Annotated in this window: 171 protein-coding genes, 2 tRNA genes and 1 other RNA gene (1 of these 174 only partly in view); 73 read left to right on the top strand and 101 right to left on the bottom strand. The window is 67.6% G+C overall.

The annotated features are described in order from the left end of the window. The first annotated feature begins 186 nt into the window (after positions 1 to 186). The 5 genes from KOR34_RS11830 (at position 187) to KOR34_RS11810 (ending at position 3904) form a co-directional block, all read left to right on the top strand. Complete coding sequence (locus KOR34_RS11830) at positions 187 to 630, top strand: hypothetical protein (protein ID WP_146564785.1); 444 nt, start codon at positions 187 to 189, stop codon at positions 628 to 630. A gap of 103 nt (positions 631 to 733) precedes the next feature. Continuing rightward, positions 734 to 931 (top strand): hypothetical protein, encoded by a 198-nt coding sequence (locus KOR34_RS11825; protein WP_146564784.1) that lies wholly within the window; start codon positions 734 to 736, stop codon positions 929 to 931. Between the two features lie 85 nt (positions 932 to 1016). Then, complete coding sequence (locus KOR34_RS11820) at positions 1017 to 1715, top strand: hypothetical protein (protein ID WP_146564783.1); 699 nt, start codon at positions 1017 to 1019, stop codon at positions 1713 to 1715. 2 nt (positions 1716 to 1717) lie between these two features. Next, the gene (locus KOR34_RS11815; RefSeq protein WP_146564782.1) at positions 1718 to 3325 is read left to right on the top strand and encodes a hypothetical protein; all 1608 of its coding nucleotides are present in this window, start codon (positions 1718 to 1720) and stop codon (positions 3323 to 3325) included. Between the two features lie 6 nt (positions 3326 to 3331). After that, positions 3332 to 3904, top strand: a complete 573-nt coding sequence (locus KOR34_RS11810) for a hypothetical protein (protein ID WP_146564781.1) — start codon at positions 3332 to 3334, stop codon at positions 3902 to 3904. A gap of 1 nt (position 3905) precedes the next feature. Here KOR34_RS11810 and KOR34_RS11805 read toward each other — a convergent pair whose 3' ends face one another. Then, the gene (locus KOR34_RS11805) at positions 3906 to 4370 is read right to left on the bottom strand and encodes a hypothetical protein (RefSeq protein ID WP_146564780.1); all 465 of its coding nucleotides are present in this window, start codon (positions 4368 to 4370) and stop codon (positions 3906 to 3908) included. 348 nt (positions 4371 to 4718) lie between these two features. On the opposite strand from KOR34_RS11805, the gene KOR34_RS11800 reads away from it, so the two are divergent. Next, positions 4719 to 5054: a CHC2 zinc finger domain-containing protein gene (locus tag KOR34_RS11800; protein WP_146564779.1), complete on the top strand. Its 336-nt coding sequence runs from the start codon at positions 4719 to 4721 to the stop codon at positions 5052 to 5054. 132 nt (positions 5055 to 5186) lie between these two features. After that, the gene (locus tag KOR34_RS11795; RefSeq protein ID WP_146564778.1) at positions 5187 to 5444 is read left to right on the top strand and encodes a helix-turn-helix domain-containing protein; all 258 of its coding nucleotides are present in this window, start codon (positions 5187 to 5189) and stop codon (positions 5442 to 5444) included. A gap of 85 nt (positions 5445 to 5529) precedes the next feature. Here the strand turns inward: KOR34_RS11795 and KOR34_RS11790 are convergent, their stop codons facing one another. The 10 genes from KOR34_RS11790 to KOR34_RS11745 form a co-directional block, all read right to left on the bottom strand. Then, on the bottom strand, positions 5530 to 6699 hold the full coding sequence (locus KOR34_RS11790; protein WP_146564777.1) for a tyrosine-type recombinase/integrase: 1170 nt from the start codon (positions 6697 to 6699) through the stop codon (positions 5530 to 5532). Positions 6700 to 6888: 189 nt separating this feature from the next. Further along, a tRNA-Ile gene (locus KOR34_RS11785) sits at positions 6889 to 6962 on the bottom strand. A 68-nt stretch (positions 6963 to 7030) separates the two neighbouring features. Beyond that, entirely contained in the window at positions 7031 to 10189 is a 3159-nt protein-coding gene (locus KOR34_RS11780; RefSeq protein ID WP_146564776.1) for an efflux RND transporter permease subunit, read from the bottom strand. After that, positions 10186 to 11562: an efflux RND transporter periplasmic adaptor subunit gene (locus KOR34_RS11775; protein ID WP_228714587.1), complete on the bottom strand. Its 1377-nt coding sequence runs from the start codon at positions 11560 to 11562 to the stop codon at positions 10186 to 10188. The genes KOR34_RS11780 and KOR34_RS11775 overlap by 4 nt, the downstream gene beginning before the upstream one ends. 213 nt (positions 11563 to 11775) lie before the next feature. Beyond that, complete coding sequence (dapF, locus tag KOR34_RS11770) at positions 11776 to 12645, bottom strand: diaminopimelate epimerase (protein WP_228714586.1); 870 nt, start codon at positions 12643 to 12645, stop codon at positions 11776 to 11778. Next, complete coding sequence (locus KOR34_RS11765) at positions 12642 to 13706, bottom strand: S66 peptidase family protein (RefSeq protein WP_146564775.1); 1065 nt, start codon at positions 13704 to 13706, stop codon at positions 12642 to 12644. Before KOR34_RS11765 ends, dapF begins: the two co-directional genes overlap by 4 nt. Before the next feature lie 32 nt (positions 13707 to 13738). After that, entirely contained in the window at positions 13739 to 14956 is a 1218-nt protein-coding gene (locus tag KOR34_RS11760; protein WP_146564774.1) for a dipeptidase, read from the bottom strand. A 29-nt stretch (positions 14957 to 14985) separates the two neighbouring features. Beyond that, positions 14986 to 17394, bottom strand: a complete 2409-nt coding sequence (locus KOR34_RS11755; RefSeq protein WP_146564773.1) for a golvesin C-terminal-like domain-containing protein — start codon at positions 17392 to 17394, stop codon at positions 14986 to 14988. A 2-nt stretch (positions 17395 to 17396) separates the two neighbouring features. Further along, the gene (gene ggt / locus KOR34_RS11750) at positions 17397 to 19145 is read right to left on the bottom strand and encodes a gamma-glutamyltransferase (protein ID WP_146564772.1); all 1749 of its coding nucleotides are present in this window, start codon (positions 19143 to 19145) and stop codon (positions 17397 to 17399) included. After that, positions 19142 to 20614, bottom strand: coding sequence for a sodium:solute symporter family transporter (locus KOR34_RS11745; protein WP_146564771.1), 1473 nt, complete (start codon positions 20612 to 20614; stop codon positions 19142 to 19144). The genes ggt and KOR34_RS11745 overlap by 4 nt, the downstream gene beginning before the upstream one ends. Positions 20615 to 20855: 241 nt before the next feature. Between KOR34_RS11745 and KOR34_RS11740 the strand changes: the two genes are divergently transcribed. The 6 genes from KOR34_RS11740 to KOR34_RS11715 all read left to right on the top strand — a co-directional run bounded on the left by KOR34_RS11740 (position 20856) and on the right by KOR34_RS11715 (position 30108). Further along, entirely contained in the window at positions 20856 to 21791 is a 936-nt protein-coding gene (locus KOR34_RS11740) for a BadF/BadG/BcrA/BcrD ATPase family protein (RefSeq protein ID WP_197531346.1), read from the top strand. Positions 21792 to 21989: 198 nt separating this feature from the next. Further along, positions 21990 to 23237: an AraC family transcriptional regulator gene (locus KOR34_RS11735; protein WP_146564769.1), complete on the top strand. Its 1248-nt coding sequence runs from the start codon at positions 21990 to 21992 to the stop codon at positions 23235 to 23237. A gap of 166 nt (positions 23238 to 23403) precedes the next feature. Continuing rightward, a complete protein-coding gene (locus tag KOR34_RS11730) occupies positions 23404 to 24468 on the top strand; it encodes a DUF1611 domain-containing protein (protein ID WP_146564768.1) in 1065 nt (354 codons plus the stop codon). Continuing rightward, entirely contained in the window at positions 24465 to 25514 is a 1050-nt protein-coding gene (locus KOR34_RS11725) for a dipeptide epimerase (RefSeq protein WP_146564767.1), read from the top strand. Before KOR34_RS11730 ends, KOR34_RS11725 begins: the two co-directional genes overlap by 4 nt. Positions 25515 to 25562: 48 nt before the next feature. Further along, entirely contained in the window at positions 25563 to 27566 is a 2004-nt protein-coding gene (locus tag KOR34_RS11720; protein WP_197531345.1) for a serine hydrolase, read from the top strand. Positions 27567 to 27588: 22 nt separating this feature from the next. Beyond that, entirely contained in the window at positions 27589 to 30108 is a 2520-nt protein-coding gene (locus KOR34_RS11715) for a glycoside hydrolase family 9 protein (protein WP_146564765.1), read from the top strand. A gap of 118 nt (positions 30109 to 30226) precedes the next feature. On the opposite strand, the gene KOR34_RS11710 is transcribed toward KOR34_RS11715, so the two are convergent. From KOR34_RS11710 to KOR34_RS11670, 9 genes are all read right to left on the bottom strand, one after another. After that, the gene (locus tag KOR34_RS11710; protein WP_146564764.1) at positions 30227 to 31465 is read right to left on the bottom strand and encodes a heparan-alpha-glucosaminide N-acetyltransferase domain-containing protein; all 1239 of its coding nucleotides are present in this window, start codon (positions 31463 to 31465) and stop codon (positions 30227 to 30229) included. Between the two features lie 264 nt (positions 31466 to 31729). Further along, positions 31730 to 32944, bottom strand: coding sequence for a hypothetical protein (locus KOR34_RS11705; RefSeq protein WP_146564763.1), 1215 nt, complete (start codon positions 32942 to 32944; stop codon positions 31730 to 31732). 828 nt (positions 32945 to 33772) lie between these two features. Next, positions 33773 to 35341, bottom strand: coding sequence for a glycoside hydrolase family 3 protein (locus tag KOR34_RS11700; protein ID WP_146564762.1), 1569 nt, complete (start codon positions 35339 to 35341; stop codon positions 33773 to 33775). 2 nt (positions 35342 to 35343) lie between these two features. Further along, positions 35344 to 36231 carry a GNAT family N-acetyltransferase gene (locus KOR34_RS11695; RefSeq protein ID WP_197531343.1) on the bottom strand — a complete coding sequence of 296 codons (888 nt, stop codon included), beginning with the start codon at positions 36229 to 36231 and terminating at the stop codon, positions 35344 to 35346. Positions 36232 to 36254: 23 nt separating this feature from the next. Next, positions 36255 to 37577, bottom strand: coding sequence for an AmpG family muropeptide MFS transporter (locus KOR34_RS11690; protein WP_146564760.1), 1323 nt, complete (start codon positions 37575 to 37577; stop codon positions 36255 to 36257). 26 nt (positions 37578 to 37603) lie between these two features. Beyond that, positions 37604 to 39085: a glycoside hydrolase family 10 protein gene (locus tag KOR34_RS11685; RefSeq protein ID WP_197531342.1), complete on the bottom strand. Its 1482-nt coding sequence runs from the start codon at positions 39083 to 39085 to the stop codon at positions 37604 to 37606. A gap of 276 nt (positions 39086 to 39361) precedes the next feature. Further along, positions 39362 to 40135 (bottom strand): hypothetical protein, encoded by a 774-nt coding sequence (locus KOR34_RS11680; RefSeq protein ID WP_146564758.1) that lies wholly within the window; start codon positions 40133 to 40135, stop codon positions 39362 to 39364. A 342-nt stretch (positions 40136 to 40477) separates the two neighbouring features. Then, positions 40478 to 41611: a PEP-CTERM sorting domain-containing protein gene (locus tag KOR34_RS11675; RefSeq protein ID WP_197531341.1), complete on the bottom strand. Its 1134-nt coding sequence runs from the start codon at positions 41609 to 41611 to the stop codon at positions 40478 to 40480. A 258-nt stretch (positions 41612 to 41869) separates the two neighbouring features. Next, positions 41870 to 45244: a golvesin C-terminal-like domain-containing protein gene (locus KOR34_RS11670; protein ID WP_146564756.1), complete on the bottom strand. Its 3375-nt coding sequence runs from the start codon at positions 45242 to 45244 to the stop codon at positions 41870 to 41872. A 326-nt stretch (positions 45245 to 45570) separates the two neighbouring features. Here KOR34_RS11670 and murQ point away from each other — a divergent pair, with 326 nt between their 5' ends. Further along, positions 45571 to 46545 carry an N-acetylmuramic acid 6-phosphate etherase gene (gene murQ / locus KOR34_RS11665; protein ID WP_146564755.1) on the top strand — a complete coding sequence of 325 codons (975 nt, stop codon included), beginning with the start codon at positions 45571 to 45573 and terminating at the stop codon, positions 46543 to 46545. A gap of 97 nt (positions 46546 to 46642) precedes the next feature. On the opposite strand, the gene KOR34_RS11660 is transcribed toward murQ, so the two are convergent. After that, positions 46643 to 47731: an anhydro-N-acetylmuramic acid kinase gene (locus KOR34_RS11660; RefSeq protein WP_197531340.1), complete on the bottom strand. Its 1089-nt coding sequence runs from the start codon at positions 47729 to 47731 to the stop codon at positions 46643 to 46645. 199 nt (positions 47732 to 47930) lie between these two features. Here KOR34_RS11660 and KOR34_RS11655 point away from each other — a divergent pair, with 199 nt between their 5' ends. The 10 genes from KOR34_RS11655 to KOR34_RS11610 all read left to right on the top strand — a co-directional run bounded on the left by KOR34_RS11655 (position 47931) and on the right by KOR34_RS11610 (position 59008). Further along, on the top strand, positions 47931 to 49535 hold the full coding sequence (locus KOR34_RS11655) for a M14 family zinc carboxypeptidase (RefSeq protein WP_146564754.1): 1605 nt from the start codon (positions 47931 to 47933) through the stop codon (positions 49533 to 49535). Positions 49536 to 49591: 56 nt separating this feature from the next. Next, positions 49592 to 50341 (top strand): nucleoside recognition domain-containing protein, encoded by a 750-nt coding sequence (locus KOR34_RS11650; RefSeq protein ID WP_146564753.1) that lies wholly within the window; start codon positions 49592 to 49594, stop codon positions 50339 to 50341. Continuing rightward, the gene (locus KOR34_RS11645; RefSeq protein ID WP_146564752.1) at positions 50338 to 50931 is read left to right on the top strand and encodes a spore maturation protein; all 594 of its coding nucleotides are present in this window, start codon (positions 50338 to 50340) and stop codon (positions 50929 to 50931) included. The genes KOR34_RS11650 and KOR34_RS11645 overlap by 4 nt, the downstream gene beginning before the upstream one ends. 22 nt (positions 50932 to 50953) lie before the next feature. After that, a complete protein-coding gene (locus KOR34_RS11640) occupies positions 50954 to 51889 on the top strand; it encodes a S66 peptidase family protein (RefSeq protein ID WP_146564751.1) in 936 nt (311 codons plus the stop codon). 318 nt (positions 51890 to 52207) lie between these two features. Further along, positions 52208 to 53386 (top strand): TlpA family protein disulfide reductase, encoded by a 1179-nt coding sequence (locus KOR34_RS11635; RefSeq protein ID WP_146564750.1) that lies wholly within the window; start codon positions 52208 to 52210, stop codon positions 53384 to 53386. A gap of 48 nt (positions 53387 to 53434) precedes the next feature. After that, the gene (locus KOR34_RS11630) at positions 53435 to 54400 is read left to right on the top strand and encodes a M28 family peptidase (RefSeq protein WP_146564749.1); all 966 of its coding nucleotides are present in this window, start codon (positions 53435 to 53437) and stop codon (positions 54398 to 54400) included. A 255-nt stretch (positions 54401 to 54655) separates the two neighbouring features. Further along, on the top strand, positions 54656 to 55693 hold the full coding sequence (gene fba / locus KOR34_RS11625) for a class II fructose-bisphosphate aldolase (protein ID WP_146564748.1): 1038 nt from the start codon (positions 54656 to 54658) through the stop codon (positions 55691 to 55693). Between the two features lie 125 nt (positions 55694 to 55818). Beyond that, positions 55819 to 56721, top strand: coding sequence for a sulfurtransferase (locus KOR34_RS11620; protein ID WP_197531339.1), 903 nt, complete (start codon positions 55819 to 55821; stop codon positions 56719 to 56721). Continuing rightward, positions 56718 to 57509, top strand: coding sequence for a DUF3891 family protein (locus KOR34_RS11615; protein ID WP_197531338.1), 792 nt, complete (start codon positions 56718 to 56720; stop codon positions 57507 to 57509). The genes KOR34_RS11620 and KOR34_RS11615 overlap by 4 nt, the downstream gene beginning before the upstream one ends. A gap of 242 nt (positions 57510 to 57751) precedes the next feature. Then, positions 57752 to 59008, top strand: a complete 1257-nt coding sequence (locus KOR34_RS11610) for a peptide-N-glycosidase F-related protein (protein ID WP_146564745.1) — start codon at positions 57752 to 57754, stop codon at positions 59006 to 59008. Here KOR34_RS11610 and KOR34_RS11605 read toward each other — a convergent pair. Beyond that, positions 58933 to 59616 carry a DUF2293 domain-containing protein gene (locus KOR34_RS11605; RefSeq protein ID WP_146564744.1) on the bottom strand — a complete coding sequence of 228 codons (684 nt, stop codon included), beginning with the start codon at positions 59614 to 59616 and terminating at the stop codon, positions 58933 to 58935. The genes KOR34_RS11610 and KOR34_RS11605 overlap by 76 nt on opposite strands. A 140-nt stretch (positions 59617 to 59756) precedes the next feature. Further along, positions 59757 to 61406 (bottom strand): rhamnogalacturonan acetylesterase, encoded by a 1650-nt coding sequence (locus KOR34_RS11600; protein ID WP_146564743.1) that lies wholly within the window; start codon positions 61404 to 61406, stop codon positions 59757 to 59759. A gap of 704 nt (positions 61407 to 62110) precedes the next feature. On the opposite strand from KOR34_RS11600, the gene KOR34_RS11595 reads away from it, so the two are divergent. Together KOR34_RS11595 and KOR34_RS11590 are read left to right on the top strand one after the other, a co-directional pair. Then, the gene (locus KOR34_RS11595; RefSeq protein WP_146564742.1) at positions 62111 to 62464 is read left to right on the top strand and encodes a hypothetical protein; all 354 of its coding nucleotides are present in this window, start codon (positions 62111 to 62113) and stop codon (positions 62462 to 62464) included. A 19-nt stretch (positions 62465 to 62483) separates the two neighbouring features. Next, positions 62484 to 62921, top strand: a complete 438-nt coding sequence (locus tag KOR34_RS11590) for a GNAT family N-acetyltransferase (protein WP_146564741.1) — start codon at positions 62484 to 62486, stop codon at positions 62919 to 62921. A gap of 71 nt (positions 62922 to 62992) precedes the next feature. Here KOR34_RS11590 and KOR34_RS11585 read toward each other — a convergent pair whose 3' ends face one another. Continuing rightward, positions 62993 to 64828 carry a cation:proton antiporter gene (locus KOR34_RS11585; protein WP_146564740.1) on the bottom strand — a complete coding sequence of 612 codons (1836 nt, stop codon included), beginning with the start codon at positions 64826 to 64828 and terminating at the stop codon, positions 62993 to 62995. Between the two features lie 268 nt (positions 64829 to 65096). Here KOR34_RS11585 and KOR34_RS11580 point away from each other — a divergent pair, with 268 nt between their 5' ends. Both KOR34_RS11580 and KOR34_RS11575 read left to right on the top strand, forming a co-directional pair. Beyond that, on the top strand, positions 65097 to 65345 hold the full coding sequence (locus KOR34_RS11580; protein ID WP_197531337.1) for a hypothetical protein: 249 nt from the start codon (positions 65097 to 65099) through the stop codon (positions 65343 to 65345). A gap of 25 nt (positions 65346 to 65370) precedes the next feature. Next, a complete protein-coding gene (locus tag KOR34_RS11575) occupies positions 65371 to 65589 on the top strand; it encodes a hypothetical protein (protein ID WP_146564739.1) in 219 nt (72 codons plus the stop codon). 10 nt (positions 65590 to 65599) lie between these two features. On the opposite strand, the gene KOR34_RS11570 is transcribed toward KOR34_RS11575, so the two are convergent. Together KOR34_RS11570 and KOR34_RS11565 are read right to left on the bottom strand one after the other, a co-directional pair. Then, positions 65600 to 67258, bottom strand: a complete 1659-nt coding sequence (locus tag KOR34_RS11570; RefSeq protein WP_228714585.1) for an alkaline phosphatase — start codon at positions 67256 to 67258, stop codon at positions 65600 to 65602. A gap of 127 nt (positions 67259 to 67385) precedes the next feature. Continuing rightward, the gene (locus KOR34_RS11565) at positions 67386 to 69110 is read right to left on the bottom strand and encodes an alpha-L-fucosidase (RefSeq protein ID WP_146564738.1); all 1725 of its coding nucleotides are present in this window, start codon (positions 69108 to 69110) and stop codon (positions 67386 to 67388) included. A gap of 141 nt (positions 69111 to 69251) precedes the next feature. Here KOR34_RS11565 and mfd point away from each other — a divergent pair, with 141 nt between their 5' ends. The 3 genes from mfd to KOR34_RS11550 all read left to right on the top strand — a co-directional run bounded on the left by mfd (position 69252) and on the right by KOR34_RS11550 (position 74917). After that, on the top strand, positions 69252 to 72533 hold the full coding sequence (gene mfd, locus KOR34_RS11560) for a transcription-repair coupling factor (protein ID WP_146564737.1): 3282 nt from the start codon (positions 69252 to 69254) through the stop codon (positions 72531 to 72533). Between the two features lie 75 nt (positions 72534 to 72608). Continuing rightward, a complete protein-coding gene (locus KOR34_RS11555; protein ID WP_146564736.1) occupies positions 72609 to 73733 on the top strand; it encodes a peptidylprolyl isomerase in 1125 nt (374 codons plus the stop codon). A gap of 140 nt (positions 73734 to 73873) precedes the next feature. Continuing rightward, complete coding sequence (locus tag KOR34_RS11550; protein WP_146564735.1) at positions 73874 to 74917, top strand: LacI family DNA-binding transcriptional regulator; 1044 nt, start codon at positions 73874 to 73876, stop codon at positions 74915 to 74917. 19 nt (positions 74918 to 74936) lie between these two features. Here KOR34_RS11550 and KOR34_RS11545 read toward each other — a convergent pair whose 3' ends face one another. Further along, positions 74937 to 76385 carry a glucoamylase family protein gene (locus tag KOR34_RS11545; RefSeq protein WP_146564734.1) on the bottom strand — a complete coding sequence of 483 codons (1449 nt, stop codon included), beginning with the start codon at positions 76383 to 76385 and terminating at the stop codon, positions 74937 to 74939. A gap of 2 nt (positions 76386 to 76387) precedes the next feature. Further along, positions 76388 to 77956, bottom strand: coding sequence for a hypothetical protein (locus KOR34_RS11540; protein WP_146564733.1), 1569 nt, complete (start codon positions 77954 to 77956; stop codon positions 76388 to 76390). A 465-nt stretch (positions 77957 to 78421) separates the two neighbouring features. Between KOR34_RS11540 and KOR34_RS11535 the strand changes: the two genes are divergently transcribed. From KOR34_RS11535 to KOR34_RS11515, 5 genes are all read left to right on the top strand, one after another. After that, positions 78422 to 79513 (top strand): DUF1559 domain-containing protein, encoded by a 1092-nt coding sequence (locus KOR34_RS11535; RefSeq protein ID WP_146564732.1) that lies wholly within the window; start codon positions 78422 to 78424, stop codon positions 79511 to 79513. A 94-nt stretch (positions 79514 to 79607) separates the two neighbouring features. Beyond that, a complete protein-coding gene (locus KOR34_RS11530) occupies positions 79608 to 80798 on the top strand; it encodes a hypothetical protein (protein WP_146564731.1) in 1191 nt (396 codons plus the stop codon). A 189-nt stretch (positions 80799 to 80987) separates the two neighbouring features. After that, a complete protein-coding gene (locus KOR34_RS11525) occupies positions 80988 to 81662 on the top strand; it encodes a PEP-CTERM sorting domain-containing protein (protein WP_228714584.1) in 675 nt (224 codons plus the stop codon). A gap of 129 nt (positions 81663 to 81791) precedes the next feature. After that, positions 81792 to 84146, top strand: coding sequence for a glycoside hydrolase family 3 N-terminal domain-containing protein (locus tag KOR34_RS11520; protein ID WP_197531336.1), 2355 nt, complete (start codon positions 81792 to 81794; stop codon positions 84144 to 84146). A gap of 329 nt (positions 84147 to 84475) precedes the next feature. Continuing rightward, positions 84476 to 85540: a hypothetical protein gene (locus tag KOR34_RS11515; RefSeq protein WP_228714583.1), complete on the top strand. Its 1065-nt coding sequence runs from the start codon at positions 84476 to 84478 to the stop codon at positions 85538 to 85540. Between the two features lie 101 nt (positions 85541 to 85641). Here the strand turns inward: KOR34_RS11515 and KOR34_RS11510 are convergent, their stop codons facing one another. From KOR34_RS11510 to KOR34_RS11495, 4 genes are all read right to left on the bottom strand, one after another. Then, entirely contained in the window at positions 85642 to 86844 is a 1203-nt protein-coding gene (locus tag KOR34_RS11510) for an HD domain-containing phosphohydrolase (RefSeq protein WP_146564729.1), read from the bottom strand. A 43-nt stretch (positions 86845 to 86887) separates the two neighbouring features. Then, complete coding sequence (locus KOR34_RS11505; protein ID WP_146564728.1) at positions 86888 to 88996, bottom strand: response regulator; 2109 nt, start codon at positions 88994 to 88996, stop codon at positions 86888 to 86890. A 52-nt stretch (positions 88997 to 89048) separates the two neighbouring features. Beyond that, complete coding sequence (locus KOR34_RS11500; RefSeq protein WP_146564727.1) at positions 89049 to 89717, bottom strand: hypothetical protein; 669 nt, start codon at positions 89715 to 89717, stop codon at positions 89049 to 89051. Between the two features lie 250 nt (positions 89718 to 89967). Beyond that, positions 89968 to 90849: a transporter gene (locus KOR34_RS11495; RefSeq protein ID WP_197531335.1), complete on the bottom strand. Its 882-nt coding sequence runs from the start codon at positions 90847 to 90849 to the stop codon at positions 89968 to 89970. Between the two features lie 381 nt (positions 90850 to 91230). On the opposite strand from KOR34_RS11495, the gene KOR34_RS11490 reads away from it, so the two are divergent. The 3 genes from KOR34_RS11490 to KOR34_RS11480 all read left to right on the top strand — a co-directional run bounded on the left by KOR34_RS11490 (position 91231) and on the right by KOR34_RS11480 (position 93343). Beyond that, complete coding sequence (locus KOR34_RS11490) at positions 91231 to 91638, top strand: TadE/TadG family type IV pilus assembly protein (RefSeq protein ID WP_146564725.1); 408 nt, start codon at positions 91231 to 91233, stop codon at positions 91636 to 91638. A 66-nt stretch (positions 91639 to 91704) separates the two neighbouring features. Further along, positions 91705 to 92859 (top strand): VWA domain-containing protein, encoded by a 1155-nt coding sequence (locus KOR34_RS11485; RefSeq protein ID WP_146564724.1) that lies wholly within the window; start codon positions 91705 to 91707, stop codon positions 92857 to 92859. 61 nt (positions 92860 to 92920) lie between these two features. Further along, the gene (locus KOR34_RS11480; RefSeq protein WP_146564723.1) at positions 92921 to 93343 is read left to right on the top strand and encodes a TadE/TadG family type IV pilus assembly protein; all 423 of its coding nucleotides are present in this window, start codon (positions 92921 to 92923) and stop codon (positions 93341 to 93343) included. Between the two features lie 149 nt (positions 93344 to 93492). On the opposite strand, the gene KOR34_RS11475 is transcribed toward KOR34_RS11480, so the two are convergent. Together KOR34_RS11475 and KOR34_RS11470 are read right to left on the bottom strand one after the other, a co-directional pair. Then, on the bottom strand, positions 93493 to 94101 hold the full coding sequence (locus KOR34_RS11475) for a DUF4254 domain-containing protein (protein ID WP_146564722.1): 609 nt from the start codon (positions 94099 to 94101) through the stop codon (positions 93493 to 93495). A 134-nt stretch (positions 94102 to 94235) separates the two neighbouring features. Next, positions 94236 to 95258 carry an NAD-dependent epimerase/dehydratase family protein gene (locus tag KOR34_RS11470; RefSeq protein ID WP_146564721.1) on the bottom strand — a complete coding sequence of 341 codons (1023 nt, stop codon included), beginning with the start codon at positions 95256 to 95258 and terminating at the stop codon, positions 94236 to 94238. 124 nt (positions 95259 to 95382) lie between these two features. Between KOR34_RS11470 and KOR34_RS11465 the strand changes: the two genes are divergently transcribed. Then, positions 95383 to 96513, top strand: coding sequence for an N-acetyltransferase (locus KOR34_RS11465; protein WP_146564720.1), 1131 nt, complete (start codon positions 95383 to 95385; stop codon positions 96511 to 96513). 107 nt (positions 96514 to 96620) lie between these two features. Beyond that, complete coding sequence (locus KOR34_RS11460; protein ID WP_146564719.1) at positions 96621 to 97046, top strand: ferritin-like domain-containing protein; 426 nt, start codon at positions 96621 to 96623, stop codon at positions 97044 to 97046. Between the two features lie 29 nt (positions 97047 to 97075). Here the strand turns inward: KOR34_RS11460 and KOR34_RS11455 are convergent, their stop codons facing one another. Continuing rightward, a complete protein-coding gene (locus tag KOR34_RS11455; RefSeq protein ID WP_146564718.1) occupies positions 97076 to 98182 on the bottom strand; it encodes a GNAT family N-acetyltransferase in 1107 nt (368 codons plus the stop codon). 224 nt (positions 98183 to 98406) lie between these two features. Here KOR34_RS11455 and KOR34_RS11450 point away from each other — a divergent pair, with 224 nt between their 5' ends. From KOR34_RS11450 to KOR34_RS11440, 3 genes are all read left to right on the top strand, one after another. Continuing rightward, complete coding sequence (locus KOR34_RS11450; protein ID WP_146564717.1) at positions 98407 to 99552, top strand: hypothetical protein; 1146 nt, start codon at positions 98407 to 98409, stop codon at positions 99550 to 99552. 211 nt (positions 99553 to 99763) lie between these two features. Then, a complete protein-coding gene (locus KOR34_RS11445) occupies positions 99764 to 100123 on the top strand; it encodes a hypothetical protein (protein ID WP_146564716.1) in 360 nt (119 codons plus the stop codon). 157 nt (positions 100124 to 100280) lie between these two features. Further along, complete coding sequence (locus KOR34_RS11440; protein WP_146564715.1) at positions 100281 to 100586, top strand: hypothetical protein; 306 nt, start codon at positions 100281 to 100283, stop codon at positions 100584 to 100586. 63 nt (positions 100587 to 100649) lie between these two features. Here KOR34_RS11440 and KOR34_RS11435 read toward each other — a convergent pair whose 3' ends face one another. The 5 genes from KOR34_RS11435 to KOR34_RS11415 all read right to left on the bottom strand — a co-directional run bounded on the left by KOR34_RS11435 (position 100650) and on the right by KOR34_RS11415 (position 106091). Next, positions 100650 to 101126, bottom strand: coding sequence for a GNAT family N-acetyltransferase (locus tag KOR34_RS11435; protein ID WP_197531334.1), 477 nt, complete (start codon positions 101124 to 101126; stop codon positions 100650 to 100652). A 704-nt stretch (positions 101127 to 101830) separates the two neighbouring features. Further along, positions 101831 to 103192, bottom strand: coding sequence for an SGNH/GDSL hydrolase family protein (locus KOR34_RS11430; RefSeq protein WP_146564713.1), 1362 nt, complete (start codon positions 103190 to 103192; stop codon positions 101831 to 101833). A gap of 210 nt (positions 103193 to 103402) precedes the next feature. Further along, positions 103403 to 105079: an FAD-dependent oxidoreductase gene (locus tag KOR34_RS11425; RefSeq protein ID WP_146564712.1), complete on the bottom strand. Its 1677-nt coding sequence runs from the start codon at positions 105077 to 105079 to the stop codon at positions 103403 to 103405. A gap of 80 nt (positions 105080 to 105159) precedes the next feature. Further along, positions 105160 to 105690, bottom strand: a complete 531-nt coding sequence (locus KOR34_RS11420) for a rhodanese-like domain-containing protein (protein WP_146564711.1) — start codon at positions 105688 to 105690, stop codon at positions 105160 to 105162. A 71-nt stretch (positions 105691 to 105761) separates the two neighbouring features. Continuing rightward, complete coding sequence (locus tag KOR34_RS11415; RefSeq protein ID WP_146564710.1) at positions 105762 to 106091, bottom strand: ArsR/SmtB family transcription factor; 330 nt, start codon at positions 106089 to 106091, stop codon at positions 105762 to 105764. A gap of 296 nt (positions 106092 to 106387) precedes the next feature. Between KOR34_RS11415 and KOR34_RS11410 the strand changes: the two genes are divergently transcribed. Beyond that, entirely contained in the window at positions 106388 to 107428 is a 1041-nt protein-coding gene (locus tag KOR34_RS11410) for an ROK family protein (protein WP_228714582.1), read from the top strand. Positions 107429 to 108146: 718 nt separating this feature from the next. Beyond that, positions 108147 to 108602 (top strand): SRPBCC family protein, encoded by a 456-nt coding sequence (locus KOR34_RS11405; protein WP_146564709.1) that lies wholly within the window; start codon positions 108147 to 108149, stop codon positions 108600 to 108602. 5 nt (positions 108603 to 108607) lie between these two features. On the opposite strand, the gene KOR34_RS11400 is transcribed toward KOR34_RS11405, so the two are convergent. Continuing rightward, on the bottom strand, positions 108608 to 109660 hold the full coding sequence (locus tag KOR34_RS11400; RefSeq protein WP_146564708.1) for a hypothetical protein: 1053 nt from the start codon (positions 109658 to 109660) through the stop codon (positions 108608 to 108610). Between the two features lie 253 nt (positions 109661 to 109913). Here KOR34_RS11400 and KOR34_RS11395 point away from each other — a divergent pair, with 253 nt between their 5' ends. From KOR34_RS11395 to lhgO, 3 genes are all read left to right on the top strand, one after another. Then, positions 109914 to 110387, top strand: a complete 474-nt coding sequence (locus KOR34_RS11395) for a hypothetical protein (protein ID WP_146564707.1) — start codon at positions 109914 to 109916, stop codon at positions 110385 to 110387. Between the two features lie 294 nt (positions 110388 to 110681). Then, positions 110682 to 111665 carry a transglutaminase-like domain-containing protein gene (locus KOR34_RS11390; RefSeq protein ID WP_228714660.1) on the top strand — a complete coding sequence of 328 codons (984 nt, stop codon included), beginning with the start codon at positions 110682 to 110684 and terminating at the stop codon, positions 111663 to 111665. A gap of 33 nt (positions 111666 to 111698) precedes the next feature. Beyond that, positions 111699 to 112895, top strand: a complete 1197-nt coding sequence (gene lhgO / locus KOR34_RS11385) for an L-2-hydroxyglutarate oxidase (protein ID WP_146564705.1) — start codon at positions 111699 to 111701, stop codon at positions 112893 to 112895. Positions 112896 to 112919: 24 nt separating this feature from the next. Here lhgO and KOR34_RS11380 read toward each other — a convergent pair whose 3' ends face one another. Then, positions 112920 to 113696, bottom strand: a complete 777-nt coding sequence (locus KOR34_RS11380; RefSeq protein WP_197531331.1) for a sugar phosphate isomerase/epimerase family protein — start codon at positions 113694 to 113696, stop codon at positions 112920 to 112922. A gap of 135 nt (positions 113697 to 113831) precedes the next feature. Here KOR34_RS11380 and KOR34_RS11375 point away from each other — a divergent pair, with 135 nt between their 5' ends. Further along, positions 113832 to 116603 (top strand): hypothetical protein, encoded by a 2772-nt coding sequence (locus KOR34_RS11375; protein WP_146564703.1) that lies wholly within the window; start codon positions 113832 to 113834, stop codon positions 116601 to 116603. Between the two features lie 58 nt (positions 116604 to 116661). Further along, on the top strand, positions 116662 to 117450 hold the full coding sequence (locus KOR34_RS11370) for a Nif3-like dinuclear metal center hexameric protein (RefSeq protein WP_146564702.1): 789 nt from the start codon (positions 116662 to 116664) through the stop codon (positions 117448 to 117450). Between the two features lie 39 nt (positions 117451 to 117489). On the opposite strand, the gene KOR34_RS11365 is transcribed toward KOR34_RS11370, so the two are convergent. The 3 genes from KOR34_RS11365 to KOR34_RS11355 all read right to left on the bottom strand — a co-directional run bounded on the left by KOR34_RS11365 (position 117490) and on the right by KOR34_RS11355 (position 120265). Beyond that, positions 117490 to 118242 carry an exosortase-associated EpsI family protein gene (locus KOR34_RS11365; protein WP_146564701.1) on the bottom strand — a complete coding sequence of 251 codons (753 nt, stop codon included), beginning with the start codon at positions 118240 to 118242 and terminating at the stop codon, positions 117490 to 117492. A 190-nt stretch (positions 118243 to 118432) separates the two neighbouring features. Then, positions 118433 to 119149: a hypothetical protein gene (locus tag KOR34_RS11360; RefSeq protein WP_146564700.1), complete on the bottom strand. Its 717-nt coding sequence runs from the start codon at positions 119147 to 119149 to the stop codon at positions 118433 to 118435. A gap of 60 nt (positions 119150 to 119209) precedes the next feature. Next, positions 119210 to 120265 carry a polysaccharide biosynthesis/export family protein gene (locus KOR34_RS11355; RefSeq protein WP_146564699.1) on the bottom strand — a complete coding sequence of 352 codons (1056 nt, stop codon included), beginning with the start codon at positions 120263 to 120265 and terminating at the stop codon, positions 119210 to 119212. Between the two features lie 803 nt (positions 120266 to 121068). On the opposite strand from KOR34_RS11355, the gene KOR34_RS11350 reads away from it, so the two are divergent. The 3 genes from KOR34_RS11350 to KOR34_RS11340 all read left to right on the top strand — a co-directional run bounded on the left by KOR34_RS11350 (position 121069) and on the right by KOR34_RS11340 (position 125347). Continuing rightward, positions 121069 to 122331, top strand: coding sequence for an exosortase/archaeosortase family protein (locus KOR34_RS11350; protein WP_228714581.1), 1263 nt, complete (start codon positions 121069 to 121071; stop codon positions 122329 to 122331). Between the two features lie 242 nt (positions 122332 to 122573). After that, positions 122574 to 124871, top strand: coding sequence for a polysaccharide biosynthesis tyrosine autokinase (locus tag KOR34_RS11345; RefSeq protein WP_146564697.1), 2298 nt, complete (start codon positions 122574 to 122576; stop codon positions 124869 to 124871). Between the two features lie 86 nt (positions 124872 to 124957). Beyond that, complete coding sequence (locus KOR34_RS11340; protein ID WP_146564696.1) at positions 124958 to 125347, top strand: DUF2237 family protein; 390 nt, start codon at positions 124958 to 124960, stop codon at positions 125345 to 125347. A gap of 224 nt (positions 125348 to 125571) precedes the next feature. Here KOR34_RS11340 and KOR34_RS11335 read toward each other — a convergent pair whose 3' ends face one another. The 6 genes from KOR34_RS11335 to KOR34_RS11310 form a co-directional block, all read right to left on the bottom strand. Next, on the bottom strand, positions 125572 to 125961 hold the full coding sequence (locus KOR34_RS11335; RefSeq protein WP_228714580.1) for a type II secretion system protein: 390 nt from the start codon (positions 125959 to 125961) through the stop codon (positions 125572 to 125574). A 125-nt stretch (positions 125962 to 126086) separates the two neighbouring features. Then, positions 126087 to 127187, bottom strand: coding sequence for a DUF1559 family PulG-like putative transporter (locus KOR34_RS11330; RefSeq protein ID WP_390620775.1), 1101 nt, complete (start codon positions 127185 to 127187; stop codon positions 126087 to 126089). Positions 127188 to 127355: 168 nt separating this feature from the next. Next, positions 127356 to 127844, bottom strand: coding sequence for a hypothetical protein (locus KOR34_RS11325; RefSeq protein WP_146564693.1), 489 nt, complete (start codon positions 127842 to 127844; stop codon positions 127356 to 127358). 56 nt (positions 127845 to 127900) lie between these two features. After that, a complete protein-coding gene (locus KOR34_RS11320) occupies positions 127901 to 129304 on the bottom strand; it encodes a DUF5010 domain-containing protein (RefSeq protein ID WP_197531330.1) in 1404 nt (467 codons plus the stop codon). A 167-nt stretch (positions 129305 to 129471) separates the two neighbouring features. Beyond that, a complete protein-coding gene (locus KOR34_RS11315; protein WP_146564691.1) occupies positions 129472 to 130620 on the bottom strand; it encodes a hypothetical protein in 1149 nt (382 codons plus the stop codon). Positions 130621 to 130728: 108 nt separating this feature from the next. Continuing rightward, positions 130729 to 132090 (bottom strand): hypothetical protein, encoded by a 1362-nt coding sequence (locus KOR34_RS11310; protein WP_146564690.1) that lies wholly within the window; start codon positions 132088 to 132090, stop codon positions 130729 to 130731. 617 nt (positions 132091 to 132707) lie between these two features. On the opposite strand from KOR34_RS11310, the gene KOR34_RS11305 reads away from it, so the two are divergent. Further along, on the top strand, positions 132708 to 133061 hold the full coding sequence (locus tag KOR34_RS11305; protein ID WP_146564689.1) for a sigma factor: 354 nt from the start codon (positions 132708 to 132710) through the stop codon (positions 133059 to 133061). Positions 133062 to 133283: 222 nt separating this feature from the next. After that, complete coding sequence (locus KOR34_RS11300; protein WP_146564688.1) at positions 133284 to 134891, top strand: hypothetical protein; 1608 nt, start codon at positions 133284 to 133286, stop codon at positions 134889 to 134891. A gap of 146 nt (positions 134892 to 135037) precedes the next feature. Here the strand turns inward: KOR34_RS11300 and KOR34_RS11295 are convergent. After that, positions 135038 to 135110 (bottom strand) — tRNA-Ala (locus KOR34_RS11295). 103 nt (positions 135111 to 135213) lie between these two features. Continuing rightward, positions 135214 to 135687, bottom strand: coding sequence for a transcriptional regulator NrdR (nrdR, locus tag KOR34_RS11290; protein WP_146564687.1), 474 nt, complete (start codon positions 135685 to 135687; stop codon positions 135214 to 135216). A 198-nt stretch (positions 135688 to 135885) separates the two neighbouring features. Between nrdR and KOR34_RS11285 the strand changes: the two genes are divergently transcribed. From KOR34_RS11285 to KOR34_RS11275, 3 genes are all read left to right on the top strand, one after another. Next, complete coding sequence (locus tag KOR34_RS11285) at positions 135886 to 136536, top strand: PH domain-containing protein (protein ID WP_146564686.1); 651 nt, start codon at positions 135886 to 135888, stop codon at positions 136534 to 136536. 72 nt (positions 136537 to 136608) lie between these two features. Beyond that, a complete protein-coding gene (locus KOR34_RS11280) occupies positions 136609 to 137727 on the top strand; it encodes a redoxin family protein (protein ID WP_197531328.1) in 1119 nt (372 codons plus the stop codon). A gap of 50 nt (positions 137728 to 137777) precedes the next feature. After that, on the top strand, positions 137778 to 138002 hold the full coding sequence (locus tag KOR34_RS11275) for a hypothetical protein (protein ID WP_228714579.1): 225 nt from the start codon (positions 137778 to 137780) through the stop codon (positions 138000 to 138002). A gap of 13 nt (positions 138003 to 138015) precedes the next feature. Here the strand turns inward: KOR34_RS11275 and rpoN are convergent, their stop codons facing one another. The 12 genes from rpoN to ispE all read right to left on the bottom strand — a co-directional run bounded on the left by rpoN (position 138016) and on the right by ispE (position 154369). Further along, entirely contained in the window at positions 138016 to 139503 is a 1488-nt protein-coding gene (gene rpoN / locus KOR34_RS11270) for an RNA polymerase factor sigma-54 (RefSeq protein ID WP_261342647.1), read from the bottom strand. A 308-nt stretch (positions 139504 to 139811) separates the two neighbouring features. After that, a complete protein-coding gene (locus tag KOR34_RS11265) occupies positions 139812 to 140159 on the bottom strand; it encodes a YbaB/EbfC family nucleoid-associated protein (protein WP_146564683.1) in 348 nt (115 codons plus the stop codon). A gap of 46 nt (positions 140160 to 140205) precedes the next feature. After that, entirely contained in the window at positions 140206 to 142140 is a 1935-nt protein-coding gene (dnaX, locus tag KOR34_RS11260) for a DNA polymerase III subunit gamma/tau (protein WP_146564682.1), read from the bottom strand. A 149-nt stretch (positions 142141 to 142289) separates the two neighbouring features. Then, positions 142290 to 142383: signal recognition particle sRNA small type (gene ffs, locus KOR34_RS11255), an RNA gene on the bottom strand. A gap of 196 nt (positions 142384 to 142579) precedes the next feature. Then, positions 142580 to 144994: a WD40 domain-containing protein gene (locus tag KOR34_RS11250; protein WP_146564681.1), complete on the bottom strand. Its 2415-nt coding sequence runs from the start codon at positions 144992 to 144994 to the stop codon at positions 142580 to 142582. 92 nt (positions 144995 to 145086) lie between these two features. Beyond that, positions 145087 to 147534 (bottom strand): DUF1549 and DUF1553 domain-containing protein, encoded by a 2448-nt coding sequence (locus KOR34_RS11245; RefSeq protein WP_146564680.1) that lies wholly within the window; start codon positions 147532 to 147534, stop codon positions 145087 to 145089. Next, positions 147531 to 149870: a PPC domain-containing protein gene (locus KOR34_RS11240; RefSeq protein ID WP_146564679.1), complete on the bottom strand. Its 2340-nt coding sequence runs from the start codon at positions 149868 to 149870 to the stop codon at positions 147531 to 147533. The genes KOR34_RS11245 and KOR34_RS11240 overlap by 4 nt, the downstream gene beginning before the upstream one ends. Positions 149871 to 149918: 48 nt before the next feature. After that, positions 149919 to 151223: a DUF1501 domain-containing protein gene (locus tag KOR34_RS11235; protein ID WP_146564678.1), complete on the bottom strand. Its 1305-nt coding sequence runs from the start codon at positions 151221 to 151223 to the stop codon at positions 149919 to 149921. Between the two features lie 499 nt (positions 151224 to 151722). Then, a complete protein-coding gene (locus KOR34_RS11230) occupies positions 151723 to 151935 on the bottom strand; it encodes a carbon storage regulator (protein ID WP_146564677.1) in 213 nt (70 codons plus the stop codon). A 245-nt stretch (positions 151936 to 152180) separates the two neighbouring features. Further along, complete coding sequence (locus KOR34_RS11225) at positions 152181 to 152444, bottom strand: hypothetical protein (protein WP_228714578.1); 264 nt, start codon at positions 152442 to 152444, stop codon at positions 152181 to 152183. A 323-nt stretch (positions 152445 to 152767) separates the two neighbouring features. Beyond that, positions 152768 to 153400, bottom strand: a complete 633-nt coding sequence (locus KOR34_RS11220; protein ID WP_146564675.1) for a SpoVG family protein — start codon at positions 153398 to 153400, stop codon at positions 152768 to 152770. A 42-nt stretch (positions 153401 to 153442) separates the two neighbouring features. Then, on the bottom strand, positions 153443 to 154369 hold the full coding sequence (gene ispE, locus KOR34_RS11215; RefSeq protein WP_146564674.1) for a 4-(cytidine 5'-diphospho)-2-C-methyl-D-erythritol kinase: 927 nt from the start codon (positions 154367 to 154369) through the stop codon (positions 153443 to 153445). A gap of 347 nt (positions 154370 to 154716) precedes the next feature. On the opposite strand from ispE, the gene KOR34_RS11210 reads away from it, so the two are divergent. After that, the gene (locus tag KOR34_RS11210) at positions 154717 to 155724 is read left to right on the top strand and encodes a DUF368 domain-containing protein (RefSeq protein WP_146564673.1); all 1008 of its coding nucleotides are present in this window, start codon (positions 154717 to 154719) and stop codon (positions 155722 to 155724) included. Here the strand turns inward: KOR34_RS11210 and tmk are convergent. The 3 genes from tmk to KOR34_RS11195 are packed head-to-tail and all read right to left on the bottom strand — an operon-like array spanning position 155721 to position 159581. Further along, the gene (gene tmk / locus KOR34_RS11205; RefSeq protein ID WP_146564672.1) at positions 155721 to 156326 is read right to left on the bottom strand and encodes a dTMP kinase; all 606 of its coding nucleotides are present in this window, start codon (positions 156324 to 156326) and stop codon (positions 155721 to 155723) included. The two genes, KOR34_RS11210 and tmk, sit on opposite strands and share 4 nt — an antisense overlap. A 35-nt stretch (positions 156327 to 156361) precedes the next feature. Continuing rightward, positions 156362 to 157351 (bottom strand): helix-turn-helix transcriptional regulator, encoded by a 990-nt coding sequence (locus KOR34_RS11200; protein WP_228714577.1) that lies wholly within the window; start codon positions 157349 to 157351, stop codon positions 156362 to 156364. Continuing rightward, on the bottom strand, positions 157293 to 159581 hold the full coding sequence (locus KOR34_RS11195) for a TolC family protein (RefSeq protein ID WP_146564670.1): 2289 nt from the start codon (positions 159579 to 159581) through the stop codon (positions 157293 to 157295). The genes KOR34_RS11200 and KOR34_RS11195 overlap by 59 nt, the downstream gene beginning before the upstream one ends. A gap of 846 nt (positions 159582 to 160427) precedes the next feature. Here KOR34_RS11195 and KOR34_RS11190 point away from each other — a divergent pair. Next, entirely contained in the window at positions 160428 to 162611 is a 2184-nt protein-coding gene (locus tag KOR34_RS11190) for a pentapeptide repeat-containing protein (protein ID WP_146564669.1), read from the top strand. A 58-nt stretch (positions 162612 to 162669) separates the two neighbouring features. On the opposite strand, the gene KOR34_RS11185 is transcribed toward KOR34_RS11190, so the two are convergent. The 9 genes from KOR34_RS11185 to KOR34_RS11145 form a co-directional block, all read right to left on the bottom strand. Then, positions 162670 to 164946, bottom strand: coding sequence for a right-handed parallel beta-helix repeat-containing protein (locus KOR34_RS11185; RefSeq protein ID WP_146564668.1), 2277 nt, complete (start codon positions 164944 to 164946; stop codon positions 162670 to 162672). 43 nt (positions 164947 to 164989) lie between these two features. Continuing rightward, a complete protein-coding gene (locus KOR34_RS11180) occupies positions 164990 to 166738 on the bottom strand; it encodes an alpha-L-fucosidase (protein ID WP_146564667.1) in 1749 nt (582 codons plus the stop codon). Between the two features lie 337 nt (positions 166739 to 167075). Continuing rightward, on the bottom strand, positions 167076 to 168032 hold the full coding sequence (locus tag KOR34_RS11175; protein WP_146565961.1) for a DUF1559 domain-containing protein: 957 nt from the start codon (positions 168030 to 168032) through the stop codon (positions 167076 to 167078). Between the two features lie 2 nt (positions 168033 to 168034). Continuing rightward, positions 168035 to 169366 (bottom strand): hypothetical protein, encoded by a 1332-nt coding sequence (locus KOR34_RS11170; protein WP_146564666.1) that lies wholly within the window; start codon positions 169364 to 169366, stop codon positions 168035 to 168037. Positions 169367 to 169586: 220 nt separating this feature from the next. Further along, entirely contained in the window at positions 169587 to 170303 is a 717-nt protein-coding gene (locus KOR34_RS11165) for a hypothetical protein (protein ID WP_146564665.1), read from the bottom strand. Positions 170304 to 170545: 242 nt separating this feature from the next. After that, positions 170546 to 171103, bottom strand: a complete 558-nt coding sequence (locus KOR34_RS11160; protein WP_146564664.1) for a flavodoxin — start codon at positions 171101 to 171103, stop codon at positions 170546 to 170548. Positions 171104 to 171120: 17 nt separating this feature from the next. Then, positions 171121 to 171729 (bottom strand): 30S ribosomal protein S4, encoded by a 609-nt coding sequence (gene rpsD / locus KOR34_RS11155; protein WP_146564663.1) that lies wholly within the window; start codon positions 171727 to 171729, stop codon positions 171121 to 171123. A gap of 9 nt (positions 171730 to 171738) precedes the next feature. Continuing rightward, entirely contained in the window at positions 171739 to 172500 is a 762-nt protein-coding gene (locus KOR34_RS11150) for a hypothetical protein (RefSeq protein WP_146564662.1), read from the bottom strand. Between the two features lie 39 nt (positions 172501 to 172539). Then, positions 172540 to 173292: a tetratricopeptide repeat protein gene (locus KOR34_RS11145; protein WP_146564661.1), complete on the bottom strand. Its 753-nt coding sequence runs from the start codon at positions 173290 to 173292 to the stop codon at positions 172540 to 172542. A gap of 319 nt (positions 173293 to 173611) precedes the next feature. Between KOR34_RS11145 and KOR34_RS11140 the strand changes: the two genes are divergently transcribed. Further along, entirely contained in the window at positions 173612 to 174322 is a 711-nt protein-coding gene (locus KOR34_RS11140) for a hypothetical protein (RefSeq protein ID WP_146564660.1), read from the top strand. A 210-nt stretch (positions 174323 to 174532) separates the two neighbouring features. After that, on the top strand, positions 174533 to 176305 hold the full coding sequence (locus KOR34_RS11135; protein ID WP_197531326.1) for an efflux transporter outer membrane subunit: 1773 nt from the start codon (positions 174533 to 174535) through the stop codon (positions 176303 to 176305). Positions 176306 to 176348: 43 nt separating this feature from the next. On the opposite strand, the gene KOR34_RS11130 is transcribed toward KOR34_RS11135, so the two are convergent. From KOR34_RS11130 to KOR34_RS11120, 3 genes are read right to left on the bottom strand one after another with little or no spacing between them, the layout of a single operon-like run. After that, positions 176349 to 177473 (bottom strand): HlyD family secretion protein, encoded by a 1125-nt coding sequence (locus tag KOR34_RS11130; RefSeq protein WP_146564658.1) that lies wholly within the window; start codon positions 177471 to 177473, stop codon positions 176349 to 176351. Continuing rightward, complete coding sequence (locus KOR34_RS11125; RefSeq protein ID WP_146564657.1) at positions 177470 to 177814, bottom strand: DUF3302 domain-containing protein; 345 nt, start codon at positions 177812 to 177814, stop codon at positions 177470 to 177472. The genes KOR34_RS11130 and KOR34_RS11125 overlap by 4 nt, the downstream gene beginning before the upstream one ends. Positions 177815 to 177842: 28 nt before the next feature. Further along, positions 177843 to 179558, bottom strand: a complete 1716-nt coding sequence (locus KOR34_RS11120; protein ID WP_146564656.1) for a tetratricopeptide repeat protein — start codon at positions 179556 to 179558, stop codon at positions 177843 to 177845. A gap of 224 nt (positions 179559 to 179782) precedes the next feature. Between KOR34_RS11120 and ychF the strand changes: the two genes are divergently transcribed. Next, positions 179783 to 180874 (top strand): redox-regulated ATPase YchF, encoded by a 1092-nt coding sequence (gene ychF, locus KOR34_RS11115; protein ID WP_146564655.1) that lies wholly within the window; start codon positions 179783 to 179785, stop codon positions 180872 to 180874. 403 nt (positions 180875 to 181277) lie between these two features. Here the strand turns inward: ychF and KOR34_RS11110 are convergent, their stop codons facing one another. Both KOR34_RS11110 and KOR34_RS11105 read right to left on the bottom strand, forming a co-directional pair. Then, positions 181278 to 182168 (bottom strand): hypothetical protein, encoded by an 891-nt coding sequence (locus KOR34_RS11110; RefSeq protein WP_146564654.1) that lies wholly within the window; start codon positions 182166 to 182168, stop codon positions 181278 to 181280. A gap of 219 nt (positions 182169 to 182387) precedes the next feature. Further along, on the bottom strand, positions 182388 to 186404 hold the full coding sequence (locus KOR34_RS11105; protein WP_146564653.1) for a hypothetical protein: 4017 nt from the start codon (positions 186402 to 186404) through the stop codon (positions 182388 to 182390). A 363-nt stretch (positions 186405 to 186767) separates the two neighbouring features. Between KOR34_RS11105 and KOR34_RS11100 the strand changes: the two genes are divergently transcribed. Further along, on the top strand, positions 186768 to 188162 hold the full coding sequence (locus KOR34_RS11100) for an outer membrane protein assembly factor BamB family protein (protein WP_146564652.1): 1395 nt from the start codon (positions 186768 to 186770) through the stop codon (positions 188160 to 188162). Between the two features lie 12 nt (positions 188163 to 188174). Here the strand turns inward: KOR34_RS11100 and KOR34_RS11095 are convergent, their stop codons facing one another. Beyond that, positions 188175 to 190445: a multiheme c-type cytochrome gene (locus tag KOR34_RS11095; RefSeq protein WP_146564651.1), complete on the bottom strand. Its 2271-nt coding sequence runs from the start codon at positions 190443 to 190445 to the stop codon at positions 188175 to 188177. Positions 190446 to 190619: 174 nt separating this feature from the next. On the opposite strand from KOR34_RS11095, the gene KOR34_RS11090 reads away from it, so the two are divergent. Continuing rightward, a complete protein-coding gene (locus KOR34_RS11090) occupies positions 190620 to 191042 on the top strand; it encodes a secondary thiamine-phosphate synthase enzyme YjbQ (RefSeq protein WP_146564650.1) in 423 nt (140 codons plus the stop codon). Positions 191043 to 191096: 54 nt separating this feature from the next. On the opposite strand, the gene KOR34_RS11085 is transcribed toward KOR34_RS11090, so the two are convergent. The 8 genes from KOR34_RS11085 to hisE form a co-directional block, all read right to left on the bottom strand. Further along, positions 191097 to 191753 carry a GNAT family N-acetyltransferase gene (locus KOR34_RS11085; RefSeq protein WP_146564649.1) on the bottom strand — a complete coding sequence of 219 codons (657 nt, stop codon included), beginning with the start codon at positions 191751 to 191753 and terminating at the stop codon, positions 191097 to 191099. Between the two features lie 52 nt (positions 191754 to 191805). Next, positions 191806 to 193143, bottom strand: a complete 1338-nt coding sequence (locus KOR34_RS11080) for a BBP7 family outer membrane beta-barrel protein (RefSeq protein ID WP_146564648.1) — start codon at positions 193141 to 193143, stop codon at positions 191806 to 191808. 63 nt (positions 193144 to 193206) lie between these two features. Then, a complete protein-coding gene (locus KOR34_RS11075) occupies positions 193207 to 194082 on the bottom strand; it encodes an Lnb N-terminal periplasmic domain-containing protein (RefSeq protein ID WP_146564647.1) in 876 nt (291 codons plus the stop codon). A gap of 90 nt (positions 194083 to 194172) precedes the next feature. After that, positions 194173 to 195465, bottom strand: coding sequence for a tetratricopeptide repeat protein (locus KOR34_RS11070; protein ID WP_146564646.1), 1293 nt, complete (start codon positions 195463 to 195465; stop codon positions 194173 to 194175). 4 nt (positions 195466 to 195469) lie between these two features. Then, entirely contained in the window at positions 195470 to 196828 is a 1359-nt protein-coding gene (locus KOR34_RS11065; RefSeq protein WP_146564645.1) for an ATP-binding protein, read from the bottom strand. A 10-nt stretch (positions 196829 to 196838) separates the two neighbouring features. Further along, complete coding sequence (locus tag KOR34_RS11060; protein ID WP_146564644.1) at positions 196839 to 197744, bottom strand: hypothetical protein; 906 nt, start codon at positions 197742 to 197744, stop codon at positions 196839 to 196841. A 28-nt stretch (positions 197745 to 197772) separates the two neighbouring features. Further along, entirely contained in the window at positions 197773 to 198657 is an 885-nt protein-coding gene (gene hisG, locus KOR34_RS11055; protein ID WP_146564643.1) for an ATP phosphoribosyltransferase, read from the bottom strand. Between the two features lie 78 nt (positions 198658 to 198735). After that, the gene (hisE, locus tag KOR34_RS11050) at positions 198736 to 199083 is read right to left on the bottom strand and encodes a phosphoribosyl-ATP diphosphatase (protein WP_146564642.1); all 348 of its coding nucleotides are present in this window, start codon (positions 199081 to 199083) and stop codon (positions 198736 to 198738) included. Positions 199084 to 199225: 142 nt separating this feature from the next. On the opposite strand from hisE, the gene miaA reads away from it, so the two are divergent. Further along, entirely contained in the window at positions 199226 to 200182 is a 957-nt protein-coding gene (gene miaA, locus KOR34_RS11045) for a tRNA (adenosine(37)-N6)-dimethylallyltransferase MiaA (protein WP_146564641.1), read from the top strand. Between the two features lie 711 nt (positions 200183 to 200893). Here the strand turns inward: miaA and KOR34_RS11040 are convergent. Genes KOR34_RS11040 through moaC form a run of 5 tightly spaced genes read right to left on the bottom strand, consistent with a single transcriptional unit; the run spans position 200894 to position 204055 of the window. Continuing rightward, a complete protein-coding gene (locus KOR34_RS11040; RefSeq protein ID WP_146564640.1) occupies positions 200894 to 201175 on the bottom strand; it encodes a hypothetical protein in 282 nt (93 codons plus the stop codon). 55 nt (positions 201176 to 201230) lie between these two features. Continuing rightward, complete coding sequence (locus KOR34_RS11035; RefSeq protein WP_146564639.1) at positions 201231 to 201836, bottom strand: hypothetical protein; 606 nt, start codon at positions 201834 to 201836, stop codon at positions 201231 to 201233. Between the two features lie 58 nt (positions 201837 to 201894). Beyond that, positions 201895 to 202494 (bottom strand): DUF4175 domain-containing protein, encoded by a 600-nt coding sequence (locus KOR34_RS11030; RefSeq protein ID WP_146564638.1) that lies wholly within the window; start codon positions 202492 to 202494, stop codon positions 201895 to 201897. A gap of 22 nt (positions 202495 to 202516) precedes the next feature. Beyond that, on the bottom strand, positions 202517 to 203512 hold the full coding sequence (locus KOR34_RS11025; protein WP_146564637.1) for a polyprenyl synthetase family protein: 996 nt from the start codon (positions 203510 to 203512) through the stop codon (positions 202517 to 202519). 15 nt (positions 203513 to 203527) lie between these two features. Further along, positions 203528 to 204055: a cyclic pyranopterin monophosphate synthase MoaC gene (gene moaC, locus KOR34_RS11020; protein WP_146564636.1), complete on the bottom strand. Its 528-nt coding sequence runs from the start codon at positions 204053 to 204055 to the stop codon at positions 203528 to 203530. A gap of 240 nt (positions 204056 to 204295) precedes the next feature. On the opposite strand from moaC, the gene KOR34_RS11015 reads away from it, so the two are divergent. Then, the gene (locus KOR34_RS11015; protein ID WP_146564635.1) at positions 204296 to 206770 is read left to right on the top strand and encodes a c-type cytochrome; all 2475 of its coding nucleotides are present in this window, start codon (positions 204296 to 204298) and stop codon (positions 206768 to 206770) included. 19 nt (positions 206771 to 206789) lie between these two features. Here the strand turns inward: KOR34_RS11015 and KOR34_RS11010 are convergent, their stop codons facing one another. From KOR34_RS11010 to KOR34_RS11000, 3 genes are all read right to left on the bottom strand, one after another. Further along, positions 206790 to 208361 (bottom strand): DUF1598 domain-containing protein, encoded by a 1572-nt coding sequence (locus KOR34_RS11010; protein ID WP_146564634.1) that lies wholly within the window; start codon positions 208359 to 208361, stop codon positions 206790 to 206792. Between the two features lie 737 nt (positions 208362 to 209098). Next, on the bottom strand, positions 209099 to 209617 hold the full coding sequence (locus KOR34_RS26650) for a keratin-like protein (protein WP_197531325.1): 519 nt from the start codon (positions 209615 to 209617) through the stop codon (positions 209099 to 209101). 448 nt (positions 209618 to 210065) lie between these two features. Then, positions 210066 to 211112: an SMP-30/gluconolactonase/LRE family protein gene (locus tag KOR34_RS11000; protein WP_146564632.1), complete on the bottom strand. Its 1047-nt coding sequence runs from the start codon at positions 211110 to 211112 to the stop codon at positions 210066 to 210068. 216 nt (positions 211113 to 211328) lie between these two features. On the opposite strand from KOR34_RS11000, the gene KOR34_RS10995 reads away from it, so the two are divergent. The 5 genes from KOR34_RS10995 (at position 211329) to KOR34_RS10975 (ending at position 217071) form a co-directional block, all read left to right on the top strand. Beyond that, a complete protein-coding gene (locus KOR34_RS10995; RefSeq protein WP_146564631.1) occupies positions 211329 to 212231 on the top strand; it encodes a PfkB family carbohydrate kinase in 903 nt (300 codons plus the stop codon). Between the two features lie 187 nt (positions 212232 to 212418). Continuing rightward, the gene (locus tag KOR34_RS10990; RefSeq protein WP_197531324.1) at positions 212419 to 213036 is read left to right on the top strand and encodes an RNA polymerase sigma factor; all 618 of its coding nucleotides are present in this window, start codon (positions 212419 to 212421) and stop codon (positions 213034 to 213036) included. 3 nt (positions 213037 to 213039) lie between these two features. After that, positions 213040 to 214539, top strand: coding sequence for a serine/threonine-protein kinase (locus KOR34_RS10985; protein ID WP_146564629.1), 1500 nt, complete (start codon positions 213040 to 213042; stop codon positions 214537 to 214539). A 472-nt stretch (positions 214540 to 215011) separates the two neighbouring features. After that, positions 215012 to 215956: a DUF1559 family PulG-like putative transporter gene (locus KOR34_RS10980; RefSeq protein WP_197531323.1), complete on the top strand. Its 945-nt coding sequence runs from the start codon at positions 215012 to 215014 to the stop codon at positions 215954 to 215956. Between the two features lie 182 nt (positions 215957 to 216138). Continuing rightward, positions 216139 to 217071, top strand: a complete 933-nt coding sequence (locus KOR34_RS10975) for a YihY/virulence factor BrkB family protein (RefSeq protein ID WP_146564627.1) — start codon at positions 216139 to 216141, stop codon at positions 217069 to 217071. A gap of 15 nt (positions 217072 to 217086) precedes the next feature. Here the strand turns inward: KOR34_RS10975 and KOR34_RS10970 are convergent, their stop codons facing one another. Further along, positions 217087 to 219558 carry a glycoside hydrolase family 2 TIM barrel-domain containing protein gene (locus KOR34_RS10970; protein WP_197531322.1) on the bottom strand — a complete coding sequence of 824 codons (2472 nt, stop codon included), beginning with the start codon at positions 219556 to 219558 and terminating at the stop codon, positions 217087 to 217089. Between the two features lie 261 nt (positions 219559 to 219819). Next, positions 219820 to 221065, bottom strand: the 3' portion of a protein-coding gene (gene ftsH, locus KOR34_RS10965) for an ATP-dependent zinc metalloprotease FtsH (RefSeq protein ID WP_146564625.1). Its footprint extends 806 nt past the window's final position; only the last 1246 of its 2052 coding nucleotides appear in the window; its start codon lies beyond the right edge, outside the window; its stop codon occupies positions 219820 to 219822.

Raw genomic sequence — 221065 nt, 5'->3', positions numbered from 1 at the left:
GCTACCGGCCCCCAGCCCCCGAGGCGATCCGCTCGCTTGGCTCGCTTCCGGCTACGCCTACAGCGAGCCAAGCGAGCGGCCTGCTGGCCTTAACATAGATACTGGTACTGTCCGGGGGGGCTGGTCACCCTGCCCGGGCCTTCCTGGGAGTCGTTCCTGGCCAAGTACCCGCGTCTCCCCGGTTACTTGAAGGTCCTGCGGCTGGACTACTGCCAGGACGAGTCCGAAGACACGGCTACGGATCTTGACCTGTACCTGGTCGACAACGAGACCGGCGAGGAGGTTTGGTACGAGCAGCCAAGAGTGCCCGGGCTCGGCAGGCTCTGCAATGACATCCGCTACGGCGGCGCCAAGACCCGAGATGGCGTTCCTGTCATGGGAGGCAACTACGAGTTTATCTGCGTCGAGCCAGACGTTGACCTTGGGCGGTGCACGCTGTGGCTCAACAAGCACCTGGGCGTGGGGACCGTCTTGGCGGAGGTCAGCCTCTACCAGAGTGGGCGAGTCGTCGGTGTTCAGAAGGTCGAGTTCGAGTCGCGCAAAGGCGACCTTGGCAGGCAGGCAGACAACCGCGCCGCTTCCGGCAATTGGGTCCGGATCGATCTGGAGAAGCTCACGAGTGGCCAGTGACGCCATCCCCGTTAACCCGACTTGGTCTTTGCGTGAACCATTGGTTCACGTAGCGCCGCTCACTCTGAGCGACGGACCGGGTCACTTTAAGGAGGGAAGCCCAATGCCAAAGAAAAAAAGCAAAGGGAAACGTGATGGAGAACGGGTCAGTAAGGTCAGCGAATACGCCGTGCGCATCCGCGAGGTGCACGACACGGTTCGCGAACTCGTCCAGCTGTTCTTCTATCTCATCCTGTCGGGCCTGAGCCTAGGCATGGTGTTGGTCGGAGCGTGGAGGATCAGGCTTCACTGGCTAGGTTGAGTGCTCTCAGCCCCCGTCCACCATTGGTGGGCGGGTTTTCCTTCCTTTTTCCATGACCAACCGACTACTGAGAGCACCAACAACGTTGGCTACGCTATTTGACAAAGATGAATCTCTGGCACCGCTCCCCCAGCGGGTACTGCTGCATCTTAGCCGCTACAAGGCGAGCTTCCTGGAGGCCGTGGCGGCCGCCGTGCTGTCGCCGGCCGAAGTCGAGCGGCGCGACAAGCTGCAGGAGGTCGACGATGCAATCTCAACGCTCTGCGACTGTGGGAAGCTAGAGCGACTTCGCGGGGACTCATTCTTTGCGCGTCGGGGCGTCTACCTGGCTGGACACACGACGAAGATGACCGACATCGCCCTTGTCTACTACTGTTTCTTGGGAGAAGAGCGACGGTGGCTGGTCACCTATCAGGAACTCAAGCCGTTGTTTGCCGCAGAGAACCTCCCCTGCCCGTTCCACAACTACCGGCACGTGCTGACAAGGCGCCAAGGTGTCCCCACGCTGGCTCGGGTCTACCACTGCAAGGCGGCCAATAAGAATGCCCGTGAGCAGATCCGCCGGCACATTACCGAGCATAGCAAGGGGTTCGGCCACTGGGTGGACGACGGGAGTTACCAGCTTTCGGTCCTGGTCGCGAGTGAGGGCCGCAAGAAGGAGGTTGAGCAGTTGATCACTGAAACCTATCGGACATCGCCACCGCTCGGTGAGCTCGCCGGAATCACCGTCTCGGTGGTCCCTACCGAAGAGACGTTCGAGAAAATGGTAGGTAGGCACAGCTAGGCATGGTCGTATACCAGCGTAACAAGTTGATCCTCGGCACACGCGCCTTCGACGAGAAGCCGACGCCGGCGGCTCGCAGGGACGAGTACGTCGAGCCGACCGAGAACGAGCGAGCGACCCGCAAGAAGAAGGGAACGCTGGTTGCTGTCCAGCGTCTACTGGCGCATCGCACTCATATGTATGTGCTCGGAATGAGCCGGGCCGGCAAGTCCGCTAGCACTGTACTGCCCGCAATTGAGCAGATGCTCCTGCCGTTCGATGAGTCGTGGATGTTGCCCGGTGGCGAGAAGATGACCCGAGAGAACCGTTCGGCCCTGGTGGTGATCGACGCCAAAGCCGACAAGGCGTTTCGCAACTCGGTTGACCGCATGGCGGTGGACGCAGGCCGCTTGGTCCAGTCTCTCACCCTCTCGCCTTACCACAGCTGGCGTTTCAATCCGCTCGCCGGGTTTACAGGCAGGGCAGATGACGCGGCGAATCTGTCGGCGAACCTGCTCACCAGCCTAAACCTCGACCTAGGGGGTGGGTACGGCGCCAACTTCTTCACCGTCCAGACCCTCAGCTTGTTGTTCGATGTGTGCAACCACCTCTCGTCGCTGAAGCGGGCGGGCAAGTCGCCGACCATCGGCGAGGCGATTCGGTACATCAAGAAGCACGCGCGAGCAGCGCCCCGGGACAGCGACAGCCTACTGAGCACGCTCAACCTGCTCAGCCATCTGCCGCACCTGCAGCCCGCCGATGATGACCCACACGTCATCCAGATGGTAGACGCGATACTGAACCGTCACGTCGTGATCGTCAGTGTTGACGCTCTCAACCAGGGCCCGGTGGCCCGTCTAGTCGCGGGACTCGTTCTATCGGCGACGCTCGCGGCGGCCACCCGGATCGCGAATGAGCACTCGGGGGACCCATCCCCTCTGCCCCACACGTTCTGCGTTATTGACGAGTTTCACCACCTGGTGTCGCGAAACGCCCAGAACATCCTTACTGGCGCGGCGGGCGTCGGCCTAACGTTCTGCCTCTGCACGCAATCGGTCGACACCATGAAGCTGCGTGACTTGGATCTCTCGCAGGTCGTGTGGGACAACTGCGGTATCAAGTGCTTGCACAGCTGTTTCGGCGAGCAAGATGTGCGCAACCTTCAGGCGTTGAGCCGCGACACCATTCGGCCGCTGGGCAGCCGAACGGCTGCGACCGACTTCCGTTATTTCGGGCGACGGGCCTTCGACGCCGACACAGAATCCGACCGTATTGAGCCGCTCCTGACCCGGAGGGAGATCCAGGAGACGAGCGCCAAGACCAACCGCTGCTTCGTGGTGGTCTCGGCCGGGCAGTTCGAGGAGCCCATCATTACCGACACCTACTTCGCGGAGTCGCACGAGCAGCATCTGGTAAGCAGGGTCACACCCTGGCCGGAATCGCCCTCGTTGATTGGCCGGGAGTCGCCCATTGAATTGACGACCCCTTCCCTTGGCGGCGGCAAGCAGCCGCGGTGGCTGGCGGCTCACCTGGCTAAGAACAAGGCCCCTGTCCACGCGGAAAGGATCACGCGGTTTGAGAACCTGCTCAGCAAGCTTCGGGACGAAGAGATGCCGGGCAATCTGGAGTAGCCAACGATGCGTACCTTTCTGATGTTGCTGGGGATCACGTTTGCCGGCTGCAACCACCCCTATGAGAGAATCGACCCCAGTCCAAACAGCGAGTGGTTTGTCTTCGTGTCCGAAGAGCTAGCCATTGCCGCTCATGAACGGTTCGCCGACGAGCTGCCGGTGTTTGTCGAGCGGTTCTGTGCTCCCGGCGACGTTGTGCATGTCGTCGGAGGCGACGGCCTTGTCTCCTTCACGCTCAAGGCGCCGAGCGGGAGTGACCACACCGCGGGTAGTCTCAAGCGAGACGTCGAAGAGGCGGCAGGCTACTTCCTGCTGCGAACCCATCTGGAGGGTCTGGACAGCTGCCGCCTCGACCTGGACCAGGTCGAGTGGCAGATGAGCCAGCTCCGGGAGACCAACTTCAGACACGCTGTAATCCTACTGGGAAGCAAACGCCCACACCGTTTCCTCGACTACGGGTGTGAGTGCGAAAACCGCCCCCATTCACTACTGAAAGAGTTTTTCGCACGACGGTTCCATCCCGAGTTCGACGTGCCGACCAAGAAGATGCTGGACTTCCAGAAGAACTACGGCTACTAGCTCACCACAGCTCGTAGGCGGCCTGCTGCGAGTAGCAGTCGTGGAGCCGAGCAAGCTTGGTCGCCCCGTACCCCTTTCCCCCGATTTCAACAACCCTCTTGATCGATCCGTCAGCACGAGTCAAGCATGCGTCAGGAACTAGGCCGTCAAAGACACCGACCTCGCCCCGGCAGCGGAGCGTGTCGCCTGACACCCAGGCGCCCTCTGCCCCGCCGTGGTCGCGTTGCCGGTAGTGCAGGAAGACGCTCGCGACCCAGAGGTCGTGGTCGGTTTCTCCCTGGGACCGCGGCCTGGTGCAGTCCCCGCCGTGCAGGCGGCAGGCCTTGTCGGTTGGATACAGAAGCAGCTGTTCGCCCGGCGTACGCCATCGTTTGCGGAGCTGGTAGGCTGCAGGTCGGAAGTAGGGAACGCCGTCTCCCTTGGCCCACGTGTATAGCGGAGCGATCGCGTCACCGGCAACGGACACCAATCTAGGTTCTGCCGTGACGTACCCAGTTTCCCGCAATCGGGTTGCGGTCGCCTCGGCTTGCAATGTGCTGCAGCCGAGAAGCCTGGCCGCCTGGGGAAGGCTGAAGAGCCGCACCTCGAGCGCCAAGGTGCGGAGCAGCGTCTCTTCATGGTTGGTGAACGAAGTCAAGGAATCGTAGCCCGAACAGAGCGACTGGCAGGAAGAACAGGAGTGCCAACAGAGATACTAGCAGCAGGGATGGTCAAGTCGGCTGATAGTACCGACGAGAGTAGGAGCGACCACACCTCGATTCTACTTCAGCAGCGAGTTTTTGTTTAGCAGTTCGACCAGTGTTAGGGTGCTCCCATGCAACACCACGACAACAGACAGCGAGTTGGTTTGATCGACTACGCGGCACTCAGGCAGGAGGTCGGCATCGAGCAGGTGCTGGTCATCCTTGAGTTCAGGCCGGTAGTGAGGAAGGGACCCCAGCTCCGGGGCCCCTGCCCTATCCACAAGTCGTCGTCGGCAACCAGCAGGAGCTTCTCCGTGAACCTGGACCGCGGCGTCTACAAGTGCTTTGGGTGTGGCTCCGAAGGCACGACACTCGATCTTTGCCAGGCCGCTTTCGGCGGAACGCTCTATGAAGCCGCCATCGATGCCTGCCAGCGTCTCGGCATCGAGCCCCCACGGAGGAAGTAGGAACAGAGAAGAGGAACCCGTTACTCCGCCGCCGTGAAGCGGCGGCAAACTACCCCTGAGTCAACAAGGACTCAATGACGTCATCACCGCCACGGAGCAGGCGAACGCCCTCTAAACCGAGGCTTGCTCCGCATGGAACCATCCCCCACGTCCCTACAGCTGCTGACCGTGCCGGAGGTTGGCGAACGACTGAAGATCAGCACCTCCGCCGTCTACCGGCTGGTAGAAAGCGGCCGCCTGAGCTGCCACCGGATTGGCAACGGTCGCGGCGTGATCCGAGTAAGCGAGTGCGACCTGCGGGAGTACCTCGAATCGTGCCGCCAGTCGCGGTCCACGCGCGAGCCGCAGGCAATGGTCACCCGAAAGCCTTTGCGCCACCTCTCGGCGTAGCCGACAAGCCACACGAGTGAGCCGAAGCGTTCGCTCCGTTCTAGGGGCTTGGCCGATGCCAGTCGGCCAAGCCCCGTTTCTGTTGCTAGACCGCAATCCTCCGGGCCTGCTGCAGCAGGTGGGCCGGGTTGTGGGAGAGGTGCTGGTAGGTCCGGGCAAGGGTCGAAGGGTCCTTGTGCCCCATCAGCACCGCGACGGTCAGGCCGTCAAGGCCTGAGGTCTGCAGGGCGTTCGTCGCCCACGAATGTCGGAACGCGTAGAGCGAGTACCGGGGGGCATGGTTCTTAGCCTCGAGCGCCGTGAGCTTCTGCTTGGCTTCCTCTCGCAGCACGGCTGGCGTCTTGGCTACCTCGCGCCCTCCGGAGACTCGGCATGGCCGCAGCGTCTTGATTCTCTTGGCGATCGCGGCCTCGGGGATTCGCACCGAGAGCTCGCGCATCCGCTGTTTGCCCATGCGACACTGGAGGTTGGTGAACTGGCAGCCAACTGACGACGTCGTCCAAGGGCCGCCACTGTTGTTCCGGAACAGTTTTCCCGTCGGGTGCTGGTCGACGAGCCGCGAAGTCAGCTCCAGCACATACTCCGATAGGTAGATGATCCGAGGAGTGCGTTTGCCCTTGGACTCTGATTTTGGGAAGACCCAGCGAGAGTTGGCGAGGTCGACGTGGCGGGCCTCGACCCGCAGGATTTCCTGCGGGCGGCAGCCGGTCTGGTAGGTTGCCTTGAGCAGCTCGGCAAACCGCTCAGTCCGCACGAACGAGAGCAGCGTCTCGAACTCCGTCGGGCAGATGTAGACCTCCCTCCCCTCAGCGCTCGGGACAGACAGATGGGCGATCGGGTTGGTCTCGATGTACCCCTGGCTGCAGGCCCACCGCAGGCACCGCTTCACCGCCCGCATACGGTTTCGGCGGGTGTTGATCGAGTGGCCGTCGACGGCGGCCCACTGCTCGACGTGGTACGGCCGGAGCGAGTCGATGCGCATGTCGCGGTTGGCGTCCAAAAAGCTCTGAATCCGGACGCGGTACCAGTGGTACGTCTCCTCGGCGCGGTTGCGGAGCGTCCACTCTAAGAACGCGTCGGCGACCGAGGCGAAGGACCGGGGACTGACCTTCTTCGAGGTCGGCTGACGCATCAGCTGGTAGAACAGCTCGAACGCTTCGGCCTTGTCAGGGCCGAGGTTGTGCCGCTCTCCTGAGATGGTGACAAACCAGGCGTTGCGGTCCTTGCGGAACCACGGACTGGGGCGACGGGCCATAGGGCGAACTCCTCGACTGTGGGTGATGGTCCACACGAGCGAGCCGAAGAGTTCGCGGGCGTCCGTGGTCGGTGCCAGCCGACACCACGCCGCCAGAGTCGCTACCCCAAGTGTACCCGGCAGAGAGCCCCGAGGGGAATTCTGTACCGAATTCTGTACCGAAGGGATGAGCAGTCGTTGTAAGTCAAGTAGCCCGGGAGGGACTCGAACCCCCGACCAAGGGATTATGAGTCCCCTGCTCTAACCGACTGAGCTACCGGGCCGAGCGGATAGCTGCACTAGTTTAGGCTGCGGCGGACTGCGGGCCAACCGGCGGTCTGAGGGGCGACGATCAGGCTGTCTTGGGCGGCTGCTCGGCCGCCTTGCGAGCGACGATCGCCCGCAGCACCACGTAGAACACCGGGGTCAGCAGCAGGCCCACGGCGGTGACGCCCAGCATACCGCTGAACACGGTGGTGCCGAGCACGCGTCGCATCTCGGCGCCGGCGCCGGTGGCGATCAGCAGCGGCACCACGCCCAGCACGAACGAGAGCGCGGTCATCAGGATCGCCCGCAGGCGGAGGCGGCAGGCCTCGACCGCGGCCTCGACTCGAGTGCGGCCCTCGTCCTCCAGGGCCTTGGCGAACTCGACGATCAGGATCGCGTTCTTGCAGGCCAGCGCGACCAGCACCACGAGGCCGATCTGGGTCAGGATGTTGTTGTCCATGCCCCGCAGCCAGACGCCGAACAGTCCGAACAGCAGGCAGAGCGGGACGATCAGGATGATAGCGAGCGGCAGCAGCCAGCTCTCGTACTGCGCGGCGAGCGTAAGGAACACGAACAGCACGCAGGCCGGGAAGATGAACAGCGCCAGGTTGCCGGCCTTTCGTTCCTGGAACGCGAGGTCGGTCCACTCCAGTCCGAAGCCGGGGGGGAGGTTCTCCTCGGCGATGCGGTCGATCGCCCGCATCGCCTGGCCGGTGCTCACGCCGGGCAGCGTGCTGCCGTTGATGTCGGAGGAGGGGAACAGGTTGTAGCGGACCACGCGGTCGGGTGCGGTGCGGCGCTCGACCTCGGCCACGGTCCCGATCGGAACCAGGGCGCCGTCGGAGCTGCGGGTGCGGAGCCGGTAGACGTCGTTGATGTCGTCGCGGAAACGGTAGTCGGCCTGGGCCGTGACGCGGTAGGTGCGGCCGAGGAGGTTGAAGTCGTTTACGTAGATGGAGCCGAGGTAGACCTGCAGCGCCTCGAACACGCGCCCGACCGGCACGTCGAGCATCTCCGCCTTCTGGCGGTCGATGTCGACGAACAGCTGCGGCGAGTCGGCGCGGAAGGTGCTGAACACCTGGACGAGGCCGGGCTCCTGGTTGGCGGCGGCCAGCATCTTGTTGGTCGCGTCCCGCAGCGCGGGGAACCCGGCGCCGGAGCGGTCCTGCACCTGGGCCTTGAAGCCGCCGGCGTTGCCGATGCCGCGGACCGGCGGCGGGGGCAGCACGAAGATGCCGGCGTCCTTGATGGTGGAGATCCGTTGGCGGAGGTCGGCCAGCACCACGTCGGCGGTCAGGCCCTGGGCCGCGCGGTCGGAAGCGTCTTCCAACGCGGTGAACACGGCCGCGGCGTTCGAGTTGTTGGTGCGGGTGGCGCCGGAGAAACCAGCGAACGCGACCGCGTTGCGGACGCCGGGCGTCTGCATGGCGATCTCGCTGATCTGTTGGACCACGTCGTCCGTGCGGCCGAGCGAGGCGCTGTCGGGCAGCTGGGCGACCACAATGAAGTAGCCCTGGTCCTGGTCGGGGATGAAGCCGGGCGGCACCGCGCGGCTGGCGTAGTAGCCGCCGCCGAGCACCGCCGCGTAGAGCAGCACCACCAGCGCCGCGACGCGCATCGTCCGCCGCACCAGACCCGCGTAAAGGCTCTCGGACCAGTCGAACACCTTGTTAAACGGTCGGAAGAACCAGCCGAACAGAAGGTTGAAGGTCCGAGTCAGCAGGCCCTGCTTGGCGTCGGTGGGGCGGAGCAAAAGCCCGCACATAGCGGGAGTCAGCGTGAGCGACACGAAGGTCGAGATGGTCGTGGCGCCGGCAATGGTGAGCGCGAACTGGCGGTAGAACTCGCCGCTGATGCCGGGCAGGAAGCTCGTCGGCACGAACACGGATATCAGCACCAGGGTGGTGGCGATCAACGCCGACCCGACCTCGGTCATGGCCCGTTTGGTGGCCTCCTTTGGCGCGAGGCCCTGGCCGATCAGACGCTCAACGTTCTCCACGACCACGATCGCGTCGTCCACGACGACGCCGATCGCCAGCACCAGCCCGAACAGAGAGAGGTTGTTGAGGCTGAACCCAAACGCCCGCATCATGGCGAACGCGCCAATCAGCGAGATCGGGATGGCCACGATCGGGATCAGGGTCGCCTGCCACCGCTGCAGGAAGATAAACACCGTCAGCACGACCAGCGAGGTCGCGATGATGAGGGTGGAGAAGACCTCGTCGATCGAGTCCTCGACGAACTCCATCGGGTTGTAGACAATCCGGTAGTCGACGCCGGGCGGGAAGTCTCGACTGACCTCCTCCATCACGTCCTGCACCAGGTGGGAGGTCGCGACGCCGTTGGCGCCGGCGCGGGCGAACACCAGGATGGCGACCGCGTTCTGCTCGTCCAGGTAGCTGTTGACGTCGTAATTCTCGGCGCCGAGCTCGATCTCCGCGACGTCCTGCAGCCGGGTCAGGCGCCCGTTCTCGCCGGACTTCACGACGATATCGCCGAACTCCTCGGGCGAGCGCAGGCGGCCCTTGCTGGCGATCGCCAGCTGGAACGCGGCCTTCTCGTCGACCGGCGGCTGGCCGAGCGAGCCGGCCGAGACCTGCACGTTCTGCTCGCGGAGCGCGGCGATCACCTCGCCGGCGGTCATCTCGCGGGCGGCGATCTTCTCGATGTCTAGCCAGACCCGCATGCTGTACTGGGCGCCGCCGAACACGGTCAGGTCGCCGACGCCGGGGATGCGGGCGAGGGCGTCGCGCACGTGCAGGTAGGCGTAGTTGCTGATGTAGAGCTGGTCCCGGCTGTCGTCGGGCGAGATCATGTGCACCACCAGCAGCAGCTCGGGCGAGCTCTTGCGGGTCGTGACGCCGAGCTGACGCACCTCTGCCGGCAGCCGCGGCTCGGCGACCGCCACGCGGTTCTGAACCAGCACCTGGGCGTCGTCCGGGTCGGTGCCGAGCTCGAAGGTGATGGTCAGCTGGAGCGAGCCGTCCGGCGTGGACTGCGACTCCATATACAGCATGTTTTCGACGCCGTTGATCTCCTGCTCGAGCGGCGTGGCGACCGTGGCGGAAATGGTCTCCGGCGTGGCGCCCGGGTAGCTCGCCCGCACGACGACCGTTGGCAGCGCGATGTCGGGATACTGGGCGACCGGCAGCTGTGTGTAGCTGATAGCGCCTAGCAGCACGATCACCGTGGAGAGCACGGTGGCGAAGATCGGACGGTCGATGAAGAAGTGTGCAAACTTCACTTGCCGACGCTCCCCAGCTCTGGCGTTCCGTTGCCCGAGGCTTGAGGAGTGCGAACCGTCAGCCACTCTTCGCGCGGGACCGGCTGGTAGGAGGTGGGCAGTCCGTCGCCGCTGTCGGCCACCACGGTGGCGGCGGACGGCGTGACGGGCGCGCCGGAGCGGACGAGCTGCACGCCGTTCACAACCACGGCGTCATCCTTGCTCAGCCCCTCGTGCACCACCCGCAGCCCGTGCGACATCGGGCCGATCGAGACCACCCGCCGCTCGGCGACGTTGTCCTCGCCCACCACGAAGACGAACTGCTCCGCCTGGTCAAACCCGACCGCGGCGTCGGGGATCAGGATGGCCTCGTACTGGCCGCTCCCGGGGATGCGGACCTCGGCGAACATGCCGGGGGCCAGCAGCAGGTCGGCGTTGCGGAAGATGGCCCGGCCGCGCATGGTGCCGGTGTTCTCATCCAGGCGGTTGTCGACAAAGTCCATGTGGCCTTTGTGGGGGAAGCCCTCCTCGTCGACCAGCGAGAGGTAGGCCGGGTTCTTCACGTCGCGTGAGCTGCCGCGCTGGCCGCTCTGGGCCAGGCGGGTGTACTTGAGCAGGGCCCGCTCGTTGGCGTCGAAGTAGCAGTGGATCGGGTCGAGCGAGACGATCGTGGTGAGCAGCGTCGAGCCGGGGATGCCGCCGGTGATGAGGTTGCCGGTGGTCGCCTCGCGTCGACTGATCCGCCCCGAGATGGGGGCGGTGATCTTTGTGTAGTCGAGGTTGAGCTGGGCGGTCTCGACAGCGGCCTCGGCCGAGGTCACCGAGGCGTCGGCCGCGACCGCGCGGGCCTTGGCGGACTCGATTGTGGCGTCGGCCGCCTTGAGGTCGGCGTCGGCGCGCTTGCGCTCGCTGAGCATGATGTCGTAGTCGTCCGCGGTGATGGCGCCGGACGGCACCAGCGGCTCGGCGCGCCGCAGCCGCGACTCGGCCAGGTCGAGCCGCGCCTGGACCTGGCCCCGCTGGGCCTCGCTCTGCAGCACCGCGGCCTGCGCCTCGGCGGCGTCGGCCTGGGCCTGGTTGAGGCCGGCCTGCGCCTCGGTCAGCTGGGCCTGGTACGGGCGGGGGTCGATCAGGAACAGCGGGTCCCCCTGCTGGACTGTCTGCCCTTCGTCGAAGTAGTGCTCGATCAGGTAGCCGCTCACGTTGGCCCGCACCTCGACCGATTCAACCGCCTCGAGGCGGCCGATGTACGGGTCCCAGTCGACCAGCTGCATCACGACCGGTTGGGCGACTTCGACTTCGGGCGGGGGGGGCGGCTCACGCTGCGCGGATGGCGCGGCGGTGCAGCCAAGGGCGCCGGCCAATGCCAGCAGCACCATCGGCTTGAGTTTCATAGGTGGGTCGCGGGGAGGCGGTGGGTGGCGCAAGAGGCGCGCCAAGCTAGGCGGGGTGGCTAACTATACGGCGGGTGCGGTAGCCGGGCAATTGTCTTGCGGATGACCGATCTGGTGGCGCCTGCAAAAACGTTAGCGCGTTAACAAAGATGCGGAGCAGGGTGCATTTAACCGTATTGGACAACCGAGTCGCCGCGCGGGTTCGGCTGCGCGTCAGGAGGGCCACTCGCCGCTGAAGACCTCGACCGCGGGGCCGGTCATCCGCACGCGGCCATCGCCGGCTGACCACTCCAGCTCGAGGTCGCCGCCGATCAGGTGGTTGAGGATCCGCCGCTCGGTGCGCCCGGTCAGCACGCCCGCCACGCAGACGGCCGACGCGCCGGTGCCGCAGGCCCAGGTCTCGCCGGAGCCCCGTTCCCAGGTGCGCTGCCGCACCTCGGTGGGGGAGAGCACCTCGACGAACTCCACGTTCACGCCCTCGGGGAAGACCGCGTGCTTCTCGAGCTTGGGCCCAAGGCCGAGCACCAGGTCGTCGGTCGCGGAGTCGACGAACACCACGCAGTGCGGGTTGCCCATCGACACGCAGGTGGCCTCAACCGACCGGCCGTCAACGTCGATCGTCGTGTTGATGACTTGCTCGCCGCCGAGCGTGGTGGGGATCTGGGGGGGCGATAGGCGGGGCTCGCCCATGTCGACCCGCACGCGGTCAACCTTGCCGTCGTGCAGGGCCGCCTCGGCGGTGAGCACTCCGGCGAGGGTTTCGACCCGGACCACCGGCTGGGGCGCCAGCCCGTGGTCGTAGGCGTACTTTACGACGCAGCGGATGCCGTTGCCGCACATCTCGGCCTCGGACCCGTCGGCGTTGAACATCCGCATGCGGACATCGGCCGTGTCGGACGGGAGGATCAGGATCAGGCCGTCGCCGCCGACGCCGAAACGCCGGTCGGAGACAGCGCGCGCGAGGCTCGGCAGCTCGTCCGGTAGCTGTTCCGAGAAGCCGTTGACGTACACGTAGTCGTTGCCGGCGCCGTGCATCTTGGTGAACCGCATCCGCTTCGCCTCGCAGCCGGTGGGGGTCGTCATCGGACGGAAACCGGGTTTTCCAGCACCTCGAACGTCAGCGAGTCGGCGTCGAGCCGGCAGGGCACGCCGAACGGGATGGTCGCGTTGAGCGGCACGTGCCCGGCGGCGAAGTTCCTCACCACCGGGTAGGCCGCGCCGCGGAAGTAGTCGTCGAACACCTGCTGCAGCGACAGGCCGCCTCGGTCGTCGTCGTCCTCGCAGCCGCGGAACTGGCCCAGCACCACGCCGCTCAGCTTGTCGAGCTTGCCCGCCAGCCGGAGCTCGCTGAGCATGCGGTCGATGCGGTACGGCGCCTCGCCGACATCCTCCAGGAACAGGATCTTGCCGTCGGCGGCGATCTCGTAGGGCGTGCCGAGCGTGGCGGCGACAAGCGTCAGGTTGCCGCCGGTCACGGTCCCCTCGCCCACGCCTGGGGCCAGCGGCACCAGCGGCCCGTTCTTCTTGGGGAGCTTGTAGGTGAAACCCTGCTCTTCCTCGTTCTCCGACGCGAGCAGGCACCGCCAGAAATACTTGGCGGAGAAGTCCGCCAGGTTGCTGTCCGAACCGAGCCCCCACTGCGGGTTGGGCGAGTGGAACGTCACCAGGTTGGCCTTGGCGGCGAGCGCGAGGTGCAGCGCGGTGATGTCGCTGAAGCCGATCACGATCTTGGGGTTCGCCCGCACCACGTCCCAGTCGACCAGGTGCAGCATGCGCGTGACGCCGAACCCGCCGGTGCCCGGGAAGATGGCGTCGACGTCCGGGTCGCGGAACGCCCGCATGAGCTCGTCGGCGCGTTGCTCGTCGGTGCCGGCGTTGTAGCCGCGGCGGCGGAAGAGGTCGTCGGGGACGATGACCTCAAAGCCCATCTCGCGCAGCCGCTTGGCGGCCAGCGTCATGCGGGTCTCGTTCAGCTCGCCCGCCGGGGCGATCATCATGATCGTGTCGCCGGGGCGCAGCGCGGCCGGCTTGATGGGCGCCTCGGCGTATGCAGCCGGAGGGGCGGTTAGCGGGACGGCCAGCACGAGGGCGAGCGTGGCGGCTCGCAGGGCCGCGGCGGGTCGGAGGGGCAGGGGGTGGTACATCGGTGCGCCGTTGGGTCGGTGGTGCGAACGTGCTACTGCTGCTGCTTCAGTTGGGCCGCGTGCTCCTCGACCGCCTTCATCACGCGGAGGATGTTGCCGCTGAGGATCTTGCCGATCTGCTCTTCATTGTAGCCGCGGTCGAGCAGGCCCTGGGTGATGTACGGGTAGCAGCTGACGTCCTCGAGCTGCGCCGGGAGGACGCTCACGCCGTCGTAGTCGGAGCCGAGGCCGACGTGGTCGATCCCGGCCACCTTCACCGCGTGGTCGATGTGGTCCAGCACGTCGTGGATGGTGCCGGCGGGCATGGGCATGTCGGCGGTGAGCTGGTTCATCCGGCGCCGGATCGCCCGTTCGTCGTCGCCCAGTTCCTCGGCGAGCTGCTTGCGGAGGTTGAACTTGTAGGTGTAGTTGTCGGTCGCCGCCGGCACGACAAAGCCGGAGAAGAAGTTGATCATCAGCACGCCGCCGTTTTCCGGCAGACGCTTGAGCACGTCGTCCGGGGCGTTGCGGGGGTGGTCCGCCACCGCGCGGCAGGAGGAGTGCGAGAAGATCACCGGCGCGGCGGTCGTGTCGAGCGTCTGGTGCATGGTCTCCGGCGAGACGTGCGAGATGTCGACCATCATGCCCAGCCGGTTCATCTCGCGGATGACCTCCTTACCGAACTCCGACAGGCCGCCGGCGCGGCTCTCGTCGGTCGCCGAGTCGGCCCAGTCGAGTGAGTCGGAGTGGGTCAGCGTCATGTAGCGGGCGCCGCGCTTGTAGAGCTGCTGCAGCGTGGCGATGGAGCCCTCGATGCAGTGCCCGCCCTCAACGCCGATGAGCGAGGCGATCTTGCCGTCCGCCAGGCACTGATCGATATCGTCGGTGGTGAGCGCCAGACGCAGCTCGCCGGGGTAGCGGCGGACCATCTGGTTCACGAGGTCGATCTGCTCGAGCGTGGTCCGCAGCGAGGTCCCCCGCCGGCTGGTGCTGACCGGCACCCAGACCGACCAGAACTGGATGCCGACGCCGCCCTTGCGCATGCGGGGTATGTCCGTGTGCAGCGTGGGCTGCGGCTGGCTGATGTCGAGCGTGTCGAGGTTCGAGTCGCCCTTGGTGCGGATCTCCCACGGCAGGTCGTTGTGGCCGTCGGCCACCGGGACCCGCTGGTGGATCTGCCGCGCCTTGTCCGTCAGCACGATCGGCTCGGGGTCTTGGGCGGCGGCGGGCATGGCGCAGGCGATCGTCAGCAGGGCGGCAAGGTACTTCATGGCGGGGTCGGCTGTGGGGTGGGGGAAGGTCAGTCGCCGAGTTCGAAGAACCGCAGAGCGGCGGCGGCGATCTGGGAACGGGCGGCTGGGTCCGGGATCAACTCCAGCGGGATGGTCATCGCCACGACGCGCTGCTGGCCGTCGGCGTGCTGCACGGCGGCGGCGAGCTTGCTGCCGCCGAAGGTCAACGCCGCCCGGCCGCCGCCTGCGGCGCGCACGGCGTCCGGGGCCGCGGCAGACACGGCGTCTTGCGGCAGCACAACGTGCACGCCGTCCAGGGCGGATCCGGTCGCGCCCGACGCATCGGAGGCGGCAGGCGAGTCGGCGACAAACTCCATGCGCAACACCCCGCGGCAGAAGTCGCGGCCGTGATTGAGGTTGTCGAGGTCCCACGCGAGGTCGGCCCCCGACACGAACAGCTTGCCGCCGCCCGACAGGTACGCGGCGGCGAGCTGCTGCTCGCGGTCGTCGAAGGTGCGGTCGTGGGAGGACTCCTCGCCCAGCACCCAGAACACGGCGTCGTAGTCGTTGAGCGAAACGAGCCCGCCGGCGACCGCCTCGTTGGCGGCGCCCTCGACGATGACGTTGGCGTTGGCGTCGCAGATGGCCGTGGTGGTGACCGCGGCGGCGAGTCGTGGGTTGTCGACCCGCGTGCGGACGCGGTCGGCCTGGCCGCCCTGGTAGTGCGGCTGGGTGGCGTTCATGTGGCGGTCCCAGCGGTCGAAGCCGTCGACCACCAGCACGCGTTGTCCCTGCGACCGTGGCGTGCACGGCAACGCTTCGGACGGCGTAGAGACGCCCCCCGCGTTGTACGAAGCGACGCGGAAGAAGCACGGCCGCTTGGCGTCCAGCCCCGCCACGCTGTAGGTCGACGTCGCCCCGCCCGGCACGCGGCGGCCGCTGTCGAAGGACCTGCCATCGGTCGATGTGTACACGACGTAACCCGCCGGGCGACCGCCGCTGGCGGCGCCGCTCTTCGGGGCGTTCCAGGCCAGGGTGACAACCCCGTCGCGCGGCGCGGTCGCGCGCAGGTGGGTAACCGCCGCCGGCGGCGCGACCACCGGCGTCCGCCCGCCGTCGATTTCGTGGAAGTACTTGATCAGTCCCTCGCAGGCGGCCTTCGCGATGGCGTCCCGCACGCGCGGGTCGCGGAGCATCTGCGAGTCCTGCTCGTTGTCGTGGAAGCCGGTCTCGATGATGGTGGCGTCGAACTCGTTGTCGATGTACTTGTTGTTCAGTTCGCCGAACTCGATGTCGGCCCGGTCGAGCGTCACCACCTTGCCGCGGTCGTACCAGTCGTGCTCGAACACGCCGGGCTGCGCGATCAGGTTCTCGTTGATCTCCCGGGCGAGCGTCTCCGCGAGCAGCAACTGGTGAGGCGTCCGCGAGGTCGCGTAGTTGTTGCCGTTGTAGAGCCCCAGCACGCCGCGGTTCTTGCCCGACCCGGCGTTGGAGTGGAAGCTCACGAACACCCGGTCCTCGGCCGGCCCCTCCGCCTCGTTGTTCATGAACTTCGAGTACCGCGGCGGCGCCGACACGGTGGCCGACTGGTCGGCGCGGATCTGGCGGTAGCTGTCGGTCTCGATCCCCTGCGAGCGCGCCACGTGCCAGGCGATCCAGTACAGGCCCGACTCGGTCTCGCGGTCCTGACCCGAAACGCCGCCGCCGCGATCGGTGTCGCCACGCCCGTTGCCGAACCGGATCATGTCCGCGATGACCACCGACCCCGGCTCACGCGACGCGTTGCCGATCACCACGGCGCCGTCCGTCCCGGCGTTGAAGTAGTAGGACCCCAGGTAAACCAGACCGTGCCCCACCCGCCGGTGGTCGACGCTCACCTCGGAGACCCCGCCGGCGTGGTGCACCGCGTAGGTCTGGTCGGCGGCCCGGTTCCCGCCGGCGGTCGCCCACGCGTAGACCGGCCACACGCCGGCCTTGGGCAGGTTGGGGCGGTACTCGGCCGTGGCGGTTTCGGCGGCGGTGGTGTGGGCGAAGCGGTAGGGCTCGGCGTCCGCCTGGCCGAAGTAGACCCCCCCGAGCCCGGTCCGCCAGTCGCCCTTGAAGGTGACGCCGGGGTCGGTGTTGTCCATCACGACCTCCAGTGGCTGGTCGCCGACCGGTCGCAAGGGAACCACGGTCGCGCCGGCGCGGAAGATGTGGTCGACGAAGAAGTCCATCTGATCCTTGTTGCCAAGGTCCTCGACCATGCCCAGCAGCAGCGGCCGCTGCGTGGTCCACGACCCGTCGCGGTCGTTGTTGGCGGTGTAGCCGTGCCCGCCGTGCACGTACACAATCTTCCCGGACAACGCGCCGGTGGGGCGGCCGCCGACCGCGACCGGACCCAGCGAAACGACGGGCTCGTCATCCTGCGCGGGGCATACGGACGCGGCCAGCACAGCGGTGACCAACAGGATTGTACGGAGTTGATGCATCTTCATCGCTAGTTCGCTGCGGCGGGTTCTAGGGGAGTGGCCTCTGCCGGGGTCGCGGGCAGGTTCTCGACGGTCGCCTTGCCCTTGATGCGGGGGTCGTAGACCGCCACGAACCCGTTCTCCGGGTCCCGGGCGATAAGCTGGGCGCGGCCGCCTGATCCGAGCGGCGCCACCCGGTGTCCGAACGCTTTGAGTCTTGCAACCTCTTCGTCGGGCGTGGCAGTCTCGTAGCTCACAACGTCAGGCCGCCACTGGTGGTGCACGCGGGGGGCGGCGATTGCCTTGTTGGGCGACATGCCTCGGTCGACCGTGTTCACAATCGCCCACAGCACCTGGGTGATGATCTTCGGCCCGCCGGCGGCGCCGACTGTCAGCAGCGGCTCGCCGCGCTCGTCCAGCACGATGGTGGGGCTCATCGAAGAGAGCGGACGCTTGCCGGCGGCTACCGAGTTGTTCTCGGCGCCGACCAGGCCAAAGGCGTTGGGCGTGCCCGGGTGGATGGCGAAGTCGTCCATCTCGTTGTTCATCACCACGCCCGTGCCGGGGATCACTACCTTCGATCCGAATGACGTGTTCACGGTTGCAGTGATCGCAACCCAGTAGCCGTCGGAGTCGGCGGCGGCGATGTGCGTGGTGTGCCGCCCGAACAGGTCCTGCCGCCACTGGGCCGGCTCGCCGTGGGCCGGGACATCGGTCGCGTGGTCGAGCGAGATCTTGGCCGCTAGCTGCCGGGCGTACTCCTTCGACGCCAGCCGGCGGGGCACGTCGACAAAGTCGGAGTCGCCTAGCCAGTACGCGCGGTCGGCGAACGCCAGCTTCATCACCTCGGCGACCAGGTGCTTCGCCTGGGCGGGGTCCTCTGCGAACAGCTGGTCGAGTTCATAGCCCTCGAGCATGTTCAGCATCTGCGCCACGTGCACCCCGCCGGAGCTCGGCGGCGGAAAACCCACGATCTCGCGGCCGCGGTACTCGCTGCGGATCGGGTTGCGGAGCTTGGCTTCGTAGCCGGCCAGGTCGCTCGCGGTCATGATGCCGCCGTTCTCGCGCATCCACTTGTCAGTCGCCTGGGCGAACCCGCCGCGGTAGAACCAGTCAGGCCCTTCGGAGGCGATCTTGCGGTAGGTGCGGCCCAGGTCGGGGCGGGTCACGGTGTCGCCCGCGGCGGGGGCATGGCCGTCGTCGCCCAGCAATTCCCTGGCCGAGGCCGGGAAGCGGCGGAGCGTTCGCGCCTTGCTGCGTAGCGCCGACGCCAGGCTGCGCGACACGACAAACCCGTCTTCGGCGAGCTGCGCGCCCGGCGCCAGCAGGTCGGCGAACGGCAACGCGCCGAGCTTCTCTGAAAGCAGCGCATAGGCGGCCACGGCGCCCGGCGTGCCGGAGGCCAGCGGGCCGGTTTGACTGAGGTCGGGACGCGCCTGGCCGTCCCGCAGGTACATGTCGCGGTTGGCGGCCGCGGGCGCGGTCTCGCGTCCGTCGATCGCCAGGAACTCGCCCTCTGGGGTCCGCACCAGGATCAGGCAGCCGCCGCCGATACCCGAGTTGTGGCCGTCGACCACACCCAGCGTCAGCGCGGCGGTGATGGCGGCGTCCACCGCGTTGCCGCCCTGGCGGTAGATCTCCAGCGCCGCGTCGGTGGCCAGCGGGTTGACGGTGGCAACAGCGACCGTGCGCTCTTCTGGCGCCGCGACGGCTTCGCTTGGGGCGAGCAGGGCGGCGGCCGCAAGCAGTGGCCAGAAGGTCTGTCTTGTCTTGCTCATGATGGTTCCGGCTCTGGTGGGGTCGCCTGGGCGACCAAGTACCCGACAACAAATGTGACCGAGGCGCCGATCAACGAAAACCAGGGCCAGCTGACGTTGATCCCAAACTTTGCGTAGCAACAGCACGCCAGGCCGAGGGTGATGCCAATCATGCCGGCGGCCTCGCTGGCCCGGCCGAGCACCGCGCCCAGCAGGAAGACGCCTAGTACGATCCCGGTGGAGAACCCGGCGATGCCCAGCACCGCATCGATCACGGCGCTGTCGGGGGCCAGGCTGTAGTAGGCGCCAATGGCCACACCGGCCTGCACGGCGGCGAACACGAAGGTCGCGACCTTCGCGCCGAAGAGCATCCCGCGGTCGGTCATGTCGGGCAGGAACCGCTTGCCGAGGTCGCTGACCAGCACGCCGGCCGACGCGTTCAGCGAGCTGGAGAGCGTCGACATCGAAGCCGCCAGCACGGCCGCAATCACCAGGCCCCGCAGCCCGACGCCCAGCTTGTGCACCACGAACCCGATCAACGCCTGGTCGCCGCGGGTGACGTCGTACCCCAGGGCGCCGGCCGATTGCCAGTAGGCCAGCCCGATGCCGATCATCAAGAACAGCGTGAACTGCAACGCGACCACCGGGCCGCTCAGGCCCACCGCCCACCCGGCCTGACGCTGCGACCGCGCGCACAGGTACCGCTGCACCATCATGTGGTCCGCGCCGTGCGACGCCATCGTCAGGGTCGCCCCGCCGATCAGCCCCGACCAGAAGGTGATGGATGACGTGAAGATCGACGGGTCAAAATCAAACAGACGAAGCCGGCCGGTCTCGCCCGCGAAACGCCACACCTCGCCCGAGCCGCCCGGCGCGTCGGTCAGCAGCATGGTCATCACGACCGCCGCGCCGATCATGTACATCGCGAACTGCAGGCAGTCGTTGATCACCACCGACGCCACCCCGCCCACGCCGGCGTAGATCGCGGTGCAGACCGCCAGCACGAGCACGCACACGTTGAAGTCGAAACCGGTCGCCTCGCCGATCAGCAGCCCGGTCAGCAGCAGCCTCAGACCGTCGGCCGAGTTCCGCATCACCAGGAACAGCAACGACACGAAGCTGCGGACGTTCTTGCCGAACGTGTTCTGCAGCACCTCGTACGCCGTGAGGTACGAGCCGGAGAAGAAGATCGGCAGCACCAGCCAGGTCAGCAGCAGCCGCCCCGTGATGTAACCGAAGGTGAGCTGCAGGAAGGTCAGGTTGCCCCCGTCGAGGAACGACTTGGCGGGCAGGCTCAGGAAGGTGACCGTGCTGGTCTCGGTGGCGACGATCGACAGCAGCAGCATCCACCAGCTGAGGTGACGCCCGCCCACCAGGTATCCCTCGGCCGACTTGGGCGCCTTGGAAGCGAACAGACCAATGGCCGTGCTGCCAGCCAGGTAGCAGACGATAATCAGCCAGTCGAGCAGCGGGATCGTGGTGTGAGGCAAGCGGCGGCGGCGGGAGAGGGCCGGCGTTCGAGGCTGGGGGGATCGGGGTGGCCTCGTCTTGGCAGCGCCAAACGCAAAGGGCCCCCGCCTTACCCCGAGGTCCAATCGTGCTATTTTGAACACATCGTTGACGGATTGCAGCGCATCATTCTAACCCATTTGCGCACCTCAACGGACCCGTTGCGACCGCCCTTTCCGGGGCGGACAACCACCCTCCCCTGCACGCCTCCGGACCGACACTGTGACCGAACGCTCGCCATTGCTGCTGGGAGTCGATGCGGGCGGGACCAAGTCGCGCGCCCTGGCCGCCACGGCGGGTCCCGGGGGACGGTTCTGTATGCACGGCGTTGGCGAGGCCGGGCCGGGCAACCCAATGAGCCACGGGCTGGATCGCGCGGCCGACTCGATCGTGTCGGCTATCCGAGCCGCGCTGTCTGCCGCGGGCGCCCAGCAGCCAGAGCCTGCGATGGCGGTGGTGGCCGCCGCCGGCGCGGCCAACGACACCCTGCGGCGCGCCCTGCAGCAGGCGCTCGACGCGGCCAACGTTGCAGCGACCTGCCGGGTGGTGCCGGACTACGAGCCCTTCTTCTCGCTGGCCGCGCCGCCGGTGGTGGGCGTCATTGCGGGCACCGGGTCGGTTGCCTTCGCCCGCGGCGCGGGCACCGACGTTGTGCGGGTCGGCGGCTGGGGGTACTTGCTGGGCGACGAGGGGAGCGGCTACGCCATCGGCCGCGAGGCGCTGCGCGCCGCCCTGGCGGAGCTGGAGCTCGGCAGATCCCTGTCGCCCATGGCGCAGGCCTGCCTCGCGGCGCTGCAGGCGTCCGACAGGGCGGGCCTGCTCGCGGCGGTCTACAAGTCGGACGACCAGCGCGGCCGCATCGCGGGCGTGGCGCGGCGGATTGTGGAGCTCGCGCGCACCGACCAACAGGCCGCGGCGCTGCTGCAGGCCGAAGCTGTTCGGCTGGCCGGGGTGGTGCACCAGGCGGTCACCGCCGCGGGGTTAGGGGCCGGGCGGTACTCGCTCAGCGTCGGGGGCGGGATCCTGGTCGGCAGCGCCGAATTCCGGGCAACGCTCATCGAGTCGCTGAGCGACCGACAGTCGGGCCCTGCCGAGGTGGTGGTGGTGCGCGATCCTGCCGTCGGTTGCCTCGCCGCGGCGCACGGCCTGCTGGGCTAGGCTGACCGCTCATGTGCGCTCACGAGGCCGAAAAGCTTGCGCCACAGCGCAAAATGGCGCCTTCTTGCAGAAACCCGAAACCGATCTGTCGGAGAAATTGAACCTCGATTAGCGCATGAATGGCTGCCGCGGGTACGATTGGAATAGCTGTCGCTAGCTTGTGACGACAACTCGTAACCGTAGCGGACGTTATGCCTTATGGATTCCGCCAAGCCCCGCAACCCGTCTGAAACCAACGGCGAACCGTCGCACACCCCGACCATGTTCCGCAACATGAAGCGGGTGGCGGTGCTCATTGAGACCGACACCTCCTCTGGTTGCAGCGTGATCCGCGGCATTGCCGACTACGCCGAGCGCCACGGCGGCTGGCACCTGCTGCTGGATCCCCGCGACCACGAGCACCGCTCGGCGTTGCCAGACGGGTGGTCGGGGCACGGGATCATCGCGCGGCTCAGCAGCCGTCAGCAGATCGACCAGGTCCGCGCCTGCGGCGCGCCGGTGGTCAACGTGGATGACATCTACGAAGACCTGGCCGAGTTCCCGATGGTCATCACCGACGAGGCCGCGTTGGCCGAGCAGGCGCTTACGCACCTGCTGGACCGTGGCTTCCAGCAGTTCGGCTACTTCGCGCCGCCCAGCACGCAGTACTCGAAGAAGCGGGGCGAGGCGTTCGTCAAAGCCGTCGAGGAGCACGGGTTCACGTGCCGCGAGTACAAGCCGGGCTACCGCCCGGGACGAAAGATCGGCTGGGTGGAGCAGCAGCGTCGGGTGTCGCGGTGGCTGGCCTCGCTGCCGCAGCCGATCGCGATCCTGGCGATCGACGCCGCCCACGGCCGTCAGCTGGCGGAGATCTGCCACCTCAACTCGTTCCGTGTGCCCGATGACATTGCGATCCTGGCGGGCGACCCGAACGACGTGTTCTGCGAGGTTTCCACGCCCCCCTTGTCGCACGTCAAAGTGGCGAGCGAGAAGATCGGGTTCACCGCGGCCGAGATGCTGGACTCGCTGATTTCAGGCGCCGCGGCGCCCAAGTCGGCCATCCGGACCGCGCCCCACGGCATCGCCGCGCGGCAGTCGACCGACCTCTTGGCGATCGACGACCCGATGATCGTCGACGCGCTGCGGTTCATCCGCGCCCACGCCCACCGCGGCATCGCCGTGCTCGACATCCTCCGCGAGATACCGATCTCCCGCCGCGGCCTGGAGATCCAGTTCCGCAACTACCTGGGCCGCTCGCCCGCCAAGGAGATCCGCCGGGTGCAGCTGGAGCGCGGCCGCGAGCTGCTGGCCAAACGCGAGCTGTCGATCAGCGAGGTCGCGCACGCGTGCGGCTTCGCGAACGCGACCCGGTTTGGCGTGGCGTTCAAGAAGGAGGTCAACACAACCCCGCTGGCCTACCGCCGCGAGCTGCTGGCCGGTCAGAAGGACCGCGACGCCGGCTACTAGCGCCGAAGTGCGCGTTCGCGTGACACTGCTGCGCTGGCGGGGCTTTAGCCGGCATCCTGCGCAGATTACCATTCGGATTGGCCGAAATGCGTAGGCGAGTGGCCGGCAGCCCCGGTGGTCGCGTTGCGCAGGCTCCCCCCGCTCCCCTCCCAGGTTTGCACGACCCTTGGCCCCTCCCAACGAACAAATCGTCCTGCTCACGGACGGCGCGGCCTCCCTGCTGGCCGCCAAGACTGCCACCAGCATCCTCCGCTACCGCGGCGAGAACGTGGTCGGGGTGCTCGACCGCTCGCGGGCCGGGCAGACGACCAACCAGGCGTTCGGCGTGGGCGGCGACACGCCCATCATCGCCAGCCTGAGCGACGCGCCCGACGCCACCACCCTGACCATCGGCATCGCGCCCCCCGGCGGCCGCGTGCCTGACGAGTGGCGGCCGATCCTGATCGAGGCCGCGCAGCGGGGCATGAAGCTCGTCTCGGGGCTGCACGACTTCCTCTGCGACGACGAGGAGATCGCGGCCGCCGCCAAAGCATCGGGCGCCGTCATTCACGACGTCCGCCGCAACCGCGAGCGCGACTTGGCCAAGGCGGTCGGCGTGCGAGACGACTGCCTGCGGATCCTAACCGTCGGCCAGGACTGCTCCATCGGCAAGATGCTCACCGCACTAGAGCTGACCAAGGGGCTCAAGGACCGCGGCGTCGACGCCAAGTTCATCGCGACCGGTCAGACCGGCATCATGATCGAGGGCGACGGCTGCCCCGTGGACTGCGTGGTGTCCGATTTTGTAAACGGCGCCGTGGAGAAGCAGATCCTCGCCAACCAGCACCACGAGGTGCTGGTCGTGGAGGGGCAGGCGACCATCTCGCACCCGGCGTACTCGTGTGTCTCAGCGGGGCTGCTGCACGGTTCGACGCCGCACGGCATGGTCATGGTGTACGAGGTCGGCCGTGAGAACGTGCACGGCGTCGATCACGTCCCGCTGCAGCCGCTCCCCAAGCTGATCGCCGCCTACGAGACCCTGGCCGCGCTGCGGATGCCGTCGAAGGTGATCGCCATCGCCATGAACAGCCGCAACGTCAGCGAGGAGGAGGCCGCCGTCGAACGCGAACGCGTCCGCGCCGAGCTGGGCCTGCCGGTCGCCGACCCGCTGCGGCACGGCGTGGGAGAGCTCGTCGATGCGATCGAGGCCCTGCGGGCGGAAGTGATTGCTCCGGCCGAGGCCGCCCAATGACCACGCTCACGACCCGCGGGTTCGACCTCCCGCTGAAGCACGTGTTCCGGATCTCGCGGAGCGCGGTCTCGGTGCAGCCGACCATGATCGTGCAGGCCGCCGCCGGTGGGCTGTACGGCTACGGCGAGGCGACCGAGAACGACTACTACCAGGCGACCATCGAGAACATCACCGCGATGGTCGCCAAGGCGCAGCCGCTGCTCGACGGCTGGGCGCCGCAGGACCCGGCCGACGTGCTCCGCGACGTCGGCGCCGTTATCGGGTTCGACGACGGCGTGCCGGGCGCCTCGTTCGCCCAGTGCGCGATCGACTGCGCCCTGCACGACCTGTGGGGCAAGTCGGCCGGCAAGCCGGTCGCCGGGCTGTGGGGCCTCGACCAATCAATCGGCCCGCAGTCCAACTTCACCATCGGCATCGACACGATCCCGGTGATGGTCGAGAAGCTGGCGGAGGAGCCGGGCTGGCCGACCTACAAGATCAAGCTCGGCACGCCCGAGGACATCGAGATTGTCCGCGAGCTCCGCAAGCACACCGACGCCCGCTTCCGCGTGGACGCCAACTGCGGCTGGACCGCGGAGAAGACCATCGAGCTCTCCGCCGAGCTGAAGGAGCTGGGCGTCGAGTTTATCGAGCAGCCGCTCCCCGCCGACGACCGCGCCGGGATGGAGCGGGTCTTTGCCGAGTCCGCGCTGCCGGTGATCGCCGACGAGAGCTGCATCACCGAGCCCGACGTCGCGCGGTGCCAGGACCTGTTCCACGGCGTGAACGTCAAGCTGGTGAAGTGCGGCGGCCTGGCGCCCGCACGGCGGATGCTGACCGAGGCCCGCCGCCGCGGCATGAAGACCATGGTGGGCTGCATGACGGAGTCGTCGGTCGGGATCTCCGCCATCGCTCAGCTGCTGCCGATGCTCGACTACGTCGACATGGACGGCGCCGTGCTCATCGCCCAAGACATCGCGTCCGGCGCCCGCGTCGACAAGGGACGCTGCGTGCTGCCGGGCGCTGGTGGGCTCGGCGTCGAGCTCAACGACGGGCCGCTCGGTTAGCGTCCCCGCTGCCTGACAAGTGATCTACGCCCTAGAGGAGGCCCCATGATGAAGGCGCCCACCTGCGCGACGGCTGTCACCGTTCTGCTAACCCTGTTCGCCACGGCGGCGATCGGGGCCGACTCGTTCGAAGCGTCGCTCACCGAGCTGCTCGAGGGGCACCGCGGCACGGTCGCCGCGGCCGCGAAGCACCTCCCTTCGGGTAAGGAGTTCCGCTTCAACGCCGACCAGCCGATGCCGACCGCCAGCCTGATCAAGCTGTCGATCATGGCGGCCGCCTTCAAGGCCGAAGCGGACGGGCGGCTCAAGATGAGCGACGAGGTTTCCCTCAAGGAGGAGGACAAGGTTCCCGGGTCGGGAGTGCTGACGGAGAACTTCTCGGCGGGCCTGTCGATGCCGCTGCACGACGCGATCCGGCTGATGATCGCGTTCTCCGACAACACGGCCACCAACCTGGTGATCGACCAGGTCGGCCTGCCCGCCACCACCGAGTACATGGAGGAACTGGGCCTGCCCAGCACGCGGCTGCACGCCAAGGTGTTCCGCCGCGACACCTCGATCGCGCCCGAGCGGAGCCGCGAGTTCGGGCTGGGGAGCACCACCGCCTCGGAGATGATCGAGCTGCTCGAGCAGATCAACGACCGCAAGCTGATCAGCTCCCAGGCGAGCGAAGCGATGTACCAGCACCTGCTGGCCTGCGAGTCGCGCAGCAAGGTCCCCCGCTACCTGCCCGAGGACACGCCCGTCGCTCACAAGACGGGATCGGTCTCCGCCGCCCGCTGCGACGCGGGGATTATCGAGTCGCCCAAGGGCCCCATCGCGTTCTGCATCCTGACCGGCGACAACAAGGACCACAGCTGGGGCGACGAGAACGAGGCCGAGCTGCTGGCCGCCGAGTTCGGCAAGGCGATCTACACCCACTACGGGACCGACGAGGACGCCCCCGCCGCGGTGGTCGCCCGGGTGCTGAAGGTCGGCGCCGACGGCACATTGGTGGAGTCGCTCCAGCGCACGCTCAACAAGCAGCTGAAGCCCTCGCCCGAGCTCAGCGCCGACGGCGACTTCGGCCCCAACACCCAGCGGGCGGTCATCGCGTTCCAGAAGCAGGCCGGCGTCGAGCCGACCGGCGAGGTCGGCCCCGACACCTGGCGGGCGCTCGGGCCGCTGGTCACCGAGGACGAGCCCACGCCCGAGCCGGCCGTGGCGATGGCGGGCCTCAAGAAGAAGGACCCCGCCGACACGCTCGCGGGCCCTCCGATCGTCACCTGCAAGGCGTACGCGATCGCCGACGCCAAGACCGGCGAGGTGCTGTGGGGCTACAACGACTCGCGGCGGCGTGACCCGGCGAGCGTCACCAAGATCATGACCGCGTACCTCGTCTGCCGCCTGGCGGAGCAGGACCCGTCGGTCCTGGAAGAGGTGCTCACGTTCTCGCAGCGGGCCGACGACACCTCCGGCTCGACGTCCGACCTCCGCGCCGGCGAACGCGTTAAGATCGCCGACGCGCTGTACGGGCTGATGCTCCCCTCGGGCAATGACATGTCGGTCGCCTTCGCCGAGCACTTCGGCCCCCGTCTGGCCGAAGAAGGGGCCGAGGAGCAACCGCCCTACGACTCGTTCATCGCCGCCATGAACCGCGCCGCGGAAGAGCTCGGCATGGACGGCACCGGCTACCGCAACCCACACGGGCTCACTGCGCACGGCCACCACACCACCGCCGCCGACATGGTGAAGCTGGCCCGCGCGGCGCTCGATCTGCCCGTGCTCCGCGAAGTGGTCAACACCCGCCTGCACGCGATCACGGTCGACTCGGTCGACGGCTACCAGCGGAACGTGGTGTGGAAGAACACCAACCGGCTGCTCGGCATCGAGGGTTTCTACGGCGTGAAGACCGGCACCACCGGCCCGGCCGGCGCGTGCCTGGTCTCGGCCGGCCGCCGCGGCGACGCGGACCTCATCATGGTCGTGCTCGGCGCCACCTCGGGCGACGCCCGATATGTCGACTCGCGGAACCTGTACCGCTGGGCCTGGGCGCAGCTGCAAGCCGAATAAGCGGACGCCGCCCGGAGGTCCTATGCGAACGATGGCACGCGGCTTGGCGGTTGTTGCGTCGGCGCTGGTGGTTTGCTCGTCCGGCTTTGCCGCTCAGCCGGTCCACATCAGGACGAATCAGCTAGGGTACCTGGCGTCCGATCCGAAGTCGGCGATCGCGTTCAGCGAAGAGGAATTAGCCACGCAGTTCCACGTCGTCGAGGTCGGAAGCGGCCGGGTCGTCTACGCCGGTGAAGCCCGGCCCGCCAACGAGTCCAGCTGGAACAGCTTCGCCCATCACTACCGGCTCGACTTTACCGACCTGCGGGCCGAAGGCCGCTACGCGATCCGACTGGAGCCCGGTGGGGCCGAGTCGCGGCCCTTCCGCATCGGCCCCGACGCCTTCGGGCGCCACGTCGAAGACCTGCTCGGCTTCATGCGGCAGCAGCGGTGTGGGTACAACCCGCTGCTCGACATGGTCTGCCACCAGCGGGACGGCCGGACCGCGTACGGGCCCAGGCCGGCCGGGACCTTCGTCGACGCCAGCGGCGGGTGGCACGACGCCGGCGACCAGCTCAAGTACCTGCTGACCGCCAGCAACGCGACGGCTCGGATGCTTTTGGCGTACGAGCTGGAGCCGACCAAGTTCGCCGACCACGTCGACCGTCTAGGGCAGCCGGGCCCGAACGGACTGCCCGACGTGCTCGACGAGGCTCGCTGGGGCCTCGACTGGATCCACAAGCTCCACCCGGAACCGGACCAGCTGTACCACCAGGTCGCCGACGACCGCGACCACTCCGGCTGGAAGTCGCCCGACGCGGACACGTCCGACTACGGGTGGGGACCCAACAGCTACCGGGTGCTCTACTTCGCCGATGGCCGGCCCCAGGGGCTGAAGCAGTACAAGAGCGACTCCGACGGGGTCGCCAACCTGGCCGGTCGGTGCGCCGCGGCCATGGCGATGGGCCACCGGGTGTGGAAGGAGCGTGGCGACCCGGTCTTTGCCCAGCGGTGCCTGGTCGCCGCTCGCGAGCTGTACGCGATGGGCGCCGCCGCCGAAGGCACGCAGCAGGGGAACTCCTATGGCGCCCCGTACCGGTACGCGGAGGCCACGTGGGCGGACGACATGGAGTGGGGCGCCGCCGAGCTCTACCGCGAGACCGGCGACCCTGCGAATCTAGAGCAGGCGAAGCGCTACGCTCGGATCGCCGGCGATGTCGGCTGGATGCACCACGAGCAAGCCGGCCACTACGAGTACTACCCGTTCGTCAACGTCGGCCACTTCGCCCTGTTCCCGCACGTCGACGCCGAGTTCCAGGAAGAGCTGGCGGGCTACTACCGGAGCGGGCTGGACGCGACCGTCGCGCGGGCGAAGACCAACGTGTACGGCGTCGGCGTGCCGTTCATCTGGTGCTCCAACAACCTGACGACCGCGCTCATCACCCAGGCGCTGCTGTACGAGCGCATGACGGGCGACTCCCGCTACCGAGAGCACGCGACCCGGCACCGCGACTGGCTGCTGGGCCGCAACCCCTGGGGGACGACCATGTTTACCGGCGTCCCCCGCGATGGCGACGCGCCGCTGGACGTTCACACCGGGGTCTGGAAGCTGTTCCGGAGGAACGTCCCCGGTGGCCTGGTCGACGGCCCCGTTTACCGCTCGGTCTTCGACGGGCTCATCGGCGTCCAGCTCAACGAGGCCGACGAGTACAAGGATTTCCAGAACGATCATGTCGTCTACCACGACGACTTCGGCGACTACGCGACCAACGAGCCGACGATGGACGGCACCGCCGGCGCGATCTACTTCATGGCGCACTACGGGGCGTACGCGAGCGACTCGGGCGACGCGGCTGGCGAGCTAGAGATCAGCCACGGCGCGGTGGTGCGCGGCAGCGCGGCCGAGGCCAAGATCGCGCTGGTCTTCACCGGCGGCGAGCACACCGACGGCGCGGAGGAGATCCTCGCCACGCTCGCGGACCGCCGGGTGAAAGCCTCGTTCTTCCTGACCGGCGACTTCCTCGCCCAGCCAGGCATGGCCGATTGGACCCGCCGCGCCGCCGTCCGCGGCCACTACGTCGGGCCGCACTCCCACGCCCACCCGCTGTACGCGCCCTGGGACGACCGCGAACGCATCCTCGTGACTAAACAGGACTTCCTGCAGGACCTGCGGAAGAACCTTGACGAGGTGCGGGCCCTCGGCGGAGCGGCGGGCGACCCGGTCTGGTTCATCCCGCCCTACGAGTGGCACAACGCCCGCCACGCGGAGTGGGCCACAGCCGCCGGTTGCCGCCTGTTCAACTTCACGCCGGGTTCCGGCTCGCATCGTGACTTCGCCCCCGAGGGCCACAAAGCATTTCTCCCATCGGTGGAGCTGGTCCAGGGCATCCTGACGCACGAGCAGTCCGAGCCGAACGGTCTGAACGGGCACCTGCTGCTGCTCCACCTCGGCAGCGCCCGGCAAGACCGGGCGCCGCCCCTGCTGCCCCGGTTGATCGATGCGCTGCACGAACGAGGGTACGAGTTCGTCACCGTCGACCGGCTCCTGGGTCGCTCGCGGTAGGCGGTCTTTGGTGCTGGGGTCTGGCAGACGTTCGAGAGTGGAGTAAACGCCTCGGACGTTTGTGGTGGCGAGGGTTACGCCACTAGATCGCTCAGCCTCCGCTGTCGGGGAGGTCGGGCTACAGCTTCAGGTAGATGCCCCGCAGTTCCAGGCTGCGGACCAGCAGGTACGTGACTCCGATAAACACGGCGCACCCGCCCCACATGTACCACTCCGGGGCGTCACGCGGCATGAACGACTTGACCGAGTGGTCGACCATCATGTGCAGGACGTAGGCCGCCAGGGCGTTGGCGCCAAAGGTGGAGAGCACGCCAATCCGCCAGCCGTACAGGTCGCAGCCGACGTAGAACAGCAGGAACACCGCCAACGAGAACCCGGCTGCGAACACCTGGTACGAGAGCGTGCCTGACCGCTGGCTCATCATCCAGTAGTTCCACGCCCGCAGCTGGTGGCTCTTGCCGATGTCGCCGTCCGGGTGGGGCGGCGGCACGAAGGGCGGCTCGGCCAGCAGTTGCAGGACTTGTCCGCTCGCCACCTTCTCGCGGGCGGTCGCCACCTGCGCGGGTGTGGGGATGACCGGTTGGCTGGCCAGCTTCGTCGCCGCGGGCTGCGTGGCAGACGGCGCGTCGTAGAACCGCGTCCCGCAGGAGAGCGCGTAGCCCGCCGCCATCAGCAGGGCCGACCAGAGCAGCATCGACGCCAGCGGGCGGCGGCCCTCCGGTTGGGCCACAGCGTCGTAGGCGAGCGTGCCGACGATCATCGGTACGGCCCACGTGAGGAACCCGAGCGGCCCGCCGTCAATGCCGTTGGGGGCCCCGTTGTTGACCCAGTGGAAGTAGAACGCGTGCGACGCCACGACGTGGATCGCCGCCGAACCCAGCAGGAACGCAATCCGCCAACCGACGCCCGCTCGGACCACCGGCAGGACCCAGAGTGAGGTGACGGCGATGTGCGTCAGCGTTTGGAACCAGGTGCTCTTCAGCGGCCCCCGCACGGCCTCCCAGGCGCCCATCGTGGACAGCTGGTCCCAGGTCTCGGCCCTCGAGCCGGCGGAGTAGACGACCAGGCTCACCAGCACGAGCCCGAGCAGGCGGCGGACCATGCGGGCGTAGGCGGCCGGCGCGCCGCGGGATTCGATCCGGCGTTCGAAGCTGAGCCGGAAGGCGAACCCGACCGCGAAGAGGAACTGCGGCATGATCGTGTCCGCGAAGCTGCAGAACACGTTGTGGTGCCGAAGCAGCCAGTGGCACGCCTCGAAGCTGCCTAAGAAGTTGACCAGGAACATGGCCAGGACGGTGTAGCCCCGGAACTGGTCCAGGGACGCAATCCGCTTCTGGGCCGGCTCGTCGGTCGACATGGCGTACTTCTTGGGGCGGGCCCGGGGGCCCGACCCGCCAACGGTGGGAGTTCGGTGGGGTGGTCGTAGCGTGCGGTGCAATCGCACGCCCAATCTACCCGAAGACCGCCGCGAGGTGTGCGGCTCAGAGATCCGGTCAGATCGCCGCGGCCGGCGCCGGCGTGCTTGACGGGGATGCAACAACTAGAGTGCTCACCCGCTCTCGCGTGTGAGCATGGCGCCCGGCTAGCCGGGACGCCGAGTGCCAGACGGGGATACCGCGAGTCATTGCGCGGCAACAATCACCTGTGAGAGAGAGCTATCAGCCGCCGGCCAGTCTAGTTGTTCTCCTACACTCAACCCAATCGTTCGGTCCGAACGGACGTTGAATAGCTTGAGGGGATCGCCGCTCTCTAGATCGATCGCCCACACATTGCCGGACTGAAACGCCACCGCTAGCAGGCTGTCTCCGACAAAACTGGCGAGGCCACGGAATAGTCTCTCGCCGGCCGGATACCCGATGACTGACGCTGGCTTCTCGCCGTCGAACAAGATGAGCCGACTCTGCAGCAGCGCAACCCACTTGCCCGACACCGGGGACGCCGCCACCGCGTTGCCGAATCGAGACTCGGCATAGACTAATGGGCGGTCCGGCAATTCCGATTCACCAGCGGCGAGACGGTATATTCCTTCAACGTCATTGCTCCAGTAGAGCAAACTACCGTCGCTGCACGAGGCGATTGATATGTCTTGGAAACTCGGCGACCTCTGTTGCTGGAAGCGCACAATCGGCTCGTCGCTGCCCGACTTTGAGATCTGAACTACGCGATCGGCGCCGTTATCGCCTACAAGGTAGTAGTCACACTGTGGGTTGCTCGACAACGCTATTGTGTCCGGTAGCAGGGTGGGATTGCTGAACACCGACTTCAGCTCGCCGGCCTTGCCGATTGCGAGTACTTGGCCTTGCCCCACCCTTGCACTTGCCTGAACGCAAAGCAAGCGGTCGCCATCGACACCTAAGCCCATTGCTGAGCCGGGGGTCGTCACACAACCAAGTATTTCGCCTTCGGCATCGACCTGGACGACCTTGCTCGGTCTGGACACGGGACCAAACGACACATAGATCGATGCGCCGGCGAAGCGTTCGCGGATCGATCGTGTCGAGGTAACTGAATCGGCGGCGGGTAGTTTTGGTACGCTATCGAACCGAGAGTTCTTACTGGCGTCGAAGAAACGTGGCGCAGGATTCGAGCCTAGGCCCGGTCGACTCGATCCTCCACTGGCGCTGCCTGCCTGCTGACGCAATTGAGACTCAAGCTGCTGTACCCGCTGTTCTAGCAACCGGATCCGATCTTCTATGGCGGGTTGGCGGACCTTGTCTGTCGTTGACTCGTCTCGTCCGATCGCTTGCGCGGCAAGATCGGCTGACGCCGCGATCAACAATACGAGTGCGCTCAGTGAAGTCGAAATAATGCGTGAGCGGTAGATGAGTTTGGCCATCGCTAATTGTCTCTCGCGGAGGTGATTGGTACGCGGTCCAATGCGACACTGAGCATGCCACGTCAACGCGAGGCGAGACCCCACCGCATCATCACCGAGGTGACCACTTGCCAATAGCCCTGAGGCCGCCCTATAGGCACCGCTCGGGGCCAGTCTAATGCGACGCCGAAAGTGCAATCAAGCCTGCGTACATGCAGCACACCTCCGCGATTGTTTAGCAGCTCAAACCCGCGTCGGCTTCGAGGTCCTGCGCAGGATTAGCTAGGAACTCCTACTCGCCGTTCGCGTTCCCCTCGGGCTCGCGGCGCCCACGGTGGAGGACCACCGTGTTACAGGGGGGGCGATGCCCTAGTTCTTGCCTGGATTTGCGTAGAAACCGGCCACCTGCCGTGATCCAATGAGGGGTGGTCGGTCGCGCGCGGCGTGCCCACAGCGGGCGGCGCCTTTGGTGGCTGCTGCGCGGTTGGCACGGTTCGGGGCTACGGGGGTTCGTTGCTCTGTGGACACCCCTGATACTCGATGGTGGGCCGACTCTCAGAGCCCGAATTCACTCGGCGCTGGCCGGCGGACTGGAGCTCCGAACACTCTCACACGCGGGTGCGGCGAAGCAGGTTTTGTCCGATTTGGTCCCCGGAGGTGCACGCGATCGGACAAAACCCTATGGGCATGTTGAGGGGCGATATCCGTAACGTTTTTAACTGCTGACAGTTACGGAGACAGATGGGAGGAGGTGTGGCCGGGGTTTTGTCCCCTTCGCTCGTGTTCTTGGACAAAACGAATCGGACGAAGCGGGTGCTAGTCGCTGGGCGGGGGGGCGTTTGGGCGAGGCTAGGCGGTCGGGCAGAGCAGGTCGGCCAGGCCGGTTTGGGAGTCGGGCACGTCGCTGTAGGTGCAGAGCTTGGGGACCGCGGCGGGGAAGTCCTGCAGGATGGTGGGCACGCCGAGCGACGCGATCACGGCGCCGTCGAGTTGGGCCAGGTCGTCCGCCAGTTGGCGTTGCGGGTCGGTCATCCCGAACGCGTGCCAGGCCGCGGGCTTGGCGATGATCGCCACGAGAAGCTGCCCGCCGTTTTGGGCGGCGGCGACCGCTTGGTCGCGGAGGTCGGCGTCGACGTCGGGGCCGAACTCGAAGTACTGGGCGGAGGGGATCCGTTGCTGGATGGCCGCGGCCAGTGGTTGTTGGGCGGGGTCGCTGGGCAGGTTGAACGGCTTCATCAGCACCACGGTGGTCGGCTTGTCGGGCGCCAGTCGAGGCGGGGCGCCGCCGGCCGGTGAGACCACGCGGATCGCTGCCTTGGCGATCGCGGCGGCCGTGCGCTTGTGCTCTTGGACCTGCTCTGCCGGGATCGGATCGGCGTGCGGCGCCTGGTTGGCGATCTTCGCTTTGAGCTTGAGCACCCGGCCGACCGCCTCGTTGACGCGGGCCTCGGGGATTTGTTCCGAACGGACCAGCTCCGCCATTTCCGCGACCGCCGCGGCCGGGTCCGCCAGGTCCAACAGCATGTCGACGCCCGCCAACAAGGCCGCCGCGGCCATCTGGCCCTCGGACTGGTAGCGGTCGCGCGCGCCGGCCATCAGCAGGCTGTCGGAGCAGACCGCGCCGGTGAACCCGAGCTCGCCGCGCAGCAGGTCGGTGAGGATCGGCTTGGAGAACGTGGCCGGCTCGCCGGTTGGGTCGAGAGCAGGGTAGCTGACATGGGCCGACATAATCAGCGGGACGCCCGACTGGATGGCGGACCGGAAGGGGGGCAGCTCGCAGGCGTGCAGCTCGTCGGCCGGGCGGTCGACGCAGGGCTGCCCGTCGTGCGAGTCCTGGCTGGTGTCGCCGTGGCCGGGGAAGTGCTTGGCGGCGGCGAGCGCGCCCGCCTGGCCGGCGGCTTCGACCACAACGGCCACGAGCCGCGCGACCTCGGCGGGGTCCTCGCCGTACGCGCGGGTGGCGATGATCGGGTTCTGCGGGTTGGTGTTTGCGTCCGCGACCGGAGCGAACAGGATCTGCACGCCCGCCTGCAGCGCCTCGCGGGCGGTGATGGAGATTGCGTCGCGGAGGGAGGATTCGGCCTGATCGCCGAGTTGGGCGAAGGCGCGGGCGTGCGGGAACACGGTGAGCCCACCGACCTGCTGCCCGGCGCCGCGCTCGAGGTCGGCCGAGACGAGGAGTGGGACGCGCGACTTGGCCTGCAGGCGGGTGAGCGAGTCGCGCACGTGGGGCCACACGCCGTTGAACAGCAGGAGCCCGCCGATCGGGCAGCGCTCCAGCAGTTCGGCGACGCGTTGCTCGTCGTCCGAGGCGGTCACGATCGGCGGCAGGTTGGAGCCCATCCGCACGAACATGAGCTGAGCGAGTTTTTCTTCCAGCGTGAGCTGCTCGGTTGTGGGCGCCACGGCGGTTTCCATAGTCAGTCTGTGAGTTGTTTTTCGAGTCGGACGAACTGACGCGAGGCGCGAGCGCCGACCGCCCGTTCGTAGAACTCCACCGGCCCGACCCACGGGATGATGGCCCGCCGGTAGCCGATGGTCCGCATGTCGTGCAGCGTCTGCAGCAGGAGCGCCTGCCCAACGCCCTGCCCCCGCATCTCCGGGGACATGCCCATCGGGCCGAACCAGCCGGAGCCCACATTGTTGCCGTCGTACGCGGCGAAGCCTAGCACGCGGTTGTCGTGGGAAGCCACGAAGACCGACCCGGGGCTCGTTCGCAGCGAGGTCGACACCTCGGGGCGCCAGCTGGGCCAGTGCGCGGCGAGCAGAGCGAACAGCGAGTCGAGGTCCTCGTCGGTGGCGCGGCGCACCTTCCAGTCGAGGGGGACCACACATGTTGAACTCGGTCGGGCGGCCTCAAACTGCTCGAGGTCGACCGAGAGGTTCTGGGCGCGGCCGATTTCCTGGTAGCCACGTTGGCTGTAGAACCGCAGGGCCGATTCGTACCGGACGTCGACGCCGGGCGTCAGGTAGTTGGGCGCCGACTCGGCGATCCTCACGGTCCGGTAGCCCTGCTGGCGGAGCGCCGCCTCGGCGGCGGCGAGCAGCTCCGAGCCGACGCCGCGTCCACGCCACTCCGGCAGCGTGGCCTGCAGCTTGATGAAGCCACGCTCGCCGGCAGGATCGGACGCGGTGACCACCAAACCGACCGCACTGCCCTCGTGCTCGGCAAGCAGCGTGGCGCCAGTTGGCTCGCCGGATACTTTTTCCTCGAAGAGCCTGCCGGAGAGGAAGTCGTGCTCCGCCGAGCGGTTCCACAGCAGCCTGGCGGAGTGCGTGTCGGCTGGGGTCATCGGTCGGATCAGCACGGGCGCGGTGGGTGGGGTGGTTTTCAATCCACCACTCCCCGCCGCGCGACCGCGGTGATGACGAAGCTGGGGATGGTCGCCACGAGGATCCACCAGAAGAAGCCGACATAGCCCAGACGCTCCTCCACCCAGCCCGACGCCATGCTCGGCAGCATGACCCCCAACGCCATGAAGCCGGTGCACAGCGCATAGTGTGCGGTCTGGTGAGCCCCGCGGGAGATCTTGAGCATGTACATCAGGTAGGCCGCGAAGCCGAACCCGTAGCCAAACTGCTCTACCGAAACCGCCAGCCCAACTAGCCACAGCTGCTCCGGCTGGGTGGTGGCGAGCACCAGGTAGAGCACGTTGGGGATGTTGATCGCGACCGCCATCGGCAGGAACCAGGGCCGCAGCCCGTGCTTGGCGATGGCGAACCCACCGAGGATGCCGCCCAGTGTCAGGAAGAGGAGACCAAAGGTGCCGTAAATGACCGCGACGCTCTCCGGGCTGAGCGCCAAGCCGCCGTCGGCGCGGGACGCGAACATGAACGGTTGAGCGATCTTGCCGAGCTGCGCTTCGGAGAATCGGTACAGGAGCAGGAACGCGATGCCCACGACCACGCCGGGCTTCTCAAAGAACGAGACGAACGTGTCGCCCAGGTCTCTCAGCAGGCCGGCGGCCGTTCTGCCCGATCGGGGCGGGGCCACCTGCGGCGGCAGGCTCCACGCGTGGTAGGCCGCGAGCACCACGTAGGTCAGCGCAGCCAGGCCGAACGTCCACGCCCACGCCTGCTGTTCAGGCAGCACGCCGCTGAGCCTGCCGGCGGCAGCCAGCAGCACGGCCGAAACAAAGAACTTGGCGCCGCGGTAGAACGTGCTCCGGATGCCGACGAACCAGGCCTGGCTCTTCTCGGGCAGTGCCGACATGTAGTACCCGTCGGCGGCGATGTCGTGGGTCGCGGAGCTGAACGCCAGCACCCACAGGAAGCACAGCGATCCGAAGAAGAACCCGGCGGTGGGCAACGCGACCGCGACGCCCAGGAAGCCAGCGGCGAGGGCGACCTGCGTGCCGATGATCCACCGCCGCTGCGTGCCGAGCACGTCAACCAGCGGGCTCCACAACGGCTTCAGGACCCACGGCAGGTAGAGCATGCCGGTGTAGAGGGCCATCTCCTGGTTGCCGATCCCCAGCAGCGCGTACATGGCGCCCGCCAGCGACATCACAACCTCGTTCGGCACCCCCTCGGCGAAGTAGAGCGTCGGGATCCACCACCAGGCGGCCGACGCGCCGGCGGGCGGCTCGGCCGGAGGGGCCGTGGCGACAGATGCGGGCCGCTCCTCGCGCTCGGTAGTGGTCGGGGACGCCATGCGGAACCTAGTCGGGAGCGTTCGGGCTACTGGGGGACGACCCGTGCGGGCACGCTGCGTTGTCCCAGGCGATCGACCGCGGTAATGACCACCTCTTGCGCGCCGTTGGCGACCTCAACGCTTTCCGTCGCACCCGGTAGCACCCGGGTGGTCCAGCCGGAAGCGTCGCGTGTCTGCACGGCCCACAGCCAGGGCGCCGCGTCGGGCTGGAGGCGGATCCGACCCGCATCTAGTGTAGCGGTGGGCTGGGCGGGCGGGGCGCTAGCGCCGCCCAGTGCGCCGCAGTTGGGCGGCAGGGCGGGGGTGCGGTAGGGGCCCTCGCGGAGCGCGTCCGCGACGCCGCCGTAGTTCTGGGACAGGGCCTTCATGCTGAAGTGCACATTTCCGCCGGCGTCATCAAAGGCTTGGGTTATCTGAACCTGCTCGACGATCTCACTGGCGCCCCAGTCTTTGCCACGCGGTGATTGACGCACCTTGGACGTGAACAGGCCGGGCCAGATCGGCCGCCCGTGGGGGTTCTGCCGCGTCCACCACTCCAGCAGCACGGGGTAGCTCTGCCCCGATGAGCGGACCGGCCAGTAGAGCTGCGGGGTGAAGTAGTCGACCCAGCCCTCCTCCAGCCAAAGCTTGGAGTCGGCGTAGAGCTCGGCGTAGGCGTCGAATCCGACGACCGATGCCGGGTGGCCGGGCCTCCAGATGCCGAACGGGCTGATGCCGAACAGCACGTGCGGCTTCTCTCGCTTAACGCCATGGTAGACGTCTCGCACGAAGTTATTGATGCTCTGCCGTCGCCAGTCGGGCCTGGCAAGACGCTCGCCTGCGTCGGTGGATGCGACGTACGCGTTCCAACTGCGGTCGTCGGGGAAGGGGACCTTGCCGCTCTTCGCGACGCCGCCCTCCAGACCGTTGTTCGCGTCCTCGGCGGTTTGGGTGATTGGGTAGGGGTAGAAGTAGTCGTCGAAGTGAACGCCGTCGATGTCGTACCGGCGGACCACGTCGAGAATCACGTCCAGGGAGTGCTTCGCTGCATCAGCGTCGCTCGGATCGAGCCACAGGTAGGAGCCGTACTCGACGACCGAGTTGGGCAGGCGTTCGCTGACGTGGTCCGAGGAGAGCTCACCCTTGTAAGAAGGGTGTGACGCCCGATAGGGGTTGAACCAAGCGTGCAGCTGCAGGCCGCGGCGGTGCGCCTCGGCGACCGCGAACTCCAGCGGGTCGTACGCGGGGTCTGGGGCAACGCCCATGCGGCCCGATAGCACCGAGGACCAGGGCTCCAGCTCGGAGCGGTAGATGGCGTCGCACGCAGGCCGCACCTGCAGCACAACGGCGTTCAGGTTCAGGTCGACGGCCGCGTCGAGCAGGTCGACGAACTCTTGCTTCTGCCGTTTGACCGACAGCCCGGGCTTCGACGGCCAGTCGATGTTCGCGACGGTCGCTATCCAGGCGGCGCGGAACTCGCTTTCGATCTGAGGGGGGGCCGCCCCTCGCACCGGTGCGGAGGTCGTCAAGGCGCAGGCGGCAACGGCGATCACAGACGCCAGCAAAGGTATGCACTTCATGCCTTTACGATACCCGCTGAGGGGGCGTGCGCCTTGCGGAAAGTGCGCACTCGCGTCTCGCTGATGCGCACCTGCGTGAGGGCATAAAAAAAGCGTCTTGGCATTTCTGCCAAGACGCGTAGGCGACGCCCGGTCTCCACCGGGGCGGGCCTAATGGCCGCGCCCCCTTCGTCTTCCGCCTGCAAGAAACAGCCGCCTCTGCCACGGCTGGTCTGCAAGTATCGCTTAGGCCGCTTTGCGGCGACGCAGGACGCCGCACGAACCGAGCACGAGCGCCAGTCCGATGGCGTTCGGTTCGGGAGTACGCACCAGCGATACGTTGTCAATGTTTACACCACCGCCGCCGGAGCTTAGGTCAGACGGACCTCCCAGGCGGATGATGTCAAACCCGGGATCCACCGGCGCGATGGCCACCGAAGCCGTGGCGTTGATCACACCATCTGCATTCAGGTCGAGCGAGAAATCGATGTTCGTCTCGCTGATCACGGCGGAGAAGCGGTGCCAGCCAGCGATCGGCTCGTTGTCGATCGGCATCCCGTCGTCGTCGACGATGTTGCTGAACGCCACCCAACTGGGGTCGCCAGGGCCGAACAAGATGGAACGGTAGGCGTAGTGCGCGGGGCTGTTGTACATGCCCAGCTCGATGATGTTGGCGCCCGCTGCCTTACGAAGACCGGCAGTCGTCCGCTTGTTAGCCGAGGCGCCGTTGTCGTAGATGTCGGCAGAGAAGATCAGCTTCTCTCCAGGTCCGGGAGCGACCTCGGCAAAGCTGATTGAGTTGGTGTTTCCGCCGGAAAAGGACGCGCCGGTGCCTGGATGGTAGAGCGACTGACCAGGGTTGGCCAGCACGTTGTCGAGAGATCCATCCCCCAACGACCACACGCCTGCCAGCGCTGCGTCGTCGGCGTACGATTCAAAATCCTCCATGACGATTGTCGCAGCGTTGGCGCACAACGCTGGAAGGATTGCTGCTGCAGCAGCGAGGATGATTCTCTTCATTAGCTCAAGCTCCCGTTCTTAAGGTGTCGGAATGACGCGGATTGTCGCTTGCTCTCTTGTCCCGAATGCAGTGTCCAGGTGCGAAGCCCTGAGCGGCGTCTAGCTAGCTTCCAATCTAAACCAATTGAAATGAGTATGTTGTCAAATTTGCGCAACGGACTCAGCGCTTCACGCATGCGAAAAGCCGCATTGCTTCGCGTTTACGGTGTCGCTGTGCACGTTAGCCTCCGCGGACGCACAGATACGCTGAGCGTTGTGAGTTGGCCCTGCCAGGGCTCAATCGGGCCCTGGCAGGTGCAACGACCTTTACTGAATCTCCGGCAACTCGGCCATGACCGACGACTACGCGCCTGCGAACCGGCGACGCGATGCCGCCAGGGCAAGCGATCCAGCCAGCAGCAGACCCAGCGTTGCGGGCTCGGGCGCTGCAGCAGCAGCCGACGGTGCGGCGCTCGTGGCGCCATAGTTGGCGACCCACTCGTCGTAGTCGCCGGTGTCAATGACGCCGTTGTTATTGCCGTCGGCGCCCTCGCCGGCGGTGACGCTGTCACCCAGCGTGTCACGCCACACGGTGTAGTCCGCGGCGTCAACCGTTCCGTCGCCGTTGTAGTCGCCGATTAGGCTGGGGGCGTCAACATCGACCAACGTCAGGGAGATGTTGTCGAACACCACGCCGCCGCCGGCGGAGGAGGAGTTTGATGGGCCGCCGATTCTCAAGCTGTCGAAGCCATCGGCCGACGTTACGATGTCTAGGGTCTGGGTGAAGTCGACGCCGGCTTCCTGAGTGGCGTTGTTTAGCCCATCTCGAAACAGGTCCATCGTGACTGTAATGTCGGTTGGGGTAATCGTTGCCGTGTAGCGATGCCACGCTTCGCCGATGTCGCCCGGTCCAACAACCCCGTCAGGCTCTTCGCCTTCCGGCGCCGTGTCCAGCGATGGGTCAAGCAGGATAGGCACCCAGCCACCGAGGTAGCCAGTGCTGCCACCTGAGAACAGCACCAATCGAAAACCGTAGGACGGGCTATCGACGTCGTTGGGCTCGGTGACGCCGAAAGAGTTGTACAGACCCAGCTCAATGATATTCGAGGGCACCGAGCTGTTTCGAAGCCCGATAGTCATGCGCTTGTTACCGGCGGCCTCCGTGTCGAAGATATCACCGGACAGCACGATGCTTTGAGTAGCCGATGGCACGATTGCCTCACCGCTTCCTTCGTTGCCCAAAGCGGGGACGTACTCGTTCACCGGGCCTCCGATGTGGTCGACACCTTGCCCACCCTCAGGGAACGCATTGGGGATGAACGTGCCATCCTCAAGTAACCCGGCGTCGGACTCGGCCACTATGGGCGCCCAGACGTTCCACAGTTCCGAGTCGTTATTGTACGACTCGAAGTCTTCATCAACGATGATGATGTCGGCAGGGGCGGTTCCTGCGATGAGCAGTAGGGCTGCGAGGCGCCAGGCAAGGCGGGTCGTCATGGCGATAGCTCCGGGCGGAAGTTGTTCAAACGGCTGGATGAGTTGTTCTGGCAAAGAGGGCATCGCGCGCCCTTCTCTTCCAATCTGGCTGTGATTTACGAGAATATCTACATCGCATTGCGCAGGGTTTTCTCGCGCATTCGCGAGCGTGTGTGCACCTCTGCGTCAACCTGTGTGTGTCGGCTCTCGCGCCGAGCGATTCGGCGTTGCGCACCACCACATTCGGCGGATTGACCGCCGTTCTGGTGGCAAACCGTATCAGACTTCAGAAGAACCAAATCGGGCGAACACGGCGTCTCGGGCGGGCTCTTCCTCGTCGGATTGGTCGGTGTCAAAGAGCGCTTCGACGAGGACCAACTCTGAGGAAGAAGCTGTTGGATTGTCTGTGAAGAGCAGCAGCAACTGGTTGTTTCGTTCGCTCGAAACGATGTCCTGAATCACGGGCTCTCCGACCACTTCGGCTGTCGCGGTCGCAGGCAGCGGTGCGAGCTGTTGGCCGGGTGACGCCGGCTCGATCGGCGTGGGCGTCGGTTCTTGCGCAGTGGCTGGCGACATTGCGACGGATGGGCTTTGCTCAAGAGTGGCGGCCGTCGGTGTGTCGATGACAATTGGCGTCGGCGTCACGATCGCTGTGCCGTATTGTGATCGCCACAGCTGGTAGTCCTGGGAATCGACAATGCCATCGAAGTTTCCGTCGGCGCCCGTGCCCGGCTCGACAGTTTGGTCCTTCTGGTCCCGCCACACGGTGTAGTCAGCGGCGTCGACGAAACCGTCATCGTTGAAGTCGCCCGAGGGAGGCATCGGAGCGGTCAGCACCACTCGGACGACGTCGGCGACGATCACCGAGTTGGCCGGGCCGGTGCTCGACGCAACGTCCAGTGTGACGGTAAGCTCGCCGGCCTCGACGGGCAGGCTCCCGAGCAAAACCCACTGCAGATTGTTGGCGGTTTGGTTAACACTTTGACTGATGCTCCGATCACCGGATGTGACCTCGAAGCGTGCGCCGGTTGCGCGGTTGCCTGCGGCGGTGTGCTGCACGTAGACCTGGGCGGTTCCTGCTAGAGGAAGCGTCGTGCGCCACTGGGCCTGGCCCTGTCCGCCGACCAAATTGAACTGGAAGGTCCCGCCTTGATATCCAGGGTCGCTGCTGGTGATCCATCCGGTGGTGGAGGTGTAGGTAGCGGGGCCGTCGTCGTTGTCTAGGATCTCCTGGATGGTCACGGTCGGTACGCCGCCACCGCCCGCGTCGAAGAAGTCGATCACCCGCGCCATCATCTCGGCTCTGACGGCTGCATCGGTGATCGTCTCGAATGGGAAGGCGAGCATCACCACCCGCTCTTCGCCTTGGGAGAACTGCACGGCGGCAGTCCCCGCGCCGTTCCCGTAAGACAGCGCCGGCGACGCGCCGCCCGAGGGGGCGATGACGTCGGCGTACTCGGTGTCGTAGTACAGATCTCCGTCGTCGAAGGTCAGGTTGATCCCCTCGAAGATCGACCCGACCGCGCCCGTAGCCTGGTAGGTGTTGGCGTCGTCGGCGATGTACTCCGCCCGCAGGGTGTTGTTGTAGAACGACTGCCCGCCGCCGAGATTGTCGAGCTCCCAGCCGATCTCGGCGCCAGAGACAAACAGCTTGCCGCCTCCTGTCAGGTAGGAGGCTACTGCTGATTGCTCGCTGACGTCGAACGTCTGGTCGGCGGTCGACTCTTCGCCGAGGATCCAGAACACCGCATCGTAGTCCGTCAGGTCGACCGTGCCGTTGGCTACCAGCTCGTTTGCGGCGGTGCTAATGGACAGCCCGGGCGCGGCCGAATGGATGGCAGACGCCATCTGAACCGCGTAATCGAAGGAGTTGCTCTGACGCGGCCGGACCCGCTCGAGCAGCCCGCCCTGGACGAACGTCTGCGTCGGATTGAGTGAGCGGTCGAGCCGATCGAACCCGTTGACGATGAGGACCCGCTCCTGCCCTCCTGAGGCGCTGGCGGCGACCACTTCGCTGGCGGGGGACTGGCCCCCCTGGTTGTTGGCCACGACCTTGAAGAAGTAGGCCTGCGCCGGGTCCAGGCCGGTGATCACTAGCGAGGTTGCACCGGCGCCCGCGACGTACCGACCGCCGTCGAAACCGTAGCCGTTGGTCGACGCGTACACGGTGAATCCTGCTGCGGGTCCGCCCGCGTAGCCGTTCGCGGCGCCCGCAGTCCAGTGGACCACCGCCTCGCCGGCGGTTTTCGTTTCAACCCACACGTCCGTTGGCTGGCCGGGGGCGTCCGTGTCGGGCGTGGCGCCGGAGTCGATCGCGTGGAAGTAGTCGACGATCCCTTGGTAGGTGGCCCGGGCGATCGCGTCGCGGACCCGGGGGTCGCGCATCAGCTCCGCGTCGAACTCGTTATCGTGGAAGGCGGTTTCGACGATCGTGGCGTCGAACTCGTCGTCGATGTAGGCGTTGTTGATCTCGCCGTAATTGAACGACGCCTGGTAGGTTAGGCTGGTCCGGTTGAACCAGTTGTGCTCGAAGTCGCCGTTCTGGGCGACCAGGTCGTCGTTTACCTGCTCGGCGAGCGTCTGGGCGAGGAACAGCTGGTTTGGCGTGTCGCCCCCGCTGGATGTGTTGTGCAGGCCGACCACGCCGCGGCCACCGCCGGCGTTAGAGTGGAAGCTGACAAACAGCCGATCCGACAGGTCGCCGTCGGCTTCGCGGTTCATGTACTCGGCGTACCTTGGCGCCGCGCCCACCGTTGCGGAGCGGTCCTCGGAGCTGCTGCGGTAGGTCGACGTGGACACCCCCTGCGAGTGGTCCACGTGCCATTGAATCCAATAGAGCGCGGCCTCGTCTTCGCGGTCGAACCCCGAGACGCCGCCGCCGCGATTGATATCCCCTACCCCGTTGCCGAAGCGGATCATGTCCGCGATGACGACTCGGCCCGACTCGCTCGACTCGTTGCTGATCTCCACGTAGCCGTCCGTGCCAGCCTCGAAGTAGTACGTCCCCAAGTAGACGGTGCCGTTGCCGACCCGCCGGTGGTTGACCGTCACCTCCGTGACGCCGCCCGAGTGGTGCACCCGGTAGAGCTGGTCGGCGGCGCGGTCGGACCCGTACCGCGTCCAGGAATACACGGGGTAGAAGCCCGGCTCGGAGATGTTGGGACGGTACTGAGCGGCGGCCGTCTGGGTGGACGAGGTCGACGCGAACCGGTACGGGACGTCACCGGGGTCGCCAAAGTAGATGCTGGCGCTGCTGTCGGACCACGCGCCAGTGAACGTGACCTCGACATCGTCGTTGTCGAGCACGACCTCGTTCGGTTGGTGTCCAACCGGCCTCAGCGGCACGACGGTCGCGCCCGCATCGAACAGGTACTGGGCGAGGTAGGACATCTGATCGTGGTTGCCCATGTCTTCGACCATCCGGTACAGCAGCGGCCGCTGTGAGGTCCAAGAGCCGTTGCCCAGGTTGTCGGCGGTGTAGCCGTGCCCGCCGTGCAGGTAGACGATCTTGCCGTCGAGCGCGCCGGAAGGCTGCGCGCCGATATCAATCAGCCCGGCGGACGACAGCGCGAGGCGCGGCTCAAGCGGCTCGAGCGACAGCCGGCGCGCGGCGCGACCGAGTCGCGGCGTCTGGGGTGATACGCGTTTGGTCATCAGGTGCTCTCTGTTCCGGCGTGCCCGCCACGAACCCCCGGCGGGGGTGCACGTACCCGTATCTGCTTGCAAACGGGTGATCCTTCAGCGTAATCAAGACGCGGGATTTTGGCGCGGCAATAGACTGATCTACATCGATCGTATTGGCAGGTGACAAGGGCCACGACGAGAGGCAGCGCAGTTCTATCTCACATTCGCGCATCTGATCTGGGACCGCTCGTACCCAGTAGATAGGATCGTATGAAGGGCGTGGGGCCAGACCTAACGCCTCCCTCCAACTGCTCCTGCCAGGCGTTCGGCCGTCACCGACACGAACCCAAAAAAGCATGCTCGACAAACTTATCACCGAGTCCCGGAACCCTGCTTCTGAGAAGCTGGATTCGCTTTCGGCGCTCGAATTCGTGCGGTTGATCAACAGCGAGGACGCGAAGGTCGCGGCCGCGGTCGCCGCTGAAGAGCAGGCGATCGCCGAGGCGGTAAGCGTCACTGCTGACCGGCTGGCTCAGGGCGGGCGGCTGATCTACTTCGGCGCTGGCACATCCGGCAGGCTCGGCGTGCTCGACGCGGCGGAGTGTCCCCCAACGTTCAACTCTGACCCCGGTCAGGTGATTGGGATTATCGCCGGCGGTCACGGCGCACTGCTCAAGGCGGTTGAGGGCGCGGAGGACGATCCGAACCTGGCGGCGGTCGATCTGAAGAACATCAACGTCGGCCCGCTCGACGTTTGTGTCGGCATCGCCACAAGCGGCCGCACGCCGTACGTGGTGGGCGGCCTGCGGTACGCTCGTGAGTGCGGCGCCTACACGGTCGCCCTGAGCTGCAACAGCGCGTCGGTGATCACGGCCGAAGCCGACCTGGCGATCACGCCGGTGGTGGGGCCTGAGGTGGTCAGCGGCTCGACCCGGCTCAAGGCGGGCACCGCTACCAAGCTGGTGCTCAACACGCTCAGCACCGGGGCGATGATCCTGCTCGGCAAGACCTATGGCAACCTGATGGTGGACCTGCAGGCCACCAACACCAAGCTCACTGCGCGTGCGGCCCGCATCGTCCGCGAGGTCACCGGCCTGGAGAGCGACGCCTGCCTCCAGCAGCTCGAGGCGTGCGAGTGGGAGGTAAAGACCGCCATCGTTGCATGGCAGGCGAACGTCAACGCCGACGAGGCCCGCAAGCTGCTCGCGGCCTCGGGGGGGCACATCGGCCGTGCGTTGCAGAGCATCCCCTCGCCGGCGGCGCCCCCTCCCCATACCTCGCCGGCTCAGACGAGCGACCATGCGAGCAGCAATGGTGCCGGCCCCCACTAGCGTCGCAGCGTTCCGCACCGATCGCGCCGCTCGCCGCGTGGAGAACACGCCGCGGCTAGCCCCCGGACCGCCCCGCACACAGCAGACGCGGGCGGGCCTACTTCTTGGTCGAGGTCGCGGTGAAGCCGCCAGAGACCGGCTCGCTGCAGCCGGTTGTCTCGGGGATCGTAAGCGGCAGCCCCCGTTTGTGCCGCACCGCCAGCCACGCGAAACACTCTGCCTCGAGCGTGTCCGGGCTGAGGCTGCGTTCGTCGACGGAGCGGACCTCGTTGAAGCACTCGCGGAGCATGCTCAGGATCACCGGGTGGTGCACCCCGCCGCCAGTGACCCACAGCGTCCCCGGCCGCGCGGGCAGCACGCTGACGGCCCGGTCGATCGCCTGTACAGTGACGGCGCAGAGCGTGGCCGCGCCATCCTCGACGGTCAGCATCGACACGTCGATGTGGTCGAAGTCGTAGCGGTCGGCCGACTTGGGGAGCCGCTTGTGGAAGAACGGCTCGGCGAGCGCCGCATCGACGATCGACTGATCGACCCGCCCCTTGAGGGCCAGCTGCCCATCGGTGTCGTGGGAAAGGCCGGCCATTTCTTGGGCCCACTCGTCGAGCAGGCCGCAGCCGGGTCCGGTGTCGCCGGCGATAATCTGGTCGTCGGCGCCGAGCCAGGTCAGGTTGGCCACGCCGCCCAGGTTGAGCACGCCGACCGGCCGCTCGCAGTCTTGGAACAAAGCGTGGTGGAACATCGACACCAGGGGCGCCCCTTCCCCCCCTTTGGCCACGTCGTGGCGGCGGAAGTCGGACACCACCGGGAGGCCAACCAACTCGGTCAGCAGCCACGGGTTGCCGATCTGCATGGTGAGGTGCTCGCGGGGCACGTGGCGGACGGTGTGCCCGTGAAACCCGACGATCGAGGGCTTGTGCTTGCCGCCCTTGGTCTGGGCCAGCAGCTCGCGGACCGCCTCGGCGTGCAGCTGGGTGATCTCACGCTCCAGACGCAGCACCTCAATGAGCGGCACGTCGTGCTGCGAGGCGTCGAGCAGACGGGCCCGCAGTTCCGGCTCGTAGTCGACCGTCAGGCCGCCGCAGAACTCGACGTGCGCTTCGCCGTCGGTGCGGACCAGCGCGGCGTCGACGCCGTCGGCGGAGGTGCCGCTCATCAGTCCAATCGCGTCGACCAGTTGATTCGCCAAGCTATTGTCTCCCAGTGCGTTGGCCGCCGGCGGCGGTCGCGGGCCGTTTCGGCGCCCGCTGGGGGTTGTTGTATCTTAAGACCAGCCGGCCGCGTAGGAGCGACCCGGGAAAAGACACGGTCAGAACGCCCCGCCTACGGCACGTAGCCGCAACGCGTTGCACCCGGACCGGCCTGTCTTGTGAAGTGAGCCGACATCCATGCCCAACAAATCTCCCACCGCAACCTGCCCAACCGATGGCTGGACTAAGGAAGCGGTAACCGATTATATCGACACCCTGCTGCGTGATCATCCCGGCGCCGCAGAGCGGAGCACAATTGGCTCCTCCTACGACGGACGCGACATCGAGCTGCTCAAGATCGGCAACGGCGGGCGTCGCGTGCTGGCTTGGTCTCAGATGCACGGCGACGAACAGACCTACACAACGGTAGTGCTCAATACATTGCGGATGCTGATCGAGGCGCCCGAGTCGCCCCTCGCCACAGATATCCTGGCCGGCTGCACCCTCCTGCTGATTCCGTTGCTCAACCCCGATGGCGCCGCCAGACGCACGCGCGTCACAGCCCAGGGCGTCGACATGAACCGCGACGCACGCGACCCAGACACCCCCGAGGGGCGGGTGCTGCGGCAGGCGGTGCTCGAACTGAGGCCCGACTTCGGCTTCAACCTCCACAACCAGGACCACCGCCGGTGGCTGCGGTCGGGCGAAGGCCCGGTTTCGATCTCGCTGCTGGTTCCGCCGCCGGACCGCGACAACTCTCAGACCCCCTCGGTGGTTGCGGCCCGCCGGGTCGCCGCTAGCATCACGCGCCGTGTTCGGCCGCTGTGCGAAGGCCGCGTCACCCGCTACGGCGCCGACTACATGCCCCGCGCGTTCGGCGAGTGGGTGCAGTCGCAGGGGGTCGCAACCGTGCTGCTGGAAGCAGGAGGCTGGCCCGGCGGTGATATCCCCGCTCTGGAGGAACTCAACTACCAGGCCTTTGTCGAAGGGTTGCGGGCGATCGCGACCGACGACTACCAGGCGTCACCCCCGGACGACTACGACCAGTTGGCTAGGGCCGGCGGCGGCGGGTCGTTTGACCTACTCATCCAGCGGGCACGGGTGATTCAGCACGAGGGGGGCGCCGGCTCGACGCTCGACCTGGGGATCAACAAGCCGTCCAACTCCGCGATGCCCGACCGTGGCGGCGACGGGCGGATAGTCGACGTCGGCGACCTGTATGTTCACCGACGCGACGCGTGGATCGACGCCGAAGGGCTGATCTGCCTGCCGGGGCGCGTCGCCCAGGCCGCGGCAGCGTTTGACGCCGACGGCGGCCTTGACCCGCGGCTGTGCGAGCAGGCCGCCCAGGCGGGGGTAAGCACCCTCCTGCTGACCGTAGATGAGGGATCGGAGGACGTCGAGCGTCTGCGGTCGATCACCGACCGCCCCCGCCCGCTAGTCAATGTTGGCTTCCTGCTGCGCACCGGCCAATCAGGGTTAGGATGCCTACCGGACGACCTGCCGCCCGCACTGATTGGCGTCGTGGGTGAGGGGGCAGCGCCAACGCCGGCCCCCACAACGATCGCCGACTGGCGACAGGGATTCGAACTGCTCGGACGCTACACCCCCACAGACAAGCATGAGATTGACCGCGGGTCGATCGCCGACCTCGTGCTGGCCCAGCCGCCCGCTGACGGCCAGCCGGTCGATCAGATCGAACGCGTGCTGCTGGGCGGCACGACCATCGTCCGCGACAGCGCCGTGGTCCGCCCGCACGCGGGCGCGTGGCTGCGGCGGGGGCACGCGATCATCCGCGGCTAGCGATCGCGCCGCCGGGACGGCGGCGCGGCGACGACTTACACGACAACGGAAACGCTATGCTCAATCGCATCTGGTTCTGGTTGCTCTTCATCGGGATCATCTACGGCTTTGGCAAAGGAGTGTACCGCAGCTACTACCTTGAGGCGCCGCCCACGGTCGCAGCGGACGCGCCGCTCGAGGACGGTCAGCCCCCGGCGCCGGCGGCGAACCCGTTCAAGCAGGCGGGGCAGGACCTCACTGCGGCGGCTATCGACGCGGCGCAGATCTCGGTCGATATCTGCCTGAAGCTGATCGGCGTAATGATCCTGTGGCTAGGCATCCTGCAGGTTGCTAAGGACGCTGGCATGGTGGACGCGCTCGCGAGGACGCTGCGGCCGCTGATGCGGTGGCTGTTCCCCGACGTGCCGGACGGTCACCCGGCGCAAGGCGCGATGCTGATGAACATCTCCGCCAACATGCTGGGCCTGGACAACGCCGCCACCCCTTTCGGGCTGAAGGCGATGAAGGAGTTGCAGGAGCTCAACACCGAGAAGGAGACCGCCACCAACTCGATGGCGACCTTCCTGGCCATCAACACGAGCAGCGTAACCCTGGTGCCGATCTCGGTGATCGCGCTCCGCGCCGCAGCGGGCGGAGACCCCGCGGCGCCGGTCGCCGGCATCCTGCTCGCCACCATCGCCAGCACCATCGCGGCGGTCATCGCGGTCCGATGGCTCTCGAGGCTGCCGGCGTTCGCAGACAACCCGCCACCGCCCGGCGAGGGCGTCCCCGCCGCACCCGAGAGCAGGGAGGGCGACCAGTCATGAGCTACCTGTACGAAACATTCGCATCGCTGAGCCTCGTCGAGGTCGCCGAGGTTGTCAGCCAGTGGACTATCCCGCTGACGATGCTGCTGATTGTTGTCTGGGCGAAGATCCGTGGCGTGCAGATGTACGACTCATTCTTGGTTGGAGCCAAGGAGGGGTTCGGGGTGGCGGTGATGATCATGCCTTACCTGGTCGCGATCCTGGTGGTGATCAAGGTCTTCACCGCCAGCGGGCTGTTCGACGACGCTAAAAACCTGATCGCGATGGGCATGCGCGGGGTGGGGATCGAAAGCCAGGAGGCTATCGACACGCTGGAGTTGATGCCGCTGGCGTTCTCCAAGCCGCTCAGCGGCGGCGCATCGCGCGGACTATTGGTCGAGATCTTCGACGACGAGGACCACGGTCCCGACAGCCGCCTCGGCCTGACCGCGAGCCTGATGATGGGCAGCACCGAGACCACCTTCTACGTCATCGCGGTCTACTTTGGGGCGGTGCAGGTGCGGCGGACCCGCCACACGCTGCCGGCGTGCCTGATCGCCGACTTCGTCGGGCTTGCGGCGGCGGTAGTGCTGGGATTCATTCTGTTCTAGACGCCAACCCCACGGAGCCCGCTTGCCTTCCCGAATCACACCACCGCCGATCGAGCCCGGTGCTGGCGTCGCACTGATTGCGCCCGCCAGTTCGCCCACCGCCGAGCAGGTTGAGTTCGCTGTCCATAATCTGACCGACGCCGGCTACCGCCCGAAGGTGTACCGCTCGCTTAGCGAACCGGTCGGCTACCTGTCGGGGACCGACGACGTCCGCGCCGAAGAGATCATGCGCGCGTTCACCGACGACGACGTCGCAGCGGTGTTCGCCGCCCGCGGCGGGTACGGCGTTGCGCGGCTGCTCCATCGGCTGGACTTCGGCGTCATCAGGAGCAACCCCAAGCCGCTGATCGGCTACAGCGACTTGACCGCGTTGCACGCCGCGGTCGATCGTCACGCGGGCTTGGCGAGCTTCCACTCGCCCAACGCCATCGACGGGCTCTGCGGCGGTGGCAAGCTAGACGCCCCGTCCGTCGACGCGTTCTGGTCCGCCGTCAGCGGCCGCGGGTCATACGACCTGCCGGTCGAAGAAACGGGCGCGACGCTCAGGACCCTGCGCGGTGGCGCCTGCGAGGGTGAGCTCGTGGGCGGCAACCTGGCGGTGCTCGTAGGGCTGCTCGGGACCCGCTTCGAGCCGGCGTTCGCCGGACGCGTGCTGCTGCTCGAGGACCTCGCCGAGGCGCCCTACCGGGTTGACCGGATGCTAGCTCAGCTGCGGCTCGCCGGGCGGCTGGACGAGGTTGCCGGGGTGATCCTCGGGCAGTTTACCGACTGCGAGGCAGACGAGAACGACGCCTCGCCGACCTGCGTTCAGGTGCTTGAGCACTACTTCTCCGACGTCGACGCGCCAATCTTGGCGGGATTTCCGACCGGGCACACGGTTCCCAACCTGACGCTCCCACATGGCGGCCGCGTTCGCTTAGACGCGGACGCGGGCCGAGTCAGCGTGCTGCGAGGCTGAAGGCTCGGCAACTGGCTGCGGATAGCCGTCCGAAAGGCCATGGCCGAGGTGCATGGTTCTCCCAGGTCAGAGAATTGCATTTGCCGCGCAGGTCTGGATAATCGGGAACCTGCACTCAACCCCACCGCCCACTTCCACGTGCGCCAGGATGGCTGCCGGGCAATCCCCCCACCGCTCACAGAGACCCGCGTTCGACTAGCTTCGACGTCATTGCCGGAAACGGATCCTTCTGGTTTGACTCGCGTCGCTCCCCGCTCAGCGGGACCCACAAGCACGCTGGCCCCTTCTCGAAGCACCGCGGCGGAAAAGGATGTTTGAATGAGTCGATTGTCGTACGTTGCGGTCGTCGGATTCAGTTGCCTCGGGCTTGCCAGCGCTGCCGTTGGCCAAACGACCGAGGGGGAAACCGTTGGCGAGGCGCCCGCCGACGCTTCGCCGGTTGAGCTGCTTCAGTACATCGAGGCCGAGTCGCAGCCGGCGGCCAAGCCCGCTTCGCGCGAGCAGCAGTTCCAGTACCACCGCAAGGCGTCGTGGGCGAAGATCCGCGCCGCCAACCGGCTGCTAAAGATCGGCCGCCAAGAATCACACCTAGCCGCCGCCCTGCGCGCGAAGCGCCACTACCTCGGCGTGCTCGGTCAGCTGGGCGAGAAAAAGTGCCGCGAGCAGTGCGACTGCTTCTTCTCCGAGATGTGCCAGGACGAGAACCCCGCCATCGCCTCCGCCGCCCGCCGGCTGGCCGCCTACGACAAGCTGAACAACTGGCGGGAGCTTGGCCCGAACGAGAAGGAGTCGGTGCGGAGCGAGGCCCAGGCCCTGCTGGAGCAGTCGCCGGGTTCGCTGGAGAATGTGCGGCTGGCGTCGAATGTCGCCAACGTTGCCGGCAACAGCGGCGACGAGCCGCTCGCCATCCAGCTGTTGGACTACATGCTTCCCACGCTCGAGGGAGCAACCGACAAGCAGATCCAGGAACTCGCGCCCAAAGTGGAGGGGCTGAGCCGGCGGCTGCGACTGCCGGGCAACCCGATGGAGCTGTCCGGCACGACGCTCGGCGGCGGCAAGCTCGACTGGGAAGGCTACCGCGGCAAGGTGGTGCTGGTCGATTTCTGGGCCACCTGGTGCGGCCCCTGCATTGCCGAGCTGCCAAATGTCCGCCGCTGCTACGAGAAGTACCAGGCGATCGGTTTCGAGGTCGTAGGCGTATCGCTTGATGAGTCGCCCGAGGCGGTGGCCCAGTTCCTTGAGCAGAACAAGGTGCCCTGGGCTACGCTCTGCGGCGACGCCGCGGAGAACTCTGGCTGGAACCACCCGATGGCCGTCCGCTACGGCATCCGACGCCTGCCGCAGGCGATCCTGGTGGACGCCGACGGCCGCGTGGTGCACATGAACGCCAAGGGAGAGCAGCTCGAATCGCTGCTCGAGGGACTACTGGCCGATCCGGTAGCGGCGGCGCCCCCAGCCGAAGGCAAGCAGTCGCGGGACGCGGTGGCCCAGCAGTAGCCCACGCTGCTATGGCCGGTTCGGGACGCGTCCGCGTAGAATGAGGGGATGAACCGCCCTCCCCTACTCGCGTCGGCGCTGCTGGCGCTCGCCTCCCTGTCAGCCCCGGCCGCCGATGGGGCCGACCAGAACCCTATCGATGCCGATCGCGCCTTCGGCTATCTCGAGCAACTCTGCGACCTGGGCCCTCGGCCCAGCGGCAGCGACGCGATGGCACGGCAGCAGGACCTGCTCCGGGGGCACTTCGGCCCGCTAGCAGACGACGTCGTCTCCCAAGGCTTCCTGGCGGCCAACCCGCTGGGTGGGCCGAAGGTGCGGATCACCAACCTGATTGTGCGGTTCAACCCGGCCGCGGAGAAGCGGCTAATGGTCTGCGCCCACTACGACACCCGCCCCCTGCCCGACCGCGACCCCAACCCGCGGGCGCGCCGCTCGGGGCGGTTTATCGGCGCCAACGACGGCGCCAGCGGCACGGCGTTGCTGATGGAGCTGGCCCACCACCACGACGCGTTCGCCGGGCCCCTGGGGGTCGACCTCGTGCTGTTTGATGGCGAGGAGCTGGTCTACAACGACCGCCGCGACCCGTACTTCCTCGGCAGCACCGGCTTCGCCCAGCAGTACAAGCAGGGCAAGCACCCCGGCGGCGAGTACCAGTACGCGGTGCTGCTAGACATGGTTGGCGACGCGGACCTGCAGCTGTACTACGAGGTGAACAGCTGGCGGTGGAAGGACACCCGGCCGCTGGTCCGCAGCCTGTGGGAGACCGCCGCCCGCCTGGGGGTGGACGAGTTCAAGCCACGCCTGAAGCACCTGGTCCGCGACGACCACACCAAGCTGCACAGCATCGGCAAGATCCCGGCCTGCGACATCATCGACTTCGACTACCCCCACTGGCACACCGAAGCGGACGTGCCCCGCAACTGCAGCGGCGAGTCGCTGGCGAAAGTCGGCTGGGTGGTGCTGGAGTGGCTCCGGCTCGAGCAGGCCAAGGCGGCCGAGCCCGCTGGCGAGTAGCCCGGCCGAAGCCTTGCCCGGGACGGCTCTGCGCCGCCGCGCCGAGGGAATTGCGGCTCTCAGGGGACGGTTTTCCACGGTCGAGGCGCGGGCCTGGCCGTTGCCCGAGGATCGCTTCCCGGCACATCGCCCTGCCCTCTCCCCCACCGCTGGGGCGTTCCCTAGCCGGCCCGCCGGGGGTAAACTGTGGCCTCAAATCCTGCAAGAACCCCCCGAATGCGGCCTCTGCCGCCCCCCGAATCTGGAGTTTGTGACATGCCTCTGGTGCCCCTGCGTCTTCTGCTCGACCACGCTGCCGAGAACAACTACGGCTTGGCCGCGCTCAATGTGAACAACATGGAGCAGATCCAGGCCATCATGGAAGCGGCCGACGAGACCAACTCGCCCGTCATCATCCAGGCGTCACGCGGCGCCCGTAAGTACTCGCAGGACGCGTACCTGCGGCACCTGATGCTGGCCGCGGCCGAGCTCTACCCGCACATCCCGGTCTGCATGCACCAGGACCACGGCAACAGCCCCGAGACCTGCCAGAGCGCCATCGACAACGGCTTCACCAGCGTCATGATGGACGGCTCGCTCAAGGAAGACGGCTGCACCCCCGCCGACTACGACTACAACGTCCAGGTGACCAAGACCGTCACCGAGGCCGCCCACAAGCAGGGCGTTTCGGTTGAGGGCGAGCTCGGCTGCCTGGGGTCGCTTGAGTCGGGCGGCGGTGAGCAGGAGGACGGGCACGGCGCCACCGGCGAGCTCTCGCACGACCAGCTGCTGACCGACCCGGACGAGGCCGCTCAGTTTGTGGCGGACACCGGCGTCGACGCCCTGGCGGTCGCGATCGGCACCAGCCACGGCGCCTACAAGTTCACCAAGAAGCCCACCGGCGACGTCCTGGACATGGGCCGGATCGAGGCGATCCACAACAAGCTGCCCAACTGCCACCTGGTGATGCACGGCTCGTCGAGTGTCCCGCAGGAGCTGCAGGACATCATCAACGAGTTCGGCGGCGAGATGAAGCAGACGTACGGCGTTCCCGTGGAAGAAATCCAGAAGGGCATCAAGCACGGCGTCCGCAAGATCAACGTCGACACCGACAACCGCATGGCCATGACCGGCGCCGTCCGCAAGCTGCTGATGCAGCACCCGGAGAAGTTCGACGTCCGCGACTGGATGAAGCCCGCCCGCGAAGCCATGAAGCAGGTCTGCAAGGCCCGCATGGAGTCCTTCGGTCAGGCCGGCAACGCCGACAAGATCAAGATCAAGACCGTCGACGACTTCAAGAGCTACTACGCCTGATCGCGTCCGGCGAAAGTATGGTGACCAACGAGCCGGCGGCCCCTGGGCCGCCGGCTTTTTTGCGTTGGCGCCCGGTTTCCGCTATCAAGAAGGCTGCCCACGCACCCTCCCCACGGGACACCTGTATGCGACTTGCCTGCCTGCTGCTGTTCGTGGCCGCCCCGACTCTCGCGGCCGAGCCCGCATCCTACGCCCGGCCCGAGCTGCTGATCGAGGCCGCCGAGCTCCAAACGAAGCTGGGTAGTCAGCCGCGTACGCTGCGCAATATGACCGAGGAGGAGGCGCGTCAGGCGCCGCCGCCGCTGACGCTCCTGGATGTCCGATCGGCCGAGGAGTTCAAGCGGGGCACGATCGCATCCGCTCAGCGGATTAACGTGGGTGAGTGGAAGGCGGCCTTCCGGGGCGGTCAGGACGCCGCAGCGTGGAGCAAGCGGCTCAGCGAGGTTCTGCTCGCGCCCAACTCAACGGTCATTGTGTTCGACGACGCCGTCACGCCCAACGCCGCGCGGGCCTGGTGGATCCTCAAGTACTGGGGCGTGGAGGACGTGCGGCTGCTCAATGGCGGCGTCAAGGCGTGGCGAGCCGCGGGCAGCAAGCTCTCGCTCCCAACCAAAGCCAAGACCATCACCCAGTTCACCGCCACGCCCCACCCGGAACGCCTCGCCACGGCCGACGAGGTCATGGCCTGCATCGGCAAGGGCGACGCCGAGGCCTGCCTGATCGACACCCGCACCACCGGCGAGCACACCGCCGGCTACATCCCTACCGCCTGCCACACCGACTGGCAGGAGTACGTCGACCCGGCGACCGGCAAGATCCGCTCGCCGGAGCAGCTCGAGGAGCTCCTCGCCCGCGCCGACTTTGACCGCCAGCGTCGGACCATCGCCTACTGCCAGTCCGGCGGCCGGGCATCGGTCGTGGCGTTCGCAACCGAGCTGATGGGCGGACGCGACGTGGCCAACTATTTCGGCAGCTGGGGCGAGTGGAGCCGCCTGCCGGAGGTCCCCATCGCGAGGCCCGGCAAGTGATCCGCCGCGACGCCCCGAGGTCCGGCCAGGCGGATCACTGGCTGCTGATCCCGCAACGCGCGCACGCGCGGCTCAGCTACGAGCTGGCCGCCGCGTGGGGCAACGCGGTGGTTCCTCCGCTGCTGTCCGGGCTGGAGTCGGCGCGGGGCGAACTGCTGCAGGCGGTCCGCACCCACGACGAGGGCTGGGCCGAGTGGGAGTCCGCCCCGGCGATCGACCCCGACCACCAGCGGCCGTACGGCTTCACCGAGATGCCGCCCGCCGACGCGCAGCGGTTGTGGACCCACTCGATCGAGGCCTGCCGACAGATCGGCCCGCTGGCCGGCTGGATCGTATCGGGTCACTTCATCCACCTCCAATCCAAGCACGACCACGACTACGACCAGTGGGCGCCTTGGCTCGCCCAGCAGCACTCACATCAGCAGGCGTGGCTCGACGAATGGCGGGCGCAGGACCCCGGCCACACCCCAGAGGTAGCCCGCCGCTCGTTGTTCTATCTCCAGACGTTCGACTGGCTGAGCCTGTGGCTCTGCTGCCGAGCGCCGCTTGGGGCGCACGACCCGGACGAAACGCTCGAGCTCTCCGCCTCCCGGTTTGAGTTTGGCCCGTTCCACTGGACGGCTGCCGCCGGGCGGGCGACCGCCACGCCGTGGCCGTTCGCCGAGCCCCAACTCGATCTTTCTGTCGACGCGTTGCGTGTCCCCGTCGGTCGCTATGCCACTAGCGAGCAGCTGCTGGCCGCCGCGCAAACCGCGAAGCTCGACTGGCGGCTCTGCGAGCAGCCCTGACCGAACACCTGGTAGCGGTCGGTTTGTTGCGGTGGCGGGACCCCACAGCTAGACTGAATCAGTTGTGGCGCGCCGGCCGAGCACGGCGGGGCGTCGCTTCTGGAACAGAACAGCGGAGGCCGCCGCGGGCGATCCTGGCACGATCCATTGCGGCCGCAACTCTCGGTAGTCGTTTGAACGTGAAACCCTCCGGACGCCGGCGGCGTCCCCTTCCCGCGTGCCGGCCAGGCGTGCCCGCGGCTATGCTGCTCGCTCTGCTCTCGTCGGCGCCCGCCGCCGCGCAGACGATCGGCGTCTTCTCGAACGACCGCATCGGCTTCGCCGACGGCCAGAGCCGCGAGATCCAGCGGACCATCACCTTCCCCGAGTTCGAACCCAACGACCGGCTCACCTTCAACTGGGACCTGCTCGGCGATCAGGACCCGTGGGACCGCGCAGGCAGCATCCACGTGATCCTGCCCCGCGGGGAGCAGGTGCAACTCGGCAAGTTCATCACCGGGTTCAATGGAACCACCTCCCACAGCCAGGACATATCGGACCTGGCGCCGCTGCTCAGTGGCCAGACCCTCGCCATCGAGGCCCACATCGACACCTGGGTGGCCGACGCGTGGCGCCTGAACGCTTCGGTTGAGGTCGAGCCCGAAGCGTTAAGCGATCCCGGCGCCACCTGGGCCGCCGCGGCCATCCCGCGTGACGGCGGCCTCGGCTGGCACGAGTCCGGCGACGTGTCGCGCGGCTACCAGATCCGCGTGCCGCAGAATCTGGGGCGGGTCAAGCTCACGTACTTCGCGTCGGGCCACCACCACACGCAGACCGGCGCCAGCGACGAGTTCAACCAACGCCGCCACCGCCTGTCCATCGACGGCCAGGAGGTCTGGACCGGCGTCCCGTGGAGGACCGACGGCCCCGACTTCCGCAGCGTGAACCCCACCTCCGGCCGCTGGGACGGCAATGGCGACGGCGACACCAACGACCCCTACCCCATCGACCAGTGGTCGTCCGACTTCCCCCGCTCCGGCTGGGTGCCCGGCGACGAGGTCGCGCCCTACGAGATCGACGTCACCGACTATGTGGCGGGCGGCGGCCGCAAGACGCTAACCCTGACGATCGAGGACGTGGACATCAACAGCTTCTGGCGGGTGTCGGCCTACCTCTCTGGAGCGCCGCCCGTGCTGGTCGGCGACTTCAACGACGACGGCGCCGTCGACGCGGCCGACTACACCGTGTGGCGCGACAGCCTCGGCCAGCGCGGCGACGGCCTGCCCGCCGACGCCAACAGCAGCGGCCGCGTCGACTACGCCGACCTCGACCTCTGGCGCGAGAACTACGGGCAAGCCTCGGCCGGCGCCGCCGCGGCCAGCGCCCCGGAGCCCGCGGCGCTGGCGTGCTGCACCGCCGCCGCGGCCGGGCTGCTCTGCCGCCGTCAGCGCTGCGCCTCGGTCTGCCGCAGGGCCTCGCGCAGCACGCAGTGCTCGTCGGCTGCGGCGCCCTGCCGGTAACGCTCGAGCAGCTCCTTCGACCGCCCGGCCAGCATCCGCCGCACCTCGCGCCGCTTCCCTTTTACGCGGGGGATCTTCAGCGAGTCGTACGCGGTGGTCTGGTGCCGCATCCACGCGATCACCGCCGCCTCGGCCCGCTGCTCCACCGGGATCCGCTTGGTGCGGGCCACGGTGCCGCTGCCGACCGGCGTGGCGTGCGCGGCCACCACGTCGGCCATCCGCTCGGCCAGCGCGGCGTGCCGCGGGTGGAACGCCAGGTACCGCCGCACCGCGTCGGTGAACTCGCCGACGTACTCGGTCTGCTCCTTCTCGCGACGCTCGGCGCCCGCCTGCTTCCGCTTGGCGTACTCGGGCGTGGCCCGCTCCGCCGTCAGCTCCGCTCGCACGCGCTCGATAGTCGCCGCCGGCGCCCACACGCCGCGCGAGAACATCCGCCGGCCGCGTTTCTCCTGGACCAGCCAGAACTCGCCCGCGGCCTTCACCCGCCGGGTCAGCGTGGCGTCGCCCGGCGGCAGCAGCTCCCAGCCCGTCGGCACGCTGTGCGACTTTCCGTTGGCGTCGAGCACGGTGCGTTCAGCGGGCCCGGGGCGGTAGGTGTTGTCGCTCAAGCTGCTTCCCTGCGGAGTTGTTCAGAATCGGTGTCGGACTTGTGGTTCTTCGGTTCCTCGCTCGGTCGGCTTGAACCAGGCTGCGTGCTGCTAGCGGAACTGACAATAGCCGACGGATTACATCCGTCAGACTGCCCCGCTCAGCGAGCCTGCCGCTGGTTCTCCGACGGATGTAATCCGTCGGCTGATTGTTGTCGCGTTGCGGGAGTGGCATTGCCCAACATGAACTCCTTCAGCGGGTTGTCGTCTAGGTCTCGCAGCCCGTCCACGACGCACGCGGCGTTCAGCACGGCGCCGTCGTACGAGGTGTGCGTGGCGCGGTCGGCGAACAGCGGGTCGACCGCCTCGGGGCCGAGCGCGTCGTACCGCTGGGCGATCCGCTCGTAGAGGTCGATGAACCGCACGTCCTCGTCCTCGGCGACCTGCCGCGCCCAGGCCGCGTGGCCGTCGTCGGGGCGGCGGATGGCGTCACCGTCCCACGACTTGCGGGGGATCAGCGAGCAGACGATCGGCACGGCGCCCTTGTCGCGGATCTCGGCAATGAACCTGCGGAGGTACGCGCCGAACGTCTCCACGGTTTCAGTCTGCCCATCCTCTTTGGATTGCTCTTCGGTCTGGTCGCCGACGCCGCGCAGCGCGCCGCGGCTGCCGTTGTCGTTGTGGCCGAACTGCATCAGCACCACGTCGCCCGGCCGCAACTGTTCGAGCACGGGCTGCCAGAAGCGACCGGTGCGGAAGGTCCGCGCGCCGGTGCCGCCCATCGCTCGGTTCACCACGTTGATCTTGCCGCGGTCGAAGTAGTCCTCCAACGGGTCGCCCCAGCCGAACTGCCCACCCTCGCCGCGGCCCCGACCGGTGCGCACCGTCGAGTCGCCGATCAGCCACAGCGTGGGCAGCGCGTCGTCGATGCGGTGCGGCGTGTTGAGGAAGCGGCTCTTGCCCGCCTCGGTGGCCCCGCGGCGGACGCTGGGGAAACGCACGTACTGGGGCGCCGCGCGGGGTGTGTTGCGTCCCTCGACCGACAGCCACGGCGCCCACATCTCCTCCCGCAGCCCTTTGAATCCTTCGACCACCAGCCGGGCGTTGAGCAGGGCGCCGTCGTCGCCGGTGTGCGTGTGGTCGCGGGGGAACAGCTTACCGACCTCCGCCTGCCCCATCCGCTCGTACTTGTCGGCCGCGATGCTGGTCAGATCGATGAACGGGGTGTTCTCGGCCTCGGCGACCTCGCGGGTCCACCTGCCGTACCGGCCGGAGCCGCGCTCGACGTGGCCGTCCTTCCAGATGTTCCGCACCGTGAGCGACAGCAGCACCGGCTCGGCGCCGGCGGCGCGGGTCTCGTCGATCATCTTCCGCAGGTACCAGCCGAACGTGTGCACCACCTCGTGCCGGCCGGTCTGCTCGTTGTCGATCTCGCTGGTCTCCTCGCCCAGGCCGGGCAGCGAGCCGCGGGCGCGGCGCGGGTCGTTGATGCGGCCGCCGTCGTTGTGGCCGAACTGGATCAGCACCACGTCGCCCGGCTTGAGCTCCGAGCGGATCTGCTCCCACAGCCCTTCGGTCACAAACGTGCGGCTGCTGCGGCCACCCCGCGCTCGGTTCTCGACCTGCACCCGCTCGGCGTCGAAGAACTTGCCCAGGTGCCGCCCCCACCCGCGGGCGCCGTCGGCGCCGTTGGCCGCGGTCGAGTCGCCGGCGACGTACAGCGTGGGGATTTGGTCGTCCGCGGCGTGCGCCGACAGGCAGCAGCCTGCCAGCGCGAGCACGATCAACGGGCAGCGGAGTAGAGCAGGCATCGGCGAGATCGGCTAAGAGGAGTGGGCCAGGAACAGGAGGTAGAGCCGGCGCCGCCACAGCGGCGGCCGGTGGGGTTTTGTCCCTTTCGTTTTGTCCAAAAACACCCGCGGAGGGGACAAAACTCCGGGCGTATCTTCCCCCTGGTTTTCGCTTAAGTCGTTTTTGACGTTTGGCTTACGGGGAATCCAGTGGGCGCCGCCGCCGAGGGGTTTTGTCCGATTTGGTCGACAAGAATGAACACAACTCCGATATGGCCGAGCGGCCGAACAACGGGGAGACGGAGCTCGCCCGTCTCCTCATTAGATCGCGATGGGTGGCCGGATTCTACCGAAAACCTGGAGACAACACGCGGTACTACCACTTTGACACCCCACCCACCGCAGGGCTCCAACTAGGGAGTCGGACCCGTCCAGTTTGAGAGAACCAGGTTCTCGTACAATGCAGGGGCAGACGTTCACAACGGAATCCCTAACGGTTGCCTGCTCCTTCCATGTTTCACCGCTACTTCCCACCATGTCCCGTTGACGGCCCCATCGATCCGCCCTCGCCATACGGCCACTTGGGATTTGTAGGGACGGTTCCTAATAAATGCGCCGATTGCCGCCACCTGTTCGAGGGCGAGTGTACGCGATTCGTTGAGGAAGTAGGCTGCTTACTCCACCTAGATCACGGTCCTTGTGGCGTCGATGGCCCTACCGATCCTGTGCTCTACGAAGACGGCTTTATTTCGGCAAAAGTGGCGGTACCCAGGAAGTGCGTTAGTTGTGTTCACTTGCAGGTCGACAACGTACACGGGTTTCACTGTTTGAAAGATGCAGACAAGTGGGGACACTTTCACCGTGGGCTCGATTGGGGATCATGGCGTCCCGATCATGTCTATCTGCAGCTTGCCCCACCGAAGGTGACAACCAAAGCCTTGTCTGATCACGCTTTTACTGGCAACCAGCTGGCCTTCATCAAAGAGCATCGCAGAATCAATCCAGGGCTCTCGATCCGGGAAGCGAAGTCCGATTACGAGCACTTTCGCCGCGTCATCGAGCAGATCGATCCACGCTGACGCGCTAGGACTTAGCGAGATGCCGCAGTTTCGAGAGATCGCCCACAACTCGGACGACTACCGCCGCGCGTGTCGCTTGCGGCAGGCGGTGCTGCGTAGCCCGCTCGGCCTGGACCTCTTCCAGGAAGACCTCGCTGGCGAGGCGGACCAATTACACTTCGGCCTGTTCGAGGCCGCCGAGCTGCTGGCCTGCGTGGTCGCCAAGCCGACCTCGCCAACCGCCGTGCAGCTCAGGCAGATGGCCGTCGATCCGACCCAGCAGGGACGCGGATATGGCCGTCGGCTGCTGGGGTCGGTTGAGCCCGCGCTGGTCGAGCGGGGCTACACCAGCGTGACGCTCCACGCCCGCGTGCCGGCGATCGGGTTCTACGAAAAACTCGGCTACCGACTGGTGGGCGGCGAGTTCGAGGAGGTGGGCATCGCGCATGTGGAGATGCAGAAAGACTTGGATGGGTAGCCCGCCGTGAGCGCCGGCAGCCTCCACAGCCAGCGGCCTCAAGGCCGGACTCCAACAACGGCTTCCCCCCGTCAGGCCTGGGCGGCGGACGCCTGGTTGTCGGCGGTCTGCGCGGCGGGGATCTCGGCGTGCGAGTCGTCGCTCTCGTCGATCAGGGCGACCAGCTTCTTGCCGGGCTTGGGGTCGAGCTTGTGCCCGGCCACCGAAACCCGCAGGCGCCCCTTCTCCGGCACGGTGAACAGGATCAGCGCGTCGGGGTACTTGGCGCGGAAGTTCTCGATGGTGAAGTCTTCGGTGAGCGTGGTCTTCTTGATCACGTGGCCCTTCTCGAACCGCGCGGCGAGCGCCTCGTAGGTGATGCCCTCGCGGAACAGCGTGCGGCCGCGGAGGTGGTGGGGCACCCGCTCGTGCCGCTCGCGCGACTCGTGCTGCGCCAGCTGGTAGGTGTTGGCGCTGCCCAGGCGTTCGGAGAACTCCATGGCGGCGATCGAGTTGATCTCGTCGTTCGGCGTCATGGCGAGCAGCCGGCCGATGCCGCCCAGGTCGGCGTCGTTGCGCACGCGGTCGCTGGCGATGCTGCCGTAGTAGACCGGCAGCCCGGCCATGCGGGCGGCGGCGATGTTCTCGGCGTTGGTGTCCACCAGCAGCGTGGTGAAGCCCTCGGCGTGCAGCGAGAGGGCGATCTCCTTGACCATCGGCGAGGCGCCGGCGAACAGCACGCCCTGCGGGTCCTGACGCGACAGGCCAAGCCACCGCGCGACCGGCGCCAGCGTCAGGCCGTACACCACTACGGTGCCGACGATCACCAGGAACGTGGCCAGCACGAACTTGTCCGCCTGCTCGGCGTAGGGCGTGTCGGCCAGCTCGGTGGCCAGCAGCGAGGCGACCGCAGCCGCCACGATGCCGCGGGGGTGGATCCAGCCGAGCAGCAGCCGCTCGTTGCGCGACAGCTCGCTGCCGGCGGTAGCGATCAGCACCGCGGCCGGTCGGATCAGCAGGATCAGCGTGGCGATGAACAGCCACCCGCCCACGCCGAAGTCGGCCAGCTGCTCGCCGCTGATCTCTACCCGCGAAGAGAGCACGATGAACAGCACGGATATCAGGAGCACCCGGAGGTTCTCCTTGAACTCCATCACGTGGTGGATCGTGACCCACGGCTGGTTGGCCAGCAGCACGCCCATGACGGTCACGGTGACCAGGCCGGACTCGTGCTGCAGGTAGTTGCTGATAGCAAACACCAGCACCACCAGGCTGAGGATGGCCGCGTTCTGCAGGTAGTCCGGCACCAAGAACCGGCTGTGCAACTGGATCACCACGGTCGCCGCCAGCGCGCCCAGCAACACGCCCACCACGGTCGTGAGCATCAGGCCCTGGGCCGACTGGCCGACCGTGTCGCCGTGGGCGACCGCCTCGAACACCAGGGCCGCCAGCACGGCGCCGATGGGGTCGTTGACGATGCCCTCCCACTTGATGACCGAGCCGATGCGTTTCTCCGGCCGCACCTGCCGCAGCAGCGGCAGCACGACCGTCGGCCCGCTGACGGTAAGCAACGCCCCCAGCAGCCCGGACATGGCCCAGCCGAAGCCGAGCAGCCAGTGGGCCGCGACCGCGGTGGCGAGCCAGGTCACCACCAGCCCGACGGTCACCAGCCGGGTCACGACGTGGCCGATGTCCTTCAGTTCCCGCAGCCGCAGGCTGAGGCCCCCCTCGAACAGGATCACGCCGACCGCCAGCGACACGAACGGGAAGATGATGTCGTCGGACGGGGGCCGCACGTTCAACGCGCCCAGCCCGAACCCGAACACCAGCAGCAGCACGATAGCAGGGAGCTTGATCCGCCAGGCCAGCCACTGGGCGGCGATGCCGAGCGCCAGCACGCCGGAGAGGTACAGGGGGCTTAGAGTCATGCGGGACCGGAGAGGAAGGGGGTGGGGATGCAGGGTAAGTGTATGTCAGCAAATGCTTTGAGCACAATTCCCGCCGCGCGGAAGTGGCCCGCTGGCGCCGCCCGCGGACGGTCGGGACGAGAAAACCGTCGGATTGAGTCAAAGTTTGCGGGTTGGTCCGACGATAACGATGGCAGCGGTTCTGACGGGCCGCGTGAATCGAATGCTATCAATCCTGCCGGGGCCATCGGTTTGGCTGACCGGCGAGCGTTGGACGGAGACCTCCGCGATGAACAAGGCTACTCGCAGCAACCGTTTTCAGGTCTGGGCCGCTGGTGCGGTGATGCTGGCCGGGATCGCCTCGACCGGGTGCCAGGTGGACGTCGCGGGCCAGACGCTCCCGAGCCCCTGGTACCTGACCGACGACGTGCAGTACTACGCCCCGGGACCCGAGTTCAAGCTCGCCCGCGAGGCGGCCGCGCTGAAGGCGGACCGCGAGGCGTACGAGAGCAGCGCTCAGCCGAACTGCTGCCCGTAGTCGCAGCCTCCCGAAGGAGCATGCCGTGCGGAAGCTAGCAGGCGTTTACCGGCCCGCGTTGTGGGCCGCCGGCACGTTGATGCTGGCGGGCGCCGCTTCGCTTGGCTGCCGCACCGAGGCGGTTGTGACGCCGCTGCCAACCATGTCTTACATGACGGACGACGTGCAGTACTTCGCCCCGGGCCCCGGCTCTCGTCAGCCTCCGGCGCCTACAGAAGACGGCGCCCAGCCCACCGCCGAGTAGTCGGGGCGGGCTACTCGGACTCCGCCGGCGGGATCAGCAGCGCGGGGTCGTCGAGCACCAGGTAGTGCCCGTGGTCGGCCGTGACGATCAGCACGGTCTCGTCCCAGTTGCTGTTCTTCTCGACCCAGTCCGTGATGACGCGGACCGCCTGGTCGCCACAGTTCACCGCGCCGATCGAGGCGTCCAGGTTGTTGCTGTGGTTGGCCCAGTCGACGTCGCCGGCCTCGACGAGCACCCAGAACGGCTTGTCGCCGGCGCTCAGCACGGTTAGGGCGGCGGAGGTCATCTCCGCGAGGGTCGGGTTCTCGGCGAGGTCCTCCTTCGAGTAGGACATCTCCACGCCGTCGACGCCAGGCGCCGGGTCGTAGGCGCCGTCGGCCGAGGCGTACGGCAGGTGGCCGCTGTCCTTGTCGTAATCGCTGGCGACGCCGTAGTAGCCGAACAGCCGTTTGCCCTCCTCGACCGCCTGGTGGGCGGCCTGGGCCAGTCCGCTGCCGCCCAGCACGCCATCGGTGCGTTGGGCCACCACGTAGGGGCCGCCATTGCGCTCGTCGATGGCCTTCATGTCCTGGAAGGTGAGGTACTTGTTGCCGGGGACAAAGTTGTCCCCCTGGTCGCCGTCCTCCAGCACCTCGACGCCGTGCCCGCCGCCGATCACCACGTCCATGCCGGCGAGGGGCTGGTCGGGGTGGCTGACCGAGGGCCGCCCCAGCAGGTCGCGGGTGAGGTCCTGGTAGTCGCCGCGGCTGACGTTGTGGCCGTAGGCCGACGCGGGCGTGGCGTGGCTGATGGGGACGCTCGTCACCACGCCGACGCGGTAGCCGTGCGACTGCGCGATGTGCGCCACCGACGGCGCCGGCCGGCCCTCGGCCGTCACGCCGATCGCGCCGTTGAACGTCTTGACGCCGCACATCATGCTGGTGGCCGAGCTGGCCGAGTCGGTGTAGGCGTGCCGCGCGGCCCGGTCCGCGGTCTCGGCGATGAGGTATTCCGGCTGCCGGCACACGGACCAGGGGTGGTAGCCGGCCACGCGCGGGTCGTACCCGCCGGCCAGGCCGCCGCTGGGGTTGTGGACCTTCTGCTTGCTGACGTTCACCTGGATGCCGTCGCGCCCCGGGCTGGTGACCATCCAGCCGAACTGGGTGGTGCCGTCGGCCTGGTACTCCTGGAAGTGGGTGCCCTCGCCGCGTCCCTCACGGTAGGCGACCTTCTGCAGGTTGTGGGTGGCGGCCGCGTAGGTGGTCTGCCAGTCCATGCCGTCGAACACCACGAGGATGACGTTCTTCTTGCCGGCCTCGACCGCGGCGAGCTGCAGGTCGAAGATGTTGGTCTGGTCCATGTAGTCCGCGGTGTCACACACCGAGAGCTGCTGGTCGGCGCGGTACATCCGCCGCAGCGCGGCCGGGTCGCGGTAGGGGCTCTTCGCGCCGGTGTAGCTGCCGAGGTCGATCCCCTCGCCGGCGCCGAGCGTGCCGAAGGTGTACACCGGGATCAGGCGGTTGGAGTGCGTCGTCCAGCTGCTGTACTGGCCCGGCTTGGGGCCCCAGTGCGCGGCGGGGCTGGACTTGGTCTCGACGGCGTCGGCCTGGAGGTCGCGGATCCAGTCGGCCGAAGCGGACAACGCCGGCGTCAGCAGGGCGGCGGCGAGCAGGGCGCGGAGCATGGGCATGGCGGCGGAGATGAGCGTGGGCGGGCGGGAGGCGAGGAAGGGGGCGGGATAGCCCTCTATTATGCGTGCGCGCAACCCGCCCGTGCAAGCAGAGGGTCAGATCCCGGATTTGCGGCGGATCGGCCGGTCAGTCGACCGGCGTGAGGGTGACCGAACGCAGGTTGATGGGGTTCCAGCCGGCCGCCCTGGGCTGCAGCTCGAGGACCGTCTGGCCCGCATCCACGCTGACTTCGCCGAGCTCCTGCACGGCGAAGTCCTGGTAGCCGCCGGTCGGGGTGACCTCGGCGCCGAGGCGCCCGCCCGCGGCGGCCACGGTCAGGCCGGCCTTGGCGGGCGCGGCGACCTCGGCGGACACCCGAAAGCGGGTGGCGGCGGGGAGCTCGACCCGCCACCGCACCGCGTCGGTCGGCTCGGTCCAGTAGCCGAGGCTGGTCTGGCCGTGGATGCGTTCCTGCTGGACATGGCCCTCGGTCTGGGCGGCGGCCGCGGCCAGCACCAGGCGACCGTCGGCCTGCGGCTTCGTCCACTGGAACACCTCCTCCGGCTCGCCCTCGATGCCCAGCTCGACGACCGAGCAGACCGCGTCGGGCGCCGCGCCGGTCAGGCGGACCTCCAGGCCCTCCTCGCCGCCGGTCACGGAGTAGCCGACGCTCGGGTCCGACAGCAGGCGGCAGTAGGAGGTCGCGACCCGCAGCGGGACGCGCACCACGCCGTCCGACGGCCAGTCGAACACGTGCAGGAACAGCCGCTCGCCCTTGCGGGTCAGGCGACCCCACTCGGGCCGGCGGCAGGGGCTGGCGGTCGTGCCGTAGATGGCGTCGCCATTGACCTCCATCCACGCGCCGATCTCCTGCAGGCGTTCGATCGACTCGGGCGGGATCTCGCCCTCGGCGGTCGGCCCCACGTTCAGCAGGTAGTTGCCCCCCTTGGAAACGATGTCGACCAGGTTGTGCAGCAGGGTCTCGGTGCTCTTCCAGTTGTGGTCGAACGACTTGTAGCCCCAGGTGTCGTTCATCGTCATGCACGTTTCCCAGTCGCGGCCCTTGAAGCCGGTGGCGGGGATGTGCTGCTCGGGGGTCTCGGTGTCCCCCGCGTAGCCGCCGCCCAGGCGGTTGTTGGTGATGATGCCGGGCGTCGCCGACAGCAGGTCGTGCAGCGGCTGGGCGCGCTCCTTGTTCATCCACACCGGCGTGTCCCACCACAGCACGTCGGGCTTGAACCGCGTGAGGATCTCTTCGGTCTGCGGCACGGCGATGTCCTGCAGGTACTTGTCGAAGCGGCCGCGGTGGGCCTCGTCCCAGCCGGCGCCCTCGTCGTAGCCGGCCTTGGCCCCGCCCGGGTGGGTCCAGTCCTGGGCCTGCGAGTAGTAGAGGCCGAACTTCAGCCCCTCGCCCCGCACCGCCTCGGACAGCGGCGCCAGCAGGTCCTTGCCGTACGGCGACGCGTCCGCGATGTCCCAGTCGGTGACCGACGAGTCGTACAGCGCGAAGCCGTCGTGGTGCTTGGAGGTGATCACCACGTACCGCATGCCGGCCTGCTTGGCCAACGTAGCCCACGCCTGGGGGTCGTACTTGGTGGGGACGAACTCCTCCGCGTAGCCGCGGTACTCGGCCACCGGGATCTTCGCCTGCCGCATGATCCACTCGCCGATCCAGGGGACCTGCTCCCCGTGGTAGTTGCCGGCGGGCGCCGCGTACACGCCCCAGTGGATGAACATCCCGAACTTGGCGTCCCGCCACCACGCCATGCGCTGGTCATCGGCCGGGGCCGGCTCGGCGGCCGAGCCGGTCGGCGGGGTGAGCAGCAGCAGGCAGGCGGCCGCGAGCAGGCAACGCGAAGCGAGGGCGGGCATGGGGGGCTCCCAGGGCGGTGGATCGGGGTGGGCAGGCGGACATGATAGCCGGCCCGCGGGCGCAAAAGCAAAGCGGCGTCCCGACCCCGGCCGGCTGTGCGGGATTCTCAGGCGCGGGGCCAAGAACTAGAATCTTTCGCAATGGATAACCCCCCGGCGGTCGCGGTCGACGCTCTCACGGAGCTGAGGCGGCTGGCCGCGAAAGTCTGTGCGCGGGACGACTTCGCGCGGGTGGTCGGTAGTCTCGAAGAGGGACGCAGCGGCACGCTCGGCGGAGTCTGGGGGTCGGCGCGCGCGCTTGTCGCGGCGGCGGTCGCTTCGCGGTGCCCCGGGCCGCTGTTCGTGGTGACCCCCCACCAGGCGGACGTCGACCGCCTGCTGACCGACCTCGCGCTGTTCACCGACCTGCCCGCCGCGGCGTTCCCCGCGTGGGAGCGGGACCAGAGCGAGCGCGTGCTGCACGACGAGGTCTACGGCCAGCGGATGCGCGTGCTCAAAACGCTGAGCCGGCTGCTGGCGAGCCCCGATCAGCCGCCCGGCGCCGCCGACCCGCGGGTGGTCGTGACCAGCATCCACGGGCTGATGCAGCCCACCCCGGCGCCCGACGCGATCGCCGAGGCGACACGCACCGTGGCCGTGGGCGACGCCACCGGCGAGGAGCAGCTAGTAGAGTGGCTCACGTCGCGCGGCTGCCACCGCACCAGCGCGGTCGAGCTGCCGGGCGAGTTCGCGGTGCGGGGCGGCATCATCGACGTGTTCCCCCCGGACGAGGAGCACCCGGTTCGTATCGAGTACTTCGGCGACGAGGTCGAGTCGATCCGCCACTTCGACGTGGCGACCCAGCGGAGCGCCGGCGCGGTGCAGACCGTCGACCTGACGCTGCTGGAGCCGTCGGCCTCGGACCGGGCGCACATGACCGTGTACGCGCCGCCGGAGAGCTGGTTCCTGCTCATCGAGCCCACCGACCTGGCCGAGGAGGGACGCTTCTACCACGAGCGGTCGGACGACACCCGCTCGCTGCACAGCGTCCGCACCAGCCTGGCCGAGGTGTACAAGTACCCCTCGGTGACCGCGGCGGGCGTGCCGGCCGGGTCGCTCGAGGAGACCGGCCACCTCGGCTTCGAGTCGGTCGAGCGGCTCAGCGGCGACATCCAGCGGGTGCGCGACGAGCTGGCGACTGTCGCCGAGGGGCAGATGGTGTTTATTGTCTGCCCGACCGACGCGGAGACGCAGCGCCTGACCGAGCTGTTCGCCGACACGCCACTGCTGCGCGAGGACCGGCTGCGGCTCGTCGTGGGCGACCTGGCCGAGGGCTTCCGCGTGGTCGCGGAGCGGGCGATCGTGCTCTCCAGCGCCGAGCTGTTCAACCGGCACGACACGGCCCGCGGCGCGATCCGCCAGGCGGCGGGCCGTGCGATCGACACGTTCCTGGAGCTCCGCGAGGGCGACCTGATCGTCCACGTGACGCACGGCATCGGCCGCTACCGCGGCATCAAGCTGCTGGAGAAGGAGGGCCGCAAGGAAGAGCACCTGGAGCTGGAGTACCACGGCGGCACCCGCATCTTTGTGCCCAGCACCAAGATCGAGCTGGTGCAGAAGTACGTGGGCGGCAAGTCGCTCAAGGTGCCGCTGGCGCGGATCGGCGGCAAGGCCTGGGTGCGGCAGAAGCAGGCCGCGGAGAAGGCGGTCACCGACCTGGCGGCCGACATGCTCGAGCTGCAGGCGCGTCGCGACGCGCGGCCCGGCATGGCCTTCCCCGAAGACACGCCCTGGCAGGTGGAGTTCGACGCCGCGTTCCCCTACGAGGAGACGCCCGACCAGCTCCGCTCCATCGAAGAGATCAAGGCGGACATGACCCAGCCGCGCCCGATGGACCGCCTGCTGTGCGGCGACGTCGGGTTCGGCAAGACCGAGCTGGCGATCCGCGCCGCGTTCAAGGCGGTGGACGCCGGCTACCAGGTCGCGGTGCTCGCGCCCACCACCGTGCTGGCCGAGCAGCACCGCCGCACCTTCAGCGAGCGGATGGCGGAGTTCCCGTTCGAGATCGCCTGCCTCAGCCGGTTCTGTACCGCCAAGGAGCAGCGGCAGATCCTGGAGAAGGCCCGCGAGGGCGGCGTGGACATCGTCATCGGCACGCACCGCCTAGCGTCGGGCGACGTGGACTTCGCCAACCTGGGCCTGCTGATCATCGACGAGGAGCAGCGGTTCGGCGTGGCGGTGAAGGAGCGGCTCAAGGCGATGCGCTCGGCGGTCGACGTGCTGACCATGACCGCCACCCCGATCCCCCGCACGCTGCACATGGCACTGCTGGGCGCGCGGAGCATCTCGAACCTCGAGACCCCGCCCTCCAACCGCCTGGCGGTCGAGACCCGCGTCACCCGCTTCAACGAGGAGATGGTCCGCCACGCGATGCTCCGCGAGCTGAATCGGGGCGGGCAGGCGTACTTCGTGCACAACCGGGTACACGACATCAAGGCGGTCGCCGACCGGCTGAACGAGATCGTCCCCGAGGCCCGCATCGGCATCGGCCACGGCCAGATGCCCGAGGGCGAGCTGGAGGAGGTGATGGTCAAGTTCGTGGCCCACGAGTACGACATCCTGCTCGCCACGACCATCATCGAGAGCGGCCTGGACATCCCCAACGCCAACACGATGTTCGTCGACGACGCCGACCGCTACGGCCTGGCGGACCTGCACCAGCTGCGGGGCCGCGTGGGGCGGGCGAACCGGCGGGGCTACTGCTACCTGCTGATCCAGGAGGACCGGCAGCTGCCCACGCAGGCCGCCCGCCGGCTGAGGGCGGTGGAGGAGTTCAGCCAGCTCGGCGCCGGCTTCGCGCTCTCGATGCGCGACCTGGAGATCCGCGGCGCCGGCAACCTGCTGGGCACGCAACAGTCGGGGCACATCGCCACGGTCGGCTACGAGATGTACTGCCAGATGCTGGAGAAGGCGGTGCGGCAGCTCCGCAAGCTGCCGCCCAAAGAGAGCGTCGACGTCACGATCGACCTGCCGGTGCACGCCTACCTGCCCGGCAACTACGTGCCCGACATGCGGTCGAAGATCGACCTCTACCGCCGGCTGGCGCGTGCTAGCACCCTGGCCGAGGTGGAGGACTTTTCCGGCGAGCTGAATGACCGCTTCGGGACCCTCCCCCCGCCGGCCGAGCGATTCCTCGAGCTCGCGCGGCTGAGGGTCTGCGCCCACCAGTGGGGCGTGCAGACGGTCCGCCGCGAGGACAACTACCTGGTTTTCGCGTACACCCACCGCGGCAAGATCCGCGAGCTGGTGGACCGCAGCGGCGGGCGGCTCCGCATCGCGGACGGCCAGAGCGCCTACCTGCCGCTCGACAGCGCCCGCGTCGGGGTCGAGGACCTGCTGGGCGAGGTGAAAACGCTCTTGCGGCCGCAGCGCTCCGCCGCCTAAACTCCCGCCGCGCTGCGGGCTGCGTGGGCGGCCGCGCACACTCAACCGACACGTTTTACTCCTCAGGGTAGGCAATTGCCGGCACGCCTTTCACTCGCACAGACGACCTGCCTGGCCCTCCTCGCTAGCATCGGCGCGCCCGCTTCCACAACGGCGCAGCCCCTGGCGGACGGCTACAAGCAGGTGGACACCTCGCTGCAGCCCGTGGACGAGTGTGAGGTGATCGCCAAGGTCAACGGCGAACTCGTGCTGGCCTGCGAGCTGCTCTGGGAGGCCAACCTGCGGATCGAGGAGCTCAAGGTCCCCCGCGAGCACCAGGACGACGCCCGCCGGCAGCTCATGCAGCAGCTGCTGATGCAGAAGCTCGACCTCTTGATGCTGTACTCCGACTTCCGCCGCACCGTGCCGCAGGCCGACCTGGAGAAGATCCACGAGAGCCTGACCAAGCCCTTCGAGGAGCAGGAGTTGCCGAAGCTGATGAAGCAGGTCGGCGCCGAGGACCAGCGCGAGCTGCAGCGTCGGCTGGTGCAGCTGGGCACGTCGCTCCGCGAGCGGCGCGAGGACTTCTTCCGGATGATGATCGCCCGCAGCTGGGCGCAGGAGGGGCTGACCTTCAGCCGCGAGGTGACGCACCAGCAGCTGCTCGACTACTACCACAAGACCGCCGAGAAGTACGACTACCCCACGCAGGCGAAGTGGGAGGAGCTGGCGGTCAACTTCGGCAGCTACCCGACCAAGTCCGACGCCTACCGCGCCATCGCCGGGATCGGCAACCAGGCGTTCCGGCTGGTCCGCCAGCAGGCCGACCCCACTGCGCCCGCGTTCGCCGAGCTGGCGAAGTCCAGCTCGCAGGGCATCACCGCCAAGGAGGGCGGCCAGCACGACTGGACCTCCCAGGGCGCGCTGGCGGCCGAACGCGTCGACGAGGCGCTGTTCACGCTCCCCCCGGGACAGATGAGCCCGATCCTGGAGAGCAGCACCGGCTTCCACATCGTGCGGGTGCTGGAGCGTAAGGAGGCCGGACGCACGCCGTTCACCGAGGTGCAGACGGAGATCCGGGAGAAGATCATCGACCAGAGGTTCACGGTCGCGGTGAACGAGAAGATGAAGAAGCTGAAGGCCAAATCGCACGTCTGGACCGTGTACACCGGCGACCTCGACAACCCGAAGCTCGCGAAGCAGCCCGGCGCCGCGCGGTAGGGCCGGCGTGCGGCCAGTATCCGGCCGCCCCGCGGGCGGGTACAATTCGGCGTCAGCAGTGGATCCGCTGGCCCGCACACGGCTCCGGCCGCTCTTCCCCGGGTTGGCGGCCGAGCCCCCGCTAGCCCCAGACGCCAATCATGCCGGCCTCGATCGAAGACGTTGCGAAGCTCGCCAAGGTTTCGATCAGCACCGTGTCGCGGGTGCTCAACCGGCGGAACGTGGTGAACGCCGCGACGCGTGAACGCGTCGAGAAGGCGATCCGCGAGCTCGGCTACCGCCCCAACGTGTTCGCCCGCGGGCTGATGCTGCGCAAGAGCAACATCATCGGGCTCGTGCTGCCCGACCTGCACGGCGAGTTCTACTCGGAGATCATCCGCGGCGCCAACGAGAAGACGCGGCAGCTCGGCTACCACCTGACCGTGTCTGCCGCGATCGAGTCGGACGACAGCCACGACATCGTCGCCGCGGTGGCGAACCAGGGCCTGGTGGACGGGTTGATCGCGATGATCTCCGAGACCAACGCCGGCATCACCGACGCGCTGGCCACGGTCGACGTGCCGCTGGTGGTCCTCGACGGCGACGTCAGCGGCGCCCGCCACGACTGCGTGGTGATCGACCAGAGCGAGGGCGCCGCGGCGATGATGAACCACCTCATCAAGCTCCGCCCCGGCAGGCCCGTGATCTTCGTCGGCGGCAACGAGACCAACCTCGACAGCATCGACCGGCTCAAGGCGTACCGCGCCGCGATGAGCGGCGCCGGCCTGGCCGTGGCCGACGAGCACGTGTTCCACCTCGACTACGACTACCAGACCGCGTTCGACCTGGGCGTGGAGAAGGTGGCGGAGTGGTCGCGGATCGGGGCGAGCGTCTTCGCCGCGAACGACGAGATGGCCGCCGGCGTGATCGACGCCGCCATCGACGCCGGGCTCAACGTGCCCGACCAGCTGCCGGTGGTGGGCTTCGACGACACCCGCATCGCCCAGCTCACCCGCCCGCGGCTGACCACCGTGCACGTGCCCATGGCGATCATGGGCGCGTCGGCGGTGGAGCTGCTGCTGCAGCGGATCGAGGACCCCAAACGCCCCTCGACCAAGATGACGCTGCAGTCCGAGCTGGTGGTCCGCGAGTCGTGCGGTGCCGCGGTCAAGATTCACCAGCCGGGGCTGCGGGGCATCTCCTAGCGGCGCCGCCGGGTAGTGGTCAGTCGGCCGCCGGCTGCCAGGCGAGCCGCATCGCCGCCCGCTCGCCCATCGGGTGCTGGCGGAACAGGTCCCACATCAGCCCGGTGCGGGCGTTCTCGATCGACACGAGCATCGGGCCCGCGTCGATCGCCACGCCGCCCCGGAACGCCTGGCCGTTGTCCAGGTTGAAGCTGTCCGCCAGTCCGATGCCGCCCTGGGCGGGGTCGTCCCACGCGAGCGGCTCGCCGTCGGCGCCGCGCAACGCGACAAACGCCCGCAGCGCCTGCATCGACTCGCGCGGCGTAAAGACGATGGTCGAGCCCGCGGCGTAGGGGGCGATGGCGCCGCCGTGGAGCTGCTGCTCGTTGCTCAGGCTCGGGCGCTGCGTGGGCACCAGGTAGGCCCGCCGGCCCTGGTCCGTGTAGCCGTAGCAGGGGCTCTGGCCCCAGCGGTCTTCGGCGAAGGTGGAGAAGGTGTCGGCGTTCTCCAGGCAGACCGCGCGGTGGGCCAGGGTCGCGCGGCGGCTGTTCTCGAACCAGTCGACGCGCGGCAGGTCGAAGCCGAACCCGGCGGGGTCGTCCGCGGCGAGTGCGCCGTAGTCGACCCAGCAGTGGGTGAAGAAGTAGGTGAACAGGCACCCGCTCCACGACACGACAAACGGCGCGCCCGACGGGTGCGCCTTGAGCGTCCGCTTGAGCTGGTAGTAGCTCTCGGGGGGCAGGCGGTGGGCGTCGTTCGACGAGCCGACCGCCACCACGTACGCCAGCCGCTCCTCGTCGCTGGCGTTCCACCAGTGGTGCGTCATCAGCTTGCCGGGGCCGTTGACGTCGAACGGCGGGTCGGGCTTGAACGCCATCGACAGGTGGCGGCCGTCCTCGGTTAGGTACGCACGCCAGTTGGTCTGATCGATCAGCGTCGCGACGATCTCCGCAACCTCCCCGCCGAAGAACGCGGCCGCCGGCGCCGCTCCGGCCAGGAACAGCGAGTGGTCGATGGTGCTGGCCTCGGGCCGGTGCCGGCCGAACACGGGGCCCGCGTGCTCGGGGTCGACGAAGTGCAGGAACACGCCATCGCGGCGGTTGTCGTCCCGCGCGATCAGCGCCCGCAGCACGGTGAGCGCCCGCTGCTCGCCCTCCTGGCGGCTGATCCAGCCTCGGGTGACGCCGATCGGCAGCGCGGAGAGCTGGAAGCCGACGCCGGCCATGCTGGCCTTCTCGCTCCCGGTGAAGTCTCTGGCTAGCTGGGCGGTCTCGCCGACCTCATTCCAGAAGTAGTTGAAGCAGCCGCGCTGGATCTGCTCGAGCAGCTCGCTGTCGGACGCGGAGAACTCGTAGCGCCGCGCCCCGCGCGCCCCGTCCGACCGCAGGACGTCCGGGGCCGCTTGGCCGTACGCCAGCGAGGCCACACAGGCGAACGCAACCGCGAGGCCGCGAGTCAGCGTACGGGAGATTCCGGCGGGGCGCCCCACAATCAGTCCTCAGACGGCGCGAAGAAGAGAGTCTTGTGGCGAACGCCACGAGCACTCAATGCTACCGCGAGCCCGCCGAAACAGGCAAGTGCGAGCGCCCCCGGCGCCGGCGCCGCGTCCGCCCCGAATGCCGCGTGCGGGGCCCCGAAGCTGGCCCGCCACACCTGGTAGTCGCCCGGTCCGACCTGGCCGTCGAGGTCGCCGTCGGCGCTGAGGTTGGTGGTGGAGCCGAGCGTGTCGCGCCAGAGCGTGTAGTCGGCCGCGTCGACCGTCCCGTCTAGGTTGTAGTCGCCCGGCTGCAGCGGGTCGAACAGCCGATCGGCGAAGAAGCCGGGGTCGATGCTCTCCACAATCCCGAACAGCAGGAACAGGTGATCAACCAGGCCGGCGTCGTACGGGACCCAGGATTCGTCATCGAGCGACTCCCGCGCCAGCCCATAGCGGTAGCGGGCGTCGCTGGTGGGGTCCTGCTGCTGGTACCACTGCAGCAGCGTGTCCATGTCGCCCCACGCGCTGACGGCGGCCGGCGTCAGCACGGTCGACGGGTGGTCGAAGATGCGGTCGGCGTGGTAGCCGTCGGGCGTGACGCCGGCGGTCAGGCCGTAGCGGAACGGGTCGGCCAGGAAGAACTCGGCGTAGTCCGAGTCGGCCTGCTGCTGACTGGCCAGGAACTCCTGGAACCGGGCGTCGGCGCGGAAGTCGCTGTTGAAGAACTGGCTCTGCTGCACCCAGAACGCCGGGGCGAACGCGCCGGGGTTGTCGGTCAGGGTGGGCGTGCCGCTGAAGTACTTCACGGGCAGGTTGTCGGGGTTCAGCCACAGGTGTTTGACCGCGACCGCGCGGTCGTTGTTCGGCTGGCGCAGGGCGAGGCTCTCGACCAGCATGTACTCGTTCCAGGGCCGGACCGTGCCGCCGGCGCCGCCGCCTGCTTTGGTCATGTCCAGGTAGATCCGGCCGTCGAGGCTGGGGTGGATGGCGGCGTTGAAGTCGATGCTGGCGGTGATCTGGTCGGCCAGCGAGGCGATGGCGTCGTTCCCGGCGAAGTGACGCTTGGCGAACTGGGCGCCGGCCGTCAGCAGCGCGGAACCGATCGGGCTGTACGACTCGTCCCACCCGCCCCCCTGTTTGGCGCCGGTCGCCACGTTCATGAAATGCACGTAGTGCCCGTCGGCCGATCGATCGGGCGTGACCCCGGGGGTGTCGCCGTTGTAGGCCGCGAGGATGTTCTCGACGACGCCGGCCGCGTTGGGCAGCTGCCCAAACTCATCGAACGCGCTGAGCGCCAACAGGGCGAAGCCCGCCGCGTCGGGCGTGGCCGGGTGGAAGTGCGCAGCGCTAGGAGAGAGCACCAGCGAGTCGCGCACCAGCCCGGAAGGCTGCACCGCGTCGAGCACGTACGTCTGAAGCCGTTCCAGCTGGTCGGCGCGCATCTGCTCGAGCGTCTGCGCGCCGAGCCGCGCGTCGGTTGCGACGGTGGCGGTGGCGGTGGCGACCGCTAGCAGCAGGCGCAGTCGAGATCTCGAGGAGCGGAACACGCCGGTTTTTGCATCGATGGGGTCGTTTGTTGCCACGGTGGGGTGTGGCGGGAGAGGAGTTTACTGCAAGCGCTTGCAAGGCTTGGGATAAGCAGGGCGGAATGCCTCGCGAACGCTACGCCGAGTCTAGGAAGGAATGCCGGGTAATTCAACCAAATCGGCTCCGGAAAGCCGCAGAGGAATCGATTTGCAAGCGCTTGCAATCCGAGGTTGGCCGGAATAGAATCACCGGCGTGATGGGCAGGTGCAGCCTCGGATGACGGCTGGCCTGCCCAGTCCACGCTTTTCAGCAAACTTATCTCGTCTGCTCGGGACGCTGTCGCCGGAGGCGGCTCCTCGCCCGAGGGGCGTCGGTCAAACTCAACAAACCTGCGACTGCATCAGCGGCTACAATCGGCGAGTCAGCGGGGCGCTAGGTCATCGACCACCGGCGATCGCTGGCCGCGGCGGCGGATCCAGTCTCAACCCTTGGCCCACAGCCAACGGAAGGTGGCGAGACCTATGGACGCGAAGGCGGAACGGCGGCGCGGCGCGTTTACTCTCGTTGAGCTCTTGGTGGTGATCGCCATCATCGGCATCCTCATCGCGCTACTCCTGCCCGCGGTGCAGGCGGCCCGCGAGGCCGCGCGGCGCACCCAGTGCGTGAACAACCTGAAGAACATCGGGTTGTCGATCCACAACTTCGTGGACACCTACAAGATCTTCCCGATGGGCGGCACCGAGCCGGACGTGCGGATCGAGAACTACCTGGCCGATTCGGCCACGGTCTCCACCGCCGCCAACCGCAAGGGACCCCCGAACGGTCCGCTGAAGCAGGGCCTGGGCTGGATGTACCAGATCCTCCCCTACCTGGAGGAGGGCGCGGTGCAGAACCTGCTGACCCAGGAGCAGATCCAGCAGCAGACGCTCACGCTCTACAACTGCCCGTCGCGGCGGCAGCCGAAGATCAGCCCGGCCGGCGTCTCGCTGGTCGACTACGCCGGCGTGACCGCCGGCCCGGCCCGGTCTGAGTTGGGCAACGAGTTCGACGCCGCGATCGCGAACCCCCAGGCCCACCACTGGCAGGCGTTCTGGGGGTCGGGGCAGATCGGCACGCCCGCGTTACCGACCTCCACCACGGTGCAGCTGGCGCAGTTTGTTGGCGACCCGATCCAGTTCCGCGGCGTGATCCAGCGGGCCGACTGGCGGCCGGACACGTCGTCGGCGGCCGGCGGCGTCCGCGTTGGGTTCGCGAAGAAGATGACCTTCGCCAAGATCTCCGACGGGACCAGCAAGACGCTCGTGGTGTCCGAGAAACGCGTGGACACCAGCCTGCTGGAGGGCGGCAGCGTGTCCGACAACCGCGGCTGGGCAGACGGCTGGGACTACGACAACCTCCGCTCCACGTTCTTCCCGGTCGAGCGGGACGGCGTCGCGGAGTCGACCGGCCAGTTCGTCAAGAACCACTACCAGTTCGGCTCGGCCCACTCGGGCGGGGTGAACGCGATGTTCGGGGACGCGTCGGTTTCGTTCATCCGGTACGACATCAACCCGGAGCTGTTCAACCAGCTCGGGCACCGCCACGACGGCGAGGTGTTTGTCGACGAGTACTAACGGGCGACAGAGGGTGGGAGGGAATGCCGGCCGCTGCGCCGGCCGACTTGGTTTAGATTCGGCACACTCGGTTTTTATTCAGGGTACCACGGTCATGCCTCTTCTCGATTGGTTCAAACGCCCGGCGCTGGCCGGGCTGGTTGTTGCGCTGGGGGCCGCTCAGGCGTCGGCCCTGTACATCCCCGACAAGCTGTTCGGCGGCATGTACACCGACTTCGGCGACATGCCCTCCACAACGATCAACCATCCAAACTTTGAGTTCATCACGCCGTTCCCGTCCGAGTACGTGCTCGAAGAGACGGGCATCACCGGCTCGTTCCCGCCGGTCGGCGAGGAGGGCGGCGCCTTTGAGCGGAACGAGCACCAGATCCGGTTCGTGACCGACGGCGAGACCTCCGGCGGTCAGGCCACCGGGCACAAGTTCCAGCGCCGCGAGGCGTGGGACTTCGCGTTCGACATGAAGATCGAGACGCCCAACCCGCAGATCCGCAAGGAGGCCGGCATGTACTTCAAGTCGCCGGTCGGCAACGCGCTGTTCCTGGCCACCACCAACGACGGCTTCTACACCGACGGGCCGGGCACCATCTCTACGATCTTCGAGGGCGTGATCCCGGGCTACAACTTCAGCTCCACCGGCGGGCCGCTGGGCGACTACAACGGCAACGGCCGTGTCGACGCAGCGGACTACACCGTCTGGCGGGACACGCTCGGCTCGACCGAGGACTTCCGCGCGAACGGCAATAACGAGGGCGCCAGCGAGAACTTCATCGACGAGGCCGACTACCAGGTCTGGCGCGACGCCTTCGGCGAGGGGAGCGAGGGCGGGCAGGCCAACTACGAAGCGGGCGACACCGTCCGCATGCGGCTGATCTACACGCCGCCGGAGCTGGCCGACGAGGGGATGCCGGACATCGTGAACGACCCTAACGTGGTGACCGCTGGCACGCTGGAGTACATCATCAGCCTCAACGGCGGCGCGGAGATCAGCAGCGGGCCGCTGACGTTCGAGAACGAGTGGCAGGGGATCCCGAACGACACGCAGATCGCGTGGCGGGTGCAGAACCTCGGCACCCAGGCGGTGGTCAACGACTCGTCGAAGGTGACCTTCTCGAACTTCGACTTCAACGGCGACCTGCCGGGCACCGGTTTGGGCGAGGCGCCCGTAGCGGCCGGACTGGCGACGGCGCCGGAGCCGACGGGGGCGGCGTTGTTGGCGCTGGCCGGCGTAGCGGTCGGCGCGGCCCGACGGAGGGGCGGTTGCTGGGGCCGGTGTGGAGAGCGTTGAGGGGGGCGTCGCCCCTGAGCTGTGTCGTGTTGTTGGCTGCCTTTGGGGGTGGACACGTAGGTGTATCGGCAGGCCGTGCTGGTTGCACAAGGTCTGCGCGGCGTCGCCCGCGAGCTTCCTGCTTCTCTGATTCTTTTTCTTTGACTCTTGGGAGATGATCGAATGAAAGTGGCTCAAGGTTGTGTTGCCGTGGCTGCTCTGATGCTCTTTGCCGGCGCCAGCGGCGCGCAAGAACTGCTGACCAACGGCGGCCTCGATTCGCCCGGCGCCGGTCTGGTCATCGACGACTGGACCATCGACTACTTCAAGACCTTCACCGGCCCGTCGACGGACGGCGTCACGCTCGAGCCCTGGGCGGACCGGCTCGGCGACGCGGGCGAGTTTGGCGCCTTCTTCAAGGCGTTCCAGGGCAACAACACCACCGGCGACCTGGCCAATGTCAGCATCACGCAGGATGTGGCGGCTACAGCGGGTGTCGCCTACACGTTGTCCGGTTGGGCCCGCGGCGAGGACAACTACTCCGGCCTGATCCCTTCGACCGCGACCGAGACCCTCCTCGCGATCGATTTCGACGACGATGGCGACGCGACCAACGGCGTCCTCTCCACGGTCGTCACCGATCTGGTCGCCGCGGGGCTGAACAACGACTGGCTCCAGTACGATGTGTCGGGCGTCGCCCCGGCCGGGACCACGGTAGCGCGGGCGCGGGTCTCGATGCTCAACGCGTACAACAACCCGGATGGCGGAGGTCAGGCGTTCATTGTTGACGACCTGAGCCTGACGGGCGTCCCCGAGCCGGCCGCGCTAGGCCTGCTGGCCCTTGGGATCGTGGCAGGGTTGAGCGGCCGCCGCCGCGCTGCCTGATGAGCGGTTGATCCCGCTGCAGACACGCCGGCCGTCGGGGCAGGGCGTCCCCGATGGCCGGCGATTTCTTGAGCCGTCCACAAGCGTCCGTTAGAGGTTCTTGCTGTGAGCGTTCCGTCCCTTTCCAAAATGCGTGCAAGCGTTGTTCTGTCGCTGGTTTGCTGCCTCATCGGCGGCCCGGCCGCCGCGCAGAATCCCGCGCCCAAGACCGCCCTCAAGACCTCTTCCGGCCACACGCAGCGGACGCCGGCGGCCGAGCTGAGGTTCGCCGACCAGGCAGAGTCGCAGTCGGACGGTGACCTCTCGCAGCGGGTACGCCGGCTGGTTGAGGCGATGACGCTCGAGGAGAAGATCGGCCAGATGTGCCAGGTGACCGTCTACGGGCAGGAGCTGCCCGAGGCGGTCGCGCAGGCGGTGCGGGCGGGGGAGGTTGGCTCGATCTTCTACACCGGTCCCAACGACTTGGACCGCGCGGCGCAACGGATCGCGGTGCACGAGTCGAGGCTCGGCATCCCGCTGGTCGTCTGCCGCGACGTCGTGCACGGCTTCCGCACCATCTTCCCGATCCCGCTAGGCCAGGCGGCCAGCTGGGACCCCGAGTTGGTAGAGGAGGCCGCCGCGATCGCCGCCGCCGAGGCGAGCGGGCAGGGCGTGCACTGGACGTTTGCGCCGATGGTCGACATCTGCCGCGATGCTCGTTGGGGGCGGATCGCCGAGTCGTTGGGCGAAGACCCGGTGCTGGCGGGCGCCCTGGCCGCGGCGATGGTGCGCGGCTTTCAGGAGCCCAGCGAGGAACTCGGGAGCCCGGGCATCGCCGCATGCGCCAAGCACTTTGTCGGCTACGGCCTATCGGAGGGGGGGCGCGACTACAACCGTGCGATGGTTTCTAACAGCGAGCTGCACAACGTCTTCCTGGCGCCGTTCAAGGCCTCGGCCGACGCCGGGCTGATGACCCTCATGACCGCCTTCAACGACGTCAACGGCGTCCCGGCGAGCGGCAACCAACCTCTGCTCCGCGGCGTGCTGCGTGACGACTGGGGCTTCGACGGCGTGGTGGTGAGCGACTACGAGTCCATCACCGAGATGATCGCCCACGGCTACTCGACCGACCCGGTCCAGGCGGCGCAGCAGGCCGTCCGCGCCGGCGTAGACATGGAGATGGTGAGCCTCTCGTACCACGACACCCTGGCCGAGCAGGTCCGGGCAGGCGGGTTGTCAGAGTCGCTGATCGACGAGGCGGTCTCGCGTATCCTCACGCTCAAGCTCCGCCTGAACCTGGGAGAGCGGGCCGAGGCCCAGCGCGGCGAGTCCCGGCTGACCAAGCATTCCCGCCGGGTCGCCCGCGAGCTGGCCTGCCGCAGCCTCGTGCTGCTGAAGAACGAAGGGGGACTGCTGCCGCTGGACGCCAGCGGTGACCGCCGCGTTGCGGTGATCGGCCCCCTGGCCGACGCGCCGGGCGAGCAGCTCGGCTGCTGGATGCTCGACGGCCGCGAGGACGAGAGCGTCACGCCGCTGGCCTCGCTGCGCGATGAGTTTGGCGATGAGCAGGTCACCTACGTGCGGGCGCTGGAAAGCTCGGTCGCGCCGGACTCGCCGTCCGCGGCCGGCGGCGGCATCGAGGCGGCCGTCCGCGCCGCCGAGGCGGCCGACGTGGCGATCCTGTTCGTCGGCGAGGACGCCTGGCTCAGCGGCGAGGCGCGGTGCCGGGCGGACATCGCGCTGCCGGGCGATCAGTCGAAGCTGGTCGAGGCGGTCGCCGCCACCGGCACGCCAACCGTCATGGTGGTGGTGGCGGGGCGGCCGCTCAACATCCAGCGGGAGCTGCGGCAGTGCGACGCGACGCTGTACGCGTGGCACCCGGGGACGATGGCGGGTCCCGCCGCGGCGGACGTGCTGCTGGGGCGGCACAACCCCTCGGGCCGCCTGCCGGTGAGCATGCCCAAGCAGGTTGGCCAACTGCCGCTCTACTACAACCACACCAGCACCGGCCGCCCGAGCCCGCGTGAGATCCGATCGCCACAGCTCACCCCGGGGTCCGACTTTGTGGAGGACGCCAAGTTCAAGTCGCACTACCTGGACGTCGACCCGTTCCCCCTGTTCCCGTTCGGGTACGGGCTCAGCTACACCACCTTCCAGTACGGCGATATCGAGCTCACCACCGATCGGCTCGGCCCGGGGCAGACGCTGGGCGTGCGGGTCGAGGTGACCAACACCGGCGCGCGGGCCGGCGAGGAGACCGCGCAGCTCTACATCCAGGACGTCGTCGCCGACCTGGTGCGGCCCGTCCGCGAGCTCAAGGCGTTCCGCCGGGTGGCGCTCGAGCCGGGCGAGTCGACGGTCGTCGAGTTTGCTCTCCAGCCGGACGACCTGGCGTACTTCGATAACCAAGCCGAGCGACGGATCGAAGCCGGCGAGTTCCGGGTGTGGGTGGGCCCGCACTGCGAGTCGGAGCTGCCGTCCGCCGCGTTCTCCTACACGCCTTAGTCGTGTCTGCCCTAGTCGGTCGACGCGTTGCGCCGGTTGATCGGGTTGGGACGCGAGTGGTTCACCGCTGTCTGGAGCGCCGCCGCCCGGTTGACTCAGCCGGCCGCGGGCCGGTTGTAGCGACCGTTCCGCCGGCGCTAAGCTGAGAGCCGCTCGGGTGCGGCGGGTACGCAGGCCGTGTGTGAAACCTTGCGGGACGTCCTGGTCGCGCGAAAAACCCCTGCGGGTCTTCATCATTACGTACGGCTGGTTCCGAATCGGTCAGATGCCGCGACGCTGTTGCGCGGCGACTCGGAAGTCAATCGCACGACCAGAAGGCGGAGCCTTTCATGAAGATCCAGTTGGCGTCAATTGCGGCGGCGTTCGCCGCGTTCGCATCCCCCGTGGCGGGCCTCGCGGCCGAGTCCTACCCGCTGCGTTCATTCATGACCCAGGAAGTGCTTGGCGAACCGCCCGCGGCGGACGAGGCCATCAGGCCGGTCGAGTACCGGTTGTCGTCGTGCGACGGCTGCTGCGACGAGCCCTGCTGCGGCGACCTGTGCTGCGGCGACGCCTGTGGCTGCGGCGCCGAGCCGTGCGTGCTGCCGGCCACGCTGCTCGGCTGCTTCTGCGAGAGCGACCACTGCTTCGACGACTGGATCAGTCCGATGACCAACCCGGTCTTCTTCGAGGACCCGCGGACGCTGACCGAGCTGCGCGGCATCTTCCTGCAGCACAAGGTGCCGTCGACCGCAGGCGGCGGCGACGTGCAGCTCTATGCCCTGCAGATCCGCGCGGCGCTGACCGAGCGCCTGTCGCTGATCGCCACCAAGGACGGCTACGCGGTGTCGGACAACCCGCTGATCGCCGACGGCTGGGCCGACGTGGCGCTCGGCTTGAAGTACAACCTGATCCGCGACACGTACACCCAGACGCTGTTGAGCGGCGGCGTGGTGTACGAGCTGCCGGTCGGCTCGCACCGCACCCAGCAGGGCAACGGCGACGGCGAGTTCCACCTGTTCCTGACCGGCGGCACGCAGGTCTGCTGCGACTGCCGCGTGATCAGCGCCCTCGGGCTGCGGCTGCCGGCCGACCAGGACGCCGAGAGCACCAGCATGTACTGGTCCAACCACGTGGACTACCACCTGGGCCGCGGCTTCTACGCGCTGGCCGAGTTCAACTGGTACCACTGGCTGGTGGACGGCGGCGGCGGGGTGCCGGGCGTGTCCGGCGGCGACCTGTTCAACTTCGGGTCGACCGGGATCGCCGGCAACGACATCGTCACTGGCGCGTTCGGCATGAAGTACAAGCCCAGCCGATACTACGAACTCGGCCTGGCGTGGGAGAACCCGCTCACGCGTCGGCGGGACGTGATGGAGAACCGGCTGACCGCCGACCTGATCCTGCGGTACTAGGGCCGCAGCGGCGACAGGAACTGTCTTGCTACAGAAGGACGCGCTCAGAGCGGGCGCGTCCTTCTACTCTTGGTCGTGTGGTTCTGACGCTCGTGCTCGGCTCAGGTGTCGTCGGCGTACTGCATCTGCACATCGATCACCTCGGAACGCTTGGCGAAGAACGCGTCGAGGACGGTGGGGTCGAAGTGGGTTCCGCGCTCCTTGCTCATCATGTCGAAGCAGGTGCTGGTCGGGATCGCGTCCTTATAGCAGCGACGGGTGCTGAGCGCGTCGAACACGTCCGCCACGGCGGTGATCCGGCCCTCCAGCGGGATGTCCTCGCCCTGCAGGCCCAGCGGGTAGCCCGAGCCGTCCCACCGCTCGTGGTGGGTCAGCGCGATCCGGGTGGCCATCTCGAGAACGGGCGAGCTACCGACGCTGAGCACCTTCGAGCCGATGTCGGCGTGGCGGCGGAGCGTCAGCTCGTCCTGCGGCGACATCCGCTGCAGCACCCGCTTGCCGAGCGCGCTGTGCTTCTGCATCAGCTCAAACTCCTGCTCGCTGAGCTGGCCGGGCTTCTTGAGGATCGCGTCCGCGACGCCGATCTTGCCCACGTCGTGCAGCTGGGCGGCCTGTTCGACGCGGTCCAGGTACTCGGCGTCCTTGCCCAGCCCCTCGGCGATCAGCCGCGCGTAGCGGCCCACTCGGAGGATGTGGTGGCCGGTGTCGTCGTCGCGGAACTCGGCCGCGCGGGCCAGGCAGTGCAGGATGTCGCGGCGCGAGGCCTCGAGCTCGGCGGTGCGTTGGCGGACGGCGGCCTCGAGGTCGCGGGAGTAGTCGCGCAGCCGGTCCTGGTGGCGTTTGAGGGTGAGCAGGTTGCCCACCCGCGGCGCCAGCTCGCTGGGGTCGATCGGCTTGTTCAGGAAGTCGTTCGCGCCGCCGCGGAGGGCCTCGATACGCGTCTCGCGGTCGGTCGACGCGGTCAGGATCACCACCGGGGTGTGACGCGTCTGCTCGTCCTGCCGCAGCGCCGCGAGGATCTCCAGGCCGCTGACGTGCGGCATCATCAAGTCAAGCAGCACCACGTCCGGCGACTCGTCGTGGATCAGGCGCAGCGCGTCCCGGGCGTCGGAGGTCGAGGAGAACTGGGTGTAGCCCTCGATGCGGAGCAGGCGCGAGACCACCTTGACGTTCACGGGCTCGTCGTCGACGACGACAATCTTGCCGTCGCACGCCGGGCCGTTCGACGCCGCGTGGGCGTCGGCGGGCGCGGGGGCCGCGGCGAAGGCCGTCTGGTGGTGGGGGATCGCGGGGGAGTCGTTCATCGGGCGCCTAAAGGTGTCGGGGGCGTTCGTGGTTGTGAGGGGGCTACAGCACGAGCCGTTTCTTGAGCTGCTGAATCGTCTTGAGCGGGGCGTCGGCGGCCGGGGGGCCGTCGCCGCGGACGGCCTGTTCCAGGTCGGCTGCCGGCTGGGTGAAGCACCCGAAGCCGACCGTGCCGGCGGCGCCCCTCAGCCAGTGGGCAAGCTGGGCCAGCTCGTCCAGGTCGCCGGTGTCCCAAGCCCGCTCCATGTCCGTGACCTTGGTCTCGAGGGTGTCGAGGAATTCGGCCACGATCTCACGGATTTCCTCGTCGTCGGTGGGCAGCAGCGACCGGATGGCGTCGGTGGACTCGTGCTGCGCGGGTGCCGGGGCGGCCGCGGGAGGGCACTGCGAAGAGAGCGCCTCGTGCAGTTGTTCGGCGTCGACCGGCTTGGACAGGTAGCCCGTGCAGCCGGCCCGCTCACACTTCTCGCGGTCGCCCTTCATCGCGTGCGCGGTCAGCGCGATGATGGGGCCGTTGAAGCCGTGTTCGCGGAGCCGAGCCGTGGCGGCGTAGCCGTCCAGCACGGGCATCTGCATGTCCATCAGGATCACGTCGAAGTGTGTCTGGGAAGCCAGGTCGACCGCGACCTGGCCGTTCTCCGCCATGCGGACCTTCGCGCCGCCACGCTCCAGCAGCAGACGGAGCAGCTTGCGGTTGGTGTCGCCGTCGTCGACGACCAGCACCCGCAGGCCGTTGAAGTCGGACGCGGAGGTGACCTGGGCGCTGACGTCGCCGGCCGGGGAGTGCTGCTCGGGCTGCGGCTCTTCGGTTTCGGTGAGGGCGCCGGTCGCGACGCGGGCCACGAACGTGCTGCCCTGCCCCACCACGCTGGTCGCGGTCAGGCCGCCGCCCAGGGCCTCGGCGATCTTCTTGCCGATCGACAGGCCGAGTCCGGTGCCGCCGTACTTCCGGGTGACCGAGTCGTCGGCCTGGACGAACGGCTGGAACACGGCGTCCAGCTTGTCCTGCGGGATCCCCACGCCGGTGTCGCGGACCTCGATCAGAAGCGCGGGCTCCGCCCCCGACCGGTCGACCCGCGCGACAAGCACCACGGAGCCCTGGTCGGTGAACTTGATGGCGTTGCCTACCAGGTTCAGCAGCAGCTGCTTGAGCCGGTACGGGTCGGTCTCGATGGCGGCCGGCACGGCCCCTTCCCAGCGGTAGTCGAGCCCGATCCCCTTCTCGGTGGCGCCGACCCGCAGCACCGAGATGGTGTCGGCGATGATCTGGTGGGGCGAGCACGGGATCTTCTCGACGTGCAGCTGGTCGGCCTCGATCTTCGAGATGTCCAGCACGTCGTTGATGAGCGTCAGCAGGTGCTGCCCGCTGCGGCGGATGGTGGTGAGATGCTCGTCGTGCTCCTCGTCGGAGATCCGCTCCCGGTCACGGATCAGGACCTCCGTGAAGCCCAGGATGCCGTTGAGCGGGGTGCGGATCTCGTGGCTCATGTTGGCCAGGAACTTGCTCTTGGTCCGGTTGGCGCGCTCGGCCTCCTCGATAGCGTGCTGAAGCTCTTCCTCTCGCTGCTCAAGGCGTTCGGTGTGCACGGCCAGGTTCAGCATCTCGCGGCGGCTCTGCAGGATCACGATCAGCAGCACGATGTCCTCGAACATCACCCAGGCGGCGTGCTCCAGCCACCGCCATTCCGACGCGGTCGCGACGCCGAACACCGACTCCGGCCACCACCAACCGCGCACCAGGTGGTCCGCGGCGACGATCAGCGTGGCGGGCGCCAGGACCAGCGGGTCCCGGTAGGCGGCCAGGAACGCCAGCGAGCCGAACACGTGGAAGTGGGTCTCGATGCGGCCGCCACTCAGGTGGATCAGCAGCGCGGAGAACAGCACCTGGCTGCACGCGATCACGATCCGCGTGGCGGGTCGGCCGGCGTAGAACACCGCCATCGCGATCGGCATCGCCGCCAGCACGCCGCCGCCCAGCACCGCCATCATCACGTGCGGGTGCACCTGCTGCTGGGCGCCGATCCAGGTGTGCGGCGAAACCAACAGCGCCATCGCGATCCCGCCGATCCACTGAATCAGCATCAGCACGGCGAACATGCGGTCCGTGCGGACGTGGAGTTCGCGGTAGTGGTTGGCGAGCCTGCGTTTCATCGGCGGCGGTTGGCGGGCGGCGCGGGGCCGCAGTTGGTAGGTGGGTTAGCGATCAGTTCAGCGCGGCCGCCACCCGTTCCGCGCCGGCGGGCGCGTCGGCGGTTGGGGCGGGCAGGCACAAGCGGCAGCCGAACACGGGCGTTGGGGGCTGTGGGGTGGTGTCGTCTCCGCGCAGCAGGGCGAGCAGCCGGTCGCGGCCGGCGCTGTCGCCCTCGTGCCCGCGGGATGGCGTCACGCCGCCAGCAAAGAGCAGCTCGCCGGACGACGCGTAGAGCCGGACGGCGCCGCTGGTGGCCGCGCCGAAGCGGCTCGCCTCAACACCGTCGACGTCCCACGCCACGTTGGCGTAGGGCAGCGCCGTGGCGTCGCGGACCGTGTCGGTCTGCCGCCACTGCTCGTCGGCGTCGGCCGGCAGGGTGGCGGTGACGATCACCCTGGGTTGCTGGTCGCCAGATAAGCCGGCGCCGGTTAGCACACGCTCCAGCTCGCGGATCGACGCCCGCGTGCACGGGCAGCGGGGGTGCAGGAACACGACCAGCGTGGGCCGTTCTGCGTCGAGCGTCAGCCGCGTGCCGGTGGGCCAGGACGAAAGATTGACTCCAGCCGTTGGCTGGTAGGTGGTGAAGCCGTAGCTGGTAGTCCACGCCCACACGCCTACAGCCGCGACGCCCCACGCGATGGCCGCGATGCGCCACAGGTTGTCGGTGCGGTTGTTCAGCATGGTCCTCAGCGGGGACGGCGTCCGGGTGGAGAACCCCCCGAGCGGTGTGGAAAGTGCGTCACTGAACCATAGAATCCACCGCCCTCTTCAATTGGCGCCGGAAGGGTAGATTACGGCCGATCGCGGGCCGCAGAATGCGGTCACGCGGGCTGATTGGGTTGGGCCGGTTGGTCGGGATCACGACGCGGCAAGCCGAACCTCTGCGGCGGTCGCCGTTGGTCGCCGAGCGACCAGTCGACCGAACGCCGTTCTAGAAGCGGTAGCCGCCGCCCACGCCGGCGAAGAAGTCGTCCGAGTCGTCCGACAGGCCGACGCCGGCGCGGATGTCGAGGACGAAGTTGTCGGTCACGTAGTGGTCGACGCCGATGTTGAACACGGACACCACGAATTCGTCCTCCAGCCCGTCGGAGAAGATGCCGTACCACTCGAAGTAGATGGTGTTCGACTCGGACAGCTCGCTCCCGAGCACGGCCGACTGGCTGAGGATGTTGAAGTTCTCGTTCGTCGGCTCGTCCGGGAGCAGGCCGAAGTCGCCGAACCCGTTGGTGCCGAAGCCGGTCGAGGCGGCAAACGTCACGCCCTCGCACAACTCCCACTGGTAGATGTAGTCGAGACTGAACTCCGCCTTGTCGGTGGTGAAGGCTTCGCCGCCAGTCGGCGCGAGGCCGCGGATCTCCACGGCGCTGGTCGGCAGGAAGCCTGCCTCGGGCTGGCGGGTGAGTTGTAGTTTGAACGCGAACCGCAGGTCTTCCGACCCGATCCGGTCCTCTTCGTCCTCAACGAACACCCAGGTGTGGTTGTAGCGCAGGCGGAACTCGATGTCCTCGGTCAGCCCCACCCGCAGCAGCATCTCGGGCGTGGTGTGGGCCGACTCGCGTTCGTCGTCGGTCTCTTTGTGGAAGTACGAGTAGCCGCCTTCAAACTGCACGATGCCCCGCCCTACCGTCACTGCGGACTGGGTGAAGTCGTGCCGCTCGGTCTCGATCCGCTCCTCGAACGGGTCGCGTTGGCAGCACCACGGCTTGGTGAAGTCGTCGCAGAACTCGAAGAGCTGCGCGAAGCACGCCGAAGGGCAGAGGGCGGTGACCGCCAGCAGCGGCGCGGCCCTGAGGAGGCTGTAGACGGTTCTCATTGCCTCGACCCCGGCTGGTTGGGTTCCGATCCTTCTTCGCGCACGCTGCGCGCACCGGCTTCTTGCCACTGTTCTCTTCGGCCAGGCGGGGCGCCGTCCCCAGGGCTGGTTCGCTGGTCCCCGCATCCCGTTCAACCCGCACGCCTTGACAGACGCCGTCGCAACGGGTGGGACGCCGTCGGGCTGAGGGGTGTTGGCGGGGGCAATCGACCGTGGCGCCAGAATTCGCCGCCCGCTCTCGGAATCCGACCTATGTTTTAGATAGCCGGGTTGCGCGGAGACGGAACCTGCCCGCCGGCGACCTTTTCGAGACCACACGCGGGGAGCCGGACATCCGCGCCGCCCGCGTCACGCCTTTTCTTCACCGGAGGACGATGCGCCATGGCCCGCACGCCAGGACATCCGCGCCCACCCCGCCACGGCGCCGCCGTCGCGGAACTGGCCATCTGCCTCCCGCTGCTGGCGATGCTGGTGCTCGCCTCGATCGAGGCCTGCACCATGATGTTCCTGAACCACAGCCTGACAATCGCCAGCTACGAGGCGGTGCGCGTGGCGATCAACTACGACAGCACCAACGCCGACGTCCACGACCGCTGCACCGAGATCATCACCGATAGGGCGGTGGCCGGCGCGAGCGTGAACATCAACCGGGCCAACGTCATGACCACGCCCAAGGGCACGCCCATCACCGTCACGGTGTCGGCGCCGTGCGACGCCAACGCGTTGCTGCCGCCCTGGTTCTACGGCGGGCAGACGATGACCGCGAGCACCACCATGGTTAAGGAGTGATCTACCCGGCACAGCCCCTGGAGAGCGAGGACGGTCCCCGCGGGCGCCAGCAAAGTGAGAAGCCGTATGGGCAACACGACAGAGTCGACAACAACCGACCCCCGGGCCCGCCGCCGCCGGGGCGTCATCGTAGTGCTCGCGGCCACGATGATGATCGTCTTCATGGCGACGGTCGCCTTCTCGCTGGACGTGTCGTACATGCAGCTCTGCAAGGCCAAGCTGCGCGCCGCCACCGACGCCGCCGCCCGCGCCGCGGGCGAGGGGCTGTCCCGCCAGCAGGACATCGAGTACGCCCGGCAGCAGGCCAAGGACATCGCGCAGCTGAACCACGTGGCCGGCGCGCCGCTGCTGCTGGACGACCCCGACATCATCTTCGGCCGGTCCTCGCAGCAGGCCAACGGCGCGTGGGCGTTCACGCCCGAAGGGTCGCCGGTGAACGCGGTCCGCGTGTTTGGCCGCCGCACCCGGGACTCGCTGTCCGGCAGCGTGCCGATCTTCTTCGGGCGGGTGTTCAACGTGTTCGACTTCGAGCCGATCCAGGCCGCCACGGTCGTGCGGCTGGACCGCGACATCTGCCTGGTGGTTGACCGCTCCAGTTCGATGAAGCTCTACCTGGACGACACTTCGCCGACGATGTCGACCCGCGACTCGCGCTTCTGCCAGACGCCCAACATGTCGCAGAGCCGGTGGGGCGCGTTGTCGGTAGCGGTGCAGCGGTTCATTGACGCGTTGGAGCAGACGCCCCAGACGGAGCACGTCGGGCTGGTGTCCTACGGCAGCAACCCCATTGGCGGCTACTGCGGCTACTGGAGCCAGGCCGACATCGACGCGCCCATCAGCGAGGACCACACGGTCGTCACCGCCGGCATGCAGTCGATCTCCGGCAAATCGTTCAACGGCATGACCAACATCGCCGCCGGCATCCTCAAGGGGGTCGACGTGCTCACCTCCGGCAACGCCCGGCCCTACGCGGCCAAGACGATGGTGCTGATGAGCGACGGCGCCTACACCGAAGGCGTACAGCCGCGTCAGGTGGCGCCGCAGGCGGCCGAGCAGGACATCATCATCCACACCATCACCTTCGGCGAGGCCAACCCCGACGAGATGCAGGCCATCGCCGACGCGACCGACGGCAACCACTACATCGCCCCGAACGCCCAGCGGCTGCAGGAGATCTTCGAGGAGATCGCCCTGACGCTGCCGGTCGTCTTCACCGACTAGTCAACAGCCCGGCCGTGTCGGCGCCGCCGCGCCGCCGCGCGCCGCCCGGGAGGCACACCCCATGCAGAGTCGAGCACGCCGGCGCAGCCGGCAGGGCGCCGCGATTGTCGAGTTCGCGTTCTGCGCGCCGGTGCTGTTTATGATCTTCTTCGCGTCGCTGGAGTTCTCGCGGGTGAACATGATCCGCCAGAGCGTTGAGAACGCCGTGTACGAGGGGAGCCGCCGCGGCATCGTGCCCGGCGCCACCGCCGACGACTGCCGCCAGGCGGCGCAGTGGGTGCTCGACACGGTGTTCGCGGTGGGCGCCCAGATCGACGTCGCCCCGGCGGTCATCGACGACGACACCGACGACGTCACGGTGTCGGTCACGGTGCCGCTGAACAGCAACAGCTGGGTCACGCCGCTGTTCTTCGAGAACAAGAGCGTGTCCGGCTCGATGACCCTCCGCCGCGAGCGGTTCAGCAACCCCAACACGGTGGACTAGCCTTGGGACGCTCTAGCCGCCGGCGGCAACCGGTGGTTGGCGGGCTCGGCAGGCGCTTGGACGCGCAGTATGCCGGTCGGCTGCGGCGCAGAAAAAAAAGCCCCGCACGGGGGCGGGGCAGGGGGGAGTCTGGTTGTCGACGCCGCGGCTCAGCCGGCCTTGCGATAGAGCTGCGGGTTGAGCGTCGGGTCGTTGTACATCTTCATCTGGCGGTAGACCTTCAGGATCTTCTCGCCGGAGAAAATGGCCAGCAGCAGCTCGCTGAGCGACTGCGACAGGTCCGCGTGCTGCACGCCGCAGCGGCGGAGCTTCTCCTGCACCTTGGCGATGTGCAGGTCGTCGATGTCGTCGCGGTCCAGCTCCTCGCGGAGGTGGTAGATCCGCAGGGTCATGATCGACAGCCGGTCCACGGCGCTGCCGGGGGTCTCGGTGTTGAGTCGGGCGTCGGCTTTCGAGCAGACGCCGCCGGTCGTCAGCATCTGGATGAAGGTCTCGTCGATCCGCTCGATCCAGTCGTTGCGCTGCTGGTTGAAGCCGTCGATGGCGCGCTTCACCTGGGCGATGCGGTCGTCGCCCACGTCCGGGTCGCGGGCGATGTCCTCCTCGTGCCACAGCTGGAAGTTGAACTGGTGCTGCTGGCAGACCACCGCCATCACGCCGGTGTAGGGGTTGTCCAGCGGCTGGTTGTGCCAGCGGGCGACCGCCTGGGCGTGCAGGTCTGCCACCTGCGAAACGAATGTGCGTGGGTCGAACAGCATGGGGGAATCCTTTCCCAGATTACCGAGCCGTGTGCTGGCGCCCGCGGGGGGCCGGCGCCGCCTGTGAGGATAGGGGCCGGAGTGTAGGCCGCGGGGCCAAACCGGGCAAGGCGAGTTTCGTGGCTCCCGCGAGGCTAGATCCAGCCCTCGGACCGGTACCATTCGGCGGTCTGGCGGTAGCGGTCGGCGAGCGTGGCCTGGCAGCGGAAGTCGAGCTGCTCGGCCGCCTTCTCCACGCTGCAGACCCAGCCGGTGGCGGACGCCTCGCGGAGCTTGTCGAACCCGAACAGCGTCGGCTTGCCGGTGAGGCGGCCCATCAGCTCGCCCGCCGCGGCGGGGATCAGGAACGGGTACTTGCGGAGCCGGATCACCAGCACCCGGATGCCCAGGCCGGCCGCGGCCAGGAGGCCCGCTTCGGCCCAGGAGCTGACCGCCGGGTCGGCCGCGTAGTACACGCCGGCGCCGCGGTTGGTGGAGTCGTCAGCTTCGCCGTCGGCCGGCACACGCTCGCCGCGTTCGACCGCCAGCGCCATGGCCTCGGCCAGGTCGTCGGCGTGCACAAGCGAAAGCGGCAGCCCCTTGCGCTGCGGCACCAGGTGCAGGCGCGAGTACTTTAGACCCAAGAACAAATTGAGCCCGTCCCGGTCGCCGGGGCCGAACACCACGGGCGGGCGGAGGATGGACAGCGGCACCACGGCAGCGAACCGCCGCGCGGCGAGCTCGCCGGCCAGCTTGCTGCGGCCGTACAGCGAGATCGGCTCGGGCGGGTCGGACTCCGTGTGCGGCCTGCCGGGCGCCGAGGGCCCGGCGGCGGCCAGCGAGCTGACCGCCAGCACGGTGGGCGGCGACTCGCGCGCGGCGCAGGCCTTCATCAGGTTGGTGGTCCCCTGCTCGTTGACCGCCAGGAACTCGGCGAGCGACCGCGCGTGGGTGCGGCCCGCCAGGTGGTACACGTGGTCGACGCCGTCGAGCGCCGCGGGCAGCCCGGCCGGGTCGGTCACGTCGCCCCGCACGAGGCGCACGCCGAGCGCCTCGAGCCGCTCGGTCTTGGAGGTCGGCCGCACCAGGCACGCCACGTCGTGCCCGGCGGACTGCAGCCGCATCACCAGCCGCGGCCCGATAAACCCGCTGGCGCCGGTGACCAGTGCGGTTGGCATCGTCAAATTCCGTTGGGGTGCTGGGGGTGGCTGGGGGAAGTCGTTAAACTCGCATCACCGGCGGCCCTACGCAAGGTCGCTCGGCAGAAACCAGCCTTCTCCAGCCACAGCAACCAACGGCCGCATGCCCCAGATCGAAGTCGTCCCTGTCAGCTCCGGAAAGCAGCAGAAGCAGTTCCTCAACCTGCCCTGGGAGATCAACCGGGAGGATCCCAACTGGATGCCGCCGCTGCGCCAGAACCAGAAGCTGCTGAGCGGCTTCGGCAAGCACCCGTTCTACGACGCCGCCGAGTCGCAGGCGTTCCTCGCGGTGCGGGACGGGCGGCCGGTGGGGCGTGTGCTGGCGATCGTCAACCACGCCCACAACGAGTTCCACGACGACAAGCTGGGGTTCTTCGGCTTCTTCGAGAGCGTCGACGATGCGGAGGTCAGCGGCGCGCTGCTGGACGCCGCGGCCGAGTGGCTCCGCGGCAAGGGCATGGACTCGGTGCGGGGGCCGGCGGACCCATCGATCAACTACGAGTGGGGCCTGCTGATCGACGGCTTCCAGACCCCGCCCTACTTCATGATGACCCACAACCTGCCGTACTACGAGCGGTTGTTTGAGGACTGGGGGCTGGCGAAGTCGCAGGACCTGTACGCCTTCGGCGGCGACATCAGCATCCTCAAGAACCTCAAGGACCAGAAGAAGCTGATGCGGATGGACGAGACCATCCGCGAGCGGTTCGGCATCACCGTCCGCCCGATGGACGGCAAGCGGTTCGCCCAGGAGGTCGAGACCTTCCTCCGCATCTACAACGAGGCGCTCACCAACACCTGGGGCTACGTGCCGATGTCGCGCAGCGAGCTGCTGCATATGGCCAAGGACCTCAAGCACCTGATCGTGCCCGAGCTGGCGATCGTCGCCGAGGTTGAGGGCGAGCCGATCGGCGTGATGTTCGGCCTGCTGGACTACAACCCCCGCATCAAGAAGATCGACGGCAAGCTGTTCCCCTTCGGCTTCATGCGGCTCTTGTACAACAAGCGGTCGATCAAGCGGATCCGCGTGGTGAGCACCAATGTGCTGCCCAAGTACCAGGGCTGGGGCGTGGGGCTGGTGCTCGCACTAGGAATGGTCTACCCGGGGCTCGAGTACGGGCTGGAGGAGTGCGAGTTCTCCTGGGTGCTGGAGACCAACGACCTCTCCCGCAAGACGCTGGAAAAAGGCGGGGCGCCCAAGTACAAGACCTACCGCGTCTACGACCGCGCCCTGTGATGCACCTCGTGCATGCGTGGCATGCGTGGGGCGCCAGTAGTCGACGCATGTCGGAGCGCTAGAATGATGGGGTAAGCAAGACAGTCCCCACAGAAACAGGCTCAAACATGGACAAAGAGACCCTCATCAAGAACCTCAACGAGGACCTGGCCGGAGAGCTCGGGGCCATCGTTCAGTACATTACCTACGCCGCCAAGGCGACCGGGCCGTACCGCCCGCAGCTGGTCGACTTCTTCCTCAAGGAGGTCGCCGACGAGCAGCTCCACGCCCAGTACCTGGCGAACAAGGTGGTCGCGCTCGGCGGCGAGCCCTGCACCACCGCCCGGCCGGTCCCGGCCGCGGGCACCAACCGCGAGATGCTCGAGGCCGTGCTGGCCGCCGAGAACAAGGCGACCGCCGACTACACGACCCGCGCCCAGCAGGCCGACGAGTACGGCGACAAGGGCCTGGCGGTCCAGCTGGAGGACATGGTCCGCGACGAGAGCGGCCACTCCGAAGAGACCGAGCGGATCCTCCGCGACTGGCCTCTCTAAGAACGGGTCCCCTCTAGAAGTGGGCCCCTCTAGGCAGTCTTGCGGCCCTGGCGGATCCAGTGACCTAGGCGGACCGCCTGGGAACGCCAGGAGCCGCGCGGCGTGTGCACTAGCCGGTGGGTGGGGCACTCGCCCGTGCGGAGCCGCCGCTTGAAGTCCTGCCCGCCGATCCCCAGGTCGACCTGCACGTCGCCCTGGTCGCAGCCGTCGCGGACCAGCATGGCGACCAGCGCCAAGCCGGCGCCCTTGGGGGCGTGCTGCGGGTCGTAGCCCATCCGCAGACCCATCACGCGTCCGCGGCAGACGTAGTTGTAGTTGAACGCCACCGCGCGGTCCTCGACGAACAGCACGTTCATGTCGAGCATCCCTAGCCGCGCGGCGGCGGCGTGGGTGTCGCGGTAGAAACCCTCGTACTCGCCGTGGCACAGCGTGTTGCCGTCCGACGAGTTGGACTGCCAGCTCGCCCGCGCGATCTCCAGGCACCGCTCGAACATGTCCCAGTTGGGGCCGCCGTCGCCCTGGCTGGCGGGACGCGGGCGGCAGCGCAGGTAGCGGGCGGTGGGGGCGTCGATCGCCCGCCGGATGTGCCGCCGCACCTCGTGCCGGAACTTCGAGCTCCGGCTCGCCAGGTACTCCTCGAACGAACCCGGCAGGTCGATGACGGAGGTCGCGGCGCTGGGCTCCATGGTCGGCTGCATGCCGGCCAGCTCCATGGCCCGCTGCGAGCGCCCGCGGTCGGCCGATTCGTGGGCGATCCAGTCGAGCTCGATGCGGTCCCAGTCGCGGCGCGACTTGGCGATGTGCTTCATCGCGATCGCCATGGTGGCCGCCGGGTTGGCGCCGATCGGCCCGAACACGTTTCCCCAGCCGTCCAGCGGGTAGCAGAGGGTCCGCAAGGGGCCGAGCTTGTGCCACTGCGTCTTGACGCACAGCGGCACGATGCCGATGGTCCGCCCTCCCGCCTCGACCACCAGCACCCGCAGCTTCATCTCCTCGCCGAAGTGCTGCCAGTAGATGCTCAGCCAGTCGAAGGTCTGGAAGAACGTTGCGTCCGGCGTCTCGGCGAACAGCGCGTTCCACGTCATGCGGTAGGCGCCGAGGGAGTGGATGTCGTTGATCTCGGTGACGGATGCCATAGAACGCCGGGTGTTGAGGGCCTGGGCTTTCGTTGCTGTGGGGAGTCGGTTGCAGCCCCTGTGCCAATCCGCCGCCGCCGGTACGGCCGCAGCGGTTGTGCGGGCTGCACGGCGAAATCGACGCGGAGGGTGTCGCCGCGGCGCCTCGCAGTCCACAATGGCGTGTTGCCAAACGGCTTCATGTTGCCGAATCACGACCCCGCGAGCCGCCGCCGAACGTCCCCATGGCCGACACCAGCGAACCGAACCCCATCCAGCAGCTGCACGACGCCCCCGACCGACTGGTGCTGGCCGTGACGGGCGGCGGCAGCGGCGCCGTGAGCCGGCTGCTCGCCACGCCGGGCGCGTCGCGCACGCTGCTGTCGGCCTACGTTCCGTACCTGGAGGAGGCCCTGCAGGACTACCTCCGCGACTGGGACCGCCCCATCCGCTGCACCGAGCAGACCGCCCGCCGCATGGCGGTCGAGGCGTTCGACATCGCCAACAACCTGGTCGAGCCCGACGAGCGGGTGCACGGCGTCGCCTGCACGGCGAGCCTGGCCTCGGACCGCGAGAAGCGCGGCCCGCACCGGGTGCACGTCGCGGCACAGTCGGCCGACCGGACCGCGGTGTACTCGCTCGAGCTGACCAAGGGCGCCCGGACCCGCGCCGAGGAGGAACAGGTCGCGGCCGCGTTGGTGCTGGACGCCGCGCTCGAGGCCGCCGGGCTGCCCGCCGTGCTCGCCGCGCCGCTGCTGCGGACCGGCGAGTCGATTAGCCGCGCCGTGCAGCAGGCGCCGGCCGAGTGGCCCCGGCTGGGGACCGACGTCGCCTGGCGGCACGGCATGGGCCGCGACGGCCAGCCCGGCACGCCCGCGCCCGCGGTGGTGTTCCCCGGCGCGTTCAACCCGCTGCACGAGGGTCACCTGGCGATGGCGACCGCCGCCGAGGCGATCACCGGCCAGCCGGTCACGTTCGAGCTGTCGATGGAGAACGTCGACAAGCCGCCGCTGGACTACGTGGAGGTCGCCCGCCGCACGGCGCAGTTGAACGGCCGCCCCTGCCTGGTGACGCTCGCCCCCACCTTCGTCGAGAAGGCGACCCTGCTCCCCGGCGCGGTGTTCGTGGTGGGCATCGACACGCTGATCCGCATCGCCGATGAGGACTACTACGACGAGAACGTCACCCTCCGCGACGACGCCCTCGACCACATCGCCGACTGCGGCTGCCGGTTCCTGGTGTTCGGCCGCGCGTTCGACGACGAGTTCGTCACGCTCGACGACCTGGGCCTTCCGCCGGCGCTGACCGCCATCTGCGACGGCGTGTCGGAGGACGTGTTCCGCGCGGACGTTTCGTCGACCGAGATCCGTGAAGGGGCCGGTGGGGCGTGATGCGGCATCGAAACTCTTGTGGGATGCGTGTTCGAGCTGACCAGGCGTCGCACACCGGTGCTCTTCTTGGCCCTCTGGTTCTCCGAGCGTGATGCACACCACCGTTGGGGTGTTCGCCCGGTGAGTCGGTAACACTCTGCTGGATTAAGTCGAAGGCCTCTCAAGTTTGAGTCGGAGTGTACGGATCTGTCTGACTTCCATGGAATTGCCGATGCCTGAGCTTGAAGACCGCGGAGACTACTTTGGTGCAACTTGGGACACAGCCTACGGGGATGTTGATATCTCCGTAGATAGGCCTGATTACAATGCTGAGGCGCGCGGCTTGCTCGCCAACATTGCATCTGATGTCGACTCATTGATCGCTGTGTCGCTGGCGTACTTCGAATCCGTAAAGCAGCAGCGTTCTATCGCGTATATTGACGACCTATCTGATCCTCACATCGTATGTTCCCAATCTGATTTCTCGATCTATTGGTCGTCCGCTGCGGGCGAGAGGAACGGCGACGGCACTATTGCAATTGACTTTGACGGACGAACGCGAACGCCAGTCGGGCTTACACTCGCGGACTAGATCGCGGCCTCGTAAGTTTAGCGATAGCCGCAGTGACGGAAGTAGGTCCGGGCAGGATGCGGTTGGATGGCGGGTTGTACTCCAGCTCGACTGCACGCTCACCAAAGCGTGGACGCGTAGCAGTGCAGGCTTTACCGTAGTTTGAACGGACCAACTCATGCTGCCGCTATCGATGGTCTACGCCGGCCCGGGATTGATAGTCGCACTGGTCGGTTGCCTGCTGATCCCGGTCTCGCTGATCGTGCACGGCGCCAGGCAGCAGTACCTCACCGACACGCTCCTGATTACGGTAGGCACGACGCTGTTGCTGTTCTTGATGTGGTTCGTGTTCGACGGCCCTTTCTCTGGAATGCGGTGGTGGTCTTTGCCAATCGTTCCCTGGGGCGGTGCATTGGCGTTCTGGATCAGCCTGATCGCCGCTCTACCTGTTGCGATCTTTCACCACCTCACCCGTCCGCGGTAGAGTCGTTGTCGACACGGCGCCGTGAGAGCTTGATCACCGAGCAGCATCCCCCCATGGGTTCGCTCACGAATCAGCGCTCATACCCATCCGCTCCCGCAGGACTTGAAAGCCGAACGCCGCGAAGAACGCCCTCGCTTCCGGGTTGAAGCTTGCCACGTCCAGCTCGATGTCGTGGACGCCTTCCCGCCGTGCGAAGGCCTGGAGGTCCTCGAGCAGGGCCCGCCCCACGCCCCGTTTGCGGCTCTGCGGCCTCACCACGACCTCATTGAGGTAGAGGGAGCGTCGGGGCTGTAGTAGCGGGATTGCCGGCGCCGTTTGGATGGTGGCGGCGCAGTACCCGGCGATCTCGTTGTCCAGCTCCGCGACGCGGACACGCTCGCCCGCCGCCAGCTTCCCGAGCACGATCGCCTCGGCCGCGTCGCGGGAGAGCTCGCGATAGACGTCCGGATTGCCCCGCACATGGATGCCGTGGACGGCCAGCAGCAGCTCCGCCAGGGCCTTCGCGTCGGATTCGGTCGCGCGGCGGGTCTTTACGGTCAATGGTGTGCCTTGCGGTGGGGACGCATCCAGACACGCCGGCGGGCGATTCGGAGATGCATGCCAAAGAGTCGCAATCGTGCGGATAGCTCGCGTGCCTCCGCGGCTATAGGCTCACTCCCAACCGCGCAGGTACTTCACTCCGAAGCAAGTCTCGCTTCATTTTCCAAACCCGGTATGTTCTAGCACTATGAACGAGCGTAAGCGATTGACGAGTTGCGAAATCGCCGTGTTGGTCGAGGTGTACCCGGCACTTCCTGTCGACTATCTTGCCTACCTACGAGAGGTCGGTTGGGGAACGGCAGCAAGTGGACACATGGTCTACAGCGGTCCAGTCCATCCCGACGAGATCTACCCGCAAGTCACTACGGAGAGTCAGCGGGTCATTCTGGGCGATGATTCTCAGGGATTCAGCTTGGGTTACGATTTCAGTTCGGAGAGCTATGGCGAGTTCTCCGACGTAGGAGATTGGTCGATCTTCCCGAGTGACTTCGTACTCTCGTCGCTGCTTTCAAGGTCCGGATGATGTTGCCAATGCTTAACCCTCCTGTGCCTAGTCGTTCGTTCACGCCCCTACTCTTCCCCAGCCGACGCATCCGACTTCTCCCGCTGCTCGTCAGTTGTGTACCCGCCGCTAGGGTTCACCGCGTCGATTCTTGCGTTAGGCCTGGGTGAGGCGCTGTGGGACTCCGCCCCGCGAGGGGCGGTCACTCACTCGCGGGCTGGATCGCGAACCGATGCGGCCGGGGCTGGTTGATGGTGAAGATCTCGTCTTCGATTGCCATCGCCGCGGCCTCGGCGGCCTTCACCCGCTCCTCCATGCCGGGCATCTTCTTCTCCACGTCTGCCAGCCGCCGCTTCTCGGCTTCGTCGTTCGGGTTCTTCTCGACCTGTGCCTGGAGGTACTTCCACGACTGGAAATCCCCCCATTCGTTGCGGAGGGTTTTTACCGGCCCCTCGTTCCGCTGCTTGTTCAGGGCGGCGACCTGCGCCGCCTGCTGGTGCTGCGGCGTGGTGGTCAGGGCGTGCAGCGGGAGTCCGTCGTGGAGCTCCTGCTCCGTTGCGCGCGTGACCTCCTCACCGTCGATCTGAACCGAGTAGGTCCCGGCCGGCAGCCCGGACACCACCAATGTTTCCCGGCCGAACCGCTGGCTGAGATCGGTCAGTTCGACGCCGAGCTGCGCCTCTTCCGGCAGCACCCAGGGCAGGGAGTGTTCCAGCGATGTGAACGAAAGCCGGTCCGCGCTGCCCTTCAACTCGGAGACGTCGGCGGATTCTGAGACGGAGGACCAGGCGCCGTCCTTGAGGTTGAAACTCATGTGCGAAACGATCTCCGGGAGGCCTAGGTCTTCGATCATGGCGGCGGCCATCACCACCTGCCCCGCCGGATCCGGGTGCACCGAATCCTTGATCATGGTGAACCTCGGGTCTTTCCTGCGCTCGTTGATCGTGATCTCGTTCAGAGGCCCCCAAAGGTCGACGAATCCTAGCCCCCGCTCGCAGGCAGTGTCCCGCAGCCAGGCGCCGTAGTAGGCGAGCGTCGAGTTATAGAAGGTGACCGCCTTGGGCCCCATGAACCCACCGGGCGGCTGCATCCGCTTGGCGCGGGCGTCGAACATGGTCGGCGTCATCAGGATCGCGGTCGCGCCGCATTCGTCAATCCTCTCGAGGAGCCGATTCATCTCCCCGCTGTAGCTGGTGAACACGTCGTCGATGTACTCGGCGTACCGACCATCGTTCATCCCGAGGAGCACCGTGACATACTTTGGATGGTAGGCCGCCACGTCCCGGTCGAACCGGAAATGCGCGTCCCAGGCCCGCGAGCCCCCCACCCCCGCGTTGTGCAGCCGGAGCCTCATCTTTGGGAATCGGGTGTAGAAGTAGTCCTCGACGTACTGCGTGTACAGGCATTGGTGCGTGATGCTGTCGCCCAGGAAAACGATGGCGTCACCATCGCGGAGGTTGAGCGCGGCCAAGGGCGCCTGCGGCGCATACGCAGGCTCCTCCGCAGCCGTGAGTCCGGACGCCGCTAGGAAGAGGGCAAGGGTGCAGGGTTTAATCAGGTTCATCGCTATCGGGCCATTCGGTCGGTGGCTGGACTTGTTGCTCCCCACCAATACATGGATCGGCAGGTCTAATCAACAATGGTGCTTAGGCAGAAACCTAAGTCTAGCAGAACCGAACGCTGAGCAAGGATGGAATGCCACGCACGCCGCGACTGCCAGCGCGAGATCCCGGACGTGCGTCGGCGTCCTGCACCAACCCTTCCGACCACGCCCCTACTCCTCGCCGGCCAACGCGGCCGCCTGCTCCCGCTGCTTGTAGGTCGAGTACCCGCCGCTGAGGTTCACCGCGTCGAACCCAAGCTGGTTGAGCAGCCGCGTGGCCATGTAGCCGCGTTGGCCCACCTTGCAGTAGGCGACGATCGGCCGCCCCTGGGGCAGCTCGCCGGTGCGGTCGCGGAGCTGCTCGAGCGGGATGTTGATGGCGCCCTCGATGGCCCCGGCGCCGAACTCGCCGGGCGTGCGGACGTCCAGCAGCACGCCGGCGTTCTCGGTCGGCGGGTCGTGCGTGAGGGGCTGGTCGCCGCGGAGCACGCCGGCGGCGATGAAGCCGGCCATGTTGACCGGGTCCTTGGCCGAGCCGTACTGCGGCGCGTAGCACAGCTCGGCCTCTTCCAGGTCGTACACCGTCATGCCGGCCTGGATCGCCATGGCCAGCACGTCGATACGCTTGTCCACGCCCTCGCCGCCGACGCCCTGCGCGCCCAGCACGCGGCCGTCGGACGGCGAGAACAGCAGCTTCAGGCTCATCCCCTCCGCGCCCGGGTAGTAGCCCGCGTGGCTGGCCGGGTGGAGGTAGACCTTCTCGAATGCCACGCCGTCCCGGGCGCAGGCCTTCTCGCTCAGCCCGGTCATGGCGGCGGTCATCTCAAACACACCGACCACGGCGGTCCCCTGTGTGCCGCGGTAGGCGGAGTCGCGGCCGAAGATGTGGTCGGCGGCGATGCGCCCCTGGCGGTTGGCCGGGCCGGCGAGCGGGATCTGCGTCGGTTCGCCGGTCACCGCATCAGTCGTCTCGACCGCGTCGCCCACGGCGTAGATGTGCGGGTCGTTGGTCTGCATGTGCGGCGAGGTCTTGATGCCGCCCCGCGGGCCGATCTCGAGCCCCGCGTCCGCGGCGAGCGCGTTCTCCGGCCGCACGCCGATGCTCAGCAGCACCATGCCCGCGTCCAGCTCCGCGCCGGACGACAGCCGCACCCGCAGCCCATCGCCCTGCTGCTCGAACGCCTCCGCCGAGTCCCCCAGCCGCAGGTCGACGCCCTGCCCTTTCAGGTGCGCGGCGATCGGCGCGACCATCTCGGCGTCCCAGGGCGTGAGCACCTGGCCGTTCCGCTCGACTACGGTGGTCTGGATGCCGCGGCGGACCAGGTTCTCCGCCATCTCCAGGCCGATGAACCCGCCGCCGATCACCACCGCCCGCTTGGCGCCCAGCGCCGCGGCCAGCAGCCGGTCGGCGTCGTCCAGGTTGCGGAGGGTGTGCACGCCCGGCAGGTCGATCCCGGGGAGCGGCGGCCGCAGCGGCGCCGCGCCGGGCGCCAGGATCAGCTTGTCGTACGACTCGGTGTAGGTTTCGCCGGTCACTAGGTCGCGGACCTCGACCTGCTTATTCACGCGGTCGATCCGCTCGACCGACTGCCGCACCCGCACGTCCAGCCGGTACCGCTTCTGCAGCCGCTCGATCGGGCTGACCAGCAGCTTGTCGCGGCTCTCGATCTCGCCGCCCACGTAGTAGGGCATGCCGCAGTTGGCGAACGACGGGTCGGCGCCGCGTTCGATCATCACGATCTCGGCCGACTCGCTCAGCCGCCGCGCCCGGGCGGCGGCGCTCGCGCCGCCGGCAACCCCGCCGACGATCACAATCTTCTTCACCTGGCCTGGGGTGTCTGCGGACATTGCTCTTCTCTCCCTGTTAGGTCGCCCCTCGTTGAACGGGCTTGGTCGGAACGGTTGTAAGTTGACGTCGGCGGCCTGGGCTAGCTGGCGGACGAGCCGCAGCGCTGGTTCCACGGCATCCGCGCCAGCAGCATGCCCATGCCGCAGGTGTCGGTCACGCCGGCGAACACCAGTCCGGCGCCAACAAAGCCGGGGAGGCCCAACCAGTAGGGGTGCACGAACGCGCCTAGCGTCGTGCCGATCACCACCAGCGTGCCGGCCGCGATCCGCACCTGCCGCTCCAGCGACATCACCTGCTGGCCGCGGACCACCGGCAGCCCGGCCTCGACGCACGCCTGCGTGCCGCCCTCGACGTTCACCGCCTCGCCGAGCCCGGCGCCCTCGCACTTCTGGCAGGCCTTCTGCCCCCGCGCGCCGCTCTTGCAGATGAAGTACACCGGGCCCTCGCCCGAGGGAAGCTCCGCGGGGTCGAGCCGGTCGAGCGGCACGTTCCGCGCGCCCTCGACGTGCACCTCCTGGAACTCGGCCGGCGTGCGGACGTCGATCAGGCGGACCGCGTCGCCGCTGGCCAGCTTCTCCTTGAGGGCCGTTGGTTGGATGGTGGAAGGCATGGGGCTGTTCCTTTCTGTCGTAAGATCGGAAGTTAACGATATATTCTGGCAAATAAAGAGGCGACCGACCGCTATCCGACGCCGAATCGGGCCTCGACGCACTGCATGATGCTGGCCAGGTGATCCTCGGCCACTTGGTAGTACACCCGGCGGCCTTCCTTTTGGCTGGTGAGCAGGCCGCACCGCTGCATCAGCCGCAGGTGCTCGCTCGCCATGTGGCTGGGGATCTCGCACGCCTCGGCCAGCTCGCCCACGGTGAAGTCCCGCTGCAGCAGCATCTGCACCATCCGCAGGCGGTGCGGGTGCGCCAGCGTCTTGAGGCACTCGGCGGCGTGGCCGAGGGCTTCCAGATTGGTCAGTCGGAGCTTCTTCCCGCGGCTGCGGGCGGAGGGTGCGGTCATGGGGTTCCTCGCTCGATACTCCATTATATCGGAAGGTTGCGATATGTCAATCCAACGAAAGGAGAATGCCGAGCGACGGGTGGAAGGGGCGCTCCGGCAGGGAAGCCCCCGCCCCTTGGCCGAGGCTGGCTAGTACATCTCGGGGGCTTCCGCTGCCGCGGAGCGCCCCCGGGCGCCCCCGCCACTCTGTGCGCGGCATCCCCTTTCCCCTTTCGGTCCTTGCCCCGAATTGCCGCGGCGTCCGTCGCTGCTTATATTGCTGCCTTCTTTGCAAACCGACTGCCCAGCAGAGCAAAATGTCCTCCGACAGCGACCTGACCCCCAACGAGCCCGCCGTGATCACCCGCAACCGGTACTACGCCGGGATCGATGTCGGCGGCACCAATATCAAGCTCGGCCTGCTGGACGACCTCGGCAATCGGCTGGCGTACCGCTCGATCCCCACGCAGCAGGAGGAGGGCGCCGAGGCCGCCTCACGGCGGTGCGCGGCGGCGATCGCCAAGATGGCCGCCGAGGCGGGCGTCGCGGAGATCCGCCGCGTCGGGCTGGCCACGCCCGGCCCGATGGACGTGCCCACCGGCATGCTGGTCTGCCCGGGGAACCTGCCGGCGTGGCACAACACGCCGATCCGCCAGTTGTTCGCCGACGCGACCGGCCTGCCGGTCACCTACGCCAACGACGCCAACGCCGCGGCGTGGGGCGAGTACTGGCGCGGCGCCGGCGCCGAGTACACCAGCATGGTGATGCTGACGCTCGGCACCGGGGTGGGCGGCGGCATCGTGCTGGACGAGCGGCTGGTCGAGGGCCAGCACAGCTGCGGCGCCGAGATCGGGCACATCATCATCGACCCCTCGGACGACGCGCCGAGCAACAGCCTGGGCGTCCGCGGCACGCTGGAGGGCTACTGCGGGTCGTACGGCGTGGTGGGCCAGGCCGAGCGCCTGCTGGCCGACCCGGCGGTGGAGTCCACGCTCCGGGCCGCGCTCGACAAGGGCGAGAAGCTCACGCCCAAGGCGATCGCAATCGCCGCCGAGGCGGGCGACGCCGCCGCGCTGTCGGTGGTGATGAACACGGCCAAGCTGCTGGCGGTTGGCGTGGTGACCTGCGCCCACATGGTCGACCCCAACAGCATCGTGGTGGGGGGCGGTCTCAACTTCGGCGGCGCGGGCAGCCCGCTCGGCGACCGCTTCATGGACCGCCTGCGGGAAGAGACCCGCCAGCGGCTGATCCCCACGCTCCGCGACAAGCTGCACATCGACTTCGCGCTCCTAGGCGGCGACGCCGGCTTCACCGGCGCGGCCGGCCTGGCGCGGCGCGACGATCGCCAGGTGGGGTAGGGCGGCGATAGCGGCGAGGCAGTCTAACGCCGTGACGGCCAGTGCAGCCGCCACGCTCCAACACCAGCCTCGTCGTGCGGCTAGCTGTGGGTCTTGGGTCGTCGCAGGGGCTTCAAACTCTCAAAGCAAGGCCGGGGTGTGCATATCGATCTCCAATACGCGGACGCTCTAGAAAAACGACCACCCTCCGCGCGAAAGCGTCTATGGACGGCAGATCAAGTCGCAATTCCCTCCGGCGGCTCCGGATCGAAAGCCTCGAGCTCCGCTTGCCGTCGGGTAGGCGACCCCGCATGACCTCCGGGGTCTGGTTGAACGCTGGTTTTTCGTAGAAACCGGCCACCAGCCGTGGTCCAATGGTGGAGGTCAATTTTCTGTTCCCCCAGCGTCGCGGGATCCGTGGCGTGTGGGTTGGTTGCTGCGCGGTTGGTTAGGTCGCTCTTGCGCCGCCGGGTTTTGTCCGAATTGGTCCCCAGTGGTGGCCGCGATCGGACAAAACCCCACTGACCTGTTTAGCAGCGTTTTGCACAATGCGTTGTTTCGAAAGCACTTACGGCAAACTAGGGAGAAAGTAGGCCCGATGTTTTGTCCCCTTCGCTCGTGTTTTCGGACAAAACGAATCGGACAAAACCCTGGGGCCGCGCTGCACCGTGTGGTGCTCTGCCACGGCGCCGGCTGTGGTAGGGTGGCGTGACGCAATGTTCCACCAGCGGATTCAGCCATGCGAAGCCAAATCAGCGTCGAGATCGACCGACCGATCGACGAGGTGTTCCGCCTGACCATCGAACGCGTGGCGGAGTGGAGCATTGTGGTGGTCGAGGACGAGGTCATCGCCGAGACGCCGGAGGTCGTCGGGACCACGTTCCGCACCGTCACCGAAGATCACGGCAAGCGGATGGAGTTTCAGGGGGTCGTGACCCGGCACGATCCGCCGCGGCTGCACGCGATCGAGCTGACCGGCGAGCTGTTCGACATCGAGTCGGAGTACCGGTTCGAGGACCTACCGACAGGCGCCCGCGTAACACAGGCGACCAGCGTGACGGGCAAGGGCTTCTTCCGCCTCTTCATGCTGGCCTTCGGCTGGCTGCTGAAGGGCTCCCACTGCAAGGCGGGCGAGGAGGAGCTGGCCAGCCTGAAGAGGTTCTGCGAATCGAAAGCCGCGGCTGCCGACGCCTGATGCCGCTACTTGCTGACCGCGGCGTCGGCGCTGGCGAGCTGTGCGTCCGCCTGGTCGGCGTACGTCAGCAGCGACCACGCGCGACGCATCACGCCGGGCGCCGCGACGTAGTCGCACAGGTCGTGGCTGCGTCCGACCGAATTCGTGACGTTGATCAGCCGCACGCGCTGGGCCCGCTCGCGGTCCAGGCAGGTGGGGCCGGAGTAGCCCATTGCCTGGGGGTCGTAGTTGCGGCCAAGCAGGCCGAAGTACTTCATGGCGGGGTCGCGGCGGTTGGTGGTGAGGACGAGCTGCTCGGTGACGTCCATCGCGGCGCCGTGCCGCTGGCCGCGGCCCAGCCAGTGGGCGTCGAACGCCGCGGCCAGGTAGAACGCCCGCACGCTGCGGGGCGGGCCGTCGAGCACGCCGGCGCCGAGCTCGTGCAGCGCGCCGCTGCTGACACGCGCGCCGTAGCTGTAGCCGAGCAGGCCGAGCCGGGCGTCGGCGGGCGCCTGGTTGAGCACGTAGGCCAGCTGCTTGCCGACCGGCGCGGTGCGGGCCGCCTTGACGCGGAAGTCCTTGAGCGGGCCCTTGATCTCGTCGGCGCACCACGACCAGATCAGGAAGCGGAGCGGCCGCTCATCGCACGCGCAGCGGACCAGGCGGCCGTAGGCGTACAGGCCGCGGGAGCGGGTCTCGCACCACGAGACCTTGTTGCCGTGCGCAAACACCACGGTGGGGAGCCCGCCGTCGGCGGACTCGATAACCGACCGCCAAGGCGCGGCGCGCCACTCGCGGCGGCCGTCGCCGTCGGCGTCGGAGTAGGTCTCGGCGTGCAGGCCCTCTTCGAGCCGGACCGGGTCGGTGCTGCAGCCGATGGGGCGCGAGCTGATGAGCACCACCTCGTCCTGCGGGCGGACCGTCGCGCAGCCCTCGCCCGGGCAGTCCATGGCGGCCAGGCAGGCGGTCGGGGACGCGATCAGCAGCAACGCGACGAGTATCAGCGCTATGGGCGGCAACGCGACGGGGAGTCGCGCGCCGGCTGGGCGGCGTCGGCGGGGAGTCACAACCGGTGGCATCGGCGGGGCGGGGAAGCGGTGGGGCGGGGCGCGGGCGGGGAGCCAAGCGTGCGGCTTCGGTAGAAATGTAGCATGCGGACAACGGCCGCGCCGGGGCCGTGTTGAAAAAAATCGACGGTTGAGTTTGCACATCACGCAGGGTGGGCTAGAGTTGCGTGGCTCCACGCCGCGGACCTCCGGAATGATGAGGTTCCGCCCCGCCTTACCAGTGCGACCCCTACGCGCTGCGCCTTCCCCCCAGGGAGGACCCGCCATGAAACGAATCACGCTACTACTCGCCGCGTTGATGCTGGTCTCCAGCACCGTGGGCTGTGGCTGCTGCCGCAGGCTGCGTGACCGACTGTGCCGCGGCTCGTACTGTGGACCCGCCGCGGCCGTGGCGCCGGCGGCGGTCGCCTCGCCGGGGCTGCTGGCCGGCCCGGCCGCCGTGCCAACCCATACGCCGGTGCAGACGCCGGTCGCGGCGCCCGCGCCGATGATGATGGCCCCGCCGCAGATGATGCCGAGCTGCGTGCCGTGCGACCCGTGCTGCATCCCGTGCGACCCGTGCTGCGGAGGCTACGGCTACTACGGCGTCGGGTACCCGATGGGGGGCGGCATGTACGACTCAGGCTGGTCCGGGTCGTGCGGCTGCGACAGCTCCGCCGGCAGCTACGACGGGCCGGTGTCGCCGTCGCCGGCGACCCGCGACCCCGGTCCGGCGAATCGGGGGGACGCCGGCATCTAGCCGCGTGACGAGCGAGCCACACCAAGACAATTGATAGTCCGGGCCGGACTCTTTCGCCGCCGCCTCCCCTCCCCTTCCTGGCGGCAATCAGTCTGGCTCCCGCGGCGACCACATGATGTGGTGGGCCGCGGAACCAATGCGACCCCGGTCGGCCTTCCCATCCTGAAGCGGGCCGATCGGGGTCGTTCTTGTATTGAGGGTTGGTGGGGCGCAGGGCGCCCGAGCGGGCGCCGGTATGACCGGCAGGGTACAATGGAGCGGTTACCGAACCGCACCTTGGAGAACGCCTTGTCGATGCTTTCCGCGCCGCGCCCAATCCTGATCGCCACGCTGCTAACGCTCGCCGCCCAGCCGCCGGTCTTCGGCCAGCTGAAGGAGGCTGAGCCCGTGTCCGAGCACATCCGGCTCGGCGAGTCCGAGTCCGGGCAGTTCCGCGTGGGCGCGGAGATCACGGCCAAGCGTGGTGCGGTGAAGAACATCCGCGTGATGGTTGCCGTTCCGCTGGAGTGCGACGAGCAGCAAGTGCGGATCGCCGAGGAGAACTTCACCAGCAACGTCGAGTCGGTGGACTACCGCATGCTCAACGGCGACGGCGCCCGCCAGATGGTGATCAACATCCCGTACCTGGCCGCCGGCGCCACCGCGACCGCCGCCGTGACGTACGACGTCACCACCCGGCCGGTGCTGCCGCCCGAAGACGACCAGACCGCCAAGTTCAAGATACCGGAGAAGCCGGACCGGTCGCTGCGGCGGTTCCTGACCGCCAGCCCGTACATCGAGTCGCGTCACGGGACGATCCGCAAGCTGCAGCGCAGCGTGCTGGGCGACGCCGACGAGGGGCTGACCGACTGGCAGCGGGTCGAGCTGCTGTACGATCACGTGCTCGAGTCGGTCGAGTACGTCGAGGGCGACGACAAGTCCGCCCTGCAGACGCTCCGCGACGGCAACGCCGACTGCCACGGCCGCAGCGCGGTATTCATCGCGCTGTGCCGCGCGGCCGGCGTGCCCGCCCGCATGGTGTGGGTCAACAACCATTGCTACGCGGAGTTTTATCTGGAAGATGATTCGGGCGAGGGCCAGTGGTTCCCGGCCGAGTCTGCGGGCAGCCGAGCGTTCGGCGAGATGCCGCTGGCGCGGGTTATCCTGCAGAAGGGCGACAGCTTCACCGTGCCCGAGCGGCGCCGCGACAAGCTGCGCTACGCGACCGACTTCATGGAGGGGACCCCCGTGCAGGGCGCGGGTCAGCCGAGTGCAAAATTCATCCGAGAGCAGCTGTAGCGCCGCGCCCACCGCCGGCGCGGCGAGGCGTTCATGCAGAACTGCGACCTGTTAGTCATCGGCGGCGGCATCGTCGGCCTCGCCACCGCGTACCGCTTCACCCAGCGACTGCCCGGCAGGCGGGTCATCGTGCTGGAGAAGGAGGGCGCCGTCGCGCTGCACCAGACGGGCCGCAACTCGGGCGTGCTCCACTCGGGCATCTACTACAAGCCTGGCTCGCTGAAGGCGACCAACTGCCGCGAGGGCAAGATCGCGATGGAGCGGTTCTGCCAGGAGGAGGGCGTGCCGTTCGAGGTCTGCGGCAAGGTGATCGTCGCGGTTGACGAGTCGGAGCTGCCGGCCCTGGAGGCGATCCGCCAACGCGGCGAGCAGAACGGCGTGGCCTGCGAGGTGATTGAACGCGATCGTTTGGCGGAGGTCGAGCCCCACGCCAACGGCGTGCGGGCGTTGCTGGTGCCCTCGACCGGCATCGTCGACTACGGCGAGGTAAGCCGCCGGCTGGCGGAGAAGATCCGCGGGACGGGCGGGGAGGTAGTGCTGTCGGCCGAGGTGACCGGCATCGACCAGACGGACGAGGGGATTATCGCCCAGACCGCCAGCGGCGAGTACGCCGGCGCCTGCCTGGTGAACTGCTGCGGCCTGTACAGCGACCGCGTGGCCGAGCTGTCCGGCGCCAAGCCCGCGGCGCGGATCATTCCGTTCCGTGGCGAGTACTTCAAGCTCCTGGGCGACGCCAAGCGGCTCGTGAACAACCTGATCTACCCGGTGCCGGACCCCTCGTTCCCGTTCCTGGGCGTGCACTTTACGAGGATGATCGACGGAGCCGTGGAGTGCGGGCCCAACGCGGTGCTGGCGTTCGCCAAGGAGGGCTACCACAAGACCACCGTCGATGTGGCGGAGCTGGCCGGCAGCCTGACCTACCCGGGGTTCGTGAAGCTGGCGCTCAAGTACTGGAAGACGGGCGCCGGCGAAATGTGGCGCAGCGTTTCCAAGCAGGCGTTCGTGCGGGCGCTGCAGCGGCTCTGCCCGGAGATCCGCTCCGAGGACCTGACGCCTGCGCCGGCCGGGGTGCGTGCCCAGGCGGTGCTGCGCGACGGCTCGCTGGTCGATGACTTTTTGATCGAGGAGCACGGCAGAGCGGTCAACGTGCTGAACGCTCCTAGCCCGGCGGCGACGGCCTCACTCAACATCGGCAGCCTGATCGTCGACCGGATCGTGTCGCGGTACTAGGGAGTTCGAAGGGGAGCCCGCTGGCTATACCGCTCGAAGGTACGCGGCGGCGTTCTCAAGCTCCTCCGTGCTGGCGCCCTCGCGGAGCTTGATCGACAGCCAGTCGCGGTAGTCGTGCTCTTCAAGGCGGCCCAGCAGCTCGGGCCACTCGACGCTGCCGCGGCCCAACTCGACCGACACGGCGCCGCGGCTCGAGAAGTCCCGCACCGCGTCCGCGGCGTAGACGTGCGTCAGCCGGGCGCCGACGGCGTCCACGGCCTCGTCGACACCGACGCCTTCTGCGATCAGCTCCGCCGGGTCAAGGCACGCGCCCACCAACTGTGACGGCAGCGATTCCAGCAGGCCGGCGAGCTCCGTCAGGCCGTCGCCGCCGACGCGGAGCGCCAGCCGCAGCCCCACATGATCCGCCCGGCGGGACAAGCCGGCCAGCGTGTCCTCTAGCAGCGAGCGATTGGAGGAACCCTCCGGCGCAATCTCACCCGGCGAGATCACGAACACCCCGGCGCCGATCTTCTTGGCGCCCGCCATTGCCGACTGGGCGGCGCCGACGCGGCGGTCCAGCTCCTGGGGGTCGCCGAACCCACGCCGGGTGGGGAACGCGGCGGTGCCGACCGTCAGCCGCAGGTCCTCGAGCAGCTTGCGGAGCTGCCGCACGGCCGAGTCCGAGAGGTCGGCCGCGGGCAGCTCGCTGCGCAGGTCGAGCTCCACGCCGTCCACCCCGGCCTGTGACGCGATCGGGAGTGCGGACTTCACCGGGCGGCGGAGCGAGCTGGTGGCGACGCCGATTCTGACGGCTGGCATGGTCGTAGCGGTTGGGTTTGGCGGTTTGGTTTCGTAAACATCGAGCGTTGCGTCTGGGCTACGGTACATTTTCGCGGGGCTGCGCCGCAAGCGCCGCCCCACTCGCGCCCCGCCCCCTTTCCCGCCCGAAGCAAGATGCCGCGCCCGCTCCCGACAGCCGCCGCCCTCTGCCTGCTGCTAGCGGCTTCAGCCGCCGTTCAGGCGGAGGAGTTCTCCGAGACCAACAGCCGCGGCGTGGACGCGGTGGAGATCTTTCGTTGCTCGTTCGACGAGAAGTGGGACCGCAACTACGACCTCTGGCCGGACAAGTGGAAGCGCGAGACCGGTCCCGAGTACCCGCACTACGTGCGGATGGAGATCGCAGAGGACGATGAGCTCGAGGAAGGGCGATGCCTGGAAATCGGCCTAGACGGGTCGCAGGCCAAGGTGTCGTGCCCGCCGATACGCGTGCTGCCGAAGTTCAGCTACACGCTGGAGCTCAAGCTGAAGCTGACGAACATCGAGCACAGCGCCGTCACGGTGGTGATGGAGTTCATGACCGCCAAAGGCGAGGTGGTGCAGACGCACCGCAGCGAGCCCTTCACCGCGAGCGGCGACTGGCAGGACGTCAAGATCGGCAAGTTCCGCCCTGGGTCCGAGCTCGTCGACCGGGTGGTGGCTCACATCGAGGTCGCCCGCGGCGACCGGGGCGACCTGCAGGGCCTCGTGTCGGTGGCGGACGTCTGGCTGGGGCGCTGGCCCAGCATGGAGGTCACCACCAACAGCCGGATCAACGTCTACAACGACCCCGACAACGTGGTGGTCACGTGCTCTCTGTCGGGCATCAGCGAAAAGGACCCGCTGATCAAATTCCAGCTGCTCGACGCGACCCAGGCCGAGATCGGCGAGGAGGGCGTCAAGAAGCTGGAGGGCCGACTCATCAGCGAAGAGGCCCGCAGGGCGTCCGACATACTTGCCGGCGACGGCCGCCACAGCAAGGGCTACGAGGGGTCGGAGGACTGGCGCCCGGACATCAAGGAGCATGGCTTCTACCGCGTCCGCGTGCAGATGATCAGCAACGAGACCAAGCTCGAGATGGACAAGCGGATCATCACCCTGGCCGTGGTGCCCAAGGCGGTGTTGACTTCCATCGGCGAATTCGGCTGGTCGCTGCCGGAGACCGTACCCCGCCTCGGCCAGCCGCTGGACTTCGCTACGCTGCAGGAACTGCTGCCGATGGCAGGCGTGAGCTGGGTGAAGCTGCCGGTCTGGTTTCCACGGGAGCACCAAGAGCGGGGCGACCGGATCATACAATTCGCCGAACGTCTGGCCGCCACCGACATCGAGACCATCGGCGTGCTGCAGGAGCCCGACCACACGCCCGACGGGCCCGAGCCCGTCAGCGGAGAGTCGAGCATCGAATTCATCTTCCGCAAGGATCCGTCTACTTGGTTGCCGTTGTTCGACCACGTCATGAACCGGCTGTCGCTCCGGATCCGGTGGTGGCAGCTCGGCTACGACCACGACACCAGCTTCGTGGGCCACGAGGACCTGGTCGGCAAGATCCGAGACATCCGGCAGCAGCTCTACCGTTTCGGGCAGGACGTCCGACTGGGGTTGGGTTGGCGGTGGGACGAGCTGCCGATCGGCGGCGAACTGAGCTGGGACTTCGAGCAGCTCTCGTCCGACCCGCCGCTGCAATCGGAGCAGCTCGACTCGGAGCTAGCGACCCGCCCCACCGAGGGCGCCCCGCGGTGGGTGCTGATCGAGCCGGTGATCGACTCCGGGCGGCAGGACCTGAGCGAGCGTGAGAAGCACGAGGCGCGGGTCCGTGAGTTCATCAAGCAGATCATCGTGGCCAAGAAGCACGGAGTGGATGGGATCTACATCCCTAAGCCCTTCTCCGGCCCCGACGGCGTCATGAACACCGACGGCACGCCCGGCGAGCTGCTGCTGCCGTGGCGGACCTCCGCCATGCTGCTGGGCGGCGCCAAGTTCATGGGCTCGCTCCAGTTGCCCAGCGGCAGCAAGAACTGGCTGTTCATCCGGCCCGACCGGCGAGTGGTGATGGTCGCCTGGAACGAGCAGCCGTGCGACGAAGTCCTGTACCTCGGGGACAACGTGCTGCAGATCGACGTGTGGGGCAAGCAGCGTCAGCCCGCCAATCACGAGCACCGGCAGGTGATCCCGGTTGGGCCCGAGCCTACCTTTGTGCTTGGCGTCAGCGAGCACGTCGCCCGCTGGCGGATGTCGGTGGCGTTCGAGAAGACGTCGGTGCCGAGTGTGTTTGGCGTGGAGCACGAGAACGCTCTGTTGATGCGGAACGAGTTCCCTGCGGGTATCGGCGGCACGGTCTCGCTGTTCGTGCCGGACCTGCTGCAGGCGATTGGCCCGTCCGGCGAGCCCCGTCCCAGCGGCGAGTGGAAGATCTTCCCGCCCGAGGGCGACATCAAGGGCCCGGCGAATGTCGCACTCCGCCGCCCACTGCAGATCGAGTTGAGCGACGCCGCGTACGGCGAGCAGCCGATCCGCATCGACTTCGAGGTGTACGCGGACAAGCTCTACAAGTTCAGCGTCTGGCGGAGCCTCAGCGTAGGCGCGGGCGACATCGACATCCAAGCGGTCTCCTTCCTCGACGACGACGGCCGCCTTATCGTGCAGCAGCGGATGCAGAATCTGAACGGCCCCTACGCGGACTTCAAGTGCCTGCTGTACGCGCCGCTGCGTCGACGCAAACGCACCCAGGTCTTCCAGCTCGGCGCGGAGCCCGACATCAAGACCTACACCTACTCGGCCGGCGAGGACCTCCTGGGCAAGGACATCAACCTCATGCTCCGCATCGAGGAGATCGACGGCGACCGGGTGCTGATCTACCGTTTCCCTGCCCAGCGTGAGTCGGACATTCTTTTTGACGCCGGGGGTAACTGATTGGCGTGGCCGTCGGTGCGGTTGTGTCGGAATGCCGGGCGGCGATATGCTGTTGGCCATGGCCAAACTAAGCGCACTGTGCGACCTGCTGGACGCCTTCGCACCGCCTTGCCTTGCGGAGGACTGGGACAACACCGGGTTGCTGATGGGCGACCGCTCGATGGAGGTTGGCCGGGTCATGACCTGCCTGACGCTGACGCCCGACTCGGCGGCCGAGGCGGTCGACGAGCGCGCCGACTTGGTGGTGACGCACCACCCCCTGCCCTTCCGGCCGCTGGCGAAGATCACGACCGACACCGTCGAGGGCGGCATGCTGTGGAGACTCGCCCGCGCGGGCGTGGCGGTCTACAGCCCTCACACGGCGTTCGACTCGGCGGCTAGTGGCATCAACGCCGCACTAGCGAACGCCCTGAAGCTGCGGTCGGCGGCGCCGCTCAACCCGACCGAGGATGAGCCGGCTGTAGGCGCCGGGCGGATCGGACTCCTGCCGACCGCAGCTACACTTGAGGAGGTAGCCGCTCGCATCAGGGAGTTCACCGCCGCCGAATCCGTCCGCGTGGTCGGACCTGTGGGCAAGAGCATCGCGAGCGCGGCGGTGGCCTGCGGCAGCGGCGGGTCCTTCATCGCGTCAGCGGCAACGGCGGGCGCAGATGTCTTGATCACCGGCGAGGCGACTTTTCACAACTGCCTGGCGGCGCAGGCGGCGGGGCTGGCTCTAGTCTTGCCCGGCCACTACGCGAGCGAGCGGTTCGCGGTGGAACGGCTTGCCGAGTGGCTGGCGAAAGAGGCGGCCGGTCTAGCGGTGTGGCCCAGCATCCGCGAGCGGGACCCACTTCGCACCCTCTAGCAAGGCGGCGTTGGGTGAGTCGGCGACGGATGTTATCCCTCAGGACTCGGCGCCGTCGCCAGGGTCGGAGGCATCGAGACCGACCTTCTCCGCGTAGACCTCTGCGGCAGCGCCGGCGGCTTCCGGATTCTCGCGAGCGAGAATCATCTGGTTGAGCATTGGCAAGAAGACTTCTGCGAACTCGTTTGACGCGTTGTCTTCCAGCGGCGCTTCAGGGTCGACGCTCGTTGTGAAGTACAGCTTGAACAACGCCGGTGTGCCGGGGTAGGTCTCGCGGTTGACACGCATGCTGGGGCTGGCGAACCACGTCACTGTGCCGGTGTCGTCGGGCTTGTGCCACGACCAGAACACCCGCTCAGAAACGCCGCCCTTACGGAAGGCGGCGGTGTTGAACTGATTCTCGCCCTGCACCTCAGGCACGTCAAATTTGTAGCTGCCGATCTTCTTCTCGTACCGGCTGAAGTCATTCGACGGGTAGCAGATGTCGGGCGTGTGTCGGATGACGTGCTTGAACGGACCGACGATGAGCCAGATCTTCACCTGCTCGCCGGTTTCCTCGTTCTTGTACAGACGGGACACGTAACCTTCCGCGCCAGCGGTGCGGAGGATCTCATCGCTGGTCTCGTAGCTCTCGCCCTTCCATGGCCCGATGCTTTCGGGAACCAAATCCAGCAGCTTGGCGCACTGTTCCGCCTCGACGTTCGGCGTCCAGCGGTGGTTGAGCATGCCGTCGTAGACACCGACGCCTACAACAGCGACAAACGCCAAAGCGAGAGGGACGAAACGCAGCATCGGCGGCTATCCGGTGGGGGCCTATTGATCAGACGGGCGAGCGATGCCCGCGGGAACAGGGCGACGCCAGCGCCGCGGCCGCTTGGCGGCCGATCGGTCTGGCGTCGTCTATTCTGCCACGATAGGTCCCGTCGACTAGGGCGTCAAGCAAGCCCTCCCCAGCCGCTACAACCCGCGCCACCAGCGTTGGCTACCGCCCAGAAGGGAGGTAGAAGGCCGGCGTGGCCCGCTGCTTCGGCGGCGCGTCCGACGGGCTCCGCTCCAGCTGATGGCCCGCCCTGACGACGCCCGACCGGCCGCCAAGCAGCGCCGCGAATCCGGCCGGCAGCGGCGGTGGAACGTCATCGGCTACGGCCGCCGGTTGAACCGGGTGCGACTTCGGCCGGATGCCCGACGAGGGCGGCGCTCCAATCCCCGGCGGGGGCCCGAAGCCCGGCAGGGGCGGCAGCCCGGGTGGTCCATTGTCGGCGGGAGCGGCGCCGGGGTTCTGCGGCTGACCCTGGGGCGCCGCGGGTGCGGCGCCGGGCGCGCCCGGGATGGGCGGGAGGGCGGGCAGGTCGAGTTCCCGCGCGCCGGAGCCCTCGTTTAGCCCCGGGTCGACGTTCCCTTCCTTGGGTTCCGACGGGGCCGGCGCGGCACGGTCCTCTTCGGTAGGTTTCGGGATCAGTCGGCCAGGCAGCGCGGACTTTTCGTCCTTGGCGCTGGTGGTCTCGTCGTAGTCGCCGGGCCACCGGCCCCAGGTGGTGCGGTAGTAACCGTACGTCTGGTAGTTCGGGTAGCATCCCCCTTCAGCCGAGCAGGGCGGCGGTGTGGGGCAGTCCGTGCACGGCGCCGGGTGTCCCGCCAGGGCCTGCTGCGAGAGCAGCCCCGCCGCGGCGGCGGTCAATAGAAGTCGATTGAAGGTCATGGGTCGCATCCTGAAAGACACGTTGGAGTAGACTCTGCTCAGGCGAAAACGCCCGTTGGGCTAGTTGAGGTTGCCCAACCCGAACCGCTCGATACGGTTGGCGGTCGAGGTGCCGAGTGCGACGAAGCCGAAGATCCGTTCGAACGGTCTGGTGATCTTCGACACAATCGCGTCGAACTTGGTCATCGGGTCCTCGGCGATAAACAGGCGGTCGCCGGGCAGCAGCTGGTAGTTGGTTGCCGTGACGCCCTGCACAACGTCCTCGTAGTTGACCGGCAAGATCTGCTCGCAGCCAACTCCGTTGGGAGCGGGCCGCGCGATCCAGATCTTGGTTGAGGAAATCTGGCTGATGCCGCCGATGCGGGCCAGGGCGTCGAGCACGGTCTCGTTGCCGGTGACCGGCTGCTGAACAATGTTGTCGCCGAAGCCGGCGCCCTGGGTGATGATGAAGTACCGCTTGCTGTTGTAAGCGAACACGTCAACTACCACCTCGGGGTTCTCGAGTTTGTCGGACAGTTTCGCTTCGATGGCCTCCTTGGCCTGGTCGAGCGTCAGACCGGTAACGTAGACCGACCCGTAGGTGCCGAGGTTGACGCGGCCGTCTGGGGCTACCAGGTGCTCGCCAACAATCTGCTGGGCGCCGGATGAAAAAGCCAGCGAGACGCTCACCTGGGGATCCTCGAGAACCTTAGTGAGGTGGTCTCGGATGGCGTCCTGCGCCTCGTCAATCCGCAGGCCGACCACCTTCACCTTGCCGTAGGTCGGTCCCAGGTCAACGGTGCCCTCGGGGCTAACCGCAAAGGCGTCGCCAATCTCCTGTCCCGGCAACGCGTTTACGACGCGGATCAGCAGGCCGTCGAACGGCTCAATCTTGTGCGGCGGCTTTGGGACGATCTTGATCGCGTTGATCATCAGCACGTCGGGCGGCTCAATGACGTACCGCTCCAGCGTGGTCATGGCGAGTTCCCGCGGGGCGGGCGCTGTTGGCGGTGGGTCGGGCGGCGCCACTGGGATCGGCTCACGAGGGGCGTTGAAAGCCGTGCACCCCATGCTGCCGGACAGCATCAACGCGGCGAGGGCGATCAGCGGTTTGTGCGTTGAACAGGTATGATTCATGGCCTTCGCTCGCGAGAACGTGGATGAGGTCTTTCCGCCGGACGCCGCGTGGCCAAGCCGACGCGGATTAACTGATTTCTTCCGTACAATCGTTCTAATCGGACTCTTCGGAGCGCAACTTTGCTCTACCCGCAAAATTTCGCGCACCCCGTCCGCCCGAAGGTGGGGTAAAGGCGGCAAACCCCCTCCGCTAGCAGAGGTTTCTTGCCTCCCGTGCGAACCAGTACTGGTGTTCCGCCGTAAAACCAAAGAGCGGTCGGTTCGACGGAATCTTCGTGCACATTGCTACCGCCGGCGTGACCGGCGCACGCTGCTCATCAAGCGAGACTTCCTTGGAACGGTCGACCTTCGCGTATTGCGCACATGGCGGGCGTAAACTGGGGGAAACAAGGCGTTTTAAGCCTCCTGAGCCAGGCTTGGCTGGGGGCTTTGCGGTGTTTGACAGATAATTAGGGCACGCTTATTCTCGACTAGATCACGACCCAACAAGCGGTCCCCCGGCGCCTCCGCGCTACGCGATCAGAGGGGGGAACTCGCTCCCAAGCGGCGGCCTCATCTGCCGACGCCCGTGGAACAGCCCCGTGGGTCGCCACCGTCGAATCGTGCCGCTAGCGGCGTTGCTCGCCGGGCGGGATCGCGAGAGTTCCAAACGCCGTCACAGATATCTTCCGAGAACGAACACACCTATGGCCGCCAATTTCCCAGCCGCGTTTCCGGGCGCAGCCAGAAACCAGCCGCAAGGTGCCGAGCTAGCACCGTTCAGCTGGCAGGACTCCACCCAGCGGAACGCCTGGATCGCGACCATGGCGTCCGCTTCAGTGCTGGTCTGGTCGTACTGGATGATGTTTAAGGACGCCGCGTCCGATTGGGATCAGCCGCAGTACTCCCACGGGTGGATCCTGCCGCTCATCGCGATGGTGATGATGTGGATGTTGCGGCCAAACAAGACCGCAAACCCTGGCGTTGAACGCGCCCTGCAGGGTGTCGGGGCGGCAAGCATCGCGTTAATCGTCGCCGGCCAGTGGGCGCCCAGCCTGCAAGGGGTCGGATTGGCGGTCGCGTGCCTGGGCGGTTTCGGCTGCGCCCTGTGGGGGCAGCCCTTCGCACCGGCGGCGGCCAAGTCAAGCGGAGGCATCCCCTACCAACGGCCAGAGCTCCTCTGGACGGTTGCGGCCGTGGGCGTGGCCTTGTCGGCCGCCGGGCTGCTTGGGGTTTCGGTCGGGCCTCTCAACCAAGACGTGCTCAGCATGCTCGGATTGATGACAATCGCCATCGGGTTTGTTCTGCTGGCCGCGTTCGCCACGCCGCCGACCGTCGTCGGCTGGCATGAGATAGCGGCAGGCTTTCTGGTCGTGCTGCTCTGCTGCGTCGTCTGGAGTTTCGGCGTCTACTTTGACCGCATGCCACTTGCCCAAGGCGCCTTCGTGGCCTCCGCGATCGGCGTGCTCACCATAGTCGGTGGCATGCGGCTGGTCCGTTGGGTCGGCCCTCCGGTGGCGTTCCTGATGTTCATGTTCCCGCTGCCGAGCCTGGTTGAGCAGCGTGTGCTCGGACTGCTGCAGAAGATCGCGGTGTACCTGAGTGAGCAGGTGTACACGATCATGGGCGTGGCAGCCATTCGAAACGCGAATCAGATCTCTCTGCCAGGGCTGAACGATGACATCGAGATGGAGATCGCCGCGGCGTGCAGCGGTCTTAGTATGACCAACATTCTCATTGCGATGTGCGTAGCCATCGCAATCCTCACGACCCGACCGTGGTGGGACCGCTTAATCATCCTGCTGTCCGCGATTCCAATTGCGATTGTGTCAAACGTGTTCCGCATCGTCGTCACTGGCCTAATCTGGATGGCGATGGACCAATTTGCGGCGGGCGACCCGGAGTACCTGGCACGGCTGCGCAAGCCTATGCACGACTGGGTGGGTCTGATCGTGATGATGCCATTCGCGTTGGGTCTGATGATGCTGGAGCTGAAGATCCTATCCATGCTGAGCGTGCCCGAGGAGAGCAGTCTTGGGAAGTCTCAAGTGGTGGGCAGGGGCGCCGGTGGCGCCCCAACTCAGTAGCGGTGCGGCGTGCGTGTGGCGTTTGGGCAACAGCAAGGTTGCGGAGAGGCGACGCCGGCCAGGCGTCCGGCGAGACCAACCGAGCCGTGTCCGGCTGAAACCCGGGGGAAGCGGCTTCGGCGAGCGAAAAACAAACTCTGGCCCGCGAGTTGCGAAGGTGGTAGGGCACGACAGGTAAACGGTTCGGACCAGGGCCTCAGGCCGCGGCCCGGTAGTGACGAAACCACGGAGAACGTTGTTCGATGAATGACAACCAACACGGTGCTTCCACTTCGGAGAACGGCGCCCCCGACGGCGCCCGCTCGCGGGAAATGATCCTCCCCCAGGGCGGAATGCCGGCGCTGGCGGTCGGCTCGCCCTACGCCCCCGCCGCTACGCAGGACGTGATCAAAGGGGGGATGGACGCCTCGACGCTCATGCACGCTTTCCGTCGGCGGTGGCTGCTGGCCCTGGGGATGGGACTGCTGGCCGGCGTGGTCGGCGCCGGCGTCTTGTGGTTCCTATTCCCGGAATCCGCGACGGCCTTCCGCTACTTCAAAGTTGACGCGTCCGAAACGCCAATCATCGAGTCCTCCCTGAATGCCAACCGGGGCGACTTCGACATCTACCGCCAGACGCAGGTGGTCTTGATCAAGAGTATGCGGGTGCTCGATTCCGCACTCCGCAGCGGCGATCTCGGAGACCTCAGCTACTTCGATGGCATCGAAGAGGCGGACCGGTCTCGGTACCTGGCCGAGGAACTGCGGGTGCAGTTCCCTCAGGGGTCCGAGGTGCTCGAGATTCGCCTGTCGGGCGCCGCCCCGGCCGAGGAGCTGAAGGAGATTGTCGAGGCGGTGAGCAAGGCCTATCTCGACGAGGTCATCTTTGAAGACAAGATCCAGCGCCAGAAGCCCCGCGACATCCTCGTCGCCAGCTACCGTGACCTTGACGAAGAGATCAAACGCAAGACCGACGCCTTCATGGCGCTGCTTAAGGATAGCGAGTCGCCGCTGATCTACCTGATGGGCGGCGCCGGCGGGGGCGATCCGGAGTTGGCCCAGTTCCGGTCTGCGATGAACGAGAGCGTGAAGAAGCTTGCCAGTCTTGAGTCCGAGCTGATGAATGTGACGATCCAGTACGAGATCATGACCCGTCAGTATCAGGATCCGTCTGTGCTGGAGCAACGCATCGAGCAGGCGCTCGAGGCCGACCCCAAGTACCAGTACCTTAAGCAGAAGAAGCTCTCGTACGAGATGTACATCATGGACATGGAGGCGGTCCAGTCCAACCGTGGCTCGAACGCCCAGGTTCGCCAGCTCCAGAAGCAGGCGAACGCGACTGCCCAGCAGCTAGAGCAGTACCGGCAGCAGATGACCGCGGCGATGAAGTCGGAGAGCCGGAAAGAGGCTGACCCCTACATCAAGGCGTTGCAAACCGACTACACGATCCGTCGACAGGGCCTGATGCAGCAGATCCAGCAGGCCAAGAAGCAGCAGGAGGCGATGCTGGAGAAGCTGCGTGAACGCAGCGAAGTCGACACCGACCTGTTGGCCCGCCAGGCGGAAATCGAGGGTCTCAAGATGGTGCAGGCCGGCATCGCCGAGCGGATCGAGCACTGGGACGTCGAGCTGAAACGGCCCGACCGCGTGCTCGCCTTCGGCGGAGTGGACACCTCGGAGAACATCAACAAGACCGAACGCTACGCGATCTCCGCATTGGGCGGCTTGACCTGCCTCGGCCTGGTTATGTTCGGCGTGTCCTACATGGAGTTCCGCAACCGCAAGCTCAACGGTCCCGATCAGGTCGATCAGGGGCTTGGCATCCGTGTCGTGGGGACCCTCCCCTCGCTCTCTGGGCGCCGGGCGCTGGATCCATCCCACCCCGTTGTAGCTCAGCTGACTGAGTCGATCGACAGCGTCCGTACGGCGCTGATGCACGAGAGCACCACCAAGCGTCGGCAGATCGTGCTGGTCACCAGCCCATCGACGCTCGAGGGGCGGACGACCGTTTCCAGCCAGCTGGCGGCCAGCCTCGCTCGGGCCGGGCGCCGCACGCTGCTGATCGACGGCGACATGCGTCACCCCGCGTTGCACACGCTGTTCGACCTCCCATTGGAGGACGGTTTGTGCGAGGTGCTCCGCGCCGAGGTTGAGGTGAGCGACGTTGTGCGGCCGACCCACGCCGAAGGGCTGTGGGTGCTGACCGCCGGCTACTGCGACGCCGACGCCGTTCACGCCCTGGCGACCGACCAGGTGCAGCCGATCTTCGAGAAGCTGCGTGCGGAGTACGACTTCATCATCATCGATGGCGCCCCCGTGCTGGGGCTGTCCGACTCGCTGTTGTTCGGCCAGCACTGCGACGGAGCGATCCTGTCGGTGCTTCGTGACCACACCACGCTGCCAAAGATCCACCAGGCGGCTGAGCTGCTCCGCAGCGTGGGTATCCGGCTGGTCGGCTCGGTGATCAACGGCATGCCGAGCACGGCCGACCGCCGCATCACTGCACTGCAGTCGGTCACCGCGAAGAGCGACCTCAAGCAGCTTGAGAGCGTCGAGTCTTAGCCGCGACTCGCAGGCGTCGCGTCTGCCCGCTATAAACAAAGGCGGGGTCCATCCCGGGCCCCGCCTTTTTTCTTGAGGTGACCCCGATGAGCGCACCCCCGCCAAACAGTGGCAAGAATGTGCTGGGCGGCGAGCTGCAGAGCTGCTGCACCGACCCGATGACCGGATTCTACCGTGACGGCTTCTGCCGGACAGGGCTGAGCGACGCCGGGCTACACGTCGTCTGCATCCAGGCGACCGATGAGTTTCTCGCCTTCAGCCGGCGCGTGGGCAACGACCTCTCGACCCCGATTCCCGAGTATATGTTCCCCGGTGTCCAGCCGGGCGACCGCTGGTGCCTGTGCGCATCGCGGTGGAAGGAGGCCTATGACGCTGGCGTCGCGCCGCCGGTGCGTTTGGAGGCGACCCACATGACCGCCCTGGAGTTCGCGTCCTTGGAAGAACTCCGCGAGCACGCGCTGCCGGCGGAAGGTTAGCCGTCAGGCAGTCGCTCTGGTTGGTCAGGCGGGTTGAGTTCCGGTCTAGTTTGGTGATGGACGCGATCTCCGGGATCTCCTACACGCGGATGATCTCGTAGTCGCTCCTGGGCGTCCGGGCGGCGAGCCCTTCGGCGACTGTATCGCACTCGATGCGTTCAGCGGCAGGGTTCCTCGGATGCTCCGACCGAGCTTTGCCGCGATTGCCGCCAAGTGGCAGGTGTTCATGGTATGTAGGTGGCACAAGGCATCGGATACCGGGGGCCCGCCCTCCCGGAGCGTTCGGCAGAAGTTCTCCCACAGAAGACGTGCTTGCCCGCCTCGAACACGTCGACCGCGATTCTCACATGCCAGTGGTCCGGGGTGACGATGCTCACCACGTCGATGTCCTGGCGGTCGAGGACCGATCGGTAGTCGTCGATCTCGGGCAAGGGTGCGATGTCACCGCTAGGGAAGGCGCCGAATGTGTTCTCAAGGTTGAGAATCCCGCAGCCGGATTGCTTCAGGTTGTTCGCGCACTGGGTTCGTCGGGCGGACTCTCGCGCCGCATGTGCAGCGGGGAGCATCGCAACTGGCATGCCGATGATTGCGACCACAACCAGCAGCTCGACCATGGTGAGCCCGGTCGTACGCCGACGGCGTGCGTCGCCTGTCCTGGCGGCCGATGCGCCGCCGTCAGGTGTTGCGTAGGATGACGCTGCGTTATGCATCTACACAGCCATTTGTTGCTGTCCAGTTCTCAAAGGTTGAGGCCCGCAGTGACGCCAGCATCATTGCGTCCACCCAGGACATTGAATAGCACGACATCCACGTCGTAGTTGATCTGCCGGACCGAGCCATCGCACAGCACGGCGTTGATCCCTCCCGGGTGGGCGGACCCGAAGGCGAACACGTCGTTGTGCCCCGGCGGCACGCCTCCGCACCAGTTCTGACGAGCGCCGTAGCAGAAGGGGTCGTCGTCGCGCAGCGGCTGGAGGCCGGTCGTCCGGATCTGGTCGGGGTCCCAGCCGTCGGCCCATCCGAGGTCGTCGGACCAACTGCCGCCTTCGTAGAGGTCGGTGCGGACCAGCTTCTCAGACACCAGCAGGGTCTTGCTGAGCCCGTCAACGATCTTCGCCGGCTTCACGGCGCGGCTCACGCCGCGGGCGAACGTCTGCTGCCGCCACCGCCAGGGCGTGCGGACGATGACTCCGTCGCAGATGTAGTTATCCGCTGGCCGGACGGGCGTGCTCACTCCTCCCTCAACGCGGCCGTACATAAACGCGTTGTAGATCCTGGAGTAGACGACATTGATAGACGGGTCGCTCCACGGCACCGGCGTGATCTGCCGCGCGGCCGATCGGGTTGGGCTGAGGTAGGTTACCGGGTACGCGGCGGCGTAGTCGGTGAGCAGGTACGGGATCTGGATTCCACCGGCGGCGGGGCTGAAGGCCGATGAGATGGCAGTCGAGCGTCTTGAGGGGCAGAAGTAGAGCGCCACCTTTGTTGACGCCAGCCGCGACATCGAAGTGATGTCCTTGAGGGAGTTCTCCTCCAGGTAGGGCAGGATTTGGTAACCCCAGCCGAGTCCCTGCTTGTTCGGGCCGTTGGGGGTTCCGCTCGAGTTGGCAGGGTTGCTGGTGTCCGTGCCGCTGAGGTAGTTGCGGATGTCGGGGTTGTAGCCGTCGCCTCCAGTCGGAAACACGCTCAGCGAGCTGACGTGGTTCTGCATTGCTAAGCCAATCTGCTTGAGCTGATTCTTGCACTGGGTGCGTCGGGCCGATTCGCGGGCCGATTGGACCGCTGGAAGCAGCAACGCGATCAGAACACCGATGATCGCGATTACTACCAGCAATTCCACGAGCGTGAAACCACGCAGATCTGAATGCGCGCAACGGACCGACTCTTTGGGTCGCTTAGTGGATACTGTTCGCATGAGAAGAACTGTTTCTAGAAGGGTAGAGTTCTGCTGATCGGCCCCGCGGCCCGCGCACGTCTGTGAGGCTTGCGTCCGCGCGGGTGGAGACACCTAGCCGGAGGGTAGTAGTCGCTCTCCGATCTGGTTCGCAAAGTCCTCCTCCGAGAGCTCGTAGACGCCTCCGCGGCTGTCGCATGCGAGCCTCGAGCCGGTTGGAGCGGACGCCTCGTACGCAACCCAGACGTACTGCGGACGATCGGCCACTTGGAGTGGTTTCCCATAGATCACTTGGATTGGCGCACCGTCGCGTCCGTTTGGCAGAAGGTCATCGACCCCCGCTACCCCGAAGTCCTGAAGCAGCGGTAGCCGCGCTTGCAGGAAGGAGCGGAGCGACGCCTTGTTGGGGGGGCCGGCGCCCTGGTGCTCGGATACGTATCCGCCGTACTGCAGGCCCAGCAAATTCATCGCCGCTTGCAGCTGCGACTGGTCGGACGAGACAGGGCTATCGTTACATCCGCCACAGGTCAGCGCAAGTGGACATGCGATGGCGGCTAGTGCGAGTCGGACGCGCACCGTGGTCAGCCGTTGGCGCTGACTCATGCCGGTGATCCGTCGGCTTGGAGAGCATAGGAAGGGGCTTGGTGGCTTGCGTGTCGTCATGGTCTGCGACGTGACTTGATGAGAGCGTCGAGAAAACCCAGCCGCTCAGGGAATCGACGGGATGGAGTGATACCCAGGGTTAAGCACAAGGCCGAGGCTAGCAGACGCGCTCCAGGCTCTGGGACCGTTATTGGGCTGTTTCTTGCATCGCCGACCGCCGCGAGCGCGTCCCTCCAGACAACATAGTCCGCGGCGTCAACTGTGCCGTCTCGATTACCATCGGCCGCCACGTCGATCCCGGTGTGGTTGTAGTCCGCCCGCCAGACGCTGTAGTCGGCTGGGTCGACCGCGCCGTCGAAGTTGTAGTCTCCCGCCAGGACGGTTGCGGTCCTGAGGAGGTCCAGGTACAGGCTCCCGTAACCCTCGTCGTATCGCCCCCTGGTGAAGGCGGCGCCCGTCGACGAGTCGTCGCTGTTGGTGAGGGCGGCTAGAACGCTGGCCTCGATCTGCGTGTCCTCGTGCCACTCATTGAACGAGTTGATCATGATCAGGTCGCCCACCGTGGGATCGGTGTTTGGCAAGACCGCGTCCTCTAGCACAGTGGTGAATGTAGAGCCGTTAGCATTAGGGCCCAGCTCTGCAAGGTACCTGGCAGCCGGGGCGGGGCCAGGACGCACGGCGGTGTCGTTAAAGCCCGGGGATGCGGTAGGAACGAATCCCACACCGGCGGCCGCCGCGGCCGCCTTCGCATTGGCGTAGATGCTGGCCAGGGCGTTCACGCGGGATTGGTTAGCAAATCCACCGCCAAACACGGTTCCGTAGACATCGAAGTTGGTAATCGCGTCAAACTGAGCGGCTCGCGCGGTGTCAACCGGTGATGAGCCGAAGAAGTCATCACCGATGATGTAGGGGGCGTAGCCATACTCCTGGGCAATTGCTTCACGTGTGTCAGAAAGCAATGACCAGGACTCGGGCGTCTTGAAGAACTCGCGAGTGAGGTACATGAAAACGACCGGCCGGCCGTCTATCCGCATGTAGTTGGGATCGCTCCAAATGTGGTTGGCCAGGTGCCGAAAGTCAGGCAGTAGGTTGGAGTAATCCGGGGAGTCAATCGGGGCCATCCGGCCTGCCGACTCGTAGTGAATGGTGTACTGCAGCTCGGGCGCGCGGGGGTGGGTGAGGATGTGGTTACGGATCGTAATGTCTTCAAACCCGCCCGGGCCCCACCAGCTCAACGACCACATCGAAATGTTTCCCGTGTGGCTCTGATCGATGTGTCGCTCGACCACGCTAGCGTCGCGGCCGTTGAGGCCAGCGGCAGGCAGCTGCGGATCCGGCGTAAGATGGGCACGTAACGTATCATCGAAGGTGTGGCCTCCAGAGCCGGGGCCGTACCACGGGTAGTAGTACACGCCAACCTGCGGCGCCGCGCCGCATTTCGCGGCAGCAGTCGCAGCCATGGCCAGGCACATTGTGCGCGCCAACTGTGTCTGCAACACTGCGATCGCCGCCTGTCGCCCCATAGCGTGAGTCTCTGTACTTTGTGTGTCATGTGCGTCGCGACAGCGTGCTGGGGCAGGGTGGCGTCCCAGCACGCTCTGGTGGTAGGTCGCGTGTTGAAGTCGATCTAGCAACTCCTTCGGTGGCCGCCTCGCGGGCTTCTCCGTCGAGTCGATCCCGCAAGCGCTAAAAGGAGCAGCGTGGACGCCGACGGCTCAGGCACGCCACCCTGCAAGACTTGTACGAAGTTGTTCCCGTCCAGGCTCCAGTAGGCGGCCCCGGTCATCGGGTCGTCGGCCGAGTAGGCAATGCCGTTCACCGTGATCTGGGTCAGCTGCGTATCTGCGAACGGGGCCGAGACGCCCAGCCGCAGGCTGTCGAGTCCAACATCAAAGCCTTCCACAAGGTAGGCCGCACCGGTTCCATTGAAGCCGCCCTCTTGCCAGATCAACGAGTTGGCGACGCCCGGGGTTCCGAAGTCGATCACCATCGTGCTGCCGTTGTCCGTCCCGATGAACGGCACCGTGTCGTCAAAGCCGTTCAGGCTGTACGTGTTTGTGGTCCCGTTGCGCCCCCACGGTCGTGAGTCATTGAAGGTGTTGTTCTGGCCGTTACGGATCGTGTGGTTGCCGTACAGGTTGAGGATGTTGGCTCCGTTTGGGTGCAGAGGGTCGTCGGACGATAGGGTCGTGAAGGTTACGTCGGAGCCGGAGTTGTTGATGCCGATCCCAGCGACCGCGGTGCTCCGGTGGTAGTTCCCGTTGAAGATGATGGTCGAGTTGGCGCTGATGAATTCGGCGGTTACCGTCACGTCCCCGTTGTAGGTCGAGGTGGACGAGAATGCCTGGATCCCGCCAGCGGTCACCGACCCGTTAAAAACAAGGTCATGGTCTCCGTTGCTCTGGATCTCGCCAGCGGTCACGATATCGGGGTCAACCACCGAAGGACCGACCGCGCCGCCCTCGGAATACACTGCCGGGTTCGACCCGGCGTTTAGGTTGATGACGCCCGCTCCCTGGATGTGAGTGGGTCCGATGTTGTTGAACCTAAGCTGGTCCCAGGTCACGTTGTTCGCTCCAAGATCCGGCGCGCCTGGCGAGCCGTCGGCCCGGAAGTTGGCCCGGTCGGCGCCGGTCGGAAGTCCAAGGTCCCAGTTGCCGGCGTTGGTGACATCGTTGCTGACGGCGCCTGTCCAGAGTCGGTCCTCGGCGACCGCCAGAACTGGAAGTGAGCAGATCAGCAGCCCGCTTAATAGGGAACATATGCGGTGGGGCATTCATTCACTCCTGTAGATCAGAGTTGCAAGTAGCGGTTCGTCGCAGTAATGGTCGAGTCAAGGAGCGGGAAGTCGTCCGTCCGGACGGATACCCTGCGAAGCATGAGGTCAGCAGGGGCGCCGGGCGCTGAGCCGCCGTCCGGCGACGGCTAGGCACGCTGCGCACGCCAGACAGAACGTCGCAGGCTCCGGGGCCGCGGCGACCGCCACGCCACCCGAGGCCCCGTAGTTTTGCAACCAGACGTCGTAGTCCACGGGCGTGACTGCCCCGGGAGTGAGGTCGTTGGGGAGAGCGGCGTCCGTGCCCAGGGCGTCCCGCCAGACGGTGTAGTCCGCGGCATCAACCTGGCCGTCGTCGTTGTAGTCACCGGGCAGGTCGACAGTCGGAAGATTGAAGAAGGCCGGGTAGAACGGGAAGCTCGCCGAGTCGCGTGTCCAGTAGGCGCTGCCATCGCCTGGGTCGGACGCGGCGTAGGGAACTCCATTGATGGTGATCTGACCGAGTTGGTCGTCGGTGAAGAACTGCGGACCGTTGATGCCGAACTCCAGCGTGTCGACGCCAACCTCGAAGTTCGTCACGGGGTAGGAGCCGCCCATGAAGTTCGATGTCGCCCAGACGAGCGAGTTGGCGCCTTGTGTGGCGCCGAAGTCGATCCCCATGATCACGGGGATGTTCGGGTCGGGGCTGTTGCCGCCGCCCGGCATGTCGCTGCCGATGAAGTCGAAGGCCTCGTCGTTGCCGGCCAGGTCCAGGTGGTTGTTTCCCCGCCGCGACCAGATCCCGGTCGCGCCTTGGAATACGTAGTCGGAGGCGATGTGGACGGTTGCGTCATCGTAGATGTTGACGATGTTTACGCCCACGGCGAAGTCTGATGTGAACGACGTGAAGGTTACGTCCGACGCGCCCTGCCCGTTGATTCCCAGCTCGGTCTGCAGCAGGCCGTCGCTTGCCCAGTGGTAGTTGCCGTTGAACACGACGCTCGAGTCGCCCCCCACGGTGATGAACTGATCCGATACGGTGACGTCGCCATTGAAGGTGGCAGTTGTGCCTCCGAAGGCCTCGATCTTGTTTGCGGCGACGTTCCCGTTGAAGGTCAAGCTGTGCTGACCGTTGGTCTGGATGTTGGTCGGTGTGCTAAGGTGCGTGTTGATGGTCGAGGTGAGTGGCCCGCCTGCGGAGAGGATGGCGTTGTTGTTGCCGGAGGAGTTTAGCGTTAGCGTCCCCGCGCCGTTGATCGTGGTCTCGCCGGCACTGTTGAAGAAGAGGGTGTTCCAAGTGGCGTCACTGGCGAGGTTGAGGTCGGCGTTTTCGCCCGTCCGCAGCTCGACATCGGTTGCACCATTGGGCAAGGAGCCTGTGGTCCAATTGAGTGCGTCGGCCGCGTCGCTGCTGACGCCGCCCTGCCACACTGCCTGGCCTAACGCGGGCCCGGCGAGCAACGAAGCGCTACAAGCGAGGACAGTGAGCATCTGAGAGCTGCAGATCATCTCGGGCTAGTCTCCAATACCTGCGGTGTAAGTTCTGTTGGCCGACGCCCTGTGCGGGGCGTTCGGCGTTCCAATGGTTGCGAAGCGACGTCAGGGTTGCCTCGGCTTAGTCTCCGAGATTGCTTACATTATTGAGTTGCCCCCGTACGCCGTACGTCAACATTCGCGGACATCAAGACCGCGCGGGGAGACCTCGGACGCTTGTCAGCCAACCGGACTCTGCCCCTTGTTCGATGGACTAACCTGCACTTTCCGAGGCTCCCGCGGCGATCTCATGCAGATCGCGAGACGTCCCCACGCGGGGAAACGCCAGGGTTGCGATCGAGGTGCGTCCAGGCCGGCGCCAGAGAAGATGGCTTCGGGCGACCGCTCGCCCGCTGACAAATACTTGTCACCTCGGGGTGGCGACCTACTTGGGAATTGGTTCAAGAATTCAAGAATCGCTATATTCTCACGGCCTTCCGGCAGGAGAACGCCCGACGTGGCCTTCTTGACCGAGTCCATCACATTTTTTTAGGTAAGGTGCTACGCCGCCGTACAATACAAGGTTGAGCAGCGGTCAGTTAGACGCGCCGGCGCGTCTTCAAAGTGGAGTGCCGATGGAAAGTCATAGTGAAGAGGCGTTTGTCCGGTGTTTCAGCGGAGAGCGGCACCGGATCTACCGCTACATCTTTACGCTCGTACCGAGCGAGGCCGACGCCGAAGACATCTTTCAGCAGGCAAGCATTACGCTCTGGAAGAAGTTCCCAGAGTTCGACCGGAGCCGCGAGTTCTTCCCCTGGGCCTGCGGCGTGGCGTACAAGACCGTGCAGAACTACCGTCGAACCGCGCGCCGGCGCAACCTGGTGCTGGGCGACGAGGTCGTTCAGCGCCTCGCGGAGGAGCAGATGGCTTCTCCCGCACGGGAACTCCGACGGGTCGAGCTGATCAAGGAGTGCTTGGCAAACCTCTAGCAACGCGACCACGACCTCATTGTCGCGGTCTACCGGAACGGCGCCCAAGCGGCGGAGGTGGCGAAACGCCTGGGCCAGGCGACACAGACGATCTACAACCGCTTGCACTCGGTGCGTCGGTTGCTTCTGGAGTGCGTCAACAGAAAGAGCCGGGCTTGTTGAACTTGCTGCCGCGTCCCACCGCCGCATTGAGAACCGCAGAACGCCCCACAACGACTTTCGATGGCTGATCACCAAAACAGTAGCGAGCAGCGGGAACTGATGCGTCTTTTCGGCATGCTCTGCAACGGCGTGCTTTCTGAGTCGGAGGCAGAAACGCTAAACCAGCGTCTCGCGACCGACGCAGAGGCCCGCGCCGCGTACCGGGATTACGTGCAGGTGCACCTGGTGATGGTTGAGCAGGTCCGACAGGCCGCCGAGCATGGTGAGGAGGGGATAGACGCGGGCGTAGGCGGCAACGCCGGCGAGAGGGAACGCGGCCTGCCGGCGCTGCTGAGCGGCTGGTCGGGGAGAACCCCTGGCTCGTTGGTTCCTGCGGACAGCACCGCCGGACTCCCACAACCGATGCACGCGACTCCCCGATTCCTGCTTGCGGCGGCTTCAATTCTTCTTGCAATCGCTGCAGGCGGTTATCTCTGGGTCGGCTCGCGCGACTCGGGCCGGGAGCGAGCGGTTGCAAGCACGGCGCGAGGCGCGGTCGGGACGCCCAGGGCTTCCGCCGGGGAAGAGATGCTGGTGGTCCGCGACGCGGACGCCCTGCGCCTGGTTAGTCAACTCACGCGAACGGCGTCGTTGCTGAGCCTGCAGCTCCCGCAGACGCACCTGAACGGAGCGCCAGATTTGACGCTATGCAGCGGCACCGCATGGATGGACCGTGGCTACGGGGAGCAGGAGCGGGGGTATGTGCTGGAACTGCCCCCGGGGTGCTCGCTGGACATGTATGTTGACGCAAATGCCGCCGGGCAGAACTCTCTGAGCGTAATCGAGTTGGACAGCCGTGCCGAGGTGTCGGGTGGTGCGGTGTCATTCAACAATGTCTCGGACGGGCAGGTCGTGAAACGTCTTGCAACAAGCCTGGGCAACTTTCAAAACGTTAACGCTAGCGGTGCGACCAGGTACTTCCTCTTGACTGGTTCGTACAACGACCCCGAGCGCGAGTCGGGCAACACGTGGTCGCAGAGCGACTACCGCGTCCAGTACGCGTCCGATGGCGTTCTCGTCATCGGCTGGGACGATTCGCGGTACGTGGTCTCTAAGGAGGCGGACCAGGAGCGGCTGGGCGTCGACCGCGACTACAACGACACACGTGCAGTGATTCGTATCGCTAGTCCGGAGGAGCGATCGGGCCGCGGCCGTCCTTCAGTGGTCTACTCGCCCGAGCCGCAGGAACACGCGCCGCTCTCGGAAGACCGACCATCTGGTTATGACTTCGATGTCCGACCAGGAGAGGTGCTAGTGCTGGTAGTCTCGGTGGCGGCCACCACCCCCACCGCCATCGACATCTCGGAGGCGAACTCTCGTACGGCTTTGTGGCGCCTTAGGGCCGACGCCCGCACCGTCGACGAGTTATCGGAGGAAACGATGCACCGAGTTTATGTGGTGCGTAACCACAGCGGCGAGACGCGTCGCTACACCCTGAACGGTGCCTACCTGGCGGCCGAGGCGAGCCAGGACGGCGGCCCGGCCCGCTCGGTGTGGACCGATTGGACGCCCGAGAGGCTCTTTGAGTCGGAAGGCGCGGCAACGCTCGGTTTCCGGGACATCTCAGAGGTCCCTGCCAACGTTGACTGGCAAGGGGTAAGCGTTCGAGCGCAGTGGTTCCGAAACTAACGCCACGGGATCAGGACGCGACCGACAGCAGGCTCCAGTCCGAGAGCCGTTAGGTCGGGCCTCTGGACTCGCGGACAGCGCCCGGCCACTCAACGCAGTCCTGCCAGCCGTCGAAGAGACGCCGCGCGACCCGGCGTCGAAAGAAGTGGAGCGGAGGAGGTTCGAACTCCCGACCTCTGCATTGCGAACGCAGCGCTCTCCCAACTGAGCTACCGCCCCGGAGTGGGGACGCGGCCGGCGAATAGCGCTGGCCGCGATGTTCAGAATTCTAGGTTGCCCTAGCGTGGCTGTCTAGCGGGGCCCTGGACGGCCGGTGGCGGGGCTAGCGGGGCGCCGGGCGGCCCTCACCCTCAAGCATGGGCCGCAGCTCCTCGAAGAAGTCTTGGACGTCGTTGAACTGGCGGTACACGCTTGCGAATCGCACAAAGGCCACCTGGTCCAGGTCGCGGAGGTGCTCCATGACCAGCTGGCCGAGCTCACGCGAGCCCACCTCGGTGTCGAAACTGGCGTAGATATCGTTCTCGATCGCCGCGACCGTCGAGTCGATCTTGAGCCCGCTGATTGAACGCTTTACGCACGCCCGTTCGAGGCCACGTTTGATCTTTTCGCGATCAAACGGGACTCGCGATCCGTCCTTCTTCACGACGCGGATAGTGATGTCTTCGGGGCGCTCGTACGTGGTGTAGCGGCGATTGCACTTCAGACACTCTCGACGGCGCCGGATCGCCGAGCCGTCTTGGCTGGCGCGCGAGTCGATGACCCGGTCGTTGTCGACGTGGCAGAAGGGGCATTTCATGGAGATATCTTACACTTCGGCGATGCGTCGTACAGCCTGTCGAGCGGCGATTAGTGGCCGCTCCGGCGGCGGGGCAAGATCGATAGACCGCCGGCGAATACCCGCCTGCCGCCGCGGTAGGTGGCAGTCGGCAAGTCCGGCGCCCTATAATGCCGGCCGACGCCGATCCAACCCCAATCGACAGGGAGTCTAAGCGGGATGCAGTGCCCAAAATGCCAGGCCGAGTGCGAAGAGGAGGCCGCCTTCTGCCACAAGTGTGGCGCCAATCTGCAGGAAGATGCCCCCGCCCAGGAGCCGGCCGCAGGCGGCCGTCCGACGCCGCACGAGTCGTTCCGTCACCAGGTCGGGCACACCGACCATGACGAGGAAGAGCAGGAGGAGCAGATCTGGCACGGCGCCTACTCCAGCAAGGCGATGGTTGGCCAGTGGATGGCCGCCGCGCTGCTGACAGTGCTAGCGGTGGTGGTGGGGGTCATGACCGGGGCCGTGGTGATCGCGGTTGGCGCCGCGGTGCTCGTCTGGGCGATCCTGATCGGTTGGTACGCCTACCGCCGGTATAGCGTCCACTACACACTCACTACGCAGCGGTTGATCCACGAGTCAGGCATCCTTTGGCGGACCATCGACCGCATCGAGCTAATTGACATCGACGACGTAACCTTCAAGCAGGGCCCGGTCGAGCGGGCTTTCCGCGTCGGAACGATCATCGTGATCTCCGGCGACAAGACGTCGCCAGAGCTGAGCCTGCCGGGCATCGACGACGTCCGCGCAGTGGCCGACAAGATCGACGACGCGCGACGCAAGGAGCGCCGGCGTCGTGGCCTCCACATGATCACCCAAGGCGCCTGAGCGATTCGCCCCTCAGCTGCCTAGGGAGATGCGTCTGCCACTGTTTCTCTTATGACTATGGGGCTGGCCAGGATGAATCGACTCGGCCTTATTCTCTGGATCGGGTGTGGTTTCGCGGCAACCGTCTCAGTCGGTGCGGACCCACGAGTTTGGACTGACGTTACGGGTAGATTCAAGATCGAAGCGGAGTTAGTCGCCGTTGAAGGCGGCACTGTGACGCTTCGCAAGCCCGACGGCTCGGAGGTTGCCGTGCCGACATCGAAGTTGAGCCAGGCAGACCTGCGGTTTCTCAAGGAGCACAATTCCCATCCGCCGGAACGTATCCCCGACCGTCGGCCACGTGCGCGCGGACGAGAGGACTCGGCCTCCGCGGGCGAGATCCGAGGCGCCGCCGAGGAGTTCTTCGCTGACCTTCGTACAGAAGGAAGGGCTAGAGCGACAGGGCTCCTGACTGGGGACGCACGCAAGCTGGTTGCAGACGGCAAGTCTCCTCTTCAGGGCCTGCCGAAGCCGGACGACCACACCCGCGCCATCCGTGCAGGGCAGGCGGAGATCAAAGGCGAGGTCGGCGTTGTCCCTGTCCGAGTCCGGGCTGGAGGCGCGTTCTATAAGACAAAGCTGCATTTTCGCAGGGACGCGGAGGCGTGGCGGGTCTTTGCAATAAGCGCTGAGTTTCCCGACGGCGAGAAAACCATCGACTTCGAAGCGGCGCCCAGCGACGGAAAGCAAGATCCGTTGCTCGCCCTGATTGGCAAAGAACTGTCCGTTCAAGGCGTAACACTGCAAGGGCGCCCCCTCGACTGGGAGCAGTTTGATGGCAAGGTAGTCCTCGTCGATTTCTGGGCGACCTGGTGTGGTCCCTGCCGAGCGGAGATGCCCAATATCAGGCAGAACTACGCGAAGCACCACGACGCGGGCTTCGAGGTCGTGGCGATCAGTGTCGACCGAGACATGAACGCCCTCAAGCAGTTTGTGATTGAAGAAAAGCCCCCGTGGACTGTGGTGGCCGACAGGCACCCAGCCGCCCGCGAATCAATGGCGGCTCGGCTGGGGATTAGTGGAATACCGGCGTTTGTGCTCATTGGGCGTGATGGCAAGGTCGCGGCTGTTCACTGCCGGGGCGAACGTCTGGGAGTCGAGCTGAAGAAGCTGCTTGGCGAGCCGAGCGACCGGGTGGCATCTCGCCTGTAGCACGAAAGCTCGAAGGGCGATCCAGGAGAACATTGTGCCACGCATTGACGATGTCGGCATTCGCGTGGGGCGGTCTCGCAGCCGGCCTTGCGCTGCTCGCCTGGGTCGACCTGCTGACCGCCGGCTTGGTAGTGGCGGCCAACCTATTTGGGCTTGCCGTGGCCTGGATGGTGACCCGTGTGTTCGGCCTGCCCCGTGATGGCTCACTGCGCACGGAGGTGAAGCCCGAGCCGCCCAGGATCGCCGGCAGGATCAATCCCGCGGGCGACAAGTAGCCGTTGTGTTGGGTCAGCTGTCCGACCAGTCGCGGCGTTGCCGGCTGCTCGGGATGTCCATCGCCTTGCGGTACTTGGTGACCGTGCGGCGGGCGACGGTGATGCCGTGCTTGGCGAGTTCTTCGACAAGCGCGTCGTCGGAGAACGGCTTCTTCTTGTCCTCGTTGTCGACGATCTCCTGCAGCTTCAACCGCACGCGGTCCCAGGCGATGTCCTCGCCGTCGGCGCCGGTGGTGCCGCCGACAAAGAACCGCTTGAGCGGGTAGATGCCGCGTGGCGCCTGGATCCACTTGTCGTCAACCGCACGGCTGACGGTGGTCACGTGAACGCCGACGCGGTCGGCGATCTGCTGCATCTTCAGCGGGACGATGAACTCGGGGCCCTCGTCCAAGAACCGCGTCTGGTGGTCGACGATCGCCTGCGCGACGCGGGTGAGCGTTCCGCGGCGCTGCTCGATCGACTCGATCAGCCACTGCGCGGCGTTGATCTTGCGTTTGATGTACTCGCGGGTCTTCGCGTCGGCGCCGCCGGCCTGGCGGAGCAGGTTGCGGTAGTACGGGCTGATGTACAGCGAGGGGATCTGCCCGTCTTCCAATCGCACCTTGTACCCGCCGTCGTCGGTCTTTTCGACGAACACGTCGGGCGTGACGCCGGGCACGGATGACTCGCTGAAGTCTGCGCCCGGCTTTGGCTTGAGTTTGCGTAGCTCTTCCCAGACCTCCTGGATCAGCTCGATCGAGTAGCCCGTCTTCTTCGAGATCAGCGGCAGCCGGTTGTTCTCGAGGTCTTCGAGGTGCGACTCGATCAGCGTGCTCAGCTCGTCGTAGTACGGCATGCCCGGGGTGAGCTGCATCTGCAGGCACTCCTTCAGGCTTCGCGCGCCAACGCCCGGCGGGTCGAGGTGCTGCACGAGCGCCAGCGCCTGCTCGGCGACCTGCAGCTGCTTGGCTCGCATGGCGTCGGCGTCGCCGTTGAGGTCGGCGGCCAGCGGGGGCAGCAGCTCCTCGAGCGGCGTCTTGAGGTAGCCGTTGCTGTCGAGGCTGTAGATGATGCGGTCCGCCATCTTGCGGACGTCATCCTCGGCCTCGAACCAGCTCAGCTGGTGGCTCAGGTAGTCCGACAGCGACTCCGGCCGGGCGACCATGTTGGCCATGGCGTCGTGGGCGCGGTCGGCGTCGGCCTCCATCTGCCCGCGCGAGGGGCGGCTCCGCTCCTCGTAGTCGTCGGGCAGGTTGTCCGCCATGTTGATCAGGCGTTCAAAGTCGTCCTCGTTGTTGGCGTCCTCCTTGACGACCAGCTCACGCTCGCCGTCCTCGGCGCTCTCGTACTCCTCGGTCTGCGAGCTGCTGTCGGAGTCCTCGCTCGGCTCCACGAGGTCCAGGCAGGGGTTGTCCTCCATCTCCTGCTCGATGCGCTCCTGCAGCGCCATGATCGGCAGCTGCAGGATCTCCATCGACTGGATCATCCGCGGTGCAAGCACCTGCTTCTGAGCCAGCTGCATTTGTTGCCCGAGAGACAACCGCATAGGACTACCCGTTCCGACTTGAAGGACCAGCGGGCCGGGCCCTCCTGGGCGGCTCCGCGACGATAGAGGTAGCATACCCCTGGGAATTCCAGAAGGTCAAACGCCCGGCAACGCAATCGGGCGCAAGAGCCCGTACGGGGCAGCGCCCCGGCTGAGAAAGACTAGCTTATTCCGACCGGGTATCCGCGTGGCGGTAGCCGATTGCCCCGCTGCGGGCGTCTGGCGGCACGGGAACCAACGGTTGAGCCGCCTGTCTGGCTGGTCGACGCGTCTTCAGGGGCCCGCTAGGCGTTGCCGCCCGGCATCAGGCCCTCGAGCCCGGGCAGGTTCAGCCCGCCGGTGATCTCCTGCATCGCCTCGGCCTGACGCTGCTTGGCCTTGCCGAGGGCGTCGTTGATGGCGGCGGGCAGCAGGTCCTCGATCATCTCCTTCTCTTGCTTCTCGAGGAGCGACGCATCGATGCGCACGGCCAGGGCCTCGCCCTGCCCGTTGACATCCACCTCGATCAGGCCGCCGCCGGCGGCGCCGGTCACCTTGACCTGCTTGAGCTGTTCTTGGATGCCCTGCATCTTGCCGCCGAATTCCTGCGCCTGCTTCATGATGCCCGCGATGTTGCCAAGTCCCTTGAGCATGCTTCTCCTCCGGTAATCTTTGGTTGCGGCCGCGGCGCGGCCCGGGCTACTTCTCGCTGGCCGGCGGCACGTACTTGAGCTTCTCTTGCGGCACGTCGAACAGCTCCATCGCGGCTTGCACGAACGGCCGCTGCGCGATCTCCGCCTGGCGTTGACGACGCGTCATCCGCTGCGGCGCCGGGCCGTTGTCGGCGGGCGCGGCGGACTCGAACTCGACCGTCAGCCTCCGCCCGGCGCAGGACGAGAGCGCCGACTCGAGCTGCTGCTTGTGGTTGGGCTGCTCGCAGGTATCGCGGCTCATCGGACGGTCGAACCGCACCCGCACCCGGTTGGCGTCGATCGAGTCGACCGAGACCGCCATCGCGGCCAGGTTGCCGAGGATGCCGCCGACCTGCTCGGTCGTGGCCCGCCAGAGGCGCTTAAGACGCTCGCCGTCGAGCGTCTCGCCCATGGCGGGTTGGGGCGGCGGTTCCGCTACCGCGGTTGGAGCGATCGGCTGGCTGGGCCTGGTGTCCGACGCCGGCGGAGCCGTCGGCGTTTGCGATCCGGTGGACGCGGGTCGCGCCGCGGGCGAGGGTGTCGGGGCGGGCGACTCGCTGGTCTCGGGTGCTGGCGGCGCCGGTGGCGGGTCCGACGCGGCGCGGGGCGCCGGTGTGCTGTTCGGCGTTGGTCGGTCTGATTGCGCCGCGGGCGGCTGGGCGGTGGGCGCCGGCGGGCGTGGCGGCGTCGGGCCCGACGAGGTGGGCGCCGGTGACGGCGCAGGGCGTTTGGCCGGCGGATCGGCGGGGGGCGGCGGCGCGCCGTCGCGGAGGCTGGCCACCAGCGTGGCCAGGTCGTCGAGGTCTTCGAGGTGGCAGACCCGCACGATCGCCATCTCGGCCAGCGTGCGGGTGTGGACGCTCACCCGGAGCCGCGCGGCGGTCTCGTCGAGGACCTGCAGCACGGCCAGCAATGTCTGTGGCCCGAGCGTCTGGGCGAGCGATTGCAGTTCTTCCGATTGGCTCGGCAACGCGTACAACGCTGCGTCCGTCCCCGCTCCGACCGACACCGCCATCACGTCTCGGAAGTAGCCCAGCAGCTGGTCAAGCAATTGACCGACGTCCGCGCCGCCGGCGATCGCGCTGTGCAGCTCGCCCAGCGCCCCCGCGGCGTCGCGTTCGGCGAGCCGGCGGGCTAGGTCGCTGACCCTTTGGGCGGGCGCGATCCCTAGCAGCTGGTTGACGTCGTGGCCTGTGACCGAACCCTCGGAAACCGCCAGCAGCTGCTCGAGCAGCGACTGGCTGTCGCGCATCGAACCGGCGGCGCGCATCGCGAGGATCTGCAGCGCTTCGGCGTCGATGCCGACGCCCTCGGACTCGGCGATCTGCGCCAATCGAGTCTGGATAGCGGTCGACTCGATGCCGGCGAAGTCGAACCGCTGGCAGCGGGACAGGATCGTGATGGGGATCTTGTTCGGCTCGGTGGTGGCGAACACGAACTTCACATGCTCTGGCGGCTCTTCGAGCGTCTTCAGGAGGGCGTTGAACGCCTCCTTGGTGAGCATGTGCACCTCGTCGATGATGTACACCTTGAACCGCGCCCGGCTGGGGCGGATCGCCACGTTCTGCCGGAGCTGGCGGATCTCGTCGATGCCGCGATTACTGGCGCCGTCGATCTCCAGTACGTCGACATCGTCGCCGGTCGAAACGCTCCGGCAGACGTCGCACTGGTTGCACGGCGTGGCGGTCGGGCCCCCATCCGGGTTGGCCGTGCAGTTGAGCGCCTTGGCCAGGATCCGCGCGGCGGACGTCTTGCCGACGCCGCGGGCGCCGGTGAACAGGTACGCGTGCCCTATCCTGCCGGTGGCGATCGCCTGCTTAAGCGCCTGCGCGACGTGCCCCTGACCGATCAGCTCGTCAAAGGTCTGCGGGCGGTACCGCCGCGCTACGACGACGTACTCGTCGCGCGGAGGGTCTTGGGGGCCGGCAGGGGTTTCGGGCATGGCCGTGACTCCCGGCACTCTCGCGGCGGCCGGCTGTGGGAGGTGTACTGACGCCCGTGGGCGGAGCGCCCGGCGGCGAAAGACGAAAGCCGGGCCCACACTCTAGTAGGCCACGCCTCGACATCAAGAGTCGGCGGCGACGCGGCGGTCGGCGAGAGGCCCCCGCACCTGGTTCACAAACTTATGGCTGCTGCGTTTCCACCCTGACCAGGTTCGCATGATCCCCATCACAGGGACCCCTCGCCGGCCGCCCCGCAGGGCCGCCGTGTAGAGACGCATTATGCCCCACGCCACGCCGGGTAGTCAAAGGGTAGGTCGGCGGTTGCCCATCATTCCCCGACTGCCGGCACGCAAATTTTTACAGTTCTGACGCACCTTTTCTAACTGCAGCAGCCGCTAGAACGTGGCCGGCGGGCCTCGCTGTGGCCGTCCCCCGGGGCTACTCTTGGGCTTCGGCATACGCTTTGCGCATTGCCTCGGCCGCGGTGAAGTCCCGCACCTGCGACTCGGCGATCTGGGACTGCCGCTCGGCCTCGCTCATCTGCTCGGCGATCTCGGCAAGCCTCTCGTCGCTTGACTTGAGGGCAGCGGAGAGCTCGCGCTGCTCAGCCTGAAGCGACCTGAGTTGTTGCTTGATCTCGTCCAGCCGGGCCTTGGTTTGGGCGACCGACTGGGCCTTGGCCTCGGCCGCCTCGGCGGCGGCCTGCCGCACGGCCTGCGCGGCGCCGAGCGACTGGGCGACTTCCGTTTGGCTCGCCGCCCGCTGCTGCGCCTCATCGGTCAGGCGGGCCATTGCCTGCGAGAACGCCTCCAGCTCGGCGGCAAGTTCCTTCTGCTCGGACGCGAGCCGCGTCCCCTGCTCGGCGGCTTGTTTGGCGGCGGCGTCGGACTCAGCCTTGGTGGCCCGAAGTCTCTCCAGGTTGGGCAGGCCAGCCTGCAGCTGTTCAACCGCCGCCAGCTGGTTGTTCGCCTCGTCCGATCGGTTCTTCGCCGCCTGCTGCGACCGCGCCGCGGCGTCCGCCTGCTGCCGGGCCCGCTGCGATTCAGCTTCCTGTTTGGCGACCGCGCCGCTGGCGTCGCTGTAGGCGGCCTCGAGCTCGGCCAGCCGGGCCGCCGCCTCGTCGGACGCTTCGGCATCGCCTTCGGTGGGCGGGTCGGCGTCCTGCTCCTCACGGAACGATGCTAGCTGTTTCTCGGCGGTTGCGAACTGCTTCTGCGCCGCCTCGAACGCCTTCAGCGACGCGTCGGCGTAGGCCTTGGCGGCGGTTAGCGACTGATCCTGATCCGCCAGTTTGGCGGACTGTCGTTCGGCGGCCTCCTTGGCGGCCGCCAGCTTCTGCTGGTAGTCGGCGTGGGCGGACTCGCCCTGCTCGACCGCCTGCTGCGCGGCGTCGTTGTTCTGCTTGGCCTCCACTAGTGTCTGCGAGTGCGCTTGGACTGCCTGGGCCGCGGCGGCGAGGCGGTCGTCGATGGTCGGCGGGTTGGGCGCCAGCGTCGCGTTGGTTTGTTTGTCTTCGACGCCCACCACGCGGACCTCGCCGGTATAGTCGGACGCGATCACCTGCTCGCCGTTGTGCGTGAACACGGCCGCCAGGGCGATGTCGTTCAGCTGGGTCAGGTCGGCCAAGTGGCCGCCGTCCGGTTTCCACAGCTTCACCTTCTTGTCCCGTCCCGCGGTGACGATCCGCCCGTCGCTGGCGAACGCGGCCGACATCGCCCCGCCGCCGTGCGCCTCGAACGACTTGATCGAGTTGCCCGCGGCGTCCCAGAGCCGCACCGAGCCGTCCTCGCTGGTCGACGCCAGCACCGAAGAGTCCGCCCGCCACGCGACCGACGTGATTGCGCCGCTGTGTCCGCGGAGGTCGTTGCGCTCGTTGCCCGCGGCCGCGTCCCACGTGCGGAGGCCCGTCGCGCGGTCGCCAGTGGCGATCAGCTTGCCGTCCGGGCTGAATGCCAGGGCGGTGATCCAGTCGGTGTGCTTGCCGAGCTGGTACGCCTGCTCGCCGTCGGCCACGCGGTACACCCGCACCTTCTTCTTGGGCCCGCCGATGGCGACCATTAACTTGTCGGGGCTGATGTCGGCTGCGAGCACGATGTCCAGCTCGTCGCCGATAGTGGCCAGCCGGGCGCCGCTCTTTACGTCGTACAGCGCGGCGTTGCCGAGCTTGGCGTGGCGCCCGCCGGCGACCAGCAGCAGGCTGCCGTCGCGGCTGAACCGGACCACCTGGGGGACGCCGTCGACGTACGGGACGATGCCCAGCAACTGGTGCGTGTCGGTGTGGTAGAACGAGACCTGCCTTTGCCAGGGGACCGCCACGACCGGCGCCCACCGGCTGGCGGCCAGCGACGGCGCCGGGCCGGCGTGGTCGGCGGTCACCACTGGCTGGCGGTACAGGCCGGTTGGCATGGCGGGTTCGCCGACCGGCTTGCCCGAGTTGTCGGTCGCGACCGCGGCGATGGCCGGTTTGGCGCTCGGCTTCGGCTTTGATCCTGCGTCCTTCAGCAGGCCGCCTTCGATCCACTGCTGGAGGATCTTGAGCTGGTCGCCAGGGATCTTCTCGCCGCCCGGCGGCATGTAGGGCTGCTCCTCGTGGTTCACCAACTTCCACAACCGCGACCCGCCGACGTCCGCCGAGGCGAGCACCTCGCCGCCGGCGCCGCCCGCCAGTGTCGCGTTGTAGTCGTCCAGCGCTAGGCCGCCCGACGCGTCGTCCTGGCTGTGGCAGGCCTGGCAGTGCTGGCGGAGGATCGGCGCCACGTGCTGGTCGAACGTGATCTTCTCGTCGGCCACCAGCGCGGGGGCGCAGCAGAACACGGCGGAGAGGGTGGCGAGGGTCGGGTGGGTGTATCGCAAGGCGCTGTCTCTTGAGAGTTACAGGTTTCGTAGCACGGGCGCTCGGCAGTCCATTCACCTCGTCGCCCCTGGCTCCGCCGGGAATAGGTTGGCTAGTGGTTGAACAGGAACTCCCTCGAGTTGAGCACCGCCCAGAACACGTCCTTTAGGGCCTGCTCTCGACCGTCCCCGTCGGGCGTGAGGCCAACCAGCTTCTGCTTCTCCTCAGCGCTGGGCGTGCGACTCAGGCAGCGGAGGTAGATCTGGTCGATGATCTGGTCGTTCGTGAGATCCTGGGAGAGCCACTCGCTGACCAGCTTGCCGCGGTTGATCTTGCCCTGCGTGGCGTCGCCGTTGAGCATGTGCAGCGCCTGGGAGAGCGTCGGCTCGGTGACTGCGCCACATGCGCAGACCGACTCGCGGCTGGCCTTGCCAAAGGTCTTCAGGAAATAGTTGCCCTTGGAGCCGTCGGCGATCTGGGTCGCCTTGGCGCCCGGTGGCAGGCCGGGCAGCTTGTCCTGCTTGGACGCGGTGGCCTGGCTCAGGCAGTCCCACAGCGACTCCGCCGGGATCCGCCGCGGCATCGCGCGGGCGAAGTTGCTCGTGTCGGTTGCGTTCGAGTCGTTCGGCTCGCACGACCGCTGGTAGGCGTTGGAGTTGCAGATGTCCCGAACCAGGGCCCGGAGGCTGAAGCCCGACTCCACGAACCGCTCGCCGAGCGCGTCGAACAGCGCCGGGTTGCTGGGCGGGTTGCTGACGCGGATGTCGTCGACCGGCTCCACCACGCCGCGTCCCAGGAAGTGCGCCCACACTCGGTTGGCGACGCTTGTGGCGAAGTAGGGGTTCTCCGACGCGGCGATCCAGTCGGCGGCCACCACCCGGCGGTCCTTGCCCTTGGTGTCGGGGGCCTCGTCACCGAGGAACTTGGGCGCCATCGACTGGCCGGTCACGGGGTGCTTCGACTCGCCGCTGCCGCGGTTGTAGACCAGCACCTCGCGGTAGTCCTCGCCTTGCTTCCGTGAGATCTGACTAAAGAACGCGGTGAACGCGTAGTAGTCGTCCATGGTCCAGCGGTCGAATGGGTGGTTGTGGCACTGGGCGCACTGGATGCGGATCCCGAGGAACACCTGCGCCACGTTCTCCGCAATCTTTTTCTGGTCCGGTTCGGCCTGGTAGAAGTTGACCTGCGGCGTGTCGAAGCTGGTGCCGCTGGCGCCGATCAGGTCGCGGACCACCTGGTCGAACGGGCGGTCCTGGGCGATCTGCTCGGTGACCCACTGCGAGTACAGGAACATCGGCTTGTACTCGACGCGGTTGGGCAGCTCGCGGACCATCAGCAGGTCGCACCACTTGGCGGCCCAGACCTGAGCAAACTCGGTCCCGGCCAGCAGCTCGTCGATCTTGGCGGCTCGTTTGGCGGGGTCGGCGTCCTCGAGGAACACTTTCCGCTCGTCGACGGTCGGCAGGCGGCCGGCAATGTCGATCGTGACGCGGCGGAGGAACTCCTCGTCGTCGGCCAGCGGGCTGGGGTTGATCCGCAGCGTTTGGAGCTTCTGCCCGACCAGCTCGTCGACGTAGTTGGCGGGCAGTTCGTCGACCGGCTCGAAGGGCTGGCCGCTGGGCAGCACCAGCACCTGGCTGCCGACGGTGTGGGTGTCGAAGCGGGCCATCACGAACGCCTCGCCCCGCTTGCCGGAGGTGACCAGGCCCATGTCGTCGATGGCGGCGCTGACGTCGTTGTTGGACTGGAACACGGCCAGGTGGGTGACGTCGCGGGTGGCGCCGTCGGAGTACTGCGCGACAGCGATGAACCGCTGCGACTGCCCGCCCGCTCCGACCGCGGCGGCGGGCGGGTAGATGGAGAGCGAAGTCACGGTGGGCGCCTCGGCGACATCGTTTGGAGAGCCGGCGGCGACCCAGTCCCGCAGCTTCTGGTAGTAGACGCTTTCCTGGTCGAAGAGCTTGCCGCCGGAGTGCGGCACCGCGGCGATGGCCTTCTCCAGCATCAGGCTCTCGTCGGGCAGCGAGGGGTTGAGCCTGCGGGCGGTCATCTCGCGGGTCAGGCGGTGGTGGTCGCCGGCCGGGTCGAACCCGAACAGCGACAGCCGGAACCCGTCCTTGCCGCGTGAGGCGCCGTGGCACCCGCCCGCGTTGCACCCAGCACGCATGAAGACCGGCATCACGTCGTGGCGGAAGCTGACCGGCGGGGCGGGCGTGTCGGCGGCGGAGTGCGCGTCGACCATAGCGGTCAAACCGGCGAACTCGGCCGATACGCGGGCCACGCCGTTGGCGCCGCCCGACAGCACGCCCGACTCCAGGCGGACCGCGTCGGGCTCGCCGTGCTCGGGGTCGACCCGCCAGTTGGCCAGGTCCGTGACGTCGAGGGTCATCCCGTCGGCGCGGCTGGCGATCGCCACCACCCGCTGCGTGTCGGCGGCGTGGTCCAGCATGATCTGCGGCGGGTAGACCTCTAGCCGGACGAACTCGGTCGGCGCGGTCTCGGCAAGGGCCGGTGCGCACGTGGCGAGCACCAGCACAAGGGCTCTGCGGCAAGTGGTCATGACTGACCTCCATTGTTGTTGGGGGGCGCGCCGGCGGTGGCCGCGGGGTCGGCCGGGCGGGCGTCGACCCGCACCTCGGCGTAGCCCTGCGTGTACACAACCGGCTCGTCGGCCACGGTCAGCTGCGCTTGGCAGCCCAGGCCACGGTGGCGGCCCGGCTTGGCGTCGGCGGCAATGGTGAGGGCGAACGTGGCGGACGTGGCGTCCTTGGTGACCCTGACCGGCTCGGCGGTCACGCCGGGCGGCAGCCGCGCGAGCTTCAGCTCGGCCTCGCCGTCGAACTCGTGCCGCTGGTTGAGCTCGAGCGTTAGCTCGGCCGACTCGCCCTGCTTGGCGTTCACCGTGGGCACCTTCATGTCGAAGTACGGCTCGGCCACCGTCAGCGGCATAAACGGCGTGCAGGCGTAGACCCGACCGCCCGAGTTCAGCTCGCCCACGACCGTCATCTGCCATTCGCCGGTGCGGGCGTTGCCGTTGGCGGTGGCGGGGATAATCGCCTCGTTCTTGCCCTTGGTGATAGAGCGGGAACGGTTGGAGGACACGCCAGGAGGGTTGTAGAGCGTGTAGATGCGGATCGACTCGTCGAAGCCCTCGTCGCGGTCGGCGATGATCTTCAGGTTCTTGGACCCGCCCTGGACCAGTGGGGAGTGGGTCTCTTCGATGCGTAGGCGGAACGGCAGTGACTCGGTGACCGCGACCGGTACGCGCTCGGCGAAGTGGCTCCACATCGGCCGGTTGTTGCGTCCGCGGGCGAACCAGGTCTGCTGGGCGACCTTGGTGAGGATGTCCTGCTCGTCTTCGACCTTGGTTACCTCCATCGGCGAGAGCGACGCCGCCAGTGGCGCGTCCTCGGCGGCTGAGAACACTACCGGCAACCGGTTATAGTTACCCGCCAGCGGAAACACCTCGGCGGTGACGCCCTCGGGCAGGTTTTTGAGTGTGACGTTCAGGTCGCCGCCCAGATCGCGGCGCGTCAGCGTTAGGAGCGCGGCGGTCTTGCCCCCGCGGGGAACCTCTAGGACGGTTGCCTCGTAGCGGCGCCGCTCTTCGATTTTCACTTCGGCGATGGCGGTCCGCTCGGCTGCCTCGAGGAAGTAGACAAAGTCCTCGGCGCCGCGCTGCAGGCGGTCTTCCACCTGCAGCAGGTACTTGCCGTCCTCCGGCACGGTGAAGCGGATGTAGCTGTCGGGGGCGCCGCGATCGTCGTCGTTGCCGGCCAGGTTGCCGCCGTCCGCCTTCCGCACCCGCAGCACCGCGTCAAGCGGCGAGCGGAGCTCGCGGGCACGCACACGCAGCTCCCAGACCTGCCCTTTCTTGCCCTCGAAGGAATACCAGTCCTGATCGTTGGCCTCGCCGATCACGCCGACCGCGCCGCCGGGGACCGACATGGGCGTCGGCTCTTTGCGGCTATTGTTGGGCTCGATGTCCAGCGCTGGCGGCGTGTCGAGCAGCTTGATCGGCAGCGACGACGGCGCCACGCCGCGTTCGTCTTCGGCCCAGTAGGCGTACTCGTCGCCCTCGGGGGGCATCCGCACCTGCTGCTCGCCGCCGCCCGCGTCGATCCACCGGACGGTCACCTCCTCGCCGCGGCCGGCGGCGGGCGGGAACACGGCCGCGGGGCGGGGGAAGTCGCCGATGTGGAGGCGGTAGATGCAGTTGTCGTCGCCGCGGTAGGCGGATTCGCGGAGCCGCACCAGGTAGCGGCCGGTCTTGGGCGCCGTGATCGACAGGAACGCGTCCTGGTGGGCGGCCGCGGCGTCGTCGCAGTGGGCAATGACCCCGCCGCTTTCGTCCAGCAGCTCGATCACTGGATCGAAGAACGTGCGGCCCATCCGCAGCCCCTCGACCTCGACCGATACTCGCTGTCCCTCCTCGGCGTTGAACGCGAACACATCCACGTCCTCGCGTTTCACCACGCCGTTGATGGTCGAGTTGAAGGCCACCTCCTGCGGAGCCTGGACCGAGTCGTTAGGGTCGGCCTCCTTCGCTTCGGGCAGCGCGCCGATGTGGAAGGTGCGGATCTCGCTCAGCCCGCTCTTGGTCCGCAGCCTCACCGCGTGGCGGCCGAGGGGGCAATCGGGCGCAATCGCCAGTTTCACCCGCACGCGGTTGTCGTCTACCCGTTCCAGCGCCGCCGTTTGCACACCCGGCTCGTAGAAGACGACTTCTTCGGGATCGATCCCGACGCGGCCGCCGACGAAGTCGACGTTCAGCTCGGTCCCGCGCTGACCGCCGGCGGGCTCGAGCCGGCTCAGCCGGGGTTCGTACGCCGCCGCGGTGGCCGCGACGGCCAGCAGCACGGCAAGGATCAACGTCTTGGCTGCGGTCTGGTTCACCTTCGATTCCCCCTGAAGTGAAGCGACACGTGGCTGATAGGCGGCGGTCTACGCGAGCAGTTCTTTCCGGACGAGGCCGCCGTCGATGATCTCGATCGGCCGGTCGCCCGGCGCCATCAGCTCCTTCTCGGGAGCGATGCCCAGCAGGTGGTACATAGTGGCCGCCAGGTCCTCTGGCGTGACTGGGGTCTCTTCGGGTTCGGCGGACGTGGGGCCCGACGAGCCGATGACCGCACCCCGGCGGATGCCGCCGCCGGCCATCGCAACGCTGAACACCTTGGACCAGTGGTCGCGGCCGGCGGTGTTGTTGATCTTCGGCGTGCGGCCGAACTCGGACGAAACCAGCACGACGGTCTCGTCCAACAGGCCCCGCTCGTCCAGGTCGGTGATCAGCGTGGAGAACGCCTGGTCGAACGCCGGCAGCTGCCGCCGCATGTTGTTGGTGATGTCGTTGTGGTGGTCCCACCCGCCGTAGGAGAGCGACACGAACCGCGCGCCGGCCTCGACCAGCCTGCGGGCCAGCAGCATCCGCTGCCCCGCAGGGTTGCGGCCGTACCGGTCCTTGGTCTTGTTGTCCTCCTTGTTCATGTCGAACGCCTCGCGGGCGTGCTGCGAGCCGATCAAGTTGAACGCCCGCTGGTAGAACTCGTCCATCGCGGCGACCGCGTCCGACGCGGTGCGTTCCGTGAACCGCCCGTTGACCGTTTCGAGCGCCGTCATGCGGCGGTGGTAGACGTCGTCGTTGACGAACCCGGGCCGCTCCAGGTCACGCACGCGGAAGTCGCCTCGGGCCGGGTCGCTGCCGACGCTGAAGGGCGCGTACGCGGTGCTGAGGTACCCGCTGTGGGCGTACGGGTTGGGGGCGTTCGGTATGCAGACGTAGGGCGGCAGGTTCTTGCGGGGGCCGAATTCGTGGCTCACCACGCTGCCGAAGCTGGGGTACATGAGCGCCGGGCTGGGCCGGTAGCCGGTCATCATGTTGTGCTGGCCGCGCTCGTGCGCGGCCTCGCCGTGGGTGACCGATCGCACGACCGTCAGCTTGTCCGCCACGCCGGCGGTGCGGTGCATCAGTTCTCCGAAGCGCACGCCGGGCAGCTTGGTCTCGACGGAGCCCAGTTCGCCGCGGTACTCGATCGGCGCCTCGGGCTTGGGGTCCCACGACTCCTGCGCGGCGAGCCCTCCCTGGAGGAAGATGTGGATGACGCTCTTCGCCTTCTGCGGCGGCGTGACGTACTTGTTCGAGGCGGCCTGAGCGGCGCGGATGGCGAAGAAGTCGCCGAGGTTGAGTCCCAGCGCGCCGACGGCGCCCGCGGTCAAGAAGCCACGACGCCCAACGTGTGTACGACGACCCATAGCAACGATCTCCCTGGAACGCGAAGCGGTAAGCGGCACCCAATCGCCAAGCGGCGCGCGGGGACGACGGCGTCCCTCAACGGGCGGAGCAACTCGCAGAAGTCGCGGCCAGCGGCCGCGTGTAAAGGCAGCAAGCGGAGGGAAGGATGGATAGTAGGCAGGTGACGTGGCGGGCGCCTCTAAAACCCGTCACGTGGCCTGCACTGTAGCGGCCGCCAACCGCGTTGTCAAAAACTGCGCGGACGGGGAAGAAAGCCGTGCGCAAATCGAAGGGAGCGGTCCCCGGTCGAGCGACTCTGGGGAGACCGGGCGGAGAAGAGAAGGCACGCCCGTTGTCGATCGGGGCAGGCGCCGCACGGGTAGCCGCGTCTTGCCGGCCACGGGGCGGCCGATGATTGCCGCCCCGTGGGTCGCGGGGACGCCCCAGCCGAGGGTGGAGGGGGCGTGCTGCCGCGGTGGCTGCGCGATCCGAAGGCCTCACACGAGGCCACCGGACAGGTTAAGCGACGTTGACCGCCACGTCGGTGGTCAGCAGCGGCGGGGCTGCGGCGTCTGCGGTCGCCCAGGGCTCCAGTTCATCCCGCAGGACGAGCATGTCGCTGGGCGCCTCGATGCCGACACGCACTTTGTCGCCAGAGACTTTGACGATCGTGACCACGACCGAATCGCCGACTCGGATGCGCTGGGTTTCTTTCCGAGATAGCACGAGCATTGAAGACCTCCGTGTCAATTAAGCGGGTTCAGTACACGCGGAGCCGCCGAATTGGCCGCTCGGAGCACAGCCTCGGGCGTTGCGTGCGGGTGGGCCTCCCGCCGCGACGGCTGTGCACGTATGTATACTAAACCCGGTGTTCGCTTGTCAACTACTTCCGGACGACGCCCTAGGGCGTCGTCCGGCCTCGCAACTCCTTTGCGAGGCCATGTCGACACGGGGGTGAGAACACCTTCCGCCAGTAGCTAGGCGGCGCACGGCACGGCGGCCGTCAGGAACCGTTCACCCTGCGATCCATAAAAGAGGACCGTGTGGGAGTCCATTTCCCAGATGGCGGTCAACTGGAGCTGACGCGGGCCGTGCAGGCAGAAGTGCCAGCCGCACACCTGACCCGCCCGTTGCAGCGAGCGGTGGCTGAGCTGAAAGCAGTCCGCCCGCAGGTTGTCGCGTGAACAAAGAGTCGTGTGAACAAAGTCCCGAACCGTCGTGAACAGATCGGCGCTCCTCACATCTTCATCCATACGCCCGCAACGCCTCCTAGTTGATGCGCCAATGAGTCTGACGACGCCACGCACCACTGTTTCCTCACACCCTTTCGACACCAAAAGGTATCGGTGCCGGTGAATGGGGAACTTTGGTGCTCTTGGTAAAATGCGACGCCTTGTGGGGGTGGCGCGCCTGTCGAGCCGGCAACGTGATAGGCCGGCGAGCTGAGTATCGACCGCCACAGAGCGACGCCGGCGGCGCAACGGCGCCCCGCGTCAAAGGCCCGCCGACCCGCAGGGTGGGCGCAGCTTCGCCCGTTTGAAGTCCTTGCAGCAGGGACGCCCGGCTACTCCTCGAAGATGCCCGAGCCGAACCCAGACTCGCGCTGGGGCGAGTTGGCGGGCGTGTGGTCGGCCATGCTCGAACCGCCCGGTCGCCGGTGGGGCCCGCCGGTGGAATTGGGCATCGGGTCGCCCGCGGGCGGGTGGTGCGGCCGGTTCACGGCGCGCGAGTCGTGCGGCGAGTCGACGCGGCGGGTCTCGACTTCGTCGGCGCTGTAGTCCTCGCCGTCGAGGTCGTCGTAGCGTGATACGTAGCCAGGCTGAGCCGCCAGTTCCAACTCGTTCTCGTACTCGCGGATCACGTGGGCCTGAATCATCTCACGGCAGGCCGAGTTGATCGGGTGGGCGATGTCGGCGTATAGCTTGGCCCGCCCGTCGGCGTCCTTGATCAGCCGCCCCTCCGCCAACCGGCTGCCGCACTGGTTGCAGTGGTTGGCCCGCAGGTGGTTCTTCATCCCACACTTGGGGCAGTGGGAGGTGAGTTTGCGGCTGGGCATCGCAACGAACGGGCCGCTCGCGCCCTCGATGATCTTCAGGTCGCGGACGACAAAACAATCGTCGAACGTGATGGAGCAGAACGCCTTTAGCCGCTCCTGGGACTCGTCCATGAGCTTGATGCGGACTTCAGTGATCTCCATCCTTACCTCCAGGTGGGTCTGTTGGGCCCTACGCCCCGCCGGCTACGTGGTGCATGTGGCGACGACCCAGGCAGCCTGCCGGGCCCTCAGCCAGGCCGCGGCCTGCTTGGCTTGGTGATGGTTGCGGCACAGGCCGAAGTAGGCCGAGCCGCTTCCTGTCATCTGATGGGCAACAAACGGGAGTTGGGAAAACGCCGCGGCGAGTCGACGGAGTTCATCGCAGAGCTCCATCGCGGCCGCCTGTAGTTGATTCGTGACCAGGCCGGGTAGCTTGCGCCAGCTCCCCGCCTGCAGCGCCTGCAATAGCATCGCGACCCGCCCCGTCGCCGATTCCCCCGCCGGTTCTGCGGAAGGCGAGCAGCGTCGGAACACTTCGGCCGTTGATAACCCAGCCCGCGGCTTGGCAATCACGCACGGCAGACCCGCGGGCACGGCGGCAGGCGTTACCAGCTCGCCACGCCCCTCGCACAAGTTGGCTCTTCCAGATAGCTGCCCGGGCACATCGCTGCCTACCTGGGCCGCCACCGACAGCATTTCGGAGTCGGTCAGCCCGAGTCGCCAGATGTGGTTGGCGGCTACTATGGCAGCGGCGGCGTCGCTCGACCCCCCGCCTAGCCCCGCCTGGGCGGGGATTCGTTTGTTGATTGTCACCCGGCAGTCTGGTTTACGACCAACTTGGTCGAACACCGCCCGCAGCGCGCGGGAAACCAGGTTATTGTCGTCCGTCGGCACGGCGGCAGCATTGACTGAACCGTTTAGCGCCCGGACCGAGACTTTAATGGTTCCCGTATCCGCAGGACCGGGACGCACGACAAGCGTGTCGCAGAGGCGCACGGGGCAGAGCAGGGTGCGGATGCCGTGGAACCCGTCTGGACGCTTAGGCAGAACGTCTAGGCAGACGTTCACCTTCGCCGGGGCGTCGATGAGCCAGCCGGCGGGGGACTCGCGGGGTACACGGATACCCTGCATTGGGGCGTCCTTGTCATGTGAGGGCGACCCCGCGTGTTAAGTGTCGACGATCTCCCCGACTTACCCTCCGAGCGAAACGTGGCCGTCGTGGCATGGCCAAGGTTTCATGGGAGTTTCTCCGCTGCCGGCACACCGCTCGCGCGTGGTCGCTGGTTACCTAACTCTTGACGTCGAAAAATCTTAAAGAAAATCGGCTTGCGGGTCAATGTAACTTGCTATCGCCTTGAGCCGGCACGATAGCTTGACTGACCGTCATAGGGGGCGGGTGGCTGTCTCAAAATGAAACCCCGCCGGTAAGCTATAGTTGCCCAAACCCGGACAAACCCTCAGATTCTGCGCGTTTCACCATGCCCAGCCCCGCGTCCCGCCTCGCCCCCAGCCTGCTGGGCGACCTCAAGATTGCCGCCCGCGGATTCTGCATGGGGGCAGCGGACATTGTGCCGGGCGTGTCGGGCGGCACGGTGGCGCTGATCTTGGGCATCTACGCCCGCCTGGTCACGGCCGTCAGCCGCGTTGACCGGACCCTGCTGGGTCTGCTGGCCAAGCGGCAGTGGTCGGCGGCCGCCGACCACCTGGACCTGCGGTTCCTGATCGCCCTCGCGTGCGGCATTGGCGCCGGCGCCGTCGGGCTGGCCGGAGTGATGCACACGCTGCTGGAGGAGCACACCGAGCTGACCTACGCGGCGTTCTTCGGGCTGATCCTGGCGTCGGGACTGCTGGTGGGGCGGATGTGCCGTCCGGCCGGTTCGCAGCAGGCGGCGCTGTGCGTCGGACTGGGGGTGGCCGGCGCGGCCTTCGCTTTCTTCTTGGTCAGCCTGGCCGCGGTGACGGGCCCTCCCGGCCTGGGGTACACCTTCCTATCGGGAGTGATCGGCATCTGCGCGATGATCCTGCCCGGCATCAGCGGATCCTACCTGCTGTTGCTGTTGGGCAAGTACCACGAGATCACCGGGATCATCAAGAACCTCGCCCATTTGGAGGTTTCCGGCGCCGACGTCGCGACGCTGGCCACGTTTGCGGTGGGCTGCCTGATCGGCCTGCTGATGTTCAGCAAGCTGTTGAAGTGGCTGCTTGTCCGGTACTACTCGCCCACCATGGCGGTGCTGTGCGGGTTCATGATCGGCTCGCTGTACAAGGTCTGGCCGTTCCAGCGAGGCGACGCGCCGCCAGAGGCCTCGTTCAAAGAGCGAGCGCTCACCATGGAGCCCATCTGGCCACAGGAGTTCGGCGGGCACGAGCAGGCGTGCGTGGCGATCGCCGTGGCGTGCCTCGCCGGCGTGCTGGTGGTCGATGCGCTCGCGCGGCGGTTCGAGCCGCAGCACACCCCATCGGCGGACGCCGCCGCGGTCCGCTAGAGCAGCCGCTCGGCGAGCGTGCGGATCTGCTTGCCGACCTCCTCAACCGACCGCCCGGCGTCGATCACGTGGATGCGATCGGCGTTGGCCGCGCCTTCCGCCAGGAACCCCTCGCGGACCCGGCGCCGGTAGTCGTCGCCGCGGCGTTCCATGCGGTCGCGCTCGCGCTGCATCCGCTCGTCGGCGATGGCGGGGTCGAGGTCGAGCAGGAAGGTGGCGTCCGGCGTGAGCCCGTCGGTGGCCACCTCGCCGACCGCACGCACCGCGTCCACGGCCAGCCCGCCGGCGTGGCCCTGGTATACCACGTTGGCCAGCAGGTAGCGGTCGGACACCACCACCTCGCCGCGGGCCAACGCCGGGCGGATGACCTGCTCGACCAGCTGCGCCCGGGCGGCCATGTACAGCAGCATCTCGCTGCGGGCGCAGATGGGCGTGTCGTCGGGGGCGTGCAGCACGATCTCCCGCACGCGGTCGCCCAGCGGCGTGCTGCCTGGGTCGCGGCACTCGCAGACGGTCAGTCCCCTGCCCCGCAGCCAGTCGCAGAACAGACGGATCTGGGTTGTCTTGCCAACGCCGTCGAGGCCGTCAAAGGTGAAGAACATGCCGCCGAGTATAGCGGCTCGCCTTGCCCGTGGCGCTAGCAGGCGGGCGGTCTCGCGCGGCCGTAGACACCTACCATGTTCGTCGCCCGCTGAGCCACCAGCTTGCGCAGCGCGGGCGGCCCGATCACCTCGGCCTGATCGCCGTAGCCGAGCACCCACCAGCTCACCTCGCCCAGCCCCGAGACCGTCGCGTGAAAGTCCAGCCGGCCATCGTCCCGCCACTCGCAACGCTGCGTCTTGTGCCACAACACCTCCGCGACATTGTGCGCGACGAGCGGCTCGAACCGCACGTGCACCTGGCTGTCGGGCCCCGAATCAGGGATCAGCCGCCAGGCGTTGCCGAGGTACCGCCGCAGGCTGAAGCTCTTGGGCCGCCGGAAGGTCTCGCCGGTTGGCGTTAGTGAGTCGATCCTCGAGAGGTTGAAGGTGCGGACCTCTTTGTGCAGCGAGGACCGCCCCACCACGTACCAGCTGCGGCGGTCGAAGAGCAGCTCGTAGGGCCGCAGCTCGGTGTGGATGGTCTCCCACTCGGTGAGGCTGCCGTAGTCGATGCGCACTGTCCGCCGCGCGGCCTGCGCGTCGACCAGCTGCTGATACACCGACTTCTTATCGGTCAGCGGGTTGCGGGCCGTGGGCCGGAGGTGGATGGTCCGCGTGACCTGCTGGAATCGCTCACGAAGCTCGTCCGGCATCGACGCCAGCAGCTTCCTCGCCGCGACCGCGGCCGGCTCGAGGAACGCCGGCATCTCGGCGGCGGCCGCCTGCTCTGTCAGGCAGATCAGGGCGAGCGCCTCCTCGGCCGTGAAGTTGGTCGGCGGCAAGAAACTGGCGCCGACCAGCGAGTAGCGGCCGGAGTCCTGGTCAAACTCCACCGGCACGCCGGCGGTCTTCAGCGACTGCAGGTCCCGGAACACGGTGCGTCGGCTAACGCCACAACCGGCCGCCAGGCCGGCGGCGTTCTGCCCGTCACCAGCCTGCAGCGTTTGCAGCAGCTTGAGGAGTCGTGTAATCCGCTTGACGTTCATAACCGCCGGGGAAGGACGTTGCACCGCCCGCCTGCTCGACGCCGGGCAGCACGCGTGGCGCCGCGGCCTGGCCGGCTTCATAGTTTACATGGCGAAGCTGGTCGTCGACCTCAGTCTGGGCGCCCATGGCCGGGTGCGGCAGCTGGACCGGCTCGCCCTCGTACACGGGGGCGGCCGGCGTCGGGGTCCCCTCGTAGATCACGCCGCCGCCGCCCGCCGACCCGCGGTCGGCGCCGGTCTGGGCGTGGGGGCCACGGCTGAACACGTTCGGCCGGGTGAAGCCGTAATCCAGGTACATCGAGGCGTCACGCTGGCGGGCCCGACGCATCGCGTCGAAGTACGCCTTGCCGGGCCAGGGGCCCTCGGCCAGGTACACGCCGTTGTAGTCCAGCAGCGAGCCCTTGCGGTAGTGCACCTCGACCACCGACAGGTTGTAGTCGGTCAGCGAGCGGTAGTAGGCGCTCTCGGCCTCGGCCCGCCGCCGCTGCGCGTCCAGCAGCAGGTCGAGCGTGATGCGGCCCGCGTCGAACACGGCCTGTACGGCCTCGACCTCACGCTCCGCCGCCACGCGGCGGTTGAAGTTGGTCTGCGTCAGCTGGTAGTTCAGGTCGACGTCGCGGACCGAGTCGCCCAGCTGGTGCGAGATCTCGAGCTCCAGGTCCTGCAGGATGGCTCGGTCGCGGGCCAGGGCCAGCTGGTGGTGCCGCACGGTCGACAGCTGCCGGCGGAAGCCGATCGGCAGGCTGAACCGGGCGCCGACCTCCCACTCCTGGAAGTCGCCGCCGGTCAGCGTGTTGAACGCGTTGCTGCCGTTGGCGAACGGCGCCGGGGCGTTGCCCGAGCCAATCAGGTTGTCGCCGGCGCCGAGCCAGCGGTACGTGCCGAACGCGTCGAGCCGCGGCAGCAGGTGATTGCGGGCGGCGATCAGCTCCAGCTCCCGCTTCTTGATCTCCCACTTCTGCTTCCGGATCTCGACCCGGCGGACCTGCGACTCGCCGTGGATGCTGCTCCAGTCGAACGACACCTGCGCGGTGGTCGGCTCGTCGGCCGGTCGGATCAGGCGTCCGTCGGACATCGACAGACCCATCACGTAACGCAGGCGGGCCTCCGAGCGGTACAGGTCGGTCAGGCCCTGCTCCACGGCGGCCTTAAACTGGAAGTACTGGGCGCGGGACTGGGCCTCGCGGTCGGCCGAGCCCCCCTCGGCGCCCTCCTTGTACAACGCCGAGACCTTCTTCCAGGTCTCCAGGGCGGAGTCGCGGCCCATCTTGCGGGCCTCGAGGTCGCGGTAGGTGAAGTACAGCTGCCAGTAGCTCTGCTCCACGTCACGCATCAGGTTGCGGACGCCGCCCTCAAAGTCGGCCAGCGTCTGGTCGGTGTTGATGCGGGCGAGCACCACGCCGTCGAACGCGTTGGTGATGTTCGCCGCGTACTGATCGGAAGTGTGCGGGCCGGCGATGCGGTTGTACTGGGCGCCGGCGCCCTGCAGCAAAGGCCGGCTGAAGAACGCCTCGAAGTTGGTCTCCCAGATGCTCGGCTGAGCGGTCTGCGCGATAAAGTTGCTGTTGGTGTTGTAGGTCGAGTTGTTGCGGATAGCGAACTGGGTGCCGTCGGCCGCCAGTTTCGAGATCTGTGTCTGCGATGTCCCCAGGTCCTGCTGGAAGATCGGCGACTGGAAGATTGCCGCCACGCCGCCCAGGTTCTGCGGGCGGTCGTTCTTCTGCCAGCTGGTCGTCATGTCGAGCTGCGCGTCGAACTCGCTCAGGGCCGCCTCGACGCCGGTACCGCTGAACGCCGACGCGAACGAGCTGCCGGTGGTGGTCTCACGCAGGGCCGGGTCGTAGGTGGTGGTCACCGCGACCGAGCTGACCAGCGTCCGCGAGATCGACTCGGGCGTGTTCTGCGCCACCTGCGCCCCCACGATCGCGGCGCCGCCGATCTGCCGCATCACCTGGCTGTTGCACAGCGTGATGCGGGTGGCCTCCTCGAGGGTGAGGTCCCACATCTCGTACTGGTCGGTGTTCTTGAGCGTGAGCGGCGGAAGCGCGCCGGTCACCTCGTCGAGCGACGGCTCTTCTACGTCCGGGTACTCGATATCGGTCGCGACATCCAGGTAGTGCGACAGGTCGCCGTCCTCCATGAAGTAGAACGGCTGGGTGGGTCGACAACCCGCGGCTAAGGTGGCGCCGCACAGGATGAGTGACCAGAAGGCTCGGGTGTGCCGGTGCATGACGTGCGTCCCTGACGGAGGTTCTTCAAACGCCTTGCGGCGTCGTCGTGATCTTGATTCGCATCAGCGGCGACCCGCGTTGGTTGACGCGGCGTCGCCCCTCCCCCCAGAGGGCCGCTTGCCCCTTCGAAGGCCACCCGTCACGCACCGTGCGCAACCGATGGCAGGACAATCAGCACAGTTGGTATCGTCGGCCTAACCGGCAAACTTTGACATTTGGGCGACTTTGCCGCAGAAACCTCTGCTGGCGCCGCTAGCCGAAGCGGGGTTTTGTCCCCAAAAGGGCCAATATCGATTGCTAGGGACAAAACTCCCCGCCACAGCGCCGACTGGAAATCCCTAACTGTTTTTCTGTAAAGACCTTACGGCGTTCTCGTCGCTAGAATCGCGGCGGGTTTTGTCCGAAACGGTGCGCACATAGCGGACAAAACCCTCCGCCGGCGCCGCGGTCAGTGGCGGCTTAACTCTCCGTGAGGTAACGACTTATCGCAAACCGAGCGGCCTTCCCGTCAGCACAGTATTGACCACTGCCGCGGGGACAAAACGGACAAAACTCGTGACCGCGGAGGCGACCGCTCTGGCAGCGGCCATGTGCCTTCCAGATTGCCAAAGAGCCGCGGAACCGGTCCGCGCAACCCTTCATTCGACCACGGCAGGTGGCCGGTTTCGACAAGAAATCGGGCAGAGGGAGAGCGGCCCAAGGCGCGTTGGGGCCGGCTCTGGAGGCGGCCGGCGTTCGCACGCGGTCAAGCGCGGCGGTAGGATGCGTACCGCGGTGCGCCAGTCGAACGCTTGGCGCTCCTCGGACTCTTTTCTCTTCGTGGACGTGGTGAAGGTGCGGGCGTGATGAAGCGGACTCTGCTCTGTGCGTTGCTACCGCTCGCCGGCTTGTCTGCCGGTTGGCCGACCCTCCGGGCGGACATCTACCAGTGGGAGTACATCAACCCCGCCAACCCGAGCGAGGGCAAGCAGCCGAGTGCGACGCTCGCGCCGCAAGGGGCGGGCGTGGATGCGGCGCCGCGCGCGTTCCTCGACCGGCGCGATCTCACCAAGGCCTATCTGATCGGGGCCGACCTGACCAACGCCTACGTGTACCGCGCGAACCTCACCAACGCCGACCTCAGCGGCGCCAACCTAACCGACGCCAGCATGGCCAGCGTCACGTTCACAGGCGCGGTGCTGGCGCAGGCCGAGATACGCGAATCGGTGCTCGCCGACGTCACCTCCCGTGGTTTCACGCCCGCTCAGCTCTACTCGACCGCCAGCTACCAGAACCAGGATCTGTCGGGGATCATCTTCGACGGCAACGACTTCACAGGCTGGGACTTCTCTTCGCAGAATCTGTCCCGAACGAGGTACTACAGCGCAACACTGACCGGCGCCGACTTCACCGGCGTCGTCCTGCGGGACGCGAATCTTCACCGCGCGACTCAGGGAGGGTTCTCCGCGGCCCAGCTCTACTCTTCGGCCAGTCATCAGAACCAAGACCTCCGTGGGGTACTGCTCAGCAACTGCGACCTGACGGGCTGGGACCTTGCCGGGCAGGACCTAACCGGCGCCAGCTTTCTCAGCGCCACGCTGCTCAATGTCGACCTGAACGGCGCAACGATCGAAGACGTAACTTTCTACAACGTTACGTCGGAGGGCTTCACGTCGGATCAGCTCTACTCGACCGCCAGCTACCAGTCGGGCAGCCTGCGAGGCGTCAATCTGGGGTACAACGATCTCGCCGGCTGGGACTTCGCCGGCCAGGACCTGACGGGCGTCAACTTAAGTGCCTCGGAGCTGGCGGGCGCAAGTCTGGCCGGCGCCGAAGTCGCTAACGCGTGGTTTCAGAACTCCACATCCCGCGGTTTCACTGTGGATCAGCTCTACTCCACGGCCAGCTACCAGGCGAAGAGCCTGCCCGGAGTCAAGTTGTACGGCAATGATATGGCGGGCTGGGACTTTGCCGGGTTCAACCTGGAGGGGGCATCCTTCGGCGGCGGTTCGCTCGTCGATACCGACTTCACCGACGCTGACATCCGCAACGCCACTTTCGGGCAAGCCACCTACTCCGGCTGGACCGCCGAGCAGCTCTACTCAACCGCAAGTTATCAGGCCGGGGATCTGCGTGGGGTGTCACTGCTCATCAACGACCTGATTGGCTGGGACTTCGAGGGCCAGAACCTCCTCGGCGCTAACCTCTCAGCCAATCTCGAAGGCGCCAGCTTTCGCCACGCCTATCTGGCGAACGCGGAGATGAACGCGTCGGGCATCGATAACACGCACCTGGCGGACTTCACCGGCGCCGACGCCCGCGGCGCCCAGGCCTACTTTGGCGACGCAGCAACCACCGACAACATGATCTACCCGGACGGCAGCGTTGCGGGCCTCGACCTGACGCTCGAGAACCGGTGGATAGTCCGCGACTACGACGGCTACGACAACGGTTACGACCCGCCCGATCCGCCGCTCGCGATCCGCGTGGAGGAGGGGTTCACCACGGCGCCAGAGAGTGTGATCGAAGTCCTCTTTGAGTCCGACGCGTGGGACTCGATCATCTTCTTCGAAGCCGGCATCGCGGTGACGCTGGACGGCGTGCTCGACCTGGCGTTCACGGTGGACGTTGATCTGGCCGATCAGGTGGGCCGCACGTTCCGCCTGTTCGACTGGACGGGCGTCGCGCCCAGCGGGGCGTTCACCGTCGAGAGCGAACACTCGTGGGACCTGACCGGCCTGTACACCACGGGGGAGGTGACCCTGCTGGGCGTCGGAGGCGGGCTGCCGGGCGATTTCAACAACGACGGCGTCGTCGACGCCGCCGACTACACTGTCTGGCGGGACCAGGTTGGCGCCCCGGCCGGCACGCTGCCTAACGACCCCACCGGCGCCCCTGTTGGCCCCGAGCAGTACGCAACCTGGCGGGCGAACTTCGGCCAGTCGGCGGCCCAACCGGCCGCCACCGCGGCGCCCGAGCCGGCGGCGCTGCTGGCGTTACTGGTCTGCCTAGCTCGCATGCCCCGGCGCTGTCGAGTGCCGGTAGATTAGCTGTGGGATCAGGCTCCCCCAATTCCCGAGGCTGCGTGAGACTCGGAATGGCGGCTGTTTAGTCCCGCCGCGCCGACTCGATCGCAGTCAGTTGCGTCACGTGGTTGTCGCGGCCCAGGTCGCGGACCGGGCCGACGCTTTCGATTTGGTTCCCTTCCGAGAGCTCGGCGAGCACCACCGGGTGCCGGGTTTCGTTCTCGATGCGGATGCGCTCGGCCTTGTACCTGCTGGGGGCGAACTTCTCGTACTTCTGCTGGAGATCGTGCGGGACTGCGGGGAAGTCGACGCTGAGGAAGTCGAACCGCAGCGGGTATCCGACGATGATCGGCCGCATCGTTTCCGGAGACGAGCCGGGCCCCGCCGCGAAGCGGATCGTGTGCCGCGAGCCCTTGATTGCGGCCAGCGGGTGGTCGCCGATCCCGTGGGGCGCCGGGAGCACCTCAAGGTCGATCGTCTGCCGCCGGTTGTTGTCGCTGTGGATGTACAGCAGCGGCCCGTATGCGGCGTTGCCGCTGCAGCGGGAGATCACCCCGCCGCTGGGGACCGAGTAGCCCTGGACCACGCAGTCGAGCACGCGGCAGTCGGTCACACGGGCGCTCTTGGCCATGTAGACCTTGATCCCGCCGCGGGCCTTGCGCACTTCGCAGAACTCTACCTCCATGTGTCCGACACCGTTGTAGGCGCGGATGCCGTCCTCGGTGCAGTTGATCATGTGCCCGCGCGGGATCGGCACGCCCTCCGCCCAGTCGGGCCATTGCATCCGGAAGTCGTGCCGGGCCGCCAAGTCGCCTGGGTCGGTCTCGTTGTAGCAGTCGTCGCTGGGCCGCAGTGTGCCCTCCACCACCGAGTTGCGGACCACGGTGTGTTGGCTCTGCTGCACGAAGATAGCGTGGCCGAACGCCTCGTTCTTTACGTCGCAGCCGTCGACGACGCAGTGGTCGCCGGTGACCAGCAGGCCGCAGTGCTTCCGCAGCCGGAGTTTGGCGCCCCCGCCGATGCCAAACATGTTTCCGTACCCGTAGGGGTAGGAGCCCCGGACCGTCATCTGCAGGCCGACCACCCGGCCGCCGTCGCCGGAGACCACCACGTCGGTCATGCGGCCGCCGTACGTGGGGCCCTGGTTGTAGGCGCCGTAGTCGGTGACCTCGGTCTGGCCGTCTGGGTAGACGTCTTCGAGTCGGCCGCCGCGGAGCGTGATGTTGTCGCCCTGCAGGCGGAGTATGTGGCGGGGAGAGTCGACTCTCAGCGGGATGGTGATGTGGGCGCCGGTCAGGTCGAAGTCGTTGTTCGACCCTGTCAGCCGATAGCCGCGGCGGTCGTCGAAGGTGTACTCGCCCGGCTCAAGGATCACCTGCTGGTTGCTGTGGACCGCCGCCTGCCGCAGCTCCTCGAGCGACGACACGCGGACGGTCGGCCTCCGCACGCCGCCCTCGACCGGGTCGAGCGCGTGCACGCGGAAGTTCCTGTAAAGGTGGTGCGTGCCGACCATCCGCAGCCCCGTGTAGCCCTCGCGGTAGACGGGGCAGCGTTCCGGCGTGCACTCGCCGGCGTGGCTGGTGCGGCGGCCGTCGGCGTCGCGGGACTCGAGCTGAACCTGGTCGCCGTGGGCGAACTGGTAGACCAGCTTGCCGTCGACGATGTACTGAACGATGTCGTCAAAGGCCACGAGCTGAACCCTCAGCCAGCGGTCGGGGGCGATGAGGTACGGGCGGCGGCCGTCCTTGTCGGTGAGCGCGACGTGTTCTGCGGGCCGGCCGTCGACCGCGCGGGGGTAGCGCCGCATCCGCGTGGTGCGGTTCCCATTGGGGCCCCCGCCGCCGGTGCTGGCGTAGTAGCCCCGCATCTTGTCGTAGGAATCGAATGCGCCGTTGTACCGCGCGGCGTCGAACAGGTCGTCCTCCGATCCGGCCGGGTCCGAGCACATCCAGAAGTTGTTGATGTCGCGGGGCGCGACGCCCTTGATCGCCGGCGAGTGGGTCGGGCAGAGGACGTCGTACGTGATGGTCACGCGCGTAGGCAGCCTACGCTTGAACCACACCGTGCACCCGCGTCCCGGCGTGAGGCAGTCGAGCGAGTTGTCCCGCGCGGCGACCGTCGTCGGCGCGAAGCCCGGCCGATCCTGCACCTGCACGACCCAGTTGTCGAGGTCGTCGAAGTTGTCCTCGACCACCAGCTCGCCGACGGTGAACAGACCGACCCCGTGCCCCAGCACCAGGGGGGCGGCGTCTGCCGGGGGGGGCGCGGGCGCACGCGTAGCCGCTTCGCCTCGCGCGGAGGACCGGTCGGACATGAGGGCGGTGGCCAGCAGGGCGCAGCACAGGGTCGGGCGCAGCATAGGCGTTGTCTCTGGGGGAGGCCGGGCGTTGCGTTGGGCGGCGCTAGTTCGTGGGGCTCAGCCGCACGGACCGCAGGTGGAGCGGCGACCAGTCCCGCCGCACCGGCGCGAGGTGGATGCTGTGGGCGCCGCGCGTGTCGATCTGGATCGTGCCCGCGTCGACCGCTTGGAAGCTGTTGAACCCGCCGGTCGCGGGGACCGTAACGTCAAGCGACTTCTTGCCAACGGAGACCTTGAGGGAGGTGTTCTCCTCGGCCGCCGCCAGCAGGGTGACCTTGAACTTGCCGGGAGTCTTGATGGTGAAGTCCCAGTCGACTGAGGCCCGGTTGTGGGCCCAGTCGGCGATGCTGTCCTGCTCGGCGTCGTAGATGGTGTGGGAGCCGTTGAGGTTGTTGATGATCGACTTCTGGGCCGGCAGAAGGACGGCGCCGTCTTCGCCCTGGACGGTCTTGTCGGCGTCGCTGACCTGTGGCAGCCCTTCCAGCTGCAGCACCACGACGGAGCTGATCGGGTCGGGGGCCGATCCGGTGAGCAATACGGTCGTGCCGCGGTCGTCGGCGCGGGTCTCGAAGCGGCGGCTCTCGTCGGTCAGCAGGTGGCAGGCGGCGACCGGGCTGGTCAACGGCAGGAATACCTTGCCCTCCTCGGACCAGTCAAACACGTTGAGGTACAGCGTGGCGTCGCCGTCCTCGACGCGGGTCGTGACGCGGCCCCAGGAGGGCGTGCGGACCGGGCTGGCGGTGGTTCCGTAGATGGATTCGCCGTTGACCTTCATCCATTCACCGATCTGCTGGAGGCGTTCGACGCTCGGCGCAGGGATCACGCCCTCGGCGGTCGGCCCGACGTTCAGCAGGTAGTTGCCGCCCTTGCTCGCGATGTCTACCAGGTTGTGGATGAGGGTCTCGGTGGACTTCCAGTCGTGGTCGTAGCTCTTGAAGCCCCAGGTCCGGTTCATCGTCATGCAGGACTCCCAGTCGCCCTCCAGGCCGGTGCCCGGGATGTGTTGTTCGGGGGTGCTGATGTCGCCCTTGTAATCGCCGCCCAAGCGGTTGTTGTGGATGATTCCGGGGCGCAGCTTCAGCAGCGGCAGGAACTGCTCGGCCCGTTCGTTGGTCATCTTGTGGGGCGTGTCCCACCACAGCACGTCGGGGCTGTACTTGGTCAGGATCTCGCGGACCTGAGGAACGGCGGTGTCGCGGATGTATTTGTCCATGTCGTGCTTCTGGGCGGGGTCCCAGCCGCCGCTGGCGCCGCCCTGGTTCCAGTCCTGCGCCTGCGAGTAGTACAGTCCCAGCTTGAGACCGTGCCTGCGGCACGCCTCGGCGAGCGGCCCGATCAAGTCCTTGCCGTACGGGGTCGCGTCGACCACGTCCCACTCAGAAACTTCCGAGTCAAACAGCGCAAAGCCGTCGTGGTGCTTGGAGGTGATCACGATGTACTTCATCCCCGCCTGCTTGGCGAGCCGCACCCAGGCGTCGGGGTCGTACTTAACAGGGTTGAAGTCCTTAGCGTAGGTTTGGTACTCGGCCATCGGGATCTTGCCGCGGTTCATGATCCACTCGCCGATGCCCGCGATCTGCTTGCCGTTGTAGGTGCCGGCCGGCACCGCGTACACGCCCCAGTGGATGAACAGCCCGAACTTGGCTTCGCGGAACCAGGCCATCCGCGCGTTTCGCTCGGCCTCGGTCTCGTTGGCGTAGGGGTCCAGGTGAGCGGCGTCCTGCGCTGCCCGGACCGGGCCAGCGAGAAGCGTGTTTAGCAACAGGGCGCAAACGATCGTGGTTGACTTCATGAGTTAATCCGCTTGCTGCAGGGGCAGGTTGTTTGACGAGTCGGGGGAGCGGCGCCATCGCGGGGAGGAGGGTCCCTCGGGAGGCCGGGCCGTCGCCGTGTGCCATGCCGGGGACTGTAGATTGTACTGGGCTGAGCGAGCCGCGCCGCTATCCGGAGGGGCCAACGGTCGTGGTGAGAGCGTCGGACTTGCTGGGGGCGTCTGCAGACCAAGACGGGGTTTCGGCCGGCAGAGATTGCTCCGCTCGCGGCGGCCGCAATTACGAGGGAATCTGCAAGAATTGCAGGAATCAGCACACGATCCCGGTGAGAGGGATCGGAGCGGTCCGCGTTGGTGGTTACTCGCCGCTAAGTAGGAGATCCTCTGCCGCGCGGGTGATCTGCGCGAAGAGCGACTCGCGTTCGATCGCTTCGTTCACGAACGCGACCGAGCCGTCGAGGCGGACGAAGTGGACGCCGCCGGGGTGGTCGCTGCGGAACGTGGTACGCTGCCGCGAGTCGAAGCCGGCGGTGGTGTTGTTGAAGTGGTACTTCGACTGCTGCCCGCGGGTCCAGCCGGTGTGGCCGAACGCGAAGTGCCAGTACCCCTCGGCCCACTTGTAGTCGCCCCAGCAGAGGCCGCCCAGCGAGTGGCACTTGGTTGACGTGTGCTCCACCCAGCGGTAGTTCTCAAGGCCGTAGCTGGTCTCACCGATCAGCAGCGTGTTGGAGAGTCCATCGGTGACGTGCCGCGGCTGCATGCGGTACCGCCGGCCCGGCCCGGGCGGGTTGTCAAACGCGCCGTCGAGCCCGCCCGGCGTGCCGTACGCCACCCGCGTGCTGGCGAGGTAGCTGCCCGGGCCGAGGGACTCGCCGCAGGGGTGCGGGACCTGCCGGGGCAGCTGCATGGTGGGGCAGAGGTACGGCGGGAGCGAACCAGAGGTGTACCGCGAGTTGTTGCTGGAGCCGGGCGACTCGTCGATGCGGTAGCCGTCGTACAGGCTGCCCTCCTCCAGGTACGGCAGCAGCAGCACGAACACGCTCCCCAGGTGCCCGTAGTCGCCCCCGCCTCCCCCGACCAGGCCGCCGCCGCGCGGCAGTACCTGGGGCGGGGGGAACGTCTGGTGCGCCACCTCGAAGCCGATGGCCGCCAGGCCCACCTGCTTGAGGTTGTTGCGGCACTGTGTGCGGCGGGCGGCTTCACGGGCCGACTGCACCGCGGGCAGCAGCAGCGCGAGCAGCAGGCCGATAATGCCGATGACCACCAGCAGTTCGACGATGGTGAAACCGTGTGGGGCGCGGGTAGTGGCCTTCATCGTTAGCTCTGGGGACGCTTGGGACGGATGAACCACTCCACCCAGCCGCAGAACGCGGCCGCCATGCCGCCCAACGCGACCAGCCCGGCGCCGGACGGCTCCGGCACGGCGACTGCGCCGGCGGCGAGCGCCGAGCCTGTTGCGGCGTTGTCGCGCCAGAGCGTGTAGTCCGCGGCGTCCACGACGCCGTCGGCGTTGCCATCGGCCTCCGGCCCGGCGGTTCCGTACTGCGCCCGCCAGAGCTGGTAGTCCGCGGCGTCGACCGCGCCGTCGGCATCGTAGTCGCCGGCGAGGACGGGATCGAGGATGGTGACCGACAGCTCGATCCGCGGCGCGGCGCCATCCGGATTGTTGCCGACATCTAGATCGTCGAGGTAAAAGTCGGGGTAGGCGATCGTGCCCGTGTGCCCGGCCGGTTGGTGCATCGACGAGAACGAGAACCCGAGGTGGCCGTCCGACAGGCTCTGCTGCAGGTACGCGAGCACGCCCGCATCCTGCAGGTTGGGCTCGAACACAAACTGGTCGCCGACGTCTAGCAGGTCGCCGGGGACGAACTCACCGCCCTGCGCGTCGTACACCTTGCCGATCGCGAACGGGTCGGGCGTGAAGCGGGCGGTGGCGTTCTCCGGTGCGGTGGCGCTGTAGCCGCCGTTGACCGAGTTCTCCACGTCGCGGCCCTGCGTGTCCACGCCGAAGAACTGGTACGGCGCAAACGACTGGTCGGCGGGGTCGAGCTGCGGGTCGTAGCCCTCCTCGCCTTCGCGGTACTGCCGCCAGCGGGGCGAGCCGAGGCGGAACTCGTTCTGAGTCGGCGATCCGTCGAAGTTGACGGCGTCGAAGTCGCCCTGCAGGCCCAGGCCGTACATCTCGATCGGGTGGCCGGCGTCGGCGTCCTGGCCGACGGTCAGCGACTCGGCGTCGTCCAGGGTGTTGTCGTACGGCAGCACCCGGCCGGCGGCCTCGGAGATCAGGTTGCCGAGCAGCGTGGTGGTGACCCGGAGCGAGTCGATCTGGTAGCGGTCCAGGGGCAGCCCTAGCGGGATGCTCTCGGAGGTGTCGGCCACGATCAGGAAGCTGCCGCGTCGGGACGGGTCCAGGCCGTTGCCCGGGTAGAAAACCGGCTCGTTCGTATCGCCATTGAGGTAGGAGAAGCTGGCGAACGTTGAGGCCCGGTCCCGGACGGCGCCGGCGCCGTTGGCCGATCCGGCGGGGTAGGACCACATCTGGATTTCTGGGTGGGCGTTGTCGTAGGTGAACGCGCCCGGGTTGGCGTCCACGCCCGCCGCGCTTGCGAGAAGGCCGACCGCGACTACCGCCGCATGCCTGCGGTGCATGGCTGGTGTCTCCGTTGTTGAGGTGTTGGAGATTGGGGGAAGGTGTTTCAAAGGGGCCCCGCCGGGGCTGCAATGGTGGTGGGCAGCGTCCGGCGGGGCGGGTGCGGAGGGGGCTATCAGTCCTTGGGGCCGAACCTGGGGCCCATCCGCGTCGATAGTTGTCCGTATCCTTGGACCAGCAGGGCCGGCGGCCGATCCGTGCCGCCGGCCGGCCGGAGGGTTAGCCGATCACCCGGCGGCGACCCCGCAGCAGCACACAGCCGAGCACCGCGAGCGCCGCTGCGGCGGGCTCGGGCACGTTGGCCGGCAGCGCGGTGAACGCGCCGGTCTGGGTGAACGTGTCGACCGCCAGCGTGTCGAGGCTCATCGACGAGCCGCTCGCCATGAAGTCGATCTGCGTGGCGGCCGGGTTGTAGCCGGCGATGTCCCACACCGCGAGCCACTCGGTCTTGGCGCCGTCGAGGCCGCGGTTGAGCAGGTAGTCGGGCGTGGCGGTCACGTCGGCCGAGCCGTCGTTGTAGGTGAGCAGCAGCGACCCGGAGTCCAGCGGGTTGCCCTGCACGCCGATCTGCGCCGCGACGCGGGTGTTGTACCCGCCGCCGTAGCCGTGCCCGGGGGTGCTGAGGCTGAAGGCGGGCGGCGCGGAGAACGAGTAGATGTTGCCGCTGCTGACAACAAAGACCGACGGCTCCAGGCCGGTCAGCACGGCGTCGGCGCCGCTGGGCGAACCGCTGCTAGGCGACGCCCCGACGTCCGGCGCGTTGCCAGGCGCATCGTAGGCGACGGAGAAGCTGTCCCACTCGGCGTACACCGAGTCGGCGGCCCCGCGGGACCAGTCTTCGAACGGCGCCGCGGTGCTGTCGGGCACGACGAAAGCGGCGTTGGCTTGGCCAGCCAGCAGGGCAACAAGAGCAAGGCAGGAAAGTGTTTTGAGCATTGGATCTATCTCTGGTGGGTTGGAAGTCTTGGTGGGTATCAAGCAAGGCGGGGGGCGGTCGGCGGGGGTGCTGACCGCCGGCGACTCAAAGCATCGGGGGCCTCCTGTTGTCGTTCACGTGCTCTCGGCGGCGCAGACGCGTCGCCCGCCCGCCGCGGGGCCTGTGGGAAAGGCCGTAGCGGCGGGGAATTGGTAACGCCGGGCGGAGAGCGGGGCCCGGTCGTGCTTGTCGATGCGGGTCGCTAGGACGCGGCCCTCGTCTGGTTGTCCGCTGGCGGCACCAGCTTGCGGCCCAGACCGAGCTCGTCGCTTACCTGGGCCAGCCAGGCGTAGAGTCGTTCGGGCGTGAGCTCGGGGTGGTTGTCGTCGTCCAGCCCCAGGCCGAGCAGCACGCCGTCGTCATCGAGGGCGCGCGACTCGTCGAACTCGTAGCCGTCGGCCGGCCATCGTCCGATGAGCCGGACGCCCGTCTGGGAGAACGTCTCCCACAGCTCGCCGAGGCAGTCCAGGTAGTTCCACGAGTAGGTGAGCGCGTCGCCCATGCCGAACATGGCGAGCGTCTTGCCCGAGAGGTCGACGCCCTCTAGCAGCGGCAGGCACGCGGCCCAGTCCTCCTGCAGCTCGCCGATGTCCCAGGTGGACGCGCCGCAGATCAGCGCGTCGACCGACAGGAACTCCTCGACGGTGGCGTCGGTCACGTCGCGGACGATCGTGACGTGCTGCCGCATGGTCAGCGCGACCTGGTTGGCGGCTCGCTCGGTGGCGCCGGTGGTCGACCCGTAGAACACTCCAATCTTCATCTCTCACTCCTCGCTGGTTACCTCGACAGCAGCTCGACCACCATGCCGACGTCCACCGGCAGGGTGACGTCCTCGATGGTCGGCTCGCGGTGCACGATGACCTTCAGCGATTCGGCGTCCATCGCCAGCCAGTCGGCGGCCTCGCCCTCGGACTCCTCGATGCACGACCGGTACAGCTCCACAATGTTCGCTCGGCGGAGCACGTGGATCACGTCGCCGGCGCGGACCTGCGCGGAGGGGATGTTGTGCCGGTGGCCATTCAGCAGGAAGTGCCCGTGGGCCACGCCCTGCCGCGCCTGAGGGCGCGTCTTCGTGAGGCCGGCCAGGCGGACGACACTGTCGATGCGGCGTTCGCACATCAGCAGCAGGTTGTCGCCGGTGGCGCCCTCCTTGCGGCGCGCCTTGTCGAACAGCTTGCGGAGCTGTTTCTCGCTGAGGCCGTAGTAGTACTTGATCTTCTGCTTCTCGCGCATCGCCTCGGCGTGCTTGGATATCTTCCGCGGAGCGGGGTGCATGCCGGGCGGGTTGTCTCGGCGGCCGTACGCCTTGGCGGCGCCGGCGCTCTCGAACACCAGCGCGCCGAGCCGGCGGTTAACGCGGGCCTTGGGGCCTGTGTAGCGTGACATGGCGGGGTCCTAAAGGAAGTTGTGGTGGTGGGTGGGCCGGAGCGGGCGGGTGATCCAGGCGGCCAGCGTGAAGCACGAGGCCAGCACGATGAGCCACGCGCCGGGCTCGGGCACGGGGTCGGCCTGATTGACGGTCAGGAAGGTGGAACCGGGGTTCTCTGAGTTGTTGAGGAAGCCGTGCAGGTAGTCGCCGCCCGCCGTGTGGTTGTCGCCGGTCAGCGCGACCGCGAAGACCGAGTTCGCGCCGGTCAGCCAGTCGTTGACCAGCGAGGTCACGTCGAAGGTGACCGCACCGAACGAGTCGACCACCGTCGAGGCTCCCGGCGCCGCGGCCAGGATGTTGTCGTTGTAGAAGTCGACCCACGACACCAGTCCGGCCGGCGCGTCGTCGTCGGTGATAGTAGTCAGCGGGTCCGCCGTGACCCCGTGGGCCGACACGGTAAACGGGTTGGCGGCGTCCGCGTCAGCGCCGAACCCGCCGCTGACGCTCTGCAGCGTGAGCCCCGCGCTGGCGACCGGCGCCGTAAAGCCCGCGAAGTCGGCCGCGTCGAACGACACGTAGATGGTCTCGGCGCCGGCGACGCCGAACGCGCCCGGGGTGCTCACCCGTTGGACGTTGCGGTCGTCGGCGTCGTAGCCGCGGACCAGGTTAGCCCCGGTAAAGAAGCCGGAGGTCATGACATCCTCGACAGGAGTGATCGTGTCGCCCATCAGGAGTCCCGAGGACGCAATGGTCCACGCGGCGACGGCGGCGGTAATCTTGCGGTTCATTACTCTCTCCAAGCATCAGTAGGTGGGAAGTCTTGTGGTTCAGCAGCAGTCCTGGTCGTCGCCGGCCTGCCGCGCAACGTCGGCGAGCCTCTCGACTACGTCGGCGGCCGCCGGCTCGTCGCCCGCGGCGAGGAAGATCTCCTGCATCGCGTGCAGGCAGCTCGGGCAGCTGGAGTCGAGGTAGTCGGCGACGCGCAGCAGCTCGGCGGCGTCCTCGGCGAGCCCGCAGTCGTGCAGGCAGCGGGCCGCCAGCATGCGGATGGTGAAGTCCTCCGGCGCCAGACCGAGCGCCCGCAGCAGCACCGGGAGCAGGTGCTCGGCGGGCCGGCCGAGCCGCCCCATGTAGAACACCATCCCCATCAGCGGTCCCAGCTCGTCCGGCTGGGTGCTCGCGGCCCGCTCGCACATGGCGAGCGCCAGGCCCGACTCATTGGCCCGTCCCAGTCCGCGGGCGAGCGGCTCCAGCACGCGGAGCGGCAACGCGTCGCTGCCCGCCAGGTCGATGAACAGGTCCTTGGCGAGCGGCAGTTTCTGGATCACCTCGTAGCCCAGGCCCAGGGCGAGTGTCGCCTCGGGTCCCAGCGGCACGAGGGTCATGGCGGTCTCGAGGGCGGCGATGCTCTCGCGGACCTGGCCGATCTCCCAGTGGCCGATGCCCAGCAGCTCCCACAGGCGTCCCTCATCGGGGGCGGCATCGACCACGGCGGACAGCTCGGCCAACGCCAACGCGGGCTCGCCCTGCAGCAGGTAGTCGGTCGCTAGTTCTTCAATGGCTCGCAGCGATGCATCCATGGGGTTCTCCGGTGCGCAGGTGAGGTCGCGGCCAGGCGTTGGGGCCGGGGCGCGGCGGGACCTGTCTGAGAAGGCGCGTCGGAAACGCGCACTGCCGCTCGAGAAGCGGTTGCCGGAGTTGCTGGCGGGAGACGCGCGTGGCGTCTCGTAGCGAGCGGCCTAGGTGGGCTCAGAAGGTTGGCTTTCAAGGTAGGCGACTTAATCAGCCGACAAGTCTTGATAACCAGTCTCAATAGCAATAAGATAGCGGCCGTGATTTTGGCATCAAGGCCTGTTCAAAAGATTTCCCAGAAACGTTCGCCCCGCGAAGGGAGTCCCTGTGAGCGAAGATCAATCACGGCGCGAACCGCGTTGGACGGCCAGCCAAACCTCGAGCCCGCCGCAGGCTGGTGACTTCGATGAACTGATTGAATGCCTTATCTTGCGTCACCAGGAGCAGGCGTGGTCCCAGGCGGTCGGCGCGGGCGAAGCGGCCCTGCTCGAGGCCCCGCTGCCCGACCAGGCCTGGCTGGCGCTGGCGGACGCCTACTCCCACCTGCGTGACGCCGAGCAGGCCGCGACGGCGTACGAGCACCTGCTGTCACGCCCGCGGCTGCCGGCCGAGTCGTACGCCTTGATCTACGCCGGCGCCAAACGCCTGGGCCAGGCTGCGCTGGCCGTGGCGGCCTGCCGCGCGTCGATCGAGCACTACCCGGAAGACGACGCCGTCTACTTCGCCATGGCGACCCAGATGTCCAAGCTCGGCTACCAGCCGGAATGCATCGTCGCAGTTTTGGAGCGGGCCGTCGGCCTGGCGCCCGATGAGTGGGGCTACCGGGTGTCGCTGGCGCTGCAGCACTGCCGTGCGAAGGACTGGCGGCGGGCCTACGACGCCCTGCGTCGCGCGCCGGCGGAAAAGCTGCGATCGGTGGAGTGCGAGTTCTCCGCCTCGATGCTAGCAAGGTGCTGCGAGGCCCACGACGACCACCCGCGGGCCCGCGCGCTGCGCGCCGCGATCAGCCGGATCCGCGCCCGGGCCGAGCGGGGTTAGACCCGCCGGGTGTCGCGGCAAACCTTGCCGGTTGGATCATCGCTGGCGGCCGCACGCATCAGGCAGGCGTCGCGTGGCCGGTTGTGACGAATCTCCACGCTGTAGGGACGCGCTCCCGGCGCGGCGCCGGCAGTGCATGCGGGGCGACGGACGGCCCCGCCCCACGGCCAACAGGCCGACCAATTCCGCACGCCAGGGAGGGCGGGCGCTGTGCCACGCAGTACCGCAACTACAGTTACCCGGCTGGCGTGCCTGGCGTCCCTTGCGCTCGCCGTGGGGTGCACGGCTAACACCACCTGCCGCAGCTGGGTGGGCAACGGCTTCAAGGTCGGCCCCGAGTACTGCCGCCCGGCGGCGCCGCTGGAGGTGGAGTGGATCGACATGCAGTCGGACCCGCGGCTCGTGGGCGAGACGGTCGACCTGTCGCACTGGTGGACGGCCCTGGGCGACCCGACCCTCAACGGCCTAGTCGAGGCCGCCTACGGCCAGAACCTGACGCTCCGCGAGGCAGCCACGCGGATCCGCCAGGCCGACGCGATCCGGTCGATCGCGGTCGGCGCGCTGTTCCCGCAGGTGCAGCAGGCGGTGGGCGACTACCAGCGGGTGCAGGCCAGCCAGAACGTGGCGGTCCCGTCGCCGGTGCGCAACTTCAGCCAGTTCGACCTCGGATTGCAGGCGGGCTGGGAGCTCGACTTCTGGGGTCGGTACCGTCGCAGCATCGAGGTCGCCGACGCCAACCTCGACGCGTCGATCGCCGGCTACGACGAGGTGGCCGTGCTGCTGCTTTCCGACGTCGCGGCGACCTACGTCGAGATCCGCACCGCGCAGGCGCGGCTGGCGATTGCGCGGTCGATCGTCGGGCTGCAGGAGGGGAGCCTCGACATCGCCCAGGCCAGGTTCGACGCCAACCAGACCAACAAGCTGGACGTCATCCAGGCGCAGAACAACATCGACGTCACCGAGGCCGCGATCCCGTTGCTGGAGTCGCATTTAAGGACCGCCAACAACCGACTCTGCGTGCTGCTGGGCATGCCGCCACAGGACTTTGTCAGCCAACTCCCGCCGGCGCCGATCCCGGCGGTCTCGCGGCTGGTACAGGTGGGCATCCCCGCCGACCTGCTCCGCCGCCGCCCCGACATCCGCGTCGCCGAACGCCAGATGCAGGCGCAGAGCGCGCGGATCGGCGTGGCCGAGTCGGACCTGTACCCGCGGATCTCGCTGGTGGGATCGTTTGAGTGGCAGGCGGAGCGGATCGAGGACCTGTTTGAGCCGGCGAGCGTGTTCGGGCTGATCAGCCCGGGCTTCAGCTGGAATATTCTTAACTACGGCCGGCTGTGGCACAGCGTCGAGCTGGAGGAGGAGCGGTTCCGCGAGACCGTCTACAACTACCAGCAGACCGTGCTGACCGCGCAGCAGGAGGTGGAGGACGCGATCGTTGGGTTCCTCAAGGCGCAGGACCGCGCGGACAAGCTCGCCCAGGCCGTGGGACAGGTCAACGAGGCGGAGGAGATCGCCCTGACGCTCTACAAGACCGGCGCGACCGACTTCAACCGGGTGTTCTTGATCCAGGCGTTCCAGTTCTCGCAGCAGGACGAGCTGGTCGTGAGCCGCGCGGCGGCCGTGCTAAATCTGATCCAGATCTACAAGTCGCTGGGCGGCGGGTGGGAGATCCGCTGCCGCAACCGCGTCAGCTCGCTGCCCCCGCTGCTAGAGGACGACCCCACCCGCGGCACGATCGGCATTGTCCCGCCACGCGAGCAAGACCCGCCGCCGCGCGCAGATAAGGCCCCCCCGGCCGAGCCGGTCCCGCCGCCCACGCCCACCCCTTCATTGCAGGCGCCCCAGCCACAGCCGCAGACTCCTGAGCCCCAGAGCGACCCACGGCTCGAGCGGCTGCTGGACGACGCGGGGGCGGACCAGCAGCCGGCGGCGCCCACGCCGCTCAACCAGCGCCTGCAGGAGCTGCTCGACAAAGACGACTAGCCGCGGCGTCCCGTGGGCCGAATCGTCTGCTTAGGACGTCGCTCTAAAACGGCAGCAGGTAGTACAGCCACGCCTTCATGCGGACCGTGACCTTGCTGATCATCTGGAATGGCTTGCCGGTCTGGGTATAGATGGCCGCCACGCCGGCGGCCCCCATCGGCAGTTCGTCGGCTGCCTGCTGATCGTCCAGGCGGAACTTGACCGCCAGCATCCCCTGCGAGCCGATGCTGGCCGCCGATGGCAGGGTGCCGCTGACGGTAAACTGCCCCTCGCCCGTGGCGGGGATGATGGTCTCGACCTCGGCGGGCAGCACCACGCCGGGGCGGGCCTTGAAGGCCAGCTCGGCGCGGTCACCGGGCTGGACGTTCTTCAGGATGTTCTGCGGGAAGCTGGCGACCACCACGGTGCGGCTGGTGTCGACGAACGTGCCCATCGGCGACAGCGGCAGCGGAACCGCCATGGCGCCCTCGCGGACCGTCCAGTTGGTGACGAACCCGTCCGCCGGCGCGTAGACGGTCGTCTGGTCGAGGTCGAACTGCGCGTTGGCGAGCTGGGACTCGAGGCTCTTGGCGGTGCTCTCGCCCGCCTGCTGGCCGATCTTGGCCTGCACCAGCACCGCCTGGGCCTGCTCGACGGCGGCGTCTGCGGCGTTGAGCTTCTGCGTCAACTCCTGCAGCTGCAGCTCGCTGATTGCGTCGGCGTTCTGCTTGGCGGTCTCCTGCGCGACCGACAGCTCGGCGGCGGCCGCGGCGCGGCTGGCGTCGGCCTTCTTCACGGCGGACTCGGCGCCGATGGCGGCGGCGGCGAGCTGGTCCACGCTCTTGCGCGCGGCGCGCAGCGACTCGGTCAGCTGGTCCACCATGTTCTGGAACGTGTCCCGCTGGATCTGAAACAGGATGTCCTGGCCGCCCTTGAGCGGCGTGTTGGGCTCGGCGTGGATCTTGGTGATGGGCCCCTTCACCTGGGGCACCAGCGACACCGTGTACCTGCCCACCACCGCGCGCCCCGACATCGGCGAGGAGAACTTCCAGAAGATCACGATCGCCCCGATCATCCCCACGCCCAGCACCACCATCGCGGCGACGTTCTTGGGGTTCGGGCGGATCTTCAGCACCTTGTAGATGACGATGATCAGCGTGATGTAGCAGAGCGTCACAATGGCGATCACGGCGCGGGCCCCCCTTTGTTCTGCTCCGCCAGGCGGCTCTCGAGCTCGGCCACGCGCTGCTTGAGCGCGTCGGTCTCGCCCCGCAGACGCGAGAGGGCGTCGGGGTCTGCTGCCGCGCCGCCCGCGGGGCGGTAGAGGGCCCACACGAACGCTAATACCCAGCCCAACCCGCCCAGCAGCAGGCCGAACCAGCTGAGGGCGTTGATGGCGTCGGCCTGCGGGTGGTTGCGCCGCGCGGCGATCGCACCCGGCAGCGAGCCGAGCCACACGATCAGCCCGACGGCGACCCCCGCAAGCAGCGTGAGGATAAACCAGGCGAAGTAGGTGGCGCCGTCGGGCATCTGTGTCCGGGGGTTCCGTAGGCGGCGGCTAGAAGTCGAGCGACCGCGCGGGCGCGGGTTCGTCGGCCGCGTCTTCCTTCTCCGGGAGCTCGTCGGTCAGCGGGTCGAGGTCCTCCTCCTGCTGCAGCTCGCGCCACGGCTTGCCGGCCATGTAGCTGGCCAGCTCCTTGCTGAGGGCCTCGGTCATGCTGCTGGGGCCGTCCTCCTCGGACATCTGCACGGCCTTGGTCGACCAGTCGATGGCGGACTCGAAGTCGCCGGTCTCGGCGTAGGCGGCCGCCAGCGTGCTGAGGATGTGCGGCTGCTTGTAGTCGGTCACCTCGCAGGCCCGCTTGGCCAGCTCGATAGCCCGCTCGCCGTTGCGGAGCTCGTCGACCGGGCTCGTGGCCAGCGTCCACGCGAAGTTGTTCAGCAGGCCGGAGTCGTCGGGGGTCTGCTCGTAGGCGCGGGCGAAGTCGTCGAGCGCCTCCTTGTGCTTGCCGACCGACAGATACATGTCGCCCCGCAGACGGAGGGCCATCTGGTTGTCGGGGGCCACGCTGAGCACCTTGGTCAGCTCGTCGATTGCGCGGGAGGGCCGCTGGTTGTCCATGTAGTGGGCGGCGAGCTGCAGGTGCACCTCGGGCTGGTTGGGCAGCGCCTCGGCCAGCTTCTCCAGCACGGCGAGGGCCTCGTCGTCGCGTTCGAGCTGCTCGAGCAGCTGCGCGCGGATCATCAACGCCTGGACCATGCCGGGCTGGATCTCCAACAGCTCGTCAACGCCGGCCAGCGCGTCCTCGTACTTCTGGGCCTTGATCAGCAGGTTGACCTTCAGCAGCCGCGCGCCCAGATTCTCTGGCTTCATCTCGATGGCGCGTTCGATCTGCTCCAGCGCGTGCTCGGTGTCGCCCATCTTCTCGAACAGCTGGCTCCGCAGCTGGTAGGACGAGATGTCTTCCGGCGCCAGCTCGGCAGCCTTGTCGAAGCTCTCCATCGCCTCGTCGAGCTTCTCCTGCCCAATCAGCAGCAACGCCTTGAGCTGGTGGATGGCGGGGTTCTCGGTGTCTAGCTCAAGCGCCGTGTTGACGTCCTCCAGGGCCTGCTCGGTCTGCTCGGCGGCGTGCAGCTGGCGGGCCCGCAGCACCAGGTACTCGACTTTTTCGGACTCCAGCTCGATCGCCTTGTTCAGGTCGGCCAGGCGGTCGCCCGCGTCGCTGCGGGTGACGCCGCGCAGGGCGTAGGCCTGGGCCAGCTTGGCGGGCTCGACGTCCTGCGCATCGATGACCTTGGTCAGCGCGTCGCGGGCGGCGACCGGGTCGCCCAGCGGGCGCGGCATCGAGTGCAGCCGGCCCAGCAGCAGGTACGCGTCGATCTGCTTGTCGTCCAGCCCGACAATCCGGTTGAGGTCGGTGAGGGCCATCATCCGCAGCTGCAGCCACTGCGGGTTGCGGCGCGGGTCGCCCGAGGCCTGCTTCAGCAGCACCCCGCTGATGGAGGTGGCCCGCTGCAACAGGGCGCCGACCAGCATCTCTTTGGCGAAGCCGGTGTTGTCGTCGTCCAGGCCCTTGTCGAGCGCCGAGTCGAGCAGCTCGATAACCTTGTTCAGCTCGTTCAGGTCCGTGGCGTTGATCTTCAGCTCAATCGCCTGGTCCAGGTCGGCCTGGCCGGGGTTCGACGGCGGCGTTTCGACCGCGTCCTGAGCGGGAGCGAAGGGGGCCAAGACCAGGGTGAGTATGAGGGCGAGCGCAGCCGTCCGGGTGGCCATGCCGCGTCTCCTTTCTCCGAAGCGCCGCTTCGGCAGGTTGGGGGAGTTGGTCAATGCGTAGCGCTTATTATTGCGGTCCGCTGACCGCCAGACTACGGCATTTTTGCCCCCGCCCGCCACCCCGCCCGGCCGCGCGGCTTACGCGGGCAGGGCGGGTGTTCTAGAATCCTCGGCTTACCCGCCCGATTGGGCTCCCCGCCCCAGGATTCAGGAAGCACCGAGAGATGGAAGCCGGAATCGTTGGTCTGCCGAACGTCGGCAAGAGCACCCTGTTCAACGCGCTGACGGCCGCCGGCATCGCGAGCGAGAACTACCCGTTCTGCACGATCGAGCCGAACGTGGGCGCCGTGGCGGTGCCGGACCCGCGGCTGGACACCATCCAGGGCTTCATCCCCACGCAGAAGGTCATCCCGGCCATCCTCCAGCTGGTGGACATCGCCGGCATCGTCCGCGGGGCGTCCGAGGGCGAGGGCCTGGGCAACAAGTTCCTGTCGCACATCCGCAACGTGGACGCCATCGTGCACGTGGTCCGCTGCTTCGAGGACGGCGACATCACCCACGTAGACGGGTCGGTCGACCCGATCCGCGACATCGAGACCATCGACACTGAACTGATGCTGGCCGACCTGCAGTCGGTCGACCAGATGGCCGACAAGGCGAAACGCACCGCCCGCACCGGCGACAAGGACGCCAAACGCCGCGTCGCGCTGCTGGAGCAGTGCAAGGCGTTGCTGGACGACGGCCAGCCCGTCCGCGGGCTGCAGCTGGACGACCCGGCCGACCGCAAAGAGTTTGCCATGCTCCAGCTGCTGACCGCCAAGCGGGTGCTGTACGTGGCCAACGTCGAGGAGGACGACCTGGAGGGCCAGGGGCCGCTGGTGCAGAAGGTCCGCGAGCGGGCCGCCGCCGAGGGGGGCGAGGTGGTAGCCGTCTGCGCCCGGTTGGAGAGTGAGCTGATCGAGCTGGATGAGGAGGACCGGGCCGAGATGCTGGAGAGCGTCGGCCTGGAAGAGCCGGCGCTGGCGGTGCTGGCGCGGGGCATCTACCAGCTGCTGGGGCTGCAGAGCTACTTCACCGCGGGAGAGAAAGAGGTCCGCGCGTGGACGGTGCCGATCGGCGCGACGGCGCCCCAGGGGGCCGGCGTGATCCACACCGACTTCGAGCGGGGGTTCATCCGCGCGGAGGTGTTTTCGCTGGCGGATCTGATGGAACTCAAGAGCGAAAAGGCGATCCGCGAGGCCGGGAAGCTGCGGGTGGAGGGCAAGGAATACGTGCTCAAAGACGGCGATATCTGCCATTTCCTGTTCAACGTGTAGGCCGCCGGCCCGCCGCCAGGGAGGCCGCCCTGCCCTGCCCGATCGCCGGAGCCCCCGCCCAGGCCGCTTGTCGCCGGGGGGGATTTTGGGATAGAATCCGCGATTCCCCCTCCCGCAGGGAGCGGTCAGTCCATTCACACACGCGGCCGCGGGTACACACCACGGGGGCCGCCCGCGAGTTCTGGGAGTCGTTCGTTGGGTACGAAGAAATCAGGCAAGGGTCGTCGGAAGCTTGGCCGCAAGAAGCGTCGCATGCGGGCCAAGATCCGTCACCGCAAGAAGTAATCTCTCGCCAGGGCGGCCGCTCTCGGCCGCCCGCGGCGGACGCCGCAGTCCCCGAGCAGCCGCGTCCGCCCCAGCTCCGCGTTAGCCACGGCGGCTTGCGAAGGCGTTGCGCGCCGCCCTAAGGAGCCTGCTGCGCGTCAGGCGTCTCGCCGGCCGGCTCCTCGTTGCAGCAGCACTCGCAGTCCGGCGCCCGCGGCGGCTTGGCCACCGTGTGCCGCGCCAGACGCAGCTCGATCGGCGTGCGGGTGCTGTTCCAGACCTTCCGCTGTTTGACGAACAGCCACTTTTTCTCGCCGCGGCCGACGCACTCCACCTGCAGGTCGCCGCCGGCCCAGTCGGCGGGCGCGACGAACGTGACGCTCAGCTCGTGCTCTCCCTCCAGCGTGGTCTGCGACGACTGCCGCAGCTTGAAGTAGACGCCCTGCCGCCGGTTCACGGCGCCGCTGACCAACACCGCCTGCTTGGGGGCGAGGCGGGTCTCGGTGACGGTCGAGGTGGTGAGGGTTGACTTGCCCGCGGTGACCGACGGAGTCACGTGCGCCGTGGCGCCGGCGATCGGGAACGCGCCGCCGAGCGACGCGTCGATCCCCTCGCGGTGCTCCTCGGTACGCTTGACCTCAAAGTCTTTGGCCTGCTCGCTGGCTAAGTGGGTGTCCGGCGCGAAGTCGTGCACGCGGAGTCCGGCCTCCGCCCCGTCGATCTCGACGATCACCTCGCGGACCCGGTGCACGTCCCCCTTTAATACGACCACCGACACCGGCACCCGCACTTCCAGCAGCCGATCGCCAGCGTTGACGGGCCGGTAGTCGGCGGGGGTGACGTCGCGGCAGGTGATGGCGGCCGGCACGTCGAACTCCAGCACCGGCAGTTCACCCCCGAGGCCGATAATGTCGCTGCCGCGCGACTCGGTCGCCAGCAGCGCTAGCGTGAGAATGACGATGAGCCCGTTGGCCCACAACTGCAGGGGGGTGACCCTAGTCCCCACGAGGGATCTCTTGCCCGCTTGCATCGAATGTCCTCCGTTCCCGTGAAACGCCTCCAAGCGAAATGACGCCGGACGAGCGTCCGGCGTTCGGTGCGGGAACTCTATTACGCGGGGACTTGAGCCGATGTTCGCAAAGAGCGCGGGGCGGCGGGTGCTAGCAGCTTGCAGCCTGAGAGCGGCTCGCAGGCAAACCAACTCGCATGGGAGCGCGGAGAAGGCGAGGCACTCGGTGCGACGTCGGTTCTATTCCGATTCGTCCGACAGCTGCTGCTGCAGCTCTTCCCAGGTGAGCTGGGCCTGCTCGAGCCGCCGCCACGACTCGTCGGAGGTGTTGTTGTCGCGGCGTTGCTGGCGGACCTCGCTCACCTCGCGTTCGATCGCGTGGACCCAGTCGGGCACGTCGAGGCCCGCGCCGCACGGCTCCTGCATCAGGCTCTCGATCTCGTCCTCCATCACGGCGAACACGGCGTTGGTTTCTTCGCCGTGGTCGGCCATCGCCTGCATGGCGGGGCGGACCAGCCCGCGGAGCCGGTCGATGGTGAGCGGCCTGACGAACCGCTCGGCGATCCGCTCGGCGATGCTCGGCAGCCGCATCCCGTACTGCTCGCACAGCATGGCGAGTTTGCGGAGCTGCGCGTCGGCCTCCTCGGAGGTCCGCTCGGCCACGGCGCGGCGCCACAGCTCGGCGGCCGCCGGCCGGTCCTGCCGCACCAGGATTTTGTGCGCCAAGAACACCGGCTTCAGGTTCCACGCGATGCGGTCGTAGCCGTTCCGCAGGCGGATGAAGTCGACGAACGTGTACAGCAGCTCGCCACTGTCGGACTGGGTGGTGGTGGAGTTGTAGTCGCGGTACTCGCGGTAGTTCTCCACAACGGCCTCGATGGCGAGGGTCAGCAGCTCGTTGGCGTCGTCGCGGGGGAGCACGTTGCCCAGCTCGTCGACGATGCGGAGCTCGTGGTCCTCGTCCTCCTCCACCAGGTTCGACAGCCAGACCGCCACGCCCTGGTGCAGGATGGCGCGGAGGTTCGCCAGGCTGAGGAATCGCTGATCGAAGAGGTCGCCGCCGTAACGCTGAACGAACTCGACGAACCGCACCCAGGCCCGCGGGTCGGAGAGCTTCTCCACGACGCTCAAGCGGACCGTGCGGCTGTGCCGCAGCCAGCGGGCGAGCTGCGACTCCGTCAGGTCCTGCAGCGCCTGCACCAGCAGCGTGTCGGAGGTGCGCGACCCCCCCAGCGATGGCGGCGCGGAGTCGTCCCAACGGTCGGCCGACGCCACCAGGCACCGCACCACCGCCTGGTAGCCGTTCTCGAACAGGCGGTCGTACTCGGTGACCGCGCCGGGCCCGACGGGGTGTTCGGTCTCCATGTGCTGGGCGACGTCTAGCAGCTGGCAGGTCTCGCGCACCAGGCCCAATCGCGGCAGCCACGCCAGCAGGTCGTAGATCAGCTGGTGCAGCGCGCGGGCTTTGACGATGCGGCCGGGCGCCCCGCCCTTGCCGAGCGGCACGTAGAGCAGCTCCTGCTTGAGTAGCGAGTCGCAGAAGCCGCTCCAGTAGGCGCGGACGCTGTCGGCGTCGCCGCCCAGCACGGCCCGCAGCACGGCGATGGTCCGCGCGATGTCGGATGACTCAGGGTCGAGGTCGCCGTGACCGGCCGCGGCGCGGAGCAGGCGGCCGGCGTCGGACATCTCGACGCACGTGGTGATGATCTGCTCCAGCAGCGAGTCCTTGATGACCCGCCGGCGGTCGTACTCCACCAGCGATTCGTGCGTGCCGCGGGGGGGCGGGATGCGGTGTGTGTGGACCGACTCGAGCAGGCTGGTGAGCTGCGTGTAGCGGTTGGTGGCCTCGTGCTCCCAGGCGGTCAGCCGCTCGCGGCGGTCGCCGTCCTGGTCCCCGGCCCGCGGGCCGAGCGGGCCCCAGGCGACCGCGGTGTGCTTCCAGAGCCGCGCCACGGTGGTGAGGAAGTTCAGCCGCTCAGCGATGCGTTCGGCCTCGTCCTCTAGCTCGTACTGCGTGTCGAGCTGGCTGGGGTCGAAGATCGACGAGTCGCCGCCGTCGTCGGCGCTGTCGCGGAAGGTGACGTCGTCCCAGGCGGCTTCGAACAGGTTGTCGAGCTCGTCCTCGTCTTCCTCATCGTAGTCGTCGTAGTCCTCGCCGTCGTCGCCCTCCAGCTTGTCGTCCATCAGGTCGCTGTCGAGGAGCTCGTCGTCAAAGTCGTCGTCCCATTCCTCGCCGATCTCGAACTCCGGCACGTGCCAGATCTGCTCGGCGCTGGCCTCGAGGTGCTCGAAGAACTTCACCACTAGCGGCCACTGCGACTCGCCGGTGCACCGCTCGCGGCTCTCGACCAGCCGCAGCCACCGCTGCACCAGCGGGTAGAAGGCGGCGTCGCCGTCCTCTAGGGGGGTCAGCTCGCACTGGCTGACCCACTGCATCATCAACGCCCGGGACGAGACCAGGTCGTCCTTGTCGAGCAGCGCCTCGATGACGAGCTGGAACGCCTTGGGCGTGTCGAACTGGTCGACGAACATCCGCCAGAAGCCGACGTCGCCGGCGGCGGCGCCCGCCTTGTGCCAGGCGTTCAGGGCGCCGGCGACCAGGTTGGTCGAGACCTCGATCTCCTTGCCCACGAGCCGACGCACGTCGCTCACGGCGGCGGAGCCGAACTGGTCCCACCAGTCCGCGACGCGGGTGAGCGTGCCGCTGAACACCTCCTCCAGCGCCGAGTCGTCGACGGCGGCCGCCTCGGTCCAGGCCCGCGAGCAGAGGTCGAGCACCTGCTCGACCAGTCGGATCAGCTCGTCGACCCGGTAGTCGTGCACCGTGTTCTCGAGCGCCGGGAACAGGCTGTAGTTGCCGCCGAAGCCGATGATGCACCAGGGGTCGACCAGCGCGCCGCACTCGATGCCGCGGTGCAGCAGGTCCTCGATCTCTTCCAGCTGCTTCGCGACGTTGTCCAGCCGCCGCTTGTCCACGTCGTGGTGGCCGTCGGTCAGCCGGCAGTAGATGCGGCTGAGCATCCGCGCCGACGCAACGCGTACGGTGCGGGCCTGGCGGTCGGCGGCTTCCGGGTAGCCCATCCGTGCGAACAGCTGCGCCAGGTGCACGTGCTGCAGCTGGGCCGCGCGGCGGCGGGCCAGCTCCTGGTTCAGGTGCTGCCGCGCGCCGGCGAACGGCTGCCGCAGCCGCTGCGCCTCGGCCCGCAAGCGGTCGCCGTGCTCGCCGGCGGCCCGTTCCAGCAGGTCGATGTAGAAGCGGTCGCGGTACGCGGCGATGTGCGGCATCAGGTTCGAGAGCGTCACCTCCGAGCCGTGGCAGTTGGGCGAGTTGCCGGTGGTGCCCGACGCCATCAGCATGGTGCCGGCCAGCACGGCGGCGGCCTCGAACGTCAGCTCGGCGCGGGTCGGCCCACCCTCGACGCCGGCGCCCTGCTCGATGCGGCTCAGCAGCGCGTCCAGCGCGATCGGCTGCAGCACGAACCGGCGGTAGTAGCCGCGGTTATCGATGCGGTCCGGGTCCCACTGTCCGAAGTGGTAGTTGGGGCGTTTATTGACCGGGTGGTCGAAGTCGTACGCCCGGGGGTCGACTGCCAGCTCCTCGATCAGGTCGAGGTCGAACCAGGCGTCGCGGAGCAGAGCCGGGTCGGATTCGCGGAGGATCGTGAGCGTCTGCTCAATCAGCTCCTGGTACGGCCCGTGCGACGCGCCGACCTCGGGCACGTAGAGCGGGATCGGCCGCACCCACTCGTGCCGGTAGGGCGCGTGACGCTCCTCGGACTCCAGGGTTGCGACCGGGCGGTAGCCGATGTAGTCGTCCAGCTTGTCGCGGGCGGCGCGGACGATGCGGTCGTGCTCGTCCCACGGGGGGCCCTGCGCGAGCACCGCCTCGATGACGCGGACCAGGAAGAACGGCCGCCACAGCTCGCGTTGGCTGCGGTGCCACATCAGGTCGCGGTGAAACTCGCGGTAGGCGATCCGGAAGTCGACCGCCGAGAGCCGCAGCACCGCCTCGGCCTGGGTGACGTCGGCGAAGGCCGGGTCCGCCTGGCTCAGGTCGCGCATCGCGGCCTCGAGCCGCTCGACCAGCGTGTCCAGCGGCTTGGCGTCGGGGGCGTCGCGTTCGGCGGCCGCGAACAGCGTGTTGATGTTGCGGGTGAACGCGGGGTCGGACGCGCCCTCGGAGAAGTTGAGGTAGCCGATCACCTCACGGAGCATGCGGGCGTGAGCGGGGTCGGGCTGCGGCGCGTCGCTTGGCATCAATTGCCCAGGGGAGGGAACAGGGCGGGTCGGCGGGCCCTCAGACGCCCCCGAACGGGGCCTGTGGCTGCCTAGCGTCCCGCGGAGCCGAGGGGTCGTCGGGCGGCCCTCATGGCCGCCTCAGAGTCCGCTCATGTTACGTGATGCCGGGAGGCGGGGTCTAGCGGCCCCCTGTCCGCGGCCGCCCGGCGTCACGACCGCTGCAGGCCGACCCACCACCGCTGGTGCCCGCGGCGCCGGCAGCGGTTTGCTGCGGGACGCGTCGCGGCTGGTTACAATGGAAATTCCCCCCAAGCGGGGCCCCAGCCGCAGGCACGACCTGCAGAATCGATCAACGCACCACACGCAGCCGCATTCAGTTCTATGGCTTTGCTCTTGACGCTCATCACCCGTCCCGCGCTCCGCGCAGCGTGCGTGGCCGCAGCCCTGGTCGCGACCACAGGCGTCGCAGCCGCGGGCGACCTCGTGACCAACTCGCAGGCCCGCCGGCACGGCCTTACCCGCCAGTGGTTCTCGCAGGCCCGCGTCGACCCTGCCCGGTCGCGCATCGAGAGCGCGGTGCTGGAGGGCGACCGGCTGTTCGTGCTGACGTCCGCCGGCGCTCTGCAGTCGTTCGACGCCAACACGGGCGAGGTGATGTGGACCGCCGTGGTGGGGAACCCGGGGTACCCGAGCATGGGGCCGGTGGCGTCGCCGACGCACATCGCCGTGGTCAACGGCGGCGAGGTGTACGTGCTGGACCGCACCACCGGGGAGGTGGTGCTGCGGCGTTCGACGTCCAGCGGCATCGCGGCCGCGCCGGCGATCTCGTCGGGCTACGTGTACGTCCCGCAGTTCAGCGGCCGTGTTGACGCGTTCCCGATCACCGAGAAGGCGGTGATGCCCTGGCACTTCACCTCCGCCGGCCGCATTTTTGAAGACGCCGTCTCGAGCCCCAAGAGCATCGTGTGGTCGACCGACCGCGGCTACCTCTACGTGGCGGACCCCGACGCCGGCAGCGTTCGATTCCGCTTCGAGTCGACGCAGCCGATCGTCGCCCCCGCGACTACCTACCAGGGCTCAATCTACGCCGCTTCGCTCGACGGGTACGTCTACTCGCTGAACGAGCAGAACGGCGCCCAGGCCTGGCGGTACGCGTGCGGATCGCCGGTGACCGAGTCACCCGTGGCGGTCGATGACTCGGTAATGGTTGTCTCGGATGAGCCCGCCCTGCACTGCCTCGACGCCAAGACCGGCGAGGTGCGGTGGGTGGCCCGCGGGGTCGACCGGTTTGTCAGCGCCAGCCCAGAGCGGGTCTACGCCCTCGACCGGATCGGCAACATGGTGGTGCTGGACCGCGCCCACGGCACGGTCCGCAGCCGGGCGCCGATTGCCGGGGAGTACCACGCGGTGCTCAACGAGCAGACCGACCGCCTGTACATCTTTACCGACAACGGCCTGCTGCAGTGCCTGCACGAGGTCGGGCTAGAAGAGCCTAAGCTCCACGCGCCAAAGGTCGACGCCGCCGCGCCCGCGCCGGGCGAAGCGGTCGAGGAGCCAATCTCGGCCCAGGACGCCGTCGAGCAGCCGATGGAAGAGGAGCCGGAGCCCGAAGACGATCCAACCGGCAACGACCCGTTCCTTGGGGGCGGGGCCGACGACCCGTTCGGCGGCGGGGCCCCCGACCCCTTCGGCGCAGGCGGGTCCGACGATCCGTTTGGCGGCGCAGGTGGGTCCGACGATCCCTTCGGCGGCGGTGGCGGGGACGACCCGTTCTAAAACGCGTGACGTCTATTCACCGGCCGATTCAGGCTCGGGGTCGGGCCGAGTACTCCGCCCGTCCTGCCCGCGGCGGGTCTGGATCATCCGTTGCAGGATCCCCTTGGCGTCGGGGCTGTCGGGGTTAAGCTCCTCCAGCTTGCGGAGCGACTCGACCGCCTCGTCGAAGTGCCGCCGCTCGCCCGTCTGCTCGTGCAGCCGCTCCAGGCCGAGCGCCAGCATCAGCCGGAATCGGTAGTCGCCGGGCGCCAGCTCGCACGCCTGGCGGAACGCCTCGACGGCCGGTCCGTACTGGCCGGTCACCACCCGCAGGCGGCCCAGCTCGTACCACAGGGCCGCGTTGCCGGGCGCGAGCTCGGTGTCGCGCTCGAGCAGCGGGATCTCCTCGTCGTACAGCCGTCGGATCTCAGCGGGGTCGCCGCCGCTGCTGCTCAGCACCTCCGCCAGGTACCGCCGCGGGCCGGCCAGCCAAGGCTCGAGCTTCATCGCGATGCGGAACTCTCGGGCGGCGGTCTTGGGGTCGCCCTGCACGCGGGCCAGCTCGCCCAGGTTGTTGTGGGCTGCGGCGCGTTCGCTGTGCATGCGCTGCTCGGTGCGGAACTCCTCGAGCCCTGCCTTGCGGTCGAGGAACTGCTGGCTGGTAAACGCCTGCTCAGGAAGCGGCGCGAGCCGCCGCGCGGCCTCGATCCGCACGCTGCGGACCGGGTCGGTTAGCAGCGGCGCCAGCGTTTCGACCATCCCGGCGGCGGTCTCAGGGCTGATGGATCGCACGGCCGCCAGCCGCACCAACGGGCTGAACGACTCCAGGGCTTGCTCCTTGACCGCGTTGCTGCTGGGCGTGTTGTACTGGCCTAACAGCTCGACGGCGGTCGCCTGCACGATGGCGGGCGTGGTCTCGCGGCGCACGGCGGCGGTAAGCAGCGGCTCGCCCTCGGGCTCGCCGGCGCGGCCCGCCGCGATGGCGGGCGCCCAGTGGGGGTCGTCTCGGCGGTTGGGGCCGTACCACTTCTCGACCGCGTCGGCCGCCCACTGCGCGTCCTCGTCCGGCTTAACGTGGCATTTGTTGCACGCGTTGGGCGTGCCGAGCTGGACCGACAGGTCGGGCCGCGGGATACGGATGCTGTGGTCGCGACGCGGGTCGACCACCATGTAGGTGGTCTCCGGCATGTGGCACTCGACACAGCTCGCGCCTGGCGTGCCGGCAACGTGGTGGTGGTGGGCGGGCGTGTCGTACTGGGCGGGGATGTGGCACTGGGCGCACAGCGCGTTGCCCTCAAACTTTGGCTTCAGCGAGTGAGGGTCGTGGCAGTCCGTGCAGCGGACGCCCTTGGCGTGCATCTTGCTCTGCAGGAACGAGCCGTAAACGTACACCTCGTCCTGGATCTGGCCGTCGGCGTGGTACAGGCCGGCGTACAGCGGAGTCACCTCGTAGCTGTCATTGAAGTGCGGGCCGGGCCGGAACTCGGGGTGCACGCCGTGCCGGCGGGAGTGGCACTTGGCGCAGGTCTGGATCTGCGGCTCCGAGTCAAGCGACTTCAGCTTCGCCAGCCCGTAGCCGTGGTTGCGGTCCCAGAACAGCGAGTTGCGGTTGGCCAGCGCGATGTGCAGGCTGCCCGGCCCGTGGCACTCCTCGCAGCTGACGTCGATCTCGCTGAAGGTGGTGTGGTAGGTGTCGGTGGCCAGGTCGTAGTTTTTCTGCAGGTTGGTCGAGTGGCACTCCGCGCAGGTGGTGTTCCAGTTCTGCGCCACACCGGTCCAATGGAGTGGGTCGTCGGGCAGGAGCCGCTCTTCGGTCACATCTGGCGGCGGCACGTAGAACCACTCCTTCTTGGCCGTGTCCCACGAGACCCTCAGCACCTGCACGCGGCCGTCGGGGAACTCGACCATGTACTGCTGCAGCGGCTCGTAGCCGAACGTGTACTTGACGTGGTAGTCGTGGTGCTCGCCGTCGGGGCCTTCGGTGTTGACCATGTAGCGGTCGCCGTCGCGGAAGAACCGGGTCGTGACGCCCAGCCGCTCGAAGGTGAAGTCGTCAAAGTCGCCCAGCACGGATTCGTCGGTGGCGAGCTCCATGGCGAGGTCGTGGTGGCTGCCGGCCCACGCCTGGTGCTCCGTCTGGTGGCACTCGACGCAGGCCTGCCCCCCCACGTAGGTCGCCTTGGCCATCGCGTCAGGCGGCGCGGCGCGGCGGTAGTCGGCCCACACGCCGGCACCGATAGCGATCATCAGCAGCCCCAGCAGGATCGGCCAGCGTCGCAGGAAGAAGGTAGTCTGGCCGGGCATAGGCAGCGAAAGGGGGCGGCGGACGGTCGGAGCCAAAACCTTATTCTAGGCCCTACCCGCGGGGGCGTCATCCTCGGGGTGGAGCCCGAGCAGCGGTCGGGCATCCTTGGCGGCTCCCGCCCGCCCCACTAGCATGGCGCGTCCGGCCGTCTCCCGTCCCTCCGAGAAAGAACGATGAAGTCGTTTCGCAAAGAGCTGTGGTTCAACCTGCCCGCCCGCATGGAGTTTGTGAACATCACCTCCGACGTCGAGCAGTACGTCCGCGAGAGCGGCGTGCAGGAGGGGATGGCGCTCGTGAACGCGATGCACATCACGGCATCGGTGTTCATTAACGACGACGAGCCCGGCCTGCACCGCGACTACAAGAAGTGGCTGGAGGAGCTGGCGCCGTTTGACGCCTCGCCCGAGCGGTACCACCACAACCGCACCGGCGAGGACAACGCCGACGCGCACCACAAGCGGCAGATCATGGGCCGCGAGGTGGTGGTGGCGATCACCGAGGGCAAGCTCGACTTCGGCCCCTGGGAGCAGATCTTCTACGGCGAGTTCGACGGCCGCCGGAAGAAGCGGGCCCTGGTGAAGATCATCGGGGAGTGAGCTCCCCGTCGAGCAGGTGGGCAATCGGCCCACTGCGACCCCGCCGCACAATCCTCAGCGTTCGATCTGGAGAGTGATCAGGTTGCGACTGTTTCCGCTTGAGGTCGAGACGCGGCCGACTCTGCCCGAGCATCGGCAGAACACGCAGCCCAGCACACGCAGCACGGTTGCTTTGCCCAGCGGCGTCGGTCGCCACTTAGCGTGCGCACGGACTGAGGCGTGATTGCCCGTGGTCACCCCAAGAACAATCCGCTTGGCGCCCTCGGCGTGCAGCTCTTGCCCAACGAACCGAAGCAGGCGGCTGTACACGCCCTCGCGTCGGCGGTCGGCCGCCACCACTGCCGCGTAGAGCCAGCGGTCGCCGTCGTACAGCCGGACGTCGACATCCAGGTCGGGGTCGAGGTAGTTCTGGCGAGCGACCCAGACGCACGCGATCGGTTGGCCGTCGTCAGTCACGATCGCCGCCCGGCGGTTGACGCCGTCCCATTGTGCGGCGCACTCGTGCCCCGCCACTTCGCCTAGCAACGCAGTGTCGTCAGGAGTGGCCCAACGAACGGTTTCGGTGGGAGGCGCCACAGGGCGGTCCGCCAGCTCCGCAAAGTGGCCGGTTGGGATCGCGTACACGGTGAACGGCCGGACGCGGAGCATCCACGCCGGCATGCGGCGGAGGGGCGCTTTGCCGATTCTGTACGCGAATCGCGCGAGGGACATGCGGCGGGCGGTGGGGGAGGCGGAGGGGGTCGCTCTTCAGTCTACTCCACGCCTACCACTGGTACTCGAACGAGGCATTGAGCCCCTGCGCCCAGAAGTCGCTCCGTGAGAGCGTGAACGCCGGCACGGCCGGGCCGACCAGCGCGCCGCCGCCCAGCTGCGTCGGGTTGACGTTGGTGTCGATCAGCGGCGCCAGCCGCACGACGCTGTCCCAGTAGAAGAAAGTGTACCCGAGGCCCACGCGGGTGTGCGTGCCGATCTGGCGTTCGAGCGTGACGCCCAGCTCACCGATGAACGATTCGTCATTGAACTCGCGGAAGTCATTGTTGGTGGGCTGGCCGAGCAGGCCGCCGTCGTTGTGGGTGAAGACCGGGATGCCGCCGGGGTCGGTCACCACCGTGGTGTCGCCGCTGATGGTGCTTCGGGTGCGGGTCCCGCCGTAGGCGGCCTTGGTGGTGAGGCTCAACGACCAGCAGCCGCGCCACAGGCGGGTCGCCAGGCCGATCTGACCGCCGTGGAAGTAGTTCTTGGTGCGGAACAGGTCCTCGCGGTAGATCTCGGTCCCCGGGAAGTAGCCGCTGCCCGCGTTGAGCGAGACGCTCGTGTCGCGCACCACCAGTTGGTCATTCAGGTAGCCGTGCCGGTAGCCGGCGAGGATGTCGATCCGGCCCTGGGTGCGCCACATCACCGCCTGCCGCAGCATCACCTCGCCGCCGAGCAGCTCCAGGTCCGCGTCGATGCGGGTCGAGCCGGCCAGCAGGCCGGGGTAGGCGATCAGCAGCGAGTCCTCGTCGCCTCCCACCGCATCGGTGTACGGGCGGGCGAGCACCGGGTAGTCGTCGCTGTTAAGCTCCAGCTCGATGTCGCGGCCGTCGATGCCGAACAGGGTGGCCTCGACTCCGGTGAGCTGCTCCGGGCAGTGCCACAGCCCGACGGTGAAACGGCCGCCGGAGCGGAAGTCGTCGTGCAGCTTGCTGCCGCCAAACAGGGTGACCGTGTCGGGCTGGTCGAGCGCGCCCGCGTCGGCAGCCGGCGTGGCGGCGTCGCCGGTCGTGAGCAGCGATGGGAAGTCGGCGCCCTTGGTGGCCCAGGCGAGGTACTCCGCCTTGAACCACAGCCGGCCGGAGTGCCAGTCGACCTCGCAGGCGCCCGGGTGGGGTCCCAGCCGCCGCAATGCCGGGTCCGGCGCGAACTGGGCGAAACGCGCGTCGCCCGCACAGCCCGTGCACCCGTACGCCGGCGGGATCTGGTAGGCAGCGGGCCCGGCCGGCGCCGAGGTGGGCAGCGGCTCGGCGGCCAGCTCGGTGGTTTCGGCCCCGTTGGAGCGGGCGGGCGCCAGGCAGGCGGCCGCCAGCAGCACCGCGGTCAGGATGGATTTTGTGCGCAGCATCACCTTGTAGGGATCGGCCGCAGAACCGCTGCAACTTGAAGAATCGTTACAAGCCGACCGCTGCTAGCGTCGGATGGCCCGCGAGAAGTCTTCGCTGCCGTCGGCAAGCTGTGCGCGGCGGGTGATGTTGGCCCGGGCCTTGATCTGCTCGAAGCTCCCCTCGCCGTCGATCAGCCCCTCGGCGTAAGCCTTGCGATCCGACAGGCCAGGCAGCAGCACGCCAACGTCGTACACGATGCGGTTGGGGCGGATCAGATTGACATGCTCGGCGATGTTGGTTGTGCAGTTGTTGGTGAAGAGGTCGTAGAACTGCGGCTCGCGGGACAGCTCGTTTGCGCGGTTGAGCATGCTCAGCAGCATTTCCTGGGCGGCCGCCGCCGGCGCGGTAGTGCGGTAGAGGAAAACGTCCTCGCAGTTGACCACGGCCTGCTCGCGGAGCAGGTCCCGCTCGTCCGCCACGACGTACATGATCTCGTACTGCCGCATGGCGCTGAGGATCGGGTTGTAGTTGGGCTCGTCCTTCTCTTTGCGCACTTCGACGCTGATCGCCAGGTGCTCTGGTTCTGCCATCGGCGCCTCGGGGGCGATTTCGAAGCTGACCAGCGTGTGCGCCAGGCTCGGCACGGCGCCGAACGGCATCGTGATGAAGTCGACCGCGCGGACCCGCTCGATGTCGAACGACTTGTCGTAGTAGTCCACGACGTACTCGCCCGGCGCCAGGTGCTTGCAGTAGCGGACGTTTTTCACCGTGACCTGGTTGCCGCGGATGTCGGCGGTGGGCAGCACGGCCTGGTCGGGCATCCAGTCGCGGAAGTTGGACGGCTGGATCCGGTCGGCCAGCTTTGGGTCGAGCTTGGGTGTCGATTTGCACCCCGCCAGCGCGCACGCCAGCCCGCAGAGCAGGGCGACGCGCAGCGCATATCGCGGTGACCGGGGCATCCGTGACTCGGCGGTGGGGAGGCAGGCCGCGGAGTCTAGGCAGGCGGCAGGATGCTGGCAACGTCAATCGCCGTCGGCCGGCTGGTGGTGCTATTGCAGCCGCCAGTTCTTGGCCGCTAGCAGGTTGGCACCGATCAGCACCGCCAGCGGCGAGAACAGGAACAGCTGTGCGCCCAGCGATACCAGGCCGAGTGACCCGGTTGGAAGTGCAACCCACCCCACATTCAAGGCTACCTGAATGCAGAACGCGAGCTCACATAGCAGCACGCCGGAAGTGATCAGCATCATGATCCGCCATGGCTTGGGGTGCTTGAATCGCCAGCTCAAGCCAAATGGCAGCGCGGGTACTCCGAGCAGCAACGTCAGCGCCTTGCAAATGTTTGTGGGGTCGAAGAAGCTGCCTACGATCAGCGACAGCATTGTGGTGAACAGCCCGCCGACGATCAGCGCCTCGGTCTTCTCGCGCTTGTTGAGCGCCATCCGGGCGAACGGGTGCAGCAGCAGCGTGGCGTTGCCCAGCGGCTGGATGAACCAGGTCATGACGCAGAACATCAGGTACAGCCAGGAGAGGGGCTGCAGCACCGGCGCCCAGGCGGGGTAGGCCTCGGCCGCGCTGCTGACCGCCCTGTTCACGAAGTACAGCCCGAACAGGATGGCGAACTGGGCCTTCCCGGTCAGCCGCGCCATCCACAGGAAGTAACTCAGCAGCCAGCGGTAGATGGGGAACCGGGCCTTGGTGGTCTCCAGCACACCGACCCGCGCCCACTCGAGCGACGGGTCGAGTCGCAGCGCCTCGCGGAAGTGCCGCTCGGCCTGGGTGAGGTCGTGCCGCTCCAAGCAGGACCAGCCGAGGTTGGCGTGCGAGGCGGCGTCGTTGGGGTCGACCCGCAACGCTTGCTCCACGTCCTGCCGCCCCGCGTCCGAGCGGCCGAGCCCGCGGTTGGCCAGAGAGCGGAGGTTGATCGCCTCGATGTTCTCCGGGTCGATCGCCAGCGCCTGGTCGACGTCCGCCAACGCGGCCCGCCATGCCTTGCGGCGGGCGTGAACCGACGCGCGGCCGGCGTACGAGTCCTCGTCGCCCGGGTTCAGCTGGATCGCCTCGGTGAACAGCCGCTCGGCTGTGTCGAGCGCGTTGCGGGACAGCTCGACCCGCGCCGCCAGCTGCCGGACCTGTGGCGAGTCGGGCGCCAGGCCAACCGCCTGCCTGGCCCGCTCGCTCGCCTCGTGGTGGGCGCCGCGGTCGGACAGGCAGATCGCCAGCAGCGCGTGCGCCCAGGCGTCGTCGGGGTCCTGGCCGATGGCCAGGCCCAGCTCCTTCTCGGCGTCGCGGCAGCGGTGCTGCTCGATCAGGATCTGAGCACGCTGTAGGTGGGGGGAGATCAACGGGCTACTTGATCCACTTGAGGACGTCGTCGTACAGGCCGCCCTCGTTGGCGTACAACGCGTAGTTGCGTGCGGACGAGAACCACTCGGTGGTGGTCGGCTTGTGCTTCTTGGCGGCGGCGCGGAGGTCGGCGCCGGTGATGGGCTGGGGCGGCGAGCCACGCTTGATGCTCTCGGTCAGCTTGGCCTCGACCGCCAGGTCGACCAGCGCCTTGAGGTCGGCGCCGGAGTAGTTCTTGGTGTTCTTGGCCAGGTGCGCGTAGTCGATGTCGCGGGTCGGCTTGCCGGCGAGGTGCAGCCGCAGGATGTCGGCCCGGGCCTCGTCGTCGGGCGGGGGCACGAACATCACGCGGTCGAACCGGCCCGGCCGGCGGAACGCCGGGTCGACGTGCCAGGGGGCGTTGGTGGCGGCCAGGACCAGCACGCCCTCATTGGAGTGCTCTACGCCGTCCAGCTCGGCCAGGAACTGGTTGATCATCTGCCGCTGCCCGCCGCCGCGGAGGTCGCTCCGCTTGGCGCCCAGCGCGTCGACCTCGTCGAAAAACAGCACGCACGGCGTGTTGGCCCGCGCCTGGGCGAACACCTGGTGCAGCTGTTTCTCGCTCTGCCCGATGTACATGTCCAGCACGTCGCTGATGCCGATCGAGAGGAAGCCGGCGTTGATCTGCCCGGCGGTCGCCCGCGCGAGGTAGGTCTTGCCGCAGCCGGGGGGGCCGTACAGCATGATCCCGCCGCCGATGGTCTTGCCGTAGGCGGCGTACACCTCGGGGTGCTCCAGCGGGTAGATGATCTTGACGCGGATCTCTTCCTTCAGGTCCTTCATCCCGCCGACGTCGTCGAACGCGATCTTGGGCCGCTCCACCTCATGCTGGAAGTCGCCGGCGGCGTCGCCCGCGTGGTTCAGCAGCCGGCCCTCGTCGACCTCCCAGTCGGAGCCCATGCTGGTCTGGGGCGTCGCGCTGACGCCCAATCGCTCGGAGAGCTCCTCGTCGTGCGACTCCGGGTCGGCCTCCAGGGCCTGCTTGTACCGGGTCACCGCGTCCTCGACGCGGCCCTCGCGCAGGCAGAGCCGCGCGTACATCACGCACGCCTGGGCGGGCGGGTCGCGGTGGTCGAGCATCGCCTCGAGGATCACGGCGGCCTCGCTCAGCCGGTCGTCCTGCAGGTACGCGTCCGCCAGCAGCAGTTTGAGGTCGGCGGCCGCCGGATTGCCCTCCAGCAGGCGGCGGTACTCCTCCACGGCCTCGCCGTGGCGGCCCGCGGCCGTCAGGCTGGCCGCCAGGTGGCGGCGCAGGGGTTCGTTGTCGGGCGAGACTTCCAGCGCCGCGCGGAGCGGCTCGATCGGGTCGTTGGGTGTTGGCATGCCTGAGAATCTAGTCGGTTGCGTCGCCGCCCGCCACTGTTTCGGCTGTGAGGGCGGCCGAGGCCGGGCGGAGGCGGCGAACAGCGGCGTAGATCAACACCCCGACGCAAAGCACCGCGAGCGAGAGCACGCCGAACGCGCCCAGCGCCAGCAGCACTGCGACGGCGGTAGTAAGCAGCAGCAGGTCGCGGACGCCGAAACGCACGCGGGTGTGCGACGGGGGTGTGCGCATGGCGAGCATCACAACGCTTGCCGCGTACATCACCAAGGTGAAGAACAGGGCGTCGTTGGTGAGCAGGCCCCGCGCAGAAAGCGAGTGGTAAGGCGCCGTTACATGAGCGGCGGCCGTGGCGAGCGACGCGGCCAGCATCAACTCGGCGGCGACTCGGCCGAGCCGCGGCGCGAAGACGGCCGCGGCGAACGCAACAATCCAAACCGGCCCGGTGATGGGAGGGACCCATCGTCGAAACTCTTCCGCCGGCCCGCTCCGCGAGAACGCTGGCGGTTCTGGCATGACCTTCTGCAGCAGGCTCGTGCCGGTGGACGCGCCAAAACCGACCAGGTTGTCGCCGTTGAAGGTGAACTGCAGCTCGATGCCGTAGTTGGGGTGCTGCCAGGTCGCGACCTCGTAGTCGCCCTCCTCGCGGGTCGGCCAGGGCTTGCCGCCGTTGAACTTGTCGCGGGTCGCCTGGCGGGCGTTATCTTGGTTGAAGAGGTTCTTGGTCCAGGCGCTCAGCTTCTGGTACTCCGCGCTGCCCTCCTTCTCCAGCCGGTCGAGCTCCTGCTGGTACGCGGCCTGCTGGTCACGGTCGCGCTGGTTCTCGTTCGCCTTGTAGGCGCCGAGCCCGATGATCAGCGACAACACCACGAGCCAGGCGATCGCGCGGACGCGGGGCGTTTGCGGCTCGTGGGGCATTAACCGCGCGGGGAGGTTGGGGCGCCGGCTACAGCCGGCAGTTGCTGATGCTGGTTTCGAGGATCGCCTCTGCGCCGAGCTCCTCGAGCCGCTCCATAATGCCGATCACCTCGCCCCGCTTCACCATCGCCCGCACGGCGTACCAGCCGCTCTTCTCGAGCTTATTGATGGTGGGCGAGCTGAAGCCGGGCGTCACCCTCTCGGCGGCGGCCAGGTTCTTCTCGGCGATGTTGTACTCCAGCAGCGAGTAGCTGCGGGCGATCACCACGCCCTCCAGGCGGCGGGTGATGCGGTCGCACAACTCGCCGTGCTTGGTGTTGGGGTTCTGGATGAGCACGGTCTCGTACTTGCCGATCTCGTCCAGGATCCGCAGGTTGTTGGCGGCCAGAGTGCTGCCGGTCTCGACCAGGTCGACGATGGCGTCCGCCACGCCGAGCGCAATCATCACCTCGACCGAGCCGGTCAGCTCGACGATGTGCGCGGTCGCGCCGTGCTGGTTCAGGTACGCGCGGGTCACGTTGGGGAAGCTGGTGGCGATGCGGTCGCCGCTCAGGTCCTTGGGGCCAACCACCGGGCTGTTCGCCGGCACGCAGATCGCCAGCCGGCAGCCGCCCACACCGAGCCGCATCCGCTCGGTCAGCGCGACCGGCTCGCCGTCGATGCGGGCCTCGGCCACCAAGTCGGACCCGGTGATGCCCATGTCGATGGCGCCCTCGGCGCACAGCACGGGGATGTCGTCGGTGCGGAGGAACGTGATGTCGATCTCCGGCTGCTCGTCGCTGATCGTTTTGACGCGGGCGAACAGCGCGCGGTCCTGGCGGCGGAACTTGAGGCCCGCGTCCTTGAGCAGGTCGCCGGCCAGGTCGGCCAGGCGGCCCTTGCTGGGGATGCCGATGCGGAGGATGTTGGACATGTCGTCGGGTTTCGGGTGTCGGTGCGGGGCCCGCGGCCGCCGGCCGGGACTAGGCGGCGGCCTGGCTGGGCCCGCTGGTTACTTGCTGCGCGAGGCCTTCTCTTCAATCCCAGAGACGCCAAACCGGCGGGCGAGTTCGCTCTCGACCTCCGCCAGGTCAACGCCGCGGCGCCGCAGCAGCACCAGCGTGTGGTACAGCAGGTCGCCCGCCTCGTAGATGAAGTGGGTGCGGCCATCGTCGCCTTCCTCCAGCGCGGCCTCGACCAGCTCGCCCGCCTCCTCGGTGACCTTGCCGCACAGCTTCTCAAGCGGGCCGGTCAGCAGCTTCGCGGTGTACGACTTGCCCAGGCCGTCGCCGGCCGCCAGCTCGGCGCGCTGCCGGATGGTCTCTTCCAGGGCGTCGATCGGCCGGGCGGCTTCGGGCATGGCGGTGGTGCGGGTGGGGAAGGAACGGGCCCGGGCCCTGGCAAAGCCGGCCCCAGCAGGGGAAAATGCGGCGAAAACAAACCTCAAGTCTAGGCAGCCGCGGGCGTTAAGGCAATCGTGCCGGGTTGGCGGAGCAGCACACATGACCCCCACCACCGAAAACCCGGCCCTCGACTGCTGGTACCTGACCGGCGCCACGGCCGTGGGCAAGACCTCGGTCGCGATGGAGCTCGCCCGGCGGCTCGACGCCGAGATCCTGTCGCTCGACTCGATGGCCGTGTACCGCGGCATGGATATCGGCACCGCCAAGCCGCCCGCCGAGCTGCGGCGGGCCGTGCCGCACCACCTGATCGACGTGGTCGACCCGGACGAAGAATTCAGCGTCGCGCAGTACCGCGAGCTGTCGTTCCAGGCGATCCGCGCGATCCGCGACCGGGGCCGCCAGCCGCTGTTCGTGGGGGGCACACCGCTGTACCTCAAGTGTTTGCTGCGGGGCTTCTTCGACGGCCCGCCCGCCGACTGGGACCTGCGTAACGAGATCCTCACCGAGCTGGAAACGGTCGGCTCCGAGGCGCTGCACGCGCGGCTCACCCAGGTCGACCCGGTGGCGGCCTCGCTGATCCACGTGAACGACACCCGCCGCATCGTCCGCGCGCTCGAGGTGTACCGCTCCACCGGCGAGCCGATCAGTCACCAGCAGATGGAGTTCGAGGACGGCGTGCCGGCCGACCAGTGTCGTGTGTTCGTGCTCCGCCGCGACCGCGACGAGCAGCGCGAGCGGATCGAGCGCCGCGTCGACCAGATGTTCGACGACGGCCTGGTCGAGGAAGTCCAAGGGCTGATCGACGGCGGCAAGCAACTCGGCCGCACCGCGCGGCAGGCGGTCGGCTACTGCGAGGTGATCGACTACCTCAACGGCAAGCACGATCTGGCCGAGGCGGTCGAGCTCATCAAGGCCCGCACCCGCCGCTTCGCCAAGCGGCAACGCACCTGGTTCCGCGGGCTGGGCGAGTGCCGATTTATCGACATCGGCCCAGACGACAACCCTGCCGCCATCGCGGAGCGGATCGCCACCGACCCCCAGGCGGGGCTCTCTTAGCAGCTCCATCTACGATTCGGCAGGGTTTTGTCCGATCTCGTTTTGTCCAAAAACACGCGCGGAGGGGACAAAACTCGGGGCGCATCTCCGCCCCATTTTTTCGTAAGTGCTTCTGAGTTAGCCCATTACGCTAAGTCCTTCAAGAATGCTTGCGGGGGTTTTGTCCGTTTTGGGGCGCGTCGATCGGACACACTTCTAACTCTCGCGGTTCCAGCGGCAACGCGCGCAGCACCTCCCGCAGCCTGCCAGACCTACTAGCAGGGTCGGTGAACACACGGCGCTATTAAATTAGATCGCGCTGCGCGGCCGTTTTCTACAACAAACCGGCGACGACAAGTGGGTGAGAGACGGCAAAGGCGCGGGGCTACGCGAGTCGGATCGGGCGCCCAAAGATTCGCCGGCCGAAGCGCTGCGGCTGGTTGTCTCACGCAGAGTCGCAAAGGCGCAGAGTCGCCGCTGGCTACAGCAAACTCTGCGGCTCCGCGCCTCTGCGCGAGTCTTTATCATGGCGGCATCACAATCGACTCTCGCACCTGGCTGGTCACTTCTTCAAAGCCGGTGGTCCGAGCGGCGCACCCAGCGAGATTGATTGCCTCACGCAGAGTCGCGGAGTCGCTGAGACGTCGCAGGCTAGAGCAATCTCTGCGGCTCCGCGCCTCTGCGAGATCCATCGGACCTGTAGCAACCCACTCCGAGCCTTGCACGAGCCGGCTACTGCGGCGAGGGAACGAACGCTGCTGCGATTGCCAGCAACATCAGGCCTACCAGCACCGCGAGCAAGATCCAGACCCACTTGGAGGTCTGGTACCTGATGTGCGGCGTCGCGGCTATGACCTGTTGGTAGTCGGGCGTAAAGATGAACCTTGCCCTCGCACCGATCAGGCACCATAGGCCACAGATGCTGATGAGGAGCGTCAGCAGGTTCATCGACGGCAGTGAGAAGAGCAGCCACAGCAGGTTCGTAGGGTGGGCGTCGGCGAAGCGGACGCCCACCGCAGGCGGGCCGCAACTACAACAGCGGTGGGCCTATCGGCCCCACCCTACGCGACTAGTCAGGGCGAACGGATGTAATGACAGCTCCAAACACCAGCACCAAGACGACAATCAAGAACGCGATAAGGAACAACATCAAGATCGATGACTTGTAGCGGATGTGTGGCGTTGCCGCGATCACGCCTCTGTACTCGTCTGAGAAGATGTACCTGCCCGTTCGCCCTGCAACCAGCCACAGAATGTAACCGTTGATCAGCGTCCCAATAGGGATGCCAAGCAGACCGATCACACTCAGGACGATGGTCCAGATCCTCACCGCCGGGTTCAGTCGCCGGAGGCCCGAGCCGATCCACCAGAAGAGAACGCTCAAGCCGGCGTATAGCAGCATGGCGCCGAGCATGGCGGCCCCCTCGCCCAGTCCAACCTCTCCAGACGTTGCCGCGACCACCGCGCCGAACACCATGACCACCGACATCAGGGCGCCGATTGCTGCGGGGATCAGGTAGAGCAGCCCAACCGACTTGATCGACGCCTCGCGCGACAGGTGCTCCCGCCGGATCGCCTCAAGCGCGGCGTTTTCCGACGGCGCGTCAGGGCCGACGGCCCCCTCCTCCGCCAGCGGGGAGGCAAAGGGGTTCACGTGCTCCGGTTCCGCATCCATAGTTTTCTGCTTGGTTTGATCGGTGAGGGAGTCAGGCGCCGAAACGGTGACGCCGTCGCTACGGCGCCATGCGGGCGGCGAAGACCACGACGACCACGAGCACGACCAGCAGCACGCCCAGCACCACCCACATCACGGTCGACGACTTGTAACGGATGTGGGGCGTGGCGGCGATAATCTCCTTGTACTCGGGCGAGAAGATGTACTTGCTCTTCTCACTCCCCATCAGCGACGCCAGATAGCCGTGGATGAGCATTCCGATGACGTTGATCCCCAAGAGCGAGATCAACAGCGCGATGATCGACAGCACCAGTGCCGGGATCCGGACGGTCGGGTTGAGCCGCCGCAGCCCCGCTCCCACCCACCAACCGAGGGCGGCCAGCAGCGCGACGAAGACGGCGCCCAGCAGCGAGGGACCAAGGTCGTACGCGGCCGGGCCCACAAACGCCGACGCGGCGAGGAACGTGGCGCTGACCGTCAGCACACAAGCGCCGAGGTAGTAGAGCCAACCGACCGATCGGATCGACGCCTCGCGCTTGATGTGCTCGTGGCGGATGGCCTCGACGCCCGACACGCCCAGCGGGGCGCCGGAACTGACGACAGCCTCCTCCGCCAGCGGGGAAGCGAAGGGGTTTACATGCTCGGGCTCCGCTTCCATGGCAATCCTGATGAGGACGAGGCTAACTGCTGCGTGCCGCCGCAAAGTTAGCCAGTCCCACCAATGATTGCAACGCCGGGTTGTCCGGCAGTTCGGCCAGGTCGGCCGCCGCGCGGCGGGCGTAGTCGGCCGCGGTCCGGTTGGCGTAGTCCAGCGAGCCCATCAGTTTCACCTGAGCGCGGATCCGCTCGACGTCGGCGGTGGCCAGCAGGTCGACGAAGTTCGCCCGCGGGCCGTTGACCAGCGCGTCGCGGGCGTGGATCAGCGGGAGGGTCATCTTCCGCTTGGCGAGGTCGGCGCCGGTGGTCTTGCCGGTGGCCTCCTCGTCGGACATCAGGTCCAACAGGTCGTCGGCGATCTGGAACGCGACGCCCAGGTTGCGCCCGAACGAGGCGAACCGCTCGACCGTGGCGTCGTCGGCGCCGGCCTGGCGGGCGCCCAGCTCGCAGCAGCACGCGCACAGCTCGGCGGTCTTGGCGGTGATGATCGCGAGGTAGTCGTCCTGGCTGAGATCGAAGTCGCCCTCGGAGAGCGTCTGCTGCATCTCACCTTCACAGACCGTGTTGGTCGCGCGGCCGATGGTCTGGCACGCCTCTGCCGAGCCGGTGGTGCTGGCCAGGTAGAACGCGTGTGAGAACAGGAAGTCGCCCAGCAGCACGCTGGTCTCATTGCCCCAGCGCGCGTTGACGGTGTCCTCGTGGCGGCGGAGGTCGGCCTCGTCGAGCACGTCGTCGTGCACGAGCGTGGCGGTGTGGATCATCTCGACCACGGCCGACAGCACCAGGTGCTCGTCGGTCAGCCCGCCGGCGGCCTGGCCGGCCAGCAGCACCAGCGCCGGCCGCAGCCGCTTGCCGCCCAGCCGGTAGCCGTGACGCACGACCTCGTCCACCTGGGGGACGCGGCTGTGCAATTCGGACTGCAGCCGCCGCTCGACCGCGGCCAAGTCGTCGGCGATGCCGGAGAGCAGCTGGCGGAGGTCGGTGGCGCCGTGCGCGAGCGTTTGGTCTGCCTGACTCATAAGTCGGTTGGGTCCTTACTCTTTGTCGCCCGCGGCTTGGTTGTCGCCGGTTGCGGCGCGGCGCCAGTGGCCGCTGCGGCCGCCGCTCTTCTCTTCCAGTTGCACCGGGCCTATCACGATCCCCCGGTCGACCGCCTTGCACATGTCGTAGACCGTCAGCGCGGCGGTCGTTACCGCGGTGAGGGCCTCCATCTCGACGCCGGTCTTGGCCGTGACGCGGGCCGTGGCCGTGACCACCAGCGACTGCTCGTCGGCGAACTCAAACTCCACGCCCACCGACTCCAGCGGCAGCCCGTGGCACAGCGGGATGAGTTCGTCGGTCCGCTTGGCGGCCATCACCCCCGCCAGCCGCGCCACCTGCAGCACGTCGCCCTTGGCGCCGCCGCCCGAGCGGACGAGCTCGAGCGTTGCGGCCGCCATCCGCAGCCGGGCCGACGCGCGGGCCGTGCGGCGGGTCGCCGGCTTGTCGCCCACGTCCACCATCTGCGCGGCGCCCTCCTCGTCGAGGTGCGTAAGCTTCGGTGGCGTGGTTGGGTCTGCCAAAGGAAACGCCCGGTGAGGTGGGCAAGGTTGCTTTGAATTCTAGAGGCTGCGAACGCCCGGGCGTAGAGGCGTGCGGCCGCCGGGCCGTGGGTGTGACACTTTGACGCGGCGCCGGCTGCGGAGATCTTAACGTGTTTCACGGGCCGGGGTTAGGGGCGCGGGCGTCAATCCGACTGCCGACCGCCGTGCAGCCCCTGCGGCGCGTGGCGTCCGCCGCAACGGGGGACCTATAATTGACGCATGAAACCCCTCCTCGCCTGGATCGCGGCCGCCCTCACCGCCGCCGCGACGCCGTCGGTCGCCCTGTGCGCTGAAGCGTACGCCGGCCTGCTGAGCGATGTGCTGATCCGCCCCGGCTACGAGCTGCAGCTGGTGCACCGCGTCGACCCCAAGACCGAGGGGTCGTGGGTGTCGCTCACCGCGGTGGGCGACGGCCGGCTGGTGGCATCGGCTCAGTTCGGCGGGCTGTTCGTCATCACGCCCAGCGCCGACGCGTCGGACACGGTGGTCGAGCGGCTGCCGCTGGAGATCGGCATGGCTCAGGGGATGTGCGTGCTCGACGGTGATCTGTACGTGATGGTCAACTCCACTGGCGACGCCGCGTCGGGCCTGTACCGCGCCCGCGACACCACCGGCGACGGCCTGTGGGACCAGGCCGAGCTGCTCCGCGAGCTGCCGGCGAGCGGCGAGCACGGACCCCACGCGGTGATCCCCGCGCCGGACGGCCGGTCGCTGTTGGTGGCCTGCGGCAACATCACGCCGCCGACCGACTTCGCGTGGAGCCGCCCGCCCCGCGTCTGGGCCGATGACGCCATCGTGCCGCGGATCGACGACCCGCTGCGCAGCTTCGCCAACCTCCGAGAGCCGGGCGGCTGGATCGCCCAGGTGAGCCTCGACGGGCAAGACTGGCGGCTGTTCGCGATGGGCTTCCGCAACCAGTACGACATCGCGTTCAACTGGCGGGGCGACCTGTTCACTTTTGACTCCGACAACGAGTACGACATCGACACCCCGTGGTACCGCCCGACGCGGGTCTGTCACGTGGTGAGCGGCGGCGAGTTCGGCTGGCGGCACGGCACCGGCAAATGGCCCGCCTACTACGAGGACAGCGTGGCGCCGCTGCTGGAGGTCGGCCCCGGCTCGCCCACCGGCGTGGCCTTCGGCGCGGGGACCAGCTTCCCCTTCCCGGACAGCGCGGCGTTGTTTGTCGGCGACTGGAGCCACGGCCGCGTGTTCCTGGTCAACGTGTCGAGCGACGGCGCCGGCTACCGCGCGAGCGTCGAGCCGTTCCTCTCCGCGTCGCCGCTGCCGGTGACCGACCTGGCCGTCAACGCGGCCGACGGCGCGCTCTACCTGACCACCGGCGGGCGGCGCGTCGGGTCGGCGCTGTGGCGGGTGGTCTACGTCGGCTTCGACGACCCCGCCGACGCGCCGCCCACGCTCCCCCCTGCCCCGGCGCCCGCGGTCGACCTGATCGCGCTGCGGCAAGAGCTGGAGCGTTACCACACCGCCGACGGTGCGCAGGACCCCACCGCGCTCGATGCGGTCTGGCCGTACCTGGGGCACGAGGACCGCCGCATCCGCTACGCGGCGCGCGTGGCCGTGGAGCTGCAGCCGGCCGAGTCTTGGCTCGAGCGCGCGTACAACGAAGATGACCCCCGCATCCGCCCCTACGCCCTCTTGGCCGCCACCCGCCATCAATCCGTCGACCCGCCGCACCGGTTGTACGAGGCGTTCCGCGACACCGACTTCGCATCGCTCCCGCGTGAGCAGCAGCTCGCGTTCCTGCGCGCGGTGGGCGTGTCGCACTTGCGGTACGGCCCGCCGGAGCTGCCGACCCGCCGCGCGATTGTCGCCAAGTTCGCCGACGCGTTCCCGTCTGGCGCCGCGGTGCTCGACCGCGAACTGGCCGCGTTCCTGCTCGCCGTGGGCTACCCGCCCGCTGTCGCGCCGACGGTCAAGCTGATGGAGGAGTCGCCGCTGGCGAGCGAGCGCATGCACTACGCCCTGGCGCTCTGCCAGGCCGATCGTGGCTGGACGCCCGAGCTCCGCCGCCGCTACTACCGCGTTCTCAATGAGGTGCTGGCCGCGGGCCGCAACCGGTCGATGCAGGCCTACGCCGAGCGCATCGCCGCGCGGGCCGACGAGAACCTGGACGATGAGGGACGCGCCGCGGTGGCCGACTTAATCGCCGCCCGCGACTCGCTAGCGCCGGCGCCGACTGTGGCGGCTCGGCCATTCGTGCGGCGCTGGACCGTCGACGAGGTCGTCGCCGCCACGCCCGCAGCCGGCGCCGACGTTGACCTGGCGCGCGGCCGCCGGCTGTTCGCCGAGGCCCAGTGCTTCAACTGCCACCGCTTCCGCGGCGAGGGCGGCGCGGTCGGCCCCGACCTGACCGCCGTGGGCCGGCGGTTCTCGGTGCGCGACCTCGCCACCGCGCTGGTCGACCCCAACGCGACCATCTCTGACCAGTACCGCCAGACCGCGTTCGACATCGACGGGCGCACCATCGTCGGCCGCGTGGTGAACCTGAACAAGCAGGAGGTGATGATCGCAACCGACTTCACCGACCCCAAGCACTATCAGACCTTCCAGGCCGACGACATCGAGGACCGTTACCCATCCCGCAACTCGCCCATGCCGGCCGGCCTGCTCGACGTGCTCGACGAGTCGGAGCTGCGCGACCTGCTGGCGTACCTGATGTCGCAGGAATAGCGGGCCCGCATCGGCGGTGCTACTCGGCGTCCCACCACCACACGCCACTCTCGGCCGCCGCGGCCTGGGGAGCGTACTGCAGCGGCCCGTCCGGCTTGGCGGCGGTGGTTTTCTTGGCGAGCACGTCGGTCGGCCGCGCCCACACGCCGCCGCTGACGCCCGCCACCACGTGCCGGCGGTTCACCACCCGCAGGTTAGCGACCGTATCCACCGTGGTGGGCGCCGCGTACCTGGGCAGCGGCAGCGCGCTGGCGCTGGTCAGCATCTCCGGCTGCCAGCCCGCCCGCTGTAGCAGCCCCTCCGACGCGATCAGCGAGGCCGCCAGCGACAGGTCGAACACGTTCCGCAGCTCCGCGTACACCGGGTACTTCTCGGCGAGCGCCGGGAAGTTGCGGGTGAAGCCGGTTGCGAACGCCTGCGACAGCTCGTCCGATTTACCGGTGGGACGCCGCTCGCCGCGGTCGGCGAGCGCCTCGTTCTCGCTCATCACCTTCACGCCGGGGCCGACGATGCGGAACGCGTCGCCGGCGTCGGACCGCTCCACCGCGGCGTAGTTCATGCCGAACCACCACCGCACCGCGCCGACCGCCGGCGCCGGCTCGCCCGGCTTCACGCGGATCGACTCCAGGTAGCTCTCCATGCCCGGCACGCCGTCCACCAGGCCCATGCCCACCAGCTTCATGTGGTAGTCGGCCTCGCCCAGCACGCACGCCACGCGGGTGTCGCCGGGCATGCCCAGGTAGGTGAGGTCCTGCAGCCCGACCTGCTCGCGGACCTGCTCCAGCCAGCGGTCGCGGCCGCGGCGGCCGGACGGGATCGGGTGCTCGGTGATGTACTGCTGCGCGGCGGCCAACGCCTCGGGACGCGGGTCGATCGAGCAGCCGAACGGGCTGGCCGGGTCACGGCGGATCAGCGTGAGCAGGTCGTCGAGCCGCACGACCGGCAGCCCCGTGTCGGAGGAGACCAGCCGCCGCTCGTCGGTCAGCCGCCAGTCGCCCGCAGGGCCCGCCAGCGCGATGTCGCCGGTCTCGGGGAACACGAACACGTACTCCACCCGCTGCAGCCCGGCCAGCGTGAGCATCGCTTCTTCCAGCGGCTTGCCCGCGGCCAGGCGGCGCTCAATCTCACGCTCCAGCCGCGGCAGCGAGACGCACCGTAGCGCCGACGGGCGCCGCGCGTCGGACTCGCTCGCGCGGGCCTGCGGGACTTCAACAACTCGCTCGCGGAGCTTGGCCAGGTCGGCGCTCAGGCCGAGCCGGCCTCCGAGTGCTTTCTCTGCGCGGGCGGCCTGCCGGAGCGTGCCCTGCGCGTCGGCCCACACGCCGCCGACGAACGGGCGGATCTCGGCCTCGCCGCCGCCGTTCTCGGCCCAGGTCTCCGACGCGACGGTCGACGAGATCAGGTCGATCAGGGCGTCGAAGTCGTAGTTGGCGCCGCCCCCCTGCCCCGGCGCCTGCTGGCCGCCGAAGCCAAGCACCGCGTTGTTGTTGCCCGGCCCCAGCGCGATGCCGTTGATCGGGCCGGGGTTCTGGGCCAGTCCGGGCGCGGCGAGCAAACCGACGACCAGCATCACAAGGCAGCGACGACGCATGGCTTCTCTCCGTTGAGCCTGGGAATGTTGAGCCGGGGATTGGGGAGACAGTCGAGTGGCAATCGTCCGCCGCCCACCGCATTATTCCCGCCGCTCTCCAATCACGGAAGCAACCCGCCCGAGCGGACTTTTGTCCCGTTCTGACGCATCGATTTTTAGGGACAAAAGTCGGCTGGCATCGCCCCCGTCGGATCCCGTTTCAGCCTGGTATAGCAGTGTCTATCGAATCGCATGGGAGACTCGGTCGGCGACTTTTGTCCACCCTAGTCCGTCGTTAGGGACAAAGTCGGACACGATAGGTTTCGGTTTTCGGGTAGTGGGCGAATAGAAATCCCCTCCCTCTCTGGGGGACGGCTAGGGTGGGGGCGCAGCGCGGACAGGCGCCGCCCCCAGTCCCAACCAGTCGAGAACGCAGCAGCGCCAGCAACCTATCATTGGACCGCGCCTGGTGGCCGGTTTCTACTGAAAACCGCCAACTGAAGGCACGCCGGTCAGGCAGCGCCGGGGGACCCAGCTACCGCCGGCAGCAGTCGGCCATTCTCCGAACTGGGTGCGGCACGCACTAAGAGGACGAGAGGTAAACGTCGTGCAGGGGCCGTCGGGTGGCGAATGCAGACCTGACCGTGGATAGCGCGGCCCACAAACGACAACAGCCGCCGCGTTCAGATGAACGCGGCGGCTGAGTATCTGTTCCGCCTGTCCAGAGGAAGAAAGGCGGGTCGCTTTAACGCTTCAGCTTACATGCCGCAGCCGCAGCTCGGGGCGCCACAGCTGGGCTCGCAGCCACAAGTGGGCTCGCAGCAATCGCAGCAGTGGTTACGCTTGAACATGCCACGCAGGCCGTCCAGGATGCAGCACCGACGCGGGGCGCAGCAAGGGTCGCAGCAGGCCGGCTCGCAGCCGCAGGACGGCTCGGCACAGCACGAAGGCTCGGCACAGCAGCTCGGCTCACAGCCACAGGTGGGCTCGCAGCACGAGTCGCAGCAGTGGTTACGCTTGAACATGCCACGCAGGCCGTCCAGGATGCAGCACCGACGCGGGGCGCAGCAGGGGTCGCAGCACGAGTCGACGCAGCAGCTCGGCTCGCAGCCGCAGCTGGGCTCAGCACAGCAGCTCGGCTCACAGCCGCAGGTCGGCTCACAACAACCGCCACAACCACCGCCGAGCAGGCCGAAGAACGCGTTGGCGTTCGAGGCGCTGCCCAGCACGACGACGGCGCCAAGGACCAGCGCCGACGAAGCAATACGAAGATTCATTTGACACACTCCTCAGGAAACTTTGGGGGAGGGGAAACCTTTCACTCGCGAACGGCGCCACGCCCATCGGATACCGCCCTTCTTGATCTTGTCAGTGAAGGCGCTAGGGGAACCGATCCGGGTTTGGCTTTCCGGCACGCTTCGAACCGGGCGGCTGCCTTCTGGCACGCCTCCCAAATCCATCACCTGATATCGTCGCGCCAGCCGGTCGCGATCAGCGAAACAACCCCTTTTGCCCGGTCGTCACCGCTTGCCGGGCCGCGTTAGAGAGGGTGTGCGGGCTGTAGGGGTAACGCCGGTCACCGCGGCGTACTTCGTCGCGCGGCAGTTCTAGGTACCCGCCGCACGCGGCCCGCAGAAGCAGGAGGAACAGGTCGGCGCGCACGGTGATCCCCAGAGGGAAGAACCAAAAGAACTAGCGCCCAGCGTCCTCCAACCAGCGCCCGGATCAGAAGCCGAGGCCGGCGGTCTTCACGCGCACGCGGCAGAGGTGCATGTCAGAAGTCATAAAGAGCGTGCGGCCGTCGGGGCCGCCGAACGTGCAGTTGGCGATCCGCTCGCCGGTGCGGATGGTCGCCAGGTGCTTGCCCTCGGGCGTGATGATCAGCACGCCGCCGGGCCCGGTGGCGAACAGGTTGCCGTCGCGGTCGATGGCCATGCCGTCGGGGCTGCCGGGGCGGTCGGCGGCCAGGTGCTTGACGTCCAGCAGCACGCGTCCCTCGTCGATGCCGCCGTCCTCCTGCACGTTGTAGGCCATGTAGATGGGCCGGCGGCCCGACGACTGCGCCACGTACAGCGTCCGCTCGTCGGGCGACAACGCGATGCCGTTGGGCGCCTCGAGTTCTTTGGTGAGCAGCGTCAGCTCGCCCGCCGGCGACACGCGGTACACGCCCTGGAAGTCCAGCTCACGGCCCTGGTCCTCGAACCGGCCGACGCGTCCGTACGGCGGGTCCGTAAAGTAGATCGCGCCGGACGAGTGCAGCGCCAGGTCGTTGGGGCTGTTGAGCTGCTTGCCGTCGAGCTTGGCGGCGATGGCGTCGAACTTGGGCGCCGGGTCGGAGAGCGGCGCCGCCATCCGCGCGACCTGGGCGTCGCCGTGCTGGCACATGACCAGTCGCCCCTGCTTGTCGATTGCCAGCCCGTTCGCGCCGGGCTCGCCGCCCCGCTCCTCCGCGCCGGTGTAGCCCGACGGCTTGAGGTAGAGCGACAGCCCCTCGCCCTCCTTCCACTTGTAGATGGAGTTCGGCGGGATGTCGCTGAACAGCACGGCGCCCAGCTCCTTCGACCACACGGGGCCCTCGCTCCAGTCGAACCCGGTGGCGAGGATCTCGATCTCGGCGTCGGGGTCGATCAGCGACTCGGCGGCCGGGTCGTTGATCTCGATCTGGCCGATCGCCCGCGGCGGGTCGACGGTCCGCTGCTGCGCGAGGGTTGGCTGGGCCGCCGCCAACAGGCAGAGGGCGAGGGCGGGCGTCCAGGGGTGGGGCGTCTTCATAGCTGCGGTGCTGCCGGCTGGAATAGAGGGTGGTAAGAGAACCGAGATTCTAGCCCACCGCGCATCCCAGCGTCAAAAAACACGCGTTCGGCGCGCCGCTCGCACCGTAGTGCGGCGGCGCCTCGACGGCCGGCAGGTCGGCGCCTAGGATGCGGTGCAGACCCCCTGCCCTGCCCGCAAGCACGCAAACTGTTTCTAGGGAGCCCCGCCTGAGCCATGCCCGACCAGCCGCTGATTGTTGGCGAAGTCCTCATCGACCAGTTCCCCGACGGCCGCGGCATACTCGGCGGTGCGCCATTTAACGTGGCCTGGAACCTCACCGGGTTCGGCCTGTCGCCGGTGATGGTCACCGCCGTGGCCGACGACGACAACGGGCGGATGATCCTCGAGCGGATGCGGGAGTGGGGCATGAGCACCGCCGGCGTGCAGACCTCCCAGCGGCTGCCAACCGGCCTGGTGGAGGTGACCGTCAACAACGGTGAGCCAACCTTCAACCTGCTGCCCGACCGCGCCTATGACGATATCCAGTTCCCTGCGGAGCTGCTCGCCGAGGGCGGCTTCTCGATGCTGTACGTCGGCAGCCTGGCGTTCCGCAGCGAGCCGTCGCGCACCACCATCCGCCGGCTGATGGCCGAGAGCGGACTGCCCAAATTCGTGGACATCAACATCCGCAAGCCGTGGTTCACCCTCGAGATGGCAGGCGAGCTGCTGCAGGACGCCGCGTGGACCAAGCTCAACAACAACGAGCTGGCGCAGCTGTCCGGCATGAAGTGCGACGGCCCCGCTGACGCGCCGGCGGCGGTGGCCAAGCTCCGCGAGCGCTACAACGGCAAGGCCTTCTTCGTGACCTGCGGCGCCGAGGGCGCGTGCGCCGTCGACGAGCACGGCGATTCCACCATCGCCGGCTCGCCGACGCCCGACCCGCTGGTCGACACGGTTGGGGCGGGCGACGCGTTCGCCGCGGCTTGCATTGCCGGCATTGCTGCCGGTCAGCCGCTCCAACCGACGCTCGAATCCGCGTTGCGGTTTGCCTCGCGAACGTGTTCACTTCGCGGCGCCACCACCCGCGATAGCGGACACTATGCGGGCATTACGGGTTACGGCGCCGCAGGCGCCTGACGTCGCCGCCGGGGTTTGCACACGTGACCGGCGACGGTTGCAAAACCGCGTGCGGCAAACCGATCCGGAGGTCAACCGGGGTGGTTGGCTGGTTAGACTGTTGGTGCAGAAAGGGGCGTCGGCGTCACGGATGGCGTAGACGGGCGGCCGCATGAGCAAGCAGGCATCTTTAGAAGCAGACCCGTCTATGAGCACACCTGGCGTCGCCGGAGACTCTGATTGGAACACGCTGCTCGCCGCGGCGCGTGACGGGGACGACGACGCGTTGGGCGTCGTTTACAACCGGTTCTACCGCTACCTGATGACGATCGCCAATCACGGGATCGGCGCCGACCTCCGCACCAAGATGGGCGCGTCGGATGTCGTTCAGCAGTCGATGCTTGAAGTGAATCGGGACCTGTCGAAGTTTGTCGGCGAGTCGGAAGAGGAGTTCCGCCGCTGGATCGCGGCCCTGCTGCGCAAGAACCTGATCGACATGGCCCGCAGGTACAAGAGCTCCGCCCGGCGCGACGTTTCGCGCGAGCTGTGCATCGATTCCGATGACAACCGCGACATCGCGTCCAACGAGCCCAACGCCAGCCACATCGCCCGCCGCAAGGAGACCGACGAGGAGCTCGCCCGGGCGGTCGAGAGCCTGCCGGACCGCCAGCGGCAGGTGATCGTGATGCGGCACCGCGAGAACTTCCGCTACGAGGAGATCGCCGCGCGGATGTCGATCACCGAGCAGGCCGCGCGGCAGCTCTACAGCCGGGCGGTGCGGGCGCTTAAGCAGCAACTGGTCCCCACCAACGACCTGCAGGGCTAACGCTTGAGCAGCGACCACCAGCAACCCAAGAGCCCGTCAGACAGCGACAGTGACAGCGACAGCGACGCCACGCTGGACATCACGTCGGGGCTGTCGGACATCATGCGGAGGCTCGACCAGCTGTGGGACGACCGTCCGGGGCCCACGCCGCTCTACGACCTCAACGGGCGGCAGGTCGGCGGCTACACGCTCCGCGACGTGATCGGGCAGGGCTCGTTCGGGGTGGTCTACCGGGCCGACGACCCGAAGAATGATCGCCAGGTGGCGATCAAGATCCCCCGCCCCGAGGTGATCCTGCAGACGGATCGCATGCAGCGGTTCCGCAGGGAGGCGGCCGTCGCCAAGTCGCTCGACCACCCGGGGATTGTGCCGGTCTACGACACCCAGCTCGAAGGCGCCTCGCCGTACATCGCGTCGGCGTATGTGGATGGTCCCGACCTAGGAGTGTGGTTGGACCGCGCGGCCCGCCCGGTCGACTTTCTGCCGGCGGCCCGGTTTGTGGCGAAGCTGGCCGACGCGGTGCACTACGCGCACGACCGCGGCGTCACCCACCGCGACCTTAAGCCTGGCAACGTGCTGCTCGAGTCCAGCGCCAGCCGGCCCCTCTCGCTGGACGACTACTCACCGCGACTGACCGACTTCGGACTGGCGGGCACGCTCTCGGCGGACGGCAGGTCCACCCGGGCAAGCATGGTGATCGGGACCCCTTACTACATGGCGCCCGAGCAGGCGGCGGCGGCCGGCGGCGCCGACTCGAGGCCGGCCGACATCTACTCGCTGGGCTTGCTGCTGTTCGAGCTGATCACCAAGCGGACCCCGCGAAAAGACGCAACCTACCACGACGTGTTGTCGCAGCTGTTGTCCGGCGCCAAGCAGCCGGATGTGAGGGAGATTAGGCCAGACACGCCGATCGCCCTGCAGGCGATCCTCAACAAGTGCCTGCAGCACCACCCGCGGGACCGGTACGCCTTGGCTGCGGATCTTGCCGACGACCTGGACCGCTTTGTAGCCGGGGAACGCGTGTCTGTGCCGCCGCCGCGCCGCACCGACAAGATTGTGCGGTGGATGCGCCTACCTCGCAGCCTGGAGTTCGCCGGCAAGTACGCGCTGATCTTTCATACGGGCACGATTGTCTGGCTGCTGCTGGTGACCCTCCTGGCGTGGGTCTTTGGGTTTGTGCCCAACGGCGGGTACTTGAAGAACCTCCTCGACATGGCGTTCGTGGCGTCCGTGTTCCATGGCCCCAAGGCGTTGCTGGGGTGGCAGCTTGCGACGGGCCGCAGGTGGGCGTACCTGCCGTCCTTGTTGAGCAGCTTCGTGCTGCTTGCGGTTGTTGTGTATTCGGCCGTTGGCGAGTCGGTGGCATTCGAGCAGAACTACCCCACGCGGTTCTCGAAGCTCAACAACTTCTCGATTCTTGTGACCGCCAGCCTCGGAGAGGTGGTGTGTGAGATCATGGCGTGGCCCGCCTGGCGCCGCCTGCGTCGCGATGCAACGCGTTAGTTGATAGCGACTTACGCGGAGGATGCGGTCCCCCGGGAACTATTCTCGGATTTCTCCGTCACAGAATGGCCGTCTCACCGCTTAGCGTAATAGGGAACGTCCCGTTGGCCTACGGCGGCAAGCCGAGGCACTCGATTGCTTTCGGGATCGGCCGAAGCCAATGGGGACGACCCTATTTTGAAACCAAAAAGCCCCTCTGGTCTGCCGGAGGGGCTTTTTGTTTGCGCTCCTCTCAAAGTGGCCACGGCCCGGCCATGCGGATGCACGCCACTCTCGGGCGCGGCGTACGTGGGCTGTCGATCGGTTGGCGCCGGGCGATTGTGCGCCTACAGCTTGTTGGCGATCGCGAAACCCGCTCGCGGTTGCCGGGGTTGTAAGTCCCGAAGCCCCCTCCCGCCCGCCGCACACTCCTTCCTCGGCTGGCGATCCTTTCCTAGGAGTCGATCGCATGACGCCCCCCCGCACCCCATCGTTGGCACGCACAGGTTTCACTCTCGTCGAACTGCTGGTGGTGATCGCCATCATCGGCGTGCTCATCGCGTTGCTCCTGCCAGCGGTGCAGGCGGCGCGCGAAGCGGCCCGGCGCACGCAATGCCTCAGTCAGCTCAAGGAGGTCGGGCTGGCCGTGCAGAACCACCACGACACGCGCGGGCACTTCCCCACTGGCCGCAACCGGTCGGACCAGTTTGGCGTGTCGTGGGCGTTTGAGATCTTGCCGTACCTGGAGGAGCAGCCGGTGTACGACGCGTACATCGACTCCGAACGCGTCGACTCTGATGCGAACGCGGCCGCCATGCGGACGCCTATCCCCGCTTACGCGTGCCCCAGCCGTCGATCGGCCGCCGCGGACCGCGACTTCGACAACGACGACCAGGCGCCCCTGGTCCGCGGCTCCGCGGTGCTGGGCGACTACGCGGCCAACGCCGGGCTGGAGGAGGACATGGGCATGGAGGGCAACGACTTCAAGGACGGCAAGGTCGACCGCACGCTCTCCGGACCAATCTACAGCGGGTCGAAGGTGCGGTCGCGTCACGTGGTCGACGGGCTGTCCAAGACGCTCGCCATCGGTGAGAAGCACCTGCCCAGCCCACAGCCCGACTGGGACGCCGACCGCGTCCACTTCCGACAGGGCGACACCTGCTTCCTTGCCGCCGACCACCTCGAGGCGATCCTGCGCGGCACCGAGGACGGCCTGGCGACCTCGCCTGACGAGGGCAGCACGCAATTGTTTGGCGGCCCGCACCCGGGCGTCACGCTGTTCGTCTTCCTGGACGGCCACACCGAGGCCCTCGCCACCACCGGGCCGTCCGCGTCGGGCGTGAACCCCAACCAGGTTGAGGACATCCGTGTGGACGATCAGTGGCTCTGGCTGGCGGCGATGAGCACGGTCGCCGGCGATGAGATCCTCGGCGAGTAGCGCCACGCGGGAAACGCAGCGCAGTGATCCACCGCGGCGGTGGCCCCTGGGCAAACGCTCTGCGCGTGGCGCGGTCGCTGCCCGCATTGCTGGCGGGTTGTACAAGCGGGGTTCGAGCTTACCAAGAGCCGGCCCCGCCACTACGATGGGGTCGCCCCGCACCCGCCGCGTAAAGCCCGCCTATGCTGTCGCTGCTCAAACAGACGCTCACCGATTTCTCGCAGGACGGCTGCCCGCGCATGGCGGCCGCGCTGGCGTACTACGCGGTCTTCTCGCTGCCGCCGCTGTTGATAATCGTCGTGATGATCGTCGGCGCCGTGGCCAGCATGGGCAGCCTGGTCGACAACCAGGAGGCGCGTGAGGCGATCCGCCGCGAGGCCCGCGAGTCGCTCGGCGTGGAGCCCGCCCGGCAGATCGACGAGATGATCGACAGGGCGCAGCAGGTGCCCCGCACGGCGCTCGGCGTGGTGGGGCACTTGGCGATCTTCCTGTTCGGCGCGTCCGGCGTGATGGTGCAGCTGCAGGCGTCGATGAACGAGGTGTGGAACGTCCGCCCCTCGCCCAGCCGCAGCGGCGCCCGCAGCTTCGTGCTCAAGCGGCTGCTGTCGTTCGCGATGGTGATGGGGGTCGGGTTCGTGCTGTTGATCTCGCTGGTGGCGAGCACCGTGATGGCCGCGCTCAGCAAATGGATGACCGCGTTCCTGCCGGACGGCATGACCGCGCTCACGCCGATCGCGGTGAACCTGGGCACCGACCTGCTGGTCGCCGGGCTGATGTTCGCGGCCATGTTCAAGTGGCTGCCGGACGCGCGGGTGCGGTGGTCGGACGTGTGGATCGGCACGGCGGTCACCACGGTGCTGTTCGTGGTGGGCAAGTCGATCCTGGCGCTCTACTTCGCCAACGCGAAGGTGGGCGTTACGTACGGCGCCGCCGGCTCCGTGGTGCTGATCCTTGCCTGGGTCTATTACAGCGGGATGATCTTCCTGCTGGGCGCCGAGTTCACCCACGCGGTCTCCGTGGCGCGGCACGGCCTGGTGCGCCCCGCCCGGGGGGCGGTGGTCGTCGAGACCGTGGTGCGCAAAGAACCGGCCGCCGCGCCGAACGACGACGCCTGAGCGGCGCCCCGGACCTTACTCGCCGGCCTTCACCGTCACGCTGACCGGCGCAACGCCCTCGCTGGTGGCGGTCAGCTTCACGTCGCCGGCTGCGCCGGGCTGCGTCCGCAGGATCACCATCGCCTTGCCGTGGAACAGCCGGCGGCTGTCGCCGACGAAGGGCTCCATCGAGGTCGGGTCGCCGTTGCCCAGGCCGACGATCTCGGCCGGCCCGCTGACGGTGAACTTCACCTCGGAGTCCGCGTGAGGGCAGAGGACGCCGGACGGGTCGATCAGCTCGACCAGCACGTAGCACAGGTCCAGGCCGTCGGCGGCCAGGCGGTTCCGGTCCGGGGTCAAGCGGAGCTTCTCGGGCTCGCCGGCGGTGCGGACCGTGGCGCTGCCGATCTCCTTGCCGTCGCGGTAGGCCACGGCGGTCAGCTCGCCCGGTTCGTAGGCGACGTCGTTCCACTGCAGGCGGTAGTAGGGCATCAGCTCGGCGGCGGAGGCCGCGGGGTCGGGCTTGCCCTCGGTCTTCTTGCGGCGGCCCAGTGACTTGCCGTTAAGCATCAGCTCGGCCTCATCGCCGTTGGTGTAGACGTACACCGGGGTGGGCTCGCCGTCGCGGCCCGACCAGTTCCAGTGCGGCAGGATGTGGATGGTCGTCTTGCCGGGCGCCCAGTAGCTGCGGTACAGGTAGTAGCGGTCCTTGGGGATGCCGCACAGGTCGACGATGCCGAAGTAGCTGCTGCGGGCGGACTCGGCGCCCTCGCCACGCTCCTTGGCCCACTTGTCGTCAAACGGCGTGGGCTCGCCCAGGTAGTCGAACCCGGTCCAGACGAACTCGCCGGCGACGTGCCGGTCGGCGTCCATGCGGGCGAACTCGACGTCGGGCACGTCGGACCAGCGGGCGGCGTTGTGGTCGTACGAGTCGACCTGGCGGTCGGCGTCGACGTAGTCGGTCTTGTTCTCCGGCAGCGGCAGGTGGTAGTAGCCGCGGGTGCTGAGGGTCGAGGCCGACTCGGTGTAGATGTGTGGCTTGTCCGGGTACCGCTCGAACGACGGCTTGTACTTGTGGCCGTAGTTCCAGCTCTGGATGTCGAGCGAGTCGAGCGTCTGCGTGTCCAGAACCTGGGGCATGTGGCACGCCATGGTCAGCGGGCGCGAGTCGTCGTGCCGCTTGAACTGCGAAACCACGTAGTCCACCTTCGCCTTGGCGCCCTCGTCCTTCGCGCCCAGGATGGCGCTGATCTCGTTGCCGATGCTCCAGGTGATGATGCACGGGTGGTTGCGGTCGCGGCGGACAAAGTTCGCCACGTTGCGGCGCATGAACGGTTCGAACTCTTCCTGGTCGTGCAGGTCGGCGGTGTCGTCCCACTTGTCGAACAGCTCGTCGATGACCAGCAGGCCCATCCGGTCGCACATGTCCAGCAGCTCGGGCGCGGGCGCGTTGTGGCTGGTGCGGATCGCGTTGACGCCCATGTCCTTCATGATCTCGAGCTGCCGCTGCATCGCGCGGGGGTAGAACGCCGCGCCCAGCGGGCCGTGGTCGTGGTGCAGGTTGACGCCCTTCAGCTCCAGACGCTTGCCGTTCAGGTAGAAGCCGTACTTGGGAGTGAACTCGATTTTGCGGATGCCGAACGACGTGCTGGTCTGGTCCAGCTCGTTGTCGCCCTGCATCACGCGCAGGCGGATCGAGTACAGCTTCGGGTTGCGTGGTCCCCAGGCCTCGAAGTCCTCCGGCTTGAACTGGTGCTCAACCACCACCGCGCCCTGCGCGGGGATGGTCTTCGATTTCTCGACCGGCCCGGCGATGGCGCCGGCGCCGTCGGGGCCCATCAGCACCAGCTCGGCCTTGATGTCTTGGGGCGTGGTCAGGTGGTTGCGGATCTCGCTTCGAACAGAAACGGTCGCCTCACCCGAATCCGAGACCTTGCACGTGACGTGGGTGCCCCAGTGCTCGGCGTGGATCGCTTCCCGCACGTGCAGCGACACCTTGCGGTACAGGCCGGCGCCCGGGTACCAGCGGCTGCGGTGTTTGGTGGTGTCCGCGTGGACGGCGATCAGGTTTTCTTCGCCGAACTTGATGTGCTGCGTGGCGTCGACCCAGAACGAATTGTAGCCGTAGTCCCAGCCGCCGGCCTTCTTGCCGTTCACGTACACCGTCGGCTCGGACATCACGCCGTCGAACAGCAGGTACACGCGGCGGGTCGAGTCGTCGGCCGCGATGTTCACCCGCTTGCGGTACCACCCCTCGCCACGCCACTGGAGCTTGCCGGTGGCGCCGTCCAGCTCGGCGTCGGGCGCGCCGGAGATGGCCCAGTCGTGCGGAATCCGCACCGGCCGCCAGTTGGCGTCGCTCGTGTCGGGCGAGGCGCCGTCGGTCTGCGGGCCGGCGGCAAACTTCCAGCCGTCGGTGAGCACCTCGACGCGCTGCTCGGATTGGGCGGGCGCGCAGAGGACGCCGATCAGCAGCACGCCTACGGCCGGGGCGAGGGCATTACGCATAGTTGTGTTGGGTTCCGGGACGCGGCGGCCCCGTGGGGCCCGTGTCGGGGGATTGGGAGATCTGGGAAAGAACCTTAAGTGTGACCTATTCGCGCCAGCGGCTCCAGCATCGGTGGCCGGAATCTGGGGCATTTCGCGGGGTTCGGCGCCCCCAGAAAGCGTACCTCGCGGAGGGGCAGGGCAGCGCCGGCCCACACGGACCCCGCGCGATCAACGCGGAAACCACGACCGCGCCGGCCGTCTGGGCCGGTGGCTCGGGGGCTAACCGCTGGCGGCGTCGCCGTCGGCCTGCTCCGACCCGCCGGCGGCGGACGGCTGGCCCTTGCGTTCGGCGTCGGTGCCGGGCACGATCCGCGGGCTGGGCGAGACCTGCTCGATGAGGTCCTTCAGCTGGCTGGAATCGATGACCTCATGCTCCAGCAGCGAACGGGTGATGTTGTCCAGCGCCGGGCGGCGGGACTCCAGGATGTGGCGGGTGCGTTCCAGCCCCTCGTCGATGATCCGCTTGACCTCCTGGTCGATCTCACGCGCGGTCTGCTCGCTGTGGTGCTGCACGCGCGGGCCCTCGGACCCGGCCAGGAACGCGCTGCGGTTGGAGTCGCGGTAGTTGACCCGCCCCAGGCGGCTCATACCGTAGTCCATGACCATGCTGCGGGCCATCTCGGTGGCGCGTTCCAGGTCGTTCTGCGCGCCGGACGAGACGTCGTCGAACACCATCTCTTCGGCGACCGTGCCGGCCAGGCAGACCTGGATGCGGCTCTCCAGCTCGCTCTGGGTCATGAGGAAGCGGTCCTCGCTCGGCCGCTGCATCATGTAGCCCAGCGCGGCCAGGCCGCGTGGGATGATCGACACCTTGTGGACCGGGTCCGTGTTCGGCAGAGAGTACGCGACCAGCGCGTGGCCCGCCTCGTGGAACGCGACGCGCTGCTTCTCGTCGTCGCGGATGATGCGGCTCTTCTTCTCAAGGCCGGCCGAGCTGCGCTCGACCGCCTCGTTGAACTCTTCCATGGTCACGACTTCTTTGCCGTTGCGGGCGGCCAGCAGGGCCGCCTCGTTGACCATGTTCGCCAGGTCGGCGCCGACGAACCCGCTGGTGATGGCCGCCAGCGATTTGACGTCCACGTCTGCGTCGACCTTGATGTTCTGCAGGTGGACCTCGATGATCTCTTCGCGGCCGGCGATGTCGGGGCGGTCGACCAGCACGTGGCGGTCGAACCGGCCCGGCCGCATCAGCGCGGGGTCGAGGGTTTCGGGGCGGTTGGTGGCGCCCATGATGATGATGCCGCTGTTGGTGCCGAAGCCGTCCATCTCGACCAGCAGAGCGTTGAGGGTCTGTTCGCGCTCGTCGTGCCCGCCCAGGTTGCCGCTGCCGCGGGTCTTGCCGAGCGCGTCCAGCTCGTCGATGAACACGATGCACGGCGCCCGCTGCTCCGCTTGCTGGAACATGTCCCGCACGCGGGCGGCACCCACGCCGACGAACATCTCGACGAAGTCAGAGCCGCTGAGG

The organism is Posidoniimonas corsicana (assembly GCF_007859765.1).
Lineage (GTDB): Bacteria > Planctomycetota > Planctomycetia > Pirellulales > Lacipirellulaceae > Posidoniimonas > Posidoniimonas corsicana.
The sequence above is the reverse complement of the archived record's forward strand: the minus strand, read 5'-3'. Positions and strand labels throughout refer to the sequence as shown.

What these genes read in the sequence shown, in the direction of transcription:
- KOR34_RS11320 (WP_197531330.1), bottom strand. Translation starts at nt 129,304, where the DNA reads ATGGCTGCGACTGCTGCCGCGAAATGCGGCGCGGCGCCGCAGGTTGGC.
- KOR34_RS11245 (WP_146564680.1), bottom strand. Translation starts at nt 147,534, where the DNA reads ATGACCACTTGCCGCAGAGCCCTTGTGCTGGTGCTCGCCACGTGCGCA.
- KOR34_RS11590 (WP_146564741.1), top strand. Translation starts at nt 62,484, where the DNA reads ATGCCGCAGTTTCGAGAGATCGCCCACAACTCGGACGACTACCGCCGC.
- KOR34_RS11150 (WP_146564662.1), bottom strand. Translation starts at nt 172,500, where the DNA reads ATGAACCGCAAGATTACCGCCGCCGTCGCCGCGTGGACCATTGCGTCC.
- KOR34_RS11455 (WP_146564718.1), bottom strand. Translation starts at nt 98,182, where the DNA reads ATGGCATCCGTCACCGAGATCAACGACATCCACTCCCTCGGCGCCTAC.
- KOR34_RS11630 (WP_146564749.1), top strand. Translation starts at nt 53,435, where the DNA reads ATGAACCGCCCTCCCCTACTCGCGTCGGCGCTGCTGGCGCTCGCCTCC.
- KOR34_RS11025 (WP_146564637.1), bottom strand. Translation starts at nt 203,512, where the DNA reads ATGAGTCAGGCAGACCAAACGCTCGCGCACGGCGCCACCGACCTCCGC.
- KOR34_RS11340 (WP_146564696.1), top strand. Translation starts at nt 124,958, where the DNA reads ATGAGCGCACCCCCGCCAAACAGTGGCAAGAATGTGCTGGGCGGCGAG.
- KOR34_RS11490 (WP_146564725.1), top strand. Translation starts at nt 91,231, where the DNA reads ATGGCCCGCACGCCAGGACATCCGCGCCCACCCCGCCACGGCGCCGCC.
- KOR34_RS11795 (WP_146564778.1), top strand. Translation starts at nt 5,187, where the DNA reads ATGGAACCATCCCCCACGTCCCTACAGCTGCTGACCGTGCCGGAGGTT.
- KOR34_RS11495 (WP_197531335.1), bottom strand. Translation starts at nt 90,849, where the DNA reads ATGAGAACCGTCTACAGCCTCCTCAGGGCCGCGCCGCTGCTGGCGGTC.
- hisE (WP_146564642.1), bottom strand. Translation starts at nt 199,083, where the DNA reads ATGCCCGAAGCCGCCCGGCCGATCGACGCCCTGGAAGAGACCATCCGG.
- KOR34_RS11710 (WP_146564764.1), bottom strand. Translation starts at nt 31,465, where the DNA reads ATGTCGACCGACGAGCCGGCCCAGAAGCGGATTGCGTCCCTGGACCAG.
- KOR34_RS11185 (WP_146564668.1), bottom strand. Translation starts at nt 164,946, where the DNA reads ATGCTGCGCCCGACCCTGTGCTGCGCCCTGCTGGCCACCGCCCTCATG.
- KOR34_RS11700 (WP_146564762.1), bottom strand. Translation starts at nt 35,341, where the DNA reads ATGGAAACCGCCGTGGCGCCCACAACCGAGCAGCTCACGCTGGAAGAA.
- KOR34_RS11565 (WP_146564738.1), bottom strand. Translation starts at nt 69,110, where the DNA reads ATGCCCGCCCTCGCTTCGCGTTGCCTGCTCGCGGCCGCCTGCCTGCTG.
- KOR34_RS11430 (WP_146564713.1), bottom strand. Translation starts at nt 103,192, where the DNA reads ATGAACCTGATTAAACCCTGCACCCTTGCCCTCTTCCTAGCGGCGTCC.
- KOR34_RS11280 (WP_197531328.1), top strand. Translation starts at nt 136,609, where the DNA reads ATGAATCGACTCGGCCTTATTCTCTGGATCGGGTGTGGTTTCGCGGCA.
- KOR34_RS11275 (WP_228714579.1), top strand. Translation starts at nt 137,778, where the DNA reads ATGTCGGCATTCGCGTGGGGCGGTCTCGCAGCCGGCCTTGCGCTGCTC.
- KOR34_RS11200 (WP_228714577.1), bottom strand. Translation starts at nt 157,351, where the DNA reads ATGAACGTCAAGCGGATTACACGACTCCTCAAGCTGCTGCAAACGCTG.
- ispE (WP_146564674.1), bottom strand. Translation starts at nt 154,369, where the DNA reads ATGCAGGGTATCCGTGTACCCCGCGAGTCCCCCGCCGGCTGGCTCATC.
- KOR34_RS11825 (WP_146564784.1), top strand. Translation starts at nt 734, where the DNA reads ATGCCAAAGAAAAAAAGCAAAGGGAAACGTGATGGAGAACGGGTCAGT.
- KOR34_RS10995 (WP_146564631.1), top strand. Translation starts at nt 211,329, where the DNA reads ATGCCCGACCAGCCGCTGATTGTTGGCGAAGTCCTCATCGACCAGTTC.
- KOR34_RS11370 (WP_146564702.1), top strand. Translation starts at nt 116,662, where the DNA reads ATGGCCAAACTAAGCGCACTGTGCGACCTGCTGGACGCCTTCGCACCG.
- KOR34_RS11580 (WP_197531337.1), top strand. Translation starts at nt 65,097, where the DNA reads ATGAACAAGGCTACTCGCAGCAACCGTTTTCAGGTCTGGGCCGCTGGT.
- KOR34_RS11675 (WP_197531341.1), bottom strand. Translation starts at nt 41,611, where the DNA reads ATGACGACCCGCCTTGCCTGGCGCCTCGCAGCCCTACTGCTCATCGCA.
- KOR34_RS11715 (WP_146564765.1), top strand. Translation starts at nt 27,589, where the DNA reads ATGCGAACGATGGCACGCGGCTTGGCGGTTGTTGCGTCGGCGCTGGTG.
- murQ (WP_146564755.1), top strand. Translation starts at nt 45,571, where the DNA reads ATGCTCGACAAACTTATCACCGAGTCCCGGAACCCTGCTTCTGAGAAG.
- KOR34_RS11470 (WP_146564721.1), bottom strand. Translation starts at nt 95,258, where the DNA reads ATGCCAACCGCACTGGTCACCGGCGCCAGCGGGTTTATCGGGCCGCGG.
- KOR34_RS11305 (WP_146564689.1), top strand. Translation starts at nt 132,708, where the DNA reads ATGGAAAGTCATAGTGAAGAGGCGTTTGTCCGGTGTTTCAGCGGAGAG.
- KOR34_RS11720 (WP_197531345.1), top strand. Translation starts at nt 25,563, where the DNA reads ATGAAGGCGCCCACCTGCGCGACGGCTGTCACCGTTCTGCTAACCCTG.
- KOR34_RS11680 (WP_146564758.1), bottom strand. Translation starts at nt 40,135, where the DNA reads ATGAAGAGAATCATCCTCGCTGCTGCAGCAGCAATCCTTCCAGCGTTG.
- KOR34_RS11415 (WP_146564710.1), bottom strand. Translation starts at nt 106,091, where the DNA reads ATGACCGCACCCTCCGCCCGCAGCCGCGGGAAGAAGCTCCGACTGACC.
- KOR34_RS11195 (WP_146564670.1), bottom strand. Translation starts at nt 159,581, where the DNA reads ATGCACCGGCACACCCGAGCCTTCTGGTCACTCATCCTGTGCGGCGCC.
- KOR34_RS11375 (WP_146564703.1), top strand. Translation starts at nt 113,832, where the DNA reads ATGCCGCGCCCGCTCCCGACAGCCGCCGCCCTCTGCCTGCTGCTAGCG.
- KOR34_RS11475 (WP_146564722.1), bottom strand. Translation starts at nt 94,101, where the DNA reads ATGCTGTTCGACCCACGCACATTCGTTTCGCAGGTGGCAGACCTGCAC.
- KOR34_RS11285 (WP_146564686.1), top strand. Translation starts at nt 135,886, where the DNA reads ATGCAGTGCCCAAAATGCCAGGCCGAGTGCGAAGAGGAGGCCGCCTTC.
- KOR34_RS11310 (WP_146564690.1), bottom strand. Translation starts at nt 132,090, where the DNA reads ATGCTCACTGTCCTCGCTTGTAGCGCTTCGTTGCTCGCCGGGCCCGCG.
- KOR34_RS11810 (WP_146564781.1), top strand. Translation starts at nt 3,332, where the DNA reads ATGCGTACCTTTCTGATGTTGCTGGGGATCACGTTTGCCGGCTGCAAC.
- KOR34_RS11095 (WP_146564651.1), bottom strand. Translation starts at nt 190,445, where the DNA reads ATGCCCGGCCAGACTACCTTCTTCCTGCGACGCTGGCCGATCCTGCTG.
- ychF (WP_146564655.1), top strand. Translation starts at nt 179,783, where the DNA reads ATGGAAGCCGGAATCGTTGGTCTGCCGAACGTCGGCAAGAGCACCCTG.
- nrdR (WP_146564687.1), bottom strand. Translation starts at nt 135,687, where the DNA reads ATGAAATGCCCCTTCTGCCACGTCGACAACGACCGGGTCATCGACTCG.
- KOR34_RS11390 (WP_228714660.1), top strand. Translation starts at nt 110,682, where the DNA reads ATGCTTTCCGCGCCGCGCCCAATCCTGATCGCCACGCTGCTAACGCTC.
- KOR34_RS11505 (WP_146564728.1), bottom strand. Translation starts at nt 88,996, where the DNA reads ATGAAACGCAGGCTCGCCAACCACTACCGCGAACTCCACGTCCGCACG.
- KOR34_RS11010 (WP_146564634.1), bottom strand. Translation starts at nt 208,361, where the DNA reads ATGCGTCGTCGCTGCCTTGTGATGCTGGTCGTCGGTTTGCTCGCCGCG.
- KOR34_RS11535 (WP_146564732.1), top strand. Translation starts at nt 78,422, where the DNA reads ATGGACGCGAAGGCGGAACGGCGGCGCGGCGCGTTTACTCTCGTTGAG.
- KOR34_RS11765 (WP_146564775.1), bottom strand. Translation starts at nt 13,706, where the DNA reads ATGTACCACCCCCTGCCCCTCCGACCCGCCGCGGCCCTGCGAGCCGCC.
- KOR34_RS11145 (WP_146564661.1), bottom strand. Translation starts at nt 173,292, where the DNA reads ATGGATGCATCGCTGCGAGCCATTGAAGAACTAGCGACCGACTACCTG.
- KOR34_RS11585 (WP_146564740.1), bottom strand. Translation starts at nt 64,828, where the DNA reads ATGACTCTAAGCCCCCTGTACCTCTCCGGCGTGCTGGCGCTCGGCATC.
- KOR34_RS10970 (WP_197531322.1), bottom strand. Translation starts at nt 219,558, where the DNA reads ATGCGTAATGCCCTCGCCCCGGCCGTAGGCGTGCTGCTGATCGGCGTC.
- KOR34_RS11365 (WP_146564701.1), bottom strand. Translation starts at nt 118,242, where the DNA reads ATGCTGCGTTTCGTCCCTCTCGCTTTGGCGTTTGTCGCTGTTGTAGGC.
- KOR34_RS11635 (WP_146564750.1), top strand. Translation starts at nt 52,208, where the DNA reads ATGAGTCGATTGTCGTACGTTGCGGTCGTCGGATTCAGTTGCCTCGGG.
- KOR34_RS11755 (WP_146564773.1), bottom strand. Translation starts at nt 17,394, where the DNA reads ATGAAGATGCATCAACTCCGTACAATCCTGTTGGTCACCGCTGTGCTG.
- tmk (WP_146564672.1), bottom strand. Translation starts at nt 156,326, where the DNA reads ATGTTCTTCACCTTTGACGGCCTCGACGGCGTTGGCAAGACAACCCAG.
- dapF (WP_228714586.1), bottom strand. Translation starts at nt 12,645, where the DNA reads ATGACGACCCCCACCGGCTGCGAGGCGAAGCGGATGCGGTTCACCAAG.
- KOR34_RS11655 (WP_146564754.1), top strand. Translation starts at nt 47,931, where the DNA reads ATGCCCAACAAATCTCCCACCGCAACCTGCCCAACCGATGGCTGGACT.
- KOR34_RS11170 (WP_146564666.1), bottom strand. Translation starts at nt 169,366, where the DNA reads ATGCACCGCAGGCATGCGGCGGTAGTCGCGGTCGGCCTTCTCGCAAGC.
- KOR34_RS11000 (WP_146564632.1), bottom strand. Translation starts at nt 211,112, where the DNA reads ATGAAGACGCCCCACCCCTGGACGCCCGCCCTCGCCCTCTGCCTGTTG.
- KOR34_RS11450 (WP_146564717.1), top strand. Translation starts at nt 98,407, where the DNA reads ATGGCCGACACCAGCGAACCGAACCCCATCCAGCAGCTGCACGACGCC.
- rpoN (WP_261342647.1), bottom strand. Translation starts at nt 139,503, where the DNA reads ATGCAGCTGGCTCAGAAGCAGGTGCTTGCACCGCGGATGATCCAGTCG.
- KOR34_RS11460 (WP_146564719.1), top strand. Translation starts at nt 96,621, where the DNA reads ATGGACAAAGAGACCCTCATCAAGAACCTCAACGAGGACCTGGCCGGA.
- KOR34_RS11620 (WP_197531339.1), top strand. Translation starts at nt 55,819, where the DNA reads ATGCGACTTGCCTGCCTGCTGCTGTTCGTGGCCGCCCCGACTCTCGCG.
- KOR34_RS11760 (WP_146564774.1), bottom strand. Translation starts at nt 14,956, where the DNA reads ATGAAGTACCTTGCCGCCCTGCTGACGATCGCCTGCGCCATGCCCGCC.
- KOR34_RS11705 (WP_146564763.1), bottom strand. Translation starts at nt 32,944, where the DNA reads ATGGCCAAACTCATCTACCGCTCACGCATTATTTCGACTTCACTGAGC.
- KOR34_RS11425 (WP_146564712.1), bottom strand. Translation starts at nt 105,079, where the DNA reads ATGTCCGCAGACACCCCAGGCCAGGTGAAGAAGATTGTGATCGTCGGC.
- KOR34_RS11175 (WP_146565961.1), bottom strand. Translation starts at nt 168,032, where the DNA reads ATGAAGGCCACTACCCGCGCCCCACACGGTTTCACCATCGTCGAACTG.
- KOR34_RS11235 (WP_146564678.1), bottom strand. Translation starts at nt 151,223, where the DNA reads ATGGGTCGTCGTACACACGTTGGGCGTCGTGGCTTCTTGACCGCGGGC.
- KOR34_RS11500 (WP_146564727.1), bottom strand. Translation starts at nt 89,717, where the DNA reads ATGCTGAACAACCGCACCGACAACCTGTGGCGCATCGCGGCCATCGCG.
- KOR34_RS11400 (WP_146564708.1), bottom strand. Translation starts at nt 109,660, where the DNA reads ATGCCACCGGTTGTGACTCCCCGCCGACGCCGCCCAGCCGGCGCGCGA.
- KOR34_RS11105 (WP_146564653.1), bottom strand. Translation starts at nt 186,404, where the DNA reads ATGCCAAGCGACGCGCCGCAGCCCGACCCCGCTCACGCCCGCATGCTC.
- KOR34_RS11110 (WP_146564654.1), bottom strand. Translation starts at nt 182,168, where the DNA reads ATGCAAGCGGGCAAGAGATCCCTCGTGGGGACTAGGGTCACCCCCCTG.
- KOR34_RS11075 (WP_146564647.1), bottom strand. Translation starts at nt 194,082, where the DNA reads ATGCCCCGGTCACCGCGATATGCGCTGCGCGTCGCCCTGCTCTGCGGG.
- KOR34_RS11650 (WP_146564753.1), top strand. Translation starts at nt 49,592, where the DNA reads ATGCTCAATCGCATCTGGTTCTGGTTGCTCTTCATCGGGATCATCTAC.
- KOR34_RS26650 (WP_197531325.1), bottom strand. Translation starts at nt 209,617, where the DNA reads ATGAATCTTCGTATTGCTTCGTCGGCGCTGGTCCTTGGCGCCGTCGTC.
- rpsD (WP_146564663.1), bottom strand. Translation starts at nt 171,729, where the DNA reads ATGTCACGCTACACAGGCCCCAAGGCCCGCGTTAACCGCCGGCTCGGC.
- KOR34_RS11325 (WP_146564693.1), bottom strand. Translation starts at nt 127,844, where the DNA reads ATGAGTCAGCGCCAACGGCTGACCACGGTGCGCGTCCGACTCGCACTA.
- KOR34_RS11530 (WP_146564731.1), top strand. Translation starts at nt 79,608, where the DNA reads ATGCCTCTTCTCGATTGGTTCAAACGCCCGGCGCTGGCCGGGCTGGTT.
- lhgO (WP_146564705.1), top strand. Translation starts at nt 111,699, where the DNA reads ATGCAGAACTGCGACCTGTTAGTCATCGGCGGCGGCATCGTCGGCCTC.
- KOR34_RS11315 (WP_146564691.1), bottom strand. Translation starts at nt 130,620, where the DNA reads ATGCCCCACCGCATATGTTCCCTATTAAGCGGGCTGCTGATCTGCTCA.
- KOR34_RS11485 (WP_146564724.1), top strand. Translation starts at nt 91,705, where the DNA reads ATGGGCAACACGACAGAGTCGACAACAACCGACCCCCGGGCCCGCCGC.
- KOR34_RS11550 (WP_146564735.1), top strand. Translation starts at nt 73,874, where the DNA reads ATGCCGGCCTCGATCGAAGACGTTGCGAAGCTCGCCAAGGTTTCGATC.
- KOR34_RS11230 (WP_146564677.1), bottom strand. Translation starts at nt 151,935, where the DNA reads ATGCTCGTGCTATCTCGGAAAGAAACCCAGCGCATCCGAGTCGGCGAT.
- fba (WP_146564748.1), top strand. Translation starts at nt 54,656, where the DNA reads ATGCCTCTGGTGCCCCTGCGTCTTCTGCTCGACCACGCTGCCGAGAAC.
- KOR34_RS10975 (WP_146564627.1), top strand. Translation starts at nt 216,139, where the DNA reads ATGCTGTCGCTGCTCAAACAGACGCTCACCGATTTCTCGCAGGACGGC.
- KOR34_RS11800 (WP_146564779.1), top strand. Translation starts at nt 4,719, where the DNA reads ATGCAACACCACGACAACAGACAGCGAGTTGGTTTGATCGACTACGCG.
- KOR34_RS11060 (WP_146564644.1), bottom strand. Translation starts at nt 197,744, where the DNA reads ATGCCCCACGAGCCGCAAACGCCCCGCGTCCGCGCGATCGCCTGGCTC.
- KOR34_RS11035 (WP_146564639.1), bottom strand. Translation starts at nt 201,836, where the DNA reads ATGGATGCGGAACCGGAGCACGTGAACCCCTTTGCCTCCCCGCTGGCG.
- hisG (WP_146564643.1), bottom strand. Translation starts at nt 198,657, where the DNA reads ATGTCCAACATCCTCCGCATCGGCATCCCCAGCAAGGGCCGCCTGGCC.
- KOR34_RS11690 (WP_146564760.1), bottom strand. Translation starts at nt 37,577, where the DNA reads ATGGCGTCCCCGACCACTACCGAGCGCGAGGAGCGGCCCGCATCTGTC.
- KOR34_RS11570 (WP_228714585.1), bottom strand. Translation starts at nt 67,258, where the DNA reads ATGCCCATGCTCCGCGCCCTGCTCGCCGCCGCCCTGCTGACGCCGGCG.
- KOR34_RS11725 (WP_146564767.1), top strand. Translation starts at nt 24,465, where the DNA reads ATGACCACGCTCACGACCCGCGGGTTCGACCTCCCGCTGAAGCACGTG.
- KOR34_RS11015 (WP_146564635.1), top strand. Translation starts at nt 204,296, where the DNA reads ATGAAACCCCTCCTCGCCTGGATCGCGGCCGCCCTCACCGCCGCCGCG.
- KOR34_RS11345 (WP_146564697.1), top strand. Translation starts at nt 122,574, where the DNA reads ATGAATGACAACCAACACGGTGCTTCCACTTCGGAGAACGGCGCCCCC.
- KOR34_RS11335 (WP_228714580.1), bottom strand. Translation starts at nt 125,961, where the DNA reads ATGGTCGAGCTGCTGGTTGTGGTCGCAATCATCGGCATGCCAGTTGCG.
- KOR34_RS11220 (WP_146564675.1), bottom strand. Translation starts at nt 153,400, where the DNA reads ATGGAGATCACTGAAGTCCGCATCAAGCTCATGGACGAGTCCCAGGAG.
- miaA (WP_146564641.1), top strand. Translation starts at nt 199,226, where the DNA reads ATGACCCCCACCACCGAAAACCCGGCCCTCGACTGCTGGTACCTGACC.
- KOR34_RS11445 (WP_146564716.1), top strand. Translation starts at nt 99,764, where the DNA reads ATGCCTGAGCTTGAAGACCGCGGAGACTACTTTGGTGCAACTTGGGAC.
- KOR34_RS11065 (WP_146564645.1), bottom strand. Translation starts at nt 196,828, where the DNA reads ATGCCAACACCCAACGACCCGATCGAGCCGCTCCGCGCGGCGCTGGAA.
- KOR34_RS11645 (WP_146564752.1), top strand. Translation starts at nt 50,338, where the DNA reads ATGAGCTACCTGTACGAAACATTCGCATCGCTGAGCCTCGTCGAGGTC.
- KOR34_RS11790 (WP_146564777.1), bottom strand. Translation starts at nt 6,699, where the DNA reads ATGGCCCGTCGCCCCAGTCCGTGGTTCCGCAAGGACCGCAACGCCTGG.
- KOR34_RS11600 (WP_146564743.1), bottom strand. Translation starts at nt 61,406, where the DNA reads ATGCCTGCTCTACTCCGCTGCCCGTTGATCGTGCTCGCGCTGGCAGGC.
- KOR34_RS11080 (WP_146564648.1), bottom strand. Translation starts at nt 193,143, where the DNA reads ATGCTGCGCACAAAATCCATCCTGACCGCGGTGCTGCTGGCGGCCGCC.
- KOR34_RS11380 (WP_197531331.1), bottom strand. Translation starts at nt 113,696, where the DNA reads ATGCCAGCCGTCAGAATCGGCGTCGCCACCAGCTCGCTCCGCCGCCCG.
- KOR34_RS11775 (WP_228714587.1), bottom strand. Translation starts at nt 11,562, where the DNA reads ATGAAACTCAAGCCGATGGTGCTGCTGGCATTGGCCGGCGCCCTTGGC.
- KOR34_RS11180 (WP_146564667.1), bottom strand. Translation starts at nt 166,738, where the DNA reads ATGAAGTCAACCACGATCGTTTGCGCCCTGTTGCTAAACACGCTTCTC.
- KOR34_RS11360 (WP_146564700.1), bottom strand. Translation starts at nt 119,149, where the DNA reads ATGACCTTCAATCGACTTCTATTGACCGCCGCCGCGGCGGGGCTGCTC.
- KOR34_RS11190 (WP_146564669.1), top strand. Translation starts at nt 160,428, where the DNA reads ATGAAGCGGACTCTGCTCTGTGCGTTGCTACCGCTCGCCGGCTTGTCT.
- KOR34_RS11100 (WP_146564652.1), top strand. Translation starts at nt 186,768, where the DNA reads ATGGCTTTGCTCTTGACGCTCATCACCCGTCCCGCGCTCCGCGCAGCG.
- KOR34_RS11265 (WP_146564683.1), bottom strand. Translation starts at nt 140,159, where the DNA reads ATGCTCAAGGGACTTGGCAACATCGCGGGCATCATGAAGCAGGCGCAG.
- KOR34_RS11480 (WP_146564723.1), top strand. Translation starts at nt 92,921, where the DNA reads ATGCAGAGTCGAGCACGCCGGCGCAGCCGGCAGGGCGCCGCGATTGTC.
- KOR34_RS11355 (WP_146564699.1), bottom strand. Translation starts at nt 120,265, where the DNA reads ATGAATCATACCTGTTCAACGCACAAACCGCTGATCGCCCTCGCCGCG.
- KOR34_RS11350 (WP_228714581.1), top strand. Translation starts at nt 121,069, where the DNA reads ATGGCGTCCGCTTCAGTGCTGGTCTGGTCGTACTGGATGATGTTTAAG.
- KOR34_RS11510 (WP_146564729.1), bottom strand. Translation starts at nt 86,844, where the DNA reads ATGAACGACTCCCCCGCGATCCCCCACCACCAGACGGCCTTCGCCGCG.
- KOR34_RS11735 (WP_146564769.1), top strand. Translation starts at nt 21,990, where the DNA reads ATGGATTCCGCCAAGCCCCGCAACCCGTCTGAAACCAACGGCGAACCG.
- KOR34_RS11090 (WP_146564650.1), top strand. Translation starts at nt 190,620, where the DNA reads ATGAAGTCGTTTCGCAAAGAGCTGTGGTTCAACCTGCCCGCCCGCATG.
- KOR34_RS11030 (WP_146564638.1), bottom strand. Translation starts at nt 202,494, where the DNA reads ATGGAAGCGGAGCCCGAGCATGTAAACCCCTTCGCTTCCCCGCTGGCG.
- KOR34_RS11420 (WP_146564711.1), bottom strand. Translation starts at nt 105,690, where the DNA reads ATGCCTTCCACCATCCAACCAACGGCCCTCAAGGAGAAGCTGGCCAGC.
- KOR34_RS11515 (WP_228714583.1), top strand. Translation starts at nt 84,476, where the DNA reads ATGAAGATCCAGTTGGCGTCAATTGCGGCGGCGTTCGCCGCGTTCGCA.
- dnaX (WP_146564682.1), bottom strand. Translation starts at nt 142,140, where the DNA reads ATGCCCGAAACCCCTGCCGGCCCCCAAGACCCTCCGCGCGACGAGTAC.
- KOR34_RS11210 (WP_146564673.1), top strand. Translation starts at nt 154,717, where the DNA reads ATGCCCAGCCCCGCGTCCCGCCTCGCCCCCAGCCTGCTGGGCGACCTC.
- KOR34_RS11160 (WP_146564664.1), bottom strand. Translation starts at nt 171,103, where the DNA reads ATGAAGATTGGAGTGTTCTACGGGTCGACCACCGGCGCCACCGAGCGA.
- KOR34_RS11085 (WP_146564649.1), bottom strand. Translation starts at nt 191,753, where the DNA reads ATGTCCCTCGCGCGATTCGCGTACAGAATCGGCAAAGCGCCCCTCCGC.
- KOR34_RS11300 (WP_146564688.1), top strand. Translation starts at nt 133,284, where the DNA reads ATGGCTGATCACCAAAACAGTAGCGAGCAGCGGGAACTGATGCGTCTT.
- KOR34_RS11670 (WP_146564756.1), bottom strand. Translation starts at nt 45,244, where the DNA reads ATGACCAAACGCGTATCACCCCAGACGCCGCGACTCGGTCGCGCCGCG.
- KOR34_RS11120 (WP_146564656.1), bottom strand. Translation starts at nt 179,558, where the DNA reads ATGGCCACCCGGACGGCTGCGCTCGCCCTCATACTCACCCTGGTCTTG.
- KOR34_RS11410 (WP_228714582.1), top strand. Translation starts at nt 106,388, where the DNA reads ATGTCCTCCGACAGCGACCTGACCCCCAACGAGCCCGCCGTGATCACC.
- KOR34_RS11165 (WP_146564665.1), bottom strand. Translation starts at nt 170,303, where the DNA reads ATGCTCAAAACACTTTCCTGCCTTGCTCTTGTTGCCCTGCTGGCTGGC.
- KOR34_RS11815 (WP_146564782.1), top strand. Translation starts at nt 1,718, where the DNA reads ATGGTCGTATACCAGCGTAACAAGTTGATCCTCGGCACACGCGCCTTC.
- mfd (WP_146564737.1), top strand. Translation starts at nt 69,252, where the DNA reads ATGGATAACCCCCCGGCGGTCGCGGTCGACGCTCTCACGGAGCTGAGG.
- ggt (WP_146564772.1), bottom strand. Translation starts at nt 19,145, where the DNA reads ATGAGCAAGACAAGACAGACCTTCTGGCCACTGCTTGCGGCCGCCGCC.
- KOR34_RS11465 (WP_146564720.1), top strand. Translation starts at nt 95,383, where the DNA reads ATGCCCCAGATCGAAGTCGTCCCTGTCAGCTCCGGAAAGCAGCAGAAG.
- KOR34_RS11440 (WP_146564715.1), top strand. Translation starts at nt 100,281, where the DNA reads ATGCTGCCGCTATCGATGGTCTACGCCGGCCCGGGATTGATAGTCGCA.
- KOR34_RS10990 (WP_197531324.1), top strand. Translation starts at nt 212,419, where the DNA reads ATGAGCACACCTGGCGTCGCCGGAGACTCTGATTGGAACACGCTGCTC.
- KOR34_RS11395 (WP_146564707.1), top strand. Translation starts at nt 109,914, where the DNA reads ATGAAACGAATCACGCTACTACTCGCCGCGTTGATGCTGGTCTCCAGC.
- KOR34_RS11520 (WP_197531336.1), top strand. Translation starts at nt 81,792, where the DNA reads ATGCGTGCAAGCGTTGTTCTGTCGCTGGTTTGCTGCCTCATCGGCGGC.
- KOR34_RS11610 (WP_146564745.1), top strand. Translation starts at nt 57,752, where the DNA reads ATGCTGCTCGCTCTGCTCTCGTCGGCGCCCGCCGCCGCGCAGACGATC.
- KOR34_RS11125 (WP_146564657.1), bottom strand. Translation starts at nt 177,814, where the DNA reads ATGCCCGACGGCGCCACCTACTTCGCCTGGTTTATCCTCACGCTGCTT.
- KOR34_RS11405 (WP_146564709.1), top strand. Translation starts at nt 108,147, where the DNA reads ATGCGAAGCCAAATCAGCGTCGAGATCGACCGACCGATCGACGAGGTG.